The organism is Streptomyces sp. SGAir0957, assembly GCF_043523415.1.
This window is the reverse complement of record NZ_CP027293.1, coordinates 3266692-3489886: the sequence shown is the minus strand read 5'-3', so window position 1 is coordinate 3489886 and position 223195 is coordinate 3266692. Positions and strand designations below refer to the sequence as shown.

217 protein-coding genes (2 of these 217 running past the window's edge) are annotated in these 223195 nt (G+C 71.1%); 116 read left to right on the top strand and 101 right to left on the bottom strand.

Annotated elements, in window-relative coordinates; all coding sequences use genetic code 11:
• The 4 genes in view from C1N81_RS20620 to C1N81_RS20605 are tightly spaced (at most 50 nt apart) and all read left to right on the top strand, a layout consistent with a single transcriptional unit that may run on beyond the window.
• Window positions 1-361, top strand: the 3' portion of a protein-coding gene (locus C1N81_RS20620) for a phosphatase PAP2 family protein (protein WP_394431210.1). It extends 158 nt beyond the left edge of the window; only the last 361 of its 519 coding nucleotides appear in the window; its start codon lies off the left edge, out of view; the stop codon is at window positions 359-361.
• Window positions 362-411: 50 nt separating this feature from the next.
• Window positions 412-1299 carry a decaprenyl-phosphate phosphoribosyltransferase gene (locus tag C1N81_RS20615; protein WP_394438097.1) on the top strand — a complete coding sequence of 296 codons (888 nt, stop codon included), beginning with the start codon at window positions 412-414 and terminating at the stop codon, window positions 1297-1299.
• Complete coding sequence (locus tag C1N81_RS20610) at window positions 1296-1841, top strand: GtrA family protein (RefSeq protein WP_394431208.1); 546 nt, start codon at window positions 1296-1298, stop codon at window positions 1839-1841. Before C1N81_RS20615 ends, C1N81_RS20610 begins: the two co-directional genes overlap by 4 nt.
• Entirely contained in the window at window positions 1829-2842 is a 1014-nt protein-coding gene (locus C1N81_RS20605; RefSeq protein ID WP_394431206.1) for a YihY/virulence factor BrkB family protein, read from the top strand. Before C1N81_RS20610 ends, C1N81_RS20605 begins: the two co-directional genes overlap by 13 nt.
• 78 nt (window positions 2843-2920) lie before the next feature.
• Here C1N81_RS20605 and C1N81_RS20600 read toward each other — a convergent pair whose 3' ends face one another.
• Window positions 2921-4201: a D-alanyl-D-alanine carboxypeptidase family protein gene (locus C1N81_RS20600; RefSeq protein ID WP_394438095.1), complete on the bottom strand. Its 1281-nt coding sequence runs from the start codon at window positions 4199-4201 to the stop codon at window positions 2921-2923.
• Between the two features lie 163 nt (window positions 4202-4364).
• Here C1N81_RS20600 and C1N81_RS20595 point away from each other — a divergent pair, with 163 nt between their 5' ends.
• From C1N81_RS20595 to C1N81_RS20585, 3 genes are all read left to right on the top strand, one after another.
• Window positions 4365-4613, top strand: a complete 249-nt coding sequence (locus C1N81_RS20595) for an SCO4848 family membrane protein (protein ID WP_394431204.1) — start codon at window positions 4365-4367, stop codon at window positions 4611-4613.
• Window positions 4614-4646: 33 nt separating this feature from the next.
• Window positions 4647-5936 carry a metallophosphoesterase gene (locus C1N81_RS20590; protein ID WP_394431202.1) on the top strand — a complete coding sequence of 430 codons (1290 nt, stop codon included), beginning with the start codon at window positions 4647-4649 and terminating at the stop codon, window positions 5934-5936.
• A 138-nt stretch (window positions 5937-6074) separates the two neighbouring features.
• A complete protein-coding gene (locus C1N81_RS20585; RefSeq protein WP_394431200.1) occupies window positions 6075-6473 on the top strand; it encodes an ATP-binding protein in 399 nt (132 codons plus the stop codon).
• Window positions 6474-6616: 143 nt separating this feature from the next.
• Here the strand turns inward: C1N81_RS20585 and C1N81_RS20580 are convergent, their stop codons facing one another.
• The 5 genes from C1N81_RS20580 to C1N81_RS20560 all read right to left on the bottom strand — a co-directional run bounded on the left by C1N81_RS20580 (window position 6617) and on the right by C1N81_RS20560 (window position 10094).
• Window positions 6617-7816, bottom strand: a complete 1200-nt coding sequence (locus C1N81_RS20580) for a D-alanyl-D-alanine carboxypeptidase family protein (RefSeq protein WP_394431198.1) — start codon at window positions 7814-7816, stop codon at window positions 6617-6619.
• 78 nt (window positions 7817-7894) lie between these two features.
• Entirely contained in the window at window positions 7895-8530 is a 636-nt protein-coding gene (locus C1N81_RS20575; protein ID WP_394438093.1) for a TetR family transcriptional regulator, read from the bottom strand.
• Window positions 8531-8612: 82 nt separating this feature from the next.
• Window positions 8613-9167 carry a thiol-disulfide oxidoreductase DCC family protein gene (locus C1N81_RS20570; RefSeq protein ID WP_394438091.1) on the bottom strand — a complete coding sequence of 185 codons (555 nt, stop codon included), beginning with the start codon at window positions 9165-9167 and terminating at the stop codon, window positions 8613-8615.
• Window positions 9168-9172: 5 nt separating this feature from the next.
• Window positions 9173-9580 (bottom strand): hypothetical protein, encoded by a 408-nt coding sequence (locus tag C1N81_RS20565; RefSeq protein ID WP_394431196.1) that lies wholly within the window; start codon window positions 9578-9580, stop codon window positions 9173-9175.
• A gap of 97 nt (window positions 9581-9677) precedes the next feature.
• Window positions 9678-10094 carry a VOC family protein gene (locus C1N81_RS20560; protein WP_394431194.1) on the bottom strand — a complete coding sequence of 139 codons (417 nt, stop codon included), beginning with the start codon at window positions 10092-10094 and terminating at the stop codon, window positions 9678-9680.
• 119 nt (window positions 10095-10213) lie between these two features.
• Between C1N81_RS20560 and C1N81_RS20555 the strand changes: the two genes are divergently transcribed.
• Both C1N81_RS20555 and C1N81_RS20550 read left to right on the top strand, forming a co-directional pair.
• A complete protein-coding gene (locus C1N81_RS20555; RefSeq protein ID WP_394431192.1) occupies window positions 10214-10609 on the top strand; it encodes a hypothetical protein in 396 nt (131 codons plus the stop codon).
• Window positions 10609-13095 carry a DUF4132 domain-containing protein gene (locus tag C1N81_RS20550; RefSeq protein ID WP_394431191.1) on the top strand — a complete coding sequence of 829 codons (2487 nt, stop codon included), beginning with the start codon at window positions 10609-10611 and terminating at the stop codon, window positions 13093-13095. The genes C1N81_RS20555 and C1N81_RS20550 overlap by 1 nt, the downstream gene beginning before the upstream one ends.
• A gap of 62 nt (window positions 13096-13157) precedes the next feature.
• Here C1N81_RS20550 and C1N81_RS20545 read toward each other — a convergent pair whose 3' ends face one another.
• The 5 genes from C1N81_RS20545 to C1N81_RS20525 form a co-directional block, all read right to left on the bottom strand.
• Window positions 13158-13934: a succinate dehydrogenase iron-sulfur subunit gene (locus tag C1N81_RS20545; protein ID WP_394431189.1), complete on the bottom strand. Its 777-nt coding sequence runs from the start codon at window positions 13932-13934 to the stop codon at window positions 13158-13160.
• A complete protein-coding gene (gene sdhA, locus C1N81_RS20540) occupies window positions 13934-15688 on the bottom strand; it encodes a succinate dehydrogenase flavoprotein subunit (RefSeq protein ID WP_394431188.1) in 1755 nt (584 codons plus the stop codon). Before sdhA ends, C1N81_RS20545 begins: the two co-directional genes overlap by 1 nt.
• Window positions 15689-15707: 19 nt before the next feature.
• Window positions 15708-16193, bottom strand: a complete 486-nt coding sequence (locus C1N81_RS20535) for a succinate dehydrogenase hydrophobic membrane anchor subunit (RefSeq protein ID WP_394431186.1) — start codon at window positions 16191-16193, stop codon at window positions 15708-15710.
• Window positions 16194-16201: 8 nt separating this feature from the next.
• Complete coding sequence (gene sdhC / locus C1N81_RS20530) at window positions 16202-16582, bottom strand: succinate dehydrogenase, cytochrome b556 subunit (RefSeq protein WP_394431184.1); 381 nt, start codon at window positions 16580-16582, stop codon at window positions 16202-16204.
• Window positions 16583-16732: 150 nt separating this feature from the next.
• Window positions 16733-17332, bottom strand: a complete 600-nt coding sequence (locus C1N81_RS20525) for a 2-oxo-4-hydroxy-4-carboxy-5-ureidoimidazoline decarboxylase (protein ID WP_394438089.1) — start codon at window positions 17330-17332, stop codon at window positions 16733-16735.
• A gap of 299 nt (window positions 17333-17631) precedes the next feature.
• Here C1N81_RS20525 and C1N81_RS20520 point away from each other — a divergent pair, with 299 nt between their 5' ends.
• From C1N81_RS20520 to C1N81_RS20510, 3 genes are all read left to right on the top strand, one after another.
• Window positions 17632-19218 (top strand): beta-N-acetylhexosaminidase, encoded by a 1587-nt coding sequence (locus C1N81_RS20520; RefSeq protein WP_394438087.1) that lies wholly within the window; start codon window positions 17632-17634, stop codon window positions 19216-19218.
• Between the two features lie 105 nt (window positions 19219-19323).
• Complete coding sequence (locus C1N81_RS20515; protein WP_394431182.1) at window positions 19324-20178, top strand: DUF4328 domain-containing protein; 855 nt, start codon at window positions 19324-19326, stop codon at window positions 20176-20178.
• An 86-nt stretch (window positions 20179-20264) separates the two neighbouring features.
• Complete coding sequence (locus C1N81_RS20510; protein WP_394431181.1) at window positions 20265-20774, top strand: hypothetical protein; 510 nt, start codon at window positions 20265-20267, stop codon at window positions 20772-20774.
• A 34-nt stretch (window positions 20775-20808) separates the two neighbouring features.
• On the opposite strand, the gene C1N81_RS20505 is transcribed toward C1N81_RS20510, so the two are convergent.
• The gene (locus C1N81_RS20505; RefSeq protein ID WP_394431180.1) at window positions 20809-23556 is read right to left on the bottom strand and encodes an N-acetylmuramoyl-L-alanine amidase; all 2748 of its coding nucleotides are present in this window, start codon (window positions 23554-23556) and stop codon (window positions 20809-20811) included.
• Between the two features lie 326 nt (window positions 23557-23882).
• Between C1N81_RS20505 and C1N81_RS20500 the strand changes: the two genes are divergently transcribed.
• From C1N81_RS20500 to C1N81_RS20485, 4 genes are all read left to right on the top strand, one after another.
• Complete coding sequence (locus tag C1N81_RS20500) at window positions 23883-24491, top strand: RNA polymerase sigma factor (protein ID WP_394431179.1); 609 nt, start codon at window positions 23883-23885, stop codon at window positions 24489-24491.
• Window positions 24488-25222 carry a hypothetical protein gene (locus C1N81_RS20495; RefSeq protein WP_394431177.1) on the top strand — a complete coding sequence of 245 codons (735 nt, stop codon included), beginning with the start codon at window positions 24488-24490 and terminating at the stop codon, window positions 25220-25222. Before C1N81_RS20500 ends, C1N81_RS20495 begins: the two co-directional genes overlap by 4 nt.
• A gap of 261 nt (window positions 25223-25483) precedes the next feature.
• Window positions 25484-26146 carry an RNA polymerase sigma factor gene (locus C1N81_RS20490; RefSeq protein ID WP_394431175.1) on the top strand — a complete coding sequence of 221 codons (663 nt, stop codon included), beginning with the start codon at window positions 25484-25486 and terminating at the stop codon, window positions 26144-26146.
• On the top strand, window positions 26146-27366 hold the full coding sequence (locus tag C1N81_RS20485) for a hypothetical protein (protein WP_394431173.1): 1221 nt from the start codon (window positions 26146-26148) through the stop codon (window positions 27364-27366). Before C1N81_RS20490 ends, C1N81_RS20485 begins: the two co-directional genes overlap by 1 nt.
• Before the next feature lie 179 nt (window positions 27367-27545).
• Here C1N81_RS20485 and C1N81_RS20480 read toward each other — a convergent pair whose 3' ends face one another.
• Complete coding sequence (locus tag C1N81_RS20480) at window positions 27546-28460, bottom strand: L,D-transpeptidase family protein (protein WP_394431171.1); 915 nt, start codon at window positions 28458-28460, stop codon at window positions 27546-27548.
• Between the two features lie 244 nt (window positions 28461-28704).
• Here C1N81_RS20480 and C1N81_RS20475 point away from each other — a divergent pair, with 244 nt between their 5' ends.
• On the top strand, window positions 28705-30285 hold the full coding sequence (locus C1N81_RS20475; protein ID WP_394431169.1) for an acyl-CoA mutase large subunit family protein: 1581 nt from the start codon (window positions 28705-28707) through the stop codon (window positions 30283-30285).
• A 114-nt stretch (window positions 30286-30399) separates the two neighbouring features.
• Window positions 30400-31059 (top strand): leucine efflux protein LeuE, encoded by a 660-nt coding sequence (leuE, locus tag C1N81_RS20470; RefSeq protein WP_394431167.1) that lies wholly within the window; start codon window positions 30400-30402, stop codon window positions 31057-31059.
• A gap of 78 nt (window positions 31060-31137) precedes the next feature.
• Here leuE and C1N81_RS20465 read toward each other — a convergent pair whose 3' ends face one another.
• Window positions 31138-32622, bottom strand: a complete 1485-nt coding sequence (locus tag C1N81_RS20465; RefSeq protein ID WP_394431165.1) for an FAD-dependent monooxygenase — start codon at window positions 32620-32622, stop codon at window positions 31138-31140.
• A gap of 72 nt (window positions 32623-32694) precedes the next feature.
• Between C1N81_RS20465 and C1N81_RS20460 the strand changes: the two genes are divergently transcribed.
• A complete protein-coding gene (locus tag C1N81_RS20460) occupies window positions 32695-33384 on the top strand; it encodes a TetR/AcrR family transcriptional regulator C-terminal domain-containing protein (RefSeq protein ID WP_394431163.1) in 690 nt (229 codons plus the stop codon).
• Between the two features lie 99 nt (window positions 33385-33483).
• Here the strand turns inward: C1N81_RS20460 and C1N81_RS20455 are convergent, their stop codons facing one another.
• From C1N81_RS20455 to C1N81_RS20445, 3 genes are all read right to left on the bottom strand, one after another.
• Entirely contained in the window at window positions 33484-33972 is a 489-nt protein-coding gene (locus C1N81_RS20455) for an RICIN domain-containing protein (protein WP_394438085.1), read from the bottom strand.
• A gap of 152 nt (window positions 33973-34124) precedes the next feature.
• A complete protein-coding gene (locus C1N81_RS20450; protein WP_394431161.1) occupies window positions 34125-35042 on the bottom strand; it encodes a helix-turn-helix transcriptional regulator in 918 nt (305 codons plus the stop codon).
• Window positions 35043-35069: 27 nt separating this feature from the next.
• Window positions 35070-36041 (bottom strand): AraC-like ligand-binding domain-containing protein, encoded by a 972-nt coding sequence (locus C1N81_RS20445; RefSeq protein ID WP_394431159.1) that lies wholly within the window; start codon window positions 36039-36041, stop codon window positions 35070-35072.
• A 192-nt stretch (window positions 36042-36233) separates the two neighbouring features.
• Here C1N81_RS20445 and C1N81_RS20440 point away from each other — a divergent pair, with 192 nt between their 5' ends.
• Window positions 36234-37220 carry a glycosyltransferase family 2 protein gene (locus C1N81_RS20440; protein ID WP_394431158.1) on the top strand — a complete coding sequence of 329 codons (987 nt, stop codon included), beginning with the start codon at window positions 36234-36236 and terminating at the stop codon, window positions 37218-37220.
• Window positions 37217-38560 (top strand): polysialyltransferase family glycosyltransferase, encoded by a 1344-nt coding sequence (locus C1N81_RS20435; protein ID WP_394431156.1) that lies wholly within the window; start codon window positions 37217-37219, stop codon window positions 38558-38560. Before C1N81_RS20440 ends, C1N81_RS20435 begins: the two co-directional genes overlap by 4 nt.
• Window positions 38561-38602: 42 nt before the next feature.
• Here C1N81_RS20435 and C1N81_RS20430 read toward each other — a convergent pair whose 3' ends face one another.
• From C1N81_RS20430 to C1N81_RS20420, 3 genes are all read right to left on the bottom strand, one after another.
• Window positions 38603-39829: an acyltransferase family protein gene (locus tag C1N81_RS20430; protein ID WP_394431154.1), complete on the bottom strand. Its 1227-nt coding sequence runs from the start codon at window positions 39827-39829 to the stop codon at window positions 38603-38605.
• Between the two features lie 155 nt (window positions 39830-39984).
• Complete coding sequence (locus C1N81_RS20425) at window positions 39985-41337, bottom strand: polysialyltransferase family glycosyltransferase (RefSeq protein ID WP_394431152.1); 1353 nt, start codon at window positions 41335-41337, stop codon at window positions 39985-39987.
• Window positions 41337-42317, bottom strand: a complete 981-nt coding sequence (locus C1N81_RS20420; RefSeq protein ID WP_394431150.1) for a glycosyltransferase family 2 protein — start codon at window positions 42315-42317, stop codon at window positions 41337-41339. The genes C1N81_RS20425 and C1N81_RS20420 overlap by 1 nt, the downstream gene beginning before the upstream one ends.
• 198 nt (window positions 42318-42515) lie before the next feature.
• Between C1N81_RS20420 and C1N81_RS20415 the strand changes: the two genes are divergently transcribed.
• The 13 genes from C1N81_RS20415 (at window position 42516) to C1N81_RS20355 (ending at window position 58019) form a co-directional block, all read left to right on the top strand.
• Complete coding sequence (locus tag C1N81_RS20415; RefSeq protein ID WP_394431148.1) at window positions 42516-43928, top strand: DUF6716 putative glycosyltransferase; 1413 nt, start codon at window positions 42516-42518, stop codon at window positions 43926-43928.
• 68 nt (window positions 43929-43996) lie between these two features.
• Window positions 43997-45301 (top strand): cytidylyltransferase domain-containing protein, encoded by a 1305-nt coding sequence (locus C1N81_RS20410; RefSeq protein ID WP_394431146.1) that lies wholly within the window; start codon window positions 43997-43999, stop codon window positions 45299-45301.
• A 14-nt stretch (window positions 45302-45315) separates the two neighbouring features.
• The gene (locus tag C1N81_RS20405; protein WP_394431144.1) at window positions 45316-46260 is read left to right on the top strand and encodes an N-acetylneuraminate synthase family protein; all 945 of its coding nucleotides are present in this window, start codon (window positions 45316-45318) and stop codon (window positions 46258-46260) included.
• Between the two features lie 69 nt (window positions 46261-46329).
• Complete coding sequence (locus C1N81_RS20400) at window positions 46330-47352, top strand: hypothetical protein (RefSeq protein ID WP_394431142.1); 1023 nt, start codon at window positions 46330-46332, stop codon at window positions 47350-47352.
• Between the two features lie 161 nt (window positions 47353-47513).
• A complete protein-coding gene (locus C1N81_RS20395) occupies window positions 47514-48785 on the top strand; it encodes an amidohydrolase (RefSeq protein WP_394431140.1) in 1272 nt (423 codons plus the stop codon).
• Between the two features lie 215 nt (window positions 48786-49000).
• Window positions 49001-50062, top strand: coding sequence for a BMP family lipoprotein (locus tag C1N81_RS20390; RefSeq protein ID WP_394431138.1), 1062 nt, complete (start codon window positions 49001-49003; stop codon window positions 50060-50062).
• Between the two features lie 219 nt (window positions 50063-50281).
• Entirely contained in the window at window positions 50282-51334 is a 1053-nt protein-coding gene (locus tag C1N81_RS20385) for a BMP family lipoprotein (protein WP_394431136.1), read from the top strand.
• Between the two features lie 237 nt (window positions 51335-51571).
• Entirely contained in the window at window positions 51572-53152 is a 1581-nt protein-coding gene (locus C1N81_RS20380) for an ABC transporter ATP-binding protein (RefSeq protein WP_394438083.1), read from the top strand.
• Between the two features lie 5 nt (window positions 53153-53157).
• Window positions 53158-54282, top strand: a complete 1125-nt coding sequence (locus C1N81_RS20375; protein ID WP_394438081.1) for an ABC transporter permease — start codon at window positions 53158-53160, stop codon at window positions 54280-54282.
• A complete protein-coding gene (locus C1N81_RS20370; RefSeq protein ID WP_394431134.1) occupies window positions 54282-55550 on the top strand; it encodes an ABC transporter permease in 1269 nt (422 codons plus the stop codon). The genes C1N81_RS20375 and C1N81_RS20370 overlap by 1 nt, the downstream gene beginning before the upstream one ends.
• Entirely contained in the window at window positions 55547-55945 is a 399-nt protein-coding gene (locus C1N81_RS20365; protein ID WP_394431130.1) for a cytidine deaminase, read from the top strand. Before C1N81_RS20370 ends, C1N81_RS20365 begins: the two co-directional genes overlap by 4 nt.
• Window positions 55946-56055: 110 nt before the next feature.
• Complete coding sequence (locus C1N81_RS20360; RefSeq protein WP_394431129.1) at window positions 56056-57333, top strand: thymidine phosphorylase; 1278 nt, start codon at window positions 56056-56058, stop codon at window positions 57331-57333.
• 95 nt (window positions 57334-57428) lie between these two features.
• Entirely contained in the window at window positions 57429-58019 is a 591-nt protein-coding gene (locus tag C1N81_RS20355) for a Uma2 family endonuclease (protein WP_394431127.1), read from the top strand.
• A gap of 2 nt (window positions 58020-58021) precedes the next feature.
• Here the strand turns inward: C1N81_RS20355 and C1N81_RS20350 are convergent, their stop codons facing one another.
• On the bottom strand, window positions 58022-58954 hold the full coding sequence (locus C1N81_RS20350) for an AEC family transporter (RefSeq protein ID WP_394431125.1): 933 nt from the start codon (window positions 58952-58954) through the stop codon (window positions 58022-58024).
• A 127-nt stretch (window positions 58955-59081) separates the two neighbouring features.
• Here C1N81_RS20350 and C1N81_RS20345 point away from each other — a divergent pair, with 127 nt between their 5' ends.
• Window positions 59082-59528, top strand: a complete 447-nt coding sequence (locus C1N81_RS20345) for an STAS domain-containing protein (protein ID WP_394431123.1) — start codon at window positions 59082-59084, stop codon at window positions 59526-59528.
• On the opposite strand, the gene C1N81_RS20340 is transcribed toward C1N81_RS20345, so the two are convergent.
• Both C1N81_RS20340 and C1N81_RS20335 read right to left on the bottom strand, forming a co-directional pair.
• Entirely contained in the window at window positions 59436-60416 is a 981-nt protein-coding gene (locus C1N81_RS20340) for a sigma-70 family RNA polymerase sigma factor (protein WP_394431121.1), read from the bottom strand. The two genes, C1N81_RS20345 and C1N81_RS20340, sit on opposite strands and share 93 nt — an antisense overlap.
• A 149-nt stretch (window positions 60417-60565) precedes the next feature.
• Complete coding sequence (locus C1N81_RS20335; protein WP_394431119.1) at window positions 60566-61861, bottom strand: MFS transporter; 1296 nt, start codon at window positions 61859-61861, stop codon at window positions 60566-60568.
• Between the two features lie 62 nt (window positions 61862-61923).
• Here C1N81_RS20335 and C1N81_RS20330 point away from each other — a divergent pair, with 62 nt between their 5' ends.
• On the top strand, window positions 61924-62868 hold the full coding sequence (locus C1N81_RS20330; RefSeq protein WP_394431117.1) for a LysR family transcriptional regulator: 945 nt from the start codon (window positions 61924-61926) through the stop codon (window positions 62866-62868).
• Here C1N81_RS20330 and C1N81_RS20325 read toward each other — a convergent pair.
• On the bottom strand, window positions 62858-63616 hold the full coding sequence (locus tag C1N81_RS20325) for an alpha/beta hydrolase (RefSeq protein WP_394431115.1): 759 nt from the start codon (window positions 63614-63616) through the stop codon (window positions 62858-62860). The genes C1N81_RS20330 and C1N81_RS20325 overlap by 11 nt on opposite strands.
• Before the next feature lie 124 nt (window positions 63617-63740).
• Between C1N81_RS20325 and C1N81_RS20320 the strand changes: the two genes are divergently transcribed.
• Window positions 63741-64877, top strand: coding sequence for an adenosine deaminase (locus C1N81_RS20320; RefSeq protein ID WP_394431113.1), 1137 nt, complete (start codon window positions 63741-63743; stop codon window positions 64875-64877).
• A 207-nt stretch (window positions 64878-65084) separates the two neighbouring features.
• The gene (locus tag C1N81_RS20315) at window positions 65085-65447 is read left to right on the top strand and encodes an ATP-binding protein (protein WP_394431111.1); all 363 of its coding nucleotides are present in this window, start codon (window positions 65085-65087) and stop codon (window positions 65445-65447) included.
• Window positions 65448-65529: 82 nt separating this feature from the next.
• Here the strand turns inward: C1N81_RS20315 and C1N81_RS20310 are convergent, their stop codons facing one another.
• The 5 genes from C1N81_RS20310 to afsQ1 all read right to left on the bottom strand — a co-directional run bounded on the left by C1N81_RS20310 (window position 65530) and on the right by afsQ1 (window position 69311).
• Entirely contained in the window at window positions 65530-65730 is a 201-nt protein-coding gene (locus C1N81_RS20310) for a PspC domain-containing protein (RefSeq protein WP_394431110.1), read from the bottom strand.
• Between the two features lie 93 nt (window positions 65731-65823).
• Window positions 65824-66366, bottom strand: a complete 543-nt coding sequence (locus C1N81_RS20305; protein WP_394431108.1) for a VanZ family protein — start codon at window positions 66364-66366, stop codon at window positions 65824-65826.
• A 76-nt stretch (window positions 66367-66442) separates the two neighbouring features.
• Window positions 66443-67045: a hypothetical protein gene (locus C1N81_RS20300; protein WP_394431106.1), complete on the bottom strand. Its 603-nt coding sequence runs from the start codon at window positions 67043-67045 to the stop codon at window positions 66443-66445.
• Complete coding sequence (locus tag C1N81_RS20295) at window positions 67042-68637, bottom strand: ATP-binding protein (protein WP_394431104.1); 1596 nt, start codon at window positions 68635-68637, stop codon at window positions 67042-67044. The genes C1N81_RS20300 and C1N81_RS20295 overlap by 4 nt, the downstream gene beginning before the upstream one ends.
• Window positions 68634-69311, bottom strand: coding sequence for a two-component system response regulator AfsQ1 (afsQ1, locus tag C1N81_RS20290; RefSeq protein ID WP_161300939.1), 678 nt, complete (start codon window positions 69309-69311; stop codon window positions 68634-68636). Before afsQ1 ends, C1N81_RS20295 begins: the two co-directional genes overlap by 4 nt.
• 215 nt (window positions 69312-69526) lie before the next feature.
• Between afsQ1 and C1N81_RS20285 the strand changes: the two genes are divergently transcribed.
• A complete protein-coding gene (locus tag C1N81_RS20285; RefSeq protein ID WP_394431102.1) occupies window positions 69527-70282 on the top strand; it encodes a SigE family RNA polymerase sigma factor in 756 nt (251 codons plus the stop codon).
• Between the two features lie 171 nt (window positions 70283-70453).
• Here C1N81_RS20285 and C1N81_RS20280 read toward each other — a convergent pair whose 3' ends face one another.
• Window positions 70454-71089 (bottom strand): uridine kinase family protein, encoded by a 636-nt coding sequence (locus C1N81_RS20280; RefSeq protein WP_394431100.1) that lies wholly within the window; start codon window positions 71087-71089, stop codon window positions 70454-70456.
• Window positions 71090-71264: 175 nt separating this feature from the next.
• On the opposite strand from C1N81_RS20280, the gene C1N81_RS20275 reads away from it, so the two are divergent.
• On the top strand, window positions 71265-71672 hold the full coding sequence (locus tag C1N81_RS20275; protein ID WP_394431098.1) for a hypothetical protein: 408 nt from the start codon (window positions 71265-71267) through the stop codon (window positions 71670-71672).
• Here the strand turns inward: C1N81_RS20275 and C1N81_RS20270 are convergent.
• Window positions 71619-73109 (bottom strand): MDR family MFS transporter, encoded by a 1491-nt coding sequence (locus C1N81_RS20270; RefSeq protein WP_394431096.1) that lies wholly within the window; start codon window positions 73107-73109, stop codon window positions 71619-71621. The genes C1N81_RS20275 and C1N81_RS20270 overlap by 54 nt on opposite strands.
• 37 nt (window positions 73110-73146) lie before the next feature.
• On the bottom strand, window positions 73147-73812 hold the full coding sequence (locus C1N81_RS20265; RefSeq protein ID WP_394431094.1) for an NADPH-dependent FMN reductase: 666 nt from the start codon (window positions 73810-73812) through the stop codon (window positions 73147-73149).
• Window positions 73813-73944: 132 nt separating this feature from the next.
• On the opposite strand from C1N81_RS20265, the gene C1N81_RS20260 reads away from it, so the two are divergent.
• Window positions 73945-74697, top strand: coding sequence for a TetR/AcrR family transcriptional regulator (locus tag C1N81_RS20260; RefSeq protein ID WP_394431092.1), 753 nt, complete (start codon window positions 73945-73947; stop codon window positions 74695-74697).
• A 74-nt stretch (window positions 74698-74771) separates the two neighbouring features.
• Here C1N81_RS20260 and C1N81_RS20255 read toward each other — a convergent pair whose 3' ends face one another.
• From C1N81_RS20255 to deoC, 3 genes are read right to left on the bottom strand one after another with little or no spacing between them, the layout of a single operon-like run.
• Window positions 74772-75692 carry an aldehyde dehydrogenase family protein gene (locus C1N81_RS20255; RefSeq protein WP_394431090.1) on the bottom strand — a complete coding sequence of 307 codons (921 nt, stop codon included), beginning with the start codon at window positions 75690-75692 and terminating at the stop codon, window positions 74772-74774.
• Window positions 75685-77121, bottom strand: a complete 1437-nt coding sequence (locus tag C1N81_RS20250) for an aldehyde dehydrogenase family protein (protein ID WP_394438079.1) — start codon at window positions 77119-77121, stop codon at window positions 75685-75687. Before C1N81_RS20250 ends, C1N81_RS20255 begins: the two co-directional genes overlap by 8 nt.
• Before the next feature lie 20 nt (window positions 77122-77141).
• A complete protein-coding gene (gene deoC / locus C1N81_RS20245) occupies window positions 77142-78107 on the bottom strand; it encodes a deoxyribose-phosphate aldolase (protein WP_394431089.1) in 966 nt (321 codons plus the stop codon).
• A gap of 187 nt (window positions 78108-78294) precedes the next feature.
• On the opposite strand from deoC, the gene C1N81_RS20240 reads away from it, so the two are divergent.
• Window positions 78295-78915, top strand: a complete 621-nt coding sequence (locus C1N81_RS20240) for a PH domain-containing protein (RefSeq protein ID WP_394431087.1) — start codon at window positions 78295-78297, stop codon at window positions 78913-78915.
• A 44-nt stretch (window positions 78916-78959) separates the two neighbouring features.
• On the opposite strand, the gene C1N81_RS20235 is transcribed toward C1N81_RS20240, so the two are convergent.
• From C1N81_RS20235 to C1N81_RS20225, 3 genes are all read right to left on the bottom strand, one after another.
• Window positions 78960-80600, bottom strand: a complete 1641-nt coding sequence (locus C1N81_RS20235; protein ID WP_394431085.1) for a phospho-sugar mutase — start codon at window positions 80598-80600, stop codon at window positions 78960-78962.
• 49 nt (window positions 80601-80649) lie between these two features.
• A complete protein-coding gene (locus C1N81_RS20230; protein WP_394431083.1) occupies window positions 80650-81474 on the bottom strand; it encodes a purine-nucleoside phosphorylase in 825 nt (274 codons plus the stop codon).
• 169 nt (window positions 81475-81643) lie between these two features.
• The gene (locus tag C1N81_RS20225; protein ID WP_361072509.1) at window positions 81644-82081 is read right to left on the bottom strand and encodes a gamma-glutamylcyclotransferase; all 438 of its coding nucleotides are present in this window, start codon (window positions 82079-82081) and stop codon (window positions 81644-81646) included.
• 88 nt (window positions 82082-82169) lie between these two features.
• Between C1N81_RS20225 and C1N81_RS20220 the strand changes: the two genes are divergently transcribed.
• Together C1N81_RS20220 and C1N81_RS20215 are read left to right on the top strand one after the other, a co-directional pair.
• The gene (locus tag C1N81_RS20220; RefSeq protein ID WP_394431081.1) at window positions 82170-83618 is read left to right on the top strand and encodes an NAD(P)H-quinone dehydrogenase; all 1449 of its coding nucleotides are present in this window, start codon (window positions 82170-82172) and stop codon (window positions 83616-83618) included.
• A gap of 102 nt (window positions 83619-83720) precedes the next feature.
• Complete coding sequence (locus C1N81_RS20215; RefSeq protein WP_394431079.1) at window positions 83721-84677, top strand: DeoR/GlpR family DNA-binding transcription regulator; 957 nt, start codon at window positions 83721-83723, stop codon at window positions 84675-84677.
• 97 nt (window positions 84678-84774) lie between these two features.
• On the opposite strand, the gene C1N81_RS20210 is transcribed toward C1N81_RS20215, so the two are convergent.
• Window positions 84775-85407 (bottom strand): TetR/AcrR family transcriptional regulator, encoded by a 633-nt coding sequence (locus C1N81_RS20210; RefSeq protein WP_394431077.1) that lies wholly within the window; start codon window positions 85405-85407, stop codon window positions 84775-84777.
• Between the two features lie 263 nt (window positions 85408-85670).
• Window positions 85671-87446 (bottom strand): acetyl/propionyl/methylcrotonyl-CoA carboxylase subunit alpha, encoded by a 1776-nt coding sequence (locus tag C1N81_RS20205; RefSeq protein WP_394431076.1) that lies wholly within the window; start codon window positions 87444-87446, stop codon window positions 85671-85673.
• A 351-nt stretch (window positions 87447-87797) separates the two neighbouring features.
• Between C1N81_RS20205 and C1N81_RS20200 the strand changes: the two genes are divergently transcribed.
• Window positions 87798-88283 (top strand): hypothetical protein, encoded by a 486-nt coding sequence (locus C1N81_RS20200; RefSeq protein WP_394431074.1) that lies wholly within the window; start codon window positions 87798-87800, stop codon window positions 88281-88283.
• Here C1N81_RS20200 and C1N81_RS20195 read toward each other — a convergent pair.
• From C1N81_RS20195 to C1N81_RS20180, 4 genes are all read right to left on the bottom strand, one after another.
• Complete coding sequence (locus C1N81_RS20195) at window positions 88255-88866, bottom strand: nucleoside triphosphate pyrophosphatase (protein ID WP_394431072.1); 612 nt, start codon at window positions 88864-88866, stop codon at window positions 88255-88257. The two genes, C1N81_RS20200 and C1N81_RS20195, sit on opposite strands and share 29 nt — an antisense overlap.
• Before the next feature lie 40 nt (window positions 88867-88906).
• Window positions 88907-89035: a morphogenic membrane protein MmpB gene (gene mmpB / locus C1N81_RS20190; RefSeq protein ID WP_394431070.1), complete on the bottom strand. Its 129-nt coding sequence runs from the start codon at window positions 89033-89035 to the stop codon at window positions 88907-88909.
• Between the two features lie 74 nt (window positions 89036-89109).
• Entirely contained in the window at window positions 89110-89316 is a 207-nt protein-coding gene (locus tag C1N81_RS20185) for an acyl-CoA carboxylase subunit epsilon (RefSeq protein WP_394431068.1), read from the bottom strand.
• Between the two features lie 36 nt (window positions 89317-89352).
• Window positions 89353-90945, bottom strand: a complete 1593-nt coding sequence (locus tag C1N81_RS20180; protein WP_394431066.1) for an acyl-CoA carboxylase subunit beta — start codon at window positions 90943-90945, stop codon at window positions 89353-89355.
• Window positions 90946-91104: 159 nt separating this feature from the next.
• Between C1N81_RS20180 and C1N81_RS20175 the strand changes: the two genes are divergently transcribed.
• From C1N81_RS20175 to hutH, 5 genes are all read left to right on the top strand, one after another.
• Entirely contained in the window at window positions 91105-91986 is an 882-nt protein-coding gene (locus tag C1N81_RS20175; protein WP_394431064.1) for a biotin--[acetyl-CoA-carboxylase] ligase, read from the top strand.
• Window positions 91987-92296: 310 nt separating this feature from the next.
• Window positions 92297-93427 (top strand): adenylate/guanylate cyclase domain-containing protein, encoded by a 1131-nt coding sequence (locus tag C1N81_RS20170; RefSeq protein ID WP_394431063.1) that lies wholly within the window; start codon window positions 92297-92299, stop codon window positions 93425-93427.
• Window positions 93428-93467: 40 nt separating this feature from the next.
• Complete coding sequence (locus C1N81_RS20165) at window positions 93468-94271, top strand: enoyl-CoA hydratase/isomerase family protein (RefSeq protein ID WP_394431061.1); 804 nt, start codon at window positions 93468-93470, stop codon at window positions 94269-94271.
• A 147-nt stretch (window positions 94272-94418) separates the two neighbouring features.
• The gene (locus C1N81_RS20160) at window positions 94419-95573 is read left to right on the top strand and encodes a GGDEF domain-containing protein (protein ID WP_394431059.1); all 1155 of its coding nucleotides are present in this window, start codon (window positions 94419-94421) and stop codon (window positions 95571-95573) included.
• Between the two features lie 75 nt (window positions 95574-95648).
• Window positions 95649-97199, top strand: a complete 1551-nt coding sequence (gene hutH, locus C1N81_RS20155; RefSeq protein WP_394438077.1) for a histidine ammonia-lyase — start codon at window positions 95649-95651, stop codon at window positions 97197-97199.
• A 52-nt stretch (window positions 97200-97251) separates the two neighbouring features.
• On the opposite strand, the gene C1N81_RS20150 is transcribed toward hutH, so the two are convergent.
• Complete coding sequence (locus C1N81_RS20150; RefSeq protein ID WP_394431057.1) at window positions 97252-97569, bottom strand: hypothetical protein; 318 nt, start codon at window positions 97567-97569, stop codon at window positions 97252-97254.
• A gap of 109 nt (window positions 97570-97678) precedes the next feature.
• Here C1N81_RS20150 and C1N81_RS20145 point away from each other — a divergent pair, with 109 nt between their 5' ends.
• The 5 genes from C1N81_RS20145 (at window position 97679) to C1N81_RS20125 (ending at window position 105462) form a co-directional block, all read left to right on the top strand.
• Window positions 97679-98032 (top strand): hypothetical protein, encoded by a 354-nt coding sequence (locus C1N81_RS20145; RefSeq protein ID WP_394431055.1) that lies wholly within the window; start codon window positions 97679-97681, stop codon window positions 98030-98032.
• Window positions 98033-98246: 214 nt separating this feature from the next.
• Complete coding sequence (locus tag C1N81_RS20140) at window positions 98247-99500, top strand: L,D-transpeptidase (RefSeq protein WP_394431053.1); 1254 nt, start codon at window positions 98247-98249, stop codon at window positions 99498-99500.
• Between the two features lie 159 nt (window positions 99501-99659).
• The gene (locus tag C1N81_RS20135; protein WP_394438075.1) at window positions 99660-101156 is read left to right on the top strand and encodes an ABC transporter permease; all 1497 of its coding nucleotides are present in this window, start codon (window positions 99660-99662) and stop codon (window positions 101154-101156) included.
• An 80-nt stretch (window positions 101157-101236) separates the two neighbouring features.
• Complete coding sequence (locus tag C1N81_RS20130) at window positions 101237-101923, top strand: ABC transporter ATP-binding protein (protein ID WP_394431051.1); 687 nt, start codon at window positions 101237-101239, stop codon at window positions 101921-101923.
• 221 nt (window positions 101924-102144) lie between these two features.
• A complete protein-coding gene (locus tag C1N81_RS20125; protein ID WP_394431050.1) occupies window positions 102145-105462 on the top strand; it encodes a S8 family peptidase in 3318 nt (1105 codons plus the stop codon).
• Window positions 105463-105650: 188 nt separating this feature from the next.
• Here C1N81_RS20125 and C1N81_RS20120 read toward each other — a convergent pair whose 3' ends face one another.
• The gene (locus C1N81_RS20120; RefSeq protein ID WP_394431048.1) at window positions 105651-106577 is read right to left on the bottom strand and encodes a helix-turn-helix domain-containing protein; all 927 of its coding nucleotides are present in this window, start codon (window positions 106575-106577) and stop codon (window positions 105651-105653) included.
• Window positions 106578-106695: 118 nt separating this feature from the next.
• Here C1N81_RS20120 and C1N81_RS20115 point away from each other — a divergent pair, with 118 nt between their 5' ends.
• A complete protein-coding gene (locus C1N81_RS20115; RefSeq protein WP_394431046.1) occupies window positions 106696-107739 on the top strand; it encodes an NAD(P)-dependent alcohol dehydrogenase in 1044 nt (347 codons plus the stop codon).
• A gap of 119 nt (window positions 107740-107858) precedes the next feature.
• Here the strand turns inward: C1N81_RS20115 and C1N81_RS20110 are convergent, their stop codons facing one another.
• Window positions 107859-109256 (bottom strand): glycosyltransferase family 39 protein, encoded by a 1398-nt coding sequence (locus C1N81_RS20110; protein ID WP_394438073.1) that lies wholly within the window; start codon window positions 109254-109256, stop codon window positions 107859-107861.
• Window positions 109257-109806: 550 nt separating this feature from the next.
• Here C1N81_RS20110 and C1N81_RS20105 point away from each other — a divergent pair.
• From C1N81_RS20105 to C1N81_RS20090, 4 genes are all read left to right on the top strand, one after another.
• The gene (locus C1N81_RS20105; protein ID WP_394431044.1) at window positions 109807-110100 is read left to right on the top strand and encodes a lactococcin 972 family bacteriocin; all 294 of its coding nucleotides are present in this window, start codon (window positions 109807-109809) and stop codon (window positions 110098-110100) included.
• Between the two features lie 180 nt (window positions 110101-110280).
• Window positions 110281-112380 (top strand): hypothetical protein, encoded by a 2100-nt coding sequence (locus C1N81_RS20100; RefSeq protein WP_394431042.1) that lies wholly within the window; start codon window positions 110281-110283, stop codon window positions 112378-112380.
• Between the two features lie 43 nt (window positions 112381-112423).
• Window positions 112424-113110, top strand: coding sequence for an ABC transporter ATP-binding protein (locus C1N81_RS20095; protein ID WP_394431041.1), 687 nt, complete (start codon window positions 112424-112426; stop codon window positions 113108-113110).
• A 116-nt stretch (window positions 113111-113226) separates the two neighbouring features.
• The gene (locus tag C1N81_RS20090) at window positions 113227-113571 is read left to right on the top strand and encodes a DUF1330 domain-containing protein (RefSeq protein WP_394431039.1); all 345 of its coding nucleotides are present in this window, start codon (window positions 113227-113229) and stop codon (window positions 113569-113571) included.
• Here the strand turns inward: C1N81_RS20090 and C1N81_RS20085 are convergent.
• Both C1N81_RS20085 and C1N81_RS20080 read right to left on the bottom strand, forming a co-directional pair.
• Entirely contained in the window at window positions 113526-113756 is a 231-nt protein-coding gene (locus C1N81_RS20085) for a hypothetical protein (protein ID WP_394431037.1), read from the bottom strand. The genes C1N81_RS20090 and C1N81_RS20085 overlap by 46 nt on opposite strands.
• Window positions 113753-114118 carry an ATP-binding protein gene (locus tag C1N81_RS20080; RefSeq protein WP_394431035.1) on the bottom strand — a complete coding sequence of 122 codons (366 nt, stop codon included), beginning with the start codon at window positions 114116-114118 and terminating at the stop codon, window positions 113753-113755. The genes C1N81_RS20085 and C1N81_RS20080 overlap by 4 nt, the downstream gene beginning before the upstream one ends.
• A gap of 129 nt (window positions 114119-114247) precedes the next feature.
• Between C1N81_RS20080 and C1N81_RS20075 the strand changes: the two genes are divergently transcribed.
• Window positions 114248-115099 (top strand): helix-turn-helix domain-containing protein, encoded by an 852-nt coding sequence (locus tag C1N81_RS20075; protein WP_394431033.1) that lies wholly within the window; start codon window positions 114248-114250, stop codon window positions 115097-115099.
• The gene (locus C1N81_RS20070; protein ID WP_394431031.1) at window positions 115080-115343 is read left to right on the top strand and encodes a DUF397 domain-containing protein; all 264 of its coding nucleotides are present in this window, start codon (window positions 115080-115082) and stop codon (window positions 115341-115343) included. The genes C1N81_RS20075 and C1N81_RS20070 overlap by 20 nt, the downstream gene beginning before the upstream one ends.
• Here C1N81_RS20070 and C1N81_RS20065 read toward each other — a convergent pair.
• Both C1N81_RS20065 and C1N81_RS20060 read right to left on the bottom strand, forming a co-directional pair.
• Window positions 115321-115947 (bottom strand): DUF4291 domain-containing protein, encoded by a 627-nt coding sequence (locus C1N81_RS20065; protein WP_394431029.1) that lies wholly within the window; start codon window positions 115945-115947, stop codon window positions 115321-115323. The two genes, C1N81_RS20070 and C1N81_RS20065, sit on opposite strands and share 23 nt — an antisense overlap.
• Window positions 115948-115996: 49 nt before the next feature.
• Window positions 115997-117097: a hypothetical protein gene (locus C1N81_RS20060; RefSeq protein WP_394431027.1), complete on the bottom strand. Its 1101-nt coding sequence runs from the start codon at window positions 117095-117097 to the stop codon at window positions 115997-115999.
• Window positions 117098-117165: 68 nt separating this feature from the next.
• Between C1N81_RS20060 and C1N81_RS20055 the strand changes: the two genes are divergently transcribed.
• The gene (locus tag C1N81_RS20055; protein ID WP_394431025.1) at window positions 117166-118335 is read left to right on the top strand and encodes a cystathionine gamma-synthase; all 1170 of its coding nucleotides are present in this window, start codon (window positions 117166-117168) and stop codon (window positions 118333-118335) included.
• Between the two features lie 15 nt (window positions 118336-118350).
• Here the strand turns inward: C1N81_RS20055 and C1N81_RS20050 are convergent, their stop codons facing one another.
• The 3 genes from C1N81_RS20050 to C1N81_RS20040 form a co-directional block, all read right to left on the bottom strand.
• A complete protein-coding gene (locus tag C1N81_RS20050; RefSeq protein ID WP_394431023.1) occupies window positions 118351-118605 on the bottom strand; it encodes a hypothetical protein in 255 nt (84 codons plus the stop codon).
• Entirely contained in the window at window positions 118602-119084 is a 483-nt protein-coding gene (locus C1N81_RS20045; RefSeq protein ID WP_394431021.1) for a sigma factor-like helix-turn-helix DNA-binding protein, read from the bottom strand. The genes C1N81_RS20050 and C1N81_RS20045 overlap by 4 nt, the downstream gene beginning before the upstream one ends.
• Before the next feature lie 75 nt (window positions 119085-119159).
• Entirely contained in the window at window positions 119160-119654 is a 495-nt protein-coding gene (locus C1N81_RS20040; protein ID WP_394438071.1) for a MarR family winged helix-turn-helix transcriptional regulator, read from the bottom strand.
• A 175-nt stretch (window positions 119655-119829) separates the two neighbouring features.
• Here C1N81_RS20040 and ilvA point away from each other — a divergent pair, with 175 nt between their 5' ends.
• The 3 genes from ilvA to C1N81_RS20025 all read left to right on the top strand — a co-directional run bounded on the left by ilvA (window position 119830) and on the right by C1N81_RS20025 (window position 123141).
• Window positions 119830-121071, top strand: a complete 1242-nt coding sequence (gene ilvA / locus C1N81_RS20035) for a threonine ammonia-lyase (protein ID WP_394431019.1) — start codon at window positions 119830-119832, stop codon at window positions 121069-121071.
• Window positions 121072-121273: 202 nt separating this feature from the next.
• The gene (locus C1N81_RS20030; protein ID WP_394431017.1) at window positions 121274-122281 is read left to right on the top strand and encodes an ATP-binding cassette domain-containing protein; all 1008 of its coding nucleotides are present in this window, start codon (window positions 121274-121276) and stop codon (window positions 122279-122281) included.
• Complete coding sequence (locus C1N81_RS20025) at window positions 122278-123141, top strand: ABC transporter permease (RefSeq protein ID WP_394431015.1); 864 nt, start codon at window positions 122278-122280, stop codon at window positions 123139-123141. Before C1N81_RS20030 ends, C1N81_RS20025 begins: the two co-directional genes overlap by 4 nt.
• Window positions 123142-123200: 59 nt before the next feature.
• On the opposite strand, the gene greA is transcribed toward C1N81_RS20025, so the two are convergent.
• Both greA and C1N81_RS20015 read right to left on the bottom strand, forming a co-directional pair.
• Window positions 123201-123698, bottom strand: a complete 498-nt coding sequence (gene greA / locus C1N81_RS20020; RefSeq protein ID WP_394431013.1) for a transcription elongation factor GreA — start codon at window positions 123696-123698, stop codon at window positions 123201-123203.
• Window positions 123699-123866: 168 nt separating this feature from the next.
• Window positions 123867-124271, bottom strand: coding sequence for a DUF4307 domain-containing protein (locus C1N81_RS20015; protein ID WP_394431011.1), 405 nt, complete (start codon window positions 124269-124271; stop codon window positions 123867-123869).
• Between the two features lie 130 nt (window positions 124272-124401).
• On the opposite strand from C1N81_RS20015, the gene mca reads away from it, so the two are divergent.
• The 3 genes from mca to C1N81_RS20000 are packed head-to-tail and all read left to right on the top strand — an operon-like array spanning window position 124402 to window position 126179.
• Window positions 124402-125283, top strand: coding sequence for a mycothiol conjugate amidase Mca (gene mca, locus C1N81_RS20010; RefSeq protein WP_394431009.1), 882 nt, complete (start codon window positions 124402-124404; stop codon window positions 125281-125283).
• Complete coding sequence (locus C1N81_RS20005) at window positions 125276-125527, top strand: hypothetical protein (protein ID WP_394431007.1); 252 nt, start codon at window positions 125276-125278, stop codon at window positions 125525-125527. Before mca ends, C1N81_RS20005 begins: the two co-directional genes overlap by 8 nt.
• Before the next feature lie 55 nt (window positions 125528-125582).
• Window positions 125583-126179: a dihydrofolate reductase family protein gene (locus tag C1N81_RS20000; protein WP_394431006.1), complete on the top strand. Its 597-nt coding sequence runs from the start codon at window positions 125583-125585 to the stop codon at window positions 126177-126179.
• An 11-nt stretch (window positions 126180-126190) separates the two neighbouring features.
• Here the strand turns inward: C1N81_RS20000 and C1N81_RS19995 are convergent, their stop codons facing one another.
• Window positions 126191-129400 carry a tetratricopeptide repeat protein gene (locus tag C1N81_RS19995; RefSeq protein ID WP_394431004.1) on the bottom strand — a complete coding sequence of 1070 codons (3210 nt, stop codon included), beginning with the start codon at window positions 129398-129400 and terminating at the stop codon, window positions 126191-126193.
• 119 nt (window positions 129401-129519) lie between these two features.
• Between C1N81_RS19995 and C1N81_RS19990 the strand changes: the two genes are divergently transcribed.
• Window positions 129520-131553, top strand: a complete 2034-nt coding sequence (locus C1N81_RS19990) for a thioredoxin domain-containing protein (RefSeq protein WP_394431002.1) — start codon at window positions 129520-129522, stop codon at window positions 131551-131553.
• 38 nt (window positions 131554-131591) lie between these two features.
• On the opposite strand, the gene C1N81_RS19985 is transcribed toward C1N81_RS19990, so the two are convergent.
• Window positions 131592-132212, bottom strand: a complete 621-nt coding sequence (locus tag C1N81_RS19985) for a TetR/AcrR family transcriptional regulator (RefSeq protein WP_394431000.1) — start codon at window positions 132210-132212, stop codon at window positions 131592-131594.
• Between the two features lie 125 nt (window positions 132213-132337).
• The gene (locus C1N81_RS19980) at window positions 132338-133021 is read right to left on the bottom strand and encodes a PAQR family membrane homeostasis protein TrhA (protein ID WP_394430998.1); all 684 of its coding nucleotides are present in this window, start codon (window positions 133019-133021) and stop codon (window positions 132338-132340) included.
• 296 nt (window positions 133022-133317) lie between these two features.
• On the opposite strand from C1N81_RS19980, the gene C1N81_RS19975 reads away from it, so the two are divergent.
• A complete protein-coding gene (locus C1N81_RS19975; protein ID WP_394430996.1) occupies window positions 133318-135192 on the top strand; it encodes a phosphoenolpyruvate carboxykinase (GTP) in 1875 nt (624 codons plus the stop codon).
• 171 nt (window positions 135193-135363) lie between these two features.
• Here the strand turns inward: C1N81_RS19975 and C1N81_RS19970 are convergent, their stop codons facing one another.
• Window positions 135364-135771: an SCO4983 family protein gene (locus tag C1N81_RS19970; RefSeq protein WP_394430994.1), complete on the bottom strand. Its 408-nt coding sequence runs from the start codon at window positions 135769-135771 to the stop codon at window positions 135364-135366.
• Between the two features lie 92 nt (window positions 135772-135863).
• A complete protein-coding gene (locus C1N81_RS19965) occupies window positions 135864-137075 on the bottom strand; it encodes a pyridoxal phosphate-dependent aminotransferase (protein ID WP_394430992.1) in 1212 nt (403 codons plus the stop codon).
• Between the two features lie 124 nt (window positions 137076-137199).
• Here C1N81_RS19965 and C1N81_RS19960 point away from each other — a divergent pair, with 124 nt between their 5' ends.
• A complete protein-coding gene (locus tag C1N81_RS19960; protein WP_394430990.1) occupies window positions 137200-137820 on the top strand; it encodes an alpha-ketoglutarate-dependent dioxygenase AlkB in 621 nt (206 codons plus the stop codon).
• Window positions 137821-137827: 7 nt separating this feature from the next.
• Here the strand turns inward: C1N81_RS19960 and C1N81_RS19955 are convergent, their stop codons facing one another.
• Both C1N81_RS19955 and C1N81_RS19950 read right to left on the bottom strand, forming a co-directional pair.
• Window positions 137828-139432: an N-acyl-D-amino-acid deacylase family protein gene (locus C1N81_RS19955; protein WP_394430988.1), complete on the bottom strand. Its 1605-nt coding sequence runs from the start codon at window positions 139430-139432 to the stop codon at window positions 137828-137830.
• Window positions 139433-139712: 280 nt separating this feature from the next.
• Window positions 139713-140978: an amino acid deaminase gene (locus C1N81_RS19950; RefSeq protein ID WP_394438069.1), complete on the bottom strand. Its 1266-nt coding sequence runs from the start codon at window positions 140976-140978 to the stop codon at window positions 139713-139715.
• A 192-nt stretch (window positions 140979-141170) separates the two neighbouring features.
• Here C1N81_RS19950 and C1N81_RS19945 point away from each other — a divergent pair, with 192 nt between their 5' ends.
• From C1N81_RS19945 to C1N81_RS19920, 6 genes are all read left to right on the top strand, one after another.
• Window positions 141171-142238: a sugar kinase gene (locus C1N81_RS19945; protein WP_394430986.1), complete on the top strand. Its 1068-nt coding sequence runs from the start codon at window positions 141171-141173 to the stop codon at window positions 142236-142238.
• Window positions 142235-143044, top strand: a complete 810-nt coding sequence (locus C1N81_RS19940; protein ID WP_394430985.1) for an IclR family transcriptional regulator — start codon at window positions 142235-142237, stop codon at window positions 143042-143044. The genes C1N81_RS19945 and C1N81_RS19940 overlap by 4 nt, the downstream gene beginning before the upstream one ends.
• Window positions 143041-143451: a RidA family protein gene (locus C1N81_RS19935; protein ID WP_394430983.1), complete on the top strand. Its 411-nt coding sequence runs from the start codon at window positions 143041-143043 to the stop codon at window positions 143449-143451. Before C1N81_RS19940 ends, C1N81_RS19935 begins: the two co-directional genes overlap by 4 nt.
• A gap of 144 nt (window positions 143452-143595) precedes the next feature.
• Entirely contained in the window at window positions 143596-145089 is a 1494-nt protein-coding gene (locus C1N81_RS19930) for a GntP family permease (RefSeq protein ID WP_394430981.1), read from the top strand.
• Window positions 145090-145222: 133 nt separating this feature from the next.
• Complete coding sequence (locus C1N81_RS19925) at window positions 145223-145750, top strand: hypothetical protein (RefSeq protein WP_394430979.1); 528 nt, start codon at window positions 145223-145225, stop codon at window positions 145748-145750.
• Between the two features lie 84 nt (window positions 145751-145834).
• Entirely contained in the window at window positions 145835-147172 is a 1338-nt protein-coding gene (locus tag C1N81_RS19920; protein WP_394430977.1) for an Nramp family divalent metal transporter, read from the top strand.
• 7 nt (window positions 147173-147179) lie between these two features.
• On the opposite strand, the gene C1N81_RS19915 is transcribed toward C1N81_RS19920, so the two are convergent.
• From C1N81_RS19915 to C1N81_RS19895, 5 genes are all read right to left on the bottom strand, one after another.
• Window positions 147180-147518 (bottom strand): hypothetical protein, encoded by a 339-nt coding sequence (locus C1N81_RS19915; protein ID WP_394430975.1) that lies wholly within the window; start codon window positions 147516-147518, stop codon window positions 147180-147182.
• A complete protein-coding gene (locus tag C1N81_RS19910) occupies window positions 147505-148089 on the bottom strand; it encodes an Imm50 family immunity protein (RefSeq protein ID WP_394430973.1) in 585 nt (194 codons plus the stop codon). The genes C1N81_RS19915 and C1N81_RS19910 overlap by 14 nt, the downstream gene beginning before the upstream one ends.
• A gap of 191 nt (window positions 148090-148280) precedes the next feature.
• A complete protein-coding gene (locus C1N81_RS19905) occupies window positions 148281-148472 on the bottom strand; it encodes a hypothetical protein (protein WP_394430971.1) in 192 nt (63 codons plus the stop codon).
• A gap of 277 nt (window positions 148473-148749) precedes the next feature.
• Window positions 148750-148941: a hypothetical protein gene (locus C1N81_RS19900; RefSeq protein ID WP_394430969.1), complete on the bottom strand. Its 192-nt coding sequence runs from the start codon at window positions 148939-148941 to the stop codon at window positions 148750-148752.
• A gap of 10 nt (window positions 148942-148951) precedes the next feature.
• Window positions 148952-149803 (bottom strand): helix-turn-helix domain-containing protein, encoded by an 852-nt coding sequence (locus tag C1N81_RS19895; RefSeq protein WP_394430967.1) that lies wholly within the window; start codon window positions 149801-149803, stop codon window positions 148952-148954.
• A 263-nt stretch (window positions 149804-150066) separates the two neighbouring features.
• Between C1N81_RS19895 and C1N81_RS19890 the strand changes: the two genes are divergently transcribed.
• Window positions 150067-150549, top strand: a complete 483-nt coding sequence (locus C1N81_RS19890; RefSeq protein WP_394430965.1) for an ATP-binding protein — start codon at window positions 150067-150069, stop codon at window positions 150547-150549.
• Between the two features lie 19 nt (window positions 150550-150568).
• On the opposite strand, the gene C1N81_RS19885 is transcribed toward C1N81_RS19890, so the two are convergent.
• Both C1N81_RS19885 and C1N81_RS19880 read right to left on the bottom strand, forming a co-directional pair.
• The gene (locus C1N81_RS19885; protein WP_394430963.1) at window positions 150569-151825 is read right to left on the bottom strand and encodes a DUF1266 domain-containing protein; all 1257 of its coding nucleotides are present in this window, start codon (window positions 151823-151825) and stop codon (window positions 150569-150571) included.
• Between the two features lie 133 nt (window positions 151826-151958).
• Complete coding sequence (locus tag C1N81_RS19880; protein WP_394430961.1) at window positions 151959-152963, bottom strand: chitinase; 1005 nt, start codon at window positions 152961-152963, stop codon at window positions 151959-151961.
• Between the two features lie 255 nt (window positions 152964-153218).
• Here C1N81_RS19880 and C1N81_RS19875 point away from each other — a divergent pair, with 255 nt between their 5' ends.
• The 11 genes from C1N81_RS19875 (at window position 153219) to C1N81_RS19825 (ending at window position 162933) form a co-directional block, all read left to right on the top strand.
• Entirely contained in the window at window positions 153219-154160 is a 942-nt protein-coding gene (locus C1N81_RS19875; protein WP_394430959.1) for a hypothetical protein, read from the top strand.
• A gap of 67 nt (window positions 154161-154227) precedes the next feature.
• Window positions 154228-154947, top strand: coding sequence for a Flp pilus assembly protein CpaB (cpaB, locus tag C1N81_RS19870; RefSeq protein ID WP_394430957.1), 720 nt, complete (start codon window positions 154228-154230; stop codon window positions 154945-154947).
• Between the two features lie 184 nt (window positions 154948-155131).
• The gene (locus C1N81_RS19865; protein ID WP_394430955.1) at window positions 155132-156721 is read left to right on the top strand and encodes an AAA family ATPase; all 1590 of its coding nucleotides are present in this window, start codon (window positions 155132-155134) and stop codon (window positions 156719-156721) included.
• A 65-nt stretch (window positions 156722-156786) separates the two neighbouring features.
• Window positions 156787-157125, top strand: a complete 339-nt coding sequence (locus tag C1N81_RS19860) for a TadE/TadG family type IV pilus assembly protein (RefSeq protein ID WP_394438067.1) — start codon at window positions 156787-156789, stop codon at window positions 157123-157125.
• 6 nt (window positions 157126-157131) lie between these two features.
• Complete coding sequence (locus tag C1N81_RS19855; protein WP_394430953.1) at window positions 157132-158499, top strand: CpaF family protein; 1368 nt, start codon at window positions 157132-157134, stop codon at window positions 158497-158499.
• A 46-nt stretch (window positions 158500-158545) separates the two neighbouring features.
• Window positions 158546-159502 carry a type II secretion system F family protein gene (locus C1N81_RS19850; protein WP_394430951.1) on the top strand — a complete coding sequence of 319 codons (957 nt, stop codon included), beginning with the start codon at window positions 158546-158548 and terminating at the stop codon, window positions 159500-159502.
• 57 nt (window positions 159503-159559) lie between these two features.
• A complete protein-coding gene (locus C1N81_RS19845) occupies window positions 159560-160462 on the top strand; it encodes a DUF5936 domain-containing protein (RefSeq protein WP_394430949.1) in 903 nt (300 codons plus the stop codon).
• Window positions 160463-160783: 321 nt separating this feature from the next.
• The gene (locus tag C1N81_RS19840) at window positions 160784-160972 is read left to right on the top strand and encodes a hypothetical protein (RefSeq protein ID WP_394438065.1); all 189 of its coding nucleotides are present in this window, start codon (window positions 160784-160786) and stop codon (window positions 160970-160972) included.
• A gap of 29 nt (window positions 160973-161001) precedes the next feature.
• Window positions 161002-161643, top strand: a complete 642-nt coding sequence (locus C1N81_RS19835; RefSeq protein ID WP_394430947.1) for a pilus assembly protein TadG-related protein — start codon at window positions 161002-161004, stop codon at window positions 161641-161643.
• Between the two features lie 35 nt (window positions 161644-161678).
• A complete protein-coding gene (locus C1N81_RS19830; protein WP_394430945.1) occupies window positions 161679-162284 on the top strand; it encodes a hypothetical protein in 606 nt (201 codons plus the stop codon).
• A 1-nt stretch (window position 162285) separates the two neighbouring features.
• Window positions 162286-162933 carry an OmpA family protein gene (locus tag C1N81_RS19825; RefSeq protein ID WP_394430943.1) on the top strand — a complete coding sequence of 216 codons (648 nt, stop codon included), beginning with the start codon at window positions 162286-162288 and terminating at the stop codon, window positions 162931-162933.
• Window positions 162934-162965: 32 nt separating this feature from the next.
• Here the strand turns inward: C1N81_RS19825 and C1N81_RS19820 are convergent, their stop codons facing one another.
• Window positions 162966-163868 carry a hypothetical protein gene (locus C1N81_RS19820; protein WP_394430941.1) on the bottom strand — a complete coding sequence of 301 codons (903 nt, stop codon included), beginning with the start codon at window positions 163866-163868 and terminating at the stop codon, window positions 162966-162968.
• Window positions 163868-164275, bottom strand: a complete 408-nt coding sequence (locus tag C1N81_RS19815) for an ATP-binding protein (protein WP_394430939.1) — start codon at window positions 164273-164275, stop codon at window positions 163868-163870. The genes C1N81_RS19820 and C1N81_RS19815 overlap by 1 nt, the downstream gene beginning before the upstream one ends.
• A 183-nt stretch (window positions 164276-164458) precedes the next feature.
• Here C1N81_RS19815 and C1N81_RS19810 point away from each other — a divergent pair, with 183 nt between their 5' ends.
• The 3 genes from C1N81_RS19810 to C1N81_RS19800 are packed head-to-tail and all read left to right on the top strand — an operon-like array spanning window position 164459 to window position 165730.
• Window positions 164459-165310, top strand: a complete 852-nt coding sequence (locus tag C1N81_RS19810; RefSeq protein ID WP_394430937.1) for a helix-turn-helix domain-containing protein — start codon at window positions 164459-164461, stop codon at window positions 165308-165310.
• Between the two features lie 10 nt (window positions 165311-165320).
• Window positions 165321-165509, top strand: a complete 189-nt coding sequence (locus tag C1N81_RS19805) for a DUF397 domain-containing protein (RefSeq protein ID WP_394430936.1) — start codon at window positions 165321-165323, stop codon at window positions 165507-165509.
• Window positions 165506-165730, top strand: coding sequence for a DUF397 domain-containing protein (locus C1N81_RS19800; RefSeq protein ID WP_394430934.1), 225 nt, complete (start codon window positions 165506-165508; stop codon window positions 165728-165730). The genes C1N81_RS19805 and C1N81_RS19800 overlap by 4 nt, the downstream gene beginning before the upstream one ends.
• Before the next feature lie 4 nt (window positions 165731-165734).
• Here the strand turns inward: C1N81_RS19800 and C1N81_RS19795 are convergent, their stop codons facing one another.
• Window positions 165735-167039: a cytochrome P450 gene (locus C1N81_RS19795; RefSeq protein WP_394430932.1), complete on the bottom strand. Its 1305-nt coding sequence runs from the start codon at window positions 167037-167039 to the stop codon at window positions 165735-165737.
• 220 nt (window positions 167040-167259) lie between these two features.
• Between C1N81_RS19795 and C1N81_RS19790 the strand changes: the two genes are divergently transcribed.
• Window positions 167260-168129 (top strand): class I SAM-dependent methyltransferase, encoded by an 870-nt coding sequence (locus tag C1N81_RS19790; protein ID WP_394430930.1) that lies wholly within the window; start codon window positions 167260-167262, stop codon window positions 168127-168129.
• Between the two features lie 546 nt (window positions 168130-168675).
• Here the strand turns inward: C1N81_RS19790 and mgrA are convergent.
• Entirely contained in the window at window positions 168676-169713 is a 1038-nt protein-coding gene (gene mgrA / locus C1N81_RS19785; protein ID WP_394430928.1) for an L-glyceraldehyde 3-phosphate reductase, read from the bottom strand.
• Window positions 169714-169827: 114 nt separating this feature from the next.
• Here mgrA and C1N81_RS19780 point away from each other — a divergent pair, with 114 nt between their 5' ends.
• From C1N81_RS19780 to C1N81_RS19765, 4 genes are all read left to right on the top strand, one after another.
• Window positions 169828-170601 carry an isoprenyl transferase gene (locus tag C1N81_RS19780; protein WP_394430926.1) on the top strand — a complete coding sequence of 258 codons (774 nt, stop codon included), beginning with the start codon at window positions 169828-169830 and terminating at the stop codon, window positions 170599-170601.
• Between the two features lie 357 nt (window positions 170602-170958).
• Window positions 170959-172281, top strand: a complete 1323-nt coding sequence (locus C1N81_RS19775) for a PhoH family protein (RefSeq protein ID WP_394430924.1) — start codon at window positions 170959-170961, stop codon at window positions 172279-172281.
• Between the two features lie 389 nt (window positions 172282-172670).
• On the top strand, window positions 172671-173411 hold the full coding sequence (locus C1N81_RS19770; protein WP_394430922.1) for an aggregation-promoting factor C-terminal-like domain-containing protein: 741 nt from the start codon (window positions 172671-172673) through the stop codon (window positions 173409-173411).
• 132 nt (window positions 173412-173543) lie between these two features.
• Window positions 173544-174854 carry an AI-2E family transporter gene (locus C1N81_RS19765; protein WP_394430920.1) on the top strand — a complete coding sequence of 437 codons (1311 nt, stop codon included), beginning with the start codon at window positions 173544-173546 and terminating at the stop codon, window positions 174852-174854.
• A gap of 84 nt (window positions 174855-174938) precedes the next feature.
• Here the strand turns inward: C1N81_RS19765 and C1N81_RS19760 are convergent, their stop codons facing one another.
• The 3 genes from C1N81_RS19760 to ngcE all read right to left on the bottom strand — a co-directional run bounded on the left by C1N81_RS19760 (window position 174939) and on the right by ngcE (window position 177620).
• Window positions 174939-175469, bottom strand: coding sequence for an alkyl hydroperoxide reductase (locus tag C1N81_RS19760; protein WP_394430918.1), 531 nt, complete (start codon window positions 175467-175469; stop codon window positions 174939-174941).
• Window positions 175470-175496: 27 nt separating this feature from the next.
• Complete coding sequence (locus tag C1N81_RS19755; RefSeq protein ID WP_394430916.1) at window positions 175497-176051, bottom strand: peroxiredoxin; 555 nt, start codon at window positions 176049-176051, stop codon at window positions 175497-175499.
• A gap of 141 nt (window positions 176052-176192) precedes the next feature.
• Window positions 176193-177620 carry an N-acetylglucosamine/diacetylchitobiose ABC transporter substrate-binding protein gene (gene ngcE / locus C1N81_RS19750; RefSeq protein ID WP_394430915.1) on the bottom strand — a complete coding sequence of 476 codons (1428 nt, stop codon included), beginning with the start codon at window positions 177618-177620 and terminating at the stop codon, window positions 176193-176195.
• Between the two features lie 436 nt (window positions 177621-178056).
• Here ngcE and C1N81_RS19745 point away from each other — a divergent pair, with 436 nt between their 5' ends.
• On the top strand, window positions 178057-178647 hold the full coding sequence (locus C1N81_RS19745; RefSeq protein ID WP_394430914.1) for a carboxylesterase family protein: 591 nt from the start codon (window positions 178057-178059) through the stop codon (window positions 178645-178647).
• 76 nt (window positions 178648-178723) lie between these two features.
• On the opposite strand, the gene C1N81_RS19740 is transcribed toward C1N81_RS19745, so the two are convergent.
• From C1N81_RS19740 to C1N81_RS19715, 6 genes are all read right to left on the bottom strand, one after another.
• A complete protein-coding gene (locus C1N81_RS19740) occupies window positions 178724-179362 on the bottom strand; it encodes a pyridoxamine 5'-phosphate oxidase family protein (protein WP_394430913.1) in 639 nt (212 codons plus the stop codon).
• The gene (locus C1N81_RS19735; protein WP_394430912.1) at window positions 179359-180495 is read right to left on the bottom strand and encodes a LuxR family transcriptional regulator; all 1137 of its coding nucleotides are present in this window, start codon (window positions 180493-180495) and stop codon (window positions 179359-179361) included. Before C1N81_RS19735 ends, C1N81_RS19740 begins: the two co-directional genes overlap by 4 nt.
• Before the next feature lie 2 nt (window positions 180496-180497).
• Window positions 180498-181865 (bottom strand): MFS transporter, encoded by a 1368-nt coding sequence (locus C1N81_RS19730; RefSeq protein ID WP_394430910.1) that lies wholly within the window; start codon window positions 181863-181865, stop codon window positions 180498-180500.
• Complete coding sequence (locus C1N81_RS19725; protein WP_394430908.1) at window positions 181862-183619, bottom strand: condensation domain-containing protein; 1758 nt, start codon at window positions 183617-183619, stop codon at window positions 181862-181864. Before C1N81_RS19725 ends, C1N81_RS19730 begins: the two co-directional genes overlap by 4 nt.
• 51 nt (window positions 183620-183670) lie before the next feature.
• Complete coding sequence (locus C1N81_RS19720; protein WP_394430906.1) at window positions 183671-184261, bottom strand: hypothetical protein; 591 nt, start codon at window positions 184259-184261, stop codon at window positions 183671-183673.
• Between the two features lie 335 nt (window positions 184262-184596).
• The gene (locus C1N81_RS19715; RefSeq protein WP_394430904.1) at window positions 184597-188175 is read right to left on the bottom strand and encodes a tetratricopeptide repeat protein; all 3579 of its coding nucleotides are present in this window, start codon (window positions 188173-188175) and stop codon (window positions 184597-184599) included.
• 284 nt (window positions 188176-188459) lie between these two features.
• On the opposite strand from C1N81_RS19715, the gene C1N81_RS19710 reads away from it, so the two are divergent.
• The 10 genes from C1N81_RS19710 to C1N81_RS19665 all read left to right on the top strand — a co-directional run bounded on the left by C1N81_RS19710 (window position 188460) and on the right by C1N81_RS19665 (window position 195266).
• Window positions 188460-189335, top strand: a complete 876-nt coding sequence (locus C1N81_RS19710; protein WP_394430902.1) for a diiron oxygenase — start codon at window positions 188460-188462, stop codon at window positions 189333-189335.
• Window positions 189332-190171 (top strand): class-II aminoacyl-tRNA synthetase family protein, encoded by an 840-nt coding sequence (locus C1N81_RS19705; protein ID WP_394430900.1) that lies wholly within the window; start codon window positions 189332-189334, stop codon window positions 190169-190171. The genes C1N81_RS19710 and C1N81_RS19705 overlap by 4 nt, the downstream gene beginning before the upstream one ends.
• Window positions 190161-190607 carry a holo-ACP synthase gene (locus C1N81_RS19700; RefSeq protein WP_394430898.1) on the top strand — a complete coding sequence of 149 codons (447 nt, stop codon included), beginning with the start codon at window positions 190161-190163 and terminating at the stop codon, window positions 190605-190607. Before C1N81_RS19705 ends, C1N81_RS19700 begins: the two co-directional genes overlap by 11 nt.
• Window positions 190608-190638: 31 nt before the next feature.
• Window positions 190639-190884 (top strand): acyl carrier protein, encoded by a 246-nt coding sequence (locus tag C1N81_RS19695; RefSeq protein ID WP_394430896.1) that lies wholly within the window; start codon window positions 190639-190641, stop codon window positions 190882-190884.
• A 119-nt stretch (window positions 190885-191003) separates the two neighbouring features.
• Window positions 191004-191828, top strand: a complete 825-nt coding sequence (locus C1N81_RS19690; protein WP_394430894.1) for a class I SAM-dependent methyltransferase — start codon at window positions 191004-191006, stop codon at window positions 191826-191828.
• Complete coding sequence (locus C1N81_RS19685) at window positions 191828-192793, top strand: 3-oxoacyl-[acyl-carrier-protein] synthase III C-terminal domain-containing protein (RefSeq protein ID WP_394430892.1); 966 nt, start codon at window positions 191828-191830, stop codon at window positions 192791-192793. The genes C1N81_RS19690 and C1N81_RS19685 overlap by 1 nt, the downstream gene beginning before the upstream one ends.
• Complete coding sequence (locus C1N81_RS19680) at window positions 192790-193071, top strand: phosphopantetheine-binding protein (RefSeq protein WP_394430890.1); 282 nt, start codon at window positions 192790-192792, stop codon at window positions 193069-193071. The genes C1N81_RS19685 and C1N81_RS19680 overlap by 4 nt, the downstream gene beginning before the upstream one ends.
• Window positions 193068-193895, top strand: a complete 828-nt coding sequence (locus C1N81_RS19675) for a beta-ketoacyl-[acyl-carrier-protein] synthase family protein (protein ID WP_394430888.1) — start codon at window positions 193068-193070, stop codon at window positions 193893-193895. Before C1N81_RS19680 ends, C1N81_RS19675 begins: the two co-directional genes overlap by 4 nt.
• Window positions 193895-194296: a holo-ACP synthase gene (locus tag C1N81_RS19670; protein ID WP_394430886.1), complete on the top strand. Its 402-nt coding sequence runs from the start codon at window positions 193895-193897 to the stop codon at window positions 194294-194296. The genes C1N81_RS19675 and C1N81_RS19670 overlap by 1 nt, the downstream gene beginning before the upstream one ends.
• Before the next feature lie 37 nt (window positions 194297-194333).
• Window positions 194334-195266 (top strand): LysR substrate-binding domain-containing protein, encoded by a 933-nt coding sequence (locus C1N81_RS19665; RefSeq protein ID WP_394430884.1) that lies wholly within the window; start codon window positions 194334-194336, stop codon window positions 195264-195266.
• A 264-nt stretch (window positions 195267-195530) separates the two neighbouring features.
• Here C1N81_RS19665 and C1N81_RS19660 read toward each other — a convergent pair whose 3' ends face one another.
• The 5 genes from C1N81_RS19660 to C1N81_RS19640 all read right to left on the bottom strand — a co-directional run bounded on the left by C1N81_RS19660 (window position 195531) and on the right by C1N81_RS19640 (window position 200559).
• Window positions 195531-197912, bottom strand: coding sequence for an FtsX-like permease family protein (locus C1N81_RS19660; RefSeq protein WP_394430882.1), 2382 nt, complete (start codon window positions 197910-197912; stop codon window positions 195531-195533).
• Entirely contained in the window at window positions 197909-198595 is a 687-nt protein-coding gene (locus C1N81_RS19655; RefSeq protein WP_394430880.1) for an ABC transporter ATP-binding protein, read from the bottom strand. Before C1N81_RS19655 ends, C1N81_RS19660 begins: the two co-directional genes overlap by 4 nt.
• On the bottom strand, window positions 198592-199119 hold the full coding sequence (locus tag C1N81_RS19650; RefSeq protein ID WP_361080805.1) for a PadR family transcriptional regulator: 528 nt from the start codon (window positions 199117-199119) through the stop codon (window positions 198592-198594). Before C1N81_RS19650 ends, C1N81_RS19655 begins: the two co-directional genes overlap by 4 nt.
• 265 nt (window positions 199120-199384) lie before the next feature.
• The gene (locus C1N81_RS19645; protein ID WP_394430878.1) at window positions 199385-199627 is read right to left on the bottom strand and encodes a hypothetical protein; all 243 of its coding nucleotides are present in this window, start codon (window positions 199625-199627) and stop codon (window positions 199385-199387) included.
• Window positions 199624-200559 carry an SPFH domain-containing protein gene (locus C1N81_RS19640; protein ID WP_394430877.1) on the bottom strand — a complete coding sequence of 312 codons (936 nt, stop codon included), beginning with the start codon at window positions 200557-200559 and terminating at the stop codon, window positions 199624-199626. The genes C1N81_RS19645 and C1N81_RS19640 overlap by 4 nt, the downstream gene beginning before the upstream one ends.
• A gap of 277 nt (window positions 200560-200836) precedes the next feature.
• On the opposite strand from C1N81_RS19640, the gene C1N81_RS19635 reads away from it, so the two are divergent.
• The gene (locus C1N81_RS19635) at window positions 200837-203086 is read left to right on the top strand and encodes a transglycosylase domain-containing protein (RefSeq protein WP_394430875.1); all 2250 of its coding nucleotides are present in this window, start codon (window positions 200837-200839) and stop codon (window positions 203084-203086) included.
• A 62-nt stretch (window positions 203087-203148) separates the two neighbouring features.
• Here the strand turns inward: C1N81_RS19635 and C1N81_RS19630 are convergent, their stop codons facing one another.
• From C1N81_RS19630 to C1N81_RS19615, 4 genes are all read right to left on the bottom strand, one after another.
• Window positions 203149-205164, bottom strand: a complete 2016-nt coding sequence (locus tag C1N81_RS19630) for an ATP-binding SpoIIE family protein phosphatase (protein WP_394430873.1) — start codon at window positions 205162-205164, stop codon at window positions 203149-203151.
• 439 nt (window positions 205165-205603) lie between these two features.
• Window positions 205604-206284, bottom strand: coding sequence for a cytidylyl-2-hydroxypropylphosphonate hydrolase (locus tag C1N81_RS19625; protein ID WP_394430871.1), 681 nt, complete (start codon window positions 206282-206284; stop codon window positions 205604-205606).
• Between the two features lie 93 nt (window positions 206285-206377).
• Window positions 206378-207763, bottom strand: a complete 1386-nt coding sequence (locus C1N81_RS19620; protein ID WP_394430869.1) for a class II fumarate hydratase — start codon at window positions 207761-207763, stop codon at window positions 206378-206380.
• Between the two features lie 195 nt (window positions 207764-207958).
• Window positions 207959-209629, bottom strand: a complete 1671-nt coding sequence (locus C1N81_RS19615) for a fumarate hydratase (protein WP_394430867.1) — start codon at window positions 209627-209629, stop codon at window positions 207959-207961.
• Between the two features lie 165 nt (window positions 209630-209794).
• Here C1N81_RS19615 and C1N81_RS19610 point away from each other — a divergent pair, with 165 nt between their 5' ends.
• Complete coding sequence (locus C1N81_RS19610) at window positions 209795-210487, top strand: DUF1707 domain-containing protein (protein WP_394430865.1); 693 nt, start codon at window positions 209795-209797, stop codon at window positions 210485-210487.
• 162 nt (window positions 210488-210649) lie between these two features.
• Window positions 210650-211018, top strand: coding sequence for a WhiB family transcriptional regulator (locus C1N81_RS19605; protein ID WP_394430863.1), 369 nt, complete (start codon window positions 210650-210652; stop codon window positions 211016-211018).
• A 75-nt stretch (window positions 211019-211093) separates the two neighbouring features.
• Here C1N81_RS19605 and glpX read toward each other — a convergent pair whose 3' ends face one another.
• The gene (gene glpX / locus C1N81_RS19600; RefSeq protein WP_394430861.1) at window positions 211094-212134 is read right to left on the bottom strand and encodes a class II fructose-bisphosphatase; all 1041 of its coding nucleotides are present in this window, start codon (window positions 212132-212134) and stop codon (window positions 211094-211096) included.
• Between the two features lie 195 nt (window positions 212135-212329).
• Here glpX and C1N81_RS19595 point away from each other — a divergent pair, with 195 nt between their 5' ends.
• Window positions 212330-212875 (top strand): DUF4245 domain-containing protein, encoded by a 546-nt coding sequence (locus C1N81_RS19595; RefSeq protein WP_394430859.1) that lies wholly within the window; start codon window positions 212330-212332, stop codon window positions 212873-212875.
• 94 nt (window positions 212876-212969) lie between these two features.
• On the opposite strand, the gene C1N81_RS19590 is transcribed toward C1N81_RS19595, so the two are convergent.
• From C1N81_RS19590 to C1N81_RS19575, 4 genes are all read right to left on the bottom strand, one after another.
• Entirely contained in the window at window positions 212970-213560 is a 591-nt protein-coding gene (locus C1N81_RS19590) for a malonic semialdehyde reductase (RefSeq protein ID WP_394430857.1), read from the bottom strand.
• Between the two features lie 142 nt (window positions 213561-213702).
• Entirely contained in the window at window positions 213703-213951 is a 249-nt protein-coding gene (locus tag C1N81_RS19585) for an exodeoxyribonuclease VII small subunit (RefSeq protein ID WP_394430855.1), read from the bottom strand.
• Between the two features lie 17 nt (window positions 213952-213968).
• Window positions 213969-215186, bottom strand: coding sequence for an exodeoxyribonuclease VII large subunit (xseA, locus tag C1N81_RS19580; protein ID WP_394430853.1), 1218 nt, complete (start codon window positions 215184-215186; stop codon window positions 213969-213971).
• 157 nt (window positions 215187-215343) lie between these two features.
• Complete coding sequence (locus C1N81_RS19575) at window positions 215344-216708, bottom strand: APC family permease (protein WP_394430851.1); 1365 nt, start codon at window positions 216706-216708, stop codon at window positions 215344-215346.
• Between the two features lie 81 nt (window positions 216709-216789).
• Between C1N81_RS19575 and C1N81_RS19570 the strand changes: the two genes are divergently transcribed.
• Entirely contained in the window at window positions 216790-217788 is a 999-nt protein-coding gene (locus C1N81_RS19570; RefSeq protein ID WP_394430849.1) for a 4-hydroxy-3-methylbut-2-enyl diphosphate reductase, read from the top strand.
• Between the two features lie 30 nt (window positions 217789-217818).
• The gene (ppgK, locus tag C1N81_RS19565) at window positions 217819-218565 is read left to right on the top strand and encodes a polyphosphate--glucose phosphotransferase (RefSeq protein WP_394430847.1); all 747 of its coding nucleotides are present in this window, start codon (window positions 217819-217821) and stop codon (window positions 218563-218565) included.
• A gap of 18 nt (window positions 218566-218583) precedes the next feature.
• Here the strand turns inward: ppgK and C1N81_RS19560 are convergent, their stop codons facing one another.
• Window positions 218584-219225 carry a DUF6542 domain-containing protein gene (locus C1N81_RS19560; protein WP_394430845.1) on the bottom strand — a complete coding sequence of 214 codons (642 nt, stop codon included), beginning with the start codon at window positions 219223-219225 and terminating at the stop codon, window positions 218584-218586.
• 209 nt (window positions 219226-219434) lie between these two features.
• On the opposite strand from C1N81_RS19560, the gene ychF reads away from it, so the two are divergent.
• A complete protein-coding gene (gene ychF / locus C1N81_RS19555; RefSeq protein ID WP_394430843.1) occupies window positions 219435-220523 on the top strand; it encodes a redox-regulated ATPase YchF in 1089 nt (362 codons plus the stop codon).
• Between the two features lie 100 nt (window positions 220524-220623).
• Here ychF and C1N81_RS19550 read toward each other — a convergent pair whose 3' ends face one another.
• From C1N81_RS19550 to C1N81_RS19540, 3 genes are all read right to left on the bottom strand, one after another.
• Window positions 220624-221757: a hypothetical protein gene (locus tag C1N81_RS19550; protein WP_394430841.1), complete on the bottom strand. Its 1134-nt coding sequence runs from the start codon at window positions 221755-221757 to the stop codon at window positions 220624-220626.
• 227 nt (window positions 221758-221984) lie between these two features.
• Window positions 221985-222815 carry an MBL fold metallo-hydrolase gene (locus tag C1N81_RS19545; protein ID WP_394430839.1) on the bottom strand — a complete coding sequence of 277 codons (831 nt, stop codon included), beginning with the start codon at window positions 222813-222815 and terminating at the stop codon, window positions 221985-221987.
• Window positions 222816-222981: 166 nt separating this feature from the next.
• Window positions 222982-223195, bottom strand: the 3' end of a protein-coding gene (locus tag C1N81_RS19540) for an MFS transporter (protein WP_394430837.1). 1274 nt of this gene lie beyond the right edge of the window; only the last 214 of its 1488 coding nucleotides appear in the window; its start codon lies beyond the right edge, outside the window; it ends in the stop codon at window positions 222982-222984.

Sequence of the window (223195 nt, the reverse complement as noted above, 5' to 3'; positions counted from 1 at the left end):
AACGGCGTGGCTGCGCGGGACCGCTCTCACGGCGGGAGCGCACCTGGCCAGCATGGGTGTGAAACGGGTGGTGCGCAGGCCCCGGCCGGCCGGGGAGGCGGGGGCGGAGCCGCTGGTGCGGACGGCGGGCCGGCACTCGTTCCCCAGCTCGCACGCGACATCGGCTGCCGCGGCGGCCGTGGCGTACGGGGCGCTGGGGCCGGCGGGGGCGCGACTGGTGCCGCCCCTCGCGGCCGCGGTATGCGTCTCGCGGATGGTCGTCGGTGTGCACTACCCCTCCGACGTCGCGGCGGGCGCGGCGCTCGGCGCGCTCACGGCGCGGCTGGGGGCCCGCTGGATGGCGGGGGGCCCGGCGCGATGACCGAGCGGGTCGAGCAGGTGGAGCGGGTGCGCCCGACCGGCGTCGTGGCGATGTCGGCCGCCCTTCCGGCCGGTCTGCTCAGGACGGCCAGGCCGAAGCAGTGGGTGAAGAACGTCCTGGTGGTGGCGGCGCCCGCGGCGGCCGGAGAGCTGTTCGCGCCGGAGGCGCTCCGGCAACTCGTGGTCGTCTTCGCGCTGTTCACCGCGGCGGCCTCGGCGGTGTACCTGATCAATGACGCCCGGGACGCGGAGGCGGACCGGGCGCACCCGGTGAAGCGGCACCGGCCCGTGGCGGCGGGGACTGTCCCGGTGCCCGTCGCCTACGCCGTCGGCGGGCTGCTCGCGGTGTGCGCGCCGGCCGGGGCGGTGGTGCTGTGCAATCCGGTGACGGCGGCGCTGCTGGCCGCCTATGTCGCGATGCAGCTGGCGTACTGCGTCAGCCTGAAGCATGTGCTGGTCGTCGACCTGATCGTGGTGAGCACCGGGTTCCTGATGCGGGCGATGGCGGGGGGACTCGCGCTGGGCATCCCGCTGTCGCGCTGGTTCCTGATCACCACGGGGTTCGGCGCGCTGTTCATGGTCGCGGCCAAGCGGTACTCGGAGTCGGTCCAGATGGCCGGCACGGCGGGCGCGACGCGGGCGCTGCTCACCGAGTACACGACGGGTTACCTGCGCTTCGTGTGGCAGCTGGCGGCCGGCGTGGCCGTGCTCGCGTACTGCCTGTGGGCGATGGAGGAGGGCGGGTTCGCGCACGGCGGCCTGCTGCCGTGGCGGCAGTTGTCGATGGTGGCGTTCATCGTCGCGGTGCTGAGATACGCGGTCTTCGCCGACCGGGGCACGGCGGGCGAGCCGGAGGACGTGGTCCTCGAGGACCGGGCGCTGGCGGTGATCGGGCTCCTCTGGCTGGCCATGTACGGGCTCGCGGTCGCGGGCTGGTGAGCGCCGGGGCGGTGGAGCGGCTGCGGGCCCTGGGCCCTGAGTTGCTGGGGTTCGCGGCGGCGGGGGTCTGCGCGTACGCCGTCGACCTGGGGCTCTTCGTGTGGCTGCGCGGGCCGGTGGGGGTGGACCCGATCTCCGCCAAGGCCCTGTCGTTCGTGGCCGGTTGCTCGGTGGCGTACGTGGGGAACGCGCTGGGGACGTACCGGGAGAGGGCGGCCCGGGGGCCGCGGCTGCGGCAGTACGGGGTGTTCTTCGCGGTGAACGCGGCGGGTGCGGTGGTGCAGTTGCTGTGCCTCGCGGTCGCGCACTACGGGCTCGGGTTCACGTCGCGGCGGGCCGACACGGTCTCGGGCGCGGGGGTGGGCATGGCGCTTGCCACGGTCGTGCGGTTCTGGGGTACTCGGACCCTGGCCTTCGGTGCGAGACCGAGTGGGAGTCCGGCCGAGAAAGTGCCGGCGGCGGTGGGACGGGTGCGGCCAGGTGTCCCGGCCGAACCGTTCGGACCGGTCGATCAGGGCAGGCGGGGATCATGGACTGGCTGAAGAGACTTCCCGTGATCGGGCCGTTGTTCGTACGGCTGATGCGGACCCATGCCTGGAAGGCCTACGAGCGGCTCGACGAGGTGCTCTGGTCGAGGCTGGCGGCGGCGATGACGTTCATCAGCTTCCTGGCGCTGTTTCCGCTGCTCACCGTGGGGGCGGCGATCGCGGCCGGAACGCTCGGGGCAGGGCAGCAGCGGAAGTTCGAGGAGAAGATCTCCGAGCAGGTCCCGGGGATCGCCGACCAGCTCGACCTCGGGGCGCTGATCGACAACGCCGGGACGGTCGGGGTGGTGGCCGGAGCGCTGCTCCTGTTCACCGGCGTCGGCTGGGTCGGCTCGATACGGGACTGTCTGCGGACGGTGTGGGAGCTGCCCGTCGGCGACGAGAACCCGGTCCTGCGCAAGCTGAAGGACGCCGGGGTGCTCGTCGGGCTCGGGGGCGCCGGGCTCGCCTCGCTCCTCGCGTCGACCGTGGCGTCCTCTGCGGTGGGCTGGTCGGCGGACCACCTGGGCATCGACAAGGAGGGCTGGGGGGCGGTGCTGCTCCAGCTCTTCACGTTCGCGATCGCGGTGCTCGCCGACTTCCTGCTGCTGTTGTACGTGCTGACGCTGCTGCCGGGGGTGCAGCCGAGGCGGCGGGATCTGCTGAAGGCGGGGCTGCTCGGGGCGGCCGGGTTCGAGCTGCTGAAGCTGCTGCTCGGCGGCTACATCAAGGGAGTCGCGGGCAAGAGCATGTACGGGGCGTTCGGCACGCCCGTCGCGCTGATGCTGTGGATCAACTTCACGGCGAAGCTGGTGCTGTTCTGCGCGGCATGGACCGCGACGGGGCGCGCCGCCGCGCGGGAGCGGGACGGGGAGGACGCCGAACCGGACGAAGCGGCGGACCCCCCGGCCCCGGAGGGCGCGGAGGACGCGGAGGGCGCGGAGGGCGTGGCGAAGACCGGCGGGAGTTCCCTCGCCGCCGGGGGCGGCACGGACCGGGCGTCCCGGGCCGGCACGTGAGGCACCGGCCGGACCGGCCCGCTCGCCGACCCGGGTCTACGGCTGACGGCTGACGGGTTCCGGGTTCCGGGTTCCGGGTTACGGCTTGGGAACGCGGTTCGGCCACTTCTTGCGGACGGTGAAGGCCGCGCCGGCCAGGAGGGCCAGCGCGCCCGCGGTGATGGCGACGGCGATGCCGACGCCGCTGGAGTGCGAGGCGGAGACCGTGGCGCGGGCGGCCGGCTTTCCGGGCCCGGCGTCGCCCTGCGGGCTGGCGGACGCGCTGGGGGAGGCGGCGCCCTTCGGCGGGACGAGGGTGCCGACCGGGGTGACCTTGCCGTCGGCCTGGAAGCCCCAGTCGAGGAGGCGGGCGGTCTCCTTGTAGACGGCGTGGCTCTCCTTCGCGTCGGGATGCATGACGGTGACGAGGAGGACCCTGTTGTCGCGTTCGGCGACACCGGTGAAGGTGGCGCCCGCGTTGGTCGTGTTGCCGTTCTTGACGCCGGCGATGCCCTGGTAGGCGTCGAGGCCCACGTCGCCGGTGAGGAGGCGGTTGGTGTTCTGGATCTCGAAGCGGCTGGTCGTCCGCCCCTTCTTCTGCGCCTCGGGGAACTTGGCGGTGACCGTGGCGGCGTACTCGCGGAAGTCCTTCTTCTGCAGGCCCGAGCGGGCGAACAGGGTGAGGTCGTAGGCGGAGGAGTGCTGGCGGGGGGCGTCGTAGCCGTCGGGGCTGACGACGTGCGTGTCGTCGGCCTGCAGCTCCTCGGCGTGGGCCTGCATGTCCTCGACGGTCTGCGGGATGCCGCCGTTCATCGCGGAGAGGACGTGCACGGCGTCGTTGCCGGAGCGCAGGAAGACACCCAGCCACAGGTCGTGGACGGTGTAGGTGAAGTTCTCCTTCACGCCGACGAGGCTGGAACCCGCGCCCATGCCCGCCAGGTCGGTAGGGACGACCTTGTGCGTCGAGGTCTTGGGGAACTTGGGCAGGAGCGTGTCCGCGAAGAGCATCTTCAGGGTGCTGGCGGGCGGCAGCCGCCAGTGCGCGTTGTGCGAGGCGAGCACCGCTCCGGACTCGGCGTCCGTGACGATCCAGGACTTGGCGGTCAGGTCCTTGGGGAGGACGGGGGCGCCGGGCCCGAGGTTCACCTGTGTGCCCGGCTCGCCGAGCCGGGCGCCTCCGACGGTCGACATGCCGGCCGGGGGCCCGGCCTTGTCCGCGGACTTCTTCGTCGGCTCGTTGTCCGGGCCGTCCGCGGCGGACGCGGGCAGCGCGGCCGTCAGGGACAGCGCGGAGAGCGTGAGCAGCGCCGCGGAGGCGGCGAGCAGCCTGGCGCGCAGCGGGCGGGCCGGGGCGCTGGGCGCGGTCGGTCGGGGGTTCATCACGTACGACGTGTCCGACGAGTAGGACGAGTACGACGCATGGGAGGCAGGCACGGTCGGAAACGTACATGTACCCGGCCCGTAAGTCTTCGCCGAGGTGTTCTGTGTCTCTCCGGCCCCACCCCGGCGGCGGTGCGCGACGGCGGCTGACGATACTGAAGGCATGAAGCTCAGCCGTCCCGTCTCCTGGTTCCTGCTCGCCTTCGGGGTGTGGAGCTGGATCATCTGGATCACTTTCGTCAAAAACCTGTGGAAGGACGGCAGCGGCCTCGCCTTCGACGACGCCGGTGACCCGACGGCGTACTTCTTCGTGCATCTGACGCTCGCCGTCGTCTCCTTTGTCTTGGGGACGGTGGTCGGAGGCATCGGGTTCCGTGGAGTGCGTGCTCTGCGGAACACCTCGGCGACATAGAACATAAAACGGGCGTAATGGGTGGGCGGGTTCATGGTCGTTGTGGTGGTGCTGGTCGTCCTGGTGGTGCTGGCGGTCTTCGCCGCGCTGCACTATTACGCCTGGCGGCGGCTCGTGCGGGACACGACCGCGGGGCCCGGGTGGCCGAGGCGGCTGGGCACGGCGGTGTTCGTCGCCGGTCCTGTGCTGATGTTCGCGGCGTTGATCGCGGAGCGGGCCGGGGCGCCGTTCCTGGTGCAGCGGATCCTGGCGTGGCCCGGGTTCCTCTGGATGGCCTTCGCGCTCTACCTGCTGCTCGCGCTGCTGGTGGGGGAGGTCGTGCGGCCCCTGCTGCGGCGCGTTGTCAAGCCCGCGGCCCCGTCGGCTCCGGAACCCGCCACTGCCGGCCCGGCCGGCTCGGGCCCAGCCGACTCCGGCCAAGCCGACTCCGGGCAGGCCGACTCCGGGCAGGCCGACTCAGGCCCCGCAGATGCCGGCCCCGTCACCCCCGCTCCCGATCCGACGCGGCGGCTGGTCATCGCCCGGTCCGTCGGGGTCGTGGCCGCCGTCGCCGCCGCCGGTGTCGTGGGCAACGGGGCGTACGGCGTGCTGCGGGGCCCGAAGGTGAAGCGGGTCACCGTGCCGCTGGCCAAGCTGCCGCGCGCGGCGCACGGGTTCAGGATCGCGGTGGTCAGCGACATCCACCTCGGGCCCGTGCTCGGCCGCGGGTTCGCCGAGCAGGTCGTGGACACCGTCAACTCCACCCAGCCGGACCTGATCGCGGTCGTCGGCGACCTGGTCGACGGGAGCGTCGAGGACCTGGCCCCCGCGGTCGCCCCGCTCGCCCGGCTGCGCGCACGGCACGGCACCTTCTTCGTCACGGGCAACCACGAGTACTTCTCCGGGGCCGAGCCGTGGGTCGCGCACGTACGGGAGTTGGGGCTGCGCCCGCTGGAGAACGCCCGGGTCGAGATGGGCGCCTTCGACCTCGCCGGGGTCAACGACATCAGCGGCGAGAGCCACGACGACGGGCCCGACTACGCGAAGGCGCTCGGCGACCGGGACAGGTCCCGCGCCGCGGTGCTGCTCGCGCACCAGCCCGTGATGATTCACGAGGCGGTGCGGCACGGCGTCGACCTGCAGTTGTCCGGGCACACGCACGGCGGTCAGCTGTGGCCCGGCCCCTTCGTCGCCGACGCGGCCAACCCGACCCTCGCCGGTCTCGAACGGTACGGCGACACCCAGCTCTACGTCAGCCGTGGCGCGGGCGCGTGGGGTCCGCCCGTACGGGTGGGGGCGCCGTCCGACATCACGGTCGTGGAGCTCGCCTCGAAGCAGGCCTGAAAACGCGTATATCTACGACCCGTCGGCAATCTGTCCGAATAGTGGTGTGGGGAAAGTGAGCGCAGTGACACACAGAGTTGCCTTAACGCTGCATAGTGTGTCGAACCTGTGTTCAGCAAATGGAGGAGGTGGCTACGTGTGTTGCGGCGCAGTGCGTTCAGACTGCCCCGACACCCGGCCTCGGTGGGGGTGGCGCGGCTGCGCGTGCGCGATCACCTCGCTGTCTGGGGCCACACCGAACCGGCCGACGCGCTCGACGCCGCGATCCTGCTCGTCTCCGAGCTGGCGACCAACGCGATCCGGCACGGGCCCGCGCGAGAGAGGGAGTTCGAGATCGCGGTGACGGTACTCGCGGACGGCTCGTGCTTCATCGAGGTGTCCGACGAGTCCACGGCCGACCCCGAGCTGCGGCCCCCGCGCTCACCCGACGACGAGAGCGGTCGCGGCCTGCACCTGGTCGACGCGCTCGCCGAGGCGTGGGGCGTGTGGCACCGCGGCCGTTACGGCAAGACGGTCTGGGCGCTCGTGCGCTCCTGACCCCGCTCCACGGAGCCGGGCCCTGTCCCTGCCCTCTCCACCCCGCTTCGCGCGACCCCCTCCCCGCCCGCCCCGGGCCCCGGCAGCGTCACCGTCGCGCTCAGCCCCGCGGTGACGGGAGACGGCCCCCGGTGGCCCCGGGTTCACGCCTTCCGACGGCGTCCGGTGGGGCGTGCGTCACCCCGGCGCCGCAAGGCGAACAGCCCGCCGCCCGCCAGCGCGGCGACCGTCGCCGAGCCGCCCAGCGCCCAGCCCTCCGATCCCGCCGCGCGCGGCGCCGCGGAGGCCGCGCCGGGGACGCCGGGCGCGGGGGACGCCGAGGACCCCGGCGACTTCGCCCGCGCGCTCACCGGCGTGACCAGCTCGCCGACCGCGCTCACCTTGTCGGCCGCCGCGAAACCCCAGTCCAGGAGCGCGGCCGTCTCCGCGTAGACCGCCTCGTACCCGGCCTTCGGGTGCATGACGGTGACCAGGAGCGTGCGTCCGTCGCGGGTCGCCGCGCCGGTGAAGGTGTTGCCCGCGTGCGACGTGTAACCGTTCTTGACGCCGATGAGGCCCTCGTACGCGGCGATGCCCTGCCCGGTGAGGAGACGGTCGGTGTTCTGGATCTGGAACGTCTTGCCGCCGCCCGCAGGGAAGTCCGCGACCTTCGTGGCGCAGTAGCCGCGGAAGTCGGGGTTCCGCAGCCCGGCGCGGGCGAACAGCGTCAGGTCGTACGCGGACGAGACCTGGCCCGCGTGGTCGAACCCGTCCGGGCTGACCACGCGCGTGTCAAGCGCCTGGAGTTCCTGCGCGCGGGCCTGCATCGCCGCGACCGCCCGGGCGACGCCGCCGTACATCGAGGCGAGCACGTGCACCGCGTCGTTCCCGGAGCGCAGGAAGACGCCCTGCCACAACTGGTGGACGGTGTACGTGGTTCCGGCCTGGACGCCGACGAGGCTGGAGCCCGCCGGGATGTCGGCCAGGTCCGCCGCCTTCACCTTGTACGTCAGGTCGTGCGGGAACTTCGGCAGCACCGTGTCCGCGAACAGCATCTTCAGCGTCGACGCGGGCGGCAGGACGCGGTGGGCGCCGTAGGAGGCGAGGACGTGACCGCTGTCGTGGTCGGCGACGAGCCACGCCTTCGCGGCGAGCCCCGGCAGCTTCGGGGTGCCCGCGCCGGGCCGCACCTGCACACCGGGCGCGGCCAGCCGTTCACCCCCGATCACCGGGGTCGCGGCGGAGGCGTTCCGGGCGGTGGGCAGAGCGAGTGCGGCCGCCGCGCCGAGGCCCATGCCGAGGGCGCCGCGGCGGCTGACGCGGGTGGACCGGGGGGACTGTGGGGGAGGGGTGGTGCCGGGCATTCCGCGACCGTACCGGCCCAAGCGCAGGCAAAGGACAGAGGGTCCCGGGGGCGGGTCCGCCACCGGTCCGCCACCCCGTCAGGCCTCGGGCGCCGTCCGCGTCATCCCCGGCAGGAAGTCGATGAACAGTTCGTGCACCTCGGAGACGAGCGGGCGCAGCACCCGGAACCGGGCGAGCGCCACGCCCCGTGCGGTGAGCTGGGCGCCCCGCTCGGCGAGGCGCCTGCTGCGCTCGCGGCCCGGCGAACTGTCGAAGACCCAGTAGAGGACGAGCCCCATCTGGGACAGCCACATCAGCTCGGGCAGGATGACCGCCAGCTCCTTCGGCACCTTCGACCTGGACCCGGCGAGCACCTCCCGGTGCACCGCGATCGACGCCTCCCTGGCCCCCTCCGACTCCGCCGAGAACGGGCTGAGCGGCGAGTCCGGGTCGGCCGCGTTCTTGAAGAACTGGGCCGCGAACTCGTGGTACGGCTCCGCGATCTCCAGCCACACCCGCAGCACCCCGGCGAGCCGGGCCTGGAGGTCGGTCTCGGTGTCCAGGACGGACCGGACCGCCGCCTGGTGTTCGGCGGCGATCCGGTCGTAGAACCCCTGGATGAGGTGTTCCTTGCCGGCGAAGTAGTAGTACGCGTTGCCGACGGAGACGCCGGCCTCCTGGGCGATGGCCCGCATCGTCGTCTTGTCGTAGCCCCGCTCCCGGAACAACCGCATCGCGGTCTCCAGGATCAGCGCGCGTGTCTGCTCGCTCTTGGCGCCCTTGGCCTCCGACTTGTCTGTAGCCACGCCCCAGAGCCTAATCGGCGCCGCGGCAACCGCTGTCACAGGCGGCGCGTCCCGCCGCGCGGCTCGCGCCGGCCGTGCCGGGCCGCACGTAGTACCAGCCGTCCTTCGCGTCGTACACCCAGCCGTCCGCCCGCCGGTACGCCCCGCCCCCGGCCTGCCGCCACTGGTGCAGCTCGCGGTACTTGGCGGCGCCGAGCACCGCCTGCTTGGCGAACTTCATCCCTGCGGGCGTCGCCATGCGGTGGGCGGTGGCCCGGTGCTCGCGCAGCGCCCACATGCAGACGACCCAGGCGGCGGGCCCTCGGTAGACCTGGCCGCCGTCCCCGATGACGGTGATGTCGCTGAGGGTGGCGGAGTGGTCGATGCCGGGGAAGCGCCGGCGCGCCTCGTCGGACCCGGCGGGCACGAAGTCCAGCGGCACCAGTTGCCTTTGCCGGGCCAGCCAGCCGCGCGCGAAGGTGCACAGCGGGCACTCGGCGTCGTAGAGCACGGTGAGCCGGCGGACCGGAGCGTCCCCCCGGGCGCCCCGGTCCGTCTCCCCCGCGGCTCCCCCCGGGGTTCCCACCGCTGTCACGCCCCGGCCACCGGGGCGGCCCATCCCTGCGGCGGGACCGGCGGCCGCTGCTCGCGCTCCATGACGCCGCGCCGCCGGATCTTGTTGAGGACGTAGACGTTGCCCAGGTGCATCACGCCGAGGACGAGGAGCACCACGCCGAGCTTGGTCGAGAGGGCTTCGAAGACGCCGCGCGCGTTCTCGACGGTCCCGTCGTCGCTCAGGTAGAGGGCGACGAAGCCGAGGTTCACCAGATAGAAGCCGACCACCAGGAGGTGGTTGACGGCGTCGGCCAGCTTCTCGTTGCCGTGCAGCACGTCGGCGAGGAAGACCCGGCCGTTGCGGCTCAGAGTGCGCGCCACCCACACCGTCAGACCGATGCTGATGACGAGGTACACGACGTAAGCGACCACTGTGAGGTCCATGCCCCACCCTCCTTGAACTGCCTTGAACGCGTTCAAAAAACGCTGACAGGAGTGACAGTAGCCCTGTTTTTGAACACGTTCAAGCTGGTGGGTGGAATCAGCAATTCCGGGCGAGCTCGGGGCGCTTGAGGTAATCGGTGAACCCGATGACGTTGCCCCAGGGGTCCGCGATCTCGACGACGTACCCCGTGGACGTGGAGAAGGGCGGATCGAGCGGCTCGATCCCCGCCCTGGCGAGGGACCGCGCGGTCGCGCGGGCGTCCGCCACCTCCAGCCAGAGCCGCGTCGCGGGCCACGGCGGCGGCCGGTGCGTGAACCCCTCCTCGACCCGCAGCAGCAGCCCCGGCGTCTCCTTGCCGACACCGAGCAGCGCGATACCGGCCTCGTCGAGCCGGAACTTCACGGGCAGCCCGGCGCGCTCGTAGAAGGCGACGGCCTCGGCCAGATCGCCGACGGGAAGCAGCACGTTGTCGAAGCCGAGAGTGGCCGACGGGGAGGAGGTGGCGAGTGACATACCGTCAGATTAGCGCTGAATCGGTCAAACATGCATGTATGCGGTCGCCGTCGTCTCCGTGGCGTCACGGCCTCTGCGGCCAGGGGCCGTTGTCAGTGGTGACCCGTAGCGTCCTCGGCATGGGGACAGTGACGTGCGTCGACGAGACGACATCAGGGGACAGGGGCGCGGCCTTCGGGCTCGAGATCGCCGAGGAGCGGCTCACCGTGCGCGAGGTGATCAGGCGGCGCGTCTTCCAGGAGGTCGCGGAGTTCAACGCCCGCACGGAGCCGCAGGTCTTCCAGGGCCTCGTGCAGCCGCGGGACACCGAGCGCGTGCTCAACGGGTACGCGCTGCGCAGCCCGCGTCGCATCGATCCGGAGGCCCAGGCGGAGCGCGCGCTGGCCGCGTTCGCGGGGAACGGGTTCCTGGTCCTCGTCGGCGACCGGCAGATCACGGACCCGGACGAGGAGATCGAGCTGCCGCTCGGGGCCGAGGTCACGTTCCTGAAGCTCGTGCCGCTGGTGGGTGGCTGATGGGAAGCCTGCGGAGCCACCTCGACAAGATCGCTCATCATGCGGCGGCACGTGACGCGCGGCGTCTTGCCCGTGAGGCGGTCAAAGCGGCGGCGAGCGACGAAGGGGGCTGGGAGACGCCGCGCTGGGAGTACGCCGTCAGACGCTTGCAGGATCTCGACGCGGAGCTGCGCGCGCGGGTCGCGGAAGCCCTGGTGGAGGAGGTGCGCTCGCTCGGCGACGACCCGGTCGCCAGGCGAGGGGGCCTGGCCATGCTGGGCATCGTGGGCGCGGACCTGCCCGACGTGCCGCTGGCGGAGTGGCGGACCGCCGAACTGGCCCGGCTCGGGCGCTCCGCCTGGCACGAGAGCCACGCCGACCGTCTCGCCGAGGCGGAGCTCGCGACGGGCCGTGCCTTGCCCGCCGCCACCGTCGCGTACTTCCGCAGGCTCGCCGCGGAGTCGTATCGCACGGACGGAACGGCTGCCTTGGCGACGAAGCTGCACAGCCCCGTGCTCAACGTCGGGGAACCGTGGGCCGAGCACGCCATGGAGAACGTCACCGACGCGCCCGACGACCCCTGGCGCGCCCTCCTCGCGCACGCCGCGACCGCCACCTCCGCGAAGCCGACGGCCAAGTGGGAGAAGACGGCTCGACCGCTGATCGAGGCGCTCGGCGCGGACCGGGTGCGCGAGGCGGTGGTGTCGTGGCTTCCGCGGGTCGGCAAGGAGCGTACGTTCCGCCTGACTGCCCCGCGCTACGGGCCGGACGTCAACCTCACCTACGACCCGTACAACGCCAACGCCCTGCGCGGCCTGGCCTGGATCCTCGCCCTGCTGCCCGCTCACCCGGAGACGGCCCGGGCGCTCGGCCTCCTAGTCGAGAAGTCCCTGCGCAGGGTGCCGGGGGTCGGCCCCGTGAACCCGAAGGTCGCCAACGCCGGGGTCACCGCCCTCGCCCGCACCGACAGCGAGGCGGCCCTCGCCGAGCTGGCCCGGCTCGCCGCCCGCGTCACCTACAAGGGCACCCTGAAGCTGCTCAACGGCGCCCTCGACACCCGCGCGGAAGCGCTCGGGCTCAGCCGTGAGGAGGTCGAGGAGCTGGCCGTGCCCGCGTACGGGCTGACCGGGGTCGGCCGGTGCGAGACGCGGCTCGGGGACGTCACGGCCCTCCTGGAGATACAGGGCGCCAAGGCCGTCCTGCGCTGGCGCTCCGCCACCGGCAAGGAGGTCAAGTCCGTGCCCGCCGCGGTCCGCCGTGACCACTCCGACGAGGTCAAAGAGCTGAAGGCCGCCGCCAAGGACATCGACAAGATGCTCGGCGCCCAGGCCGAGCGCCTGGACCGGCAGTTCCTCGCCCGCCGCACGTGGACCTACGCCGCCTGGCGCGAGCGCTACCTCGACCACCCGCTCGTCGGCACCCTCGCCCGCCGCCTGCTGTGGACGGTCGACGGCACCACGGCCGGCTTCGCCGACGGCGCCCTGCGCACGCTCACCGACGACCCGGTCGAATCGATCGGGGACGGCGCCGAGGTCACCCTCTGGCACCCCGTCGGCCGTGAGCCCGCCGAGGTGGTCGCCTGGCGGGACTGGCTGGAGCGGCACGCGGTCACCCAGCCGTTCAAGCAGGCCCACCGCGAGGTGTACCTGCTGACCGACGCCGAGCGGGCGACGGGCACGTACTCGAACCGGTTCGCGGCGCACATCGTCCGCCAGCACCAGTTCCACTCCCTCGCCGCGGTCCGCGGCTGGCGCAACAGGCTGCGGCTCTGCGTCGACGACGAGGCGCCGCCCGCCACCCGCGAACTCCCGCAGTGGGGCCTGCGTGCCGAGTACTGGATCGAGGGGGAGGGCGAGGAGTACGGCGTCGACACCACCGATTCGGGCAGCTACCTGCGGCTCCGCACCGACCAGGTCCGCTTCTATCCGATCGGCGCCCCGGAGAACTCGGCGCACTGCTCCGGCGGCGGATACCGCATGTGGCTGCCCGACGGCGCCGAGCCGGTCGAGCCGCTCCCGCTCACCGAGATCCCGCCGCTGGTCCTCTCCGAAGTCCTGCGCGACGTCGATCTGTTCGTGGGCGTCGCCAGCGTCGGCAACGATCCGACGTGGCAGGACGGCGGGCCCGGCGGCCGGTTCCGCGAGTACTGGACGTCGTACGGCTTCGGCGAGCTGAACCAGAGCGCCGAGACCCGCCGCGTCCTGCTCGAACGCCTGGTGCCGCGGCTGGCCATCGCCGGGCAGTGCACGATCGAGGGCCGGTTCCTGCACGTCAAAGGCGCACTGCGGACGTACAAGATCCACCTCGGCTCGGGCAACATCCTGATGACGCCGAACGACCAGTACCTCTGCATCGTCCCCAAGTCGTCCACGGGAGCCGCCCCGCAGACCGGCTATCTGCCCTACGAGGGCGACCGCACCCTCGCCGTCGTGCTCAGCAAGGCGCTGATGCTCGCCAAGGACACCGAGATCACCGATCCGACGATCATCAGCCAGATACGCCGCTGAAAACGCCGTGGGCCCCGCTCCTCGGAAGGAGCGGGGCCCACGGACCGGGCATGACCGGAAGGTCAGTAGCGGCGCGTGATCAGCGCGCGCTTCACTTCCTGGATCGCCTTGGTGACCTCGATGCCGCGCGGGCAGGCGTCCGTGCAGTTGAAGGTGGTGCGGCAGCGCCACACACCGTCACGGTCGTTGAGGATCTCCAGGCGCTGCTCCCCGGCCTCGTCGCGCGAGTCGAAGATGAAGCGGTGCGCGTTGACGATCGCGGCCGGGCCGAAGTACTGGCCGTCGTTCCAGAACACCGGGCAGGACGACGTGCACGCGGCGCACAGGATGCACTTGGTGGTGTCGTCGAACCGCTCGCGGTCCTCGGCGGACTGCAGGCGCTCACGCGTCGGCTCGTTGCCCTTGGTGACGAGGAACGGCATGACGTCGCGGTACGCCTGGAAGAACGGGTCCATGTCCACGACCAGGTCCTTCAGGACCGTCAGGCCCTTGATGGCCTCGACCGTGATCGGCTTCTCCGGGTTGATGTCCTTGATGAGCGTCTTGCAGGCAAGGCGGTTCTTGCCGTTGATGCGCATCGCGTCGGACCCGCAGATGCCGTGCGCGCAGGAGCGGCGGAAGGTCAGCGACCCGTCCTGCTCCCACTTGATCTTGTGCAGCGCGTCGAGGACACGCTCCTTCGGGTCGATCTCCAGCTGGAAGTCGACCCAGTTCGCCTCCGCCGAGACCTCCGGGTTGAACCGGCGGATCCGGAAGGTGACGGTGATGTACGGGGAGTCGGCGAACCCGGGCTCGGCCTTGCCGGCCGCCTCCGCCTTGTCCATGATCGGGGTTGCCATCAGTACTTACGCTCCATCGGCTGGTAGCGGGTCTGGACGACCGGCTTGTAGTCCAGACGGATGGACTCGGAGCCGTCGTCGCCGACCTCGCGGTACGCCATGGTGTGGCGCATGAAGTTGACGTCGTCGCGGTTCGGGAAGTCCTCGCGGTAGTGGCCGCCGCGGGACTCCTTGCGGGCCAGCGCGGAGGTCGCCATGACCTCGGCCAGGTCGAGCAGGTTGCCCAGCTCGATGGCTTCCAGGAGGTCGGTGTTGAACCGCTTGCCCTTGTCCTGGATCGAGACGTTGAGGTAACGCTTGCGCAGCTCGGCGATCTTCTCGACGGCCGTCTTGATCGTCTGCTCGGTGCGGAACACCATCACGTTGGCGTCCATGCACTCCTGCAGCTCGTTGCGGAGGACCGCGACGCGCTCGGTGCCCGTCGCGTTGCGCAGCCGCTCGACCTGGGCCTCGACCAGCGACGCCGGGTTCTCCGGCAGCTCCAGGAACTGGGCCGTGTGCGCGTACTCGGCGGCGGCGATGCCGGCCCGGCGCCCGAACACGTTGATGTCGAGCAGCGAGTTCGTGCCGAGGCGGTTGGCGCCGTGCACGGAGACACAGGCGACCTCACCGGCGGCGTACAGGCCCGGGACGACGGTGGTGTTGTCCGCGAGGACCTCACCCTCGACGTTGGTCGGGATGCCGCCCATGGCGTAGTGCGCGGTCGGCTGGATCGGGATCGGGTCCGTGTAGGGCTCGATGCCGAGGTACGTGCGGGCGAACTCGGTGATGTCCGGGAGCTTCGCGTCGAGCTGCTCCGGCGGGAGGTGCGTGAGGTCGAGGTAGACGTGGTCGCCCTCGGGGCCGCAGCCGCGGCCCTCACGGATCTCCGTGTAGATGGAGCGCGAGACGACGTCACGGGACGCGAGGTCCTTCATGACCGGCGCGTACTTCTCCATGAAGCGCTCGCCGTCCTTGTTGCGGAGGATGCCGCCCTCACCGCGGGCGCCCTCCGTGAGAAGGATGCCCATGCGCCAGATGCCGGTCGGGTGGAACTGGAAGAACTCCATGTCCTCCAGCGGGATCCCGCGCCGGTAGCAGGCGGCCTGGCCGTCGCCGGTCAGGGTGTGCGCGTTGGACGTCACCTTGAAGAACTTGCCGGTGCCGCCGGACGCGTAGATGACCGACTTGGCCTGGAAGACGTGGATCTCGCCGGTGGCCAGCTCGTAGGCGACCACACCGGCGGACTTCTTGACGCCGTCTTCCTCGACGATCAGCTGGTCCAGGACGTAGAACTCGTTGAAGAACTCCACGCCCTCCTTCACGCAGTTCTGGTACAGCGTCTGGAGGATCATGTGGCCCGTGCGGTCCGCGGCGTAGCAGGACCGGCGGACCGGCGCCTCGCCGTGGTTACGGGAGTGACCGCCGAAGCGGCGCTGGTCGATGGTGCCGTCCGGGGTGCGGTTGAACGGCAGGCCCATCTTCTCCAGGTCGAGGACGGAGTCGATGGCCTCCTTCGCCAGGATCTCGGCGGCGTCCTGGTCGACCAGGTAGTCGCCGCCCTTGATCGTGTCGAAGGTGTGCCACTCCCAGTTGTCCTCCTCCACGTTGGCCAGCGCGGCGGCCATGCCGCCCTGCGCGGCGCCCGTGTGGGAGCGGGTGGGGTAGAGCTTGGTCAGCACGGCGGTGCGGCTGCGCTTGGTCGACTCGATGGCCGCGCGCATGCCCGCGCCACCGGCGCCGACGATGACGGTGTCGTACTTGTGAATCTTCACGGGTTCGCTCGCCTCGGCTTTAACGGATGTTCGGGTCGAAGGTGAAGATCACCAGCGTGCCCAGCAGGACGGTGAAGACCGTCGCGGCGTACAGCAGGCCCTTCAGCCACAGGCGGCTCTGGGGGCGCTCGGCGTAGTCGTTGATGACGGTACGCAGGCCGTTGGCGCCGTGCAGCATCGCGAGCCACAGCATCAGCAGGTCCCAGCCCTGCCAGAACGGGGACGCCCAGCGGCCCGCGACGAACGCGAAGCCGATCTTGGAGACGCCGCCGTCGAGCACGAGCTGGATCAGCAGGTGGCCGATGACGAGGACGACCAGGACGATGCCCGACAGGCGCATGAACAGCCATGCGGCCATCTCGAAGTTGCCGCGGCTGCCCTTGCCGGTCTTCGAGGTGCGCTTGCGCGGCGCCTCGATGACGGGGGCCGGGTTGTCGGCGTCGTAGAGCGAGACGCCCTCGACGGGGCCGACACCGGACGGAGCGGACGTGGTCTCAGCAGACATGTCTGGCCTCAGCTCCCGAAGAGTTCACGGACGGCGTGGCCGAGGACCGGGTAAAGGGCCCCGATCATCAGGACGACCCAGATGCCCACGACGGTCCAGAGCATCTGCTTCTGGTAGCGCGGGCCCTTCGACCAGAAGTCGACGGCGATGACACGCAGGCCGTTGAGCGCGTGGAAGAGGATGGCGGCGACGAGGCCGTACTCAAGGAGCGCGACGATCGGCGTCTTGTAGGTGGAAACGACGTCGTCGTACGACTCGGGGGAGACGCGGACGAGAGCGGTGTCCAGGACGTGTACGAACAGGAAGAAGAAAATGAGGACACCGGTGACTCGATGAGCCACCCACGACCACATGCCTTCCCGGCCGCGGTACAGCGTTCCAGCCGGCACGGAAGAACCCTCCGGGAGCGGGGACTGAGGGCCGCGCCGGCTTCACTGTCGGTCGGGCCCGGCCGGGTACGGTCCACCGGCCGCTCGTCATCGTATCGACGAGTTGTCGGCTCGATCGCGCCGGGGCCTCCGGTGTGATCAAACAGGCAATCAAACAGGCACGTACGGGCTATCGCCCAGGCTCGGCCGCCGTGCGGTGTCCGGGTCGCCGGTCCGGGCGGCGGGCAGTGCGCGCAGCAGACGGGTGATGCGTCCCCGGGCGAGTCGCCGCAGCTCCTCCGCGGCGGTCACGCGCTCCTCCTCCCGGTCGTTGCCGAGCCGGGCGTGGATGCCGGCAAGGAGGTGGTCGAGCGCCTCGCTGGGGGCGATGTCGTCCAGGCAGATCACGAAGGCGTGCCCGAACCGGGACTCGTACGCGCCGTGCGCCGCGGCCAGCGCGGTGTACGCGGCCGAGTAGGCGGCGGCGCCCGGCAGGTGGGGCAGCTCTTCGCAGGCCAGGGCCTCGGCGACGGCGCTGATGGGGAGGTCGTAGGCGGCCTCGTCGGCGGCGGCGAGCAGCGCGTCGAGGTCCGGGTAGGGGCGGTGCGCGACGAGGCGGCGGGCCCAGGCGCGGCTGCCGAAGCAGGTGTGCAGGGCGTCCTCGGCGGCGGCCCGCGGCAGCACGTTGAAGCGGGCGACTCCCTGGGCCGATCCGGTCTGCGCCGGCAGGGGCGGACGGCCGGGTACGAACGGGGCGCGGTGCGCGGACAGCGGGTGCCTCCGGCGGGAACGGGTGGGGGGCTGTGCGATGGGCTGGTGATACGGGCGGCGTGCGTGTGTTTGTGCCGTAACGCTAGCGAGGTGTGATTGCGAGTGTCCGACGGATGCGCGAATTTCACCCGGACGGAAGAGTTTAGGGCGTTTCCGTGACAGCGCCGTCCCGGACCGCTTTGGTCTCGGGTGCCGACGCGTCGTGCCTTGCCGCGGAGTTCCCCGCGCCCCTGGGGGGCGACCGTTACCGTCGGCGGCAACATGATCGCTAGCGGAGGTGGTCGCACGTGGAGCGGAAGGTGCTGTTGGGCGGCGGCGGGGTCGTCGTGGCCGGGGCGGTGATCGCGGCGGCCGTGCTGTGGCCGGACGGCGGTGACGGCTCCTCCTCGCAGGCTCCCTCGGACGGCAAGACCGGCTCGTCGGCGCCCGCGTCCCCGTCCCCCTCGCCGAGCCGGTCGTACCCGCTGTCGAAGCCGCCGCGCACGATCCCGGCGGTCCGCGACTTCACCCCGGCGCGCGGCCCCGGCTGGAAGCCGGACGGCGGCCGGGTCGTCGTGCGGGACGAGGGGCTCGCCGACGAGGGCCGGCTGATCGCCGGTGAGCTGGGCCTGAAGTACGCGGGCGAGGACGCCGAGGCGGGCGCGGGCGATGTCGAACTGGCGCTCGGCGGGGCGCGCCGGTCGCACCAGGAGTCGTACCGGATGACGGTGCGGGGCGGGACCGTCCGCATCGTCGGGCCGACCGAGACCGGTGTCTTCTACGGCACGCGCACCCTCAAGCAGGAGGCGCACGGCGGCGCGACCGTCCCGGAGGGCGTCGTCGACGACGAGCCGGCGAAGCCGCAGCGCGGGTTCATGATGGACATCGCCCGCAAGCACTTCTCCGCCGACTGGATCAAGGACAGGATCCGGGAGATCGGGGACCTGAAGTACAACCAGTTCGGGCTGCACTTCTCCGACGACCAGGCGTTCCGCATCGAGTCCGACTCGCATCCGGAGATCGTCTCCGAGGACCACCTGACCAAGGCGCAGGTGCGGGAGATCCTGGACCTCGCCGCCGAGCGGCATGTCACGGTCGTCCCCGAGATCGACTCGCCCGGCCACCTCGGCGCGGTCCTAAAGGCCCACCCCGACCTGCAACTGCGCGATGCGAACGGCGTGGCGCAGCGCGGCGCCGTCGACATCTCCAAGCCGGGGTCCGCCAAGATCGTGGACGATCTGCTGAAGGAGTACGCGGGCCTGTTCAAGGGCGCCTACTGGCACCTGGGCGCCGACGAATACCGGGCGCTGACCGTCAAGAACCCCGAGACCTCGTACCCGCAGCTCGCCACCGCGGCGAAGCGGGCGCACGGTTCCGGCGCGCGCGTGCAGGACCTCGCGCAGTCCTGGCTGAACGACCGGGCGAAGACCATGGCCCCCTTCGACCGGCACCTGAAGGCGTGGAACGACGGGTTCTTCGAGGGCGGGAGCGTCGAGGCCGACAAGAACCTGGAGGTCGCCTACTGGACCGGCAAGGAGATCGGGGCGCGCGAACCGGTCTCGTACCTGAGCGCCGGGCGGAAGGTGACCAACTACAACGACGAGTTCCTCTACTACGTCCTCGGCCAGCCCAACACCTTCACCTACCCGACCGGCAAGCGGATCTACGAGAGCTGGACACCGCGCGTCCTGCGCGGGACGACGGCCGTGCCCGCCAGTTACGACGACCAGATCCTCGGCGGCACCTTCGCCGTCTGGTGCGACCTGGCCCAGTCGCAGACCCAGGCGCAGGTCGCGCAGGGCGTTCGGATGCCGCTGCGGGCGACCGCGCAGAAGCTGTGGGACGCCGGGAAGCCGGAGCTGACGTGGTCGCAATTCTCCGATCTGGCGGCGCGGGTAACCGGCTGACCTGCGGAAACGACTGGACAGCGGAGGCCGGCGGGCCGTATGGTCCGCTGGCCGCGCGGCCGGGGGGTCGAACACAGCGGCGATGCCTGGGGAGGGCGCGCGGCTGTGCTGTGCAAGAGATGCGGGAAGAACAACGCGCTGGTCGAGGACGGGCTGTGCGCCCGCTGCTCGGACGAGGCGTTCGGGTCGCTGACGGCGCCGCCGGGCGCCGGACCGGACCGGGCGGAGCCCCTGGCGCCGCTGCCGCCGCCGGTACCGTCCGCGCCCTACGACCCGAGGGCCAGCTGGGCGCGGCTGCGGTCGCCGAACCGGCTCGCCATGCTCGCCATGGCGCTGCTCGGCCTCGTCATCGCGGTCGACCTGGGCGCGGTGGGCGTCGGGATCGCCGAGTACCAAGCCCTCGGCGACGTCGCCGGCGGCGACTGGTCCGGGTTCGACGACGGGAAGTTCGGCCGCCTCGACGACGCGTACCGGATCATGGGCGGGGCCCAGACGGTCGCGCTCGTGATCACCGCGATCGGTTTCATCGCCTGGTTCCTGCGCGTGCGCGACAACGCGCACATCCTCGCGCCGCACGGGCAGAGCAAGGCCCGCCCGTGGGCGATCTTCGGCTTCTTCGTGCCCGTCGTGGCGTTCTGGTTCCCGCGCCGGATCGCGCTCGACACCTGGCACGCCAGCGCCGACGGCCTGGAACTCTCCCGCGCGCGGGCGCGGTCCGGCGTGATCGAGCTGTGGTGGTTCCTCTGGCTCCTGAACCAGTTCGTCGGGCGGCTCGTGGGCCGGGACCTCGACAACGCCGAGAGCGTCACCGCGATCAGGTCGGCGACCGGCTGGGTGATCGCCGGTGACGTGCTCGACATCGTCAGCGCCGCCGCCGCGATCTGGTTCGTCCGGTCCCTGACCCGGCTGCAGAACCACAAGGTGACGACGGGCGACGTCCCGGGCCCGGCGACCGCCTAGGCGACACTCCGGGTGGCGAAGTCCCGCACCCCTGTGGTCTATTCGCCCGGAACTCACAGGGGAGCACCGGAACGGGGGACAGGGCCATGGGCTACTGGGGCTATTACGTGGTGGCCAGGAGCGAGCGTCCGCTGAAGGAGCTGCGCGCCCTTGCCGGGGTGGCCGATGAACTCACGCTCCTGGAGGAGCGGCCCGGCGACTGGCAGATCTGGGAGTGCCCCGGCGGCACCGGGGACCAGACGCGCGACGTCGGCAGCATGAACGTTCTGGCGGCGGAGACACGGGCGCCCGCCCTCTTCGCGTACGTGATGGACAGCCGCTGCGCCGTGATCGAGGCGGCGGCGCCGGACACCGGCGCGTGGACGACGTGCCTGGGGCGCGCCGCGACGGCCCTGTTCATCGGCGGCGACGAGCGCGCCCTGGAGGACTACTTCCTGCCGCCGGACGACGCGGCGGCGCGCGCCGTCTCCTGGGCGCGCGAGTGCGGGCGCGCCGTGGAGGCGCAGCCGCTGGCCGACGTGTTGAACGCGGTGGCGGAGCCGTCGGCGGAGGAGCTGTTCTTCCGGTTCCTGGACCGGCTCGGGGTGGCGCAGTGAGCGCCGCCGCCGGAGCCGGTCCACGAACCCGCCGCTACGGCGCCAGGTTGGCGCCGAGCCGGGCGCCCGCCGGGGTGCCCAGGGAGGCGTTGTTGTAGGTCCTGGTCGTGGTCAGACCGAGGCCCGTGCTGTTGCTCGGCACGTAGAGCAGGGTGCCGTTGTTCGTGTCCTCGCCCGCCGCGCCGATGACCAGGTCGGCCCGGCCGTAGCCGGAGAAGTCGACCAGGGCGGTGGCCGTGCCGAAGTTGTCGTTGGTCTCGGTCGCGCCCGGGACGCCCGTCGTGTCCTGCGAGAGGGCGACGGATCCGGTGCCGGTCGGGCCGGCCGACGCGCCCTTGATGAGGAGCGTCGTGCCCGCGTTGGAGCGGTTCGTCGTGCGGGTGATGTCCTCGTTCGGGGCGCCGGTCAGGATGTCGGCGTAGCCGTCGTTGTCGTAGTCGCCGACCGCGACGGACCAGCCCATGGCGTCGCCCGACTCGTTGGCGCCGGGGACGTTCGCCGTCGACTGGCTGATCGTCTTCGCGCCGGTGGCGGTCAGGCCGGTACCCGGGACGCCCTTCACGAAGGTGACCTGGCCGCCGGAGGCGCCGCCGGACTCGGCGGTGTAGGGCTGGCCGATGACGATGTCGTCGGTGCCGTCGCCGTTGACGTCACCGGCGGCGAGGGAGCGGCCGCCCTTGACGCTCAGCGTGCCCACCTGGGTCAGGCCGCTCGCGCCGCCCTTGAACCAGACGACGCGGCCGATGCCGCCCGCGTCGCGGTAGTTGAGGGCGACGTCGGCGTACCCGTCCAGGTTGAAGTCGCCGCTCGCGGCGTCCGCCCAGGCGAGGTTGCCGGTGGCCGTCGTCAGCTTGGCGTGGGCGATCCGGCCGTCCGCGTAGCGGGCCGCCCAGGTGCCGCCCGCGCCGGTGGACGCGGTGAACACGTCGGCCTTGCCGTCGGCGTCGAAGTCGGCGGCGGCCACGGCCGAGCCGATCCGGGCGCCGGTCGGCGTGTAGTTCGCGGGCAGGTCCAGGGCGAAGCCCTTGGTCAGCTCGGGACCGTACAGGGCCGTGACGGCGCCGCGGTCCTTGTGGCCCGCCGAGTCGTCCTCGCCGGGCTGGCCGACGATCAGGTCGGTGACGCCGTCGCCGTTGAGGTCGGCGGTCGCGGTGGCCGCCCCGAACTCGTCCCCGGCCTCGGCGGCGCCGAGCACGTCCCCGGCCTGCGAGATGGCCTTGCGGCCCGTGGCGGTCGGCCCGTCGATGGTGCCCGGGACGACGACGACCTGGCCGCCGCTCGACCCCTTCGGCACGCCGGCAACGATGTCCGCAGTGGCGTCGCCGATCAGGTTCTGCGAGGGCAGGGCGTGCGAGATGCCCGGCGTCGCGGCGAGGGTGCGGACGCGCGCCAGCTTCGGGTACAGGTTCGCGCCGGGGCACAGCGTGTTGTTGGTGTCCTTGTGCCCGAAGACGCGGGGCAGGGTGATGGTCGAGCCCAGGGCGACCTTGTTGCCGTCGGTTCCCAGGGCGCCGTTGGACGTCAGCGTGACGTTGCTGGTCGCCTTGATGCCGTACTGGCCGAACTTCCAGGCGACGACGCGGGCGATCGCGTCGAGCGCCGCCTTCGTCGGCTTGGCCGTCTGGAAGTTGCCGATGTAGGAGATGCCGACGGTGTCGGTGTTGAACCCGTAGTCGTGGGCGCCGTGCACCGGCAGGTCCATGCCGCCGGTACGGCCCTCGAAGATCTGGCCGCAGCGGTCGACGACGAAGTTGTAGCCGATGTCGTAGTAGTGCTTGGAGACGTGGTCCTGCTGGATCTGGCGCAGCCGCTCGGCGGACTTGGCGCAGGGGACCTGGTTGTCGGCGTCGACACCGGTGTGGTGGACGACGGCGGCCTTGATCTCCGTGTCGTAGGACGGCGTCCCGTCGTGGCTGAGGCCGGGGCCCCACACCGACTGCGGGATGATGTACGGCTTCACGACCGTCGAGGGCCGGGGGGCCGGCGGCGGGGTGTCGCTCGGCGACGGGGACGCCGTGGCCGTCGTGGTCGCCGTCGTGGTGGCGGTCGTCGTGGCGGTCGTCGTGGCCGGCGGGGTGTCGGCCGGGCTGCCGGCCTCCGTCCCGGCGAAGCTCGGGTCGACCGTCTGCGGCACGGAGGGCGTCGCCGACGGGCCGGCCGCCGTGCCCGCCGTCGGTGTCGCCGTGTCCTCGGTGAACGCGGCCGGCTCGGCGAGGTCCGTGGCCGAGGGCCCGGTGCCCGCGTCGATCAGCTTGACGTCCATGCCCGCGGGCAGGTCGGAGGCGGTGCCGTCGGCGGCGACCACCCGGACCTCGACCCCGTCCGAGACGTTCTCCGTCGGCACGGACGCGGTGCCGCCGCGGACCGCGGAGCGCTCGCGCTCGGCGCCGTCGGCGTCGTTCGTCTCCTCGGGCAGCGTGGTCCACGCGCCCCAGTCGCCGCTCTCCTTGTCCCGCGCGCGGAACTGCGCCTTGCCGTCGATCTCGTCGTCCGGGTTCTTCCACGTCACGGACACGGCGCCGAACGTCGCGGTCGACTTCCGCGGGACGACCTTGCGGTCGTCCTTCGTCTCCATCTTCAGCGTGTGCACCGCCGCGGCCCGCCGCTCGGCGCCCTTGGCGCCGTCCGCCGGATCCGCGGCCATGGCGTACGTCGCCGCCCCGGCCCCGCCGAGCACGACCGCGCCGAGCGTGATCCATGCTCTGCGCTTCATGCTGAGCGGCTTGTACGCGTGTGCGGCACGCTCGCTCTGCTCCTTGCCGCGCGAATGTCGCGGGCTCAAATGCCCCACCCCTTGGAGAAGTTCTCAAGAACCCCGCGTGTTTCACGGGGAGTTGATCTGTTCAGCGGACAGCCGTCGAGGAACGTCACACGCACCCCACGGCTGTGCCCCCAGACGACCGACGGCCTCCGAAGGTTGTACGCGGGCGGGCGAGGGCGCGCTGTTCGAGGTCTGAGCGCCTGTCTGCAAACCCCCGCCTGCGCCCCGACGCCCGGCGCGCGTACGACCGGTCCTGTGACGTTTCCGTGCGCAGGGGCGCTGATCGGCATGGGCGCGTCCACGGGCGTGGAGCCCGGCACATCGTTGTCGTACGAAGAGGGAAGCGGTTGGGCCAGGGAGCGGAGCCCCGTCGTCCGGATGTCCGCGACGACGCGCTGGGCGCGGCCGTGGCACGGGCCCAGGGAGGCGACGAGGCCGCCTTCGCCGTCGCCTACCGCATGGTGCAGCCCGGACTGCTCGGCTATCTGCGCGGGCTCGTCGGGACCGAGGCGGAGGACGTCGCCGCCGACGCCTGGCTGGAGATAGCCCGCGACCTGGGCCGCTTCCGCGGCGACGGCGCGGGCTTCCGCGGCTGGACCGCGACCATCGCCCGCCACCGCGCCCTCGACCTGCTGCGCCGGCAGAAGGCGCGCCCGCGCACCTCCGTCCTGGAGCAGGACGTGTTCGACCTGCCCGCCGCCCACAACACCGCCGACCAGGCCCTGGAGACCCTGTCCACGGAACGCGCCCTCGCCCTCATCGGCGAACTCCCCCGCGACCAGCGGGAGGCCGTGCTGCTGCGCGTCGTCGTCGGGCTCGACGGGCCCGCCGCCGCGCGCGTCCTCAGCAAGCGCCCCGGCTCGGTCCGCACGGCGGCGTACCGGGGGCTGAAGCGGCTCGCGCGGCAGCTGGGCGGGGCCGAGGACGGGCCCGGCACGCAGAGGGGAGCGGGATGAGCGGGACCTCCGTACCGCCGGACGGTGTCGGCGCCCGGCTCGCCGCGGCCGTCGTCGGCGCCGGGCCGCCCGACGCGGACGCGGAACAGGCGGCGCTCACCGCGTTCCGCGCCGCGCGGGACGCCGGCGCGCTCGACGCGCGGCCCCGGCCCGGCGACGACTGGCGGCCGCGCCGCCGCCCGGCCAGGTGGTCCCTGCGGGCGGTCGTCGGGACGCTGGTGGCGAGCGTCGCCGTGGGCGGGGTGGCGGTGGCGGGCATCGGGACGGTGTCCTCGCCGGACGATCCGGGGGAGCGGGGGCGGCCGGGGCGGACGGGTGCGCCGTCGGCGAGTGCGAGTGCGGGTCCGAGTACGGGTCCGGCGGGTCCTGGTGCGGCGGCTCCGGGAGAGGCGGGTACGGATCCGGCGGGTACGGCAGCGGCGTCTTCGGTTCCGGCCGGCTCGGTACCGGCCGGCTCGGCTTCCGGGGCCGCGACTCCCGCTGCCACAGGCCCCGTTGAGGCCCCCTCGGGGCAACCGAGGGACCGCCTGTCCGAGAAGGCCGCCGGAACCGCGGGGACCGCGGACCCGTCCCGTCCCGGACAGGCCGAGGACCAGCAGGCCCGCTGCAAGTCCTACGAGGCCGGCCACGGGCTGAACCGCTCGGAGCGGGCCGCCGAGGGCTGCGAGACCCCCACGGCCACCGCGGAGTCCGACACGGCCGGGTCCGGCAAGGCGCACGGGAAGCCGTGACCCCGTAAACGGGACGACCGGGGTCGCCACCCCCCACAGGAGAGACCCCGGCCGCCGCGCGGTACGGGTCGCTAACGGCCCGTACTTGTCTCAGCGCCGCACCTGCGTTTTGTGTCACACCCCGGTGGGTGACGCGTTGGTTGCACGTTGTACAAACATGGACGCGAGGGCGTTTCAGGCCGTAGCGTGCTGATTCGCGCCGGGAGCGCACACCTTCACACGGGGCACGGGCTTCATCACCGGGGCAGGCAGGGACTGGAAGTGCTGGGGGACGACGCGGAGCTGACCGCCGCGGTGCTTGCGGCACAGGACGGGGACGAGACCGCGTTCCGGACTGTGTACCGCGCCGTGCACCCACGGCTGCTCGGATACATACGCACGCTCGTCGGTGAACCGGACGCCGAGGACGTCGCGTCCGAGGCCTGGCTGCAGATCGCCCGGGACCTCACCCGTTTCGAGGGCGACGCCGACCGGTTCCGCGGCTGGGCCGCCCGCATCGCCCGCAACCGCGCCCTCGACCACATCCGGATGCGCGGACGCAGGCCCGCCATCGGCGGCGACGAGAGCGAACTCGCCGCACGGCCCGCGCTCTCCGACACCGCAGGCGAGGCGCTCGAGTCCCTCGCCACCGGCTCCGCGATGCACCTCATATCCCAGCTGCCCCAGGACCAGGCCGAGGCCGTCGTGCTGCGCGTCGTCGTCGGCCTCGACGCGAAGAGCGCCGCGCAGACCCTCGGCAAGCGGCCGGGCGCCGTCCGCACCGCCGCCCACCGCGGCCTCAAGCGGCTCGCCGAACTGCTCGGCGCGGACCAGAAATCCTCCGGTCCTCTCGAATCCGTCCCGCATCAGAGGCAGCCGAGCACCCCTACGGTGACGTCTGCCGGTGTGACGCAATCGCGTACACGGACGCAGAAGGACATGTGATGGCCGACGAGCACGACAAGTGGCTGGACCGCGACGCGGCGGAGCGCCTGCTGCGCGGGGAGCCCTTGGAGGCCGCCACCGAGGACGACGCCCGGCGGGCCGAGCGGCTGAGCGCCGCGTTCGACGCGCTGACCGTCCTGCCCGCGGGACCCGACGGGGAACTCCCCGGCGAGGACGCGGCGCTGAAGGCGTTCCGGGAGGCCCGCGCCGTCTCCGCGGTGGACGCCGCCGTGCACGAGACGGCCGCCAGCGTGGTGATCGCCGGGCGGCACGGGGCCGGGGAGCGCCCGCGCCGGTCGCGGTCGATGCGGTTCGGGCTCGCCGCCGCGCTGGCCGCCTGCATGGTCGGCGGCGTCGGTGTGGCCGCCGGAACCGGGATGATGCGCTCCCCCTTCGGCGGCAGCGGCGATCCGACGCCCGCCTCCTCCGTGTCGGGCGGCGTGACCGACCCCGACGAACGGCCGCTGGTCTCGCCCCCGCCGCGCGGCAAGGACAAGGGCGAGGTCCTGCCCGACGGCTCGACGACCCCGGACCCCAGCGGTTCGCCGGGGATCGGCGCCGGGGACACCGCGCGGAAGGAGCCGCCCGGCACCTCCGCGCCGGCCACCCCCGGCGACGGCAAGGACACGGCGGGCGGCAACCGTGACGACGACCGGATGTCCGACCGGCTGCGCCGCGTGACCGACGCCTGCCGCCGCTACCGGGACGGCGACCTCAGCGCCGACGAACGACGGCGGCTGCGCGGCTCCGCGAAGCAGTACGGCCGGAGCAGCGCGGACATCGGCCGGTTCTGCGACCGCGTGCTCGACCCGTCCGGCGACTCCGAGTACTCCGGAGGCAAGGACGGCGCGCCCAACGGAACCAACGGAAGCAACGGAAGCAACGGTCCGAAGGGTTACTACGGGCCGAACCAGTCGGGCGACTCACAGGGCGCGGGCGGGTCCGACAGCTCCTACGGCCTGTCCGGCCCTCACCAGCACGGCGGCGGCCAGGACGCCGACGAGGACGACGACCCCGACCCCGACCCGGCCTCGGGCCACCACCGCCGGGGCGGCGGCAGCGGCCCCCGCGACGGCCGCCCGCACGGCCAGGGGGACCACCGCGGCGACCGCGCAGGCGACCGCGCGGGCGACCGGGACCGCGACCGGAAAACCTACCGGGAAACCGGCTCTGACCAGCGCCGATCTGATCAGCGAAAAAAAGTTGCGCACCAGGTGTGACATTTTCCGCCGCGTGGACGCAGTACTGATTGCCGACTGGTCATCGGCAGCGCACGAGCCGGGGGTTCCCCCCGTACCTTCGGCTCAGTGCCACCGGCGTGGGTGGGACACGTTCCCCCGGTCCCACCCACGCCCCCATTCTTCGCACCTCTCCGCACTGCACCTCACCGCACTGCACCTCACCAGTAGATGACGACCTTGTCGCCGTCGCGCACCTGCGCGAACAGGCTCGCGATCTTCGCCTCGTCCCGAACGTTCACGCAGCCGTGCGAGGCGCCGCTGTAGCCGCGGGCCGCGAAGTCCGACGAGTAGTGCACCGCCTGGCCGCCGCTGAAGAACATCGCGTAGGGCATCGGTGTGTCGTACAGCGTCGAGACGTGGTGCCGGGACTTCCAGAACACGTGGAAGAGGCCCTCGCGGGTGGGCGTGTACTGCGACCCGAACCGTACGTCCGTCGTCAGCAGCCGCTTGCCGTCCACCATCCACGACACCGTCCGGCTCTTCTTGCTGATGCACAGCGCCCGGCCCGTCATACAGCGCGGGTCGGGTTTCGCGGCGGGCTGCCCGCCCGCCGCGTACAGCTCGTCACGGGTCGGTTCGCGCGTCATCGCCACGAGACGCTGCCAGGTGACGGTGTCGGTGATGCCGGTGCTCGGCAGACCGCGCTTCAGCTGGAACCCGCCGACCGCCTTCGCCGTCGGGTCGTCGTACGTGCCGGTCGGCCCGTCGAAGAGCCACGCGATCTGCCGCAGCCGCGCCTGGAGTTCGCGCACCTGCGCGCCACGGCTGCCCGGGGCGTACAGGGTCGGGCCCGGGACCGGCGCCACCGAGGCGGGGGTCGACGGCTTGTCGTCACCGGCGTTCGCGGGCTGCCCGCGGGGTTTGTCGTGGCCGGTACCCGACGGTTTGGCGGCCCCCGGCGCGGACGTCGCCGCCGTGCCGGGGGCCGACGCGGCAGCGGACGCCGGCGGCCCGGAGGGCGCCGCCCCCGACTGGCCCACTCCGCCCGCCCCGACCGTCTCGACCTTGCAGCCGCAGGTCAGGGCGAGCACCCCGAGCCCGACGAGCGTTCTCCGTATGACAGCTGTTCGCATGACGTCCCCCGCCTGCCGCGCCGTTCCCTGTTGTCACTCCAGATGCTGCCCGCGCCACGCCGGTCGCGAACAGGGCGCGCGCACTCTGGCCGACTCCGGGCGGTGGGCCTGTGAGCAAGCTCCCAGCGTGGGCCCCTCCACCGAGCGCACGCCCGCCGCTACAGTCCGTAGCGGGGTGCGGCGACTCCTGGCAGTGGCGCGCACCCGACGCACGATCCGTCGGCAGATCGCTGGAGGCACCACCATGACGCGCGCATCCGAGTCGGGACTGCCCATCGAGCCGGTGTACGGCCCGTCTGCCCTCGCGGGCTGGGACCCGGAGCGTCAGCTGGGCGAGCCGGGCGTGTTCCCGTTCACGCGCGGGGTGTATCCGACGATGTACACGGGCCGGCCGTGGACGATGCGCCAGTACGCCGGGTTCGGCACGGCCACCGAGTCCAACGCCCGCTACCAGCAGCTGATCGCCAACGGCACGACGGGCCTGTCGGTCGCCTTCGACCTGCCGACCCAGATGGGCCACGACTCCGACGCGCCGATCGCCTCCGGCGAGGTCGGCAAGGTCGGCGTGGCGATCGACTCCCTCGACGACATGCGGGTGCTGTTCGACGGGATCCCGCTGGACAAGGTCTCCACGTCGATGACGATCAACGCCCCGGCGGCGCTGCTGCTGTTGCTGTACCAGCTCGTCGCCGAGGAGCAGGGGGTGGCCGCCGACAAGCTGACCGGCACCGTCCAGAACGACGTGCTCAAGGAGTACATCGCCCGCGGCACCTACATCTTCCCGCCCAAGCCGTCGCTGCGGCTGATCGCGGACATCTTCAAGTACTGCAAGGCGGAGATCCCGCGCTGGAACACCATCTCCATCTCGGGTTACCACATGGCGGAGGCGGGGGCCTCGCCCGCGCAGGAGATCGCCTTCACGCTGGCCGACGGCATCGAGTACGTCCGCACGGCGGTCGCCGCCGGGATGGACGTGGACGACTTCGCCCCACGCCTGTCGTTCTTCTTCGTCGCCCGCACGACGCTCCTGGAGGAGGTCGCCAAGTTCCGCGCGGCCCGCCGGATCTGGGCGCGGGTGATGCGCGAGGAGTTCGGCGCGGAGAACCCCAAGTCGCTGATGCTGCGCTTCCACACGCAGACGGCCGGGGTGCAGCTGACCGCGCAGCAGCCGGAGGTGAACCTGGTCCGCGTCGCCGTCCAGGGCCTCGCCGCCGTCCTCGGCGGCACCCAGTCGCTGCACACCAACTCCTTCGACGAGGCCATCGCCCTGCCCACCGACAAGTCCGCCCGCCTGGCCCTGCGCACCCAGCAGGTCCTCGCCTACGAGACCGACGTGACGGCCACCGTCGACCCCTTCGCCGGCTCCTACGTCGTCGAGCGGATGACCGACGACGTCGAGGCCGCGATCCTCGAACTGATGGGCAGGGTCGAGGAGCTGGGCGGCGCCGTCGCCGCGATCGAACACGGCTTCCAGAAGGCGGAGATCGAGCGCTCCGCCTACCGGATCGCCCAGGAGACCGACTCCGGCGAGCGCGTCGTCGTCGGCGTCAACCGCTATCAGCTCGACACCGAGGAGCCCTACGAACCGCTCCGCGTCGACCCGGCCATCGAGGCCCAGCAGGCCCAGCGCCTGGCCGCCCTGCGCGCCGGACGCGACCAGGGCGCGGTCGACACGGCGCTCGCCGCGCTCAAGAAGGCCGCCGCGGGCGACGACAACGTCCTCTACCCGATGAAGGACGCCCTGCGCGCCCGCGCCACCGTCGGCGAGGTCAGCAACGCCCTGCGCGAGGTGTGGGGCACGTACACCCCCGCGGAACGGTTCTGATCCCCTTCGCGTCCGTACAGCGGTCCTGACCAGCGATCTTGTGGCGAAGGCCACGTGGTTCCGCTGGTCGAAACGGGTGGACGGAGTGCCGGACCGCTGTGCGACACTCCGCTCATGCTGGGTGTCATCGATCTTCCGACCTATCTCGCGGGTACCGTCCTCATCGTCCTCCTTCCAGGGCCGAACTCGCTGTACGTGCTCTCCGTCGCCGCCCGTCGCGGCGTCCGCACCGGCTACAAAGCGGCCGCCGGTGTCTGGTGCGGGGACACGGTCCTGATGACCCTCTCCGCCGCCGGTGTCGCCTCCCTCCTCCAGGCCAACGCGGTGCTGTTCGGCATCGTGAAGTACGCGGGCGCCGGATATCTCACCTGGCTCGCGATCGGCATGATGCGCGCCGCGTGGTCGATGTGGCGGACCCGGCGCGAGCGGATCGCCGCCGCCGAGGCCGGTCTCGACGAGGTCCCCTCGCCGCAGGAGCGGCCCTTCCGCCGCGCCTTCGTGATCAGCCTGCTCAACCCGAAGGCGATCCTCTTCTTCATCGCGTTCTTCGTGCAGTTCGTCGACCGCTCCTACGCCTATCCGGCCGTCTCCTTCGTCGTGCTCGGCGCCTTCGCGCAGCTCGCCAGCGTGCTGTACCTGTCGGCCCTGATCTTCAGCGGCACGAGGCTGTCCGCCGCCTTCCGCCGCCGCAAGCGGCTCTCGGCGGGCGCGACCTCCGCGGCCGGTGTGCTGTTCCTGGGCTTCGCGGTGAAGCTGTCGCTGGCCAGCGTGTAGCGCCCGGCTTCGGCGGGGCTCGCGGACGACCCGGCCTCTCAGCGTGCGGAGCGGCCTCTCAGCGTGCGGAGCGGGCTCTCAGCGTGCGGAGCAGGCCCCCACCTCCTCCAGATACGTCTCCACGCCCCGCGCCGTCTCCCCGGCCCACCCCACGTAGCCATCGGGCCGCACCAGGAACACACCCGCGCCGTACGCCTCGTAGGCCGGGATGCGCGCCGTACGTATGAACGCGCTCTCCACGGGCGGCGGTGCGGGCACGTCCCCCACCGCGAGCAGCGTCCAGTGCGGGCCCCGGAAGAGGTCGAACAGGCGGGTTCCGCCGCGGCGGCCGTCCGGGGCGCGGTCGCCGGCCCGCAGCGCGTCGTCCGCGAGGCCCGCCCGGGTCTCGCGGGTCAGCTTCGACTCGCGGTAGCCGATGCCCAGTTGCCGCACCTCTTCGCCGCGCTGCACCGGCCTGCCCTGGGCGCTCGCGCGGTGGATACGGGTGCTGAGGCCCAGGATGTCCGCCGCGACGGGCAGCCGCTCCTCCTCGTAGGTGTCGAGGAGCCACTCGGGGCCGCCGGACAGGACGGCCGCCAGCTTCCACCCCAGGTTGTAGGCGTCCTGCACGCTCGTGTTCAGGCCCTGGCCGCCCGCGGGGGAGTGGACGTGCGCCGCGTCTCCCGCGAGGAAGACCCGGCCCTCCCGGAAGCGGTCCGTCATGGCCGCCCGCGCCCGGAAGTCCGAGGCCCAGACGACCTCGACGATGTGCTCCGCACGCAGTGGCGTACGGGTCGCGAGGAGCCTGGCCACCCCGGCCGGTGACGTGTCCGGGACCGCCGACTCGTCCGTGAACTGCGCGGCCAGCTGGAAGAGGCGGCCCTCGCCGCCGTCCGGCGGGAGCGGGCAGAAGGCGACGCCGCCGCCCGGGGCCTTCGGCCAGAGGTGCCAGTGCGTGTCCGGGACGGGCGAATCCGGCCTGATCCGTACGTCCGCCACCAGCATCGGCTTCGGGTCGACCGTCTCGCCCCGCATCTCGATACCGAGGGCCTTGCGCACCGTCGAACGGCCGCCGTCCGCCGCCACCAGGAACCGGGCACGCACCGTCGAACCGTCGCCGAGCGTCGCCGTCACCCCCTCGGCGTCCTGCTCGACGCCGGTGAGGCCCGTGCCGAAGCGGACCTCGCCGCCCAGCTCCCGCAGTCGCGCGTGGAGCACCTCCTGCGTGCGGGCCTGCGGAATGAGCCAGGCGTCGGTGAACGGCACCCGCTCCGTCGCCTCGGACCGCGTGACCATGTCCCACTCCTGGCCGGGCTCGTCCCCCTCCCAGCCCCGCATCAGCGGGTACGGCCTGCCCGCCGCGCAGATCCCGTCCAGCACTCCGAGGTCGTACAGCACCTCCTGTGTGCGCGGCTGCAGGCCCTTGCCGCGCGAGCCGGGGAACAGGCTCCCGGCCCGCTCGACCAGCATCGCCCGCACCCCGCGCCGCGCCAGGTCCGCCGCCAGGACGAGCCCCGTCGGGCCCGCCCCCACGATCAGTACATCCGTGCTCGCCACCCCGGCCCCCGCCATGGTCACCGCCATGCCACCCACTCCTTAACGCCGTTAAAGTACGCTCGTCCCGAGCATGGCCTTAACGGCGTTAAACTGTCAAGCGTGGCTGAGCAGACCAACCCGAAAGAGCCGAAGAAGGCCAAGCTCGACAAGAGCTACGTCGCCGACACCGCCCTCGACCTGCTGAACGACCTGGGTCTCGAGGGCCTGACCCTGCGCGCCATCGCCAAGGAGCTGAACGTGCAGGCGCCCGCCCTGTACTGGCACTTCAAGAACAAGCAGGCGCTGCTCGACGAGATGGCGACCGTGATGTTCCGGCGCATGACGGCGGCCGGCGAAGCGGCCGGGAAGGAGATCGCCTACGAGCCCTCCGGGACCTGGCAGGAGCGGTTGATCGGGGGCAACAGGCAGCTGCGTGCCACGCTGCTGCGCTACCGCGACGGCGCGAAGGTCTTCAGCGGGTCACGGTTCACGGGCGTCGATCACGGCCGCGAGATGGAGGCGAACCTGCGGTTCCTCGTGGACGCCGGGTTTGGGGCGGACCAGGCGGCGTGGGCGAGCACCACGGCGTACATGTACACGCTCGGCTTCGTCACGGAGGAGCAGGGCATGAGGCCGTACTCCCCGCAGGACGAGCCGGCGGTGGACGTCGCCGAGCGGGCGGAGATGCTGGCCGACTACCCGCTCGCCGCCGCCGCGGGGCACCAGCTCTTCGCGGCGTACGACGAGCGGTTCGAGGAGGGTCTGCGCCTGATCGTGGCGGGGATCGAGGCGCGGTACGGGATCCGCTGAGGGGCTCGTCCGAGCCCGCGCCGCGGACACGCCCCGGCCCGCACAGCGGACATGCCCCGGCCCGGGCCGTGAACACGGTCCGGGCCGGGGCGGGGTGGGTCAGTTGGTGGTGCCGGTCCACTGGAACCAGGTGGTGGGTATGTCGTTGCCGGCGTACGAGCTGGTGTAGATGGCGTCCTTGACGTCGCTCGCTCTCAGGTATCCGAGCGAGGCGCTGCTCGACCCCTCGTTGAAGAGGAACTTGCTGTCGCCGTCGTAGAACCACCACTGGGACTTGTTCGCGTCGCAGGCGCTGGTCCACACGGCGTTGACCTTGTTGACGAAGTCGGTCGTGAGGCACTGACCGGTGACCCGGTTCTTGAGCTGGTGGTAGCCGCCGTGGCCGGAGCCGGTCCAGTCCCACTGCTGCCGTTCCCAGCCCTGGCAGAGGGTGCCGTAGGCGGTGCCGCTGTCGGAACCGGTCAGACACGTGCCGAACCGGGCGTTCTGGAACGTCCAGTAGGTGGGCGCGGCCTGTGCGGAAGCCGGGAACATGAGCCCGGCCGCGGCGGTGAGCCCACTGATGACACCGACGGCGGCCATACGCATCTTCTTCACTGCGACCTCTTTCGCGAAAGTCAGGAGCAGGACGACGGTGGCCGGCCCGGACGCATGCGCGCCGCCGGCCGCCTGTCGATCAGCCTTCCGGACCATGACGGCTGAGGCCTCAGCGCTCCGTGCTCACTTGTGTGGCAATCGGTTCACCGGGCCCCGTCGGCGGACCGGCGATAGGCGGAGGGGGCGACTCCGTACGCGGCGCGGAAGGAGCGTGCGAAGTCGGTGGCGCGTACGAACCCCCACCGTGCCGCCACCTCCTGGACGGGCGCGGAGCTCTGCGCCGGATCGGCCAGGTCGAAGCGGGCCCGCTCGAGCCGGTGGCGGCGGATGAGAGCGGCGACGGTCTCCCGCTCGTTCCGGAAGAGCCGGTGGAGGTAGCTCAAGGAGATCCCGTGCGCCGCGGCGACGGATCGGGGGGTCAGCCCGGGGTCGGCCACGTGCTGCTGGATGAAGGCGGTGATGCGCGCCGTGAGCCCGTGCCGGACGGTGTCGGGTCCGGGGACGGGGTCGTGCAGGGCGGCCACCATTCCGCAGAGCACGGCGCCCAGGCGGGGCCCGTCCACCGGCCGGTACGCACGGCTCTCGTCGACGACCTGCGCGAGGAACCGCGTCAGCACCGTGGCGGCGGCATGGCTGTGGGCGGCATGACGCCCCAGCAGAAAGGGAGCCGCGTCGCGCGGCCGGGGCAGCATCGCTTCGGGGATGTCGGCCCCGATGAGGGTCACGGGTCCGGACCGCGGGTCGGCCGGGTGCGAGCAGTCGTCGAGGTACAAGTCGTGCGCGGTCAGCAGCGCTTGGCCGCCGGCCGGTCCGACGGTGATCTCGCCCTCCAGTGGCAGCAGCAGGTGCAGGCGGCCGACGCACGGGGACGTCGTGGGTGAGACCAGGGGCGAGGGCGAGGGCGAGGGCGAGGGCGAGGGCGCGGGCGAGGGCGAGGGCGCGGAACGCAGGGTCGCGGACCAGACCGTCGCGGCTCCGAGCGGGACGACGTGGAAGGGGTGGCGTGGATCAGCCCTTTCCGCGGTGCGGCGGCAGTTCAGGGGAGTGAGCACATGCGCCATTGCTTCTCCTTGCCGGTCCGGGCGCCTTCAGTGGTGACCGCGGGCGCGACGGCGGAACTCACCGGGGGTGATCCCGTACACGTCGCCGAAGGCACGGGTCAGTGCCGTGTGGTCGCGGAAACCGGAACGGGCGGCGATCCGGTGGATCGGAACCTCGGCCATCCCGGGGTCGCTGAGGTCGCGGCGCGCCGCCTCCAGCCGGCGGTGGCGGATGAGCGAGGTGATCGTGGTGTCACCGGCCCGGAAGACGCGGTGCAGATGGCCGAGGGAGATGTGGTGCGCGGCGGCGATACCACGGGGTGTCAGCTCCGGGTCCGCCGCGTGCTGCCGCACGTATGCCGTCATGCGGCGCAGCAGACGCTCCCGGTCGGACGGGTGAGAGTCCGGCGGGCTCGCCCCGGGCTGAGGGGTGAGTGCGGTGGCCAACAGGTCCAGGGCCGTCGCTTCCAGGCGCCCGAGCTCGAAGGAGTGCGTCGCTGTCGAGAGCGTGACGAGCCCGGTCGCGAATCCGGCGAGCAGTGCGCCGACGCCCCTTCGTCCCGGGAGCCGTCTGGCCGACAGATGACTGATCGACCGGGCCGGCTGCGGGAGGAGGGCCAGGGGTGCCCGGACTCGGACGAAGGTCGTCGGTCCCGGGTCGACCGTGCGCAGGACGACCGGGCGAGAGCTGTCGTACAACGTGAAGTCGTGACGGTCCACCACGGCTTTGCGCCCCGCTTGCACCACCTGCAGACGGCCTCGCTGGACGAAGAGCACCGAGTAGAGCTGAGGATCCGAGCGCCGGATGAGCCGCGTGGTGCGCAGCATGACGGACGGTGAACAGTCCACCCCGGTGACGGTCACGGCCCCCAGGGCGACGGGGCGCACGGTGGCGTGGAACCGCCGCGGGTCCGAGCTCCACACCCGCGCGGGGTGGTCGCTGGTCAGCAGGGAGCGGTTGAGTTCGGCCAGGCGCCGTAGCGGTAACTGATTCTCGTGCTCGATGGCTGTCGTGGTCATGGATCCCCCCAGACGAGTCGAACATCCGAGCGGTGATCTTAAAGGGCGAGCAACCGCGTGCATCAGGAAAACGTCTCGGTGAACCGTCTCGACACGTCTCGTTCACCCCGTTGTCGATGGAGTTTCAGTATCCGGTGCGGAGACGCTCATAAGGTCCGGGTGATCTGCCGTCGAGAAGGCCCAGGTGTTCGCGTGACCAAGAGCCCGCCCACACTTTCCGTGATAATTCCCTGCTACAACATCGAGCATTACGTCGCGGAAACCGTGGCCGGTCTCGTGAACAATGCCCGGGACGATTTCGAGTTCCTCTTCGTCGAGGACCGTTCGACGAAGGACAAGACGTACGAGGCGCTTCTCGAACTCACCAAGAGGCTTCCCCGCAGCCGCGTGATCCGGCACGAGCGGAACGGCGGCCTGGCCACCGCGCGCAACACCGGTATCGACGCGGCGGAAGGGCGTTACCTCACCTTCCTCGACGGCGACGACTGGCTCGCGCCGGGTTATCTGCCCGCCCTCGTCGAGGCGATCAGCCGCCTCGACGTCGACTTCGTGCGGACCGACCACGTGCAGGTGACCGGGCTCGTCCGGACGGTGCACCGGGCGCCGGAGGGGCGGCGCCACGTCGCGCTCGACCCGCGCGGCTCCATCCTCCCGGTGGGGGAGAGCACCATGGTCGACTACCCGTACGCGTGGGCCGGTGTCTACCACCGCCGCCTGCTCGACCGCGGGCTGCTGCGCTTCCACGACGGGCTGCGCACGGCCGAGGACCGCCCCTGGATCTGGGAGCTGCACCGCCGTGCGGACTCCTGCGCCGTGGCGAGCCTGCGCGGGGTGTTCTACCGGCGCGGCGTCGCCACGTCGCTGACCCAGATCGGCGACGTACGGCAGCTGGACTTCTTCCGGTCGTTCGATCTGGTCCTCTCGGAACTCGCGGCGGACCCCGAGGCCGGGCGGCTGCGCAAGAAGGCTCTGCGCAACTACTGCGTGGTGATCGCCCATCAGCTGCTCGCCAAGGACCGGTTCGAGCGGAGCGTTGCGACGCGGCTCCGGCAGCTGAGCGCGGAGGCGCTGGGACGGATGTCGGAACCCGAACTGGAGGAGGCCCTCGTCGGCATGGGGGAGGAACGGGTACGGACGCTGCGGCGCATACGCGGCGGAATGAAGGGGGTTGCCGCATGATCCAGATATTCTTCTCGGCCACGCAGTACGCCGCCGCGACCATCACGGCCGCGCTCCGGGCGGGTCAGTTCGGCCCGCGCGAGGGCCGCCGCCGCATTCTCGTCGTCAGCAACACCGCGGCGGTCCCGGAGGTCGGCACCCCGCTCGACCGGATGACCGGATTCGGCGAACTGCGCCCCGAATTCGACGAAGTGCGCTCGTGGAACGAGTTCATCTCCCCGCACCATCCGGTCGGGTGGTCGCCGCGCAAGCAGGACGCCGCACTCTGGGAGAAGGCCGTACGCCTCGCCTGGGACCTCGGGGACGAACCCGTCGAGATCGCCTGCGAATCGATCCAGGCCAATCCGTCCAGGGCGGTCGCCGAGATCTTCGCGGACGCCCCGATCCACGTCTACGCGGACGGCCTGATGAGCTACGGCCCCACGCGCAACCGGGTCCCCCACGACATGACCAGCCGCATCGTGCGGGTCCTGCACCTCGACCTGATCCCCGGGCTGCGGCCGATGCTGCTGTCCGAGTACGGCGTCGAGCCCGAACCCGTGCCGAACGAGGCGATCGTCGCCGTACTGGAGCGGATCGGCGCACAGGGCGCCGGGATCCTCGCGGAGCGCCTCCCCGGCACGGAACCCGCGCCCACCGCCGTGCTGCTCGGTCAGTACCTGTCCGCCATCGACCTGATCAGCCAGGACGAGGAGGAGGAACTGCACGTGCGGATGTTGCGCGCGGCCGCGACGGCCGGGCACACGTCCGTCCTCTTCAAACCCCACCCGAGCGCACCGGCCGCCTACTCCGACTCCCTGGAGACCGCGGCCGCGGGCCTCGGGGTGCGGCTGACCGTCCTCGACGCACCGGTCCTGGCCGAGACCGTCTTCGCGTACCTGCGCCCGGAGCTGGTCATCGGCTGCTTCTCCACGGCGCTCATGACCGCCGCCGCCTTCTACGGCATCCCGGTCGCCCGCGTCGGCACCGGACTGCTCCTGGAACGCATCACCCCGTACGAGAACAGCAACCGCATCCCGCTGACCATCATCGACGCGGCCCTGCCCGACGCCGAGCACGACGCGGTCGGCAAGCCCCTGCGCCTCACGGACCGGGCCGCCGAACTGACCCGGCTCGTACGGGCGGTCGGCTTCTGCATGCAGGCCCGCAAACATCCCGAGCTGCGCGACGAGACGGCCGAGTGGCTCACGGCGCACCTGGAGGAGTTCCCGCAGTACTTCAAGAAGCGGCGGCTGACCAGCCTCCGGCTGCCCGGGGGGAGCCCGGTGCGGGCCGAGGCGCTGCGCCGCAACCCCACCGTGCGCCGCGTCGTCCGCAAGGTGCGGGCCGCGCAGGCGTGAACCCCCGCCCGAGCCCGGCCCGGGCGGGGACCCGCGCGCGGATCAGTGGGTCGCGCGCGGCTTCATGGCCCGTTTGAGCCGGGGTCCGAAGGGCCGCTCCACACACCGGTGGATGACCCAGGCGAGGGCGAGCAGCAGCGCGGGGGCGAGCACCAGCGTCAGCTTCGGCGGCAGCCCCGCGCCGCGGTGCAGTACCCGGATGACGAACCAGCCCAGATGCTCGTGGATCAGGTAGAAGGGGTACGTCAGCGTGCCCGCCACGGTCAGCCAGCGCCAGCTCGCCCAGCGCAGCCAGCCCAGGGCCACGGCCGCCACGGACAGGAACGACAGCGCGACGATCGCCTGGATGACGTACGGATCGCGCGGGAAGTCGCCCTGCGCGCCGGGGTGCCAGAGGGCGGTGACCGAGTAGCGCTGGCCCAGCAGGAAGCTGACGCCCACGATGCCCCACAGCAGGGGGTCGCCGCCGAAGCGGTGTATCAGGTACAGCGCGAGGCCGCCGATGAAGAAGGGCGCGTGGTCGCGCATCACCAGCGCGTCGGTGAGCGGGTGGTCCGCGATCCGGGCGAAGGCGCCGGCCAGCGTCCACAGCGCGCAGAAGGCCACCACGCGCCGGTAGGTCACGCCGCGCCACACGACGAACAGGGCGAACAGCGCGTAGAAGCGCACCTCCACCCACAAGGTCCAGCAGACGCCCAGGACGCGGGGTACGCCCATCGGCTGCTGGAGCATCGTCAGGTTGACCAGGAACTCGTCGGAGCGGACCGGGTGGACCACCACGGGCAGCAGGAAGGCGGCGGCGGTGACGATGACGAGCGCCGCCCAGTACGCGGGGTAGAGCCGGGACACGCGGGAGCGGAAGAAGTCACCGAGGGTGCGGCCCCAGCTGCTCATGCAGATCACGAAGCCGCTGATGACGAAGAAGAACTGGACGCCGAGGCAGCCGTAGGTCGCGACCGCGGAGACGTCGGGGAACAGCGTGCCGGGCGACTGGTGCCAGGACTCCGCGACGGTCCCGTTCTTCCCGGCGAAGTGGTAGAGGCAGACCATCAGCGCGGCGAGGATGCGCAGCCCGTCCAGGGCCCGCAGCCTGCCGTCGGGCCGACTGCGGGCGGCGGGTGCGGCGGGCTTGGTGAGCGTGGTGGGTTCGGCGGGCGTGGTCGGTTCGGCGGTGGCGGAAGGCTCGGCCGGGAAGGGGCCGGGGGGCTGGAGGACGGCCCCTTCGGTGGTGAGCGTCCGGTCGGGCAGGCTGACGTCGGGCGGATTCACTGCGGAGCGCTCCGTTTCGGGGCGGGTGACGGGAACTCGGGGCGGGTGACGGGAAGTCGGGGCATAGACGGGAAGTCGGGGCGGACGACGGGAACGCCCCCGTCCCTGCGGCGGGACGGGGGCGACTGGGGATGCGGAACCCGGGTGCCGGGATCTCAGCGCCGTGCCGCAGGCCGCAGGGCGCGAGCGCGGCGCGCGATGCGCCGCACGGTGGCGTTGCGCGGGATGAAGGCGAGCTGGGACGGGACGGCGCCCGGCAGGGCCAGCGCGGTGAGGCGGCGGCGCTTGAAATAGCGCCAGGTGCGGTCGTCCAGGCGCGTCGAGAGGTACTGCTCGGCGGCCGGGCGCAGATCCGGGTAGATCTTCGCCTGCATCGCGAAGCCCACCGCGCGCAGGAGAGCGGTCAGCTCGTCGACGGGCATGCCCGGTTCCTGGGACGTGACGCGGTCGCGGTCGGCCAGGTCGGGAAGGAGCGCGTCGACGATCGTCACCGGGACGCGGTTGCTGTTCTGGTAGGGGGCGAGGCGGTCGAGGAGCGTGCCCGTGCCGACCCGGGCCACCGGAATCCCGTACAGGGCGGAGGCGGTGAGCAGGGCCGTGGAGAAGCAGCCGACGACGAGGGCCGGGCGCAGCCGCTGGTAGAGGACCTCGGCCGGCCCCGGCGACCCGGCGACGACCAGCTCGGCCCCGAGGCGTGCCGCCTCCTCCTCGAGCAGGCGCGACCAGCGGGCGGGCGCGACGGGATGCGGCTTGAACACGAGCCGGGTGTGCCCGAGCGCGACGGCCCCGCGCACCATCTCGCGGTGCAGCCCCTCTTCCTGCTCCGCGGTGAGGATGTCGAGGGCGGACAGGTACTGACCGAGCAGCAGCACGGGTTCGTCGTCCGGGGCGAACAGCCCGTCGCCGGTGTCGCCCGCCTCGCCGACCTCGCGCATGACCTTGACGAGGGCCTCGCCCGGGACGAGTTCGGCCGGCACCCCGAACTCCGTGAGCAGCAGCGGCCGCAGCCCCGGGACGAGATCGAGGTGGAGCAGGCGGCGCACCCGCGTCCCGATCAGCGGGTCCAGCTTGCTGCGCGTGGGGCCATAGCTTATGAGGCCGTCCGCGTACACATCGGCGGGCGCGTCCGTGAACACCTGGGCCAGGGCGAGCGCCGGGGCGACCTGGATCGACTCCAGGACGAGTTCGACGCGATCGTCGCCGAGCCGCCACAGCGTCCGCAGATGACGCTCCCACAGGGGCGCGTCGTTCATCCGGGGGCGCCAGCTCGACGGGTGGAACGGGGAGACGGTCTCGTTCCACGACAGCACCTCGTCGAACCGGGTGCGCACGGCGGCGAACCCCGGCGCGCGGTCGAGCGAAGGGGTCGTCTCCGGATTGGCCGCGTTGTTGCTGACGAGCAGCAGGCGGCGGCCGGCGGGAGCGAAGCGGCCCGCGTCGATCGCCGCGGCGAGCGTCGCGGCACCGTACAGCGTGGACGCGCAGAAGATCTGGGTGGTGCGCGGCATCAGGAGCTCACCGCCCCGCTCGGCACGGGCCGTCGGCGCAGGCGGCGCAGGCGCGCCGCGCGCTGCTGGTCCATGGAGTCGAGCGTGTCCATGAGTTCGGCCTGGGGAAGTCGTCGGAGGCTGCTCGCGCACAAGGCGCGCAATTGTCGTGCCACGGGCGGCTCGAACCTTTCGATGGAGCCCAGATGGTGCGCCATGACGGCGCAATAGGTCCGTACTGCCTTCGGCAGCAGACGGGCGGCGTCGGGGTCGCGGGATGTTTCCTCGATGACCTGGTCGAATGCCTTGATGAAATCGAGTTGGCGTACGTCACCGATCTGGGTCAGGGACGAAGCGACTCCGCGGCGGTAGAAGACGCCGAGAAGTCCCGCCACCGCGAAGGAACGCGCCTCGCGGTGCAGCCGCCAGATCCAGGGCCGGTCCTCGGCGGTGCGCAGACCGGGTGTGAAATGCAGGAGCCCTTCGTCGACCAGACGACGGTGGTAGACACCGGCCCAGGCGTACGCGTAGTCGACCGAGGTCGTCCGGTCCGAGGGCAGGATCGCGTCCCGGGGGTTCAGCACGACACCGCGCATGCCGTGCGGGACACGGTGCACGGCGCGGGCCCGGCCCGTGCACTGCACATGGTCGGTGCGGACGAAGTCGCAGCCCAGCTCCTCGATGGGGGCGAGGAGTTGCGGGTAGTAGCCGGCGGCGAGCCAGTCGTCACCGTCCAGGAAGGTCAGGAACTCGCCGCGTGCGGCGTCGATCCCCGTGTTGCGCGCGGTGGCGAGGCCCTCGTTCCGCTCGTGCCGGAGCAGCCGGGCACCCGGCAGTTCCCGCTCGGCGCGCGCGAGTATGTCCGGCGTGCCGTCCGTCGAGCAGTCGTCGACGAGAATGAATTCGAAATCCTCCCGTGCGTTCGCACGGAGACTTCGCAGAGTGTCGGGCGCGTATTGCTGCACGTTGTAGAACGGCACGATGACGGAGAGCTTGACCACGACGGTGACGTTAGGCGGCGGCCCGGCATTCGTCTTGACCGGGAACTTGCTGTCGGGTGAACGACGTATGGCGAGACCATGAACCAGCCCCCGCCCAGCGCAATTCCCGGGCCGATTCGCCATTCGTCGGCACGCTGTTAACCGTTTGTTGCACTCGGGTTGGGCCGCGCATCGAAATGGCTTCCTAACTTCTTCGACGTGCCAGCAAGTACCTCCGAGCAACCCGGGCCGCGGCGGATCGCCGTGCTCGCGGACTCCGACACCCGATGGAAATGGGGCGCGCTCACCGCGTCCCGGCTCACCGCGCACCATGACACCGGCGCCACCCTCGACGGCTTCCTGCTGCGAGGGCGGGCCACCCCCACCCCGCGCCAGCTCACCGAGGTCGGCGTGCGCGCCGACCGGCTGCGCGAGGTCACCGCGGTCGAGTTCCTGCGGGAGATGGAACGCTCCGTACAAGGCGACGGGGCCGTACAAGGCGACGGGGCCGTACAAGGCGACGGGTCCGCGCAAGGCGACGGGTCCGCGCAAGGCGACGAGGCCGGCGGCTACGACATGGTCGTCCTCGCCCTCGTCGGCGGCGGCGTCCAGGCCGTACTGCACGGACTCGCCCACGCCTGGCGCGGCGCCCCCGAGCGCCCCGTCGTCGTCACCGGCTATGTCGGCGTCGTCTACGAGAAGCTCGCCGACGGGCTCCTGCTGCGGCACGGCGCCGACGTGGTCCTCGCCAACTCCCGCTACGACGCGGAGCGTTTCCGCGCCGTCTACGAGGGGGTCGGCGCGGACGCCGGGTCGGTCACCGAGTGCGCCCTGCCCTTCCTCGGCGGCGAGACGTACAAGGAGGCGCACGACCCGTACACCGTCGTCTTCGCGGCGCAGCCGTCCGTCCCGGAGACCCAGGCCGACCGGATGTACCTCCTCGACCGCCTCGTCCGGCACGCCGAGCGGTACCCCGAGCGCGAGGTGCTGCTCAAGCTGCGCTCCAAGCCCGGCGAGCACACCACCCACATCGAGGAGATCCCGTACCAGAAGCTCGTCCAGCGCCTCGATCCACCGCCCAACTTCCGTCTCGTGTACGGGAACATGGGCGAGGTCCTCGACCGTACGGACCTGCTCGTCACCGTCAGCTCGACGGCCGCCCTCGAATCGCTGCACCGGCGCGTCCCGACCGCGCTCCTCACCGACCTCGGGGTGCGCGAGGCGCTCGGCAACCACCACTTCACCGGCTCCGGCTGCCTGGTCTCCTGGGACCAGCTCGACGCCGGCGAGCTGCCCGGGGCCGACCCCGCGTGGGTGGCCCGGCAGGGCGTCGCCGCCGAGGGTTCGTACGAGAACGCCTTCGACGGGGCCCGCGCCAAGGTCGCCGCGCTCCTGGCGGCCGACCGCCCGCCCCTCGCCCCGTACTACAGCCGCACCACCGCGCCCGGCTATCTGCCGCGCATCCTCGCCCGCCACCACCTGGCGCCCGACGGCAGCCCGCTGCCGGGTGCGCCCGCCGCCGACCGGGACCCGTCCGCCGTACGGCAGATCGTCCGCCGGGCCGCGCGCGGCGCCTACCGGCACGGCGTGCAGCGCGTCGCCCCCGTCATCCGGCGCATGGGCGAGCTGTGACGCGCCGCCCGCCCGACGGGCGCACCCGGCCCCCGCGCCCCCACCCGTTCCCCGAAGGAGACCCCCACATGACCGACCCGGAAGCGGGACAGGCGGCCCCGGTCCGCCGCGTCCTCGCCGTGATCCCCGCGCGCGGCGGCTCCAAGGGCGTACCGGCCAAGAACCTCGCCCCGGTCGGCGGTGTGCCCCTGGTGGCCCGCGCCGTGCGGGAGTGCCTGGCCACCCGGCAGGTCACCGACGTGGTGGTCTCCACGGACGACGCGGCCATCGCCGCCGCCGCGCGGGAGGCGGGCGCCGAGGTCGTGACCCGGCCCACCGCCATCGCGGGCGACAAGGCCACCTCGGAGGCGGCCGTCCTGCACGCCATGGACGCCCACGAGGCGCTGCACGGCGCGGCCGTGGACGTGGTCCTGCTCGTGCAGTGCACCAGCCCGTTCATCGCCCGCGAGGACGTCGACGGCGTGGTCCGCGCGATCGTCGAGGACGGCGCGGACAGCGCCCTGACCGTCGCCCCGTTCCACGGCTTCGTGTGGCGGGACATCGACGACACGCTCGACGAGCCGCAGCCGGTGGCGGCGGACCGCGCGGTCTCCGTCAACGGCACCGACACCCTCGTCACCGAGGCGCCCGCGACCGGCGGCGGCTACGGCGTCAACCACGACAAGTCCTTCCGGCCCCGCCGCCAGGACCGCCCCCAGGACCTCCTGGAGACCGGCGCCGTCTACGCGATGGAGGCCACCGGCTTCCGCCGCCACCAGCACCGCTTCTTCGGCCGCACCGACCTGGTGCGCACCGACCCCGCGCGGGTCCTGGAGATCGACGACCCGCACGACCTGGCCCGCGCCCGCGCGCTGGCCCCCCTCTTCGACCAGCGCACTCTTCCCACCCGGGAGGACATCGACGCGGTCGTCCTCGACTTCGACGGCACCCAGACCGACGACAGGGTGCTGATCGACTCCGACGGACGGGAGTTCGTCACCGTGCACCGCGGTGACGGCCTCGGCATCGCGGCCCTCCGCAAGAGCGGCCTGCGCCTGCTGATCCTGTCCACGGAGGTGAACCCGGTCGTCGCCGCCCGGGCCAGGAAGCTCAAGATCCCGGTCCTGCACGGCATCGACCGCAAGGACCTCGCACTGAAGCAGTGGTGCGAGGAGCAGGGCATCGCGCCGGAGCGCGTGCTCTACGCCGGAAACGACGTCAACGACCTCCCGTGCTTCGGCCTCGTCGGCTGGCCCGTGGCGGTCGGCAGCGCCCATGACGTCGTACGCGGCGCCGCACGCGCGGTCACCACCGTCCCCGGTGGCGACGGCGCGATCCGAGAGATCGCCAGCTGGATCCTCGGCCCCTCTCTCGACACCCTCGAAACCAAGTAAGGAACGCACCTCACATGTCTGCTGCCTCCAACTCCCGCCTCCGCACCTTCGGTTCGCGCACGGCCGGCCCCGGCCAGCCCGTGTACATCACCGGCGAGATCGGCATCAACCACAACGGCGACCTCGACAACGCCTTCAAGCTGATCGACGTCGCCGCCGAGGCCGGCTGCGACGCGGTGAAGTTCCAGAAGCGCACCCCCGAGATCTGCACCCCGCGCGACCAGTGGGACATCGAGCGGGACACCCCCTGGGGCCGGATGACGTACATCGACTACCGCCACCGCGTCGAGTTCGGCGAGGACGAGTACCGCCAGATCGACGAGCACTGCAAGAAGCGCGGCATCGACTGGTTCGCCTCCCCGTGGGACACCGAGGCCGTCGCCTTCCTGGAGAAGTTCGACGTCCCCGCCCACAAGGTCGCCTCCGCCTCCCTCACCGACGACGAGCTGCTCCGCGCCCTGCGCGCGACGGGCCGCACGGTCATCCTCTCCACCGGCATGTCGACCCCGAAGCAGATCCGCCACGCGGTCGAGGTCCTCGGCTCGGACAACATCCTCATGTGCCACGCCACGTCGACGTACCCGTCCGTCGCCGAGGAGCTGAACCTCCGCGTGATCAACACCCTCCAGGCCGAGTACCCGAACGTCCCGATCGGCTACTCAGGCCACGAGACCGGTCTGCAGACCACCCTCGCGGCCGTCGCCCTCGGCGCCACCTTCGTCGAGCGCCACATCACCCTCGACCGCGCCATGTGGGGCTCCGACCAGGCCGCCTCCGTCGAGCCGCAGGGCCTGCAGCGCCTCGTCCGCGACATCCGCACCATCGAGGCGTCCCTCGGCGACGGCGTCAAGAAGGTCTACGAGTCCGAGCTCGGCCCGATGAAGAAGCTGCGCCGCGTCGCGGGCGTCGTCGCCGAGTCGGAGATCGCCGTCGCCGCCGGTGAGCCGGTCGGCGTCTGATCCACCACTCCTGTCGCGGTCCGGTGTGCGCGAGCGCGCCGGACCGCCTCGGCGTCCCCGGGAGGGGCCATGTCCAGCAGTACCCTCTGCTTCGTCGAGAGCCCGGTACAGCTCCTCAACGTCCTGGAGTGGGCCCACCGGGCCGGGGCGCGGACGACCGTCGTGGTGCTCTCGCCCACCGACCCCATGACCCGCGGCCAGCTGCGCCGCATGGCCGAACTGGCCCGTACGGAAGGCCATACGGTCCGCTGGGAGGAGGCGCGCGACGGGGCGGGCGCCCCGTTCCAGACGGTCGGCGGACTCGCGGGGCCGCTGCGCAAGGCGGAGCGCGTCGTCATCGGCGACCCGTTCTCCCGCTACGTACAGCTCCTGCTGACGATCACCCGCGCCCGCGATCTGGTCGTCGTCGACGACGGCACGGCCACCATGGAGTTCATCTCCCAGCTGGCGCGCGGCGAACGCCTCGTGCGCTGGCACCGCCGCGGCGGCCGCCCCGGCCCCCGCGACCTGGTCTTCGCGCCGGTCTCCTCCTCGGCCCGCAGAAGACTCACCCCGCGGGCGGGGCGCCGCACCGTGTCCGTCTTCACCTCCATGCCGGTCGACGAGGCGCCGGACGGGGTGAAGATCCTGGAGAACGACTACGCGTGGACGCGGGCCCGCTTCGGCCCGCCGCGCCTGACCCGGGGCGCCGACCTGGTCGGCACGTCCCTGGTCGAGACGGGGGTCGTGGACGTGGACCGCTACCTGGAGGCGGTCCGCACCCTCGCCACCGCGCACGGCGCGACCCGCTACTTCGCCCACCGCCGTGAGGCCGCCGACAAGCTCCACCGCCTCGCCACCGAGACCGGCCTGGAGGTCGTCCGCCCCGACCTGCCCCTGGAGCTCATCGCCCGCCGCGGCCCGGTCGGCCGGACGATCCTGAGCTTCCCGTCGACGGTCGTGCACACCCTGCCGATCGCCCTGGAGGGTACGGGGGTGAAGGTCGCCGTCTGCGAGATCGACCCGGCCTGGCTGAAGGAAGGTGTCTCCGATCACGCACAGGGGTTCCTGGCGGGAATCGCGGGATCGGCGAGGGGCGTGCGCATGGTGTGAGGGGCGACGCACCCGCCGTGACTTGTCGCAGGTGGAAAGAGTGGTCATACCCCGACCGCGCGATCGACATGCGCAGGGCGGCCATTTTTCTTACCCCAATCTGGCTGAAGTTTTGTTGATCTCAGCTCAGTTGGCACCCGCGTCGTCCTACCCTTCACAGGGTGAACTACGTGACGCCCCTAGAGACCGAGGTCGATCTGCCGGGTGAAGAAACCCCCGGCAGCGTGCTTCCCGGCGCTCTGCCCGAAGCCCTCCGCGCCGAGCTCGTCGAATTCCGGCGCGACCTGCACATGCACCCGGAGCTGGGGAACCAGGAGTTCCGCACCACCGCGGCGATCAAGGCGAGGCTCGAGAAGGCCGGGCTCACCCCGCGCGTCCTCGCCACGGGCACCGGCCTCATCTGCGACATCGGCACCGGCACCGAGACGGGCGAGTACGAGGGCGAGGACGGGCTCTTCGCCCTCCGCGCCGACATCGACGCGCTGCCGATCCCGGACACCAAGTCCGCCTGCGCCTACCGGTCCACCGTCCCGGACCGCGCCCACGCCTGCGGCCACGACGTGCACACCACCGTCGTCCTCGGCGCGGGCCTCGTCCTCGCCGACCTCGACCGGCTCGGGCGCCTCCCGCACCCCGTGCGGCTGATCTTCCAGCCCGCCGAGGAAGTGCTGCCCGGCGGCGCCGCCGACGCGATCGACGCCGGGGCGCTCAACGGCGTCCGCAAGATCGTCGCCGTGCACTGCGACCCGAAGGTCGACGCCGGCCGGATCGGCCTGCGCTACGGCCCCATCACCTCCGCCTGCGACCGCCTCGACGTCACCCTCGACGGCCCCGGCGGCCACACGGCGCGCCCGCACCTCACGACGGACCTCGTCACGGCGGTGGCCCGGGTCGCCACGGACGTCCCCGCGGTGGTGGCCCGCCGCGTCGACGCCCGCTCCGGGCTCGTCCTGACCTGGGGCCGCATCGAGTCCGGCCACACGTGCAACGTGATCCCGCAGCACGCCGAACTCTCCGGCACCGTCCGCTGCCTCGACCTCGACGCGTGGCGGGAGGCGCCCGACGTGATCCACGCCGCCGTCCAGGAGATCGCCGACCTCTACCGCGCCAAGCCGGTCGTGAACTACGTCCGCGGCGTTCCCCCGGTCGTCAACGACCCCGCGGTCACCGACCTCCTCCGCGACGCCATGGCGGCCCGCCGCGGGCTCTCCTCCGTCGAGGACACCCCGCAGAGCCTCGGCGGCGAGGACTTCTCCTGGTACCTGGAGCACGTCCCCGGCGCGATGGCCCGCCTCGGCGTGAAGCCGCCCCAGGACCGCACGTCCCGGGACCTCCACCAGGGTGACTTCGACGTGGACGAGTCGGCGATCACGGTAGGCGTAGAACTCTTCACGGCCACGGTCCTCCTGGACAAACCGAACCCCCGCGACTGAGGCCACCCGCCACCATTTCAAGCCCCTGCGGCGATTGAGCAGCGGGGCCCGGGGCGGAGCCCCGCGACCTCGGCGTCGGCGGGGCCGCGGCTCAAGACGGACCCGCCACGATCCGATAACGGCGGAGCCGAATTCGTTCCACGCCCCTTCTACGCGCGTTACGCTCCGCCGAACTCAGCGCCCCACGCGGCGTGTTGACGAAGGAGCGGTCCATCATGCGTCGATCTCGTACGTCCCGGTTCACGTACATGGCGGTGGCCGTCAGCGGCCTCGCCCTCGCCGCCACCGCCTGCGGCGGCACGAGTGCCGACAAGGCGGGGGACGAGGCCAAGGAGAAGAACCTGGGCATGGCGATCTCCTACGACGTGGGCGGTCGCGGCGACCAGTCCTTCAACGACGCCGCGTACTCGGGCATGGTCAAGGCGGACCAGGAGTTCGGCTACAAGAGCGACGACCAGGAGCCGAGCGACGGCGAGAGCGACGCGGACAAGATCGCCCGCCTCAGCTCCCTCGCCAAGTCCGGCTACAACCCCGTCATAGGCGTCGGCTTCGCGTACGCGCCCGCCGTGAAGGCCGCCGCGGCGAAGTACCCGAAGACGACCTTCGGCATCATCGACGACTCGACGATCAACGCGAAGAACGTCGCCGACCTGGTCTTCGCCGAGGAGCAGGGCTCCTACCTGGCGGGCGTGGCCGCCGCCAAGGCGACCAAGACGAACACCGTGGGCTTCGTCGGCGGCGTGGACGTCCCCCTCATCCACAAGTTCGAGGCCGGTTACGTCCAGGGCGTGAAGGACACGAACAGCAAGGTCAAGGTCGTCACGCAGTACCTGACGGAGACCGCGGAGGAGGGTGGCTTCTCCAGCCCGGACAAGGGCAAGACGGCCGCCGAGGCGCAGATCGAGAAGGGCGCGGACGTGGTCTACCACGCGGCCGGTCTCTCCGGTCAGGGTGTCATCCAGGCCGCCGCCGCGAAGAAGGTCTGGGCGATCGGCGTCGACTCCGACCAGTACAGCCAGAAGCCGCTGGCGGCCTACAAGGACTACATCCTGACGTCCGCCACCAAGGACGTCGGCCGGGCCGTCTACGAGCTGGCCAAATCCGTCCAGGACAAGAAGCCGCTGTCGGGCGTGACCCGGTTCGACCTGAAGGCGGGCGGCGTCGGCATCACCGACACCAACCCGAAGTACAAGGAGATCGCGGGCCTCGCGGACGCCGTGGAGAAGGCCAAGCAGAGCATCGTCGACGGCAAGGTGACGGTGGCCACGAAGCCGTAAGCCCCTCCACAACGGCCCCCGCACCCGTACGCGCCCCCGCTTCCCCCAGAAGCCGGGGCGCGTCCGTATGTCCGTACAAGATCGATTCAGGTCGCTTTCAGTACGGACGCATAACGGTCTGCCGGGAGGTCTTCAATGCGCGTTCTACGCGCGTTAATCTGCGGCGAAGCCAGCGCCGTCCGGACCGTCGTCGGTGCTTGTACCCAAGGAGCTCATCCCATGCGCCGCGTTTCCCGAATAGCGCTCGCAGGCACTGCGACCGTCGCTCTCGCCGCTTCCCTGTCCGCCTGCGGCGGCACCTCCAGCGACGCCGCAAGCAAGGAGAACGGCGGCAAGTCCAAGGGCATCGCCATCGCGTACGACGTGGGCGGCCGTGGCGACCAGTCCTTCAACGACGCCGCGTACGAGGGCATGAAGAAGGCCGAGCAGGAGTTCGGCTACAAGGGCGAGGACCAGGAGCCGACGGACGGCGAGACGGACGCGGACAAGACCGCGCGCCTGGTGTCGCTCGCCAAGGAGGGCTACAACCCGGTCGTCGGCATCGGCTTCGCGTACGCCCCGGCCGTGAAGGCCGCCGCCGCGAAGTACCCGAAGACCACCTTCGGTGTCGTGGACGACGCCCAGGTCCAGGCGGACAACGTCGCGGACCTCGTCTTCAGCGAGCAGGAGGCCTCCTACCTGGCCGGTGTCGCGGCGGCGAAGTCCACCAAGTCGAACACGGTCGGTTTCGTGGGCGGCGTGGACGTCCCCCTCATCCACAAGTTTGAGGCCGGCTTCAAGCAGGGCGTCACGGACACCGACAAGAAGGTCAAGGTCGTCTCGCAGTACCTGACCGAGACCGCCGACGAGGGCGGCTTCTCCAGCCCGGACAAGGGCAAGACGGCCGCCGAGGCGCAGATCGAGAAGGGCGCGGACGTGGTCTACCACGCGGCCGGTCTCTCCGGTCAGGGCGTCATCCAGGCCGCCGCCGCGAAGAAGGTCTGGGCGATCGGCGTCGACTCCGACCAGTACAGCCAGAAGGCCCTGGCCCCGTACAAGGACTACATCCTCACGTCGGCCACGAAGAATGTGGCGTCGGCCGTGTACAACCTGGCCAAGTCGGTCCAGGATGGCAAGCCCGAGACCGGCGTCATCACCGGTGACCTGAAGTCGGGCGAGGTCGGCCTGGCCGCCTCGAACCCGAAGTTCTCGGGTAACGATGCGATGCAGAAGGCGCTGAAGGCTGCCGAGGCGGGCATCACCAGCGGCAAGATCAAGGTCAACAGCAAGTAGTCACCACGCGGACATGAGTGGGAAACGGGGTGCGGCGAGTCTCGGACACGGGACGCGACCGCACCCCGTTCGCGGCGGGGCGGGGCCCCGCACCGGGCGCATCGCACAGAGCACATGGGCGGTACAGACCATGCGACTCCCCGGCGATGCGACCGAAATGACCGACTCGCGTCCACTTCGTACTGCCGTAGGGGCTCTACGCGTGTAGAAGGCCCCCATCTCTCAGGAGAGTGCGCCATCAACGCGTCCAGCAGCCCGCCGGCCGTCGAACTGACCGGCATCACCAAACGCTTCCCCGGCGTCGTCGCCAACCACGACATCCACCTCACCGTCCACAAGGGCACCGTGCACGCCCTCGTCGGTGAGAACGGTGCGGGGAAGTCGACGCTGATGAAGATCCTCTACGGCATGCAGAAGCCGGACGAGGGCACCATCGCGATCGACGGCGAAGCCGTCAGCTACGCCTCGCCCGCCGACGCCATCGCGCGCGGCATCGGCATGGTCCACCAGCACTTCATGCTCGCCGACAACCTCACGGTCCTGGAGAACGTGGTGCTCGGCAGCGAGAAGCTGTACGGGATCGCGGGCCGCGCCCGCCGCAAGATCGTCGAAATATCCGAGCGCTACCACTTGAACGTGCGCCCGGACGTCCTCGTCGAGGACCTCGGCGTCGCCGACCGCCAGCGCGTGGAGATCCTCAAGGTCCTCTACCGCGGCGCCACGACCCTCATCCTCGACGAGCCGACCGCCGTGCTCGTCCCGCAGGAGGTCGACGCGCTCTTCGACAACCTGCGCGAGCTCAAGGCCGAGGGTCTGTCCGTCATCTTCATCTCGCACAAGCTCGGCGAAGTCCTCTCCGTGGCCGACGAGATCACCGTCATCCGGCGCGGCACGACGGTCGGCACGGCCGTCCCCGCCGAGACGACGCCCCGCCAGCTCGCCGAGCTGATGGTGGGCAGCGAGCTGCCGACCCCCGAGACCGCCGAGTCCACGGTCACCGACCGCCCGGTCCTCACGGTCGAGGGCCTGCGGCTCGACGCCGAGGGCGGGCGTCCGCTGCTCGACGACATCTCCTTCACCATCCACGCCGGTGAGGTCCTCGGCCTCGCGGGCGTCGAGGGCAACGGCCAGACCGAGCTCATCGACGCGCTCATCGGCCTCGCCCACGCCGACTCCGGCACCATCCAGCTGGAGGCCGAGGAGATCACCTCCTGGGCCACCCGCAAGCGCCGCGAGCAGGGCGTCGGCTACATCCCCGAGGACCGCCACCGCCACGGCCTGCTCCTGGACTCCCCGCTGTGGGAGAACCGCATCCTCGGTCACGTCACCGAGAAGCCGAACGCGCGCGGCGTCCTGCTCGACCTCAAGGCGGCGCAGGCGGACACCCGCCGCATCGTCGAGGAGTACGACGTCCGCACCCCCGGCATCGACGTCACCGCCGCCTCCCTGTCCGGCGGCAACCAGCAGAAGCTGATCGTCGGCCGCGAGATGAGCCACAAGCCCCGCTTCCTCATCGCCGCGCACCCGACGCGCGGTGTGGACGTCGGCGCGCAGGCGCAGATCTGGGACCAGATCCGCGAGGCGCGCCGCGAGGGCCTGGCCGTGCTCCTCATCTCGGCCGACCTGGACGAGCTGATCGGCCTGTCCGACACCCTCCGCGTGATCTACCGCGGGCGGCTCGTCGCCGACGCCGACCCGGCCACGATCACCCCGGAGGAGCTGGGTTCGGCGATGACGGGCGCGGCCTCCGGCCACCTGGAACACGTAGAAGAAGCAGCGGCAGCGGACGCGGCGCGGCAGTCGAAGGACGAGTCCTGATGGCCATGAAGAACAAGTTCGACAAGGAGCGGCTGCTCCTCGGCGTCTCGGGGCCGGTCATCGCGCTCCTCACCGCCGTGGTGCTGACCTCCATCGTGCTGCTCGCCTCGGGCAAGTCCCCGATCGAGCCGTACAGCATCATGTTCGAGCAGGCGACGTTCTCGGACGTGCAGGTCCTGATCATCAACCAGGCCGGCATGTACTACCTCGCCGCGCTCGCGGTCGCCATCGGCTTCCGCATGAACCTCTTCAACATCGGTGTGGACGGCCAGTACCGGCTCGCCGCCGTCGTCGCCGCGATCGTCGGCGCGAAGGTGGCCCTGCCGGGCTTCGCGCAGATCCCGCTGCTGATCCTGGTCGCCATGCTGACCGGCGCCATGTGGGCCGGTATCGCGGGCATCCTGAAGGTCACGCGCGGCGTCAGCGAGGTCGTCGCGACGATCATGCTGAACTCGATCGCGTCCAGCGTGATCGGCTACCTGTACCTGCCCGAGGTCTTCGGCGTGCAGGTCGGCAACAACAAGACGACCGGCATCATGCACGAGTCCGGCTGGTTCCCCGGCATCAACATGGGCGAGGGCGTCGGCGAGATCTACGGCTTCGTCGTCATCGCCGCCCTGCTCGGTGTCGCCTACTGGTTCGTCCTCAACCGCACCCGCTTCGGCTTCGACCTGCGCGCAACCGGCGCCTCGGAGTCGGCCGCCGCGGCGTCGGGCGTCGACGCCAAGCGCATGGTGCTGACCGCGATGCTCGTCTCGGGCGCGCTGGCGGGTCTGGCCGGGCTGCCCCTGCTGCTGGGCGACACGCACACCTACTCCCTCACGTTCCCGACCACGATCGGCTTCCAGGGCATCACCATCGCCCTGCTCGGCCGTAACTCGCCGGTCGGCATCGCCTTCGCCGCGCTCCTCATCTCCTGGCTGGAGAAGGCCTCGCAGGAACTCGACCTGCGCGGCTACGACAAGGAGATCGCGGTGATCATGCAGGGCATCATCACCATCGCGGTCGTCGTCTCCTACGAGGCCGTACGGGTCTGGGGCCAGCGCCGCCAGCAGCGCCGGGTCGGCATCGAACTCGCCGCCGCAGCCGGTGAGAACACCAGCGAACTCAAGAAGGAGGTCGCTGCCTGATGAGCACGGCTACGGTCCTCGACAAGAAGCCCGCGTCGCCGCCCGCCAAGGGCGGCCGCACCAAGCTCTCCCTGCCGGTCCTGATGCTCGTCATCGCGGGCGTCCTGGCACTCACCTCCCTCGTCCGCCTCGTCACCGACGCGAACGGGATCACCAACGTCAGCCAGATGGCGACGGCCCTCCAGCTCGCCGTGCCGATCGGCCTCGCCGGTCTCGGCGGCCTGTGGGCCGAGCGCGCGGGCGTGGTCAACATCGGCCTCGAAGGCATGCTGATCCTGGGCACCTGGTTCGGCGCCTGGGCCGGTTACCAGTGGGGCCCGTGGGTCGGTGTGCTCGTCGGCATCATCGGCGGCGCGCTCGGCGGCCTGCTCCACGCGGTCGTCACGGTCACCTTCAACGTGAACCACATCGTCTCCGGTGTGGCGATCAACATCCTCGCGCTCGGCGTCACCCGCTACCTCTCCAACTTCACGTTCGAGGGCGTCGAGGGCGGCACGACCAAGCAGTCCCCGCCGGTCGACTCGCTCGGCACGATCACGGTTCCCGGTCTCTCCGACTGGCTGACGACCCTGAACGAGAAGCACTGGTTCTTCATCTCGGACATCGCGGGGCTCCTCGGCGGCCTGGTCACGAACCTCTCGCCGCTGACGCTCATCGCGGTCGCGCTGATCCCGTTCACCTGGTGGGTGCTCTGGCGCACCGCGTTCGGCCTGCGCCTGCGCTCCTGCGGCGAGAACCCGGTCGCGGCCGAGTCGCTCGGCGTCAACGTGATCAAGTACAAGTACCTGGCCGTGATCATCTCCGGCGGCCTCGCCGGACTCGGCGGCGCGTTCCTCTCGATCGTCGCCAACCCCTTCTACCTGGAGGGGCAGACCGCCGGTAAGGGCTACATCGGTCTCGCCGCGATGATCTTCGGCAACTGGATGCCGGGCGGCCTCGCCCTCGGCGCAGGGCTGTTCGGCTACACCGACAGCCTCAAGTTGCGCGGCGGCACGGAGAACGTCCACGCGCTCCTCCTGCTCGTCGCCCTGCTCCTGGTGATCGGCGCCGTGTGGATGGTCGTCAAGAAGAAGTACATCGCCGGTGTCGTCTGCGCCGTCGCCGCCGCGGGCATGGCAGCCTGGTACGCCACCACCGACGACGTCCCGACGCAGCTCGTCACCGCCACGCCGTACGTCGTCACGCTGCTCGTCCTCTCCTTCTCGGCCCAGCGCCTGCGGATGCCGAAGGCGGACGGCCAGCCGTACCGGAAGGGGCAGGGCGCGTGACCTCCGCGATCGACTGGGCCGGGCTTCGGGAGGCCGCCCGCGCGGCCATGGCGACCGCGTACGCGCCGTACTCGGGCTTCCCGGTCGGCGCGGCGGCCCTCGTCGACGACGGCCGCACGGTCACCGGCTGCAATGTCGAGAACGCCTCGTACGGGCTCGGCCTGTGCGCCGAGTGCGGCCTCGTCTCCCAGCTCCAGGCGACCGGCGGCGGCCGGCTGACGCACTTCACCTGCGTCGACGGCAAGGGCGAGATCCTCATGCCGTGCGGCCGCTGCCGCCAGCTCCTGTACGAGTTCGGCGGCCGGGAGCTGCTCCTGGAGACCGCGTCGGGGGTGCGCCCGCTGGGCGAGATGCTGCCGGACGCGTTCGGCCCGGAGCACCTTGATCAGCAGTAACTCGTGGAGGGCCCCGCCGAGTTGGCGGGGCCCTCTTCATCAGCCGGTTCTATGCGCGTAGAGTCGGCGCTCGTACCTATGTTGTAGGTCCGCTACCGGGAGGAAGTGCCATGGACGTCATCTCCGTCATCCGTACGAAGCGGGACCGCGGGCGGCTCAGTGACGCGCAGATCGACTGGGTCGTCGACGCCTACACGCGCGGCGAGGTCGCCGACGAGCAGATGTCGGCCCTGGCCATGGCGATCTTCCTGAACGGCATGGACCGCGCCGAGATCGCCCGCTGGACGGCTGCGATGATCAACTCGGGCGAGCGGATGGACTTCTCGGTCCTTCCCCGCCCCGCCGCCGACAAGCACTCCACGGGCGGCGTCGGCGACAAGATCACCCTGCCGCTCGCCCCGCTGGTCGCGGCGTGCGGCGCGGCCGTGCCGCAGCTCTCCGGCCGGGGCCTCGGCCACACCGGCGGCACCCTCGACAAGCTGGAGTCCATCCCCGGCTGGCGCGCGAACATCTCCAATGAGGAGATGATGCGCACCCTGGAGGACGTCGGCGCCGTCATCTGCGCCCCCGGCAGCGGGCTCGCCCCCGCCGACAAGAAGCTCTACGCGCTGCGTGACGTCACCGCGACCGTGGAGTGCATCCCGCTGATCGCCTCGTCGATCATGTCGAAGAAGATCGCGGAGGGGACGGGCTCCCTCGTCCTGGACGTGAAGGTCGGCACCGGCGCGTTCATGCGGGAGCTGGAGCAGGCCCGCGAACTGGCCCGCACGATGGTCGGGCTCGGCGCCGACCACGGCCTGCCGACCGTCGCCCTGCTGACGGACATGAACACCCCGCTCGGCCGCACCGCGGGCAACGCGCTCGAAGTCCGCGAGTCCGTCGAGGTGTTGGCGGGCGGCGGCCCGGTGGACGTCGTCGAGCTGACCCTCGCCCTCGCCCGCGAAATGCTTGACGCGGCGGGCCTCAAGGACGCCGACCCGGCGAAGGCCCTCGCCGACGGCTCCGCGATGGACGCCTGGCGCCGGATGATCGCGGCCCAGGGCGGCGACCCGGACGCGGCGCTCCCCACGGCCCGCGAGACCCACGTCGTCACGGCCCCGTCCTCCGGCGTCCTCACCCGCCTCGACGCGATGGGCGTCGGCCTCGCCGCCTGGCGCCTCGGCGCGGGCCGCTCCCGCAAGGAGGACCCGGTCCAGGCGGCGGCCGGCATCGAACTCCACGCCAAGCCCGGCGACGAGGTGACCGCGGGCCAGCCCCTGCTCACCCTGCACACGGACACGCCCGAGCGGTTCGCGTACGCGCTTGAGTCGGTGGAGGGGGCGTACGACATCGCGGCGCCGGGGACGGAGTTCGCGGCGGGCCCGATCGTGCTGGAACGTATCGGCTGACCTGCAGCTTTCCCATTCGGGTGAACGGGATCGGTGGACCCGCACCGGTCCCGTTCGGCATGCTGGTATCGGTGACGACCGATTGGAGCACCGCCATGAGCGCACTCGCCGTCGAGCCAGAGCCCGCCGAGGGTTCCGGCTGGGACGAGATCGTCCGTATCTGGGAGGAGACGGACGCTCCCGAGGGCTGCAAGGTGGAGATCATCGAGGGGATCGTCACCTTGGCACCGCCACCGTCCGAAGAGCACAATGACGCCGCTGAGCTGCTTCAGCGCCTTCTCTATCAGGTCGTCCCGGAGGAATACGGGATCTATCAGACCCTGGGCTTGCTAGCCGCCGACGCGGCAGGCCTCTATATCCCCGACCTGTGCATCGTCCCGCGGACGGCGCTGCGTGAACGCCGACGCGTCCAGGCCGCCGAAGCCGAGCTGGTCGTCGAGATCACCTCGCGGAGCAACGCCAACCACGACAGGATCAAGAAGGCCCACGGTTACGCGAAGGCGGGCGTGCGGCTGTACCTGCTCCTGGACCCGTGGCTCAAGGGCAGGCCCACAGCGACCCTCTACGGTGATCCGTCCCACGGCACCTACCGCGTCCTCGCGTCGGTGGAGTACGGCGAGGAGCTGCCCCTCCCGGCCCCCTTCGAGATCACCCTCGACACGAAGGTGCTGCCTCTCAACGACTGAGGTCACCCCAGCAGCGCCGCCACCACGACCAGCACCGGCACCGAGGCCATCGTCGACAGCAGGATCGACTCACGGGCCAGGCGCTCGGCCACCCTGTAGCGGCTCGCGTACGTGTAGAGGTTCTGGGCCGCCGGGAGTGCCGAGGTCACCACCACGTCCAGGAGACGTTCTCCGCGCAGGCCGAAGACGAGCGAGGCCAACGCCCAGGCCGCGAACGGCTGGCCCACCGCCTTCAGGGCCGTCGAGAGAAGCACCGGTACGCGGTCCGCGCCGCGTCCGCCCGGCCAGGCGCTTCCGCACAGCGATATGCCGAACGCGATGAGGATCGCCGGGACCGACATGTTGCCGATCAGCTCCAGCGGGTCGAGCACGGGGGAGGGGACGGTGAAGCCCGTCGCCGACACCAGGACGCCGGACAGCGCCCCGATCGCGATCGGGTTGCGGAACGGGGTCAGGAGCCGCTGCCCCCAGGACTGCCGCGTCCCCGACGACTCCGACTCCGCGAGGTCCAGGATCGTCAGCGCCACCGGCCCCACGATGATCTGCTGGAAGAGCAGCACCGGCGCCACCAGCGACGCGTCACCGAGCACGTACACGGCGATCGGGATGCCGAGGTTCCCCGCGTTCACGTACGACGAGCACAGCGCGCCGACCGTCGTCCGGCCGGCACCCCAGCCGCGTACGACCCCCACCACCACGAAGACCCCGGCCATCGCGGCCGTGGACAGCGCCGTGACGAGCAGGCTCGGCGACAGGATCAGGGACAGGTCCGCCGTGGACAGCATTGTGAAGAGGAGCGCCGGGGTGGCCACGTGGAAGGCCAGTCTCGTCAGGACCTCACGGCCGCCCTCGCCCAGATAACCGCGCCGCCCGATGAGATAGCCGACCGCGATGACGATGGCGATGACCGCGAAACCGTTCAGAACCCCTTGCACGGGCTCCACCCTCGGACGCGGAGTAACCGCAGGTCAACGTCGATCCGACGCAACGTGACCCAGCCCACGCCACCGCGCCCCGCGTCGGCGGCGATGAATTCCGGCCGGACGCGCGGTCCTTCTCTGCATGGCCGCTTCCTCGACCCCTCCCGTCGTGACGATCGCCGGGCCGATCCGCCCCGGCGACGCCGCCGCCCTGTGCGACCGCGTCCGCGCCGCCCGCGACCGGGCCCCGGGCCGCGAGCCGACCGTCGTCTGTGACGTCTCGGGCGTCACCAGCACCGACTTCGTCACCGTCGACGCGCTGGCCCGGATGCAGCTCGCCGCACGGCGGGCCGGCGGCCGGATCCGGTTGCGCGATCCGTCCCCCGCCCTCGCCCTGCTGCTCCGGCTCTCCGGGCTGGCCGACGCGCTGGGCCTGGAGGCCACCAAGGCCACCGAGGGATCGGACGGCTCAGGCGTTTCAGGCGGTTCGGACGGCTCAGGCGGGCAGCCGCTCCGGAACGCCGAACAGCGGGAACCATCGCTTGCTGAGGTCCAGGAAGCAGTGGAAACCGGCGATCCGGCCCTCTGAGATCTCCAGGACCTGGATCGCCCACGGCACGAACCCGCCGCTGTCCGGGTCCGGCTTGTAGTGGGCGAACGCCGGTGTCCCGTTCGCCGACACCGGGAGCAGCCGCGAGCCCGCGCACTCGTGCCCGATCGTCGTCATGAAGCCCGTGATGTCGTCCGCGCCGCGCAGCCACAGGTCGAACGGCGGCATCGTCATGACGGCGTCCTCGGCGAGGAGCGCGGTGAGGGCCTTCATGTCGTAGCCCTCGAAGGCCGCGACATAGCGGGCGAGGAGCTTCTGCTGCTCCTCGTCCAGCGTGTCCGCCGTCGCCGAGTCGGCGGGCGGCGCGTCCGCGAGCGTGGCCCGCGCCCGCTGGAGCGCGCTGTTGACCGACGCCACCGACGTGTCGAGCAGCTCGGCGACCTCGCTCGCCTTCCACGCGAGGACCTCGCGCAGGATCAGCACCGCCCGCTGCTTGGCGGGCAGTTGCTGCAGGGCGGCGACGAACGCCAGCCGCACCGATTCCTTGGCCACCGCGGCCTCCGCCGGGTCGTGAACCGTGGGCAGGACGCGCGCGTCCGGCATCGGCTCCAGCCACACATTGTCCGGGCGCGGCGTCAGCGCGGCCTGCGCGAGCGGCGCCGCCGCCGTCAGGTCCATCGGCCTCGCCCGCTTGTTGCCCGCCTGGAGGGAGTCCAGGCACACGTTCGTCGCGATGCGGTACAGCCAGGAACGCAGCGAGGAGCGGCCCTCGAACGTGGCGAAGCTGCGCCAGGCCCGCACCATCGTGTCCTGCACGGCGTCCTCGGCCTCGAACGCCGAGCCCAGCATCCGGTAGCAGTACCCCGTCAGCTCGACCCGGTACTTCTCCAGGTCGTCCAGTTCGGCCTTCGTCGCAGTGTCGCTCATCGTCCAACGCCCCCATCGCCGCTGTGAATCGCTGTGAGCCCCAGCACTCCGCAAGCTACCGCAGCCCACTGACAACGGCCCCCGGACCGGCGATAAGCGCAGGTCAGGGGGGAGTTGACGAAACCCCTGGGGCGGACGTCAGGTGGCGGTCAGTGTGCGGCGGCCGTTCCCGCCGCCGCACGGCGGCCCTGGACCCGTGCCGCGTACGAGCCCCACAGCGTGACCGTCACGACGCCGAGCACGGCGACGACGCCCAGGCCGACCGTGCCCGCCCAGCCGCCCGCGTGGAAGGCGACGGCGCCGACGGCCGAGCCGACGCTGGAGCCGATGTAGTACGCGGACTGGTACAGGGCGGACGCCTGCGCCCGGCCGTGCGTCGCGGTGTGGCTGACGGACGACGACGCCGTGGCGTGCCCGGCGAAGAAGCCCGCCGTGATCAGGACCAGACCGAGCAGCACGACGAGGAGGTGCGGGACGAGCGCGAGGGCCAGCCCCGCCGTCGTCGTGCCCGCCGCAAGGTAGAGCGTTCCGCGCCGCCCGAGCCGCGCGACAAGGCGCCCTGCCGCCGCCGACGAGACCGTACCGACGAGGTAGACGAGGAAGATCGAGCCGACGATGCCCTGCGGCAGGGAGAACGGGGCGGCGGTGAGCCGGTAGCCGATCACCGTGTAGACCGCGCCGAAGACCAGCATGAACAGTGCGCCGATCACGTACAGGCGGCGGAGCAGCGGGTTGCCGAGGTGGTCGCCGACCGTCCTGGCCAGGGCGCGGGGCCGCAGCGAGCCCGGGGTGAAGTGGCGCGGCTCCGGGAGCAGCAGCCGGAACGCGACGGCGCAGGCCACGGCGAGCACGCCGATCGTGCCGACGGCCGCGCGCCAGCCCCACTCCTGCGCGATCCAGCCGCCGATGACCCGGCCGCTCATGCCGCCGATGGAGTTGCCCGCGACGAACAGGCCGATCGCGCCGACCAGGGCCTTCGGCCGTACTTCCTCGGCGAGGTAGGCCATCGCGGAGGCGGGCAGACCGGCGAGGGCCGCGCCTTGCAGCACGCGCAGGGCGATCAGTACGCCCAGGTTCGGCGCGAAGGGGACCAGCAGACCGACCGTGACGGCCACCGTCAGGGACGCCGTCATCAGGGTGCGCCGGCCGAACCGCTCGGACAGGGCGCTCAGCGGCAGCACGCACAGCGCGAGCGCGCCCGTCGCCCCGGAGACCGTCCAGCTCGCCGCGCTCGCGCTCGCCCCGAAGCCGCCGGAGACGAGGGGGAGCAGCGCCTGCGTGGAGTAGAGCAGGGCGAAGGTGGCGACACCGGCGAGGAAGAGGGCGAGGCTCATGCGGCGGTAGCCGGGCCCGCCCGGGGTCATCCGCGTATCACCGCAGGAGATGTCGGTCCCGTCGGCGACCGCGTCCACGGAGGCGGCCGCCCGGCTACTGGCAGCAGGCATGCAAGCACCGTAGGACGCCGTGATTCATGCGTCCAATGCATGAACGCCCCATAATCGTTCCCATGGAGCATCAGCGCAGCCAGGACGAGGACATCGTGCGGCTCCTCGCGCCCCGCCTCGCCTACTTCGCCGGGGTCGCCCGCACCGAGCACGTCACGCGCGCGGCGCACGAGATGCAGGTCCCGCAGTCGACGCTGTCGCGCGCCATGGTGCGGCTCGAGAAGGACCTCGGCGTCGACCTGTTCGCCCGTCACGGCCGCACCGTCTCCCTGACCCCGGCGGGCCGCACCTTCCTCACGTCGGTCGAGCGCGCGCTCGGTAAGGTGGAGAAGGCCGCCGAGTCCGTACGCGCCGACGCCGATCCCGAGTCGGGGAAGGTCGCCTTCGGCTTCCTGCACACCATGGGCACGGAAACGGTGCCCGGCCTGCTCCGCGCCTTCCGCGCGGACCACCCGCGCATTCGCTTCAGCCTCGTCCAGAACTACGGCGAGGCCATGCTGGAGCGGCTGCGCGCGGGCGAGCTCGATCTCTGCCTCACCTCGCCCGTGCCGGACGCCCCGGGGCTCGTCGCCCGTCGCCTGGACGAGCAGCGGCTGCGGCTGGTCGTCCCCGAGGACCACCGGCTCGCCGGGCGCAAGCGGATCCGGCTCGCGGAGACCGCCGACGAGTCCTTCGTGACGCTCGAACCCGGCTACGGCCTGCGCCGCATCACCGACGACCTGTGCGCGGAGGCGGGCTTCACGCCCCGCGTCGCCTTCGAGGGGGAGGAGGCGGAGACGCTGCGCGGCCTCGTCGCGGCGGGCCTCGGTGTGGCGCTCCTGCCGCCACCGGCCGTACCGCGTCCGGGGGTTGTCGAGCTGACGGTCACCGGGCAGCGCGCGGTCCGCGAGATCGGCGTGGCCTGGCTGGAAGGGCATCCGGACACGCCTCCGGTGGCGGCGTTCAAACAGTTCCTGCTCTCCAGGCGCGGCAAGCTGCTCCCGGAGTCCGACGCGCCTATTGGTTGAGCGATTCGCCGAACCCGGAGGCCAGTGGCATCCGCAGCCCCAGCGGCGGCGGCGCCGCGAGGGCGTCCTGCAACGGCCGCGAGAACGGGTGGCCGAACAAGGTGCCGAGCACGAAGTCCACGGCCAGGGCGGTCACTTCGGAGCGGTGCTGGGCGAGCCGGTGCCCGTCCGAGTGCACCTCGAAGCGGCACACATCCCGGTTGGCCTTCTTCGCCCGCTCGGCGAACCGGAACGACAACTCGGGGTCCGTGCGCCGGTCGTCGGTGCCGTGCACGATCAGCACCCGCCGCCCCGCGAGCTGTTTCACCGGATCGGGGGTCAGGGCGACGTCGTCCTCGGGCAGCCAGGGGGCGAGCGCGAGCACGGACTCGACGGCCGGGTGCCCGCCCGCGTGCAGGGCCGCCCGGCCGCCCATGTCGACGCCCATGAGGCAGACCGGCACGTCGCCGTAGCGGCGCACCACCTCGTCGGCGGCCCACTCGGCGTCCCGCGCGGTCTCGGCCTGCGCCCCGTTCCAGCCGCGGCTGCGGTAGTGCACGACGTGCGTGACCAGGCCCTCGTCCCGGCCGCGGCGCGTGAGTCTGCGCGCGAGCGGCCGCAGGGCCGCCGTCGCCAGCGGAAAGGGTCTGCGCGTGGACGTCTCCTCGCCCGCGGGCAGCAGCAGCACCACGCCGCCGACCGCCCCGGGCACGGGCCCGTTCGCCTTGCCGAGCCTCGCCGCGCGGACCGGCGTCGCTTGCTGCTGCATGACAGAACAGTGTCAGAACCACCGATGTACGCCACCCGTCCGTGGGGTCACTGTTACGTATCGACGGATCACTTTCTTCCACCGAACCGGAGCGATCTACGCGCGTAGGAGTTAGAGTGCGGAAATGACGAGCCAGCCCATCGTGCCCCGCCCCGACCGCCCTCAGGCTCCGACCCCTGAGCAGATCCGCCGCGCCCCCAAGGTCCTTCTGCACGACCACCTCGACGGCGGCCTGCGCCCCGGCACGGTCGTCGACCTCGCGCGCGAGCAGGGGTACGAGAACCTGCCCGAGACCGACCCGGACAAGCTCGGCCTCTGGTTCCGCGAGGCCGCCGACTCGGGGTCCCTGGAGCGGTACCTGGAGACGTTCGCGCACACCTGCGCGGTCATGCAGACGCGCGACGCCCTCGTGCGCGTCGCCGCCGAGTGCGCCGAGGACCTGGCCGAGGACGGCGTCGTCTACGCCGAGATCCGTTACGCGCCGGAGCAGCACCTGGAGGCCGGCCTCACCCTCGAAGAGGTCGTCGAGGCGGTCAACGAGGGCTTCCGCGAGGGCGAGCGCCGCGCGAAGGAGAACGGGCACCGCATCCGTGTCGGCGCCCTGCTCACCGCCATGCGCCACGCGGCCCGCGCGCTGGAGATCGCCGAACTCGCCAACCGCTACCGCGACCTGGGCGTCGTCGGCTTCGACATCGCGGGCGCGGAGGCGGGCTACCCTCCCACCCGCCACCTCGACGCGTTCGAGTACCTCAAGCGCGAGAACAACCACTTCACGATCCACGCCGGTGAGGCGTTCGGCCTGCCCTCCATCTGGCAGGCCCTGCAGTGGTGCGGCGCCGACCGCCTCGGCCACGGCGTGCGCATCATCGACGACATCCAGGTCGCCGACGACGGCACGGTCGAACTGGGCCGCCTCGCGAGCTACGTACGGGACAAGCGCGTGCCGCTGGAGATGTGCCCGACGTCCAACCTGCAGACCGGCGCCGCCAGTTCCTACGCCGAACACCCGATCGGGCTGCTGCGCGAGCTGCGGTTCCGGGTCACCGTCAACACGGACAACCGCCTCATGTCCGGTACGTCGATGAGCCGCGAGTTCGAGCACCTGGCCGACGCGTTCGGGTACACCCTCAGCGACTTCGAGTGGTTCACCGTGAACGCCCTCAAATCGGCCTTCATCCCGTTCGACGAGCGCCTGGCGATGATCAACGACGTCGTCAAGCCGCGCTACGCCGAACTGCGCGCGGAGTGGCTTTTCCGTTAAGCGTCAGGTCAACACGGGGTTGACGGCGAACGGGTCGTCGCCGTCCCGTGTTGACCCCGCTCCCTCTCCTGCCTGACCTGCGGTTTCCCCGTACGGTCGGCAGGGTGGCGGCGGGTGCCGAGTGGAGGTCGGTAGTAACTCCGGGGTGATCTCGCGTGTTTGCCGGGAACGGAACCGCGTCCCCCAGAACAAGGAACAAAGGACCCCATGAAGCAGTCTGCTGCCAAGACCCTCGGTGTCGCCGCTCTCGGTGCCGCCTTCGCCGTCGCCGGTGCCGGTGCCGCGAACGCCGCCGCTGTCACGGCCGTGCCCGATGTCGCAGGGACCGTCACCGACCTGACCTCTGGTCTCCCCCTCGACCAGCTGACCAGCTCGCTGCCCGCCGGCGGCCCCCAGGCCCTCGCCGGCGCGCAGAGCGCCGTGAACAACGGCCTGACCGCCGCCCAGCCCGTCGTGGAGAAGCTCACCGACGGCGGCGACCCGGTCAACAACCTGCTCGGCGGCCTGCCCACCAACTCGCTGCCCACCGAGGGCCTCCCGGTCGGCGGCGGCCTCCCCGCCCTCGGCTGACCCCGGCGCGGCGCACGACGAAGGGGCGCACCCCGCGAACTCGCGGGGTGCGCCCCTTCTCCGCTGCGTGGACCGCGCCGGGTCACCAGGCCTGGCGCGCCTTGTTCTCGCTCGGCAGCAGCACCCACAGCGCGATGTAGAGCAGGAACTGCGGGCCGGGCAGCAGGCACGAGAGCAGGAAGATCACGCGCATCGTGGTCGCGGAGGTGCCGAAGCGCCGTGCCAGCGCTGCGCACACTCCGCCGATCATCCGTCCGTTGGTGGGGCGGGCCAGGGCGGTCATGGTGGGCTCCTTCGCGAACCTTCGTCGTGTGGTGCGTACGTTGTGGTGCTTACGTATTCGAAGGTACGGCGGCGAGCAGGGCGAGGCATCGGCTCACGGGGCTACGCCGACCCTGGGAATCGTCGGGGTCGGACCCTGAGCCGGCTCCTGCTGGGGGAGGGGGGAGCGCTCGGCCCTGCGGCGGAGCCGGGCGCGCAGGGCGGGCACCACGGCGGCGTGCGCGAGGGCCACGCCCACCGTGTTGAGCAGCAGCGAGTCGATGTTCACGACCTGTCCTGGCACCCCGGTCTGCAGCAGCTCGATGCCGAGCGAGATCAGCGCCCCGGCCGCGACCGTGCGCACCAGCGAACCCCAGGTGGACACGTGCAGACGGCCGCCCGCCAGGGGCAGCAGCACACCGAGCGGCGCGAGCAGCGCGAGACCGGTGGCGATGCACCGGGCGCCCTGCCGCCAGCCGAGCGCCAGATCGGCCCGGATGGAGGCCAGCGGGTGCAGGTTCGCGGCGCTGACCCAGGGCACGTCCAGGGGGCGCAGCGTCACCCAGGCGACGAGAAGAAGATGCGCGGCCAGGAGGACGAGCCCTGCCGTACGGAAGCGGATGACGGCCCTGTGACCGTCCGAGCTGTGACGCTGCACGACCCCGTAGACGCCCCCGGTGGCACGATCGGTTCCGGGGACCCCACGATGAGCTGGGTCACGTCATGGGCCGCGATCAGCCCACCGTCTCGGCCGGGGCGGGCGCCATCCCCGGCCGGGCCTTCACCGCGTCCGAGCACTCGTAGCCGCGCAGCGGGTCGTCACCGGGACCGCCGAGGGCCACGTGGTCCTCGCCGTCGACGGCCACCTTGCTGTTCGCGAACGTACACACGATCTGGGCCAGGGCGTACGGCGACAGATCGTCCGGCGGCACGTTCAGGCGCAGCGCGTCCGCCGGGTCGCCCTTCCGCGGGCCCGAGACCTTCGTGTGGGAGCCGACGTCCGTCGTGTACCCGGCCTGCTTCTCCTTGGCCGACAGCGGCTTCGCCAGCTGCGCCAGAAGCTCCCGGGCGACACCGACGCGGTCGGAGGTCCGGTCGTACGGCACGGTCACCGTCCGGTCGACCGTGACGAGCTGCGACGTACAGACGAGGTACACCTGCACCCCGAACTCGCCCGCCGCCTGCGCCCGCACCCCCTCCGTACGGGACATCGCGCAGCCCACGCGCGTGGGCGCCGCGCCGAACTCGGTGGGCACCTCGGTCGGGCGGATGCCGCAGCCGGCGAGCAGCACCGCCGTGAGCCCGAGCAGCCCCGCCAGCCGTCCCCGCAGCCTCATGTGACGACACCGCCTTCCTGGGAGTTCTCGGCGCTCTCGGTGTCTTCGGTGTCCTCGGTGCCGCTCGCGTCCGCCGGGAGCCGCAGCGTGAACACGGCGCCGCCGTCAGGATCGTTGGCGGCGGTGATCTCGCCGCCGTGCACGTGGGCGTTCTCCAGGGCGATGGAGAGCCCGAGGCCGCTCCCCTCCGACCGGGGCCGGGAGGCGCTCGCCTTGTAGAACCGGTCGAAGACGTGCGGCAGGACGTCCTCGGGGATGCCGGGCCCGTGGTCGCGGACGGCGATGACGAGGTCGCCGCCGTCCCCGGGCTCCGTGCGCACCGAGACGTTCACCGGGGAGCCGCCGTGCTTGAGGGCGTTGCCGATCAGGTTGGCGAGGATCACGTCGAGGCGGCGCGGGTCGAGCCGTACGAGGTTGCCGCGCTCGGCGTCCAGCTCGACGGCGTCCAGCCAGGCGCGGGCGTCGATGCAGGCGGTGATCTGGTCGGCGATGTCGACGGTGTCGACGACGAGCTTGGCGGTGCCCGCGTCGAAGCGGGTGACCTCCATCAGATTCTCGACCAGGTCGTTCAGGCGCCGGGTCTCGCTGACGACAAGGCGGACCGCCGGCTCGATCATGGGGTCGACGGAGCCCGTCTCGGCGTCCAGCTCCTCCTCCAGGACCTCGGTGACGGCCGTGATCGCGGTCAGCGGCGTCCGCAGCTCGTGCGACATGTCGGCGACGAACCGGCGCGACGCCTCGTCCCGCGCGCTCATGTCCGCGACCTTCTTCTCCAGGTTCTCGGCCGCATTGTTGAACGTCCGCGACAGCTCGGCCAGCTCGTCCGTGCCGGACACGCGCAGCCTGGTGTCGAGCTTGCCCTCACCGAGCCGGCGCGCCGCCACGCCCAGCCGGTGCACCGGCTTCAGCACGGTCGTCGCCGCGGCCTGCGCGAGCAGCGCGGAGCCGATGAGCGCGAGGGCGGTGGCGATCCCGAGCGACCAGGCCAGCGAGTTCAGGTCCTTGGCCTCCGGTTCGAGCGACTTCAGCATGTAGCCGGTCGGCCCGCCGTTCACCTGCGCGCCACCCACCAGGTACGGGGTGTCGCCGCGCGTGATCCGCTGCCAGTACAGGTGGTACGGGTGCTTGTTGCTGTCGTCGACCGGCTGCTTCTTGTCCACCGCGGCCCGCAGGGAGCGCGGCACGTCGGCGACCGTGAACGCGTCGAGATCCGAATTGCCCACCACACGGCGGCCGTTCTCGTCCGTGTCGATGAGCAGCACGCTGAAGTGCTGGCTGCTGTCGGCCATCAGGTTCGCGGCGTGCTGCAGCTCGCCCTGCGTGGGGTGCTCGGGGAGCACGGCCGCCCGGTTCTGCATCTCCTGCTCGAAGTCGCTGAGCGCCGCGTCCTGGGTGCGGGTCAGCACGGCCTCGCGGTTGAGCCAGTACGCGATCCCGGACGCGGAGACGGCGGCCGTCAGGGCGACGAGCGCGAACACCACCACGAGGCGGAGCCGCAGGCTCGTGAAGCGGAGCCCCGCCGGTATCGCCTTCTTCGCCCCGGTCAGGCCGTGGGGCGTGTCGTGCGGAGAGGTGTCGTGCGGATCGGTCACTGAGGGGAGTCCAGCCGGTAGCCCACGCCGCGCACGGTACGGATCAGCGTCGGGGAGGACGGCACGTCCTCGACCTTGGCGCGCAGCCGCTGCACACAGGCGTCCACGAGCCGCGAGTCGCCCAGGTAGTCGTGCTCCCACACCAGGCGGAGCAGCTGCTGCCGGGAGAGCGCCTGACCGGGCCGCCGGGACAGTTCGAGCAGAAGACGCAGCTCGGTCGGGGTGAGCTGGAGGTCCTCCCCGTTCTTGGTGACGGTCATCGCGGCACGGTCGATCACCAGCGAACCGAACGACGCCGCATCGTTGGCCTCCCGCTCCCCACGGCGCAGCACCGCGCGGATACGGGCGTCGAGGACCCGGCCCTGAACGGGTTTGACCACGTAGTCGTCGGCCCCCGACTCCAGGCCCACCACCACGTCGATGTCGTCGCTGCGCGCCGTGAGCAGGATGATCGGCAACTGGTCCGTGCGCCGGATGCGGCGGCACACCTCGAACCCGTCGATGCCGGGCAGCATCACGTCGAGGACGATCAGATCCGGCCGCTGCTCGCGCAACAGCTTCAGACCGTCCTCACCGGTGGCAGCGGTGGCCACCCGGTGGCCCTGGCGGGTCAGTGACAGCTCCAGGGCCGTGCGGATGGCGTCGTCGTCCTCGATCAGCAACAGGGAAGGCACAGCCGCCATTCTGGCCCATGACAGGCCTTTAGTTCGACCGGGTGCGGCCGTCCCACACCCGACCCGCACAGCCGGAGCCCCTGTGACAGGTCTGTGACAGTCGAAGGACACCGCCATGAAGTCGCCCCGGCAAGCTTTTGGACATCGCACAGCAAGACGCGACGGAGCACAGAACGAATGACGGACGTACCGGACTCCACGACGGGGGGCGCGAGATGAACACGCTGCACAGCACCACATCAACCGCAGTTGTCACGCGCCTGCACGACCTGGGCCGGAGCGAGCGTCACGAGAAGTCCGGTGCCGTGAGCGGGCGGGGGTGCGCTCGCGGCGCCGGACGTCAGCACACCGCGTACATGACGGTGGTTGACGCGCCGGAGGCGGTGACCGAGGCGGTTGCTCACGGGGGAGCCGCGTACAGGGAGGCGGGGGAGCGGCGTACGTCGCTGTCGGAGGCCGAGTTCACGGCCTACGTCCAGGAACGCCGTGCCTCCCTGTACGCCACCGCCTACCACCTGACCGGCGACCGGTTCGAGGCCGAGGACCTGCTGCAGAGCGCCCTGTTCTCGACCTACCGCGCCTGGGACCGGATCAGCGACAAGGCCGCGGTCGGGGGCTACCTGCGCCGCACCATGACCAACCTGCACATCAGCGCCTGGCGGCGCCGCAAGCTCAACGAGTACCCGACCGAGGAGCTGCCGGAGACGGCCGGCGACACGGACGCGATGCGCGGCACCGAACTGCGGGCCGTGCTCTGGCAGGCGCTCGCCCGCCTGCCCGAACTGCAGCGCACCATGCTCGTGCTGCGCTACTACGAGGGCCGTACCGACCCCGAGATCGCCGAGATCCTGGACATCAGCGTCGGCACGGTGAAGTCGAGCATCTGGCGGTCGCTCCGGCGGCTGCGGGATGACGAGGTCCTGAGCTTCGGCCGGGACCAGGAGGAGAGCTTCGGGGAGCTTGTCGCCTGAGGGTCCCTCCGGGGGGGAAACGGGGGAAACGGGGGAAACGGGGGATAACGGGGGCCCCGCTCGGGGGAGCGGGGTGTTCGGGGGGAACAGGCGGGACCAGAGGGCCGGGGGGCCTTGCTGGTCCCGTCGCCTTTTGTGGGGCGGTCCTAGGACGTCTTTTGTGGGGCGGTCCTAGGACGTCGCCCGTGCCTTTGCTCTGCGGCCTGCCGCCGCCGCTGTCAGGCGGCCCAGGGCTTCCTTCTTGTCGCAGGCGTGGGCGCCGAGGGAGACGTGGCGGGCGACGATGCCCTTCTCCTCGCGCATCAGGCGCCAGCCGCGGCGCAGGAGGAACGGGACCGACTTGCGGCCCTCGCGCAGATCGCGCAGGAGGCGGCGGCGGAACGTCGTCGAGGGGCGGCCGCGCAGGCACAGGGCGTCGGCGAGGACGCCGAGTTCGCGGCACCGTTCCACGATGTCCGCCGCGAAGATGCCCTCCGCGATGAACAGGGGCGTGCGCTCGATGTCGAGCGCCGTCTCGCCCACTCGCGCGCTGGTGACCAGGGAGTAGACGGGGACGTTGGTACGTCCCTTCTCGCACAGCTCGACGATCGCGGCGAGCGCCGCGTCCATGTGCCAGGAGTCGGTCGAGTCCCAGTCGATGTCCGAACTGCCCGGCACGAGGGGCAGGGACGGGTCGTCCGCGTCCTTGTAGAAATCGTCGAGGCAGAGCACGGGAAGCCCGGAGCGGGCGGCGAACGACGACTTGCCGGAGCCGGAGGGCCCTGCGAGCAGGACGACCCGGGTCGGTATCGGAGGATGCGGACTCACGAGAGACCAGTGTGCGGCATGGACGCGGCAGGGCCGACCCCGCGTGGTGGTGATGTGGCAGGCGCCACGTTCAACTACTCTTCGTGGTTCTGTGATTACACAGAAGTGATTTCATGGAAGCGCATCGCACGAACGTCAGTTGGTACCCGGACCGAAAGGCTCAGGCGGAGAGATCATGGCTCGACACGCTGCCCGCAAGAACCCGTTGACGACCCACGGCGCCCGGCGCGCCCTGCTGTGCGCGGGGCTGACCGTGACCGCCGCCGGCGCGGTGGTCGGGGCGGGCGCCGTGACCGCGAGCGCCGCGCCCGCGCCCGACGCCGGCAGCGGCGTGGGGTCGCCCGTGCAGGCCGCCACCCAGGCGCTGACCGCCTCGACGACGCACGCGCTCGGGCCCATCAAGAACCTGAAGCTCGACCCGCTGGCGGGCACGGGCGCCGACCCGCTGGACAACGCGATCGGCACGCAGCTCGCCGACTTCAAGCCGGTCAGCACGGCGGCGCTGACCGGCCCGATCACCTCGGGCAGTTCACTGTCCGAGCTGCCGCTCGTCGGCACCGTGGTGGGCGTGCTCCCGGGCTGAGCCCCGCCCGGGGGCCGGAGCGGGGCGCGTGCGCAGAGGGGTCTCGCGCACCGCCCACGCGACGGCGAACGCCACCGCGCACAGCGCCGCCGTGCCGAGCGCGACCCCGTGCACCCCGTCGACGACGCTCGACCGGAACACGGCGGGCTCCGCGCCCTCCCGCACCCGCCCCGCGAACACCGAGCCGAGCACGGCCACCCCGAGCGAACCGCCGACCGTCCGCAGCAGCGTCTGCGTGCCGCTCGCCGCCCCGATGTCGCGGGGCTCCGCGCTGTTCATGGTGATCAGCAGCGCGGGCTGCATCAGGCAGCCGAGTCCGGCGCCGAGGAGCAGGGTCAGGGCCGAGGCCGCCCACACGGCCGTCCCGGTGTCGAGCAGCAGCAGGGCGAGCGCGCCCGACGTGGACAGCGCGCCGCCCAGGACCGGGTAGCGCCCGTACCGCCCGCCCGCGCCGGCCCTGCGGCCGATGTGCAGCTGCGCGGCCATCATGCCGAGCATCAGCGGGAGCAGCAGCAGTCCGCTCTGCGTCGCCGAGCGGCCCCGGACGAGCTGCGTGTACTGCGGCAGGAAACTGGCGGCGGCGAGCATCGCGGCCCCCGAGGTGAAGCTCAGGATCTGCGCGAGGGTGAAGTTGCGGTCCCGGAACAGGCGCGGCGGGATCACCGGTTCGTCCGCGCGCCGCTCGGCCCGGACGAACGCCGCGAACGCCGCCGCCGAGACCAGGGCGCACCCGATGACCTGCGGTGACGTCCACGCGTACGTCGTGCCCGCCCAGCTGGCCAGGAGGGTCAGGGCGAGGATCGCGGCGGTGAGGAGGGCGGCGCCCGCGATGTCGACACGGGCCCTGATCCGTTCCGTACGGACCCGGACGCCGGTCCCGATGATCGCGAGCGCCACGGCGCCGACCGGGAGGTTGACGTAGAAGACCCAGCGCCAGTCCAGCTGGTCGGTGAGGAAGCCGCCGAGCAGCGGGCCGCCGATCATGGCGGCGGGCAGCAGGACGCCCATGAGCGACTGCGCGCGGGCCGCCTCCGCCGGGGTCAGGAGCGTCCCGATGAGCGCGAGCGCGCCCACGAACAGACCGCCCGCGCCGACCCCCTGCACGGCACGGAAGGCGATCAACTGGCCCATGTCCTGCGCCAGTCCGCACAGCGCGGAGCCGACGAGGAAGAGGGTGATGGAGGCCAGATAGCTGCCCTTGCGGCCGTGGAGGTCGCCGAGCTTGCCCCACAGAGGGGTCGAGACGGCGGTGGTCAGCAGGTATGCCGTCACCACCCAGGACAGGTGTGCCACGCCTCCCAGGTCGTCGACGATGACCGGCAGCGCGGTGCCGACGATGGTGCCGTCGAGCGTGGCGAGCACGATGCCGAGCAGCAGCCCGGCGATCACGAGCCGGGACGGCGTCGCCGGCTCTTCTCCTTCCGTACGTGGACGCATTGCCTCCCCCTTCGGGCGTGCCACGGATGACGTGGCGTCAGGCCGGATACGGCCGGGTCCTCTTGGCGTCCCGCAGGGCGTGCGCCCACCAGGTGAGCTGGTCGAGCATCGCCTTCGCCGCCGTGTCCACCGCCGGGTCGTCGACGCGGCCGTCCGCCGCGAAGGCCCCGAAGGCGTTGTGGAAGCTGACCGTGTTGCGGATGGTCATGGCGTTCAGCTCGGCCATGACGACGCGCAGGTGCTCGACCGCGCGCAGGCCGCCCGACAGGCCGCCGTACGAGACGAAGGCGACCGGCTTGCCGTGCCACTGCTCGTTGTGCCAGTCGACGGCGTTCTTCAGGGCGGCCGGATAGCTGTGGTTGTACTCGGGCGTGACGAACACGAACGCGTCGGCGGCGGCGAGGCGCGGAGTCACGAGCGCGAGCGCCTCCGCCGTCCCGGGCGGCGGCTCCTGGCCGAACGCCGGCAGGACGGTGGGCAGCGGCGTCTCGGCCAGGTCGACGACGTCGGCGCGCAGGTCGTCGCGGTGGCCGAGGTGGCCCGTCAGCCACTTGGTGACGACGGGCGCGAAGCGGCCCTCACGGGTGGAGCCGACGAGGACGGCGACGCGGAGCGGTGCGCGGTCGGACGTGCCGGACGGGCCGGAGGTGCCGGACGGATCGGACGTGCCGGACGGGTCGGACGTGCCGGACGGGCCGGACATGGGAACCCCCTGTGTGCTCGGTCGATGTGTACGGCGTATCTCTTGGCGTACAATGTACACACGCAATGTGTACGCCGTCCACTGGGGATACGCTGTACACGTTCGACGAGGCGCGGAGAAAGGGGACGAACCGTGGCGGCACGGAAGGAAGAGGAGGGCGGCAAGGGGGAGAGCCGGCTGGTCGAGCCCTCGCTCTGGGAGCGCCTTGAGCGGCCCGCGCCCACCCAGCGCGCCTCACTGACCCTCGACCGGATCGCCGAGGCGGCCGTACAGCTCGCGGACGAGGAAGGCGCCACCGCCGTCACCATGCGGCGCCTCGCCACGAAGCTCGGGGTCGCGCCCATGGCCGCGTACCGGCACGTGTCCGGCAAGGACGATCTGTGGGCGCTCATGTTCGACCGGGTCTCGGCCCAGCTCACCGTGGCGGACGAGGTGGAGGACTGGCGCGAGGTGCTGCGCTCCATCGCCCTGCGGACGCGGGAGCTGATGCTGCGCCACCCCTGGCTCGGGCAGGTGCCGACGCCGCTGATCCAGCTCACCCCGGCCCGGATGGCCGTGGCCGAACGGCAGTTGCGGGCGCTGGCGGGACACGATCTGGACGCCGACTCGATGATGGCGGCGTTCCGCGCGGTCGGCGCGTTCGTGCACGGTGCGACACAGTCGGAGATCGCGCTGCGCGCGTACAAGCGGGACCACGGCTGGGAGAGCGGCGACGAGACGCGGCAGGCGCTCGCGCCGCAGATGAACTACCTGATGGGCACCGGCCGTTACCCCACGTACCGGAAGTACGCCCTGTCCGCGACGCGCAAGGACGACCCGGGGTGGGAGTTCGAGTTCGGCCTGGACTGCGTGCTCGACGGGATCGCGCAGCGGCTCGGCATCTGAGGGCGGATACGGAACGAGGCCCCGGCCTCTCCTGGACGGAGGAGGGGCCGGGGCCTCAGGTGTGCCGGGCGGGGCTAGTACGAGGAGCCGGACGCGCCCAGCGAACCCGTGGGGTGCCAGACCGTCTTGGTCTCCAGGAACTGCGTCAGGCGGTCCGTGCCCGGGTCCGCCGTGAAGTCCTCCACAGGCTGGGGACGGCGTACGCGCTTCAGATTGTCGGCCGCCGCGATCTCCAGCTCCTTGGCGAGAGCCGCGTCGGCGCCGGTCAGGTCGATGCCGTTGACGTCCTGGTGCGCGGCGAGCGACGGGGCGATCTCCGACGCCTTGCCGGACAGCAGGTTCACGACGCCGCCCGGCAGGTCGGAGGTGGCGAGCACCTCGCCGAGAGAGAGCGCCGGGAGCGGCGCCCTCTCGGAGGTGATCACGACCGCCGTGTTGCCCGACGCGATGACCGGGGCGATCACCGAGACGAGGCCCAGGAACGACGACTCCTGCGGCGCGAGGACCGTGACGACACCGGACGGCTCGGGCGTGGAGAGGTTGAGATACGGGCCCGCGACCGGGTTGGCGCCGCCCACGACCTGGCCGATCTTGTCGGTCCAGCCCGCGTACCAGACCCAGCGGTCGATCGCCGCGTCCACGACGGCCGCCGCCTTCGACTTGCCGAGGCCCTCCGCCGCGGCGACCTCGCGCACGAACTGCTCGCGGCGGCCCTCCAGCATCTCGGCGACGCGGTAAAGGATCTGCCCGCGGTTGTACGCGGTCGCGCCCGACCAGCCGCCGAACGCCTTGCGGGCGGCGACGACGGCGTCACGGCCGTCCTTGCGGGACGACAGCGGCGCGTTCGCCAGCCAGGTGCCCTTCGTGTCGGTCACTTCGTACACCCGGCCGCTCTCGGAACGCGGGAACTTCCCGCCCACGTACAGCTTGTAGGTCTTGAGGACGGACAGTCGCGTCGACTCGGAGTTGATGGTCTTCTCGGACTTGTCAGACATCGAGGTACGCCTCCAGGCCGTGGCGGCCGCCCTCGCGGCCGAAGCCCGACTCCTTGTAACCGCCGAACGGCGAGGTCGGGTCGAACTTGTTGAACGTGTTGGCCCAGACGACACCGGCCCGCAGCTTGTTCGCGACCGCCAGGATGCGCGAACCCTTCTCGGTCCAGATGCCCGCCGAGAGCCCGTACTGCGTGTTGTTGGCCTTGGCGACGGCCTCCTCCGGCGTGCGGAAGGAGAGCACGGACAGGACCGGGCCGAAGATCTCGTCGCGGGCGACGGTGTGCGCCTGCGTGACGTTCGTGAACAGCGTCGGCGCGAACCAGTAGCCGGACGACGGCAGCTCGCACGGCGCCGACCAGCGCTCGGCGCCCTCGGCCTCGCCGGTCTCGGCGAGCGCCGTGATCCGGGCGAGCTGCTCGGCGGAGTTGATCGCGCCGATGTCGGTGTTCTTGTCGAGCGGGTCGCCGAGGCGGAGGGTCGACAGGCGCCGCTTGAGCGAGTCCAGCAGCTCGTCCTGGATCGACTCCTGGACGAGGAGGCGCGAGCCCGCGCAGCAGACCTGGCCCTGGTTGAAGAAGATGCCGGTGACGATGCCCTCGACGGCCTGGTCGATCGGGGCGTCGTCGAAGACGATGTTCGCGCCCTTGCCGCCCAGTTCGAGCGTGACCTTCTTGTCCGTACCGGCGACGGTCCGGGCGATCTGCTTGCCGACGGCCGTGGAGCCGGTGAAGGCCACCTTGTTCACGTCGGGGTGCGCGACCAGCGCCGCGCCCGCGTCCCCGTAGCCGGGAAGGATGTTGACGACGCCCTTGGGCAGGCCCGCCTGGCGGCAGATGTCCGCGAAGAACAGGGCGGACAGCGGGGTCGTCTCGGCGGGCTTCAGGACCACCGTGTTGCCAGTGGCGAGCGCCGGGGCGATCTTCCACGCGAGCATCAGCAGCGGGAAGTTCCACGGGATGACCTGGCCCGCGACGCCGAGCGCCTTGGGGTCCGGCCCGTAGCCCGCGTGGCCGAGCTTGTCGGCCCAGCCCGCGTAGTAGAAGAAGTGCGCGGCGACGAGGGGGAGGTCGGCGTCCCTCGTCTCCTTGATGGGCTTTCCGTTGTCCAGCGTCTCCAGGACGGCCAGCTCGCGCGAGCGCTCCTGGATGATGCGGGCGATCCGGAACAGGTACTTCCCGCGCTCGGCGCCGGGCAGCGCCGACCATGTGGCGAACGCCTTGCGCGCGGCCTTCACGGCCCGCTCGACATCGGCCTCGCCGGCCTGCGCGACCTCGGAGAGGACCTCCTCGGTGGACGGGGAGACGGTCTTGAAGACCTTGCCGTCGGCGGCCTCGGTGAACTCGCCGTCGATGAACAGCCCGTAGGACGGGGCGATGTCGACGACCGAGCGCGACTCGGGCGCGGGCGCGTACGCGAATGCGGTGCTCAGGGGTGAGTTGGTCATGGTGTTCAGTCCACCGTCACGTAGTCGGGACCGGAGTAGCGGCCGGTTGCCAGCTTCTGGCGCTGCATCAGCAGGTCGCTCAGGAGGCTGGAGGCGCCGAACCGGAACCAGTGGTTGTCGAGCCAGTCCTCGCCCACGGTCTCGTTCACGATCACGAGGAACTTGACGGCGTCCTTCGAGGTACGGATGCCGCCGGCGGGCTTCACGCCGATCTGGACGCCGGTCGCCGCGCGGAAGTCGCGGACCGCCTCCAGCATCAGGAGCGTGTTGGCGGGGGTGGCGTTGACCCCCACCTTGCCCGTCGAGGTCTTGATGAAGTCGGCGCCCGCCAGCATGCCGATCCAGCTCGCGCGGCGGATGTTGTCGTACGTCGACAGTTCGCCGGTCTCGAAGATGACCTTCAGCCGGGCGGACCCGGAGGCCTCCTTCACGGCGCGGATCTCCTCGTAGACCTTCATGTACTTGCCGGCGAGGAAGGCGCCGCGGTCGATGACCATGTCGATCTCGTCGGCGCCCGCGGCGACGGCCTCGCGGACGTCACCCAGCTTCACGTCGAGCGCGGCGCGGCCCGCCGGGAAGGCGGTGGCGACCGAGGCGACCTTCACGTCCGTGCCGGCCACGGCCTCCTTCGCCGTCGCCACCATGTCCGGGTAGACGCAGACGGCGGCGGTGCGGGGAGCGGTGCGGTCGGTCGGGTCCGGGTGGGCGGCCTTCGCGCCGAGCGCCCGGACCTTGCCCGGGGTGTCGGCGCCCTCCAGGGTCGTCAGGTCGATCATCGAGATGGCCAGGTCGATGGCGTACGCCTTCGCCGTGGTCTTGATGGAACGGGTCCCGAGCGCGGCGGCACGGCTCTCCAGACCCACCGCGTCGACGCCAGGCAGTCCCTGGAGGAATCGGCGCAGCGTGGCCTCGGAGGCGGTGGCGTCTGCCAGCGCGTGTTCTTTGGCGGGGGATGCAGTGGGCATGGTCACGAGCTGAGCATATCTACGCGCGTAGCGGATGTATAGGGCCCGGGGTTCATCGGGTCCGGTATCAGCACCCGGCGCGGACGCCCGGCCCCGGGGCTCCGCCCCCATCCCCGCTCCTCGATAGCCGGAGGGGCTCGATCTCACGGAGGTCCTGGTCGGGCAAAGCGCGGCGTCAGGCAGAATCGGGGGTATGAGCAACCGCCCCCCTTCCTCCCCCGACCGGATCTACCGGTCACCCGCCGGTGTCGCCGGAGGCGTCGTGCTGTTGGTCCTCGGGGCCTGGCTCGGCGGGGACGCCGTGGTCAACGGGGAGGGGCGGACGCCGTGGCTGGCGCTCGCGGGGCTGCTGTTCGCGGCGCCGCTGGTGGTGGCGTTCACCATCCGCCCGGCCGTGTTCGGCAACGACGACCGGCTGCGCGTGCGCAACCCGTTCCGCGTCATCACCCTGCCCTGGGCGACCGTGGCGAGCTTCCGCTCGGGGTACTCCAACGAGGTGTTCGACGAGGCCGGCACCAAGTACCAGCTCTGGTCCATCCCGGTCTCCATGCGGGCCCGCCGCAAGGCGCAGCGTCGTCCCGTACGGCCCAAGGCGGGCGCCCGCGGGCGCGGGGCGACCGACGTCGAGGAGCTGACCCCGGAGGAGCGCCGCGCGCCCGCCGACAAGTCCATGGACGAGCTGCGCGAGCTGTGCGAGGCGCGGGCGGCGGCCAAGACGTCGCAGGGCGAGCCGCACGTCCGCTGGGCCTACGAGATCATCGCCCCGGCCGTCGCCGGGGCGGTTCTCCTCGTCGTCCTCGTCGCGCTGGGCTGAAGGACGGCTCAGCGCCGAAAGACGGCTCAGCTCCGAAAGACGGCTCAGATCCCGGCGGCGGCCGAGAGGTCGCGCTTGATCGCGGCCAGCCGGTCGGCCGCCGTCCCGTGCGCCTTGGGGAGCGCGGCGCGGTCGGCGACCGGCACCACGACCTCCAGGTAGCACTTGAGCTTGGGCTCGGTGCCGGACGGGCGGACGATGACCCGTGCGCCGTCCAGCGTGTAGCGCAGGCCGTCGGTGGGCGGCAGCCCGTTCGCACCCGCCGAGAGGTCCTCGGCGCGGGTCACGGCGAGCCCGGCCAGCTCGGTCGGCGGCTGCTCGCGCAGGCGCCGCATCGCGTCGGCGATGACCGACAGGTCCTCGACGCGGACGCTCAGCTGATCGGTGGCGTGCAGCCCGTGGGCGAGCGCGAGGTCGTCGAGCGCGTCCAGGAGGGTGCGGCCCTGTTCCTTGAGCTCACTGGCCAGCTCGGTGACGAGGAGCGCGGCCGTGATGCCGTCCTTGTCGCGTACGCCCTCGGGGTCGACGCAGTAGCCGAGCGCCTCCTCGTAGCCGTAGCGCAGGCCCTCGACGCGGGCGATCCACTTGAAGCCCGTCAGCGTCTCCTCGTACGGGAGGGACGCCGCCTCGGCGATCCGGCCGAGGAGGGAGGAGGAGACGATCGATTCCGCGAGGACACCCTCCACACCCCGCTCGACCAGGTGCGCCGCGAGGAGCGCGCCGACCTCGTCGCCGCGCAGCATCCGCCAGTCGGCGCCGTCCCTGACGGCCACCGCACAGCGGTCCGCGTCCGGGTCGTTGGCGATGATCAGGTCGCAGTCCACCGTCCTGGCCGTCGCGAAGGACAGGTCCATCGCGCCCGGCTCCTCCGGGTTCGGGAAGGCGACCGTCGGGAAGTCCGGGTCCGGCTCGGCCTGCTCGGGCACGAGGACCGGCTCGGGGAAGCCCGCGCGCGCGAAGGCGGCGAGGAGGGTGTCCTTGCCGACGCCGTGCATGGCCGTGTAGACGGTGCGGGCGGTGCGCGGGGAACCGGCGGCGAGGACCGCGTCCGTACGGGCGAGGTACGCCTCCAGGACCTCCTCGCCGAGCGTCTCCCAGCCGGACTCCGGGCGGGGCACGTCGTGCAGCGGGCCGACCGCGTCGATCTCGGCGGCGATCTCCGCGTCGGCGGGCGGCACGATCTGGGAGCCGTCGCCGAGGTAGACCTTGTAGCCGTTGTCGCGGGGCGGGTTGTGCGAGGCCGTGACCTCCACACCCGCGACGGCGCCCAGGTGCCGTATGGCGAACGCGAGGACGGGCGTCGGCAGCGGGCGCGGAAGCACCGCGGCGCGCAGCCCGGCGCCCACCATCACCGCGGCCGTGTCGCGCGCGAAGTCCGCGGACTTGTGGCGCGCGTCGTAGCCGATGACGACCACGCCGTCGGTCTGCCCCTTGGCCTTCAGGTACGCGGCGAGTCCCGCGGCGGCGCGGATGACCACCGCGCGGTTCATCCGCATCGGGCCCGCGCCCAGCTCGCCGCGCAGCCCGGCCGTGCCGAACTGCAGCGTCCCCGCGAAGCGCTCGCCGAGCGCGTCGAGGTCCCCGCCGTCGATGAGGGCGGCCAGCTCCTCGCGGGTCTCCTCGTCGGGATCCTCCGCCAGCCAGGTCTTCGCCCGGTCGAGCAGTTCGCTGCCTTGTACGGTCACGGTTGGCTTCCTTCAGACGTCGGCGTACGTACTACGGGTGCGACCAGGATCAGATCTTCGCGAGGACCTTGGTCAGCAGCTCGCCCATGCTCGCGGCGGAGTCACGGCCGGCCTGGAGGACCTCTTCGTGGTTCAGCGGCTCGCCGGACAGGCCCGCGGCCAGGTTGGTGACCAGGGAGATGCCGAGCACCTCCAGGCCCGCCTCACGGGCGGCGATGGCCTCCAGGACGGTGGACATGCCGACCAGGTCGGCGCCGAGGATGCCGGCCATGCGGACCTCGGCGGGGGTCTCGTAGTGCGGGCCGGGGAACTGGGCGTAGACGCCCTCCTCCAGGCTCGCGTCGATCTCCTGGCACATGGCGCGCAGGCGCGGCGAGTACACGTCGGTGAGGTCCACGAAGTTCGCGCCGACGATGGGCGAGGTGGCCGTCAGGTTCAGGTGGTCGGAGATGAGGACCGGCTGGCCGGGGCGCATGCCCTCGCGCAGACCGCCGCAGCCGTTGGTCAGCACGATGGTCTTGCAGCCCGCGGCGGCGGCGGTGCGCACGCCGTGCACGACGGAGGCGACCCCGCGCCCCTCGTAGTAGTGCGTGCGGCCGAGGAAGACCAGGGCGCGCTTCGGACCCACCTGGTACGAGCGGACCGTGCCCTTGTGCCCGGCCACGGCGGCGCCGCCCTGGCCCGGCAGCTCGGTGAAGGGGAACTCGGCGGCGGGCGTGCCCAGCGCCTCGGCGGCCGGTGCCCAGCCGGAGCCCATCACGAGGGCGACGTCGTGGGTCTCGGCACCGGTGAGCTCGCGCAGGCGCGCGGCGGCGATGTCGGCGGCGGCGTAGGCGTCGCCCGGCAGGTCTTCCGGAGTAACAGATGCGTTCACGCGTTTGAGAGTAGCCGGTGGAGTCCTACGCGCGTAGATGACGAGCCCGACGGTATTGCGATCGTTGTCTTGTCGTTTCCGACGAAAACCGGCCAGGGGCTTTTCGCCCATGGCCCGCGCAGGGCCCGTGTGCGGCCGACAAGGCTGCCCAGGGCCCGCGTGCTGGCGGCTAACAAGGCCGCTTGCGCAGCTCCATCACATAGTCGTGCGGGGCGCCCGCGGACTCGGCCGCGTCGGCGATCTCACCCAGGTAGCGCGCCGAGGGCAGCCCGCCCTCGTACCCGTTCAGGACGTACACCCAGGCGGGCTCCTCGCCCTCCAGGGTGTCGACGCGCACCCGCATCCGCCGGTAGATGTCGAGGCCGACGCCCTCCCAGCGGTCCATGGAGTCCTCGTCCATGGGCGCGATGTCGTAGAGCGCGACGAAGACCTGCGAGCGGGGCGCCTCCACGATCGTGGCCAGCGCTCCTTCCCAGCCCATGTGCTCGCCCCCGAACGTCAGCCGCCAGCCTTGCAGCCACCCGGTCGCGCGCAGCGGCGAGTGGGGGGCGCGGCGCGTCATGAGCCGCGGGTCGAGATTGCCGGCGTACGCGGCGTAGAGCGACATGGGTCCGAGGGTACGGCAGTTGCCGCGGGTGCTCCGTGCGAAGTGCTTGCCACCCCCGCCAGGGCACCACCTTGAGCGGTGCGGGACAATGGGGTACGTGACTCGGATCGTGATCATCGGTGGCGGACCTGGCGGATACGAAGCGGCCCTGGTGGCCGCGTCGCTCGGCGCGGAGGTGACCGTCGTCGACTGCGACGGTCTCGGCGGCGCGTCGGTGCTGACCGACTGCGTGCCGTCGAAGACCCTGATCGCCACGGCCGAGGTGATGACGACCTTCGACTCCTCCTACGAGGAGCTGGGGATCATCGTCGAGGACGACACCCCGGACCCGGACAGCCCGGCCCGCGTCGTCGGCGTCGACCTCGGCAAGGTCAACCGCCGGGTGAAGCGCCTCGCGCTCGCCCAGTCCCACGACATCACCGCTTCCGTCACGCGTGCGGGCGCGCGCGTGATGCGCGGCCGGGGCCGCCTCGACGGGCAGCAGGACCTGGACGGCTCCCGCAAGGTGATCGTCACCGCCGCCGACGGCTCCGAGGAGACCCTCACCGCCGACGCCGTCCTGATCGCGACCGGCGGCCACCCGCGCGAGGTGCCCGACGCGCAACCGGATGGGGAGCGCATCCTCAACTGGACGCAGGTCTACGACCTGGAGGAGCTGCCGGAGGAGCTGATCGTGGTCGGCTCCGGTGTCACCGGCGCCGAGTTCGCCGGTGCCTACCAGGCGCTCGGCTCCCGCGTCACCCTCGTCTCCTCCCGCGACCGCGTGCTCCCGGGTGAGGACCCGGACGCCGCCGCGGTCCTGGAGGACGTGTTCCGGCGCCGCGGGATGAACGTCATGGCGCGCTCGCGGGCCGCCTCCGCCAAGCGCGTCGGCGACCGCGTCGAGGTCACCCTCGCCGACGGCCGCACCATCTCCGGCACCCACTGCCTGATGGCGGTCGGCGCCATCCCGAACAGCAGCGGGATGGGCCTGGAGGAGGCCGGGGTCAAGCTCAAGGAGTCGGGCCACATCTGGACCGACAAGGTCTCGCGCACCTCCGCCCCGGGCGTCTACGCGGCCGGTGACGTCACCGGCATCTTCGCCCTCGCGTCGGTCGCCGCCATGCAGGGCCGCATCGCCATGTACCACTTCCTCGGCGACGCGGTGACGCCGCTGAACCTCAAGACGGTCTCCTCGAACGTCTTCACGGACCCGGAGATCGCCACTGTCGGTTACTCCCAGGCCGACGTCGACGCCGGGAAGATCGACGCTCGTGTCGTGAAACTGCCGCTCCTGCGCAACCCGCGCGCCAAGATGCAGGGCATCCGCGACGGCTTCGTCAAGATCTTCTGCCGTCCGGGCACCGGCATCGTGGTCGGCGGCGTCGTGGTCGCGCCGCGCGCCTCGGAACTGATCCACCCCATCTCGATCGCGGTCGACAACAATCTGACCGTCGAACAGATCGCGAACACGTTCACCGTGTACCCCTCTCTTTCCGGGTCGATCGCCGAAGTGGCGCGCCAGCTGCACAGCCGGAAGACCGCCGAAGAGGGCTGAGCGCGGGGGTTTATACCACTCCCGATGGCAGTGTGCGAACAGAATCTGCAATTCGGCGCAAACTGCTGAAAGCAGACGGTCGTTGGGGTTACTGTCAGTTTCGTGTTCGCTGCAGAACGTCGTCAATTGATCCTCGAAATGGTGCGGGCCAATGGAGCGGTATCGCTCCGGGAGCTCGCCCGCGTCGTCCAGACCTCTGAAGTGACCGTACGGCGGGACGTGCGCGCACTGGAGGCAGAAGGACTCCTCGACCGCCGGCACGGCGGTGCGGTATTGCCGGGCGGATTCACGCGGGAGTCCGGCTTTCCGCAGAAATCACATCTCGCGACCGCAGAGAAGACGGCCATCGCCGATCTCGCCGCGGGTCTCGTCGAAGAGGGCGAGGCCATCGTGGTGGGCGCGGGGACGACCACGCAGGAGCTGGCCCGCCGGCTCGCGCGTGTGCCGGGCCTGACCGTCGTCACCAACTCCCTCCTGGTGGCCCAGGCGCTGGCTCATGCCAATCGCGTCGAGGTCGTCATGACCGGTGGCACGCTGCGGGGTTCCAACTACGCCCTGGTGGGCAGCGGGGCCGAGCAGTCCCTCCAGGGGCTCAGAGTCTCCCGGGCCTTCCTGAGCGGCAGCGGTCTGACGGCCGAGCGCGGACTCTCCACGTCCAACATGCTCTCGGCGTCGGTGGACCGGGCCCTCGTACAGGCCGCCGCGGAGGTCGTCGTCCTCGCCGACCACTCCAAGCTCGGCACCGACACGATGTTCCAGACCGTCCCGACGGATGTGATCACGCGGCTCGTCACCGACGAACCGCCCGCCCACGACGACCGCGCCGCCACCGAACTCCAGGCGCTGGCCGATCAGGGCGTGCAGATCGCTGTCGCGGGGGCGGGGCAGGCGTCGGCCGGGGGCGGTGATCCCGCCCCGGCGCGCCAACAGCGCCGGGACGTTCCCCTCCCGGGCCAGCGCCGCCAGCACCCTGGCGGGGGGCACCCGTTGCGGAGTGCGGCCCCGCTGGACCAAAGCCCCGAGCGCAGTGCCAGGGTGGCTGATCTACGTCGCCGCTAGGGGGCGCGGGGAACTGCGCGACCAGCCACGACGAGACCGTCACCCGGCGACAGGCCCCGGGGCTCCGCCCCGGACCCCGCTCCTCAATCTCCCCCAGCTAACGCTGGGCGGTACCCCCAGAGGGGCTTGATTCGGAGCGGCTCGATCCGGAGGCCGTGATGCCCCGCAGGGTCAGTCGCAGCAGCCGGTCGGCCAGGTCCGGGTCGGACGGCGTCTCCTCAGCGGCCAGCGCGATCGCATTGGTGAGCTGCAGCAGGTCCGAGATGGACACGTCCTGCCGCACCGCCCCGGCGCGCTGCGCGCGCAGAAGCAGCGCCTGCCCCGCCTCGCGCATCGGCGTACTGCACCGGGACAGGGCCGAACTCTCGTCCTGGGACGCCGACATGAGCGCCCGGGACAGTCCCCGGTACTCGCTCGCGTGCGTGATGATCTCGCGCAGCCAGGTCACGAGCGCCGCACAGGGCTGCGGAGCGTCCAGCAGCGCCCGCGAGCGCGCCAGCAGATCGCGCACCGCCTCCTCGAAGACGGCGCTGACCAGCGCGTACCGGTTCGGGAAGTGCCGGTACAGGGTGCCGATGCCGACCCCGGCGCCGCGCGCCACGTCCTCCAGGGACGCCCCGGTGCCGTGCTCGGCGAAGGCCGCGCGGGCCTGGACGAGCAGCCGCTCGTAGTTGCGGCGGGCGTCCGCACGCATGGGGCGGGGGCGCTCGTACTCGGTGCCGGACGTCATCGTGCCTCCCTGGGCGTGCGCGGGGCCTTCAAGGATGCCTGATCGTCCTCGCGGGCCGGTGCGGAGGGCAGGCGTCCGCGCTGCCCCGACGGTGCCCGCGGGGCCGTTCCACGCCGGTCGGGCCGCGATCCGCCCAGGCCCCGTCGCCCGACCAGCGGCCGGGCCCACCGGGTGCAGCGCCACCGTCCAGGAGGAAGCGGCGACACGAGAAAGCGCCCGGCGAGTGGAGCCTGCCGGGCGCTTCGTCGTCGTACGCGTGCGGGTCAGTCCTTGATCTCGCAGATCACGGCGCCCGAGGTGAGGGACGCGCCGATCTCGGCAGACAGGCCCTTGATCGTGCCGGACTTGTGCGCGTTGAGCGGCTGCTCCATTTTCATGGCCTCCAGGACGACGACGAGGTCGCCTTCCTGGACCTCCTGGCCCTCCTCGACGGCGACCTTGACGATGGTGCCCTGCATCGGGGAGGCGAGGGAGTCGCCGGAGGCGGCCGGGCCGGACTTCTTGGCCGCGCGCCGCTTGGGCTTGGCGCCCGCCGCGAGCCCGGTGCGGGCGAGCGACATGCCGAGCGAGGACGGGAGGGAGACCTCCAGGCGCTTGCCGCCGACCTCGACGACGATCGTCTCGCGGTCGCCGTCCTCGTCCTCGGCGGCGTCCGCGCCACCCGGCGAGAACGGCGGGATGTCGTTGACGAACTCGGTCTCGATCCACCGGGTGAAGATGGTGAACGGCTCGTCGCTGCCGGTCAGTTCGGGGGCGAACGCCGGGTCGCGCACGACCTTGCGGTGGAACGGGATGGCGGTGGCCATGCCGTCGACCTCGAACTCGGCGAGCGCGCGGGCCGAGCGCTCAAGGGCTTCCTTGCGGGTGCGGCCGGTGACGATCAGCTTGGCGAGCAGCGAGTCCCAGGCCGGGCCGATGACCGAACCGGCCTCGACGCCCGCGTCCAGGCGCACGCCGGGACCGGCCGGCGGGTCGAAGACGGTGACGGTGCCGGGCGCGGGCAGGAAGCCCCGGCCCGGGTCCTCGCCGTTGATGCGGAACTCGAAGGAGTGGCCGCGCAGTTCGGGGTCGCCGTAGCCGAGCTCCTCGCCGTCGGCGATGCGGAACATCTCCCGTACGAGGTCGATGCCGGCGACCTCCTCGGTGACCGGGTGCTCGACCTGGAGGCGGGTGTTGACCTCCAGGAAGGAGATCGTGCCGTCCGCGCCGACCAGGAACTCGACCGTGCCGGCGCCGACGTAGCCGGCCTCCTTCAGGATCGCCTTGGAGGCCGAGTACAGCTGCTCGACCTGGGCATCGGACAGGAACGGGGCCGGGGCCTCCTCCACCAGCTTCTGGTGGCGGCGCTGGAGCGAGCAGTCACGGGTGGAGACGACGACCACATTGCCGTGGCTGTCGGCCAGGCACTGGGTCTCGACGTGGCGCGGCTTGTCCAGGTAGCGCTCGACGAAGCACTCGCCGCGGCCGAACGCGGCCACGGCCTCGCGGACCGCGGAGTCGTACAGCTCCGGCACCTCTTCGAGGGTGCGGGCGACCTTCAGGCCGCGGCCGCCGCCACCGAAGGCCGCCTTGATCGCGATGGGCAGGCCGTGCTCCTCGGCGAAGGCGACGACCTCGTCGGCGCCCGAGACCGGGTCCGGCGTACCGGCGACCAGCGGGGCACCGGCGCGCTGCGCGATGTGCCGGGCGGCGACCTTGTCGCCCAGGTCCCGGATGGCGTGCGGCGGCGGACCGATCCAGATCAGGTTCGCGTCGAGCACGGCCTGGGCGAACTCCGCGTTCTCCGACAGGAATCCGTAGCCGGGGTGGATGGCGTCCGCGCCGGAGTCCTCGGCGGCCTGCAACACCTTGGCGATGTCTAGATAGCTGGTGGCCGGGGTGTCACCGCCCAGGGCGAAGGCCTCGTCGGCCGCGCGGACATGCGATGCGTCCCGGTCCGGGTCGGCGTATACGGCAACGCTCGCGATCCCTGCGTCCCGGCACGCCCGGGCCACGCGGACAGCGATTTCGCCACGGTTGGCGATGAGCACCTTGCGCACGATGGCTCCCTCCTTGAAACAAGCCGAGTTTAGGGACTGCCGACACGGGGTTACGACCCGTCCCCGATGGTGAGCTTGCCCACACGGAGTGTGACCCGAGGCCCGCTCGCTCCGCGAAATCCCTTGTCGCGCCTGGCTGTGCGGGATCCCTCGGTCCAACCCTAGCCGGACGATGTGGTCAAGGTCTCTGTGCGACCGTGCACCGCCCCATGGGCATTCTTTGTGGAGTCCCTACGAATGGCCCAATGATTCTTTGCCTTCGGCAGACCCCTTGTCCGCAGGTTTACCCGTTAGTAGCGTTCGCGATGTCCCGAGATACTCGGGGTAACCGACTGTCGTACGCGAAGGTGGGTGGGACCGGTGGCACGCAGACCGGTGGCGTGGGTGGCCGCGATCGTGTTGCTCGCGGAGGCGGTCGGGATCGTGCTGCTCAACTGGTTCCTGGGCGTCGTGGTGAAACACCAGGAGATGTCGCTCGCCGGGCTCGATCCGCGCGCGATGTCGGTGGGTGCCTGGATCGCGGGCGCGGTCTTCGGGCTCTACCTGGCGGTGTGCGCGTTCCTGCTCGCCCGCGCGGCCGCCACCGACCGCTCGCCGGGGGTCGTCGGCCGGATCGTGCTCATCAGCGCGGCCGTCGTGCACGGCCTGCTCGGCGCGTTCACCGTCGGCCTCGTCGGCTGGCCCGCGTTCGTGTTCATGATGGTCGTGCTCGCGCTGATCGTGTTCTCGCTCGTGTCGTTCGACCGCAAGGACCAGGCCCGCACACCGGGCGACGCCGACGCCGGCACCGCCCCGCCGCCCCCGCCCGCTAGTGCGCCGGAGCCCACAACTCCGTGACGGAGACGCCCAGTTCGGCGAGAAGCCGGCGGAGCAGCGGCAGCGACAGGCCGATCACATTGCCGTGGTCGCCCTCGATGCCGTCGATGAACGGCGCCGAGCGGCCGTCCAGCGTGAACGCGCCCGCCACGTAGAGGGGTTCGCCGGTCGCCACGTACGCGGCGATCTCCGCGTCGCTCGGCTCGCCGAACCGGACGACGGTGGAGGCGGTCGCCGAGACGTACCGCTTGGCGGCGGTGTCGTAGACGCAGTGGCCGGTCTGGAGGGTGCCCGCGCGGCCCCGCATCGCCTTCCAGCGGGCCGTGGCCTCCTCGGCGTCGGCGGGCTTGCCGAGCGGTTCGCCGTCCAGGTCCAGGACCGAGTCGCAGCCGACGACCAGGGCGCCGCCGGCCTCGGGGAGCGCGGCCACCACGGACGCCTTGGCCTCGGCGAGGGCGAGCGCGAGTTCGGCGGGGGTCGGGGCGGACACGGCGTCCTCGTCGACGCCGCTGACGATCACCTCGGGGGCGAAACCGGCCTGGCGCAGCAGGCCGAGGCGGGCGGGGGACTGGGAGGCGAGGATGAGGCGGCGCGCGGCTGTCATGCGGCCAGCGTAGAGGAGCACCTGAGGTGCCGTGCTCCGCTCACAGCACGCCGAGCCCCAGCATCACCAGGAAGACGGCGAGCGCGAGGACGAGACCCGCGCGGCGCAGCATCGCCTGCGTCTCGCGGAGCTCCTCCGGCGGCTCGTTCTCGGGATCTGACCACAGCACACATCCGATGGTGCGCCGGGCCCGTGCGGAGCGCCTGAGTACGCGTACTCAGGCGCTCCCGGGTGTCGGCGGTGTCACACCGGCCAGTACGTGCGCGCCCAGCTCGCCGGGCCGGGCGCCGGAAGGCGGCGCCGGGCGACGCGCGACGGATGGGCCCAGCCGTCCTCGCGCGCCGTGGCGGACGGCGCGTCGGAGACGGCCGCGGCGCGCGCCTGGACCACCGCCAGTGCGGCGGCCAGCTCCTCGGGGGTCGGATTTCCTCGTACGACCTTGATCATCATGGCGATGGCTCCCTGCGGCCCGGTGCGTTCAGCGGTCTAGAGGGGGATGTTGCCGTGCTTCTTCGGGGGCAGCGACTCTCGCTTCGTCCGCAGCTGGCGCAGCCCCTTCACCACGTGCGCGCGGGTGTCGGACGGCAGGATCACGGCGTCGACGTATCCGCGCTCGGCCGCCGTGTACGGGTTGAGCAGCGTGTCCTCGTACTCCTGGATGAGCCGCGCCCGCGTGCCCTCGACGTCCTCGGCGGCGGCCAGGGTCTTGCGGTGCAGGATGTTCACCGCGCCCTGCGCGCCCATGACGGCGATCTGCGCGGTCGGCCACGCCAGGTTGAGGTCGGCGCCCAGGTGCTTGGAGCCCATGACGTCGTACGCGCCGCCGAACGCCTTGCGCGTGATGATGGTGATGAGCGGCACGGTCGCCTCGGCGTAGGCGTAGATCAGCTTGGCGCCGCGCCGGATGATGCCCGTGTGCTCCTGCTCGACGCCCGGCAGGAAGCCGGGGACGTCGACGAAGGTCAGGACCGGCACGTTGAAGGCGTCGCAGGTCCGCACGAAGCGGGCGGCCTTCTCGGAGGCGTCGATGTCCAGGCAGCCGGCGAACTGCATCGGCTGGTTGGCGACGATGCCGACCGGGTGGCCCTCGACGCGGCCGAAGCCGGTCAGGATGTTCGGCGCGAACAGCGCCTGCGTCTCGAAGAACTCGCCGTCGTCCAGGACGTGCTCGATGACCGTGTGCATGTCGTACGGCTGGTTCGCGCTGTCCGGGACGATCGTGTCGAGCGCGCGGTCCTCGTCGGTCGGCGTCAGGTCCGCCTCCTCCGGGAAGGCGGGCGGCTCACTGAGGTTGTTCGACGGCAGGTAGGACAGGAGCGACTTCACGTACTCGATGGCGTCCTTCTCGTCGCCCGCCATGTGGTGCGCGACGCCGGACTGCGCGTTGTGCGTGCGCGCGCCGCCGAGGTCCTCGAAGCCGACGTCCTCGCCGGTGACCGTCTTGATGACGTCGGGCCCGGTGATGAACATGTGGCTCGTCTGGTCGACCATCACCGTGAAGTCGGTGATCGCGGGGGAGTAGACGGCGCCGCCCGCGCAGGGTCCGACCACGAGGCTGATCTGCGGGATGACACCGGACGCGTGCGTGTTGCGGCGGAAGATCTCGCCGTACATGCCGAGGGCCATGACGCCCTCCTGGATACGGGCGCCGCCCGAGTCGTTGATGCCGATGACCGGACAGCCCGTCTTCAGGGCGAAGTCCATCACCTTCATGATCTTCTGGCCGAAGACCTCGCCGAGCGCGCCGCCGAAGACGGTGAAGTCCTGCGAGAACACGGCGACCGGGCGGCCGTCGACCGTTCCGTACCCGGTCACCACCCCGTCCCCGTACGGCTTGTTGGCGTCCAGGCCGAAATCGGTGGAACGGTGCCGCGCGAACTCGTCCAGCTCGACGAACGAGTCCTCGTCGAGCAGCAGCCCGATCCGCTCACGCGCCGTCAGCTTGCCCTTGGCGTGCTGCTTCTCCACGGCGCGCGCGGAACCCGCGTGCGTGGCCTCGTCGATCCGGCGCCGCAGATCCTCGATCTTGCCTGCGGTCGTGTGGATGTCGGGACTCTGGGGCTCTTCCAACTCGGACATCGGGGCGCGGCTCCCTGACTGGCTACACGGGGACGGGTGGGGACTGAGCGGGACGGGTGAGGACGGTGTACGGGGAAATCAAACGGGCTACTGACTCGTAGGGTAGTGGCGCGAATACCGTTCGGCAGTGCGGTCTTTGCCACACCTAGGCTGGGTTGCATGACGCCGCGAGATGGTTCAGACGCGCACGACAACCGCTGGTCCGACCTGGACCGGCCGCCCCTCGGAGCGGCCGGGCTGCGCCGCTCCCTCCTGCGGGGCGAAGGGCTCTGGTCGTCCCTGGACGTGGTGCCCCGTACGGGGTCCACCAACACGGACCTGGTGGCGCGGGCCGCCGACGGCACCGCCCAGGAAGGCGCGGTCCTCGTCGCCGAGGAACAGAGCGCGGGGCGCGGGCGCCTCGACCGGCAGTGGACGGCTCCGCCGCGCTCCGGGCTCTTCTTCTCCGTCCTCGTCATGCCCGGGGAGCACGAGGTGCCCGTCGAACGGCGGGGGTGGCTGCCGCTGCTCACCGGGGTCGCCGTCGCCTCGGCCCTCTCCGCGACGGCCGGTGTCGACACCGCCCTCAAGTGGCCCAACGACATCCTCGTCACCGTCGGCGGGGAGGAACGCAAAGCGGGGGGCATCCTCGCGGAGGCCGCCGGCGGCGGGGTCGTCGTCGGGGTCGGCCTGAACGTGTCGCTCCGCGAGGAGGAGCTGCCGGTCCCCGGCGCGGGGTCGCTGGCGCTGGCCGGGGCGAAGGTCCTCGACCGGGAGCCGGTGCTGCGGGCCGTGCTCCGGTCGTTCGAGCGGTGGTACTCCGAGTGGTGTGCGGCCGAGGGGGATCCCGGGCTGTCCCGGGTGCAGGAGGCGTACGCGGCGGGGTGCGCGACGCTCGGGCGGTCCGTACGGGCGATTCTTCCCGGGGACCGGGATGTGGTGGGGGAGGCGGTCGCGGTCGACGGGGACGGGCGACTCGTGATCGTCACGGCGGACGGGGCCCGGGAGGCGGTCGGAGCGGGCGACATCGTCCACCTGCGCCCGGGCCCCCCGGCCGGCTAGTCGCTCCGTCTGCACCGCCGTCGTGGCTGGCCGCGCAGTTCCCCGCGCCCCCGAGATGCGCACTGCGTGCGCCATCTCAGCGCCCCTGGGGCTGCGGCGAAGCCGCATGCTCCAGGGGCGCGGGGAACTGCGCGCTCAGCCACGACGGCGCGGCAGGCGACGGACTACAGGGTGCGGCAGGACGCTCCGTGATCGATCGCCGGGCACCCGCGACACCCGCCCCCGAACGGAGTGACGTGGCGCACAGGACGCTGCCGTAGAGTTGAGCCCGGTCGATACCTGACCGCGGCAGATCGGAAGGGCAGCAGGCGTGACCGTCGACGACTCGGGCTCCGGCACGGGCACCCCATCCGACCCCGGACAGCAGGACGCGGAGGACAGCGAGGCAACCGACCCCGCCGATCCGCTCGCGCTCCGGCTCGAAGGGCTGATCCTCGGCGCGGAGCGCCGTTACACCCCGTTCCAGGCGGCCCGCAGCGCGGGCGTCTCGATGGAGCTGGCGTCCAGGTTCTGGCGGGCGATGGGCTTCGCCGACATCGGGCAGGCGAAGGCGCTGACCGAGGCGGACGTCCTGGCTCTGCGGCGCCTGGCCGGTCTGGTCGAGGCGGGGCTGCTCAGCGAGGCGATGGCCGTGCAGGTCGCCCGGTCGACCGGGCAGACCACCGCGCGGCTCGCCGAGTGGCAGATCGATTCGTTCCTGGAGGGTCTGACCGAGCCGCCCGAGCCCGGCATGACCCGTACCGAGGTCACGTATCCGCTGATAGAGCTGCTCCTGCCCGAGCTGGAGGAGTTCCTCGTCTATGTGTGGCGGCGGCAGCTCGCGGCGGCGACCGGGCGCGTGGTGCAGGCCGGTGACGACGAGGAGATGGTGGACCGGCGGCTCGCCGTCGGGTTCGCGGACCTCGTCGGGTTCACCCGGCTGACCCGGCGCATGGAGGAGGAGGAGCTCGGCGAACTCGTCGAGGCCTTCGAGACGACGGCGGCCGACCTGGTCGCGGCGCACGGCGGCCGGCTGATCAAGACGCTCGGCGACGAAGTCCTCTTCGCCGCCGACGACGCGGGCATCGCCGGGGAGATCGCGCTGCGCCTCATCGAGACGATGAGCAATGACGAGACGATGCCGGAGCTGCGGGTCGGGATGGCCTTCGGGACCGTGACGACGCGCATGGGCGACGTCTTCGGGACCACGGTGAACCTCGCGAGCCGCCTCACCTCGATAGCTCCCCGGGACAACGTGCTGGTGGACGGCGCCTTCGCCGAGGAGCTGATCCGTACCGGCGAGGCCCCGGCCTCGGAGGCGGAGGCGGCGGCCGCCGCGGAGAAGGCGGCGGAGCAGGGCGAGGAGCCGCCCTCCTACCGGTTCGCGTTGCAGCCGATGTGGCAGCGGCCCGTGCGCGGTCTCGGCATCGTCGAACCCTGGACGCTGACCCGGCGCACCTGACATCTTGACGGTTAACTGGCGTTAACCGAAGAGGTGGATCATGGGTGATGAGCAGCGGTTCGGGGAGTTCGTGGCCGTACGGCGCCACGAGAACGGGACCGTCGCCGAGGTGGTGCTCGACCGGCCCAAGGCCATGAACGCGGTCAGCAGTGACATGGCCCGGTCGATCGGCGGCGCCTGCGAGGCGCTCGGCGCGGACCGTGACGTCCGGGTCGCTGTCCTCACCTCCAGCCACGAGCGCGCGTTCTGCGTCGGCGCCGACCTGAAGGAGCGCAACTCCTTCTCCGACGCCGAGCTGATGCGCCAGCGGCCCGTGTCCCGGGGCGCGTACACCGGCGTCCTCGACCTGCCGATGCCGACGATCGCGGCCGTGCACGGGTTCGCGCTCGGCGGCGGCTTCGAGCTGGCGCTCGCCTGCGATCTGATCGTGGCCGACGCGAGCGCGGTCGTGGGCCTGCCGGAGGTGTCGGTCGGGGTCATTCCGGGCGGCGGCGGTACGCAGCTGCTGCCGCGCCGGGTCGGGGCCGCGCGCGCCGCCGAGCTGATCTTCTCCGCGCGCCGGGTGGAGGCCGGGGAGGCGGGCGCGCTCGGCCTCGTCGACCACGTGGTGGCGGCCGGGCAGGACCGTACGGAGGCGCTGGCGCTCGCCGCGCGGATCGCCGCGAACTCGCCGGTCGGGCTGCGGGCCGCGAAGCGCGCCCTGCGCCTCGGGCACGGGCTCGACCTGCGGGCGGGGCTTGAGGTGGAGGACGCGGCGTGGCGCTCGGTGGCGTTCTCGGGCGACCGGGCGGAGGGCGTCGCCGCGTTCAACGAGAAGCGCACGCCGCGGTGGCCCGGGGAGTGAGCGTTCCCGTACGCGCGTGACGGCGGCCCGGACCCCGGCTCCCATCGGACCCGGGGTCCGGCCCGAGCCTCGGCTCCGGCCACGGCGCGGCCCGGTACGGACGTACACAATTATCCGTATTGTCTAAAAATTACCTAACCTGGCCCCATGGGTGACGATGTCCGGCTGCGCGCCGTCGTGACGCTCGCGCAGGGGATGGCCGCTGCGCAGAGCCCGCGCGAGTCCTGGCGGGCCGCCGCTCTCGGCGCCTGCCACGCGCTGTCGGGAAGTTTCGCCGCTCTGTCCGTGTGGGAGCGCGAGCGCGGGAGGCTCCGGGTCCTGGCCAATGTCGGGGAGCGGGCCGAGGGGGAGGAGGAGTTCCCGGAGGACGAGACGTATCCGGTGCACCGCTTCCCGGAGATCACCGAGTTCCTGCACGAGCGGTGGGCGGGCGGCGGGGAGCCGGACGCCTGGGTCGAGACGGCGGAGGGGCCCGTCGAGCGCGCCGGGTACTGCCATCAGCGCGTCGCGGCCCTGCGGCGGCGCGGGCGCGGCTCCTGTGTCGTCGCGCCGATCGTGCTGCACGGCCGGGCCTGGGGCGAGCTGTATGTGGCGCGGGAGTCCGGGGCGCCGGTGTTCGGGCCCGAGGACGCCGACTTCGCCACCGTCCTGGCCTCCGTGGTCTCGGCCGGGATCGCGCAGACGGAGCGCCTGGAGGAGGCGCGGCGGCTCGCCTTCACGGACGCGCTGACCGGCCTCGCCAACCGGCGCCTGGTCGACATACGGCTCGACGAGGCGGTGGAGCGGCACCATGCGCAGGGCGTCGTCGTCAGCCTCGTCGTCTGCGATCTGAACGGGCTCAAGCGGGTCAACGACACCCTCGGGCACGCCACCGGCGACCGCCTCCTGGAGCGGTTCGGCTCGGTCCTCTCGCTGTGCGGCGCCATGCTGCCGGGGGCGCTCGCGGCACGGCTCGGCGGCGACGAGTTCTGCCTGCTCGCGGTGGGTCCGAGCGCCGACGAGGTGGTCCGCGTCGGGGACGAGATCTGCTCGCGGGCGGGGGAGATGGACCTCGGGAACGGGGTCGCCTGCGGCATCGCCTCCACCGGTGACCCGATCGGCGAGGTGACCAGCGCGCGGCGGCTCTTCCGGCTCGCGGACGCGGCCCAGTACCGCGCGAAGGCGCTGCGCTCCGCCAAGCCGGTGGTGGCCGGGCGCCATGGCGGGCTCGACGATCCGGTGGTCCGGCTCGCGGACGCGCCGCCGCCGGTGCCGGGGGAGCGGCGCCGCATTCGTGGCCGGGATCCGCGTCCGCCCAGCTGAGAAACGGGTAAGGAGCGTTCCGCCGCACCGGTCGTGACATCTTCGGATTCACTGTGTACGTTCCTGAATATGGATATGCACACTGTGGTGGTGGGGGCAGCCGGGGTCACCGCTGCCGATGTGATCGCCGTGGCGCGCCGGGGCGCCCGCATCGAACTGTCCGAGGAGGCCCTGGCCGCACTGGCCGCGGCCCGCGAGGTCGTCGACGCGCTGGCCGCATGGCCCGACCCCGTCTACGGCGTCTCGACCGGGTTCGGCGCGCTCGCCACCCGGCACATCGGGCCCGAGCTGCGCGCTCAGCTCCAGCGCAACATCGTGCGCTCGCACGCGGCCGGGATGGGCCCGCGCGTCGAGCGCGAGGTCGTGCGCGCGCTGATGTTCCTGCGCCTGAAGACCGTCTGCTCGGGCCACACGGGCGTACGGCCCGAGGTCGCGCGGACCATGGCGGACGTCCTGAACGCCGGGATCACCCCGGTCGTGCACGAGTACGGGTCCCTCGGCTGCTCCGGCGACCTCGCGCCGCTCAGCCACTGCGCGCTCACCCTGCTCGGCGAGGGCGACGCGGAAGGCCCCGACGGCGTCGTGCGCCCCGCCGGTGAGCTGCTCGCCGCGCACGGCATCAGCCCCGTGGAACTGCGCGAGAAGGAGGGGCTCGCGCTCCTCAACGGCACCGACGGCATGCTCGGCATGCTCTTCATGGCCCTCGACGACCTGGACAACCTCTACAAGGCCGCCGACGTGACCGCCGCCCTCACCCTGGAGGCGCTGCTCGGCACGGACAAGGTCCTCGCGCCCGAGCTGCACGCGATCCGGCCGCACCCCGGGCAGGCCGCGAGCGCCGCCAACATGGCCGCCGTCCTCGCCGGATCGGGCCTGACCGGACACCATCAGGACGACGCGCCGCGCGTGCAGGACGCGTACTCCGTGCGCTGCGCACCGCAGGTCGCCGGGGCGGGCCGGGACACCATGGCGCACGCCCGGCTCGTCGCCGAGCGGGAGCTGGCGGCGGCCGTCGACAACCCCGTGGTTCTCCCGGACGGGAACGGCGGCGGGCGCGTGGAGTCCAACGGCAACTTCCACGGCGCCCCGGTCGCCTACGTGCTCGACTTCCTGGCCATCGCGGCGGCCGACCTGGGCTCGATCGCCGAGCGGCGCACGGACCGGCTGCTCGACAAGAACCGTTCGCACGGCCTGCCGCCGTTCCTCGCCGAGGACGCCGGGGTCGACTCGGGCCTGATGATCGCCCAGTACACGCAGGCGGCCCTGGTCAGCGAGATGAAGCGGCTCGCGGTGCCGGCGTCCGCGGACTCGATCCCGTCGTCCGCGATGCAGGAGGACCACGTCTCGATGGGCTGGTCGGCGGCGCGCAAGCTGCGGACGGCCGTCGACAACCTGACGCGGATCATCGCCGTGGAGCTGTACGCGGCCACGCGCGCGATCGAGCTGCGGGAGGGTCTGGAGGCGGCCCCGGCGTCGCGGGCGGTCATCGAGGCCGTGCGCAAGGCCGGGGTGCGGGGCCCGGGGCCCGACCGGTTCCTGGCGCCCGACCTGGCCGCGGCGGACGCGTTCGTGCGCGGCGGCGCGCTGGTGGAGGCCGTCGAGTCCGTGACGGGCCCGCTCAAGTAGGGCTGTCCACGGGGGTGGGGTGCGGCAGATCACGTCGCACCCCGCTCGTGCGTCAGGCGGGCGCCTCCAGGGAGCGGTCCCGGCGGACCGAGTACGCGACGAAACCGACCCCGAGACCCAGGAACGCCGAGCCGCCGATCACGTACGGCGTCGTGTCGAACGTGCCGGTGTCGGCCAGTCTGAGCTGCTGGTCGGACTGGGTGGAGGGCTGGGCGGCGGACTGGCTGTCCACCGCCGCGGCGGCCCGGCTCCCCTGGTCGGGGGTGGTGGGGTGCTCGGCGGTGGCCGAGGCATTGGGGACGAACCACAGGGCGGCCAGGAGGGTCCCGGCGGCGGTGGCGGTGAACAACGATCGACGTGCGGCGGACACGGAAGCGATCCCCCTTGTGGCGCTGGCGAATTGGCCGTGTGGGCCGATGTTAGTGAAAGGGGCGGGTCACGGGAAAGCGGCGGGGGTGGCGGGCCGTACGCTCCGGCGTATGAGCACTGATGAGACGTCACGTTTTGTTCGCCTGAAGGTGGAATTGGTCCTGGAGGTCGCCGACGAGGAGGCGCTCACCGGGGCCGCGTTGCAGCGCGTCGCCGAGGACGAGGGGATGCCCGCCGAGGAGCGGGCGCACGCCGAGTACGCGGTGCAGGAGGACGAGGCGGAGGCGATCGCGTACCTCGTGGACCCGTTCGACCTGGTCGGGGACGTGCCGGGGGCGGAACTCGTCCAGGCGTCCTGGTCCAGCGAGCAGGTCGACTACGACCCCGATTCGCCGGAATGGGACCTCGACGAGGATGATGGCGACGCGGATGACGCGCGGGGGGCCGACGAGGGGCGCGGGTAGCGGGTGACGGACGGGTGCGGGAGCCCCGGGTGGCCGTCGCCGCCCGGGGCTCCCGGACGTGTCGTCCCCCACATCCCGGTTTTTTCGGGAACGAGGGGAACCAGTGGCACCGTTGACGGGTGTTAAGGGGAACTCCGGATTTTCCTCACGGTCCGGCCGGGGCGGCCGGGCCTGCCGGGGAGATCGGAAATCGGCGACTATGGAGAAGCGTGTGATGACGGACGGTAAGCGGCGCAAGGGTCTGATGGCCGCGTCCGCTGTGCTCGGCGGTGTGCTGGTACTGACGGCGTGCGGCGGGGGCGACGACGAGCCGAACGCCTCGTCGAGCGGCAAGGCGGAGTCGCAGGCGCAGGCGGACGAGGCGGCGGCGAAGAAGGCGTCCGAGGCTGACATCAAGATCGCCCCGAAGGACGGCTCCTCGAACGCGAGCATCAACAACGCGGCCAAGGTCACCGTCAGCAAGGGCACGCTCACCGACGTCAAGATGACCACGGCGGACGGCACGGCGGTCGCGGGCGAGATAGCCGCCGACAAGAAGAGCTGGAAGCCGACCGGCCAGCTCGATCGCGCCACGACCTACAAGATCGCCGCTACCGCGAGCGACAAGGACAACCGGGTCGCGCACGAGAACGCGTCGTTCACCACGGTCTCCCCGGCCAACAGCTTCATAGGCAACTTCACGCCGGAGGACGGTTCGACCGTCGGCGTCGGTATGCCGGTGTCGATCAACTTCGACAAGGCGATCACCAACAAGGCGGACGTGCAGTCGCACATCACCGTCTCCTCCAGCAGCGGCCAGGAGGTCGTCGGCCACTGGTTCAGCCCCAACCGGCTCGACTTCCGCCCGGAGGACTACTGGCAGGGCGGTTCCACCGTCACCCTGAAGCTCGCGCTCGACGGCGTCGAGGGCGCCGACGGCGTGACCGGCGTCCAGCAGAAGACCGTCACCTTCAAGGTCGGGCGGAACCAGGTCTCCACGGTCGACGCCAAGACCAAGACGATGACCGTCACCCAGAACGGGAAGACGATCAAGACCATCCCGATCTCCGCCGGCTCGCCCGAGAACAAGACGTACGAAGGCCAGATGGTGATCTCCGAGAAGTTCAAGGAGACCCGGATGAACGGCGCGTCGGTCGGCTTCACCGACGACGACGGCAAGGGCGAGTACGACATCAAGGACGTGCCGCACGCCATGCGCCTGTCGACCTCCGGCACGTTCATCCACGGCAACTACTGGGGCGCCAAGTCGATCTTCGGCTCGGCCAACACCAGCCACGGCTGTGTCGGTCTCGCCGACGCCAAGGGTGCCAACGACTCCAGCACGCCGGGCGCCTGGTTCTACGACCACTCGATGGTCGGTGACGTCGTCATCGTGAAGAACACCGGCGACAAGACCGTCCAGCCCGACAACGGCCTCAACGGCTGGAACCTCAGCTGGGCGGACTGGAAGGCCGGCTCCGCCGCCTGAGCCCACCCCCGAGAAGCCTGAGAAACCCCTGGTACGCGGTGTGTGCCAGGGGTTTCATGCTGCTCTCATCCGTACCTCACGCAACCCTTACAGGGCCTGCATACGTTGCGCTGGTTCCCACTCAGCGCCCCGGTCGGGGCCGTCACCGGCGAGGCTTCGATGTTCTTCACCTATCTCAGGCGCGAGCTGCGCCGGCGCAGAAAGGCGGCCCTCGTGGTCGCCTCCGGGCTCGCGCTCGGTATCGCGCTCGTCATCGTCGTGAACTCCGTGTCCGCGGGGATGAGCAAGGCCCAGGACAAGGTCCTGCAGTCGCTGTACGGCCTGGGCACCGACATGACCGTCACCAAGGCGGCCACCGCCCCCAAGAGCGGCGACACCGGCCGCCCGCGCTTCAGCTTCGACGCCAAGGACAGCGACTCCGACGCGGAGCAGTCCACCGACCGCGTGATGGTGCAGGGCTTCCAGACGCTCGCCTCGTCCACGGTCACCGAGGTCGCCCGGCAGAAGGGCGTCGAGGACACCGTCGGCGGCCTGAGCCTGCAAGTCATGAAGGTCAGCGGCCAGTTCACACGCGGCCAGTTCAAGCAGGACCAGTCGCAGCAGGGGCAGCAGCAGGGCGGCCCCGGCGGCGGCATGGGCGGCGGCTCGGGTGAGCCGCAGGGCCGCGTCGAGGGCGGCGGCGCCGACTTCGACGTCAACTCCTACTCCGTCTACGGCACCGATGTCACGAAGCAGGACCTCGGCCCGCTGACCTCCTCGAAGATCACCAAGGGGCGGACCTTCACGACCTCCGAGACGGACGCCAAGGTCGTCGTCGCCGACGCCTCGTACGCCAAGGAGAAGAAGCTCGCGCTCGACGACACCGTCACCGTCAAGGGCACGAAGTACAAGGTCATCGGCATCGCGACGCCCGACAGCGGGGACGCGGCCGCCAATCTGTACCTGCCGCTGAAGCAGGCGCAGACGCTCGCCGACTCCAAGGACAAGGTCACGACGGTCTACGTCAAGGCCACCGACTCGCAGCAGATCGACGCGGTCAAGTCGACCATCCAGAAGAACATCTCCGGTACGACGGTCACCACCTCCGCCGACCTCGCCGACACCGTCTCGGGTTCGCTCTCCACCGCCTCCGACCTCGCCTCCAACGTCGGCAAGTGGCTGTCGATCGCGGTGCTCGTCGCCGCGTTCCTCGTCGCGGGCCTGCTCACCTCGTCGGCCGTGTCGCGGCGCGTGCGCGAGTTCGGCACGCTCAAGGCGCTCGGCTGGAAGTCGGGCCGCGTCACCCGCCAGGTCATCGGCGAGGCCGTGATCAACGGCCTGATCGGCGGCGTCCTCGGCATCGCCGTCGGCCTCGCGGGCGCCTACGCGGTCACCGCCATCAGCCCGACGCTCTCCGCGCAGCTCGGCGGCAGCGGCGGGGGCGGGGGCGGGGGCGGCATGGGCGGCGGCCCCGGTGGCGGCGGCTTCGGCGGCATGCGCCAGGCCGCGAGCGGCGGGGGCAAGACCCTCGACATCGCGCTCAGCGCCCCCGTCTCCGCGACCACCATCGCCCTCGCGGTCGGCCTCGCCGTCGCGGGCGGCCTCATCGCCGGAGCGTTCGGCGGCTGGCGCGCCTCCCGGCTCCGCCCGGCGGACGCCCTGCGCCGCGTCGAGTAACGGCGGCAGCCCTGCCACGGGCATCCGACCCATCCACGTACAGCCTTACGTACAGCCATACGTACTGCAGGAGTTGCACCATGTATCAGCTCAGAGACGTCACCAAGCAGTACCGGCGCGGGAAGGACACCGTCGACGCGCTCGCGGGCATCGACCTGACCATCGGCGACGGTGACCGGCTCGTCATCCAGGGCCCCACCGGCGGCGGCAAGTCGACGCTGCTCCAGATGCTCGGCGGCCTCGACCGGCCGACCTCGGGCAGCGTCGAGCTCGACGGCACCGATCTGGCCAAGCTTCCCGAGGCCCGGCTCACCAAGGTCCGCGCCGAATCCATCGGGTTCGTCTTCCAGTCCTTCAACCTCATCCCGACGCTGACCGCGCAGGAGAACGTCGAGACCGCCCTCGTGCCGCTCGGCCTGAAGGGCGCGGACCGGCGCGAGCGGGCGGCGGAGGCGCTCAAGTCCGTCGGGCTCGGCGAGCGGCTCACCCACCTGCCCTCGGAGATGTCCGGCGGTCAGCAGCAGCGCGTCGCCATCGCCCGCGCGCTGGTGAAGAACCCGAAGGTGCTGCTCGCCGACGAACCGACCGGCAACCTCGACGAGTCCATGCGGGACGAGATCATGGATGTGCTCGAAGCGCAGTGGAAGGAGCACGGGCTGACGTTCATCATGGTCACCCACGACTCCGCGATAGCCCGCAAGGCGCCGCGCCTCGCGACGATCCGGAAGGGCCGCATCAAGGTGACCGAGAACAGCTCCGCCGCCTGACGGGCGCGCAACCCACGGCCCTCTTGCCGCCTCTCCCAGCAAGGGGGCCGAGCGCGGTCCCTCATGGTGCACCACCGTCACCAGGGGGAACATTGGACGCGGAGTCGTACGGACAGGGGCACACGAGCAGTCAGGGACAGACGAGCAATCAGAGACACACGAGCAGTCAGGGACAGACGAGCAGTCAGGGACACACGAGCAGTCAGGGACACGAGAGACGGGTGCGGGTGCGGGCGCGGCGCCCGGCGGCTGTCGTCTCCGTCGCCGCCGTCGTCGCACTGGCCGCCGGGCTGACCGTCCCGACGGCGTCCGCCGCACCGGAGCGGGCCGCCGGTGGCCGCCCCGCCCCCGGCCTAGGGCCTCGCACGCACGTCACGCTCATCACCGGGGACCAGGTCGCGCTCGACGCGAAGGGCAGGCCCGTCGGGTTCCAGCGCGGACCCGGGCGGGCGCACATACCCGTGCAGATCCGCGCGATCGGGGGCCACACCTACGTCGTTCCGGCCGATGCGCGGCGTCTGCTCTCCGACGGCCGCGTCGACCGGCGCCTCTTCGACGTCACCGAGCTGTCCGGGGCCGCGTACGTCAAGGCGCGGCGCGGCGGCCTCAAGGTCATCGTCGGGTACCGGGGTGCCGCCACGGCGGCACGGGCCGAGGTGCGCGACGCCGGGGAGACCACGGTGCGCCGCAGCCTCAGGACGCTCAACGCCGAGGCCGTCAGCACGCCGAGGGGCGACGCGGGCAAGCTGTGGAAAGCGGTGACGAACGGCAAGGGCGCCACCGCCGCCGGCGTCGGCCGCGTCTGGCTCGACGGCCTGCGCCGGGCGAGCCTGGACAAGTCGGTGCCCCAGATCGGGGCCCCCAAGGCGTGGGCCGCCGGATACGACGGCAAGGGCGTCAGGATCGCCGTCCTGGACTCCGGCGTCGACGCCACCCACCCCGACCTGAAGGACCAGGTCGTCGCGGCGCGGAACTTCTCGACCGCCGCCGACGCCACCGACCGCCTCGGGCACGGCACCCACGTCGCCTCCATCGCCGCCGGCACGGGCGCCAAGTCCGGCGGCAGGTACAAGGGCGTCGCACCCGGGGCCCGGATCCTCAGCGGCAAGGTCCTCGACGACGACGGCTTCGGCGACGACTCCGGCATCCTCGCCGGCATGGAATGGGCCGCCGCGCAGGGCGCCGACATCGTCAACCTGAGCCTCGGCGGCACTGACACCCCGGGGACCGACCCGCTCGAAGCCGAGGTCGACAAGCTGGCGGAGCAGAAGGGCATCCTCTTCGCGATCGCGGCGGGCAACTCGGGCCCGCGGTCGATCAGTTCGCCCGGCAGCGCGGACGCGGCGCTCACCGTCGGTGCCGTCGACGACAAGGACAAGCTGGCCGAGTTCTCCTCGACCGGGCCGCGCGACGGCGACAGCGCGATCAAGCCGGACGTGACCGCGCCCGGCGTCGACATCACGGCCGCCGCCGCGCGCGGCAGCGTCATCGCGCAGGAGGTCGGTGAGAACCCCGCCGGGTATCTCACCATCTCGGGCACGTCGATGGCGACGCCGCACGTCGCGGGCGCCGCCGCCCTCCTCAAGCAGCAGCACCCCGGCTGGACGTACCGGGAGTTGAAGGGCGTGCTCGCCGGGTCGGCGAAGGGCGGCGCGTACACGCCGTTCGAGCAGGGCAGCGGCCGCATCCAGGTCGACAGGGCCATCAGGCAGACCGTGTTCGCGCAGAACACCTCGGTGAGCTTCGGCCTCGCGCGGTGGCCGCACGCCGACGACAAGGTGATCACCAAGAAGATCACGTACCGCAACACCGGGACGAAGGACATCACCCTGCGCCTCAAGGCGTCCGCCACCGACCCGAAGGGGCGGACCGCCCCGGCGGGCTTCTTCACACTCGGCGCCACCAAGGTGACCGTCCCCGCGGGCGGCACCGCCGACGTCCCGATGACCGCCGACACCAGGCTCGGCGGCACCCTCGACGGCGCGTACTCCGCGTACGTCACGGCGAGCGGTGGCGGCCAGTCGGTGCGCACGGCGGCGGCGGTGCAGCGCGAGGTCGAGTCGTACGACGTCACGCTCCGGCACATCGGCCGTGACGGGCAGCCCCTGCCGACCTACCTGACCGACCTGTTCGGCTACGCGGGTCTCGGCCGGGACCAGGCGTTCTCCGCGCCGCCCGACGCCTCAGGCACGGTGACGCTGCGCGTGCCCAAGGGCAGTTACCTCCTCGACGGCCTCCTCGCCGAGGACCTGGTGGAGTTCAAGGGCGGCGTCGACTGGCTGGTGCAGCCTAGGCTCGACGTCACCAAAAACCTGACCCTGACCCTGGACGCCCGCAGGACGAGGTCGGCGACGCTCACCGTGCCGGACCGCGAGGCCAGACAGCTGAGCGCGATGGCCTCCTACAGCTACGACCGGGCCGGCTGGTTCGGCGTCCTGCACGACTCGTTCGCGAACATCCGCATGGCGCCGATGGGCTCCGCCGTGCCGGGCGGTCTGACGCAGACCTGGTTCGGGCAGTGGACCAAGGGCGCCGCCACCGAGTACGACGTGGTGACCAGCGCCGGGGTCAAGCGGATCCAGGGGACCAAGGTCCGGCACTTCACGGCGGGTGAACTGGCGACGGTCACCGGCAGGCTGGGCGCCTCCGCCCCGGGCAAGACCGGCGCGCTCGACAGCTCGGCCGAACTGCCGGACGGCGCCGGGTTCGGCCTGCTCGTCCAGCAGCCGCTGCCGGCCACCCGCACCTTCCGCCTGTCGACCGCCGACCAGGTCGAGTGGGGCCTGGACTTCCACCAGTTCGCGGGCAGGGGCCCGGACGGCCGCCTGGTCGTGGACGCCTCGTACACGCTCGGCAGTCCGCAGCCCTTCAAGGCGGGAAGGACGTACGAGAAGACGTTGAACACCGCCGTGTTCGGGCCGCGCGTCGGCGGCGACTACGGCCTGTTCCGCGTCGGCGACGAGCTGTACGGGTACCTGCCGCTCGTCGCCGACGGCAGGACGCACGCGGGCCAGTCGGACTTCACCTCGGTCACGACGACGCTGTACCGCGACGGCACCAGGATCGCCTCGGCCGCCGACCCGCTCTTCGGCAACCGGTCCTACCCGGTCCCGCCGGGCGACGCCGCGTACCGCCTGACGACCTCGGTGACCCGGGACGCGAAGGTGGCGGCGGCCTCGACGAGGATCGACGCGAGCTGGACGTTCCGCTCGAAGAGGACGACAGGGCCGACGCGGCTCCCGGCGTCCGGCGCGCGGTTCGCGGCGACGACCGGACTGGACAGCACGGTCGCGGCGGGCCGGACCCAGACCTTCCCGGTCCAGGTCCAGGGGGCGGCGGCGGGCCGCAACCTCAAGTCCCTCACCGTCCACGTCTCCTACGACGGCGGCCACAGCTGGCGCGGGACCGCCGTCGAGCACGGCAGGATCACCGTCAAGAACCCGGCGAAGGGCGGGACGGTGTCCTTCCGTGCCAAGGTCGTCGACAGGCAGGGCAATACGTCGACGATCACGATCCGGCACGCGTACGCCGGCAAGTAGCAAGTTGTCCCGCGAGGCCCGCCCCGGCCCCGCCCCAGCCCCTCCGGCGCTTGAGGATCGGGGTCCGGGGCGGGCCCCGATCCAGCCCCTCCGGCGCTTGAGGAGCGGGGTCCGGGGCGGAGCCCCTGGGCTGGGCGTCATCGCCGGGTGCGGATGCGTCGTGGCCGGTCGCGCAGCTCCCCGCGCCTCTAGCGGGGCGCCTCGCTACCGGCACGGGTGGCGTCGGCGCCCCAACTGGCCAGCAGCCGCAGCGCCTCCGCCGACGGCGACCCCGGCTCCGCGTGGTACACGGACAGGAACTGCCCGTCGTCGTCCGGCAGGTGCAGCGTCTCGTAGGCGAGGGTCAGCTCACCGACCAGCGGATGCCGCATCCGCTTGACCCCGTGCCCCTTCTCCTTGACGTCGTGCGTGGCCCACAGCGTCCGGAACTGCTCGCTCTTGACGGAGAGTTCGCCGACGAGCGCCGACAGCTCCGGGTCGTCCGGGTGCTGACCGGCGTACAGCCGCAGATAGCTGACCATGTCGGACGCCTTCTGCTCCCAGTCGCGGAACAGCTCGCGGTAGTCCGGGTTGAGAAAGGTCAGCCGGGCCCAGTTGCGCTCGTGGGCGGGCATCGCGCCCCAGTCCCCGAAGAGCGCGGCGGCCATCCGGTTCCAGGCGAGGATCTCCGACCGCGCCCCGCCGATGTAGGCGGGCACGCCCTCCATCGAGTCGACGAGATGCTGCAGCGCGGGTCGGGCGTGCTGCCGCCTGGCGGCCCGGTGCTTGCGGCGCTGCTGCCGGGGTTTGGCGAGATGCGTGAGATGCGCGTGCTCGGTCTCGCTGAGCCGCAGGGCGCGCGCGATGGCGTCGAGCACCTCCGCGGACACATTGCGCCCGTTGCCCTGCTCCAGACGTGTGTAGTACGCCACCGAGACCCCGGCCAGCTGCGCCAGCTCCTCGCGCCGCAGCCCCGGCACGCGCCGGTGCCGTCCGATGGTCGCGATCCCGACGTCCTCGGGCTTAAGCCGGGCCCGCCGGGTGCGCAGGAACTCGCTCAGCTCGGCGCGCTGGTCGAGGCCGTCGGGGCTCTCGGTGTTCCCGTGGCCGTCGGGGTTGTCCGGTTTGGCATCCATGCTGTCCAGTATTCCCGGTCGTACGCCTACGAGCCTGACCCCGTCAGTAGTAGGACCGCTGGACGTACGCAAAGCGGTGACCTGGGCGAATGTCTCCGCGCGAGGCACGCTGGGAGCCATGACCACGACTGTTGCCGCATACGCCGCGCCCAGCGCCAAGGCCCCGCTGGAGCGCACCACCATCGAGCGCCGCACGGTCGGCGAGCACGACGTACTGATCGACATCCAGTACGCCGGAATCTGTCACTCCGACATCCACCAGGCCCGTGAGGGCTGGGGCGAGGCCATCTTCCCGATGGTTCCCGGCCACGAGATCGCCGGTGTCGTCTCCGAGGTCGGTTCCGGTGTCACCAAGTTCAAGGTCGGCGACCGCGTGGGCGTCGGCTGCATGGTCGACTCCTGCCGCGAGTGCGAGCCCTGCCTGAGCGGCCAGGAGCAGCACTGCGTCCGCGGGAACGTGGGCACGTACAACTCCGTCGGCAAGGACGGGGAGCCCACCTACGGCGGCTACTCGCAGAAGGTCGTCGTCGACGAGGCGTTCACCCTCCGCATCCCCGAGGGCATCTCCCTCGACGTGGCCGCCCCGCTCCTCTGCGCCGGCATCACGACCTACTCCCCGCTGAAGCACTGGGGCGCGGGCCCCGGCAAGAAGGTCGCCGTGGTCGGCCTCGGCGGCCTGGGCCACATGGGCGTCAAGATCGCCCACGCCCTCGGCGCGGAGGTGACGGTCCTCTCCCAGTCGCTGCGCAAGAAGGACGACGGCCTGAAGCTCGGCGCGGACCAGTACTACGCGACGAGCGACCCGAAGACCTTCGAGGACCTGGCGGGCACCTTCGACGTCATCCTCTCCACGGTCTCCGCCCCGCTGGACTTCGGCGCGTACCTCGGCCTGCTCAAGACGGGCGGCGCCCTGGTGAACGTCGGCGCCCCCGAGGAGCCGGTCTCCCTCAACCTCTTCTCCCTCATCGGCGGCAACAAGACCCTCGCCGGTTCGATGATCGGCGGCATCGCCGAGACCCAGGAGATGCTGGACTTCTGCGCGGAGCACGGTCTCGGCGCGGAGATCGAGCTGATCGAGGCCAGCCAGGTGAACGAGGCGTACGAGCGCGTCCTGAACTCGGACGTCCGGTACCGCTTCGTGATCGACGCGGCGACGATCTGACCGCTTCGGTCCTACGTCCGAGGTAACCGACGCCCTCCCCGGGCCCCGGCAGGATCACGCATGTGCGTCCTCCGGGCCCCCGGGGAGGGCTTTGCCATGACCGTCCGGAGGCGTGCTCGTCAGCGCGCGGCGCGTTCGTAGAGCGTGACGCGTCGCCCGCGCACCTGCTTGTCGGAGACAGGGCTGTAGTAGCGCTCCAAGACGCGCATTTTGGTCCTGTCCCGCCGGGCGGTGGCGGGCTTGGCCACCTGCGGGGCGTCTGTCACCAGCAGGATCCGCCGGTGGGTGAGCATGGCCGCGCGGATGTGGCGAGGGCCGGCCTCCGTGCCTTTGAGCGTTCCGGAAGCCTGCGGGCTCTGCGCCAGAGCGATGTCCTGGAGGCCGGAGAAGGCCTTGGGCGAAACGGACTTGGTGTCCCGGCGCGCCGCGGGGACGAAGAGGACGGCGTCGCCGGGGCCGGCCAGTGTCCGTACGTCGCCGGCGATGGCGAGGACGTCGTCGACGCGGCTTGCGGGAGAGCGCTTGGCCAGCAGCTGGGGCGTGAGCGCGCCGGTCGCCACGACGAGGACCAGCGGGAGGACCCACGGGGCCAGGCGCGGACGGCGCGACCGCACGAAGCGGACGGCCGCGTCGACGAGCGAACCGATCAGCAGGGCAAGACCCAGCAGGCTGAACAGGACATAGCGGTCCAGGAACAGCGGCTGGATCAGTGAGACGCCGATGAGCGCCAGCTGCGGCAGGGCCAGCAGGGGCAGGGCGATGGCGGACAGCGACAGCCGGTGCCGCCGGCTCGCGTCGGCCAGCGTGCCGACGCAGCCGATACCCAGCAGAATGCCGGGACCGATCAACATGTGCCAGGTCAGCGGGGGAATCCAGGAGACCTGGGCGGACTGGCCGCGGCTGAAGATCACCAGCGGCAGTACGCAACATGTCGCGACGCTTGCGGCCGCCGCCCAGGACAGCCACACGCGCCGCTCGGCCCGGATCCGGACGAGGGTGACCAGATGCGCTGCGAGGATCAGCAGGGAGAGCCAGTTCAGCAGCCCGCCGAGCACGATGGTCGCGCCGTAGGCGGCCCAGCGGCCCGGCATCCGCCCTTCTCCCTGCAGCAGGGTCACCAGCAACAGGGTCGCACCGCCGGCGCAGGCGGCCACCAGCGCGTACGGACGGCCTTCCTGCAGATAGAACTGCACGGCGGGCAACAGGGCGAAGGCCGTCCCCGCGGCCAGGCCGGCCCACGGGCCCGCCAGGCGTCTGCCGATGGCGCCGACCGTCGCGGCCGCCACGGCGGTGGCCAGGACCGAGGGGAGCCGCAGAGTGGTCGTACCGGCCCCGAACCACTCGAACAGCACGTGCATCAGCAGGTAGTAGCAGCCGTGCACGACATCGACGTTGCCCAGCATGTGCCAGATCTCGGCGGTGGACCGCTGCGCCACCTGCCAGGTCGCCGCCTCGTCCCGCCACAGACTCCGGTGCCGGTCGAGCCCCCACAGGCCCAGAGCGACGGTCCACACCATCGGCACGAGCCACACCACGAAGGGCCGGACGACCACCGCGTTCGTGACGGCGGACTCGGGCCCGGCTGCCGGGAGAGGGGAGGACGGACGCAGGCTACGGGCTAGCGGCATGTAAGAAGAGCTTCCGAGGCGCAAGTGAGCAGGGCAGGGCCCGGTATGTGACACAGCCTCAGCGCATACGGCATGGCCGTCCATTTCCCCCGTCCCCGTTGTGGCCGGCTTGGTCAGAGCCGACGGGCATAAGAGTGCCATTGCCATGCACTTCTGTCACATCCTTTTCCAACCGGCTCGACCTGGCGCCTTTCGGCCACGGGGGTCACTGGTTGGCTGGAACGCAGGCAACGTAAGTCCACTGAATCTCATCCGCCTGCGCGCGGGCGAGCCCGCACTTTCGCGCGCGCTCAGATATCACTTTCCATCTCGGTGAGCGGAAATCTCCGGAATGGAGGTGGGTAACGTTGATCACATATGCGGAGAGTTGCATTCCGGTGACGCGGTAAACAAAACTCCTGGCTTGTCCAGACCAGCGTCATGATGAAATGGGGAACTCATGAACAAGCGAACTGGTATCAAGGCCGCGGTAGTCACCGCGGGCCTCCTCTTCGCCGCCGCAACGCCGGCACTCGCCACCACTGTGGATGTCGGCGGCGGTAAGTGGAGCTACGACGAGGGCGCCAACACGGCGTGGTCGAACTACAAGCACCCGAGCAAGAAGCACTCGTCGTCGGTGAAGATCGGAAGGACGACCTTCGCCAGTGGCTGTGCTTCCGCGGGGGACTGGTCGCTCGCGTCGGGTTCGAAGAACGGCGGCTCGATCAACTACTACTACAAGTCCTCCTGCTGAGTAGTCGGTAGAAGCTCCTGTCGCGGGCTCCCGAGGGTGGCGCCGCCCATGGGAGCCTGACGCGATCTGCCGTGCAGAAGGGATTCGCCCTTCTGTACGGCGGGCTTCGCCGGTGCTACTAATGCACGCTTCAACCTTCTCGGACGCATCGCTGACCGGCGTCCTCGACCTGGGTATCTGATGCTGCACCGAGGAATAATTTACGTCCACGTCACCGTCTTGGCCTTTTCGGCAGTTCTCGCCTTTCTCTTCCTGCGAGAATTGGACGAGAGTGCGCCGCTGGGAAATTTCGCACTCGTCGATGTCTTCGACTCCGACGAATCCGTGAACGCGACCCGCGTCGCGCAGAGCGTCGAACGCTTCGCGGCCGAGCACCACGTCACGGTGGCGCGCGACGTCACCGACCTGCGTGATCCCGACGGCGTGCGCAACCTGTACGTGGCGTCAGGAGGTGCCGGTTCCCGCGCCGAAGCGTGGCTGCGGCACGGCTACCCCTCGTTCGGCAGGGACTTCACGACCCGCGTGCGCCCGCTTGAGCGGATAGCGCACCAGGACCCGCGAGGCCCCTACTACGTCTATGGATCAGCGGCGGACGCCGACTCCCTCCAAGCCCGGTTCGCCTCCCTCGGACTGTCGGCGAGCGTCTCGCACCCTCTCGCGTACCGGGAGCTGGCTGACCGCTACCAGGACGACCCGCTCTTCAGGGCTCTGTGCGTGGTGGCGCTCGCGGTGCTGACCACCACGGGAGCCGGTGTGCTGCTCAGCGCGAAGAAGTACGGGGTGTTGCGCCTGCACGGCATGTCCGTCTCCCGCATCCTTCTGCGCGATCTGCGTCAACTCGGTCCCTTCTGGGCGCTCTCGGCGCTGGTGGTGGCCCTCGGGGCCGTCACGGCACTCGGCTTCTACAACCAGTTCGCCTGGCTGGGGCTCTACGCGGCCGTCACCGCGGGGATCGCCGGGCTGCTCACGCTGCTGGCGTTGGCCTCCCACGCGGCAGCCCTCGCCCTGACCTTCAGAGTCGATGTCCTGCGCGCGCTCAAAGGTGAACTGCCGTCACGCGCCGCATCGATCACGGTCTACCTCGTGCGCATTCCCGCCCTGCTGCTGGCTCTCAGCATCGCCACCAACGTGGCCCTGGCCGGCCGGGACGTCTCGACGCGCGAGGAGAACCGGGACGCCTACCGCACGGTGGGTGATGCCGTCACCCTCCGGATCAACGGCGCCTTCGCCGCCCACATGGACCAGGTCAACAAGCACGTGGGTCCCTGGCTGAGGGATGCGGACAAGAAGGGAGAGATCATCGTCGCCGGACGCAGGGATCTCCAACTCTCCGTACGCGCGGCCCATACACCTCCTGGCGAGATCCTCGTCGTCAACGACACCTACCTCAGCAAGCAGCAGGTCCTCGATCCGGCAGGACACCGTTTCGACTTCCGTGCTGAGAACCGGCGTACGACCGCGGACGAGGTGCGGGTCATCGTCCCGCGATCCCTGGGTGCGCACGCTCCGGCGATCGCCAGAGCCGCGTCCAACATCATCGATCCCGGGCACGACCGGCAGCTCACGGTCAAGACCCTCGAAAGCCGGACAGGCCAGAACCTGTTCGGGTACAGCACCGGCGCCTACGTGTACAACGCGGCACACAGCGCCGACGAGGACAGGTCGCAGATTCGCGACCCCGTTGTCATCGCCGTGCCCAACGGCTCACGCCTGCTCACCGACGACGCCTACACCGCGTTCGCCACCCAGGCCGGCGTGGTCTTCTCCCAGCCGGGCGACGCACTGCGAGGCATCGAGCAGGCGAAGGTACAGGACTACGTCAACGCCGTGAGCCCGGTGGGCCGGCAAACAGCGGCGGACCTCAGGAGCGCGGTCGGTGACCTTCGGCTGCAGATCTTCAACCTCGTCGTCGCCGTGATCGTGCTTCTCGTCGCGGGGGTGGGCGTCTGCCTCATCTACGCACGCAAAAACGCGCAGAGCATCTTCGTCAAACGCATCAGCGGCTGGAACTACCCGGCCATTCACCGCGCTGTTCTCCTCGTCGAGGTGGGCATCGCGGTCGTCTTCGCCACCCGTGTGCCGTTCGTGGCCTGGAAGCAACACCAGGAACTGGAGAAGTACACGGCCGTTGGCGCTCCCGCCCCGTTCGAGCCGCTGCACATCACCGCGCTCGACGCAGGTCTCCTCACGGGCCTTGTCGGCCTGGAACTCGGCGCCGTACTGGTCGCGCTCGCACTCTTCCATCGCCGCATCATCAAGAACGCCGCGGCCGCATCCTGACCACCACCCGACGGGCGTGACGACCCAGCTAGGCGGAACTGCCGTGATCACAGTCGAAAACCTGACGAAGACCTTCGGCGCCCGGACGTTGTGGCGCGACCTCGACTTCATCGTCTCCCGGGGCACGATGCTCGCCCTTGTGGGCCCCAGCGGCTCGGGCAAGTCGACCCTGCTGAACTGTCTTGGACTTCTCGACCGGCCCAGCGGCGGAACCATCCTCTACGAGGACCGCGACATCACACGATTCAGTCGCCGCGACACGGTCCGCTTCCGTCGCGACTCCCTTGGCTACCTGTTCCAGAACTACGCCCTGATCGAGGACGCGACCGTCGACGAGAATCTGCGGGTGGTCACGCGGCTGCGCGGGAACGAGCAGTCCAAAGCCGCCCCCACCACGGCGGAGGCGCTGGAGAGAGTCGGTCTGGCGGGACGCGGCAAGGATCGCGTTCACCATCTCAGCGGCGGGGAACAGCAGCGTGTGGCCCTCGCCCGGCTCCTCCTCCAACGGCCGTCCCTCATCCTCGCGGACGAGCCGACCGGCGCGCTCGACGACGCCAACTCCACCATGGTCGTCACTCACCTCCGCGACATGGCGGAGAGCGGGTGTGCCGTGGTCATCGCGACACACGACGCCGGCGTCCGCGACCAGTGCGACGTGGTACTCGACATGAACGTGCCCCGTCCTCTTCCCTCCGCCCCGGCGCCGGAGGCGTCGTCACCACCGGCCTGAGCCGGTCCGTGCCGGCGACGCTCCGACGCTTACCCGGCAGGTAATCGACGCCCTCCTTCGGGCCCGGCAGGCTGTTTTGTGCAGCCGCGACAGCCTGACCCTAGGAGGGCCTCTTCATGACCGCCTACGCGATAGCCGTACTGCGCCCGAACGACGGCCCGCCGCACCCCGAGGTCCTGGAGTACATCGAACGAGTCCAGTCCACGTTCGCCCCGTTCGGCGGCCGTTTCCTCTCCCACGGGAAGAGGAGCGAGTACGTCGAGGGGGAGTGGCACGGCGACATGGTCATCGTCGGCTTCCCGGACCTGGCACGGGCCCACGAGTGGTACGCGTCGGCCGCCTACCAGGACATCCTGCGGCTGCGGGCGGATCACATCCCGGGGGAGATGGTGTTCGTGGAGGGGGTGCCGGAGAACTACGACGCGGCGCGCACGGCGGCGGCCATGCGCTCCGCGCGGTAGTAGGGCCGGACGAGCGGTACGTGGCTGACGTCGACGCGGGCCGCCTCTGCGGCTTCGCGGGCGTAGGGGCTGCGCGGGCGTACGAGTGGTGCCGGTTCGACGGGTTCAGGGGGCGGTGCGTGGGCGCGGCGGCGGCCCGTGCCCGGCAGGAACACGGTGAGCAGGGCCCGTGCGAGCCGCCTCACGGTGACCCGGCCGACGCCAGCTCGCACCACACGGTCTTGCCCCGCGCCCCCTGCTCGACGCCCCAGCGCAGAGCCAGTGCGCTTACGAGGGTGAGGCCCCGGCCGCACTCGTCCGTCAGGGTGGCGTGGAGGAGGGTCGGGAGGGCACGGGGGTCCGGGTCGGTCACCTCTACGCGGGTGAGCCCGTCGGCGGTGCCGTGCACTCTTACGGTGACGGGTGTTCCCTCGCCCAGATGGTCGATGACGTTGGTCATCAACTCCGAGGCGCAGAGCCGGACTTCATAGTCATGGGCGCGGAGGTGGCGACGGATCTCCGGGACGGATTTCGGGGTGGCGAGTAGATCGAGGGCGAGGTCGGGCATGAGCGGGCGTCACCTTCCTGGGCGCACTGTGACGGTTCGCTCACACAGTGGCGTCACGCTGCGTACCGTGACGAGGGTTTCAAGTACGCAGCGTCAGCTGCGGAAGCCCCCCACACGTGGCGGTGAGCGATGGCACGACGCAAGGACATCGACGGGTCGATGAGCGTCCCGACCTTCTACGGCAAGGAATTGAGGTGGAAGCGGGAAGCGGCCGGGCTGTCGCTGGAGGAGCTGGTCGAGGGCAGCTTCTACGGCAAGTCACTGCTCAGCGACATCGAGCGCGGCGAACGCCGAATGCCGGTGGAACTGGCCCGGCATGTGGATCGAGCACTGGGTACGGATGGGTACTTCGCACGAGGGTGTGACGATGTGGGGAAGGCCCGGCGGGGAACCCACGCCGAGTACTTCGCCGACACGCTGGAGTTGGAGAAGCGGGCGCGGGAGATCGAGGAGTGGGACCCGTGCCTGATCCCGGGCCCGCTGCAACTGGAGCCGTATATCCGCGCGGTCGTGGTCGCGGCGTACCCGATGGCCTCCGAGGAGGAACTGGCCGGGAAAGTCGCCGACCGGCGAGCCCGTGCCTGGCTCTTCGAGGCGACCGAGGCGCCGGAGACCTGGTTGGTGCTGCACGAGTCGATCCTGCGTGAGCCGATCATCCCGGCCGGGGACATGGCGGAACAGCTCGCTCACATCGCAGAGGTGGCGCGTCGGCGCCGGTCGTTTCCGCAAATCCTGTTGCGGAACTCGGGCGCTCATCCCTTCATGATGGGCCAGGCCAGGTTCATGACCTTCGCTGAAGAGCCTCCGGTCATGTACACGGAGGGGATGTACAGCGGTCAGTTGATCGACGATCCGGGGCTCGTGAGGCAGTACGCGAGGGCGTACGGTCGTCTCAGGGCCGCAGCACTACCGCCCGAGACCTCCCTGAAGCTCATCGAGACAGCCGCAGAGGACTATCGCAATGGCAAAGTTCCAGGATGATGTGAGCGCTGTTTCGCGGCGCGGCCGAAACGACGAAGGGACGGGCGGCGCTCGCGCTCCTCATGACATCGCCCGCTGGCGCAAGTCCAGCCACAGCAACGGCGACGGCGGTCACTGCGTCGAGGTCGCTGAGGGCATCCCGGGCATCGTCCCGGTGCGCGACAGCAAGGACCCCGCCGGGCCCGTGATCGTCGTAGCCGACACGACCTGGTCCGCGTTCATCACAGGTGTGCGCCGGTCCTGACACCCGACGCCACCAGGTGCTCAACCAATTGCTCCTGCCCGGGGTACGGCCGCTCGGCCGGGAGCAACTTGGTCGCCGCCTCCACATCGCCCCCGGCGACCAACCCCCGTACCTCACGCACAAGCGGGGTCACATCGGAAACGGACACCAGCCACTCATCCGCGTACCGCCGAACCGCCTCCCCGGAGAGCCCGAGCTGCAACGACCGGTGCGGAAGCGGCCGTAGCCACAAATCCCGCTCGGGATCCCACTGCACCCGCGCGGGCGCCTCCCGCAACTCCCGTTTCCAGGCGGCGTGATCGCCATGCACCCCGGACTCGTAGCTCGACAGACACGCATGACGCAGCGCCCACTCGAAGCCACTCCGCCGGATCTCAACAGCCAGCACAACTTCCTGCCCCGGCTTCGTGGCCCAGCCGCACCGGTACATCATCCACAGGAACGACGGCTTGATCCACGTCATCCGCTCCCGCTTCCACCCGGGCGGGAAACCGCCCTCACGCGCGGCGGGCAGCCCGATCTCGGGTGCGTATGCCTGATACACCGTGACCGTGGAATCCGTGTACCGCGCCCGAATTTGCTGCCGGGGAATCGACTCGCTCATGCCCGACAGAATGGGCGCCCCGAGCGGACGCCCGCCAGCGAATTAAAGCTCAGTGCCGCAGGCTCGCCGGGCTGCCCCCATTGGCCTCGTACCCGGCAACCGCAAGCGCCCGGTACACCGCATACGCCGCCGCAGGATCCTCCTCCGCCGTCCACGGAATCGCCCCGACATGCCCGTCGACGTGCACGATCTGCTGCATCGCCTCCGACCAGCGCTCACTCCGGACCAGGAAGAAGATCAACAGGTGGCGGACGTGCGCGAGCATCGGGTCGTCGGGGCGCGCGGAGTGCACCGCGAAGAGCGCGCCGTGCAGCGCCTTGGACACGACCTCGCTCTCGTAGAAGCCGCGGACGAGGTTCAGGTCGGGCATGTGCTCGTACAGGGCGAACAAGGGGAGGGCCGCCAGGAGGGAGCCCCTCGGGGCGCGCGCCGCCGCCGCTTCCGCGAAGGCGAACGCCTCGTCGCGCGAGCCGTGCCACTTCTCCGTCCAGTAGCGGAGTCCGGCCAAGTGCGCGCCCATGTGGCCAGGGGCCGTGTCGAGGATCTTCAGCCACAGTTGCTCGAACTCGGACTGCGAATAGCCGAGGCCGCGCGCCACCGCGAGGTGCGTGATGTGGGGGACCGGGTCACCGGGGGCCAGGAGCGCCGCCTGGTCGCACGCGGCCCGCGCCTCCTCCAGGATGATGCGCTGCTCGTCCTGGGTCCCGCCGTTGCGCCAGGCCTGCTGCACCAGGAACTCGGCGAAGACCTGCGCCCCGCCCGCGTCCTTGGGCTTCTGCGAGCGCCACGCGTGCAGCCATCCGGCGCCCAGGCGCGGGGTCTGCGCCAGTTCGATGGCGGCGGCCCCGGCGATCGCCTGGACGCGCTCCCAGCGGGTCTCCGTCTCCTTGCCGGTACCGGCGAGCAATTGCGAAGCCGCCGTGAAATCCTGATTGCGCTGGACGACGGCCATCACGTTCAGAAGATCCTGGTCGGGGCCCGGCAGGCGCACGTCGAGCTCCTCCTGACGGACGAAGCCGTAGTCCGCCGGGTCGGCCGCGTCCGGCGAGCCCGGGGCGACCTGGCGGATCCCGCCCCCACCGCCGCGCCGGCGCAGCATCACCACCCAGGCGATCATCAGCACGGCCATCAGGACCCAGAGAATTCCCATACCTCCAAAGCTAACCGAGGAGGTGTAAGAGGCCGGTCCAGGGCCGTGGCGCACTAGGCTCGGGCTCCATGAGCGACACCCACAGCCACAACGGCGAACCCCGCGGGTTCGAGACGACCGCCATCCACGCCGGGAACACGGCAGACCCCGTCACCGGCGCCGTCGTCCCGCCGATCTACCAGGTCTCCACGTACAAGCAGGACGGCGTCGGCGGCCTGCGCGGCGGCTACGAGTACAGCCGCAGCGCCAACCCGACCCGTAGCGCCCTGGAGGAGAACCTGGCCGCGATCGAGGGCGGACGGCGCGGTCTCGCCTTCGCCTCCGGGCTCGCCGCCGAGGACTGCCTGCTGCGGACGCTGCTGAGCCCTGGTGACCATGTCGTGATTCCGAACGACGCCTATGGCGGCACCTTCCGCCTGTTCGACAAGGTCGTGTCGCGCTGGGGCGTCGAGTGGTCCGTCGCCGACACCAGCGATGTCGACGCCGTGCGCGCCGCGATCACCCCGAAGACGAAGGCCGTCTGGGTCGAGACGCCCTCGAACCCGCTGCTCGGCATCACCGACATCGCCGCCGTCGCCCAGGTGACCCGCGAGGCCGGGATCCGGCTCGTCGTCGACAACACCTTCGCCAGCCCCTACCTCCAGCAGCCGCTCGCGCTCGGCGCGGACGTCGTCGTGCACTCCATGACCAAGTACATGGGCGGGCACTCCGACGTGGTCGGTGGCGCGCTCGTCGTCAACGACCAGGCGCTCGGCGACGAGCTGGCCTACCACCAGAACGCCATGGGCGCCGTGTGCGGGCCCTTCGACGCCTGGCTCGTCCTGCGCGGCATCAAGACGCTGTCGGTCCGCATGGACCGGCACAGCGAGAACGCCGCCAAGGTGGTCGAGATGCTCGGCCGCCACCCGCGCGTCACCCACGTCCTCTACCCGGGGCTTCCCGAGCACCCGGGTCACGAGGTCGCCGCCAAGCAGATGAAGGCGTTCGGCGGCATGGTCTCGTTCCGCGTCGAGGGCGGTGAGGAAGCCGCCGTCGAGGTCTGCAACCGGGCGAAGGTCTTCACCCTCGGCGAGTCCCTGGGCGGCGTCGAGTCCCTCATCGAGCACCCGGGCCGCATGACGCACGCCTCGGTCGCAGGCTCGCTCCTGGAGGTCCCCGCCGACCTCGTCCGCCTCTCCGTCGGCATCGAGTCGATCGACGACCTGCTGGCCGACCTCCAGCAGGCCCTGGACAGCTGACCGCAGTAAGTACTGTCACCAACCCGTCAACGGTGGAGTCGTCGTGTCCGGCGGCTCCACCCACGGCCGCGCCATCGTCGCCCACACCACGAACGCCACCACCGCCGCGCACAGCAGCAGCCACAGCACCCGCCGGGCCACCTGGCGGCGCCGCAGCGTGCGGCCGCCCCTGCGCATCGCCTCCGCGCCGAGGTCGGCCGGCACGACGGGCGGCGGTGCCGCGTCGAGCACTGCGCGCACCGTGGCCTCCGTACGCTCCTGAAGACTCATGCCGGGGCCGCCCCGGGCAGCTCCGCCGCGGGCGCGGGTCCGCGCGGCGGGTGCAGGACGAGCGCCATCGCGCGCGCGTGCACCGCCCGGACCCGCTCCACGGGCAGCCCGAGCAGCGCGGCGACCTGCTCCTCGCCGATGCCCTCGAAGAGCCGCAGGACGAGGACGAGGCGCTCCTGCGGGGCCAGATGGTCGAGGACGCCGCCGTACCCGCGGTGCCGGCGCCACGCCCCGCGCGCGAAACGGACGCCTAGTTCCTTGCGGGCGCAGTCGTAGGGATCCTCACCCCGCAGACGGTCCCAGGAGGCGTACGTCCGGGCGAGTGCGGCCGTGAGCAGCTTCCGCGCGCGCGGGTTGGCGTCGTGCGGCTCCGCGGTGAGCAGCGTCGCGGCATGCAGCAGCCGCCCTGCCGCGCCCGCGACGAACGCCTCGAACTCGCGGGCCCGGCGGGCGTTCCTCGACGCCTGCCGTTCGCGCACGCTTCATATGAGGCCTGCCGCGGCCCCCTGGTCAAGAGGCGGGGACCGCGGTGGTACGTACGGGGTACGCGGGGCTCAGGAGGCGGCCGGGGGTGCCGACTGGCCCTGGCTCGACTGGCGGGCGGACAGGGCGGAATTGAAGCGCGTGAGGAGCGCACAGAACTGCTCGCGCTCCTGTGGCTCCCACTCCTCCGTCAACTGCGCCATCAGTTCCCGCCGGGACGAGCGGACCTCGTCGAGGCGGGAGAGACCGCGCGGGGAGAGCTGGAGCACGACGGCGCGGCCGTCCTCCGGATGGGAGGTGCGCTTGACGAGGCCGGTGTCGACGAGCGGGGCGACCTGACGCGTCACCGTCGAGGAGTCGATCCCCATGCTCGACGCGAGCGCCTTGACGCCCATCGGGCCTTCCTTGTCGAGGCGGTTGAGCAGCAGATACGCGGCACGGTCCATCGAGTTGCGCACCTGCCCGACCCCGCCGAGCCGGGTCTGTTCGGCGCGACGGGCGAAGACCGCCACCTCGTGCTGCAGCGTTTCGAGGAGGCCGGTGTCGCCGGCGGTCGTCATGTCCATCATTTCCTGTGGTGTGGGCATGGCCGGGGGCTCACTTCATGCGTGGGTGGTGGATTGCACTGGATTGGGGCACAGGGTACGCGGCGAAAGCGCTGGCCGTACCGGCGCTGCGCAATCCGGTCTCGCAGCGTGAACATCCGGGGAGACCCGCGCCGTGAGCTGCAAGACTTCGGTCATGAGCTACAACGCGTCTGACTCCTTGCCGCACCCTCTGCCCGCCGTGACCCTCGATGACGTACGCGGCGCCCAGAAGATGCTCTCCGGGGTGGCGCGGACGACCTCCATGTCCCACAGTCACCACCTTTCCCAGCTGGTCGGCACGCCCGTCCACCTCAAATGCGAGAACCTCCAGCGGACCGGTTCCTTCAAGCTGCGCGGCGCCTACGTGCGCATCGCCGGGCTGCTCCCCGAGGAGCGGGCCGCCGGTGTCGTCGCCGCCAGCGCGGGCAACCATGCCCAGGGCGTGGCCCTCGCCTCCTCACTCCTGGGCGTGCGCTCCACGGTGTTCATGCCCGTCGGCGCGCCCCTGCCGAAGGTCGCCGCGACCCATGACTACGGCGCCGAGGTCCGGCTGCACGGCCAGGTGGTCGACGAGACGCTCGCCGCCGCGCAGGAGTACGCGCGCGAGACCGGCGCCGTCTTCATCCACCCCTTCGACCACCCGGACATCATCGCGGGCCAGGGCACGCTCGGCCTGGAGATCCTGGAGCAGTGCCCCGAGGTGCGCACCCTCGTCGTCGGGATCGGTGGCGGCGGGCTCGCGGCGGGCGTCGCCGTCGCGGTCAAGGCGCTGCGCCCGGACGTGAAGGTCATCGGCGTCCAGGCGGCCGGTGCCGCCGCCTACCCGCCCAGCCTGGAGGCGGGCCGCCCCGTCTCCGTCCCGCATCCGGCGACCATGGCCGACGGCATCAAGGTGGGCCGCCCCGGTGACGTCCCCTTCGCGCTCGTGCGCGGCCTGGTCGACGAGGTCCGCACCGTGTCGGAGGACGCCCTCGCGAGCGCGCTGCTGCTCTGTCTGGAGCGGGCCAAGATGGTCGTCGAACCGGCGGGCGCCAGCCCCGTGGCGGCGCTCCTGAGCGAGCCGGACAGCTTCGAGGGCCCGGTCGTCGCGCTGCTCTCCGGCGGGAACGTCGACCCGCTCCTGATGCAGCGCATCCTCACGCACGGCATGGCCGCCGCGGGCCGCTACCTCTCGCTCAGGGTCCGCCTCACCGACCGGCCTGGCGCCCTGGCCTCCATCGCCGAGGTGTTGTCAGTGGCGGACGCTAACGTCCTGAACGTGGGCCACGTACGGACCGATCCCCGGCTCGGGCTCACGGAGGCGGAGGTGGAGCTGCACCTGGAGACCAAGGGTCCCGCGCACGCCGCCGAGGTCGGCGCGGCGCTGCGGGCCGCCGGTTATACGGTCCTCGGCTGACCGGAGCGCCATCCTCCGGGAGGGTCCGGGAAAAGCGGTTGAGGAGACGCGATACATCGCGTTACGGTGTGCGCCACGTCACCCGATTGCCGAGCGGGGCCATCCCGGCGAGACTGAAATTTCGGCACATAAAGCCATAGGCACCACATAGGCACCGCACAGGCACCACCGAGGCACCACCCACCAACCCATGGGGGAACCAATGCCAGGCGCCATCTACGCCGAAGGACTGGTGAAGACCTTCGGCGATGTAAGGGCTCTGGACGGCGTCGATCTGGACGTACCAGAAGGCACCGTCCTGGGCCTGCTCGGACCGAACGGAGCGGGCAAGACCACGGCGGTCCGCTGCCTGACCACGCTGCTGACACCCGACAGCGGCAAGGCGGTCGTCGCGGGCATCGACGTACGGAAGAACCCGAACGAGGTACGGCGCTCGATCGGCCTGTCCGGCCAGTTCGCCGCGGTCGACGAGTATCTGACCGGCCGGGAGAACCTCCAGATGGTCGGCCAGCTCTACCAGATGCGGGCCAAGCAGGCGAAGGCGCGGGCCGGGGAGCTGCTTGAGCGGTTCCACCTCGCGGACGCCGCCGACCGCCCTTCCAAGACGTACTCCGGCGGTATGCGCCGCCGCCTCGACCTCGCGGCCGCGCTCGTCGTCTCGCCGCCGGTCATGTTCATGGACGAGCCGACCACCGGGCTCGACCCCCGCAACCGGCAGCAGCTGTGGGAGGTCATCCAGGAGCTGGTGGCGGGCGGCACGACGCTGCTGCTCACCACCCAGTACCTGGAGGAGGCCGACCACCTGGCGCACGACATCTGCGTCGTCGACCACGGCCGCGTCATCGCCCGCGGCACCTCCGACCAGCTCAAGGCCCAGACCGGCGGCGAGCGCGTCGAGGTCGTCGTGCACGAGCGCGAGCACATCGGCACCGCCCACCAGATCCTGGCCGGCTTCGGCAAGGGCGAGGCCACCGTCGAGCAGCACACCCGCAAGCTGACCGTCCCGGTCACGGGCGGCGCCAAGCTGCTCGCCGAGGTGATCCGCGAGCTGGACGCGCGCGGCATCGAGATCGACGACATCGCCCTGCGCCGCCCGACCCTGGACGACGTGTTCATCTCCCTCACCGGACATGTGGCGGAGGAGAAGGCGGACGACGCGCGGGACGCCGGGGACCCCGGTCCGCGCCAGAGCGAGGAGGCCCGCGCATGAGCGCCGTCACCGACACCGTGCGCGTCCCGCGCGCGGCGGGCGGCATCGGGCAGTCCGTCCGGGACTCCCTGGTCGTCGCCAAGCGCAACCTCATCCGGATGACGCGGATCCCCGAGATGATCCTCTTCGGGGTCATCCAGCCGGTGATGTTCGTGGTCCTCTTCACGTACGTCTTCGGCGGCTCCATCAACATCCCGGGGGCGCCCGCGGGCAGCGCGAGCGCCTACAAGGAATTCCTGATGGCGGGCATCTTCGCGCAGACCGTCACCTTCGCCACGGCGGGCGCGGGCGCCGGTATCGCCGACGACATGCACAAGGGCCTCATCGACCGGTTCCGGTCGCTGCCCATGGCGCGCGGCGCCGTCCTGACCGGCCGTACCCTCGCCGACCTGGTGCAGACGGCCGTGACCCTGGCCGTGCTCGCCGTCGTCGCCGTGCTCGTCGGCTGGCGCACGCACGAGAGCATCGGCGAGGTCCTCGCCGGGTTCGGCCTGCTCCTGCTGCTCGGCTACGCGTTCACCTGGATCGGCGCGCTCATCGGCCTGTCCGTGCGCACCCCGGAGGCGGCGACCTCGGGCGGCCTGATCTGGCTGTTCCCGCTGACCTTCATCTCGAACGCGTTCGTGCCGGTGAACGGTATGCCGAAGTTCCTGCAGTACATCGCCGAGTGGAACCCGTTCAGCGCCACGGTGGCGGCGGCCCGCGAGCTGTTCGGCAACACGATCGACGGGGTGCCGAAGTCCGTCACCGGCGCGTGGCCGATGGAGCACCCCGTGTGGGCGTCCCTGATCTGGTCCGTCCTGATCATCCTGGTCTTCCGCACCCTCGCGGTCCGCAAGTACCGCAACGCGGCGGCGTGACCGAGGTATGACGAGGCCCCCGCGGCGCAGGGCGCCGCGGGGGCCTCATACGTGCGGCGTCAGCCGCTGTACGGCTCCGCCTTGAGGATCTTGACCATGGCGAACTTGCCGTTCGGCAGCTCGTACTGGGCGTCCTCGCCGACCTTCTTGCCGTTCACGCCCGTGCCGAGCGGCGACTGCGGCGAATACGTCTCGATGTCGGAGCTCGCGTACTCGCGGGAGGCGAGCAGGAAGCTCATCGTGTCGTCCTCGTCGCCGTCGAAAGCGATCGTGACGACCATGCCCGGGGCGACGACACCGCTGGCCGCGGGCGCCTCACCGACCTTGGCCTTCTCCAGGAGCTGGGTCAGCTGGCGGATGCGGAGCTCCTGCTTGCCCTGCTCCTCCTTGGCCGCGTGGTACCCGCCGTTCTCCCGCAGGTCGCCCTCCTCGCGCGCAGCAGCGATCTTCTGCGTGACTTCCTCGCGCGCGGGACCAGACAGGTACGCCAGCTCGTCCTTGAGCTTGGTGTACGCCTCCTGCGTCAGCCAGGTGACGTCTTCGCTGGTCTGGGTCACAGGTCGCTCCTCGTAGGTACTGGGAAATAAAAAGCATCGCCCTACCCAGAAGGATGTTCCCTTACGGGTGGGCGAAACCACGAGCCTAACAATTCCGCGGTCGAAGGGGGAGGACATATGGCCGCGATTTTCCGTCCCCGCAGGTCAGCCGGGGCGGGCTCGGCGTCCTCAGTCGGCGTGGCAGCCGACCAGCTCCGCGCTCGTGCCCCGGCCGCCCGTCGTGCGCAGCGTGACGACCTTGTCGATGCGGTCCTTGTGCTCGGAGAAGCGGAAGTCGGCGCGGCCGACCTCGGCGCCGTCGGCGGTCTGCGAGCGGACCGTGCAGTAGCCGCTCGTGGCGGTGTCCTTGCGGATCTCCAGGTGGACCTGGACGTGGTCCGCGTACGTCTTGAAGGCGATGACCTCGCCACTGAACTTGTTCCCCGCCACGTAGTACCAGCCGAACCAGCACATCATCGCGGCGAACAGGGTGCCCAGGACGATCGCGGCGATCTTGAGCTTCCGGTCGGCGCGGGCGTCGGCCGAGCGCGACGCTCCGTAGCGGCCCTCGGGCAGCTGCTGCACGGCGCTCATCAGCCAGTTCCTCTCGCAACGCCCGCCTGGGTCCGGGCACCGGAATTTTCCGCCCCCCGGTTCGGTCACTATAGAAGCGCCCAACGCGCCGAATCACACCAGGGCGCCTTAATTCACCAAGGATCTTGTCTTGACTGAGCAGCTGCGACTGATGGCCGTTCACGCCCACCCCGACGACGAGTCGTCGAAGGGCGCGGCCACCATGGCCAAGTACGTGTCCGAGGGGGTGGACGTGCATGTCGTGACCTGCACGGGGGGTGAGCGCGGCTCGATCCTCAACCCGAAGCTCCAGGGGGACAAGTACATCGAGGAGCACATTCACGAGGTACGCAGGAAGGAGATGGAGGAGGCCCGCGAGATCCTCGGCGTCAAGCAGGACTGGCTCGGCTTCGTCGACTCCGGCCTGCCCGAGGGCGACCCGCTGCCGCCGCTGCCCGAGGGCTGCTTCGCCCTGGAGGACGTGGACGAGGCGGCCGGCCGCCTCGTCCGCCAGATCCGCTCCTTCCGCCCCCAGGTCATCACGACGTACGACGAGAACGGCGGATATCCGCACCCCGACCACATCATGACCCACAAGATCACGATGGTGGCGTTCGACGGTGCGGCCGACGCGGAGAAGTACCCCGAGGGCGAGTTCGGCCCGGTCTTCCAGCCGAGCAAGCTCTACTACAACCAGGGCTTCAACCGTCCCCGCACCGAGGCCCTGCACAACGCCATGCTGGAGCGCGGCCTGGAGTCGCCGTACGCGGACTGGCTGAAGCGCTGGGACGAGTTCGAGCGCGAGGAGCGCACGCTCACCACGCACGTGCCCTGCGCCGAGTTCTTCGAGATCCGCGACAAGGCGCTGATCGCGCACGCCACGCAGATCGATCCGGACGGCGGCTGGTTCCGCGTCCCGATGGAGATCCAGAAGGAGGTCTGGCCGACCGAGGAGTACGAGCTGGCCAGGTCTCTTGTCGATACGTCCCTCCCCGAGGACGACCTCTTCGCCGGCGTCCGTCACAATGCCTGATGTGACATCGAATCTGGCATTGACCCATCTCGTCCCTCTAGCCGCGCAGGAGGTCGACGAGAACAAGGTGACCCCGGGCGTGCTCGGGTTCATCGTCTTCGCCGTGATGGCGCTCGCCGTCTGGGGCCTGATGAAGTCGATGAACCGGCACATGGGCAAGGTCGACTTCAAGGAGAAGGGCGCCGACGGCACCGAGCCGGCCGGCGTGACCGGCTCCGGCAAGGCGTCCGCCGACCGCTCGTAGCGGAACTCCAGGGCGGCCCGCGATGAGTTTCGCGGGCGCGCCCGGTCGTACAGGCATGAATGCTGTGACGAGCCCTGTACTGATGCACGCGGTCGTCTCCGTGGACGGGTACATCGCCGACGCCGAGGACCAGGTCGGACCGCTGTTCGACTGGTACGGCAACGGCGACACACCGCTCGGGGACGGCGGCGGCTTCCGCATCTCCCAAGCGTCCGCGGCGTATACGCAGCCGATGTGGGACAGCCTCGGCGTGACGATCATGGGCAGGCGCCTCTTCGACCTCACCAACGGGTGGGACGCGAAGCCGCCGGCCGGCGAACACGTCGTCGTGGTCTCCCACCGCCCGCGCCCCGCGGACTGGCACCCCGAGGCGTCGCACTACCACTTCGCCACCGACGTGGCCGACGCCGTCGCCCGCGCCAGAGAACTCGCGGGCGACCGCGCCGTCGCCGTCACCGCGGGCGACATCGGCGGCCAGGCCCTCGCGCTCGGCCTGGTCGACATCGTGGCCATGGACGTGGTCCCCGTCGTCTTCGGCACCGGCAGGCGCTACTTCGGCCCGGTCCGGGGACAGCACCTCCTGGAGGACCCGCACGTGGTCATCCAGGGGGACCGGGTGCTGCACCTCCAGTACCGGGCGCGCAAGCCTTAGCCCACTTCACTTCACTGCTGCGCCGCGCCCTCCGGCACCCCCATCACGTCCCGCGCGTGCCGGTTCGGGACCATGCCCAGGCGCCATGCCTGCCAGCCCGCGTCCAGCTCCACCCCGCGTTCGAGCAGCAGGGCGTACGCGCCCAGGTAGTCGTCGAGCTTGCCGTCGCGGACCGGGTTCGGGGTGCGGGCCAGCTGGGACAGCTCCTCCTGCGCGACCGCCGTGCCGATCTCCGAGCCGCCCGGCGACGCGTAGGGAAGCAGCGTGCAGCGCAGGAACGCCGCCCAGTCCTCACCGCGCCGGTCGCCGTACGAGGCGAAGAGCGCGGCGGCTTCCTCGCAGAGGGTCATCGCCTGCTGGAGCCGGGCATTGCCCGCGTCGACGACCGCCAGCTCCAGGCACGTCCACGCCTCGCCGTGCGCGACCCCGATGCGCTGGAAATCGGCGCGGGCGTCGACCAGGAGCTGCCGGGCGAAACCGGAGTTGCGCAGCGAACCCGTCTGCGCCGCCCGCTGGTCACGGGTGACCCGCGCCGAATGGTGCCGGGCGCACGCGAGACCGTAGACGTCCCGCATCCGGGAGAACATCGTGCGGGCCCGCTCCAGCTCGCGCACCGCCTGGTTCAGGTCGCCGGTCTCCTCAAGCGCCTGGCCGAGGTAGTAGTGGGTCCAGGCCACACCGCGCGCATCCTCGTTGTCCTGGTGGCGCGAGACCGCCTGGCGCAAGTCCTCCACCGCCGCCGACGCGTCCCCGTCGACCAGCCGGACCCGGGCCAGCTGGGTCAGCGCCCACGCCTCGCCGCGGCCGTCGCGCGTCCGCCCGTACAGGCCGAGGGCCGCGCGCAGCTCACGGTCGGCGCGCGGCAGATCGCCCATGCGCAGGCAGAGCTGCCCGAGCTGGAAGTGCGCCCACGCCTCACCGTGCAGCGACTCGTTCTCCCGGTGCAGGGCGAGGGCGTCCGTGAGCAGGGCGAGCGCCTCGTGCACGTGCGCCCGGTCCCGCTCGACGGCCGCGAGCGCGTGCAGCGTCCAGCCGCGGTCGCCGCGCGTCTCCGGCGTCGTCTGCAGGTCCAGCGCCTCCCGCAGCTTCGCCGCCGCGTCGGTGAGCTGACCCTGGTGGTGCAGGGTGATGCCGAGCGAGCACAGGGCGCGCGCCTCGCCCGCCTGGTGGTGTGCCTCCCGGTACAGGTCGACCACCGACGTCAGCGTCGTCCGCGCCTTGTCCAGCTCGCCGAGCTGACGGGCCGCGATACCCGTACGCCACTGGACCGAGCGCACGAGCAGCCCCTGGTCGATCGCCTGCGTCAGCTCGCTGATCTCGCCCAGGCGGTACAGGTCGCCGCGCAGCAGGCAGTAGTCGCAGAGCGCGCCGAGCAGGCCGAGGACCGCCTCCTGGCTGACGCCCTCCGCGTGGCGCAGCGCCGCCGTGATGAAGCTCGACTCGTCGTCCAGCCAGCGCAGCGCCGCGTCGAGGGAGGTGAAGCCGTGCGGGCCCGGCTGGCCCGCGCGGGTGGACATGTTGCCGTCGACCAGGCGGATCACCGAGTCCGCGAGATCCGCGTAGTTCTGGATCAGCCGCTCCTGCGCCGCCGTGCGCTCGGCCGGCTCCTCCTCGTCCGCGAGCCGCGCCTGCGCGAAGGAACGCACCAGATCGTGCAGGCGGTAACGGTCGCCCCTGACGTGATCGATCAGACCCGCGCGCGACAACGCCGCCAGATGGCGGGCGGCGTCCTGCTCGCCCGTCGCGAGGAGCGCGGCGGCGGCGCCCGCGCCGAGCGAGGCGCGCCCGGCGAGCGCGAGCCTGCGCAGGAGGCGGCGGGCCGCGTCGGACTGGTCGGTGTAGCGCAGCCACAGGACGCGTTCGACAGGCTCGACGGGCCCGTACGCGCTGAGGTCGGCGGCGAGCTGACGTGTCGTACGAGGCCCCACGGCGGACCCCGCGATGCGCAGAGCCAACGGAAGGCCGCCGCACAACTCCCGTACCGCGTCACTGGATTCGGCGTCGTACGGGCCACTCGCGTCCTCGGCGGCCTCCCGCAGCAACTCCTCCGCGCCCGCCGCGTCCAGCGCCTCGACCGGCAGATGGTGCACCCACGCCGGAAGGGACTCGGGGAGTTCGAGCGGCTTGCGGGCGGTGACGACGACGAGACTGTCGGACCGCTCCGGAATCAGCGTCCGCACCTGCTCGACATCGGCGGCGTCGTCCAGCACGATCGCCACCGGAAGCCCGGTCAGATGCTGGTGGTACAGCTCGCTCAACCGCTTGATCTGCTGGTCGGGCGACGAACGCTCCCGGAACAGCAACTGCTCGCGCGGCGCCCCGAGCCGGTTCAGGAGATGCAGCAGCGCGTCCCGCGTCATCAGCGGCGCCGCGTCCGCCCGGTCCCCGCGCAGATCCACCACGCACGCCCCGCGGAACTGGTCCCGCAGATCGTGCGCCGCCCGCACGGCCAGCGTCGTACGGCCCGAACCGGGCGCCCCGTGCAGCACCACGACCGTCGGCCGCGTCTCCGTACTGGCTCGCGCCGCGTGCACCCACTGCGCGATCCGCGCCATCGCGGCCCGCCGCCCCGCGAACGGCCCGTCCGGCACGGGCAATTGGTCGAAGGACTGCTCAAGCACGCTGCGCCGCCGCGCCGCGGCACTCTTGTCGGTCCGCCGCGCCCCGGGCCCGGCCGTCTTCTTCGTCGTCCCGGTACTGGCGGCGAGCACCCGCTGCTGATCCAGGAACGGCCGGATACCCCGCACCTCAAGGGCGGTCAGCCACTGCAACCGCAGCTGCTCGGGCCCGCCCGGCTGATTCAGCGCGCCCGCGCTGCGGCTGGCCGCCGGCAGATGCGCCGCGGTCACCTTGACGACGGTCGTCGCGGCCCCGAGCACGGCGACGGCCGCCCCCGCCCCCACGGCGACCCCGGTCCCGGCCCCGAGCGCCAGATCGGCGACGACGGCGGTGACGGCCCCGACGCCCGCCACCACCAGCGGCGTCGACCCGCCCTCCTTCGCGAACCGCTGTCCGAACGACATCTGCCCGGCCGCCGCCTCGTCCAGCGCCCTCGTGTACGCGGCGTACTCCTCGCCCGCGGTCCGCCCCATGGCATCGAGCGCACCCTTGGCCCGGCTGAGCAGCACACCCCCGTCCGTCCGCCCGCCCGAACGCCGCACCTCTTCCTCCACGGCCCGGGCCAACAGCCGCTCGGCCTCCGCCCGATGGCTGTCTCGCATATTCGGTCCCCCTCCGATGGCGACAGTTCCGGGTCAAGTGTCCTGCGTATGGGGTGAAGGCGACAGAGGCCAGGCGATCAAAGACACGTCCGTGGCGGACATGGGTGAGGATGGGAGGCATGCCGAACCGACTGGCCCATGAGACGTCCCCCTACCTCCTCCAGCACGCCGACAACCCGGTGGACTGGTGGCCCTGGTCGGCCGAGGCCTTCGCGGAGGCGCGGCGGCGGGGGGTGCCGGTGCTGCTCAGCGTCGGGTATTCGAGCTGTCACTGGTGCCATGTCATGGCACACGAAAGCTTCGAGGACGACGCCACCGCCGCTGTCCTCAACGACCACTTCGTCAGCGTCAAGGTCGACCGCGAGGAGCGTCCCGACGTCGACGCCGTCTACATGGAAGCCGTGCAGGCCGCCACCGGGCACGGGGGCTGGCCCATGACCGTGTTTCTGACGCCGGATGCCGAGCCGTTCTACTTCGGGACGTACTTCCCGCCGGAGCCGCGGCACGGGATGCCGTCCTTCACTCAGGTGCTCCAGGGGGTGCGGGACGCGTGGACGGACCGGCGCGGGGAGGTTACCGAGGTCGCCGGGAAGATCACGCAGGATCTCGCGGGGCGGCAACTCGGGCTCGGGGACACGGATGTGCCGGGCGAGGGCGAGCTGGCGCAGGCGTTGCTCGGGCTCACGCGGGAGTACGACGCCACGTACGGCGGGTTCGGCGGGGCGCCCAAGTTCCCGCCGTCGATGGTGATCGAGTTCCTGCTGCGGCACCATGCGAGGACGGGTGCCGAGGGCGCGTTGCAGATGGCCGTCGACACGTGTGAGCACATGGCGCGCGGCGGGATCTACGACCAGCTCGGGGGCGGGTTCGCCCGGTACTCCGTGGACCGCGAGTTCGTCGTGCCGCACTTCGAGAAGATGCTGTACGACAACGCGTTGCTGTGCCGGGCGTATGCGCACCTGTGGCGGTCCACCGGCTCCGAGCAGGCCAAGCGCGTCGCCCTGGAGACCGCCGACTTCATGGTGCGCGAGCTGCGGACCAACGAGGGCGGGTTCGCGTCCGCGCTCGATGCCGACAGCGAGGATCCGGCGAGCGGGAAGCACGTCGAGGGCGCCTACTACGTATGGACCCCGGCGCAGTTGGCCGAGGTTCTCGGCGATGAGGACGGGGCCGTCGCCGCCCGGTACTTCGGGGTCACCGAGGAGGGGACCTTCGAGGAAGGGGCCTCCGTGCTCCAACTGGCGCAGAGCGACGAGGTGTTCGACGCCGCGCGGATCGCCTCCATCCGGCAGCGGCTGCGTGACGCCCGCGCCGAGCGGCCCGCCCCCGGCCGCGACGACAAGATCGTGGCCGCCTGGAACGGGCTCGCGATCGCCGCTCTCGCCGAGACCGGCGCCTACTTCGGCCGGCAGGACCTCGTGGACGCCGCCGTCGGCGCGGGGGACCTGCTGGTGCGCCTGCACATGGACCCGCTCGCCCGTATCTCCCGTACGAGCAAGGACGGGCAGGCCGGCGGCAACAGCGGGGTGCTCGAGGACTACGCCGATGTCGCCGAGGGGTTCCTCGCGCTGGCGGGCGTGACCGGGGAAGGCGTGTGGCTGGAGTTCGCCGGGTTCCTGCTCGATCACGTCCTCGACCGGTTCGTGGATCCGGAGAGCGGTGCTCTCTACGACACCGCCGTCGACGCGGAGAAGCTGATCCGGCGGCCGCAGGACCCCACCGACAACGCCACCCCGTCAGGCTGGACCGCCGCCGCCGGAGCACTGCTCTCGTACGCGGCCCACACCGGCAGCGAACCGCACCGCACGGCCGCCGAGAAGGCGCTCGGCGTCGTCAAGGCGCTCGGCCCGCGCGCCCCCCGCTTCATCGGCAACGGTCTCGCGGTCGCCGAGGCGCTGCTCGACGGGCCCCGCGAGATCGCCGTGGTCGGGGAGGTCGGCGGGCGCATGCACCACGCCGCGCTCACCGGGACCGCGCCCGGCGCCGTCGTCGCCGCCGGTCCCGAGGGCGGCGAGGAACTCCCGCTCCTCGCCGACCGGCCCCTCGTCGAGGACCGGGAGACCGCGTACGTGTGCCGCCACTTCGTGTGCGACGCGCCGGTGAACGACGTCGAGCGGCTCAGCCGCGTATTGAGCGAGCCCGCACAGCGATAGGGAACCGGGGAGCCGCCCGTCCGCTCCGGGCCGGGCGGCTACAACCCGTGCTGCAATGTGTCCAGCGCCCGTACCGACAGTTCCCGCAGGTCCAGGCCCCGGTCGTCCTGTTCGGCCCAGTACATCGTGGCCTCCATGAGCGCGCCGACCACGGACATCGCGTAGACCCGGACCTCCAGGTCCCCCGCGTCGCGGCCGGTGCGGTCGGCGAGGACGCGGCACACCATCTGGCCGGTGACGGACATCGACTCCATCATCCGGGAGCGCACCGCGGGCACCTCCACCTGGAGACGGGTGCGCAACCGGGTGACCTCGGGGTCCTCGCTCTCCAGGGCGCGCTGGAGGCTGTGGTCGATGACGTGGCGCAGGGAGTCGATGAGCGACTCGTCGGCCGGCCGCGCCCGCAGCTCCCGTTCGAGGACGGGGTCGAACTCGTCGGTGAGGACGATGTCCTCCTTGGTCGGGAAGTAGCGGAAGACGGTCGACGGCGACACCTCGGCGGCTTCGGCGATCTGCTCGACCGTCGTCGCGTCGTACCCCTGCTCGGCGATCAGGCGGTACGTCGCCTCGCGGATCGCGAGACGGGTCTTGAGCTTCTTGCGTTCCCGGAGCCCGAGTTTGGCATCGGGGGTCTGTGTCGAGGCGGCCATGACCGTCATTGTCGAGTATCCGCGCTGATCGGGGCCACCTCGGTACCGGACGTGGCGTGCTCGGGCGCGGTCGCCGGGCACGAATAAGGGCCGCGGCTCGGGAGCCGCGGCCCTGCTGGGACAGGAGGGAGTGTCTAGGCGTGCTGGTAGGCCACCAGTGAGATGCCGACGTAGTGCACGACGAACGCCGCGAGGGTCAGTGAGTGGAACACCTCGTGGAAGCCGAACCAGCGCGGCGACGGGTTCGGCTTCTTGATGCCGTAGATGACACCGCCCACGCTGTAGAGCAGCCCGCCCGCGATCACCAGGACGAGCACCGCGACACCGCCCGCCTTCATGAAGTCGGGCAGGAAGAAGACGGCGGCCCAGCCCATCGCGATGTAGCAGGGCGTATACAGCCAGCGCGGGGCGCCGACCCAGAAGACGCGGAAGGCGATGCCCGCCGCGGCCGCCACCCAGATGCCCCACAGCAGGGCGTCGCCCTTGGAGTCGGGCAGGAGCAGCAGGGTCAGCGGTGTGTACGTGCCCGCGATGATCAGGAAGATGTTGGCGTGGTCGAGGCGGCGCAGGATGCCGTCCGCGCGCGGGCCCCAGTTGCCGCGGTGGTAGAGCGCGCTCACGCCGAACAGCAGGCAGGCCGTCAGGACGTAGATGCCGCAGGCGACCCGGCCCCGTGTGGAGTCGGCCAGGGCGGTGAGGAAGAGACCGGCGACGAGCACGGCGGGGAACATGCCCGCGTGCAGCCATCCGCGCAGTCTCGGCTTCAGCGGAGAAGGGTGCGCGACGGGGACTTCGGACTCTTCGGCGGCGACGCTCATGGCTCGCATCGTACCTACGCGACCGTAGGTGATGGATATGGAGAGCTTCAGTTCTCACGGGGGGTTAACCCGAAGTCCTGATCCATAAGCGCCGCGCGTCGACGGAGCCGAGTGGGGATGCTCACGTCGCTCAAGTGTGAGGCCCCCTGGACAGATGGGCGAAACGGGCCGATGATCATATGAGTGCGGTCGGCACCGGATGAGCGCTCACTGGGCTCCAGTGGAACGGGAGGCGCGGCGTCCGGGTCGCGGCCCCCACGGGGCAACCAACACAACACCCTCATTTAGGAGCGATCGTGGCGCGCGACATCGCGGCTCCCCCCTCCCGGATCGACACAGCCCCGGCACTCACCCTTCCGGCCGAAGAGCTTCCGACCGACCACCAGGAACTGATCTCGTGGGTCAACGAGATCGCCGAACTGACACAGCCGGACAGCGTGGTCTGGTGCGACGGCTCCGAGGCCGAGTACGAGCGGCTGGCGGAGGAACTGGTCACCAAGGGAACGTTCAAGAAGCTCGACCCGACGCTGCGCCCGAACAGCTACTACGCCGCCTCCGACCCGACCGATGTCGCGCGGGTCGAGGACCGGACGTTCATCTGCTCCGCGAAGGAGGAGGACGCGGGCCCCACGAACCACTGGAAGGCCCCCGCCGAGATGCGGGAGATCTTCCAGGGCAACGAGGGGAACGGGGGCATCTTCCGCGGCTCGATGCGCGGCCGGACGATGTACGTCGTCCCCTTCTGCATGGGCCCGCTCGGCTCGCCGCTGTCCGCGATCGGCGTCGAGATCACCGATTCGGCCTACGTGGCCGTCTCCATGCGCACGATGACCCGGATGGGCCGCCCGGTCCTCGACGAACTGGGGACCGACGGCTTCTTCGTCAAGGCCGTCCACACCCTCGGCGCCCCGCTGGAGCAGGGCCAGGAGGACGTCCCCTGGCCCTGCAACTCCACCAAGTACATCTCGCACTTCCCCGAGGACCGCGAGATCTGGTCCTACGGCTCCGGCTACGGCGGCAACGCCCTGCTCGGCAAGAAGTGCTACGCCCTGCGCATCGCCTCCGTCATGGCGCGTGACGAGGGCTGGCTCGCGGAGCACATGCTCATCCTCAAGCTGACGCCGCCGCAGGGGGAGTCCAAGTACGTCGCAGCCGCGTTCCCGTCCGCCTGCGGCAAGACCAACCTCGCCATGCTGGAGCCCACGATCTCCGGCTGGACCGTCGAGACGATCGGCGACGACATCGCCTGGATGCGGTTCGGCGCGGACGGCCGGCTCTACGCGATCAACCCCGAGGCCGGGTTCTTCGGCGTCGCGCCGGGCACGGGCGAGCACACCAACGCCAACGCGATGAAGACGCTGTGGGGCAACTCGGTCTTCACCAACGTCGCGCTGACCGACGACAACGACGTCTGGTGGGAGGGCATGACGGAGGAGACCCCGGCCCACCTCACCGACTGGAAGGGCAACGACTGGACGCCGGAATCAGGCGTCCCCGCCGCCCACCCCAACGCCCGCTTCACCACTCCGGCCGCGCAGTGCCCGATCATCGCGCCCGAGTGGGAGGACCCGAAGGGCGTACCGATCTCGGCGATCCTGTTCGGCGGGCGGCGCGCGTCCGCGGTGCCGCTGGTCACCGAGTCCTTCGACTGGAACCACGGCGTCTTCCTCGGCGCCAACGTGGCCTCCGAGAAGACCGCCGCCGCCGAGGGCAAGGTCGGTGAGCTGCGCCGCGACCCGTTCGCGATGCTGCCGTTCTGCGGCTACAACATGGGCGACTACATGGCCCACTGGGTGAAGGTGGCCAAGGACAAGGACGCCGCCAAGCTCCCCAAGATCTACTACGTCAACTGGTTCCGCAAGGACGCGGACGGGCGCTTCGTGTGGCCCGGCTTCGGCGAGAACAGCCGCGTCCTCAAGTGGATCGTCGACCGCCTCGACGGCCGGGCGGAAGGTGTCGAGACCCCGATCGGCATTCTTCCGGCCAAGGGCTCCCTGGACACGGACGGCCTGAACCTGGCCGACAAGGACCTGGAGTTCCTGCTCACCGTCGACAAGGAGGTCTGGCGCGAGGAAGCTGCGCTGGTTCCGGAGCACTTGAACACGTTCGGCGATCACACTCCGCCGGAGCTGTGGGACGAGTACCGGAAACTGGTCCAGCGCCTCGGCTAGGCCGCACTTGAATCGGGCCCCGCACAATGACGTGCGGGGTCCGATTCGCTCCGCCTAGGGGCGCGGGGAACTGCGCGAGCAACCACAGAAAAGCCGCAGGCGCGTCTGCTCATGTACCGAGCAGACGCGCCTGCGGCTTTGTCGTGGCTGAGCGCGCAGTTCCCCGCGCCCCTAGGCGGCTACCAAGCGGCCAGCGTTGGCGTGGTACTCCATGCGCTGCGCCGCCAGAATCGCCGCGCTCGTGTCCGCCCGCGATGCCGCAACGACAAGCGCCCGCCCGGCAAGCGCGTGCGCCCGCTGGTGCAGAGCGGCGACATGCGGCTCGTGCACCGCGGCGGCGACGGAGGAACGCACCGGCGCGTGCCCGCCCCGCAGCCGGGCGACCTGAGCGGCCAGCTCCTCCGCGGCGGCGTCGAGCTCCGGGTCCCCGGCGGCCAGCCGGATCTCGTCGGTCAGGGCGAGCAGCGCCGACAGGTGCCCGGCGAGCTGGATGTCCAGCTCCTCCTCGCGGGAGCGGTGCGGGAAATCGCTGTCGGCCGCCATCGTGTGGACCGACTTGGAGCGGATCGGCTCGTACATGGAAGGCCTCCAGGCAACGGACAGGTAGCTGATTGGCCTCCATCGTACCTTGGATTCGGTCTAACTTAGAACCTGTCCAAAGAAGCGGAGTGTCACGGCTGCGCGTACCCGTCCAGGAAGTTCCCGATCCGGGTCATCGCCTCGGTCAGCTGCCGCGTCGAGGGCAGTGTCACCACCCGGAAGTGGTCCGGCTCGGGCCAGTTGAACCCGGTGCCCTGGACGACCATGATCTTCTCGGCGCGCAGCAGGTCGAGCACCATCTGGCGGTCGTCCTTGATCTTGAAGACCTTGGGGTCGAGGCGCGGGAAGAGGTAGAGCGCGCCCTTGGGCCTGACGCAGGTGACGCCCGGGATCTGGGTGAGCAGGTCGTACGCGGCGTCGCTCTGCTCCTTCAGGCGCCCTCCGGGCAGCACCAGGTCCTTGATCGTCTGGCGTCCGGTGAGCGCCGCGACGACCCCGTGCTGGCCCGGCATGTTCGCGCACAGGCGCATGTTCGCGAGGATCGTCAGGCCCTCGATGTACGAGGCGGCGTGCGCGCGCGGCCCGGAGATCGCCATCCAGCCGACCCGGTACCCGGCCACCCGGTACGCCTTCGACATGCCGTTGAAGGTGAGGGTGAGCAGGTCGGGGGCGATGGCGGCGGTCGGTGTGTGTGTCGCGTCGTCGTAGAGGATCTTGTCGTAGATCTCGTCGGAGCAGACGAGGAGGTTGTGGCGGCGGGCGATGTCGGTGAGGCCGCGCAGCATCTCGTCGCTGTAGACGGCGCCCGTCGGGTTGTTCGGGTTGATGATGACGATCGCCTTGGTGCGGTCGGTCACCTTGCGCTCGACGTCGGCGAGGTCCGGCATCCAGTCGGCCTGCTCGTCGCAGCGGTAGTGCACGGCGGTGCCGCCGGAGAGGGAGACGGCGGCGGTCCACAGGGGGTAGTCGGGGGCGGGGACGAGGACCTCGTCGCCGTCGTCGAGGAGGCCCTGCATCGCCATGACGATCAGCTCGGAGACGCCGTTGCCGATGTAGACGTGCTCGACGTCCGTCTCCACGCCGAGCGTCTGGTAGTGCATCATCACCGCGCGGCGGGCGGCGAGCAGCCCCTTGGCGTCGCCGTAGCCGTGGGCGTCGCCGAGGTTGCGGAGCATGTCCTCCAGGATCTCCGGCGGGCACTCGAACCCGAACGCCGCCGGGTTGCCCGTGTTCAGCTTCAGGATCCGGTGGCCCGCCGCTTCCAGCCGCATCGCCTCCTCGAGCACCGGGCCCCGGATCTCGTAGCAGACGTTGGAGAGCTTGGTCGACTGGATGAGCTGCATGCTCCGACTTTACGGCCGGGTAACGGGGCGGCGCCCTCTGTCCTGACGGGTGAGATCGGCCACGGTGACCGGCACCCTGAGGCTGTTCGAGCGTTTGTTCTATTCATTCGGTACGGTGGAGAGCATGCTTCAGGGATCCCTCTTCGACCAGGCCGAGGAGGTCGCGCTCGGCGACCTCACGGGCCTGCGGCGCACCGTGCTCGGGTCCGGGGCCTGGATCGACGTCCTGCCGGGCTGGCTGAGCGGTGCCGACGCCCTGTTCGAACACCTCGCGTCCGGCGTCCCCTGGAAGGCCGAACGCCGCCAGATGTACGAGCGGGTCGTCGACGTGCCCCGGCTCCTCAAGTTCTACGGGGCGGCCGAGCCGCTCCCGCACCCCGCGCTCGACACCGCCCGGGACGCGCTGTCCGCCCACTACGCCGACGAGCTGGGGGAGCCGTTCACCACGGCCGGGCTCTGCTTCTACCGCGACGGGCGCGACAGCGTCGCCTGGCACGGGGACCGGATCGGGCGCGGCGACCGCGAGGACACCATGGTCGCCATCGTCTCCGTCGGGGCACCCCGTGACCTGGTGCTCCGTCCGCTGGGCGGGGGCGCGCCGACCGTGCGCAGGCCGCTCGGGCACGGCGACCTCATCGTGATGGGCGGCTCCTGCCAGCGGACCTGGGAACACGCCATCCCCAAGTCGGCGCGGGCGACCGGACCCCGGATCAGCATCCAGTTCCGGCCGCAGGGCGTGCGCTGAGACTCCGCTACGCGGTCCGGCGTACGGACCTGCCCGCGAGGACATCGGTCCGGCGCCCGTCCTCGATGACGAAGCGGCCGTCGATCAGTACGTGCGGGATGCCGACCGGCAGCGTCCGCGGCGCCTCGAACGACGAGCCCGCCGCCACCGTCTCCGGGTCGAACAGGACCAGATCGGCGCGGTAGCCCTCGCGGACCAGGCCCCGGTCGGGCAGCCGGAGCCGCGCGGCCGGGCGGGACGTGAGGTGCGCGACCGTCTCCTCCAGGGACATGACGCCCAGGTCGCGCGCGTAGTGGCCGAGGTAGTGCGGGAACGTGCCGTATGCGCGCGGGTGCGGCTTCTCGCCCTGCAGGATGCCGTCGCTGCCGCCCGTGTGCACCGGGTGCTGCATGATCGCCCGGACGTTGTCCTCGTGCCCGACGTGCTGAAGGATCGTCGAACCCAGCTTGTCCTCGACGAGGAGTCGGCGGGCGGTGGTCCAGGGGGCCTCACCGCGCTCGGCGGCGGCCGCCGCGACCGTCCTGCCGACGTAGGCGCCGAGCGTCGGATCGGCGACCCCCGAGATCTCGATCGTCTCCCACTCCATCGGCACGCCGTGACAGCCGTCGGAGCCGATCTCCTCGACGTGGTGCCGGATGCGTTCGGCGGTGGCGTCGTCCAGGAGACGGGCGAGGGTCGCGTCCGGGCCGCCCTCGTTGGCCCAGCTGGGCAGCATGGCGACGAGCGTCGTCGCGCCCGGGGTGTACGGGTAGGTGTCCAGGCTGATGTCGGCGCCGCCCGCGATCGCCTCGTCCAGGAGGGCGAGCAGGTCGGCGCCCTTGCCCTTGTTCACGCCGAAGTTCATGGTGGCGTGCGCGAGATGCAGCGAGCAGTTCGCGGTGCGCGTCAGCTCGACCATCTCCCGGTACGCGTCCAGGGCGCCGGCCCCGTAGCTGCGGTGATGGGGGCAGTAGTAGCCGTCGTACCCGGCGACGACGCGGCACAGCTCGGTGAGTTCGGCGTCCTTGGCATACATGCCCGGGGTGTAGGTCAGCCCCGACGACATGCCGACGGCGCCCTGCTCCATGCCCTCGGCGACGAGCCGCTTCATCCGGTCCAGCTCGGCGGGGGTGGCGTCGCGGTCCTCCCAGCCGACCGCGTACATCCGGACCGTGCCCTGGGGGATGAGGTAGGCGGCGTTGACGGCGATGCCGCGGTCCAGACGGTCCAGGTACTCGCCGACCGTGCGCCAGTCGAAGTCGACGGACGTGTCCCCGGGGGCGCCGCCGTTCCAGCCGGTGATCGCGCGGCGGACCTCGGCGAGGGTGCGGTCGTCGACCGGGGCGTACGACAGGCCGTCCTGGCCGAGGACCTCCAGGGTGACGCCCTGAGCCGCCTTCGCGCTGTGGTCCGGGTCGCGGAGCAGAGCCAGGTCGCTGTGGGCGTGCATGTCGATGAACCCGGGGGAGAGGGCGAGGCCGTCGCCGTCGAGCGTGCGGGCGGCCGTGGGGCGCGGGCCCTCGCCCTCGCGAATGATCTCTGCGATCCGGCCGTTGTCGACAGTGACGTCGGCGCGGTACGCGGCACCTCCGGTGCCGTCGATCACACGCACGTCCTTGATGACCAGGTCCATTTCCGACTGCCTCTTTCGTCGTGGCTGAGCTGAACTGCGGACACACCCACCCGCCCACCCGTGCGACTCTCGTCGCCGAGTGCCAGTGGCCCCCGCGGTGCCGCCCCACCGCCGGCGGCCACCGCTGCGTCGCCGGTGAGAAGCACCCCGCCGGGGGCGCGGGGAACTGCGCGAGCGACCCGCCGCGACCAGTGGCCGAAAACCGGCCGGTAGGCGAACGGCGGGGACTCGGGGCCCGGCCCCGCCGCCGACAAGCGACCCGGTCGAGCCCATCACCCGCCTAGAAGAACGTCCGCACGTAATCCACGACCGTGCCGTCCCCCTCCACCACCGGAATCAGCTGCCACTTGTCGAACGACGTGCAGGGGTGCGAAAGCCCCATGCCGAGCCAGTCCCCGACCTCGACCCCGCCGGCCCCCGGCTCCGTACGCACCCACCCGTGCTGATCCGACAGCCCCGTCACGGCGACCCCGGCCGCTTCCCGTACCGCCCCCGTACGCGCGTCCCGTACGACCTGGACCTCGGGCAGGTCGAGGTCGTAGGCGGCGTCCCGCTTGCCCGCGTTGATGAACGCCTGCTCGGGCGTCGGCCGCGACACGACCTGCGCCCACAGCCGGAAGGCGGGATGCAACGCGCCTTCCTCGGGGACCCGGTTGAACGGGGTCAGATGACGGTAGTGCCCGTCGTCGTGGGAGATGTACGCCCCGGAGCGCAGCAACTTCACTACGGGCGCCCCCAGTTCGGGAATCTCCGCGAACACATCGGCCACGGCGTCGAACCAGGCTGAGCCCCCCGCGCTGATCACGATCTCGTCGAGCCCCGCGAACCGCCCGCCCCCGTCGAACCCGACCGCGAGGGCGACGAGCCGCCGCAGCCACGCGCGGACCCGTTCGCCGTCGGCCTGCGGCACCTCGCCCTCGTACCCGGCGACCCCGACGAGCCGCAGCGTCGAGACCCCGGCGACCGCGTCGGCGATGGCCCCGCACTCGGTCTCCGTGCGGGCGCCGGTCCGTGCCCCGTCACCCGCGCCCAGCTCCACGACGACGTCCACGGCCCGGCCCGCCCCTGCGGCGCGCAGAGCCGCGTCCATCAGCTCGACGCCGCGTACGGAGTCCACGTAGCAGACGAAGCGGAAGGACGGGTCGGAGTCGAGTTCACCGGCGAGCCAGCGCAGCGCGGCCGCGTCGACCAGTTCGTTCGCGAGGAAGATCCGCTCGACGCCGAACTCGCGCGCGACCCGCACCTGGTGCGGCACGGCGAGCGTGATGCCCCACGCCCCGTGTTCGATCTGGCGGTGGAAGAGCTGCGGCGCCATGGACGTCTTGCCGTGCGGCGCGAACGTGAGCCCGTGCCGGGTGGCGTACGTCTCCATGAGGGCGAGGTTGTGTTCCAGGCGCTCGGCGGAGAGGGCGAGGACGGGGGTGGTGAAGCCGTCGGTGAAGAGGTTGAGGCGGCGCTCGGCCAGTTCGGCGACGGTCAGGCCCTCGGCCTGGGGCGGCAGGCCCTTGAACCGGAAGTCGACGCGCTCGCGCGCCAGCTCCTGCAGTCGTGCTGCTCCGCGTTCGGCCGCGTCGTCGGCGCTGACGGCATTCTTGGCGGTCACGGTTGCCTCCTCCAGGCGAGGCAGTTGCAATATATGCAACGCCCATTGCGTATGTCGCTCACTGCTGTCTAACATCCGAGCCAACGCCGGGTCAACGGAGCTGTTGGCCCCCACGCCGTGAGGAGACCGACCCCCGTGACCGTCACCGGACCCGCAGCCCCGCACAGCGCAGCCGCCGTCGTCGTGCCCGACGTCGTCGCGCTCGGCGAGTCCATGGTCACGTTCGTCCCCTCGGTCCCGGGGCGCCTCGCCGACGTGCCGTCCTTCGAGCGCGGCATCGGCGGCGCCGAGTCCAACCTCGCCTGCGTCCTCGCGGCCGGCGGCCACCGCGCCCGCTGGGTCAGCCGCGTCGGCGCCGACGGCTTCGGCGACCACCTGATCGAGGCGATCGGCGCGTACGGCGTCGACGTGGCGCACGTGGGCCGCGACGCCGCCCGCCCCACCGGCATCTACTTCCGCACCGCGGGGGACCGCGCCACCGACGCCCACGAGGTCGCCTACTACCGCGCCGGTTCCGCCGCCTCCGCCATGTCCCCGGCCACGATGGACCCGGACACGCTCCGCGCGGGCCGCATCCTGCACCTGTCGGGCATCACCGCGGCCCTGTCGCCGGACTGCCTGGCCCTGCTCCGCACCCTGCTGCCCGGCGCCCCCGGCGGGCCGCTCGTCTCCTTCGACGTCAACCACCGCCCCGGGCTCTGGAGCACCCCGGAGGACGCCCGCGTCCTGCTCGACCTCGCCCGCCGGGCCCACCTCGTCTTCGTCGGCGAGGACGAGGCCGAGGACGCGTTCGGGATCACCGGCGGCCCCGACGCCGTACGGGCGGCCCTGCCCGAGCCGGACCTGCTCGTCGTGAAGCGCGGCGCCGACGGAGCCGTCGCCTACGACCGCGACGGCGGCGCCCGCCACTTCGAACCCGCCCCGCGCGTCGACGTCGTCGCCGCCGTCGGCGCGGGCGACGCCTTCGCCGCCGGGTTCCTCTCCGCGACCCTGCGCGGCCTGCCCGTCGCCGACCGGCTGCGCCACGGCCACCTGTGGGCCGCCGCCGCGCTCACCGTCCCCGGCGACCTCGCCGCGCCCCCGCACCGCGACCACGCCGACCGCCTGGTCGCCCTCGACGCCGCCGCGTGGGGGACACTGCACCTCGGCCCCGGGTGGACGACCGCCCACGACGAGGCCGCCGAGGAGGTACGTACGCCATGAGCCAGACCGTCGACCGCGCGCTCAGCATCCTGCCGCTGCTCGCCGAGGGACCCGCGGACCTCGGCCAGGTGGCCGACCGCCTCGGCGTGCACAAGAGCACCGCTCTCCGTCTCCTGCGCACCCTGCACGAGCACGGCCTCGTCCACCGCCAGGCCGACCAGCGCTACCGGCTCGGCGCCCGCCTCTTCGCCCTCGCCCAGGAAGCCGTCGAGAACCTCGACGTCCGCGAGATCGCCCACCCGCACCTCGTAGCCCTCAACGAGAAGTGCGGCCACACCGTCCACCTCGCGGTCTACGAGGAGGACGAGGTCCTCTACATCGACAAGGTCGAGAGCCGCTACCCCGTGCGCATGTACTCGCGCATCGGCAAGCCGGTCGCGATCACGGTCGCCGCCGTCGCCAAGCTGCTCCTCGCCGACCTGTCGGAACCCGAGCGCCGCGCCGTGGCGGAGAAGCTCGACTACCCCATGTACACGTCCCGTTCGACCCCCAACGCCGCCGCGTTCCTGCGCGAGCTGGAGAAGGTGGGCGAACAGGGCTGGGCCACCGACCTCGGTGGCCACGAGGAGTCCATCAACTGCGTCGGGGCGCCCGTCCGCGGCGCCGACGGCCGCGTCGTCGCCGCCATGTCGGTCTCCGCGCCGAACGTGGTCGTCACCGCCGAGGAACTCCTCACCCTGCTCCCGCTGGTGCGCCGCACGGCGGAAGCCATCAGCCGGGACTACTCAGGAACCGGTCCCGGCCCGGGTTCCGGTCCCGGCCCAGGTTCAGGTAACACCCCCACGAAGGAAGCAAGTTCACGATGACCGAGAAGACGGCCCTCACCCCCGCCACGCACACCACCCCGCCCGCGAAGTTCTCGCACGGCGTCAAGAAGGGCAACATCCTCCAGGTCGCCGGCCAGGTCGGCTTCCTCCCCGCCGAGGAGGGCAAGGCCCCGACCCCGGCGGGCCCGACCCTGCGCGAGCAGACCCTCCAGACGTTCGCCAACGTCAAGGCGATCCTCGAAGAGGGCGGCGCCACCTGGGACGACGTCATGATGATGCGCGTCTACCTCACGGACGTCGACCACTTCGCCGAGATGAACGAGATCTACAACGAGTACTTCGAGGAGCAGGGCCTCAAGGCCCCCGCCTCGGCCCGCACCACGGTCTACGTCGGTCTCCCGGCGGGCCTGCTCATCGAGATCGACGCGCTCGCAGTCCTGGGCTGATCCGCTGATCCGCTGATCCCGTTCTGAGCTGAGCAGCATCTTCCTCGCTTCTTCTGTACGTCGTCACGGTGCGGCGCGTCGTCCGGACGCGCCGCACCGCGATCCCCCCTGCCCAGAAACATCCATGCCCTTACGAGGACCCCCATGCTCCCCATATCCACCACCCTGGCCCCGCTCGCGGCCGCCGCCTCCGAACCGCCACCCCACACCGGCGGCATCCTGAAGCTGATCGACGGCACGGCGGGCCTCCTGACGATCGCCGCGCTCGGCATCGTGCTGCTCCTCTTCCTGATCATCAAGGCGCGCCTGCAGCCCTTCGTGGCCCTCCTCGCGGTCTCCATCGCGGTCGGCCTCGGCGCGGGCCTGTCCGTCACCGAACTCTTCGGCACCGTCCAGAAATCCGACGCGGTCTCCACGATCGAGTCCGGCATGGGCGGCACCCTCGGCCATGTAGCGATCATCATCGGGCTCGGGACCATGCTCGGCGCGGTCCTCGAAGTCTCCGGCGGCGCCGAGGTCCTCGCCTCCCGCCTCCTCAACCTCTTCGGCGAGAAGCGCGCCCCGCTCGCCATGGGCCTCACCGGCCTGATCTTCGGTATCCCCGTCTTCTTCGACGTCGGCATCTTCGTCCTGGCCCCGATCGTCTACGCGGCGGCCAAGCGCGGCGGCAAGTCGATCATCCTGTACTGCATGCCGCTCCTGGCCGGCCTGTCGATGACGCACGCGTTCCTGCCCCCGCACCCGGGCCCCGTCGCCGCCGCCGGACTCCTCCACGTCGACCTCGGCTGGGTCATCCTCATGGGCATCGTCTGCGGCATCCCCGCCGTGCTCGCCGCCTGGGGCTGGGCCGCCTGGATCGGCAAGCGGATCTTCGTGCCCGTCCCGCAGGACATGGTCGAGGCCGCCGACGAGGCCAAGGCGTCCCTTGAGGCCGAACAGCGCGCCTCGGGCGTCACCCCGACCGAGAAGCCGGTCGCGCTCGGCGTCGTCTTCGCCATCATCGGCACCCCGCTGATCCTGATCCTCCTCGCCACTTTCTCCTCGATCGCCTTCGACCCGTCCACGGGCCGCTCCGTCATCGAGTTCTTCGGCCACCCCTTCGTGGCCCTGACGATCGCGCTGCTCCTCGCCTACTACCTGCTCGGCATCCGGCGCGGCTGGTCCCGCAAGTCCCTGGAGACGGTGTCGACGGCGTCGCTCAAGCCGGTCGGCAACATCCTGCTGGTGGTCGGCGCGGGCGGAATCTTCGGAGCGGTCCTCAAGGCGAGCGGCATCGCGCAGGCACTCGCCGACACGTTCAACGACGTGGGCCTGCCGGTCATCGTCCTCGCCTACCTGATCTCGCTGGTGCTCCGCGTGGCGCAGGGCTCGGCGACGGTGGCCATCGTGACGACGGCGGGCATCGTGGCCCCGCTGCTCTCGGAGGGCAACTACTCCCAGGCCTTCACGGCCCTGGTCATCATGGCGATCTCCGCGGGCTCGATCTTCGCCTCGCACGTCAACGACGGCGGCTTCTGGATGGTCGCCAAGTACTTCGGCATCACGGAGCGCGACACCCTGCGGACGTGGACGGTCCTGGAGTCGGTGCTCTCGATCGCCGGGTTCGTGGTGGCGGCGGTGGTCAGCCTGTTCGTCTAGCGGTGCGCCGCGTACGGTAAAGGGCGCGTCAAGCCGTGAGTTGAGACACCGCCCGTGGCGGACGAGAACCAGTGGGGCCCGGGGGAGGCGCCGCACAGCCTCGTCCGCCATACTTCCGCCCGTGGAGCAGCGTATGGAGAGTCAGAGTCAGAAGGTCACGCCCGTCACCGGTGCCGGTTTCGACCCGGCGTACGTTCCCGGCCTGACGTCTCCCGGGCCGGGGACGGCAGCCGAGGACACGGTCACGGAGCCCGACGAGACGGCGGCGGAGGAGGTGACGCGGGAAGAGCCGGAGGACGCGAAGCCCGTCGAGAAGACTGACGAGAAGCCCGTCGAGAAGCCCGTCGAGAAGCTCCTTGAGGAGACCGACGAGAAGGCTGTCGAGGGTGACGGCCCGGCCATGGAGGCGAAGGACCGCCGGGGTTCGATCACCGTCGACGCGACCGGTGTCCGGTTCACGCTCGACGACCAGGAGGCGGAGTTCACCTGGGACGAGATCAGCGCGGTCGAGTACGGCACGTCCCGCAAGCGCCTCACGGTGACGGTCCACACGCCCAACAGCCGCTGGTACCCGAACGACGTCGAGGCGCCGGACAAGTCCCGCCTGGCCGAGTGGACCGAGCAGTTGGACAAGGCGCTGGACGCGTACTTCGAGGACTGACGGGCCGGGCGGCGGCGGGCGGACCGGCAACGGTTCCGGTAGGCCCCCTTGCCGCCGGGCCCGCTTTACGCTCCCTTGGTATCCATGGCGGACACCACGGGCAGCACAGGCAGCACAGGTACCCCCACCACCTCGGGCATCGACGACCACCCCCGCAAGTCCAGCTGGAAGTACATCGGCCCCGGCATCGTCGTGGCCGCGACGGGCGTCGGTGCCGGTGACCTGGTCGCCACGCTGGTCGCGGGCAGCAACTTCGGCTACACCCTCCTCTGGGCGGCGGTCCTCGGCTGCCTCGTCAAGATCAGCCTGGCCGAGGCGGCGGGCCGCTGGCACCTGGCCACCGGCCGTACGCTCTTCGACGGCTGGGCGAGTCTGGGCCGCTGGACGACGTGGTTCTTCGTCGTCTACGTGGTGATCTGGGGCTTCGTCTACGGGGCGGCGGCGATGTCGTCCAGCGCACTCCCGCTCCAAGCGCTCTTCCCGGACGTCTTCCCGTCCGACTGGTCGATCAAGCCGTGGGCGATCCTCTGCGGCCTGGTGGGTTTGCTCTTCGTCTGGTTCAACAAATACGACGTCTTCGAAAAGGTCATGACGGTCCTGGTGGGCGTCATGTTCGTGGTGACGGTGTATCTGGCGATCCGCGTAACCCCGAACCTCGGCGACGCGTTCGCGGGCTTGCTTCCCGTCCTGCCCGACGAAAAGGACTCGATCCTCAACACGCTGGGCCTGATCGGCGGGGTGGGCGGCACGATCACGCTTGCGGCATACGGCTATTGGGTCAACGCGAAGGGCTGGACGAACACGTCCTGGATGAAGGTGATGCGCCTCGACAACAGGGTCGCGTACATCACGACGGGCGTGTTCGTCGTGGCAATGCTCTTCGTGGGAGCGGAACTCCTGCACGCGTCCCACACGGCCATCGCAAGCGGCGACAAGGGCCTGCTCGACCTGACGAAGATCCTGGAGTCGGAGTACGGCACGGCCACGGCCAAACTCTTCCTGATCGGCTTCTTCGCCACGTCCTTCACGTCCCTGATCGGCGTCTGGCACGGCGTGAGTCTGATGTTCGCGGACTTCGTGGAGCGGTACCGCGCGGAGCGCGTCGGGGGCGAGAAGGTGGCAAGGGGCGACCTGGAACGCAACTGGCCCTTCCGCATCTACCTGCTCTGGCTCACATTCCCCCCGATCATCCTCCTCTTCCAGGGCCAGCCGTTTCGCCTGGTCATCCTCTACGGGGTCCTGGGCGCGGCCTTCATGCCCTTCCTGGCCTTGACCCTGATCTGGCTCCTGAACTCCGCCCGCACGCCCGCCGCTTGGCGCAACGGCTGGCTGAGCAACGGGATGCTGGCGGTGGCGGGCCTGCTGTTCGTGATCCTGTGCGTGAAACAGATCTGGGATCAGCCTTGGTCGGATTTTTTCTAGGCCAGGATCAAATGGCCTGTGGAGAGGCTTGAAAGGTACGCGTCCGGGCCAGGGTCATCTCAGTGGCGCGGAAGGAAAGCAGCGAATTTTCATCCTGCACGACCACGGCGATTCCTTCAGCGCTCCGCACCAGGTCAATGCTTTTAGAGCCAGGTGGACCCCAGCCCCTCACCGTCACCTGGCGCACGCCGGTGAAAACCAAGAAGAACTCAAAGCCTTCGCTCCCTTCCTGAGTGGTGAACCCGAGGGTGGCAGAGGCGAGCCGCTCGTCGAGGTGCACGTAGAAAAGGTCGCTGGCGCTCAGCATGGACGGATTTGCGAGCGCCTCGATGTCAAAGTCGTTCATAGAAGGTCTTCTCGCAGAAGTCGGGAATCGTGGTGTGGCGCATGCTGTCAAGCCTGCTGCGGAACACGTGCAGGCCGTCGTCGCTCCCTGCGGGACCCAGTCGGAAGCCGCTCACATGTCCTACAAGAACATCGGTGCTGCTGGTGAAGCGAAGAAATGAGTTGCCGTCGGCGGCGGCCGTCACGCGGATCCGGTGCTGTTCGCCTTCCAAAGATGTCGTGCCGAGGCGCATCGCCACGGGCGGCTCCCAAGCGTCCAGTTCCACATCGGCCACGGCCAGGAACTGGAGTTGTCCTTGGACCGTGTCGACCCCGGCCGCGACCCAATCGTCGGGAAGCGGCAGGGAAGGCGCGGGCAAGTCCAGCCGCAGCGTGACGCTGGGCCCGCGCCAGTTGAGATGGACGGATCGCAGCCGGACGAACTCCAACGGGGGGAGTCCGGCGTCGTAGAAGGAGGCCAACACCTCTCCGTTCCGCAACGGGATGCTATTCGGGGGCATAGGGATAGTGCTCCTCGCACCCGGAGAATTCCCCTCGCCGTAGAACGGGTCTTCCCACTTGATGTCGGTCACGCTGGCTCCCTGGCGCCATGCGGGGCGTCGAAGAACTCGACGTTCCGTCCGTATCGATCGATTCCTGTGAGGCGCCACGGGCGGTCCGACCCCAGTGAGAAGAGCTGGTCGATACGAGCCGTCCCGTCTATGCAGCGTGCCACGCAGATGGCCTTTTCATCTCCCAATCGGGTATGCCTCGCTTCGGCGTCTCAAAGCAAGTGGTCCGCCTTCCCGGCCTTTATGTCGCGGATCAGTGTGCGGAGCGCTTCGTGGGAGTCGGTGATGTAGGTGTCCTCGGCTCCGGTGACGGTGATGTAGGCGTTGCCGGTCGAATCGGTTCCGAGGCGGAAGCAAGAATTACCCTCGCCGCAGAACGGGTCTTCCCACTTGATGTCGGTCATGCCGGCTCCCTCGTAGTCGGTCGCCTCAGGGTTCGATCGATATCAGGATTGATCGCTCCTGGAGGTGGCTCACGTAGCCGCCCGACAAGGACACTTTGGCGCCATGCGGGGCGTCGAAGAACTCGACGTTCCGTGCGTATCGATCGATTCCTGTGAGGCGCCACGGGCGGTCCGACCCCAGTGAGAAGAGCTGGTCGATACGAGCCGTCCCGTCTATGCAGCGTGCCACGCAGATGGCCTTTTCATCTCCCAATCGGGTATGCCTCGCTTCGGCGTCTCAAAGCAAGTGGTCCGCCTTCCCGGCCTTTATGTCGCGGATCAGTGTGCGGAGCGCTTCGTGGGAGTCGGTGATGTAGGTGTCCTCGGCTCCGGCCACGGTGATGTATGCGTTACCGCTGGCATCGGTCCCGAGGCGGAAGCAGCTTGCTCCCTCGCCGCAGAAAGGGGCTTCCCAAATGATCTCGGGCAACGTGATCTCCTCAGAGGTGGGTGGCGATTTCATGGATGAAGTCGCGGGACGGCCCGGTCGGCAGGGCGATGCGCTCCATCCAGTCGAGGTGGGTCCGGTATTTGTTCAGCTGCGCTTGGTCGCCGAGGAACTCCGGGCCGTGCGAGCTGTCGACCTGGACGGTATCCAGTTGAGGCACCGGACCGTGCAGATAGTTCACGGTCTGGCCGGCGCCGGGGAAAGAGCCTGCCGCGAACGGAACGACTCGCACGATGACGTGCTCCTGCTCGGAAGCCGCGATGAGGTGCTCAAGTTGTCGGCGGGCCACGCGTGGCCCGCCGAACTGCATCCGGAGCGCCGCTTCATGAATCAGGCAGACGTACTCGGTGGGGTTGTCGCCCTCCAGGACCTGTTGGCGCTCCACGCGGTAGGCCAGGCGCAGCGCCACCTCGTGCTGCGGCAGCGCGGGCAGGACGGCCCGGAACAGTTCGAGGGCGTGGTCGCTGGTCTGTAGCAGGCCCGGAATGTGTGCCGTGTGGGCGGTGCGCATGCGGGTGGCGTGCCATTCCAGTTCGGCGATGTCCAGCAGGCCAGAGGAGAGCGAGCCGCGATAACGCTCCCACCAGCCACGCCCGTTGGGGCCGGCCATGTCGACGAGGGACTCCACGTACGTCTCGTCCGAGCACGCGCAATTGCAGGCCAGCGTACGCAGGCGTTCGGCACTGATGGTGCGGATACCGGTCTCTATGTTGGAGATCTTCGCCCGGTCCATGCCGAGCAACCCGGCGGCCTGTTCCGCTGTCATCCCGGCAGCTGTCCGGATCTTGCGCAGTTCACTGCCCAGGCGTCGCTGACGTTCGGTGGACGTGGTCCTCGGTGGCATGCCCTTCCCTTCCCGCGTACGTCAGCAGTCTGCCGTGCGGCGGCTCCCCTCACTCACGGATGGGTTGGTTTTGTTAATGGCGTGGCACCTGAACCACTCTCTGCCCTACGTTCAGTAACGCACACGCTACACACGGCAGTTGGCAGTGCATCGCGCGAGCCTGCCCGCAGACTCCCTCCCTAGGAGGGGCGGGGCCCGCGTTCAGGGAGACGAGCCACCCGCTGCCGCCGACCACATCCGCCCCGCACCGCGAGGAGCCCGGCATGTCTCTCAGCGTTGTTCCCGCCTGCCCCGTGAACCCCCACCGCTCGGCCCCGGCCCCCGGCAGACTCGCCTACAGCCTCACGCTGCCCGCCGCACTCACCACACCCGCGATCGCCCGCGCAGCAACCCGCACCTTCTTGCGCACACATGATCTCGATGGGCTTCTCGAACCCGCTCAGCAGGCCGTTTCCGAACTCGTCGCCACGGCTTGCCGGTTCACGGACGATGCCGACGTCTACGTAGCACTGCGCTACAGGGACGACGCCCTTCGCGTCACCACGTACGACCACCATGTCCCTCACAGGCACCCGCGCCTCCTCGCGGCCTGCGACGGTCGGCGGCGGGCCGCCCTGCGGTTGCTCGCCTGTGTCTCGCGGGCGTGCGGCGGCGACTGGGGCTACGGGCCCTCCCGGGAACCCGGCGGTGGAACGCGGATGCGGGTCGTGCTGCCCAGGCATGGGGCAGGCGCCTACGGGAGGTAGGGCCCGCCATGCACGAGGCCTACTGGAACGGGATGTTCAGCCAAGGGCTCCCCGGGTCCTCCGTCAGGATGCGGTGGGCTTGGACCATGTCCTCGTACCAGTCACCGAACTCCTCGTCGTCGAAGTGCAGGCAGCGGCCGAGGATGTAGCCCGCGGAGAAGTCCTGCCAGGAGCGGTACGAGAGGGAGGCCGCCCGGCCCGCGGCCACGACAGCGGACTCCGCCTCCTGGAGTGTGCCGAAGCGGGCGCCGAGGCCCCAGCGGGCCATTTTCGAGGCGCGGCCGAGGTCCCAGGCGTCCACCGAGCTCACGTACCGCCCCTCGGCGAGTACGCCGTCGGCCCGCATCCGGGATTCATAGCGGGTGATCCGGCCGATGAGCCGCTGCACGCCCTCGATCCGGGCGGTGGTCTCCGCCTCGGGTCGGGGCTCCGTGTAGGTGACCCCGTCCTCGCTGAGCGTGGTGCGTTCGGCGGCGTTGCGCCGCATCACCGTCTCCGCCGCCTGGCGCCAGTACGCGGGGTCGACGTGGCCCCCGAAGTCGCGGGCGATCGTGCGGCGCAGGCTCAGAGCGAACTCCCAAACGGGACTGTGGGACTCGCAGGCGAGCAGGCCGTCCAGCGCCGATCTCCACTCCTCGCGCGTGGTGATGCCCCACCACTCGCGCAGCCGCTCGCGCTCCTTGTCGTAACCCGTTCCGTGCCAGCCCATGGCGTTCCACAGGGACCCGTTGGTCACGCAGAGGAGCGCTCCGCAGGCAAGGCCGTGGGCGACCGTGCCGTGCAGCGGGCCGCCGACGCTCAGTGCTCGCAGATGTCCGCGAAGCCTCGGACTTCCCACGTGGTCGGCGACTCGGGCCCAGTGGGTGGCGTGCGGCGGGCCGGCGGGCAGCGAGACCTCGCAGGGGGAACCGGGGTTCACGGTGAGGAGCGGCGGATCGGTGGGAGTCCAGGAGCGGGCGAACCAGTGCAGAGGGTGCCGCGTGAACACGAGGTTCGGCTCGGGCGTGGGCAGCATCCCGTCGGTGAAGACCTCCCACCGGTACGTGGGGGCGTGCGGCGGGCAATAGAGCGGGAGGATGGAGTCGGCGTGGGTGTCTGCGTGGGCCCGGTCGATCACGAAGTACAGATACGCCCGCGCCAGCGTCTCGTAGTACGCCGCCCAGTCTCCGCGGCTCTTCGCCTCGTACAGCGCCTGCTCTGTGGGGGTGGGCGCGTTCCACGCCGGTGCCGCTGCCGCTGCCGGGCCGAAGTCCTGGGGCGGCGGACCGAACGTCATGGCGGCTGCTCCCTGGTCGCTGCTTCCGGTGGACGCCGCAAGGTTACTGACCAAGCCTTGGGCAGCGCCGCCGGGGGAGCGGCGGCGCTGCCCGGTCAAGGGGCCACGGGCCGTGGGGTCACGGGCCCTGGAGCTACAGGCCGTGGACGTGCGGGCCGACCGCCGAGGACCACGCGTTGCCGGATGTCGCGTCCCAGTTCGTGGACCAGGTCATCGCGCCGCGCAGGCCGGGGTAGGTCTTGGACGGCTTGAAGGAGCCGCAGTTCGTGCCCTTGGTGAGGCAGTCGAGGGCGTCGTTGACGACGGACGGGGCTACGTAGCCGCTGCCCGCCGCGCTCGTCGAGGCGGGGGTGCCGATGCCGACCTGGGACGGGTCGAGGCCGCCTTCCAGCTGGACGCAGGCGAGCGCGGTCAGGAAGTCGACGGTGCCCTGGCTGTAGACCTTGCCGTCGCAGCCGAGCATCGACCCGCTGTTGTAGTACTGCATGTTGACGACCGTGAGGATGTCCTTCACGGCGAGGGCCGTCTTGAAGTACTCGGCGGACGTCGACTGCATGTCGATGGTCTGGGGCGCCATCGTGAGGACGAAGTCGGAACCCGCCTTTGACGCGAGCGACTTCAGCGCCTGGGACATGTACGTGGAGTTGAGGCCGTTCTCGAGGTCGATGTCCACGCCGTCGAAGCCGTACTCCTGCATGAGGGAGTACACCGAGTCCGCGAAGTTCGTCGCGGAGGCGGAGTCGCTGACGGACACCGTGCCGTTCTGGCCGCCGATCGAGATGATCACGGACTTGCCGGCGGCCTGCTTCGCCTTGATGTCGGCCTTGAACGCGTCCTCCGTGTATCCGCCGAGGCCCGCCGAGTCGAGCGTGAAATCGACGGCGCCCGGCGTCGTGGTCGCGTCCGCGAAGGCGACCGCGATGATGTCGTAGTCGGAGGGGACATCGCTCAGCTTCTGGACGCTGGCGCCATTGTCGAAGTTCTGCCAGTAGCCGGTCACCGCGTGGGCGGGGACGGCGGAGGCGGCCGTGGGGGTGGCCGTGGGGGTGGCCGTGGCGGTGCCCGCCGTCGTGAGCAGGCCGGTCACGGCGAGCGTCGCCGCCGTGAACGCGCCTGCCAGCGCGCCGAGTCGCTTCATCTTCCTGCCTCCATGTGGGGGGAGGGACCCGGCACACGTGTGCCGGGTCGAGGTGCGTGGGGAAGCAGCTGCTGGGCGTAAAAACTGGTCCAGACCAATAGCTATGTCAAGGGTTTGAGCCGATGCTTCCTCGCCAACTCGCGGACAGAGGTTCGTGAACAGTGCGAAGAGGGGTGTTGCCGGGCGCCCGCGTGGATATGGTGCTCAGGCAGGGACCGTAGGAGGACTGAGCGCAGAGCGACCGGGGGTTCACGCGTGCCGACCGCCATAGCCGTGACCGACCCCGACCTGGTGCTCGCCTCGCCCGACCGGCACACCCCGAGCGCGGCCGTGCTGCCCGTCGGCGCGGCCCCCGACGCGTATCCGCTGGACCGCGCGCTCACCGACGTCCACACACTGATCGAACAGCACGGCTACGTGATCGTGCTCTGCCCGCGATCCGTACCGGACTCCGTCGTGCACCGGCTGCATTCCGTCCGCTCCGTGCTCGAAAGTGACCGCATAGCCATCCTGCGGCCGGAACTCCCGCCGCTCGGCCTCGCCGTACTCGCGCTGCAACTGCGCCAGTTGTCCATCTGCGACTTCAGCCCCGGCGTGCTCGCCTCCGCCGGGCGGCTGCTCGCCCACTACGTCCACGCGGGCGCCCTGCTCGGCTCCGTCGCCAAGCTCGACCGCGTCGCCGTCCCGCTCAAGGCGCACGCCACATCGTGGTCGCCGAACGCCCAGTTCGCCGTCGTGGCCTCGCCGCAGCCGCAGCTCCTGCGCGTCACCGGCGCCGAGACACCGAGCGGCCCCGCCTTCGGCACGCGGATGTACTACGCCGCCGGGCAGCTCCCCACCGACTGGGTCACCACCGCGCTCGCCCCGGCCTGGCGGGTGTCGGGCGCGACCGAGGCACCGCTGCCCGCCGAGTCGCCGCGCTGGTGGGCGACGGGGCGGAAAGGCCACCCCGGCAAGATCGTCGAGTTCGCCGCCGCCATCCCCGACATCTCCGTGCTCTACCAGCTCGTGTCGTCCGTGCGGCGCGAGGCGTGCCACTGGTGCGGGCTCGAACTCATCGGCGACCGGTGCGGGTTCTGCTCCGCGCCGCTGGCCACCGGCGCGGTTCCCGAGCGCGCGGGGCCGGCCCGGACCCCACTGGCGCCGGCCGCCGCGTCCGGGCGGCCGGCACTGCCCCGGGCCTCGCACCACCGATGACGTCCCCGTTCCACCGCCCCTGACCAGCTGAGATCCCTGTCCGCCTACCGACGAGGTTGTCCGGTCCATGAATTCACGTCAGCGCCGCGGCGTCATCCTTCTGGTCGTCTCGGCCCTGTGTGCCGTCGGCGCGTTCGCCGGTGTGCTGTCCGTGATCCGCGACGTGAACTCCAAGGTCGGGCCCGAGGTGGCCGCGTACCGGCTGAAGGAGGACGTGGCGCCGTACAAGGAGCTGACCGACGACCAGTTCGAGGAGGTGGAGATGCCCGAGCGCTGGCTGTCGAAGACCGCCGTCAAGAACCTCCGCGAGGTCCGCGGCAAGATCGCCGTCACCCAGCTCAAGAAGGGCTCCCTGCTCCAGAGCGACATGGTCGTCGCCCGGCCCGAGCTGGAGCCGGGCCAGCAGGAGATCGCCATCATGATCGACGCGGAGACGGGCGTCGCGGGAAAGATCGACCCCGGCGCGAAGGTCAACATCTACGCCACCTTCAAGGCCGAGAACGACAAGCAGCGCGACCGCTCCGAGGTCATCGTCGAGAACGCCGAGGTCATCGACGTGGGCAAACTGACCCCGATCGACCAGCAGGGCACCGGCGACTCCGGCAGCCGCACCCGGCGCCAGGGCGAGGCCGTGCCGATCACGTTCGCGCTGAGCGCGGGGGACGCGCAGCGGGTGGCGTACGCGGAGTCGTTCGCGACGCACGTCCGGCTGGCGCTGGTGGCGCCGGGGGCCGAGGGGAAGATCGCGCCGGAGGACCGGTCGTACACGTTGAGCGAGGCCAAGTGATGCGGGTCTGGGAAGCCTGTCCGGCACATCAAGCCTGTCCGGCACATCAAGCCTGTCCGGCACATCAAGCCGGCCCGGCACATCAAGCCGGTCCGGCACATCAAGCCCCTCCGGCGATTGAGGAGCGGGGTCCGGGGCGGAGCCCCGTGGCCCGGGAATCAGCGCCCTCGAAGGGAGAACGCCGATGACTACGAGGATCCTCCCGGCCGCAGGCGAGCCGGAGGCGGCCCGCGCCCTGGTCACCCTCCTCTCCCAACTCCCCGACACCGAACCCGCCCCACCCGTCGCCGACTCCACGGCCCTGCTCGACACCCTGGCGAGGCTCGCCGCCGAGTCCCTCGACGAACTGCCCGAGGTCGTCCTCGTACACGAACGGATCGGCCCCGTACCGGCGTTGGACCTCATCCGCGACCTGGTGCTGCGCTTCCCGGCCGTCGGCGTCGTCCTCGCGACGGCCGACACCAGCCCCGCGCTGCTCACCGCCGCGATGGACAGCGGAGCGCGCGGCATCGTGGCGTTCCCGCTCGGCTACGACGCCCTCGCCGAGCGCGTCCACGCCGCGGCCTCCTGGTCGGCGGGCATGAGGCGGCACCTCGCGGGCGGTACGGGCGCGGAGCTGATGCCCGCGGGCGGCGGCGGCCGGGTCGTCGCCGTGACCGGGGCGAAGGGCGGGGTCGGCACCACGCTGGCGTCGGTCCAGTTCGCGCTCGCCGCACGGGCGTCGGGCAAGGCGGTGGCCCTGCTCGACCTGGACCTCCAGTCGGGGGACGTCGCCTCGTACCTGGACGTCCAGTTCCGCCGCTCGGTGGCGGACCTGGCGGCGATCCGCGACATCACACCCCGCGTCCTCCAGGACGCCGTCTTCACCCACGAGACCGGCATCGACCTGCTGCTCGCCCCCGCCGACGGCGAACGCGGCGAGGAGGTCACCGACCGTGTCGCCCGCCAGGTCGTGCACGCCCTGCGCGCCCGGTACGAGGTCGTGGTCGTCGACTGCGGTACGCAGATGGGCGCGGCGAACGCGGCGGCGATCGAACTCGCCGACCAGGCGGTGCTCCTCGTCACCCCGGACGTGGTCGCCGTCCGGGCCGCCAAACGCATGGTCCGGCTCTGGGACCGCCTCCAGATCCGCAAGGCTGAGGAAACCCTGACGGTCGTCAACCGGTACGCGCGCTCCGCCGAGATCCAGGCCCCGCTCGTCGAACGCGTCACCGGCACGAAGACGGCCCGCGCCACCGTCCCCGCCGCCTACAAGGAGCTCCAGGCGGCCGTCGACGCGGGCCGCATGCAGGACCTCGACAACCGCTCCACCGTCAAACAGGCCCTGTGGACCCTGGCCGGCGAACTCGGCCTCGTCACCGCCCCCGCCCCGGAGGCGACGGGCCGCCGCTCCCGCCGCCGCGCCGGCGGCGACAAGGGCGCGGTGACACTCGAATTCGCGGCGATGTTCCCGCTGGTCCTCGTCGTCCTCGCGCTGATGTGGCAGTGCGTGCTGTACGGCTACACGTACTCCCTCGCCGGGAACGCGGCGGACGAGGCGGCACGCGCCGCGACCTCGGCGCAGGCGGGCGGCGGGGACTACGGCGCGGCCTGTGCCGCGGCGGGCAGGGAGCACCTTCCGTCGGCCTGGCAGGGGGCGCAGATCGGCTGCGGGACCGAGGGCGCGCTCATGAAGGCCAGGGTCGAGGTCGACGTGCCCGTGTTCTTCCCGGGGGTGAACCCGGGGTGGAAGGTCACGGGTGAGGCGGGCGCGGCGTCCGAGGCGGACCAGTGACAGCGCCCGGGCCGCCCGAACCTCCCGCGCCCCGGGCGCTGAAGTGGGACGACCGCGGTGTCTCCATGCTGGAGTTCGCCGGGTTCCTGCCCTTCCTCCTCGTCATCGGCCTGGCCGCGATCCAGCTCGGCCTCGTCGGCTACGGGGCGAACCAGGCGGGGAGCGCGGCGCGGGCCGGGGCCAGGGCGGAGTCGCTGAACGAGGGGACGGGCGCGGCGGCGGCCGTCGGCTCGGTCAGCGGCTGGCTGGACCCGTCCCCGTCGATCGCGACCGGCGACACCGTCACCGCGACCGTCACCGTCCACGTGGGCGCGATCATCCCCCTCTTCGACGGCTGGGACATCCACCGCTCCGCCACGATGCCGAACGACCGCTCCGGCGACGCAGCCGGCGAAGGGAGCTGACACGAGATGAGCCTGCGCTCCCGGGTCGTAGCCACCCGCGACACCCCCACCGGCACACCCCCGGACCGCGACGAGGGCCTGATCGCCGTCTACCGCGCCAAACTCCTGGAGGAGATCGACCTCGCCGAGATGTCCTCGCTCCAGGCCGCGGACCGCCGCGTCCGCCTGGAACGCGTGCTCGGCCACATCATCAGCCGCGAGGGCCCGGTCCTCTCCTCCACCGAGCGCACCCAGCTCATCCGCCGGGTCGTCGACGAGGCCCTCGGCCTGGGCATCCTCGAACCCCTCCTCGCGGACGCCTCCATCACCGAGATCATGGTGAACGGCCCCGACGCGATCTTCGTGGAACGGGCGGGACGGGTGGAACAGCTCCCGCTCCGCTTCGCGTCGCCGGAGCAACTGATGCAGACGATCGAACGCATCGTCTCCACCGTCAACCGCCGCGTCGACGAGTCGAACCCCATGGTCGACGCCCGCCTCCCCACCGGCGAACGCGTCAACGTGATCATCCCGCCGCTCGCCCTGACCGGCGCCACCCTCACGATCCGCCGCTTCCCGCGCGCGTACAGCCTGACCGAACTCCTCGAACTGGGTTCGCTCGACGAGCACATGCTGATGCTGCTCGCGGCGTTCGTCCGCTCCCGCTTCAACATCATCGTCAGCGGCGGCACGGGCTCCGGCAAGACGACCCTGCTCAACGCCCTCTCCGCCCTCATCCCGTCGCACGAGCGCATCATCACCATCGAGGACTCGGCGGAGCTCCAGCTCCAGCAGGAGCATGTGATCCGCCTGGAGTCGCGCCCCGCGAACGTCGAGGGCAAGGGCCAGGTCACCATCCGCGACCTCGTCCGCAACAGCCTGCGCATGCGCCCCGACCGCATCATCGTCGGCGAGGTCCGCGGCGGCGAGACGCTCGACATGCTGCAAGCCATGTCGACGGGCCACGACGGCTCCCTCGCCACGGTCCACGCCAACACGGCCGAGGACGCCCTCACCCGCCTCCAGACGCTCGGCTCCATGTCGGAGGTCGACGTCCCCTTCGAGGCGCTGCGCGACCAGATCAACTCGGCCGTCGACGTCCTCGTACAACTCACCCGGCACGCGGACGGCTCCCGCCGGGTCAGCGAGATCGTGCTGCTCGTCTCGCACGGCAGGGAACAGTTCACGATCGCCCCGGTGACGCGCTTCGTGGCGCAGCCGTACGTCTCGGGCACCACGGACCTGGAACGCCGCCGCGTCCACGGCTACTACGAACACCTTCCGCTGCCGCGCCGCCTCGCGGACCGGCTGTACGTGGCGGGGGAGTCGGTGCCGCCCGCGTACGGGGTCGTGGAGACGGTGGACGCACGGCATACGAGGGAGGCGACGGGGTGACACCGGTCCGGGCAGGGACGACAGCTGAACGCGTACGGGAGGCGACATGACGGACACGGCCCTGATCGCCCTCGGCGCCACCTTGCTGACCTGCGTCGTCGCCATCGCGGGCGTCCACGTCTACGCGTCCGGACGCGCCCAGCGCCAAGCCCTCGTCGACCGCCTGGACGACTACCGGGCGGGCGACGGCGGCGGCTCCGGCACGATGGGCGGCCGCGTCCGCCGGTTCGCCGCCGTCGACCGCCGCCTGCGCCGCACCCGCCTGGGCCGCGCCGTCCACCTCCGCCTGTCCGCGACGGGCCTCGACCTGACGGCGGGCGAGTTCTCCGTCTACGTGGCGGCGGTCGTCGCCGCTCTGTGGACCCTGGCGGCGGCGACGCTGGCCCCGTTCTTCGGCCCGATCGCGGGGGCCGTCGCCGTCTGGGCGGCGGTCATCTTCCTCAACTGGCAGCGCCAGAAACGCATCGAGGCGTTCATCAACCAGCTCCCGGACGTGGCCCGCCTGCTCGCGAACGCGACGGCGGCAGGGCTTGCCCTCCGCACGTCGCTCGCGATGGCGGCGGAGGAACTCGAAGCCCCGGCCGGCGAGGAGCTGAGCCGGGTGGCGGACCAACTGGCGCTGGGCCGCTCGGTCGACGACGCGCTGGACGAACTGGCGGGCCGCCTCCCGTCGCGCGAGCTGATCGTCCTCGTCACGACGCTGGTCCTGGCGAACAAGGCGGGCGGCACGGTCGTCTCCTCGCTGCGCAACCTCACCCAGACCCTGGAGGACCGGAAGGAGACCCGGCGCGAGATCCGCACGATGCTGTCGGAGGTGAACGCGACGGCGTTCACGGTCCCGCTCCTCGGCCTCGGCTCCCTCCTCCTGATCAACTCCTCGAACGAGGGCGCGCTCGCGAAGGTCACCGGCTCCCCCCTCGGCCAGACCCTGATCCTGATCTCCCTCGGCCTGTACGGGATCGGCTTCTTCGTGATCCGCCGCCTGGGAAAGATCGAGGTCTGAGCCATGTACGCAACGATCCGGGCCGGATCCGAGTCCCCGACGATCGAGGTCTGAGCCATGTCGACAACGGTTGCGGGCCTGCTCCTGGCCCTGCTCGCGGGCGCGGCGGTCCTCGGCGTCTTCACCGGCGTCCGGATGTACCGCGCCGAGGCCAAGGTCCCCAGCGACCTGGCCCTCGCCCTGGAGGTTGGCGCCACCCGCGTCTCCACGACGGGCTCGGCGGTGGACCGCCTCGGGATGCGCTTCGCGCCGCTCGTCCTGCGCCTCATGGGCCCGCGCCGGGTGGACGCCAAGCGCCGCAAGATCGACATGGCGGGCAACCCGGGCGGCCTGACCATCGACCGGTACGGGGCGCGCCGCGCGGTCTACGGCGTGTTCGGCGTCGTCATGGCGCTGGTGTTCCTCTCCAACGGCAGCCCGCTCCTCGCCCTCCTCACCCTGGCCTTCGGCGCGCTCGCCGCGGACGCGCTGATCTGGCAGGCGGTACGCGAACGCAAGGAGGTCATCGACCGCACACTCCCCGACTTCCTGGACGTGCTCGCCGTGGTCGTCTCGGCGGGCCTCGGCTTCCGCCAGGCACTCGACCGCGTGGCGGAGAAGTACGAGGGGCCCTGGGCCGACGAACTCCGCATCACCCTGCGCCAGATGGACATGGGCGTCCCGCGCCGCCAGGCCTTCGACGAACTGCGCCGGCGCAACGCGTCCGAACAGGTCGCCCAATTCGTCTCGGCGCTCCAGCAGGGCGAGGAACTGGGCTCGCCCATCGCGGAGACCCTGATCCAACTGGCGACGGACATGCGCCGCACCGACGCCCAGAACTCCCGCCGCCGCGCCGCGAAGACGATCCCGAAGGCAACGATGGTGACCCTGGTCTTCATGCTCCCCGCCACCATGATCCTGATCGCGACGGGCATGTTCCTCGGCTCGGGAACCAACTTCGGTTCCATACTGGGTCGTTGAACCCCTCCTCTCTCACCGAATGACTGGCTACAGTGAAAGTGAGCAAAGGTTGGCTATTGCGAACGGCGCCCCGGGCTGAACTCCGGACTTGAATGACCGGGGCATGACGAAAGCGGTATCAGGGCAGCAGGGAAGGGAGCTGGCACGCGATGACGCCCCGGGCAACACCTAGACAACTTCCGGTCAAGCCCGATCCCTATGTTGGCGAAACCGGGTGCGCAGGGTCGCAGTTCGCGTACGTTGCGTGTGTTGTTCTGGTTGCCCTGGAGGACGTGGCGGAAGGGGGTCCCCGTGATCAAGGACCGAGTGCGCGGGACGTGGATGACGTGGACGAGTGCGCTGGGGGAGCGGGTCCGGGGGGCACGGCGAGATGCCGGGGCCGGGTTCGTGGAGTATGCGGGGCTGATGATTCTGATCGCCGGGATCTTCGTGGCCATCGACAGCCTCGGACTGGACGGCCTGATCTCGGGCGCGGTCCTGGACGCCATCTCCAACGTCATCGGCGGCTGACGGAGCGCTGCCTCCGTTCGTGCAGGCGCGTGCGTCTCCGCACTCGTCTGCCTGTGCGCCTGCGGGACGACCGGGGATCGACGCTCCCGATCTACATCTGGGTGACGGCGATCCTGCTCTTCGCCGCGTTCGCCTTCTTCGCGTTCGCCCAGGCGGCGTCGGCGCGCAACGGGGCGCAGTCGGCCGCCGACGCCGCCGCGCTGGCCGCCACGCAGTCCGTGCGCGACGAGCTGCTCGACGACCTGATCCAGTCCGTGGGGAACGAGGACGAGGACTGGATGGACCGCCTCGACCCGGGCTCCTTCGACGGACTCAACGCGGGGCCGGCCGACGCGGCCGCGAGCGACCTGGCGGCGCAGAACGACGCCACCGTGGCCTACGGCCCGGCCTTCAGGCTGGTCAACGGCTACCCGGGGTACGAAGTCGGCGTCGAGACCCAGTCCACGGTCGGTGACACGATCATCCCCGGCACCGAGTCCATGCATGCGACGGCGCACGCCACGGCCGTGCTCAAACCCCGTTGCGACTTCGACACGGAAGCCGACCCGGAAAAGCCCCTCGAACTCCACTGCGACGGCGCCCTCGGTGACGTGATCATCGACCCCGAGGACCTCGACCCCGCCGACCTGCCCGACGCGTCCGACCTGTTCTCCGTCCACCTGGCCGACTGACGAAGCGAACGACGAGAAAGAGGGAAGCCCCAGCCATGAAACTTCGGCGTACGACGACGGGCCGCCGGTCCCTGACCATGGCGGCGATCACGGCGGGGCTGGTACTCACGGTCGCCGGTTGCGGAGGCGACGGCGACGGAGGCGGCGACAAGGCGAAGGACTCCACCGCGTCCACGACGGCGTCGGCCGACGCGGGCGGCGGCGCGGAAAGCTCGGCGCCTCCGGCCGAGGACGAGAACAAGACCCTGGCCGAGGTGAAGGGCGAGAACGGCATCACGCTGACCGTCTCCTCGGCGGCGCGCGACGCGGGCGGCTTCGTCACCGTGCAGGGCACGGTGGCCAACGGCACCGGAAAGGCGTGGGTCCCGGTCAACTGGCGTGGGGACGAACGCGAATTGATGGGCAACGGCGGCTCCATCGCGGGCGCCGCCCTCGTGGACGAGGCGGGCAAGAAGAAGTACCTCGTCCTGCGGGACACGGAGGGGCGCTGCCTCTGCACCCGCTTCACCGGCGGCGTGCGCAACGGTGAGACCGCCACCTGGTACGCCCAGTTCCCGGCCCCGCCGGAAGGCACGACGAAACTGTCGTTCCAGGTCGGCGCGATGCCCCCCGCCCTGATCGAGATCACCGAGGGCGACTGACATGCCCCGACGAAGCGTGACCGCAGCGCTCACGGTGGCCACGGCCACAGTCGTCCTCACCACCGCGACCGCCGCCGGCCCGGCGGTGGCCGACGACCCCACCCCCGCCGGCCAGGCGACCAGCGCCCCGCCCGGCACCACGACGACGTCCCCGCCACCCCAGGTGGACGCCAACAGCCCGGGCCTCAAACTCGCCGACGGCGCGACACTCGCCCCCGCCAAGGTCCTCGACATCAAATCGGTGGTCGAGGACCTCTCCGGCGACGAACGCCGCTCCGACACCAACGAGAACGTCACCTTCGCCCTCCAGGCCGAGGTCCTCTTCCCGAAGGACAGCGCCAAACTCAACCCGGACGCCCGCTCCCGCATCCAGACGATCGCGGACGAGATCAACACGCAGAAGGCGGGCGCGGTGCGGGTCTTCGGCTTCACGGACAACCTGGGTTCGTACGCCCACGGCCTGACCCTCTCCAAGAAGCGCGCGGAAGCGGTCCACGACGAACTGACCGCGGCGCTCGGCGCCGAGGGCGGCAACATCACGTTCCAGGTCCGCGGCTACAGCGAGGACTATCCGATCGCGGACAACACGACGGAACAGGGCAGGAAGAAGAACCGCCGAGTGGAGGTGTCCTTCCCAAAGGGAGGCTGAACGGGCCCCGCGGCCCGCTCAGCCCTCTCGAATCAGTCGGCGGTGCTGTGGAAGATGCCGACCGCTTCTGTCACATGCATGGCGCGCTCGGCCCAGGCGGTCAGCTGATCCGCGTCTGTACAGGCGAGTACGCGCTCCCGCACGCTTCTAGGCACGTCGAGCTCACGCCAGTCAAGGATGCGCAGAACCATCTCGGCCTGTGTCTCGACCCGCCCTTCCTCACGCCCCTCCTCGCGCCCTTCCTCCCGCACCTTCTCGGCGACGTCGTGCCGGAAGAAGTAGTGCATCTGCGACATTAGTTCCCTCCACAACTTCCTGGCCTCGTCGTCCACGAGACCTGCCTCCACGAGCATCGCCAGTACCGCCGCGCTCTCGGGTTCGACGCGTTCAAGCGCCGCCGCCAGCGTCTTCAGTATCGCAGCGGCATGCGCGTCGTTACCATGCGTCATCGCCGAGAGTGCGGCCAGTGATGGATTCCGCACGGCTTCGTCCTCGTCGGCGATCACCGGAACGGTGTCCGGTCCGAGGACCAGCGGCCGCACCGTGAGCGAGGCCCACCCGGGTAGCCCGAATCTGATGGGCCGCGCCGCCCATCGCGCCGTCGACCTGCTCTGCGTCAGCACGATCAGTACGGGCTGGCACTGGTACTTCTCGCGCAGGTAGCCCAGGTAGTAGGCCCAACTGCCCCATTTCCGCTCGTCCTTCTTGCCCTGAGACTCCAGGACGATCAGAAAGTCACCCTCGTCCGTGTCCACCCGTACGAGGCTGTCCACACGACGCTCGACCGGCTCGATCTCGGTGAGGTCGGTGTTGAGCACGGCGAAGTCGCGCGGCTCGGGAAAGGGCACCCGGAAGAGGCGCTCGAAATTGCGGATCAGGCCGACGGTGTCCTTCTGGAAGACCCGGTGCATCGCCTCGTGCGAAGAGCTCACCATCACGCGGCCCCGAGCGCGCACCACACGTACTTGCCGCTGTCCCCGCACGTCGAGGACGGCTGCCAGCCCCACTCGTCCGAGCACGCTCCGACGAGCGCGAGGCCCCGGCCCCGTTCGGCGTGGAGGAGGTGCGGGGTGGGAGGGCGTGGTGGCGTCGGGTCGGCGTCCCAGGCGCCGACCCGCAGCAGCCCGTCCTCCCAGCCGAGCCGCAGGGCCGCGGGCCCCTTGGTGTGCTGCACGGCGTTGCCCACCAGCTCCGTGGCGAGAAGCTCGGCCATCTCGGTCAGGGCGTGCAGCCCGTGCGCGTGGAGCACGAGCCGCAGCGTGTGCCGGGCGACGGTGACGGCTCTGGGGTCCTGCGGGATGTGGAGTACGTACTCCCAGGGGGAGGAGGCGTATCGAGGCATGGCTGAACTCCGTTTCAGATGAGGGGATGCCCACGGCGATGGACGCGCACCCGTACTCGGATGCGCAGCGTTGCGTTCCGTCACGGACCGTATGCCTGAAATTTAAGGGGCCGCAAGCGGGTCGCGTACTCTGCCACCCGAACGAGGCGCACAGCACTACGAGTTGGATCGAGGGACCGGTACATGGCGACGAGGCGTCATCCCACCGCGCGGCACCTCCGCCTCGGCGCGGAGCTGCGGAAACTTCGGAACGCCGCCGGGCTCAAGGCGACCGAGGCGGCGGCTCTGCTGGGCGCCAGCTCGGTTCAGATGAGTCAGATCGAATCCGGTGTATCCGGCGTGAGCGAGGAGCGCGTGCGCCGCCTGGCCGCGCATTACGCCTGCGCCGATGCCGCTCACGTCGACGCACTGGTCGCTATGGCGACCGAGCGCACGCGCGGCTGGTGGGAGGAGTTTCGCGGGGTCCTGCCCTGCGTGTTCCTCGATGTGGCGGAGACCGAGCACCACGCGACGTACCTGCGCGAGGTGGTGACGACGCACGTGCCGGGCCTGCTCCAGACGCCGGACTACGCCCGCGCCGTGTTCGGCTACATGGTGCCGGAGCTTCCCGAGAGCGAGCTGCGCCCTCGCGTCGAGCACCGTATGCGGCGCAGAGCCATCTTCGAGGGGGCCGACCCGACACCGTACGAGACGATCGTGCACGAGACGGCGCTACGGATCCTCGTGGCCGACCGCCGCACCGCCGTGGCCCAACTCAGGGGCATCCTGCGCGAGATCGAACGCGGGCACGCGAAGGTGCGGGTCATCCCGTTCGAGAGGGAGGGTTTCGCGGGCGCCGGCATCGAGATGATGTACGTGGGCGGCCCCCTGGCCCCGCTCGACACGGTGCTCCGCGACGCGCCGCACGGCACCGCGTTCCTCGATGCCGAGTCACAACTGGGCCGGTTCCGTGCGCTGCTGCATAAGGTGGCGAAGGCGGCCTTGGAACCCGTGCCGTCCCGCGACTTCATTCACCAGCTGGCCAAGGAACTGTGAGGCGTACGGCATGACGGAGCCCCTGCACTGGCAGAAGTCGACGTTCTCGGGGGGCGGTGACGGCAACACCTGCGTAGAGGTGGCGGCAGCCGCCGGTTCCATCCATCTCCGCGAAAGCGACGACCCCGCACAGGAGATAGCCACGACCCCCGCGGCCCTCTCCCACCTCCTGCGCACCCTCAAGGACCCCCACCGGTGACCGACATCCCCTCCGACCTGACCTGGACCCGCGCGGCCCCCGAGGACGCGGAGGGCCCCGGACCTTGGATCGAGATCGCGTTCGGCGCGGGGGACCTGGTGCATCTACGGGAGACGTCCGACCCCGCGACGATCGTCACCACCACCCGCACAAAATGGGACGCCTTCGTACTGGGCGTACAGGCCGGCGAGTTCGATCACTTCGTCGCCGGTCCGGCCTGAACCCTCACTCCCACACCCGCACCGGCAGCGCGTCCACCCCGTACACGATCGACAGTTTCCGGAACTCAAGTTCGGCCGTGGGGACCGAGAGCCGCATCTCCGGGAACCTGCGCACCAGTTGGGGGAACGCCGCCCGGAGTTCCATCTTGCCGAGTTCCGCCCCGATGCAGCGGTGGATCCCGTAGCCGAAGGCCAGGTGCGAGGAGGCGGGCGGGCGCGCGGGCAGGAATGCCTCCATGTCCGCGCCGAGGCGCGGGTCGCGGTCCGCCGCGCTGAGGGAGACGATCACGACGTCGCCCCCGGCGATCCGGACCCCGCCGACCTCGACCTCTTCGCGGGCGAACCGCGGGAACGCCGTCTGGACCACCGTGAGATGGCGCAGGAGTTCGTCGACGAAGGGGGCCGCCACCGCCGCCGGGTCCTCCGCGTCGCGCAACGCGTCGAAGTGCTCGCGGTCCTGGAGCATGATCAGCGTGCCGAGGGCGAGCATGCTCGCGGTGGTCTCCAGGCCGCCGGTCAGGACGCCGTCGGCGAGGCCGGTCAGCTCCTCGTCGGTGATGGTGTCGCCGTGTTCGCGCACCAGCATGCCGAGGAGGCCCTCGCCCGGGTCGCGCCGCTGTTCGGCGACGACCCCGCGCAGGTAGTCCAGGGACTGCGACACCGCTCCGAAGGACGCGCCCGCCCCGCCCAGCACGTCGAACCGGGCCACCGAGAACTCCTGGAACGCCTCGCGTTCCTCGTACGGGATGCCCAGCAACTCGCATATCACCAGGGCCGGTACGGGCATCGCGAAGTGCTCGACGAAGTCGGCCGTGCCGTCCCCCGACTCGTGCGCCGCCTTCTCCAGGTGCAGCAGCTGCTCCTCGACGATGGCGTGGATGCGCGGTGTCAGGCGCGACAGGCGGCGCATCGTGAACTCGGGGGTGAGCAGGCGGCGCAGCCGCGTGTGGTCCGGCGGGTCGCAGAAGCCGAGGCCGCCCGGGTTCTGGTCGGCCCCGGCGCCGCCCACGCCGACGAGGTGGCGGAAGTCGTTGCTGAACGCCTTCGCGTCGCCCAGGACTTCCCTGGCCTCCTCGTAGCCGGACACGAGCCAGACCGTCATGCCGGGGATCGGCAGTCTGCTGACCGGTTCGCGCTCGCGCAGCGCGGCTATCTCGGGGACCGGGTCGAGGCCCTCGCGGCGCAGCGGCAGGAGCGCCGCGTCGGGCAGCCTCGCCAGCACGGACAGATCGAGGCTGCCCCCCTTCTTCCGCAGCCGGGAGAAGTAGAGACGGGTCAGCCAGGTCGCTATCGCGGAACGTACGGACATGTGCTCGCATTTCTGCGGTGGGACAGGATGGGCCTACGGGTACCTGGACGGGTACGTGGGGGCCGTGGTTCTGACGGGGCGCGGGGGTTCGCCAAGGGTACGTGCGTTCCCCGGGCCCTTCGGAAGAGGGGCCGCCCCCGCATCGCCCCTGGGGCCAGCCCTACCGCCGCCGCGTGGAAATGGGGATGATCCGGGCCCCGCCCCCTGCGACCATCGAGCCATGAGCAGCAAAGACGCCGACGCCCACCCGAACGGCCTCGACCCGAACGGCCTCGACCCGAACGGCCTCGACCCGAACGGCCCCCGCAGCAACGGCACCCCTTCGCACCGCCGCGACTTCGAGGAACTCGTCGCCGAAGCCGTCGCCGAGCCCACCGAGGGCTGGGACTTCTCGTGGTTCGAGGGCCGGGCCACCGAGGCCCGGCCGTCCTGGGGCTACGCGCGCGCGATGGGGGAGCGGCTCGCGCGCGCAGAGGCCGCCCTCGATCTGCAGACGGGCGGCGGCGAGGTCCTCGACGAGGCGCCGGTGCTGCCGCCGCTGATGGCCGCGACCGAGGGCTGGCCGCCGAACGTCGCGAGGGCGACCCGGCGTCTCGGGCCGCGCGGCGTGGTCGTCGTCGCGTCCCCCGAGGACGCCCCGTTGCCGTTCGCGGACGCGGCGTTCGACCTCGTCACGAGCCGCCACCCGGTCGTGGCGCGGTTCGCCGAGATCGCGCGTGTGCTGCGGCCCGGCGGCACCTACTTCGCCCAGCACGTCGGCCCGAGCAGCGTGTTCGAGCTCGTCGAGTACTTCCTGGGGCCGCAGCCGGAGGAGACCCGGCGCGCCCGGGACCCGTACGCGGAGAAGGCGGCGGCCGAGGCGGCGGGTCTGCAGGTCGTGGACCTGCGGGCGGAGCGGCTGCGCATGGAGTTCCACGACGTCGGCGCGGTCGTGCACTTCCTGCGCAAGGTCGTCTGGATGGTCCCGGGGTTCACCGTCGACGCGTACCGGCCACGGCTTCTCGCGCTGCACGAGCGGATCGGGAAGGAGGGGCCTTTCGTGGCGCACAGCACCCGGCACCTCATCGAGGCCCGCAAGCCCTCGGCATGAGACCTTCGCAGGTCACGCCGGTGCCGACGGCCTGAAGCAACCGATTCCGCATCGTTATCGAGACGCACTCGATCCACACGTAAACCTCACGTAAGTTCAGACCAACGGCAATTCGCGTGAGCAAAGCTGCGCGCCGGCACCGCGCGGTGGAGGGGGCTGCGCGGTGCCGTCCGCGTCTCCCGTTCGGCGCCCGCCGCCCGATGGGCGTACCCCGAATGCGCCATCCCCGCCCGGCCGCCCCGCCGCGACCCCGCCGCCCCGGCCGCGCGTCAACCGCGCGCACCACCCGGGAGAGGGACAGTGAAATCCCGGCGCTGCCGCCGGGAAGCGGGGGTCGAATCTCCGGGCGACCCCGCTGAGCAGCGGCCGGAAACGCGCGGCCCGCCGTCGCCGGGTGACTGCGGAGAGTAGTTGTGACACGCGGATGCGCGCGCCCGCACTTACGAAGGGTTATGGTGGAAACCCCCCCTCGGGCCGGTCCGTCTCCCCCCCCCACGGACCGGCCCGTTTTTTCTTTCCGTCCTCCCAGGCGTTGCAAGGGGCGGTTCAGCCCCGGTTTGCCCAGATGTTCGTGCCCGGCGTCGAGACCGCGAACGAGTCGATTTCGGTCAGCTCCGCGTCCGTGAGCTTCGGACCCGCGAGCGCCGCCACGTTCTCCTCCAGCTGCTTCACGCTGGACGCGCCGATCAGCGCCGACGTCATGCGCTCGTCGCGCAGCACCCACTGCAGCGCGAGCTGCGCGAGCGACTGGCCGCGCCGCGACGCGATGTCGTTCAGACCGTTGAGGCGCCGCACGACCTCGTCGCTCAGCAGATCGGGGTCGAGCGACTTGCCCTGCGTGGCGCGCGAACCCTCCGGGATGCCCTTCAGGTACTTGTTCGTCAGCAGGCCCTGCGCGAGCGGCACGAAGGAGATGCAGCCCATGCCGGCCGCCTCCAGGGTGTCGAGCAGGTGGTCGTCCTCGGTCCAGCGGTTGATCATCGAGTACGACGGCTGGTGGATGAGGGCGGGCACGCCCATCTCCTTGAGCAGGCGCGCCGCTTCGGCCGTCTGCTCACTCGTGTACGAGGACACGCCGACGTAGAGCGCCTTGCCCTGCTGAACAGCCGATGCGAGCGCTCCCATCGTCTCCTCGAGCGGAGTCTCCGGGTCGAAACGGTGCGAGTAGAAGATGTCGACGTAGTCCAGGCCCATCCGGTCCAGGGACGCGTCGAGCGACGACAGCAGGTACTTCCGGCTGCCCCACTCGCCGTACGGGCCGGGGTGCATGAGGTAGCCCGCCTTGGTCGAGATGACCAGCTCGTCCCGGTACGGGGCGAAGTCCTGGGCGAAGATCTTGCCGAAGTTCAACTCGGCGGAGCCGGGCGGCGGACCGTAGTTGTTCGCCAGGTCGAAGTGGGTGACGCCCAGGTCGAACGCGCGGCGCAGGATGGCCCGCTGGGAGTCGAGGGTGCGGTCGTCACCGAAGTTGTGCCACAGGCCGAGCGAGACGGCGGGCAGCTTCAGGCCGCTGCGGCCGGTGCGCCGGTACTCCATCGCGTCGTACCGGTCGCCCGCGGCGACGTAGGGAGAGGTGTCGTTCATGAAGACGAAACTACGTCAGGGCAGGCCGCCGGGGTACGGGCGGAAGGGGTCCCGGCGCGGGGGTAGGCTTTCGCCCTCGGGGACCGCCGTCTGCACGGAGAGGCTGAGAACACCGTGAACCTGCGCGACAGGCTGCGCCGCCTGCTGGTCGGGCTTTACGCACGCCGGGTGGAAGGCCACCTGGACCACGACCAGGCACCCAAGCACATCGGCGTCATCATGGATGGCAACCGACGCTGGGCGAAGGCCGCCGGCTCCACCGCCGCGCAGGGCCACCAGGCGGGTGCCGCCAAGATCGAGGAGTTCCTCGGCTGGTGCAGCGAGACGGACGTCGAGGTCGTCACCCTGTGGCTGCTCTCGACGGACAACTTCGACCGGCCCCAGGAGGAGCTGGTCCCGCTGCTCGCCATCATCGAGGGCGTCGTGCGCACGCTCGCGACCGACGGCCGCTGGCGCGTGCACCACGTCGGCGCCGCCGACATCCTCCCCTCCGGGATGCAGACGGCCCTCAAGGAGGCCGAGGAGGCCACCGCGGACCGCCCCGGGATACTGGTCAACGTGGCCATCGGCTACGGCGGCCGCCAGGAGATCGCGGACGCCGTCCGCTCGATGCTCCTCGACGCCGCCGACAAGGGCGCGAGCCTGGAGCAGGTCGCCGACGACGTCACCATCGACCTGATCGGCCGCCACCTCTACACCAGCGCCCAGCCCGACCCCGACCTCGTCATCCGCACCAGCGGCGAGCAGCGGCTCTCCGGGTTCATGCTGTGGCAGACGGCCCATTCCGAGTACTACTTCTGTGACGTCTTCTGGCCGGCGTTCCGCAAGGTCGACTTCCTGCGCGCGATGCGCGACTACGCCGCCCGGCACCGCCGCTTCGGCGGCTGATCCGGCGTCACCCCCCTCGTACCCGCCGGACGGGCGGGACGGGGAGCCAAGCGGGTCACCAGGAGTTAACGCACGCGTCGTCCTATGCCGTGGCATGGCTGCGCGTGTTCGAGGGAATAACCCCTCCAGGTCGGTGTCCGAACCACGGACACCGGTTCTCAGCGGGCGGCACGGGGCCGCCCGCCCGGGAGGCCCTTTGCACCAGGACGACCGTACGCAGACGAGTACGGACGCGACTTGGAGGGCCGGCTCTCGGCCCCGCGCAGCGCGGCCGTCGACCGGCAGGTCGCTCCCGCCCTCCCGGCCCGGGATTCCCTCCGTCGCTCCCCGACCTCTTCCGAGGGGGTACGTCCTTCCGTGGTGACCAGCAACAAGCGCCACCAGCCCGACCGGCGCACCTATGTTCTCGACACCAGCGTCCTGCTGGCCGATCCGAACGCCATGACCCGTTTCGACGAGCACGAAGTGGTGCTTCCCGTCGTCGTGGTCACGGAGTTGGAGGCCAAACGGCACCACCCGGAGCTGGGGTACTTCGCCCGGCAGGCGCTGCGCCTGCTGGACGACTACCGCATCCGCTTCGGGCGGCTCGACGCCCCGATCCCCACCGGGGACCTGGGCGGCACGCTCCGCGTCGAGCTCAACCACTCCGACCCCAGCGTGCTGCCCTCGGGCTACCGCCTCGGGGACAACGACTCCCGCATCCTCGCGGTCGCCCGCAATCTGCAGGCCGAGGGGTTCGACGTCACGGTCGTTTCGAAGGATCTGCCGCTCAGGATCAAGGCATCCTCGGTCGGCCTCCTCGCCGAGGAGTACCGCGCCGAGCTCGCCATCACGGACTCCGGCTGGACCGGCATGTCCGACCTCTCGCTCCCCGCCGAGCAGGTGGACCTGCTCTTCGAGGAGGAGAGCGTGTACGTCCCCGAGGCGGCCGAGCTTCCCGTGCACACGGGCCTGACGATCCACTCCGAGCGGGGCAAGGCCCTCGGCCGCGTCACGCCCGAGGGCAACGTCCGGCTGGTGCGCGGCGACCGGGAGGCGTTCGGGCTCAAGGGGCGCAGCGCCGAGCAGCGGATCGCGCTCGACCTGCTCCTCGACCCGGACGTCGGCATCGTCTCGATGGGCGGCCGGGCCGGCACCGGCAAGTCCGCGCTCGCCCTGTGCGCGGGCCTGGAGGCCGTCCTGGAGCGGCGCCAGCACAAGAAGGTGATGGTCTTCCGGCCGCTGTACGCGGTCGGCGGGCAGGAGCTGGGCTATCTGCCGGGCTCCGAGGCCGAGAAGATGGGGCCGTGGGCGCAGGCCGTCTTCGACACCCTCTCGGCGGTCACCTCCCGCGAGGTCATCGAGGAGGTCACCTCGCGCGGCATGCTGGAGGTGCTGCCGCTCACCCACATCCGGGGGCGCTCGCTGCACGACGCCTTCGTGATCGTGGACGAGGCCCAATCCCTAGAACGCAACGTGCTGTTGACCGTGCTGTCCCGGATCGGGGCGAACTCGCGGGTGGTCCTCACCCATGACGTCGCCCAGCGCGACAACCTCAGGGTCGGCCGCTACGACGGTGTCGTCGCCGTCGTCGAGAAGCTCAAGGGCCATCCGCTGTTCGCGCACGTCACGCTGACCCGCTCGGAGCGGTCGCAGATCGCGGCCCTGGTGACCGAAATGCTGGAGGACGGTCAGATCTAGGCCGATTGGCCCTACTTGGCGCCGTCCGGAGAAGCCAGAGAGCTTATCCGGGCGGCGCCTTGCTGCGCCCGCATTTCCGAAAAAGCGCTGGGGCAAACGAGGTGTGACCTTTCACACCCGGCACAGAATTGCCTTGCGGCGTATGCATACGGCAGAGTCTCGGTTCCGTCAGGCCCCGCATACGACACTTGTGTACCCCCAGCGGTACGGCGTCACCGCAGCATCAGCTGCATCTGAACTTCATAGCGATCGTCGTATGCCGCCCGAGCACCATGCGGCGCTCCCCGAGCGGGAGTTGCCCACCGGGCCCGTGCCTCCCGTGACCCGTCAGTTGGGAGGCCAGTGCCAGGGGCACGATCGCGTCCGCGAGGGTCACACTTCAGCGGGCGATGCTGGAAGGAAACCGTGTGAGCCGGATCTCGGTCCGGGGATTCGCAGTGGCTTCGGCCACCGCGGTCACCACCGTCGGCGCCGTCGTGGGTGTTGCCTCGGGCAGCACCGCTCAGCCCGCCTCGAACGAGGCAGGGGCAGCGGTCGGCGACGCGACCCTCCTCGCGGACATCCCCGCTGGACAGCAGGCGCAGGTGCAGACCGCGTCGCTGACCCAGCAGGCACAGACGCAGGCCATCGCGGCCGACAACGCGGCGCAGAAGACGGCGGAGGAGACGGCCCGCAAGCAGGCCGCCGAGGACGCCATCGCCAAGCAGCAGGACGCGCAGGCCGCCAAGGAGAAGGCCGAGAAGGCCGCCAAGGAGGCGAAGGCGCGCGAGGAGGCCGAGAAGGTCGCCAGCCGCTCCGCCACCCGCGACGCGTCCAGCTTCTCGGTCCAGTCGTCGTACTCCGTCGGCCAGATCCAGGCGATGGCCCGCCAGATGGTGCCCGCCGGTCAGTTCCAGTGCTTCAGCAACATCGTGAACCACGAGTCGAGCTGGAACTACACGGCCACCAACGCCTCCTCCGGCGCGTACGGTCTCTTCCAGGCGCTGCCCGCCTCCAAGTACTCCTCCGCGGGCGCCGACTGGCAGACCAACCCGGCCACCCAGATCAAGTGGGGCCTCAACTACATGAACGAGCGGTACCAGAGCCCCTGCGGCGCCTGGGACTTCTGGCAGGCCAACCACTGGTACTGAGCCCGCGCTCGACCTCGCTCAACCTCGCGGAGCCCCTCACCGTCCTACGGTGCAGGGGCTCCGTCGTTGTACCGTCTTGATCCACGGGCTCTGGGGGGAGTGGTCGGAGCGCACGGGGGAAAGGGACGGATCATGTCGCGTGTGCCAGGCTGGCTCGGGAGAGTCGGCGCCGAAATAAGCAAAGTGGGCGAGCGCTTGGACGAGCGCCGGGCCGAGGGAGACGCCTTGTCCGCCGATGAGTCGCGTGACGAGTCGCCGCACGACCAGGTGCCCCCGCCGCCCGCGTACGCGCCCGCCGTGTCCGCCAGGCCCGAACCGGCCGCCGCCGTGCCCTGGGGGCTGAGGGTCGCCGCCGAGGCGTCCTGGCGCCTCCTCGTGCTGGCCGGCATGGTCTGGGTCCTCATGAAGATCATCGCCTCGGTGCAGCTGGTGGTCTTCGCCTTCGTCGCGGCGCTGCTCATCACCGCGCTGCTCCAGCCGACGGTGGCCCGGCTGCGCCGGCACGGCGTGCCCCGGGGGCTCGCCACCGCCCTCACCGCCATCCTCGGCTTCGTCATCATGGGGCTCGTCGGCTGGTTCGTCGTCTGGCAGGTCCAGGAGAACATCGACAACCTCTCCAGCCAGGTCCAGGACGGCATCGACGAGCTGCGCAAGTGGCTGCTCAACAGCCCGTTCCACGTCACCGAGGACCAGATCAACGACATCGCCAAGTCGCTGCGCGACGCGGTCGGCGCCAACACCGACGAGATCACCTCGGCCGGGCTCGAAGGCGTCACCGTCATCGTCGAGGCGATGACCGGCATCCTGCTCGCGATGTTCTCGACGCTGTTCCTGCTCTACGACGGCAAGCGCATCTGGGAGTGGACGCTCAGGCTGTTCCCGGCGCAGGCGCGCCCCGGGATCGCCGGAGCCGGGCCGCGGGCCTGGCGCACGCTGACCGCGTACGTCCGCGGCACGGTCATAGTGGCGTTGATCGACGCCATCTTCATCGGCCTCGGCATCTTCTTCCTCGGCGTGCCGATGGCGGTGCCGCTCGCCGTCTTCATCTTCCTGTTCGCGTTCGTCCCGCTGGTGGGCGCGGTCGTCTCCGGCGCGCTCGCGGTGGTCGTGGCGCTCGTGACGCAGGGCGTGTTCACCGCGGTGATGGTGCTGGTCGTGGTCCTCGCCGTGCAGCAGATCGAGGGGCACATCCTGCAGCCGTTCATCCTCGGCCGCGCGGTGCGGGTGCATCCGCTGGCCGTCGTCCTCGCGGTCGCCGCCGGCGGGATGGTGTCGGGGATCGGCGGGGCCGTGGTGGCGGTGCCGCTCGTCGCCGTGACCAACACGGTGGTCGGGTATCTGCGGTCGTGGTCGCAGGAGGCGGCGATCAAGCAGACGCCTGCTCCGCACGGGGCGACAGCGGTGGACGTGGCTCCGGTTGATCCCCCGAGCGATCCTTCGTAGGGGCTGGGCGCGCAGTTCCCCGCGCCCCTGAGAAACGACGACGGCCCCCCGCTCGCGCGGGGGGCCGTCGTCGTTTTCAGCGTGTTACGCCAGCGCCTCTTCGGCATCAAGGGTGACCGCGACGGCCTGGATGACCGAGGCGATCTTGAAGGCCTCCTGGACGACCTCGCGCGAGACGTCCGCCTTGCGGAGCACCTGCTCGTGCGAGTCCAGGCACATGCCGCAGCCGTTGATCGCGGAGACCGCGAACGACCACAGCTCGAAGTCGACCTTGTCGACGCCCGGGTTGCCGATGACGTTCATCCGCAGGCCCGCGCGCAGCGTCCCGTACTCGTTGTCCGAGAGCAGGTGGCGCGTGCGGTAGAAGACGTTGTTCATCGACATGATGGCGGCGGCCGACTTGGCGGCCTTGTACGCCTCCGGCGACAGGTTCGCCTTCGCCTCGGGCTCCAGCTCGCGCAGGACGCGCGGGGAGCGGGCGGCGATGGCGGTCGCGAGGACCGTGCCCCACAGCTGCTGGGCCGGGAGGTCGGAGTTGCCGATGACCGAGCCCAGGTTGAGCTTCAGGTCCTTGGCGTAGTCCGGTATGGCGGACTTGAGTTCGTCGAGAGCCATGTCAGTGCTCGTACCCTTCCGTTTCCGTCACTCGCCCGAGAGCAGCGCGACCGGGTCGAGGGTCTCGTCGCCCTTGCTCCAGTTGCAGGGGCACAGCTCGTCGGTCTGCAGGGCGTCGAGGACCCGGAGGACCTCCTTGGGGTTACGGCCCACGGAACCGGCGGTCACCATCGTGAACTGGATCTCGTTGTTCTGGTCGACGATGAAGACGGCGCGCTGCGCGAAGCCGTCCTCGCCCTCGATGCCGAGGTCACGCATGAGCTCGTGCTTCGAGTCGGCCAGCATCGGGAAGGGCAGGTCCGTCAGGTCCGGGTGGTCCTTGCGCCAGGCGTGGTGGACGAACTCGGAGTCGCCGGAGAAGCCGAGGATCTGGGCGTCACGGTCGGCGAACTCCTCGTTCAGCTTGCCGAACGCGGCGATCTCGGTGGGGCACACGAAGGTGAAGTCCTTGGGCCACGCGAAGACGATCTTCCACTTGCCCTCGTAGGTCTTGTGGTTGATCTGCTCGAACTCCTTGCCCTTCTCCAGGGAGACACAGGCGGTCAGGTCGAACTCGGGGAACTTATCTCCGACAGAAAGCACAAAAGCCTCCGATGGTGCTGGGTTGGACGAATGCCACCCTGCCACAGCGGGGATCATGCAGGGAAATCGATCACTCCGGTGAATCTGATAGGGGATGCCGATCAGTGGGGGCCTGAAAAAGGAGTGCGGACCCGAAAAAGGTCAATGGTGGTACTTCTTCACGGACTTGTCCTTCGCCGTGCTGTCCGCCGCCTTCTGGATCGCGGTGATCGCCTCGGCCGGCGCGAGGCGGTCGGCCATCATCTCGCCGATCAGTCCCGCGATCTTCTCCCTGTTGAGGGTCTGGTACCAGTCGGTGCGCGGCGAGACGATGTGGGTGCCCGCCGCCTTCAGCGCCGAGGCCGCGGAGGCGAGCCCCGACGGCAGACGCAGGCCCTCGTCCGCACCCCGCACCGTGGTCAGCGTGGACGAGGCGAGGGTGAACTGCTGGGCGACCTCCTTGCTGAGCATTCTGCGCAGCAGTTCCATTCCGCCTTGCGGATTCTTCGCGTCCCGCGGGATCACGAACGCCTCGCCGACCTGGGCCCAGAGCGTCTCGAACGGCATCGCGTCCGAACCGTCGAGGCCGGACGGGGGCGCCACGGTCATCTCGAAGCCCCGCGGCGTGGTGGCCTTGGCCTCGGTCTCCACCCAGGTGCCATTGGGGATGAACAGCGCGCGGCCCTTGGTCCAGGCGGTCTGCGACTCGATGTGCGTGAGGCCCGGGGTGCCGCGGAGCACATAGCCCTTGGCCGCCAGCTCGTGGTACGCCTCGAACGCCTGCTTGACGGCCGGGTGGCGCCAGGCGTTCGGCTCCAGATTGTCGATCGCCGTCAGGACGTCCGCTCCGCCGATCTTCGCGATGAACGGATACAGGGTCCACTGGAGGTAGTAGGGGTACGCGCCCGCGTACGTCCAGCCCGCGATGCCCGACTTCTTCGCCTCGGCGCACAGCCGCAGCATCGCGTCCCAGGTCCTCGGGTACTCCCAGCCGTGCTTGCGCAGGAGGGAGTTGGAGTACCAGACCCCGAACACGGTGTAGGCGTAGTTCAGCGACCAGATCTCGGCGCCGCCGAACCTTCCCTTCTCCGCCACGCCGGGGATCAGGGTCTCGCCGACCGTGGTGGCCGGATCGTCGTAGGAAGGCGCGGCGAGCAGCCTCCGGAGGTCGGTCAGCTGGCCGCGATCCGCGAGGGCCGCGGTGGGCAGCGAGCGGGCGCCGGTGTTGTCGACCAGGTCCGGGGGTGTGCGGTCGAGGAAGCGTGTCTGGAGCCGCGTCTGGATGTCCTGCGTGGTGACGTGCTTGAGCCTCGCGCCGGGGAACGCCCTCTGGTAGCCGGCCTCCGCCTTCTTGACGTACTCGACCCCCAGGCCGCCGTCAAAGACGACGACCTCCAGTGGCGCCGAACCGCTGACGCCGAAGGGGTTGTCGGGCGTCCTCGTGCCGGAGCCGGCCTTGGCCGGGTCACGCCGCTCGCTCCCGGAATTCGCGCAGGCGCTCAGCGCGGCCGCCGCGGGAGCGGCCAGCAGGCCGGCTGCCAAGGCGCGTCGGATCAGCTCGCGGCGATTCATTTCTGGCACGGTCCCCATGGTTCGCGTCTCGCCTTCTTCAGGGCATGAGTCGATTTCGACGGAGCTGCGGCGGAGAAGTTCAGGAGGCGAGTTCGTCGCCTTCTCGAAATGAGCCTAGCCGGGCGCGATGGGTAGTTCTCCAAAGTCTGGCCAGAGCGAATGGGGTGGCGGAGGAGGTACGGAGCAGGGCTCTGACCTGCACATTCATTCTCTTCCTTCATTGCCTTTCGGTAGGGCGGCAGTTCTCTTCACGGGGGTCGTGGGTGTTTCTTCCCCGCCCTGCCCGCGCTCGACTTAAAGCAACGTTGACGCCGTCCCCTGGACGGGAAAATATGTCCTGTGAAACGTTCGACTCGGCGATTTCAAGGGCGGGTATGCGGTGACCGCAGAAGTTCTTCAGGCTCATACGTTCAAGGTTGATCAAACGGGGAACGCACTTCCGTACCTTTTGCATGTGCCCGACGGGTATCAGGCCGGGGAAGCGGAGCAATGGCCTCTGGTGCTCTTTCTGCACGGGGCCTCCGAGCGGGGCGACGACCCGGCGGAACTCGCCGCGCAAGGACTGGTGAAGCGGGTGGCCGACGGCGTCCGGGTGCCCTTCGTGCTGCTTGCTCCGCAATGTCCGGCGTACAGCACGTGGACGCTGGAGCTGGCGGGCGTGCACGCGCTTCTCGAAGAGGTGGCCGCCCAGTACCGCGTCGACCAGGACCGTGTCTACGTGACCGGCCTGAGCATGGGGGGCACCGGGTCCTGGGCGATGGCCACGCGGTACCCCGGCCGTTTCGCGGCCGTCGCGCCCATCTGCGGATCGTGGCTGCCCGAGGCCGCCCCGCGCATCGATCACCTGCCGGTGTGGACCTTCCACGGCTCCGACGACCGGGACATCCCCGTCGAGCACACCGACAAGATCGTCAAGGCGCTGCAGGAGCGCGGCAGTTCGGTGCGGTTCACCCGCTACCCGGGGGTCGGGCACGACGCGTGGACGCGGACCTACGACGACCCGGACTTCTACGAGTGGCTGCTCGCGCAGCGCCGGGCCGGCTGAGGCCGGACGGCTGAACAGGGCCGGGGCCCGTCGGATCTCTCCGACGGGCCCCGGCGTTTCGTGCGGACGCGCTGTCTCAGAGGGGGTCGCGCCGCTGCGCCGCCAGTTGGCCGCGCAGGGCCTCGTTCTCCCGTTCCAGGCGTGCGAGGCGGTCCTGGAGAGGGGCCAGCGCCGCGGACAGTTCCCGTTCGCTGAAGCGCGGTGTGATGTGGCGGGGACAGTTCCAGTCGTATCCCTCGACGGCGATGGTGACCAGCCGCTCGACCCGCCCGTCGGTCCGTACCGAGGCGAGCCGCGCGGCCAGCTCGGGGTCGTCGGCGGCGGGGGCGATGCGCGCGTGCCCGTACATCTTCAGCCGGGTCTGCCGGGCGTGGTCGATGAAGAACAGTGCTACGCGGTCATCCGTCCGGACGTTGCCCGTGGTGATGTACTGGCGGTTGCCGCCGACGTCCGCGAAGCCGATCCGCGAACCGTCCAGTACGTGGACGAAGCCCGGCGGGCCACCCCTGAACTGCACGTACGGCCAGCCGGTTTCGCCGACCGTGGCGAGCAGGAAGCCGTCCAGACTCCGGATGAACGTGGCTTCCGCGGCGGTGAGCGGCTCCGGTGCGGCCCCCGGTTCGCGCAGCCGGCGGCCCGCCGCGATCCCGCTGCCCATCTCGTGCTGCACCTGCCGGACGGTCGGCGTGTAGGCGAGGTGGGCGTAGCGGCTCATGCGGCCCTGCCGGGTGTCGTCGCTGGCGGCAGCGGCACGGGGCTCTCGGCGGCGTGGCCGACCAGGCCGGCCCGGGCCGCCATCACCCCGGCCTGGAACCGGCTCCCCGCGGCGAGGTCCTGCATGATCGCCGCGACGTGGCGGCGGAACGAACGCTCCGACAGGCCGACCCTGCGGGCGATCACCTCGTCCTTGATACCGGAGGCGAGGAGCTCGACGATCGTCGCCCGCAGGTCGTTGAGGGTCCCGGCGTAACCGTGGGTTCCTTGTTGGAGGGGGAACGCGGACTGCCACGTCAGATCGTGGAGGGAGCCGAGGAACATCGCGAGGGAGGGCTCGTAGACGATCGTGATGGTGTTGGGTCCGCCGTTGTCGTCCTCCACCATGACGAAGGCCGTCTTGCGGTCGAAGACGAGGAAGCGGGCATGTACGTCCCGCGACGTGCGGACCTGGCCGTCCGCCTCCGCGAGGCGCAGGGCGTAGGAGCGGGTCCCCGCGTCGCTTCGCGCCGTGTGCGGGTACAGCACCCGTCCCTCGACGCCGCGTCGCAGTGCTTCGATGATCAGCGGCCGGGCGCTGACCAGCTCGGACGGTTCCCGGGTGACGCAGGGCTGCATCAGCAGGATCTCGGACGTGCAGTGCTGTGCGGCCTCTTGCAGCCGTAGCGTGATCTCGCTCTGGTCGTCGGTGGAGACGACGGTCTCGCGGTGGCGCCGGGTGTTGTCGAACACCTCCATGAAGGCGCGCAGCTGGCCCTTGACGCCGGCCAGCCGGTGCCGCTGGTCGCGGATGGCGTTCTCGAGCGGCAGGAGGAGCTCCAGCTGCGCGGCCTCCGGATGCACGGCGACGATCTCGCGGCCGCCTCCGGCCGGGTCCTTGAGCAGCCGGAGCCCCCGCAGCGTATGGAGGGCCTGCTTGACGGGGTGCGCGGGGGCGTCCAGTGCGGTGGCGATGGTCTCGGGGGTGGCCGCGTCGTGGCCGAGTACGTATTCGTAGACCCGCATGGTGAACTCGTCGACGGGCTCGGAGGGCGAGGGGGCCGAGGGCGTCGAGGGCGTCGAGGGGGCCCGGGGGGCCGACGAAGTCGAGGGGGCCGCGGTGTCGGGGCGGATGGCCTGGATCGCACTGTTCATGGTCAACCCCTCTGTTTCTCGGTCTCGTTCAGGGCGGTACCGGCCTGAACCGCGCGCAGCCCCCGGATGGCCGGGACCGCGAGCAGGAGTGCGGTGCAGGCCAGGCCGAGCGCTGTCGCGAGCACCATGAGCGTGCGCTGCCCGGTCACGGAGGCCAGCGGGCCGGCCAGCGAGCGGCCCAGCGCCATGGAGGTGAGCGATCCGGCGACGTCGTACGCGTAGACGCGGTTGAGCAGTTCGGCGGGGATCTGGGTCTGCACCGTCGTGGCCCAGATGACCGACCAGTAGGCAAGCCCCGCACCGGCCAGGGCCCAGCCGACCGAGAGCGGGACGATGCCCGGCCGCAGCGCGGGCATCACCGGGTACAGGGCGAACAGCGCCCAGCCGAGCGAGCCCGCGGCCAGCGGCCGTTCACTGCGCACCTTGATCGCCACGAAGCCGCCGAGCACTCCGCCCGCGCCGAAGGCCGCCATGCCGATGCCGAGCGCGCCGGAGCCCAGGTCGCTCACGACGAGGTCGGCGCCGACCGGCAGGGAGACGCCGGCCACGAAGCACCCGTACAGCAGGAAGATGGAGATGACGCCCCACAGCCAGGGGCGGGACGTGAACTCGTGCCAGCCGGTCGCCAGTTGGCGCAGGAACGACTCCGCCCCGGCCTCGGTGTCCGAGGCCGCTTCGAGGCGGAGGGCGAAGAGGCATCCGGCGCTCAGCGCGTACGTCGCCGCGTAGATGGCGAAGACGGTGCCCGGGCCCGAGAAACTGACCAGGAGTCCCGCGAGCGCCGGGCCGAGGACGCCGGCCACCGACTCCGCGACCCTGAGCACCCCGTTGGCCCGCTGGACGTCCGTCGCGACCTGCGGAACCATGCTCGCCACGCCGGGCTGGAACAGCGCCGTGGCGGCACCGCTGAGGAACTGCAGGGCGACGACCCCGGCCAGGGAGGTCGACCCGGTGGCGAACATGACCGCCATGCCCGCCTGGATGGCCAGCCGGGCCAGGTCCGCGAGCACCATCATCCGGCGGGGCGTGAAGCGGTCGGCCAGTACGCCGCCGAAGAGCATGCACAGCGCGAGTGCGGCCATCCACGCGCCGAGCGCGTAGCCGACGCCCGATGATCCGTACCCGGCGTCGATCAGGCCCACCGACAGCGCCACCGGGAGCATCGCGTCGCCCAGCAGCGAGCCGGTCCGCGCACCGAAGTAGAGCCGGAAGTTGGTCGTCCACACGGAGGTCCCGCGCTCCGGGGCCTTGGCGGGCCCCGGGGTCGTGGAGGGTCCCCGGGTCGTGGAGGGTCCGGCGGCCGGGTCCGCCTCGCTCGCCGGAACGCCGTCCGGCGCTCCTCCCGCGGGCGAACCAGTCGTGGTGCTCATGCGCTCTCACGTCCTTCGGTGCGTCCGGAGGCGTCCGCGATGACGGGGAGGGACTCCCACGCCGCCGGGTCGCCGACACGGTCGGCGGGCGGCGCGACCGGATGCACCAGATAGCGGTGCGGGGCCATGGCGGTGACCCGCCCGGGGAGCGCCACCAGGGTGCGTTCGTGGACGGACTCCGGTGCGGTCGGCGCGACGAGGTGGCACACCAGGCGGTGGCCGAGCCGCTCGTCGGGCTCGGTGGTGACCAGGTGCGGACTGTCCCCGACGACCTCGGAGAGCAGGTCGCGCACGGCGTCCAGCTCGATCCACGAGCGGTCGCTCAGGTACCAGTCCTCGTCCCGGCCGACGGGTTCCAGGGTGGTCAGGGACGTCAGCCCGGCGAGCGGCAGTTCGCTCGCGGCGGCGGCGCGCAGGAGTCGCAGCAGCGCGCGCCCGAACTCCTCCGCCTCGCCCTTGTCCAGGACGCAGGGGTCGATCCAGAGCGTCAGCTCGAACTCCTCCTCCAGCCGGTACAGGCAGCTGAAGAACCGGCAGGGGATGTCCTCGGCGGGCAGCCAGGTGAGGCTGCCGTCCAACTCCGGGTCCGGCTCGTACGGGGCCTGGTGGCCGGGTATCCAGACGCCGGGCAGCCGTCCGAGCGCGGACGGCTCGGGCGAACCGGCCGCGGCGGCCAGCGCGCTCATGTCGTTGAAGACCAAGTCGCGGGCGAAGCTGATGCCGCGCTGCGCGCTGGTCCCGTTGATGACCTGCCAGACGGCGGTGGGGTCGAACCAGCTGTGCCGGTAGGCGGGGAGGGCGGCGGAGCGCACCTGGCGGACCACGTCGTCGAAGGTGTCGAGCCCGGTGAGGTCGACCGGCAGCAGGGCGTCCTGCGCGAGCGAGCCGAAGAACCCGTGCAGCTTGCGGACGACCCGGTTGCCCGAGAGGGAGGTGGTGACCACGGACGCGTTGCGGGTGCGGTGGCCGATCAGCACGGTGAGCGCCGCGAGGGCCACGGCGGACGCGCTGGCGCCCGTACGCTCCGCGATGGCCTCCAGCTGTGCGGGGGCGGTCCGTGAGCGGATGTGGAGACCCGGGTGCAGCCAGTCGTTCTTCGCGGGGGTTCGGTGCGACAGCGTGAACATCGCCTGCGGCACCTCGCCGATCCGCGCCGCCCAGTACCGCACGGCGCCTTCGCCGAGCCGCTTGACGGAGGGCGTCCGCTCCAGCTCCACGACGTCGACGGGTTCCAGCGCCGGTGGCCGGGGCAGCGGTTCGCCCCGGGACAGGGCGTGCCACTCCGCGTGCAGGACCTCGCAGGCGGCCACGTCCATCGCGGCGTGCGAGACCACCCACACGAGATGGAGCGGTGCGCCGTCCGCGGTGACCACGGCGACCCTGAAGGGAAGGTCCGCGCTCAGGTCGAAGACGTCGGAGCGCATCCGGCGCGCGGTGCGCTCGGCGGCCGGCAACGGGTCGGGGCCGCCGTCGACCACCTCCACGGTCAGCGTGCCCTCGCCCGCCACGTGCTGGGTGACGGGGGTGCCCGGCCGGTAGGTGGTGCGCAGCGACTCGTGGCGTGCGACGAGCGTGTGCAACTGCTCGGCCACGCGGTCGAGTCCGCCGTCGGCGGGGGCGTCGAAGACCATGGCCAGGTTGAGTCTGGTCGGATCGTCGTCGATGGTGATGGCGCGCAGGATGTTGGAGTGTCCGAAGGAGAGGGGGCCGGAGCGGCTGGAGAGCCCGGAGAAGGCCACTGCGAACTGCGTCAAGGGAGACACCTCGGGTGGGAGTAGGTCCTGGAACGGGGTGAGCCGGCCGGCTCACGCGGAGCAGAGCGCCACAGCCGCTCCGGGGAGGGGAGCCGGGCCGGAGGACGTTCCCGGCGCGGCGGCCCGCATCTTCGCCAGGAAGGCGTCGGGGCCCTCCGCCGCCACGTGGTCGAGGATGCGGCGACGGTCCCAGCCGCACCGGCCGGCCGACGTCCGTGCGCCGTCGGACAGCAGACAGACGCGGCGGGCCTCCGACGCGGGCAGGCTGGCGATCAGCGGGCCACCGGGGCGGCCGCCGTGCGCCATCTCGTTGACCGTCAGGTCCGGGAACTGGATGAGCACCGCCGCATCGCCCTGGAGGAGCAGGTCCACATGTCCCGCACGGGAGCGGGCGACGGCGACCGAGAGGGCCGCGGGGGGCTCCGCCCGCGGGCCGAGGGCCTTGGACAGCAACTCGCGCAGCGGTGTGCCGGTGTCCTGGAGCAGGCTGCCCGTCAGCCGGGCGCAGATCTCCCGCGCCGGTGGGTGTCCGCCGGTCCGCGGATCGACCAGGCTCACCAGGACGGCGACGTGGCCGCCCGCGATGACGATGTCTTCGTTGCCGAGGCCGTCCCCGGGCCGTGTGGCAGAGGTGATGTCCATGGTGCTCCTTCAGTGGAGTGCGATGGATGCGCGTACGGCGAAACGCTCTGCGACTCAATGGTCTGTACCTGTCCGAGGAGCGTACGGAGGCCGGTTGCCCGTCCGGCCAGAGCCGCGCCATAGCGGGGGAGCGGTGCGCGTCTTGCCGGCTCGCGGCGGAAGAAGCGGCCCTGGCCTGCGGCGACGCGGATCCGGGGACGGGCGGCCCCACCGAGGGCGGCAGAAATCGCAATTCCTCTGCCGGTAGTCGCCGAGGCCTGCCCCGGCCGGACGAAGGTGCTCGGGAAGCCCCGGCCGGACGAAGGTGCTCAGGAGGCCCGGTCGGACGAAGGTGCTCAGGAACGGGATGCGGCGTCTTTGGTGGCCACCGCCCGCAGGTCCCTGAAGCCCGTCACCCCCATGTCGCGGAAGAGCAGGAACGCCTGGCGCCAGTGCCCGAAGGCCCGGCCCGGGTCGCCGAGCGCCCGGTACGCGCTGCCGAGCGCGAGATGACTGCGCGCCTCGCCGGGCCGGTGCCCCGTCTCACGGTGCAGGGCGAGCGCCCGTCCGGCGTCGTCGAGGGCCGGCGACGGATCGCCGAGGACGACCCGCACCTGGGCCAGGACATGGAGCGCGGACGCCTCCAGGAGCCGGAACTCGGCCTCCCGCGCGAGGGACAGGGCGCGAGCGGCGACGGAGAGCGCCTCGTCGGGACGGCCCAGGCGCAAGCGCATCATGGCGAGCCCGATCAGCGCGTAGACCTGCGGATAGCGGTCGTTGACCACCTCGGCCAGATGGAGCGCCCTCCGGTAGCTGTCGGCGGCCGCCTCCGGGTCCCCGGCCCGCTCCTGGGCCGCGCCCATCGAGAAGTGCGCGTTGGCCTCGAGGCGGCGGTTGCGCAGGGACCGGGCCGAGGCGAGCGCGGAGCGCGCCAGACGGGCCCCCGCCTCATGGTCGCCCACATCCGAGTGGGCCGACGAAAGACAGCTCAGCGCCACGGTCTCGCTCGTCTTGTTGCCGCTGCGCGTATGGACGTGCAGGGCCTCGCTCATCACCTGGATCGCGGTCCGGGGGCGGCCCATGGCGCGGTAGACGATGCCGAGGTTCGTGCGCGAGATGGCCTCGCCGCTGAGCGAACCCAGCCGGCCGAAGAGCCCGGCGGCCTGCGTGTAGTGGACCACGGCATCCTGGAGCCGCCCCAGTTTCCAGCAGATCAGCCCCAGGTTCATCAGGTCGTCGGCCGCGCCCGCCCCCGCGGTTCCGCCGGTGAGTTCGCGGGCCTGCGAGAACAGCTCGGACGCCGTGCTCATGGCCCCGTTCTCCTGGTGCACGGCGCCGATCCGGCGCAGCGCGGCCGCCTGCCCGTCGGCCCAGCCGGCCTCCGTGGCCAGCCGCAGCGCGTCGGTGTACTGCTCCTCCGCGGCCGCGTTGTGCCCTTGCGCCCAATGGCAGTCGGCGAGTTTCAGCCGGGCCGCCGACATGGCGCGAGGGGCGCCGTCGGCCGTGGCGGCCGCGAACCCCGCCTCCGCGACCGCCAGGCACTCGGTGGTGTACGTGCCCTGCGCGAGGAAGCCGTACAGGGCTCCCGCCAGCCGCCATGCGCTGCGGTGCGCCCCGGACCCGGCCGCGAACAGGACGGCGCCGATCAGGTTCTCGCGCTCGCTCTCCAGCCACTCCGTCGCGCGGGCGGCGTCGGCGAAGACCGTCCCGTCGGCGCTCCCGTCGTCCGCGTGCAGCCCCAGCGCCGGGTCCTCGGGGTACAGGACCAGGGCCGCGGCCTCCACGCCACGCGTGTACCAGTCGAACAGCCGCCGTTGCGCCTCCGCCTCGTCGTCCGCGACCAGTTCACGGGCGTAGGAGCGCAACAGGTCGTGCATGCCGAACCGGCCCGCTTCCGGCTCCTGGACCAGGTGGGCGTGGGCCAGCGCGCCGAGCAGCGAGGCGGCCTCGACGGGGTCCGCGCCGATCAGGGCCGCGGCCCCCCGCAGGGTGAGGTCGGGGCCCGGGACGAGACCGAACAGCCGGAACATGCGGCGGGCGGGCTCGGACAGGGCCTGGTAGGAGAGGCGGAAGGCCGCCCGTACCGCGGACCGCTCGTCGCCCTCCACCTGGAGCCTGTTGAGGAGGTTGCCGCTCGCCAGCTCCGCGCAGTACTCCGCCACGCCCGCGGTTCCGTTGGCGATGAGGTTGGCCCCGGCGATGCGGATGGCCAGCGGCAGCCAGCTGCACAGCCGGGCCAGCTCGACCACGGCATCGGGCTCGGCGGCCACGCGCTGCTCGCCGAGGATGCGGGTGAGCAGCGAGTGGGATTCGCTCAGGTTCAGTACGTCGAGGCTGAGGGGCCGGGCCCCGTCGCCCGCGATCAGGCCCGAGAGCTGGGTGCGGCTGGTGATCAGGGTCCTGCAGTCACCGCCGCCCGGCAGCAGCGGGCGGACCTGGGCGACATCCACGGCGTTGTCCAGCACGACGAGCATCCGCTTGCCCGCGAGCATGGTGCGCAGGAGCGCGGCCGCCTCGTCCTCGCTGGGCGGCACCTGCCCGGGCGGCACGCCCAGGGAGCGCAGGAAGCGGGCCAGGACGTCCACGGGGCGCAGGGCGGGCAGCAGCGAATGCCCCTGGAGGTTCACGAACAGCTGCCCGTCGGGGAAGTGGCCGCGATGGGCATGGGCCCAGTGCAGTGCGAGGGCCGTCTTGCCGACACCGGGCGGGCCGACCACGGTCATGATGGGGATGCGCTCGGCCGGGTCGTCGTTGAGCAGCGCGTCGAGCTCGTGCATCTGCCGGTCGCGGCCGGTGTACCAGGAGGTCCCGTACGGCAGTTGGGCGGGGCGGGACGCGGCCGGCCGGTCGGCGGCGGGCGCCGCGTCCGGGCCGCGCTCGGGGCGGGGCAGTTGCTGGCGCAGGATCCGCAGGTGGGCGTCGCGGATCTCGTCGCTCGGGGAGATGCCGAGCTGGTCGTCGAGGCGGTCGCGGAAGGCGGTGAACACCTTGAGCGCGGCGGCCTGTTCACCGCAGGCCGCCAGCGTGAGCATCAGCCGGGCGTGCACGCCCTCGTGCAGCGGGTCGTTGCCGGCGACGGCCCACAGCAGCCGTACCGACTGCTCGGGGCGGCCGAGTTCCAGGGCCAGGTCGGCGTGGAGGAGGGCGGCCTCGGTGCGGCTCTCCGTGACGGCGACGGCGCTCGGATGCTGGTGCAGCGCGGGGTCCATGTCCGCGAGCAGCGGACCGCGCCAGCACTGCAGCGCGGCGGTCAGGGACTCGTAGGCGAGTTCGCGGGAGCCCGCGCTCTGGGAGCGCTTCGCCCGGGCCACCAGCTCCTGGAAGCGGCCCAGGTCCGTCTGGCTCTGGTCGACCTTCAGCACGTATCCGCCGGGCACACGGTCCACTCCGGGGGCCGTGGAACGTGACGTGTCCGGCTTGAGGCTCTGGCGCACCTGACTGATGTAGGTGTGGATCAGGCTCTGGTAGGAGTGGGGCGGCCCGGACGGCCACAGGGTGTCCACCAGCTCCCGCTGGGTGACCGGGTGCGGGTGCTTGAGCACCAGCAGACCGACGATCCGCCGCAGCATCGGGCGCGCGATCACCACCTCGCTCTCGCCGCGCTGCACCGCGAGCGTGCCCAGGACCAGGAACCGCAGCCGCCTGCCGCCCTGGGACGCGTCCCCCCGCGCGGCGGAGTGCAGGGCGGCCGCCTCGTCGTCGGTGAGCCCCAGGGCGGCGACAAGGCGCTGCATCGTGCGCAACTGGGGCTGCTGGACCCGGCCCCGCTCGATGTCACGGAGCGCGCGCGTACTCATCCCGGCTCTCTCCGCCAGCTCCTGCTGCCCCATCAGGGCGCGCTTGCGCAGTTTCTGGATCCAGGCTCCGACGGACGCGGGAACGATTTCTGAGGGTTCCTGCGAAATTCTTTTCTCCGCTGAGAACTGCCTCTCCACAAGGTCCCCCGTCTATGCACGTCGGCGATTCCGAAGCAGTGGTCGGAGCGAAATGCCTAAACAGGTGCACCCGCGTCAAATCACCCCGACCGAAGGCCAATCGACTAATGGTAGGGGAGGGGTGTGACGAGTGAACGGCGCTTGCCGATCAAAAAACGTCGGCTGGCCTGAAACGATCGGTGTCCGAACCAGGCCAGGCCGCTTTCGGGCGTTGAAAGCCTTTCCGGCGCCGACCTAGCTTCTGTGGCGACGCGGCACCCGCGGCGAACGGAGGTCATCTGCTCATGGTCAGCGAGGTCATCGAGCGCAGCGAGCGGTTCCAGGGAATTCTGGGCCGTCTCAGCGCCAAGTCCGTCGACGACTACTACAACCCGTACCGGCTCTTCGAGTGGCCGGACCGGCTCCCCGATGACATGTGGTGGATGAGCCCGGAACTCGTCACCACGTACGGCACGGAAGTGGCGGAGCGGCTCGATCCTGAACAGGCTCACAAACTCTCCCGCTACGAGAGCATCAACTTCTACAGCCTCAATGTGCACGGCATCCGGGAACTCCTCGTCGAAGTCGTCAACCGCATCCACACGGCGGGGTTCGAGACGCCCTCGGAGTTCTTTCACCACTTCATCGGTGAAGAGAACGAGCACATGTGGTTCTTCGCGGAGTTCTGCCTGCGCTACGGCAACGGCAAGATCTACCGCCAGCCGGCCGGCGCCGCGGCCGCGCCCGCCTCGTCCGCCGCGGTGGAGAACCTTCTCGTCTTCGCCCGAATCATGATCTTCGAAGAGCTGGTGGACCACTTCAACGCGACGATGGCGGCCGACCAGCGGCTGCACGAGACGATCCGCGCCATCAACCGCATCCACCACCAGGACGAGTCCCGGCACATCGCCTTCGGCCGCGAACTGGTCCAGCTGCTCTTCCAGGAAGTGCGCAAGACGGCGACCGACGAGGACCTCGCGGCGATCTCGGCCTACCTGCGCCGCTACATGACCCACAGTTTCGAGTCCCTCTACCACCCGCAGGTCTACCGCGACGCCGGGCTCGACGACCCGCACGGAGTGCGCCGCGAACTGCTCGCCTCACCGGCCCGGGTCCGCGCCGAGGAGCAGACGTTCCGCAAGACGGCCAAGTTCCTCCAGAAGACGGGGATCATCCGATGAACCGGCTGACCGGAAGCAGGGGCGAGCAGGCCCTGGCCATCCTCGGTCCCAAGGAGACCCTGCTGCTCAGGGAGTTGGACCGGACCTTCGCACGCTGGGGCCTTGCCGCCGGCGCGGACGAGATCAGCCCGCCCCCGCTGTACCCGGTCACCGACCTGGAGAAGTTCGACGTCTACGACAACTTCCCGCACCTGGCATGGGTGGCAGGCTCCCTGGACCTGGAGACGGGGGAGGCCAAGCCGGTGGACGGCGCCTTCGACCGGGCCGGCCTGCGGGAGGCGCGCTACGGCCTGCCGCACGCGACCTGCTACGGCGCCTACCTCTTCCACGAGGGGGGCCAGGTCGCCGACGACACCCTGGTGACGCTCGTCAACCGGTGTTTCCGCAACGAGGACCACTACGGAGGGCTGCGGCGCCTGGCCAGCTTCCAGATGCGCGAGATCGTCGCCCTGGGCAGCTACGAGCACACCCAGCAGGTCATCGCCCGCTCCACCGAACGCATCCTGCGCTTCTCCGAGGCGCTCGGCCTCGGCCTGGTCAAGGAGGCCGCCACCGACCCCTTCTTCCGCAACGACGGCGCCCGCGCCCTGCTGGCCAAACTCAGCCCGGTCAAATACGAGTTCCAGTACGGGGACCTGGCGATCGCCTCGGTCAACAGCCACCGCAACTTCTTCGGTGAACGCTGCGGCATCACCCTCGCCTCCGGCGCACACGCCTTCACCTCCTGCGTCGCCTTCGGCCTGGAACGCTGGCTGGCCGTGCTGTCCACGCGGTTCGACGACGACCTGGACGCGGCCCTGGACGCCGTGCACGCGGCCGCCACCGATGCGGGCTGACACCGCGGAGGCCCCCGGCCTCCCGCGCATCGGCGTCGACCTCGTCCCGCTCTCCCGGATCCCCGCCCTGCTCACCGCCGAGTCGGCGCCCGCCCTGCGCCGGATGGTCACCGACGAGGAGCTGGCGCTGTCGAGCCCGGACCCCGGCAGCGGCCCCGACCCGTCGGCGCTCGCCGGGCGCATCGCCGCCAAGGAGGCCGTCTTCAAACTGCTCGGCTCCGCCGGACAGCCGCTGCCCTGGTCCGGCATCCAGATCCTGCGCGGCACCGGCGGCAAACCGTACGTGCGGCTCACCGGCCGCGCCGCCCGGCTCGCGCTCCGGGCCGGACTCGGCCCGATCGACGTCAGCATCAGCCACGACGGCGGGTTCGCCGTCGCGGTCGCCGCTGCGGTGACCGTTGCTCCCGCCGGGGCGCCGCACACCTTCCCCGGCTGACATCCCACTCCACAACCCCGAGAGGACTCCCATGGGTTCCGTCGCCACTTCCACCGGCATCGACAAGGTCAGGGCCTGGATCCTCGGGCGGCACGAAGGCCGTACCGAGCTGGCCATGGACGTCAACATCATCGAGAACCGGCTGGTCGACTCGCTCTCCTTCGTCGAACTGGTCTACACGATCGAGGACGCGAGCGGCACCGAGATCGACTTCGACGCCATCGACATCGAGGACTTCCAGTCCCTCGCCACCATCCAGCGGGCGTTCTTCGCCTGACCTGCCACCTGCCACCTGCCGCCTGCCCGGCCGCATCGCCGATCCCTTTCGACCCCTCCCGACCCCTCTCGACCCCTCTCGACCCCTCCCGACCCCTTTCGACCCCGAAGAGGCGCATCATGCACGCAGTCTCCTACACGGCCCAATGGATGGCCGCCGCCCGAGCGCTGGAATCCGAGCGGGACGACGCCCTCTACCGCGATCCGTTCGCCCGGCAACTGGCGGAGCCCAAGGGCTTCGAGCTCATCGAGCGCTACCAGGGCGGCGGACTCCTGCCGTTCATCTCCATCCGCACCAGGTTCCTCGACGACAGCATCCGGACCACGCTCGCCGAGAGCGACATCCAGCAGGTGGTCCTGATCGCCGCGGGCATGGACACCCGGGCCTTCCGCCTGGAGTGGCCCGACGGCGTCGAGGTCTACGAGGTGGATCACGCCCCCCTCATCGCGGAGAAGCGCCGGCGCCTGGACGCGCTCGGTGCCGAGCCCCGCACCGACCGCCGCGAGGTCTCCGCCGATCTCACCCAGGAGTGGCTGCCGGAGCTGGAGGCCGCGGGGTTCGACCGGTCCCGGCCCACGCTGTGGATCGCCGAGGCACTCACCTTCTTCCTCACCGAGGACCAGGCGGCGGGCCTGCTCCAGCTGCTGGCCTCCGCATCCGCGCCCGGCAGCAGGCTCTCCTTCGACATCCTCGGCAAGACCCTGCTGCGCAGCCCCTTCTCCAAGCCCTTCATGGACACCCTGGCCGCCGACGGCACGCCGTGGATCTTCGGCACCGACCAGCCGGAGGAGTTCATCGAGGCCAACGGCTGGAAGGCGACCGACGTACGGGAGCCGGGCGCCCCCGGCGCGGGCGAGGGCCGCTGGCCGTACGAGACCCAGCCGAGGAGCAGGCGCGGCGCCAACCGCCTGTGGCTGATCCGCGCAGAGATCGCCGCCCGCTGATGGGCGGTCACACCACGCTGGAGCGCATCGAATCCCATCTGCCCGAACGCAGCCTGCGCATTGAGGAACTGGGTGAGCACCTCGGGCTGCGCAGGGCCGAACTCGGGGTGTTCCGCAAGTTCTACGGCCTGGACACACTCCGCTTCGACCCCGACGTCAGCCTCTTCGACCTGGTGCGGCCTGCCGCACGGCGTGCCCTTGAGGCACTGCCCGAGGGCGGCAGGCTCGCCTACCTCGTCTACGCGCACACCACACAGGCGGTCGCACCGCCCGACGTGGACGTCGCCCAGGTCGTCCGGGACGAACTGGGGCTCGCCGCAGACGGCACCGAGGCGTTCGGACTCAGCCACCAGGCGTGCGTCTCCAGCCTCGGCGCCATCGACGTGGTGGGGGAACTGCTGCGTGCGGAGGGCGACGACAGCGCGTACGCCCTGATGGTCACGGGCGAGCGGGCCTACTCGCCCGTCGTCCAGCACATCCCGAACACGGCGATCATGGCCGACGCGGCGGCGGCCTGCCTGGTCACCGTCGACGGGCAGGGGGACCAGGTCCGCGCGTTCACCACCCGCACGCTCGGCGAGTACGCCCGGTGGCTGGAGCTGACGGCGGAACAGAACAACGAGTTCGGCCAGCAGTACGGGCCCCGGATCGCCGAGGTGATCAACCGCGCGGTGGCGGACGCGGGCCTGGTCCTCGACGACATCGAGCTGATCATTCCGCACAACGTCAACATGCTCGCCTGGCGCCAGACCATCAAGGCGCTCGGCGTGACGGCCGACCGGGTCTTCCTGGAGAACGTTCCCCGCTACAGCCACACCTTCGCCTCCGACGTGTTCGTCAACTACACGAGCCTGCGCGAGGCGGGCCGGCTCACCGAGGGCGCCCACTACGTCCTGGTCTCGGTCGGCCTCGGCGCGACCTTCGGGGCCATGGTGATCACTCATCGGAAGGAGGGCGGCGCGTGAGCGGGACAGTGCCGGACCGCGCCCGGGTCCTTACGGCCATCGAGGAGGCACTGGAAGAAGTCCTTGAGCGGCAGATCGGGGAGGTGCCCGAGGACACCGGGCTCTTCGACGACCTGCGGCTCGACTCCTCGTCCGTCCTCGAACTGCTGCTGCTCGTCGAGGACAGCACCGGCGCCGCGGTCGACCCGGAGACGCTCGACATCGACCATCTGCGCACCATCCGGTCCTTCGCCGACTACGTCGAGGGGCTGCTGACCGCGGGGCAGGTAGGGGTATGACGCAGCTGACCATCGGAGCGGCGGCGACGGTGCGCGCGCCGCAGGGCGAAACCCCGGCCGACGACACGACGGCCCTCGGGTACTTCCGGGACCTGCTGGTCCCCTTCGGCACCAAGCCGGACGAGGACCTGCTGCGGGCCGGTACGCACGTCACCCACCAGCGGCTCGCCGACCTGCTCGCGGACGCCGACGGAGTCCGGGAGAGCAGGCCACAGCTCCTCGTCGTCGCGCACGCCCTGCCGGACGTCGTGCCGTTCACCGCCGTGTCCCCGCACCTGACCGCGCGACTGGGCGGCGAAGCGGTCAACTTCGCGATCGGCCAGCAAGGGCTCGCCGCTCCCTTCACCGCATTGCGGATCGCCGCCGCGTACCACCGCGCGGGGCGGGCCGCGGACGTGGTCGTCGCCGTCCTGGAGCAGACCACACTGCCGACCCGGTTCCCGCTGGTCCACGACACCCCGTTGCGGGACTCGGCGGCCGCGCTCGTGCTCGGAGCAGGCACCGGCTCCGGCGCCGGGCAGGGACTGCGGCTCGAACGGGTCGCCACCGTGCCGACGCCGGACGACGCCTGCGCCGGCGAGGGCGGCACGCGGCGGACGCTGTTCGTCCTCGGCCCCTGGGTCGCGGACGTCGCGGTACCCGGCGGGGCCGCCACGCACCGCGCCGCGCCCGGGACGTACTGCACCAGCGTCTGGCTGGAGCTGGCGGACCACTGGCGGCAGTGGCAGGACACGTACCGCAAGGTCGTGCTCTGCGACACCGATCCGCGGGACGGCCGCACCCACGTCGCGGTGTTCACGGCCGCGGGCGACAAGGGCGAGTGATGTGGATCGGGGCCGACCTGCTGCACCTCGGCGAGCTGGACCGACTGCTCGGCCGCGACTGGTTCAGGTCCTTCGTCTACGCGCCGGAGGAACTGGTCACGGCCGAGGGGTTCGGCCCCGATCGCGCCCGGGAGTACCTCGCCGGGCGGTTCGCCGCGAAGGAGGCGGTACTGAAGGTGCTCGGCACCGGCATGGCGGGCGGAGTACGCCCCTGCCAGGTGGCCGTCCTGCGCGAGGACGACGGTTCCCCCACCGTACGGCTCAGCGGGACGGCCGCCGAGCGCGCGGCCGACCTGGGCGTTCGCCGGATCAGCGTGACCATCACGCACAAGCGGAACCTCGTCATGGCCCTGGCGCTCGGGCTGCCCGACGCGTTCATGATTGATCGCGGAGCTGGCTAGACTCGGTCGTGTTGATCGGAGGTGGCTATCAGTGGCCGTGAGAAAGAGGACGCCCAGTCTGGCGCAGCTACGGGCGTTCGGGGCGGTCGCGGAGCATCTGCACTTCCGGGACGCGGCCGCCGCGATAGGGATGAGCCAGCCCGCGCTGTCCGGGGCGGTCTCCGCCCTGGAGGAGACGCTCGGGGTGACCCTTCTCGAGCGCACGACGAGGAAAGTGCTGCTCTCGCCCGCCGGTGAGCGGATCGCCGTACGAGCGCGGGCCGTGCTCGACGAGGTCTCCGCGCTCATGGAGGAGGCCGAGGCGGTACGGGCGCCGTTCACCGGGGCGCTGCGGCTCGGGGTGATCCCGACGGTCGCGCCCTACCTGCTGCCGAGCGTGCTGCGGCTCGTGCACGAGAAGTACCCGGAGCTCGACCTCCAGGTGCACGAGGAACAGACGGCGTCGCTGGTCGAGGGGCTCACCGCCGGGCGGCTCGACCTGCTGCTCCTCGCGGTGCCGCTCGGAGTACCGGGTGTGAGCGAACTCCCCCTCTTCGACGAGGACTTCGTGCTCGTCACTCCGCTGGACCACTGGCTGGGCGGGCGTGAGGGGATTCCGCGCGAAGCGCTGCGCGAGCTGAACCTGCTGCTGCTCGACGAAGGGCACTGCCTGCGGGACCAGGCGCTGGACATCTGCCGGGAGGCCGGGCGCTCGGACGCGCCCGTCACCACCACCGCGGCGGGGCTCGCCACGCTCGTGCAGCTGGTCGCGGGCGGGCTCGGGGTCACCTTGCTGCCCCGAACCGCCGTGGCCGTCGAGACCAGCCGGAGCAGCCAGTTGCTGACCGGGTACTTCGCCGAGCCCGCGCCCACGCGGCGGGTCGCGCTCGCGATGCGGGTGGGGGCCGCGCGGGCCGGGGAGTACGAGGAACTGGCCGGGGCGTTGCGGGGCGCTCTGCGAGATCTGCCGGTTCGGGTCGTGCGGGGCTGAGAGCTTCAACCTGCCGGTGAACTGGCGCGGCTACCGTCGTGGCTGGTCGCGCAGTTCCCCGCGCCCCTGAGATGCGCACTGCGTGCGCCATCTCAGGGGCGCACGCAGTGCCGTCCCCCTGGGAGCAGCGGCGAAGCCGCAAGCTCCCAGGGGCGCGGGGAACTGCGCGACCAGCCACGACGAGACCCGCACGCGGCACCCGTCAGCAACCACCCACGGCGCCCCGCCAAGGACCCGCCCGCACACCCCCCAGGCCAGCGCGAGCTACTCCGTGCGCAAACCGTCCGCCCGCATCAAGCGCCAAAGCGCCGGCATGCTCAGCAAGGTCACCGCGGCGATCGCCGCGAGGCCCACCCCTGCCAGGGGCAGGAACAGGAACCAGTCCGTGACGGGCTTCTTCACCATGCGGAGCATCAGCCACCCGAGGAGCAGCCCGCCGCTCACCGCCACCGCCATGCCGAGGGCGACGGGGATCGCCGTCTGCCACAGGACCGACCAGGCCAGCGTCGCGCGCCGGGTGCCGTAGGCGACCAGGACCGAGAGGAGCCGCTTGCGGTCGCGGAGCTGCTCGATCTGGGAGACGAGCATCGACGCCGCGATGAGCGACATCGTCAGGGCGGCCGCGGTGAACAGGGCCCGGCGGATGCTCGCGTAGTCCGAGTCGCGCTCCTCGGACCGGTAGTTCCACACGCGCATCCCCGGGTCGAGCCGGAACGCGGTGTTGCGGACGAAGTCGACCGCGTCCGGCACCGAGTCGTCGATCTGGATCTGCGCGGACGTCGAGGCGACGTCCACCTTGGCCACGTCCAGGGCGGCCGGGGTGGCGAGGATGCCGCCGAAGCGCTTGCCGCCGGGGTCGACACGGGAGTGGACCAGCCGGGCCCTCGCGGGCAGCGTCCACCGGTCGGAGGGCTCGTCGCCGAGCATCAGCTCGGCGCCGGGCTTGGCGGTCCTCGTCAGCTCGGTGTCGTCGTCGGGGTAGTCGGACCCCGTGACCCGGAAGGTGTCGCCGTCCTGGCAGGACGGCAGTTTCGCCAGCTCACGCAGGGTGGAGCAGGTGCCGACGGAGACCGTCACGACGTGTGCGACATCGTCGGACTCCGGATCGGTACCCGCCGCCGAGGCCCACGTGTCCACGGTGCCGATCACCGACGTGACGCCCTTGGTCGTCCCGAAGTCCCGCACCATCCGTTCGGCGAGTTCCCCGTCGCCGACACTGGTGTTGACGCCGATCTGGGCCCGGCTCGGGTCCTCCTTCGTCGTTTTGGTGAAGTCGTCGTTGATGCCGACGGTGAACATCTGCAGGGCGATGCCGCCCGCCACCGCGATGGTGATCCCGGCGACCGCGCGGCTCGCCGCGTTGCTGCTCAACTGGAGCCTGCGCGAGGCGAGTTGCCACGGTACGGGGCCGCCGCGCATCCGGTGCACGGCCGCCTCGACGATCCACGGCATGAGCAGGACGAGACCGAGCAGCGTCAGCGTGATGCCCGCCGAGATCTGGACGACGCCCATCGTGCCCGCCGCGTCCGCCGAACCCGACGTCAGCAGGAGCAGCACACCGAAGACCGGCACGGGCAGCCGCCACCAGAGCCGCCGGCCCCGGGTGCGGCCGCTGCGGACGACGCCCAGCGGTTCGATCGTCACCGAGCGCAGCGCGAACAGGGTCACGGCGACCGCAGCGACGGGGACCGCGAGCAGGATCAGCACGGCGAGCGCGGGCACCGGCGTCACGTCCGAGGGGAACGCCGAGAGCCGCCAGATCTTCACCACGCCGAGCAGTTCCCGCCCGCCGAAGAGGAAGGCGGCCCCGCACACGAGCCCGAGCAGAGTGCCGAACAGGGCCTCGCCCGCCGCCATCCTGCGCGTCATCCGCGCGTCCGCGCCGACCAGGCGCAGCGCGGCGAGGCGCCGGTCGCGCCGCTCGCCGCCGAACCGTACGGCCGTCGCGATGAAGATGGCGACCGGTACGAGCAGGACGACGCAGGCGAGGACGATGAGGACGATGAGGACCGGGTCGAGCGGCCCGCTCACGTAGGACATGCCGAAGTGGTCGACGCGGGAGGCGTCGCGTTCGGCGCTCAGGCTGTCGCTGCCGATGTACAGGTACTTCTCGAAGGGGTCGCCGAGGCCCGCCTCACCGATCGTGCCCACGATGCGGTACGGGTAGCGCTCCTTGAGGAGCTTGTTGCCGGGGGCGTCGAGCGCCTTCCTCAGCTCGGGCGAGACCACCATCTCGCCGGGGCCGGGCAGCTTGTCGATGCCGGGCGGCAGCGGCGGGTGCTGGCCCTCGGGGCGCAGCAGATAACCGCCGACCGAGTCGTCCCGGAAGCTGGAGGAGGCGTCCACCATGAGCATCGTGCGGTCGCTCCGCTCGAGCTGCCCCTCCGTGCCGACGCCCATCTGGCGTGCGTCGGCGCGCACGTCCCGCTGGTTCAGCAGGGTCGGCACGGACGCCGCGCCGAGCAGCAGGGCCACGCCGAGACCGACGCCGAGCGCGGTCAGCAGCGTACGGATCCAGCCCTCGCGGCCGCCCGAGACGGCGAAGCGGATGCCGAGGCCGAGGTCGCGCAGCCAGCCCTTGGGGCCCGACGGGCCGCCGGGCGCGGGTGGCGCGGTGCGGTTCTTGGGGTCGTCCAGGAGCGTCATCCGATGAACTCCATGTCCCGCGACTTGCCGTCCCGTACGACGATCTCGCGGTCCGAGTAGGCCGCGACGCGCGTCTCGTGCGTGACGAGGACGACGGCGGTGTTCGAACCGCGGGCCGCGTCGGTGAGCAGCTCCATGACGCGCTCGCCGTTGAGCGAGTCGAGGGCGCCGGTCGGCTCGTCGGCGAAGAGCACGCGCGGGTTCGTGACCAGGGAGCGGGCCACGGCGACGCGCTGGCCCTGGCCGCCGGAGATCTCGCCGGGCCGCTTGCCCGCGAGCCCCTCGACCTCCAGGCGCTCCAGCCACCGGGCCGCCCGGCGCTCGGCCTCCTTGCGCTTGACGCCGGTCAGGCGCAGCGGGAGCGCCACGTTCTCGACGCAGGTCAGCTCGGGGACCAGCTGGCCGAACTGGAAGACGAAGCCGAACTCGGTGCGGCGCAGGGCGCTGCGCTGGGCGTCGGACATCGCGGTCAGGTCGCGGCCGTCGTACGTGATCGTCCCGGAGTCCGGGGTGACGATGCCCGCGAGGCAGTGCAGGAGCGTCGACTTGCCCGAGCCCGAGGGGCCCATGACGGCGACGATCTCGCCCGGATGGATGGTGAACGCGGCGCCGTCGAGCGCCGGGGTCGGCCCGTACGCCTTGCGCAGGTCGTGAGCGGTGAGCAGGGATCCGGCGGGGGTCATGACGGGCGCACCTCCGCGGCGAGCTTGTCGAGGCGCGCGGCGGTCAGTTCCAGCCAGCGCAGGTCGGCTTCCAGGTGGAACAGGGCGTGATCGCAGATCAGCTGGTCGGCGAGGTCGCCCTTGCGCTTGCGGTCCGTGAGGATGCGCATCAGACGCAGGTGCTCGGCGCGCTGGCTGTCGAGGATCTCGGCGGCGTCGCGCTCGGTGAGCAGCGCGAGGACCACCTTGGTGTAGAGGGTCGACTGAAGGTACGGCTCCGGCTTCTCCGGCGTCGCGAGCCACTGCCGTACGTCCGTGACGCCGGCCTCGGTGATCGCGTACCGCTTCCGCTCGGGGCCGCCGCCCGGCTCTATCCCGTCGACCTCGACGAGGCCGTTCTTCAGGAGGCGGGACATGGTCGAGTAGACCTGCCCGTAGTGCAGCGGCTTGTCGTGCCCGAACGTCTCGTCGAAGGTGCGCTTGAGGTCGTAGCCGTGCCGTGGCCCGGCTTCCAGAAGCCCAAGAAGGGTGTGACCGATGGACATGGGGAGGACTGTACACGGTGTGTATACCTGGTGTGTATACCGCCCCGGTGTGGCTTCGCGGGGGCATGTCCCTCGGCTGCGGGCCGGTGGGGGCTGGTCGCGCAGTTCCCCGCGCCCCTGGGGGTGCGCACTGCGTGCGGCACCCGTCCGGCCGGTTCTCGGCTGCGGGCCGGTGGGGGCTGGTCGCGCAGTTCCCCGCGCCCCTGAAGCGTGCGGCTTCGCCGCAGCTCCGTGGGGGTGCGGGGAACTGTGCGGGTGGCCGGGCTCAGTGGTCGGGTGGGGGCGTGCCGTCCTCGGCCGGGCTCCTGGGCGGGCGGCCCCGCCGGGGGATCGGGCCCGCCGAGCCGGGGAGCCGGCCCGCCTCGGCCAGCGCCCGGCGCAGCAGGAACTCGATCTGCGCGTTCGCCGAGCGCAACTCGTCCCCGGCCCACCGGGCGAGCGCCTCGTACACGGCCGGGTCCAACCGCAGCAGGACCTGCTTACGCGCCGGAGGCGGTGGCGGTGTCACTGGTAGAGCGTCCCCGTGTTGAGGACCGGCTGCGCCGCACGGTCACCGCAGAGCACGACCAGCAGGTTGCTGACCATGACGGCCTTGCGCTCCTCGTCGAGGGCGACGAAGTCCTGCTCGGTGATCCGGGCGACCGCGTCCTCGACCATCCCGACGGCCCCGTCCACGATCAACCGCCGCGCGGCGACCACCGCCCCGGCCTGCTGCCGCTGCAGCATGGCCGACGCGATCTCGGGCGCGTACGCGAGATGCGTGAAGCGGGATTCGATGATCTGGACACCGGCCGCCTCCACGCGCGCGTGGAGCTCGACGGCGAGCTTCTCGGTGATCTCCTCGGCGTTGCCGCGCAGGGAGAGCCCGCCCTCGTCGTGCGCGTCGTAGGGGTACTCGATGGCGATGTGCCGGACGGCGGCCTCGGTCTGGGTGGAGACGAACTCCAGGAAGTCGTCGACCTCGAAGGTGGCCTGCGCGGTGTCCTCGACCTTCCAGACGACGACGGCGGCCAGCTCGATGGGGTTGCCGTAGGCGTCGTTGACCTTGAGGACGGCGGTCTCGTGGTTGCGCACGCGGGTGGAGATCTTGGTGCGCGACGTGAGCGGGTTGACCCAGCGCAGGCCGTCCTCGCGGATGGTGCCCCGGTAGCGGCCGAAGAGCTGGACGACGCGGGCCTCGCCCGGCGCCACCATGTTCAGGCCGCCCATGGCGATGCACGCCGCTACGGCGACGACGATGCCGACGGTGATGAGGACCGCCCGCACCGCCCCGCCGGACGAGGTGAGCGCGCCGCCGAGGGCGACCAGGGCCGCGCCGGCGAGCAGGCCGAGGAGTCCGAGCAGCAGCGCGAGCCCGCCCCCGATGCTGTGCGCCGTGAACTCGCGCACACGCGCCTTCGGCATCGCTGGCACGTCCGGTGTGGCGTCGGTCTCGGTCATGGCGAGTCCCACCTCTCTGAGCTGGCGCTTCGTGGCGGAGATGCCTCGAACGTCGTCTAGCAAAGTGCTATCACTTTACCGCGTACGGCAACCATAGGCGACCCTGGATCGTCGGTTCCCATGGGGTGGGTGCTGATTGTCACGTCCGGAAATGACCGGATGGGCAGGGTTTTGCCTTTAGTGGCGGTGTTAGCTTCATGAGCTGATTCAGCACGGAAGCGCCGGAAGACGCGACTGATCACAAGCGGTACGGACGAGAAGCGGAGCGACTGAGGTCATGGGCCGAGCGGATGCGAGAAAGGCGCGCAAGCGCGCGACGCGGCCGTCGGGCATACGCCGCTTCTTCACCTGGAAGAAGCTTCTGGGTGCCTTCTTCGGATTCGTGCTGCTCGTCATGGGCGCGTTCGTGGTGCTGTACATGGTGATCGAGGTGCCCGAGGGCAACCCGGACGCCAAGGCGCAGAGCAATGTCTACAAGTACAGCGACGGCACCACCATGGCCCGTACCGGCGAGGTCAACCGGGAGATAGTCGACCTGTCCGAGGTGCCCAAGGAGGTCCAGCAGACCTTCGTGGCCGCCGAGAACAAGTCGTTCTACAAGGACAAGGGCATCGACCTGAAGGGCACCGCCCGCGGTGTCCTCAACACGGTCACCGGCAAGGGCAAGCAGGGTGGTTCGACGATCACCCAGCAGTACGTGAAGAACTACTACCTCACGCAGGACCAGACCGTCACGCGCAAGCTGAAGGAACTGGTCATCTCGCTCAAGGTCGACCGCAAGAAGTCCAAGGACGAGATCCTCGCCGGGTACATCAACACCAGCTACTACGGCCGCAGCGCGTGGGGCATCCAGGCCGCGGCGCAGGCCTACTACGGCGTCGACGCCAAGAAGCTGAGCGTCGCGCAGGGCGCGTACCTCGCGGCGCTCCTCCAGGCCCCCAACCAGTACGACTGGGCGGTCGCCTCCGACACCGGCAAGAAGCTGGTCAAGCAGCGCTGGAACTACGTCCTGAACAACATGGTCGAGATGGGCCGCATCAGCTCCGCCGACCGCCAGGACCTGACGTTCCCGGTGCCGCAGGAGCCGAAGGCCGTGTCCGGGCTGCAGGGGCAGGAGGGGTACCTCTACCAGGCCGCCAAGGAAGAGGTCGTCAAGGACCTCGGCATCACCTCGGAACAGTTCGACCTGGGCGGTTACACCGTCACCCTCAACATCGACCGCAAGAAGCAGAAGCAGCTGGAGAAGGCGGTCCAGCAGCAGCTGACGGACAAGCTGAAGTCCGGGACCAAGGCGGACAAGCGGGTGCAGGCGGGCGCGGTCTCCGTGAACCCGAAGAACGGGAAGGTCGTCGCGATGTACGGCGGCGCCGGCATCAGCAAGCACTGGCGCAACAACGCGACGCGCACCGACTACCAGCCCGCCTCCACGTTCAAGCCGATCATCCTGGCCGCCGCCCTGGAGAACAACGCCACGACGCAGGACGGTGCGTCGATCAGGGCGAGCACGATCTACGACGGCACGAGCAGGCGGCCGGTGGTCGAGGACGGCAAGAAGGTCGGTTTCGCGCCGCCCAACGAGGACCGGCGCAGCTACGGTCCCGTCACCGTCCAGACGGCGACCAACAAGTCCGTCAACTCCGTCTTCGCGCAGATGGGCGCCGACGTCGGCATGGACAAGGTCATGGCCACGGCCAAGAAGCTCGGCATGGACGACAGCGACCTCAAGCCGTACTACGCGCAGACCCTCGGCACCATGGGCGCGAGCCCGCTGGAGATGGCCGGGGTGTACGCCACCCTCGACAACCACGGCAAGCAGGTCACCCCGCAGATCGTGAAGTCGGTGACCAAGCAGGGCCAGCCGGTCGAGCTCAAGAGCGCCATCGGCGAGCAGGTCATCAGCCGCGCCGCCGCCGACTCGGTCACCTCGGTGCTGACGGGCGTGGTCGACGACGGTACGGCGAAGACCTCGGTCCGCGACAACCCGTCGCGCGACGGCCGCAAGGTCGCGGGCAAGACCGGCACCTCGGACAACAACCGGTCGGCATGGTTCACCGGCTACACCCCGGACCTCGTCACCTCGGTGGGTCTGTTCGGTGAGGGCGCCCAGGGCACGGCCGAGGCCAACCAGCAGGTCACCATGGCCGGGGCCGGTGGCCGTCCCCGCGTCGACGGCGGCAGCTTCCCCGCCCAGATCTGGGCCCAGTACACGTTCAACTCCTCCAGCACCTCCGCCGCGTTCGACCTCGACACCGACATGGGCGCGGCCGTGGAGACCCCCACGCCGACGATGACGACGCCCACGGCGCCGCCCACGAGCTCCGCGCCGCCGAGCACCCCGCCGGCCTCGTCGACGCCCCCCTCGACGCCGCCGACGACGTCCCAGCCGCCGTCCAGCACCCCGCCGTCCGAGCCGCCGACGAGCAGCAGCCCGCCGGAGCCCTCCGACTCGGCCTCGTCGTCCTGGGGCATCCCGGAGAACCCGGGCGGCGACGCCCTGGACAACGGCAGAGACCCCGGCGGCAACTGAGCACATGCGTGAGGGGCCCCGAGAACGACAGGTTCTCGGGGCCCCTCACGCATGTGGACCGGTCAGCCCCCGGCGGGCCGCACCAGCTCGAACCAGACCACCTTGCCGGTGCTGAGCCGCGTCGCCCCCCAGCGCCGGGCGAGACGATTCACCAGGAACAGGCCGCGGCCGCCCTCGTCGGTGGCGCGGGCCTGGCGCTGGCGCGGCAGCTGCGGCACGTCGTCGCCGACCTCGCAGCGCAGCACGTCGGTGCGGAGCAGCCGCAGCGTGATCGGCCGTGAGGCGTACCGCACCGCGTTCGTGACGACCTCGCTGACCAGCAGCTCCACGGAGTCCGTCATCTCCTCCAGGCCCCAGCGGGCCAGAGCGCTGCGGGCGAGGCGCCGGGCGCGCCCCGGCGCGGAGTCCTCCGGGTCGAGGAACCAGTACGCCACATCGCTCGGCGCGATCCCGTCGAAGCGGGCGGCGAGCAGCGCGATGTCGTCGTCCCGGTCGCCGGGGCCGAGCATGTCGAGCACGTCGTCGCAGAGCGCTTCGAGCGGCGGCGGGTGGTCGGGCCCGGTCAGCTGCGCGGTGGCGGCGAGCCGTTCCCGCAGCTGCTCTATGCCGGTCCAGACGTCGCGCAGGCGCGATTCGACCAGGCCGTCGGTGTAGAGCAGCAGCGTGGCGCCGGCCGGGGCGTCCAGTTCGACGGCCTCGAAGTCGACGCCGCCCACGCCGATCGGCGCTCCGGGCGGGACGCGCAGGACTTCGGCGCGCCCGCCCAGGTGCAGCATGATGGGCGGCGGATGCCCGGCGTTGGCGATGGTGATGCGGTGCGAGACCGGGTCGTAGACCGCGTACATGCAGGTCGCCATGCGGTCCGTGCCGAGCCGCTGGGCCTGTTCGTCGAGGTGGTGCAGGACCTCCTGCGGCGGCAGGTCGAGCCCGGCGAGCGTCTGGGCGGTCGTCCGCAACTGGCCCATGATCGCGGCGGAGGTCATGGAGTGGCCCATGACGTCGCCGACGACGAGGGCGACACGGCTGCCGGGCAACGGGATCGCGTCGTACCAGTCGCCGCCCACGCGCGCGGTCTCCGCGGCGGGCAGATAGCGCGAGGCGAGCCGCACCCCGGTCGGCCGGGGCAGCGTCTCCGGCAGCATCGTGCGCTGCAGCTCGTCGGCGATGTACGCCTCGCGCCCGTACAGGACCGCCTTGTCGATGCCGAGCGCGCTGTGCGTGGCCAGCTGTCCGGCGACGAGGAGGTCGTCGCCGTCGAACGCGGTCCGGTTCGGGTGGCGCAGGAACACCGCCGCGCCGATCACCCGGCGGCGCCCGCGCAGCGGGGCCAGGATGGCGCGCCGCCCGACCGGCACCGACCGGTCGCTGCCGAGGAGTTCGGGCAGCGCGGAGAGCGCCGCGGGGGAGTCCGCGAAGACGGGCCGTACGCCGCGCAGCACCTCGGCGAGCGCGCCCCCGTTCCGCACCTCGCACAACTCGATGCTGTCCGGCGCGAGTTCGATCGGGGGGACGACGACGGTGGCGGGCGGGGCGACGCCGTCCGTGTCCGTGTCGTCGACGGCGTCGGGGATGCGGTCGGTGCGGCGCAGACGCAGCACCATCGGCCCGGCCGGGCGCTCGTCGCCGACCGGCAGCGGCTCGCGCAGATAGACCAGTATCGCGTCGGAGAACGTCGGCACCGTCGCCCGGCACAGGCCCATCACGATCTCGTCGAGGTCGATGCCGCGGGCGATACGGCGGGTCGCCGCACCGACGAAGCGCAGCCGGTCGCCGTCGCGCCGCATCGGCGTGGGCTGTCCGATGGGGCGCGGCTGGCCGCCGGTGCGGCGCTCGCCGCCGTCCGGCGGGCCCGTGGGGCGCACCGGCTCGGGGGAGGGCGCCTGCGGCTGCGTGTGCTCGGCGTCCGCGGACGCCGAGGGCATGGCGGCGGCGGGGGCGCGGCGCGGCTGCTGGGGCAGGCCGTCACCGGCCGGGGCCGCGGAGGCCTGTGGGGCACGCCGGAAGGCCCCGCGGGGATCGGCGGGGCGGGCCGCCGTGCCGTGATGGCGGCCTTCGTGCGAGGTCGGGTACTCCGTCACGCGTGTCGAATCCGTCCGTCCGGGGCTGCGCGCCGTGTCACTGGCCGGCGCGCCGGCAGTTGGGGAACAGCTGGTGCCCGCAGGAAATCCGATACCCGGATCGGGTGTGCCGGGAACGGAACTTCCGCGTCATACAGGTTCGCATCGGGGTACGGACACCGGTCCGCCGAGGTCCGGCCGGGCATGTCGGCCCCGCCCGCTCCACCCACGTCCACGCTCCCGCCGCCTAGATGACCTCACCGACACCGTGTCGGGCCAATGCATCGTCAGACCTGTGCATACGTCAGACCTATGCATACGTCAGACCTATGCATACGTCAGACCCGTTGACCACGCGAAGAGTTGCGGTGCGAGACAGTTTTTGTGCTCTTCTTCGCGTCGCTGTGCGCTCTTGCGGAGGACGATCCTACGTTTACCCCATGGGGGCGCATCAAGGGTCTCATGACGACACGTGCGCGGGCGTACGGTCCCAGTCGGCCGGCAGCGCCGGGACCGGCCACGACGGATCGGGCCGCCAGTGCTGCCAGCCGTCCGAGAACGGCTGCCCCCAGCGCTCGATCACCTCGACGGCGCGGCGCCCCGCGTCCCGTACCTCCGCGGCCTGTTCCGCGCTCATCAGGCCCGCCGCCTGCGCCTGCGCGAACTCGTCCTCGTCGTGCCAGCGCCAGGTGCGGTCCTGATACACCGACAGGTCCAGGAAGTGGTCCTCGGAGTCGACGCCGCCCGACCAGCGGGCCCGCGGCGCCTCCAGGTTCACGTACCAGTTGCGGAAGGTCCAGTCCGGCTCCCGGAAGAGCCACACCGACCAGGGGTCGCCGGGCCGGGCCAGCTTGAGCACGCCCGCGCCCGCCCAGTGGTCGCGGCGCAGGGCCCGCGGCTTGGTGTAGCGGGTGGCGAGCGGTTCGCGGTGGACCGGGGTGCCGTCCGCCATGACGGGCTTCACACACTCGGTGCCGGGGGCCATCCACACGGCGAGGAGGTCCGCCGTGTCCCGGACGACCGTGACCGGACGGCAGATGTGGAAGCCGTCGCCCCCGTTGGCGCGATAGCGCCACAGGATCTGCTCCCCGGGCGCCCATCGCCCGCCTTCCCCGCCGCCGGTCCGGCCGTCGTCTGTCATGCGCAGATATTAGGTGCCGTCGGCATACGACGCTGCGGCACAGGTCACGAATACGTCATCCGGCCGCCTCGTACGCCTCTGGAACCCCACCCGTCACGGGTGTGTCATCCGCAGGACGTCCAGAGCCTCGTCGAGCTGTTCCTCCGTCAGGTCCCCGCGCTCCACATAGCCGCCCTCCAGGACGACTTCACGGATCGTCTTGCGCTCCGCGAGCGACTTCTTTGCGACCTTGGCCGCCTCCTCGTAGCCGATGTACTTGTTGAGCGGCGTGACGACGGAGGGGGAGGACTCGGCGTACTCGCGGGCGCGTTCGCGGTTGGCGGTGATGCCGTCGACGGTGCGGTCGGCGAGCAGCCGGGAGACGTTGGCGAGCAGCCGGATCGACTCCAGGACGTTCTTGGCGATGACCGGGAGCATCACGTTCAGCTCGAAGTTGCCGGCCGCGCCCGCCGTCGCCACCGTCGCGTCATTGCCGATGACCTGCGCCGCGACCATCAGCGTCGCCTCGGGGATCACCGGGTTGACCTTGCCCGGCATGATCGACGAACCGGGCTGCAGGTCCGGCAGGTTGATCTCGGCCAGCCCGGTGCGCGGGCCCGACGCCGCCCAGCGCAGATCGTTGGCGATCTTCGTCAGTCCGACGGCGATGGTCCGCAGCTGCCCGCTGGTCTCCACGATGCCGTCGCGCGCGCCCTGCGCCTCGAAGTGGTCGCGGGCCTCGGTCAGCGGCAGGCCCGTGGCGCGCGCGACCTCGGCGATCACCGCGGCGGGGAAGCCGGGCGGCGTGTTGATACCGGTGCCCACCGCCGTGCCGCCCAGCGGCAGTTCGGCCAGCCGGGGCAGGGCGGACTCCAGCCGCTCGACGCCGTAGCGGATCTGCGCCGCGTAGCCGCCGAACTCCTGGCCCAGCGTGACCGGGGTGGCGTCCATCAGGTGCGTACGCCCGGACTTCACCACGTCGGCGAACTCCTCCGCCTTGCGCTCCAGGGAGGCGGCGAGGTGGTCGAGGGCAGGGATCAGATCGTGGGTGACGGCGGCCGTGGCGGCGATGTGGATGGACGACGGGAAGACGTCGTTGGACGACTGCGAGGCGTTGACGTGGTCGTTCGGGTGGACGTCACGGCCGAGGCGCTCGGTGGCGAGCGTGGCGAGCACCTCGTTGGTGTTCATGTTGGAGGAGGTGCCGGATCCTGTCTGAAAAACGTCCACCGGGAACTGGTCGTCCCAGCGGCCCTCCGCGACCTCCGCCGCAGCGTCCGCGACCGCCTGGGCGATGTCCTTGTCGAGGACGCCGAGCTCCGCGTTGACCTTCGCCGCCGCCGCCTTGATCCGGGCGAGGGCCTCGATGTGGGCGCGCTCGATGCGCTGCCCGGAGACGGGGAAGTTCTCCACGGCGCGCTGGGTCTGCGCCCGCCACTTCGCGTCGGCGGGGACCCGCACCTCGCCCATGGAGTCGTGTTCGATCCGGTAGTCGCTCATACCCCGTACAGCACAGGGGAGAGCGGCGGTGTTCCCGTAGAAACGCCGTGCAACGCCGGGAAACGCCGGACGGGCCGTTCGATTCAGCCCGTCCGGCGGGTACGCGCGCGTGGGTATGCGCGCGTGGTTACGGGAGACGCGTGGTTACGGGAGATGCGTGGTTACGCGAGACGCGTGGTTACGCGAGACGCGTGGTTACGCGAGACCGGGGCCGCGCACCGGGATGTGCGTGAACGTCGGCTCGGGCGCCGGGTTCTGGAAGAAGTCGTTGCCCTTGTCGTCGACGACGATGAACGCGGGGAAGTCCTCGACCTCGATCTTCCAGACCGCCTCCATGCCGAGCTCCTCGTACTCGACGACCTCGACCTTCTTGATGCAGTCCTGGGCCAGGCGCGCGGCCGGGCCGCCGATGGAGCCGAGGTAGAAGCCGCCGTGCGCGTCACAGGCGTCGGTGACCTGCTGCGAGCGGTTGCCCTTGGCGAGCATCACCTTGGAGCCGCCCGCCGCCTGGAACTGCTCGACGTAGGAGTCCATGCGCCCGGCGGTGGTCGGCCCGAACGAGCCCGACGCGTACCCTTCCGGCGTCTTGGCCGGGCCGGCGTAGTACACCGGGTGGTCCTTCAGGTACTGCGGCATCTCCTCGCCCGCGTCCAGGCGCTCCTTGATCTTGGCGTGCGCGATGTCGCGGGCCACGACCAGGGGGCCGGTCAGGGAGAGGCGGGTCTTCACCGGGTACTTGGTCAGCTCGGCGAGGATCGCGTCCATCGGCTGGTTGAGGTCGATGTTCACCACGTCCGACGACTCGTCGAGGTGCTCGTCCGTGGTCTCCGGGAGGAACCGCGCCGGGTCCGTCTCCAGCTGCTCCAGGAAGACGCCCTCGGCGGTGATCTTCGCGACGGCCTGGCGGTCGGCCGAGCAGGACACGGCGATGGCGACCGGGCAGGAGGCGCCGTGCCGGGGCAGGCGCACCACGCGGACATCGTGGCAGAAGTACTTGCCGCCGAACTGCGCGCCGATACCGATCTTCTGCGTCAGCTCGAAGACCTTCTCCTCCAGCTCCTTGTCGCGGAAGCCGTGGCCGAGCTCGGAGCCCTCGGAGGGGACGTTGTCCAGGTAATGCGCGGAGGCGTACTTGGCGGTCTTCAGCGCGTACTCGGCCGAGGTGCCGCCGACGACGATCGCCAGGTGGTACGGCGGGCAGGCGGCCGTGCCGAGCGAGCGGATCTTCTGCTCCAGGAACTTCATCATGGAGGCCTCGTTCAGGACGGCCTTCGTCTCCTGGTACAGGAACGACTTGTTGGCCGAGCCGCCGCCCTTGGCCATGAAGAGGAACTTGTAGGCGCCGCCGTCGGTCGCGTACAGCTCGATCTGCGCGGGCAGGTTCGAGCCGGTGTTCTTCTCGTCCCACATGGTCAGCGGGGCCATCTGCGAGTAGCGCAGGTTCAGGTTCTGGTACGCGTCGTAGATGCCCTTGGACAGCGCCTTCTCGTCCTCACCTTCGGTGAGGACGTTCTGGCCGCGCTTGCCCATGACGATCGCGGTGCCCGTGTCCTGGCACATCGGAAGCACGCCGGCCGCCGCGATGTTCGCGTTTTTCAGCAGGTCGAGCGCGACGAACTTGTCGTTGCCCGACGCCTCCGGGTCGTCCACGATGCGGCGCAGTTGCGCGAGGTGGGCCGGGCGCAGGTAGTGCTGGATGTCGTGGATCGCCTCTTCGGCGAGCTTGCGCAGCGCCTCCGGCTCGACCTTCAGGAACGTACGGCCGTCCGGCCCCTCGGCGGTGGAGACACCCTCCGAGGTCACCAGCCGGTACGGCGTGGTGTCCTCGCCCTGGGGGAGCAGATCGGTGTACGCGAACTCAGGCATCTCGCCCATTCCTCACTCGGCAGACAGCGGCTGGCATTCGTTGGCAGCGCCAACCAGCGTAGAACCTGGCCGAGCGGGTGCCGCTGTGAGGTAAGGCTCAGTTCCGCGAGATCGGCGGGCCGCTGCCCCTAGTCGCGATCTATCGCGTTTGGGTACGCTGCTGCCGTGGACCTTCACAAGCGCCCCCAGCCGAGCGCCCCCGCGGCGGACCCGACCGCACTGCGCGCATCCGACGCCGACCGCGACCGCATCGCGGACATCCTGCGCGAGGCCCTGGCCGAGGGCCGGCTCGACGCGGACGAGCACGCCGAGCGGATCGACGGCGTCTACCGCGCCAAGACGGTGGGTGAGCTGGAGCCGCTGGTCCGCGACCTGCCCGGCGGGCACGCCCCGCGCCCCGCCGCGGACCCGGCGCCGGGCCGCCCGGCGCCCGGCACGATCCCGGCGGGCCCCAGCGACAACCTGGTGGCGGTGTTCAGCGCCACCACCCGGCGCGGCCGCTGGCGCGTGGCCCGCCGCACGCACGCGTACGCCGTGTTCGGCAATGTCGAGATCGACCTCAGCGAGGCGATCTTCGAGCACCCCCAGGTCTACATCCGGGCGGTCTCGGTCTTCGGCAACGTCGAGATCCGCGTCCCGGAGAACGTGTCGCTGCGCGGCAGCGGCGGCGGCGTCCTCGGCAACTTCGAGGTGGACACGCTCGACGCGGCCGACCCGGAGGCGCCCGTCGTCCACGTCGAGGGCGTCTCGGTCCTCGGCAACATCGAGGCACGCCCCAAGCGCGGCAAGATCATCGCGGACCTGCACAAGTACGTCGGCAGATACGTCGACAAACGTTTGCGCAAGCACCTGGACTGACGGGACGCGCGCACCCTGACGGCACCGGCGGTGAACTCCCCTACGGGTACCGCTACTTCCGCTCTTCGGAACTCAGTGCATAGGCGTCGACACAGCGGGTAGAGCTTGCTGCATCGTCTCTCGCTCGCGAAAGCCGTCGTAAGCCGTCGTCAGGAGTAGACCGTGCTGCATCCGCCGCATCAGTCCCTGCAGGTCTCCGCCGTCCCGCCGCAGCGGGGGCCCGTGGGGGACCGGGACCAGGACGCACCATGGCACACGGAGGCCGTGTGCAGGCGCGACGAGGCGGGACTCTTCTTCGCCCCATCGAAGGAACCCACCGCCGCGCGTCTGTCGCGCGAGGAAGCGGCCAAGCGGGTCTGCGCCCGCTGCCCGGTGATGGTCGAGTGCCGCGAGCACGCCCTGCTCCAGCCGGAGCCGTACGGGGTGTGGGGCGGCCTGACCGCGGCCGAGCGCCGCGTGGTCCTCGCCCGCAGGCGCCGCCGCGAGGTCGAGCTCAAGAAGGCGGCGCGGGCGGTGGCCGCGGCGGGTTAGTCCGCAGGCGTACGTGAGCGGGGGCGCCCCCAGGATCTGGGGGCGCCCCCGCACGTGCGGCCGGTGCGGCCGAGCCTACTTGGCCCGGTCGAAGTCGACCGCGCTGTACGCGCGCAGCTTGCTCAGCCGGTGCTGGGAGTCGATCTGCCGGATCGTGCCGGACTTCGAGCGCATCACGAGGGACGAGGTCGTCGCCGTCTCGGAGCCGTAGCGCACGCCGCGCAGCAGTTCGCCGTCGGTGATGCCGGTGGCGACGAAGAACACGTTCTCCCCCGAGACCAGGTCGTCCGTGGACAGGACGCGGTCCAGGTCGTGGCCCGCGTCGATAGCCCGCTGCCGCTCCGCGTCGTCCTTCGGCCACAGCTTGCCCTGGATGACACCGCCCAGGCACTTGATGGCGCAGGCCGAGATGATGCCCTCGGGGGTGCCGCCGATGCCCAGGAGCAGGTCGACGCCCGACCCGTCGCGCACCGCGAGCACCGAGCCCGCGACGTCGCCGTCGGAGATCAGCTTGATCCGGGCGCCGGTCTCCCGGACCTCCTTGATGATGCCCTCGTGGCGCGGCCGGTCGAGGATGACGACGGTGACGTCCTCGGGCGACGCCTTCTTCGCCTTCGCGACACGGCGGATGTTGACCGACACCGGCGCGTTGATGTCGACGAAGTCGGCGGCCTCGGGGCCGGTCACCAGCTTGTCCATGTAGAAGACGGCGGACGGGTCGAACATCGTGCCCCGGTCGGCGGCGGCCAGGACCGCGATGGCGTTCGGCATGCCCTTGGCGCAGAGCGTGGTGCCGTCGATCGGGTCGACGGCGATGTCGCACTCGGCGCCCGTCCCGTCCCCGACCCGCTCACCGTTGAACAGCATCGGCGCCTCGTCCTTCTCGCCCTCGCCGATGACGACGACGCCGTCCATCGACACGGTGGAGACGAGGGTCCGCATGGCGCGCACGGCGGCGCCGTCCGCCCCGTTCTTCTCACCGCGGCCGACCCAGCGGCCCGCGGCCATCGCCGCGGCCTCGGTGACCCGGACGAGTTCCAGAGCGAGGTTGCGGTCCGGGGCCTCGGAGGGAACCTCGAGTTCGGACGGAAGCTGATGATGCTGATGCTCGGTCATCGAGACGCACCTTTCTGTTCCGGCGTTTTCACCGGGATACGACGACGGCCGGATGAGGGTTATTACGGCTGACTCTATCGCCAGTACGACAATCTGAGCAGGGCGCCCCACGTTTGAGCGGACCTACCGGCTCCGGGTGGCGCATTTCGGGACCTCCCGCCGGAGATCATTCGGGGACCTGCGACGATGGAGCACGTGGCAGCAAGAAATGGCAAGAAGACGGTCGGCAGCCTGGTCCTCTCGCTCGGCGTCTGCGTCGCCGCGGCCGGTGTCGCCTACGCGTTCATCCCGCACGACGACTCCAAGCAGCCGCCGGTCAAGCGCGTCGACTACCGCATCGAGCTGCTTACGGCCCGGCGCGCGGCCTCGTACCCGGTGGCCGCCCCCACGGGCCTGCCCAAGGCGTGGAAGCCGACGTCCGTGCGCTACACGGGCGAGTCGAACGAGGCGTGGCACCTCGGCTTCCTCGACCCCGACGGCCAGTACGTCGCCGTCGAGCAGTCCACCGACAAGCCGGCCCGGTTCATCGACGACGCCAGCCAGGGCGCCGAGGAGACCGGCCGCAAGCAGACCATCGACGGCAAGGAGTGGCGGCGCTACGAGGGCGAGAAGTACGACGCCCTCGTGCTGACGGAGAAGGGGTCGACGACCCTGGTCACCGGCACGGCCGACTTCGGGCAGCTGACGAAGATGGCCGAGGCGCTGGAGATGAAGAAGGGCGAGGACGCCCCCGCTCAGTAGAACTGGTCTGTACTGGTTTGTGGTTTGTACTCGACCAGTCGCGCGAAAGGGCCCCGGCTGGTGCCGGGGCCCTTTCGCGCGTTCGGTCGGGAACTCAGACGGTCGTGATGACCTGGTCGAGCTCCAGGCGCGGGGAGCGCGGGAACCAGGCGTCGTCGCCCGGCTTGCCGATGTTGATGATCATCAGCGGGGTGTGGTCGTCGTCCAGGAACTCCTTCTGGACGCCGGCGAAGTCGAAGCCCGTCATCGGGCCCGCGGCCAGACCGGCGGCGCGGACGCCGACGATGAAGTAGCCGGCCTGCAGCGTGGCGTTGACCAGCGCGGCCTGCTCGCGGACCGGACGCTCGGAGAAGAAGGCGTCCTTGGCGGCGGGGAAGTGCGGGAGGAGGGCCGGGAGCTCCTCGTGGAACTCGTTGTCCGCGGAGAGGATCGCGACCAGCGGGGCGGTGGCCGTCTTCGGCTGGTTGCCCTCGGCCATGAGCCCGACGAGGCGCTCGCGGGCCTCGGCGGAGCGGACCAGGGTGATGCGCAGCGGCGACTGGTTGAAGGCGGTCGGGCCGAACTTGACCAGGTCGTAGATCGCCTGGACCTGCTCGTCGGTCACCGGCTCGTCGGTGAACGTGTTCGCGGTGCGGGCCTCGCGGAAGAGCAGGTCCTGGGCGGCGGGGTCAAGAACGAGAGACATCGATCAACCTTCTCGGTACAGACGTGCGGCGTGCCGGCTGCGGTGATCCGATCCGTTCCGGATCAGCCGGTGTCCACGACAGTACGCGAATGAGGTTCAACTTTCAACCAAACCTCGGGTGGGCCCGCTCACCGCCGCGGCGTCACGCGTCCTCGGCGTCGTCCTCCGGGCCCTCCCCGTCGTTCTCCTCGGCGAGCGCCGCGTCGAGCCGCGCCCGCGCGCCGTCCAGCCAGCGGCGGCACACCTTGGCCAGCTCCTCCCCGCGCTCCCAGAGGGCGAGGGACTCCTCGAGGGAGGTACCGCCGGTCTCCAGGCGTCGTACGACGTCGATCAGCTCGTCCCGGGCCTGCTCGTAACCGAGCGTCGCGGCGGCCGTGTCGGTGGTGGTCATGCGTGGTCCGTCCTCAATCAGGTGTCGGTGGTGGTGACGCGTACGGTGAACTCGCCCTCGGCGACCCTGGCCCGCAGCTCCTCGTCCGGCGCGGCCTCGTCCGGGGCGCGGACCACATGGCCGTCCGCCTTCTGCAGGACCGCGTAGCCGCGCTTGAGCGTGGCCGCGGGGGAGAGGGCGACCACGCGCGCGTGGGTGTGCGTCAGGTCGGACTCCGCGCGGTCCAGAAGGTGGCCGAGCGTGCGGCGGGCCCGCCCGGCGAGCGCGGCGACCTGCTCCTCGCGCTCGTCGATCATGCGGTGCGGATCCTGTATCGAGGGCCGGGAGAGCGCCGCGGCCAGGCCCCGCTCCTCGCGGTCGAGGAACGCCTCCATGCAGCGCCTGGCCCGGTCGCGCAGCCAGCGCACCCGCTCGTACTCCTCGCCGACGTCCGGCACGACCTTCTTCGCCGCGTCGGTCGGTGTCGAGGCGCGCAGGTCGGCGACGAGGTCGAGCAGCGGGCTGTCCGGTTCGTGGCCGATCGCGGAGACGACGGGCGTACGGCAGGAGGCCACGGCCCGGACCAGCTGCTCGTCGGAGAAGGGCAGCAGGTCCTCCACGCTGCCGCCGCCCCGCGCGACGATGATCACGTCGACGTCGTCGATCGCGTCCAGCTCCTTGACCGCCTGGACGACCTGCGGCACGGCGTGCACGCCCTGCACGGGCACATTGCGCACCTCGAAGCGGACGGCGGGCCAGCGGTGGCGCGCGTTCTCCAGGACGTCGCGCTCGGCGGCCGAGGCGCGGCCGCACACGAGCCCGATGAGCTGGGGAAGGAACGGCAGCGGCTTCTTGCGGTCCGCCGCGAACAGACCCTCCTGCCCCAGGGACTTCTTCAGCTGCTCCAGGCGGGCGAGCAGCTCGCCGACGCCGACCGGGCGGATCTCCGCGGCGCGCAGCGAGAGCTGCCCGCGCGGCGCGTACCACTCGGGTTTCGCGTGCACGACGACCCGGGACCCCTCGCGGACCACGTCCGCCACCGCGTCGAACACCTGCCGGTAGCAGGTGACCGAGACCGAGATGTCGTACGACGGGTCGCGCAGCGTCAGGAAGACGACTCCGGCGCCGGGTCTGCGGGAGAGCTGGGTGATCTGCCCCTCGACCCACACGGCGCCGAGCCGGTCGATCCATCCGCCGATGAGCCGGGAGATCTCGCCCACGGGGAGCGGGGCGTCCGGGGACGTATTGGCAGCCATGCCGCGAGGGTAACGGCCAGGACCGACAGCACACCGCCCTTGGGGTGCGGGGCCGCCCATGGCGTACGGGGCCGCCCCGGTGCAAGCGGCTGCCCTTGGCGTACGGGGCCGCCCACGGCGTACCGGTGCCCCCCGGCCCACCAAACCACCCCCGCGCTCAGCCCAGTGGGTCCGTCACCCGACCCCGCTGCGCCACCAGCACCACGAGTCCCACGACCAGCCAGATCGCGCCGACCACCTGTGCCGTGCCCGACGCCTCCACGATCACCGCGACCGTGATCGCCGCGCCGAGGAGCGGGATCAGGAGGTGGCGCCACCAGCTCACCGGGCCGCCCCGGCGGCGTACGGCGAAATAGCCGACCACGCTCGCGTGCAGCAGCGTGAACGCCGTCAGGGCGCCGATGTCGACCACCGAGACCAGGTGGTCCATGCCGTCGTCGCGGCGGGCCGCCCAGACCGCCGCCACCAGCGTGATCACCGCGGCGACGAGCAGCGCAGCGCGCGGGACACCCGCGTTCGTCCGGGACAGGCCCTTCGGCAGGCGGCGGTCGCGGGCCATCGCGAAGACGAGACGGCCCGCCGCGGCCTGCCCGGCGAGCGCCGCGAACGCCGCCCCGATCGCCTTGCTGACCGCCACAAGGTCATGCAGCCAGCCGCCGACGGACGCGTCCACGGCGTCGTAGAACGCCGAACCCTGCTTGCCCGGGTCGGCCGCGAGCTGCGCCGAGGTCGTCGGTTCCAGGAGCGCCACCAGGTACGTCTGCGCCACGAACAGCACACCCGTGAGCGCCAGACAGAACAGCACCGCCCGCGCCACCTTCGCCGAGCCGCCCGTCACCTCCTCCGCGAACGAGGCGATCGCGTCGAAGCCCAGGTAGGAGAGGACCGCCACCGACACGGCGCCGATCACCGCCGTCAGGGCGAAGGCGCCTTGCGTCCCGTCCCCGGACAGCGGCGACAGCCAGTCCCGCTGCGCCCCGTCCCGCGCGAGCACCACGATCGCGGAGACCACGAAGACGAGCAGGACGACGATCTCCAGCGCCAGGACCGCGAAACCGACCCGGGCCGCCGCCCGTACGCCCCACAGGTTGAGCAGTGTCGTGATCACCACGGCCAGCGCGGTCCACACCCAGCGGGAGACCGACGGCACCAGCGCGTTCATCGCGATGCCGGAGAACAGGTACGCCACGGCGGGGATCAGCAGGTAGTCCAGCATCGCCATCCAGCCCGCGATGAACCCCGGGCCCTTGCCGAGCCCCACGCGCGCGTAGGTGTACACGGACCCGGCCCGCGGAGCCACCCGCACCATCTGCGCGTAGCTGAAAGCGGTGAACGCCATCGCGACGGTCGCCACGATGTAGACGAGGGCGACCGCGCCGTGCGATTTGGCGTCCAGAGTGCCGAAGACACCGACCGGCGCCATGGGGGCGATGAAGAGGAGCCCGTAGACGACGAGGTCACGGAAGCCGAGGTCACGGCGGAGCGTGCCGTCGGGGACCTCGGGGTCGGCTGGTGCGGACATCGTGCCTCCGTAGATCGCGGGCTTCCAGTCTCGGCACGCGGGGGATCTTCGGCCTCCTGTACGCGGCCTTACGATGGAGCCATGACTGCTACCACCGGCTCCCGCCGCGTCCTGCTCGCCGCCCCCCGTGGCTACTGCGCCGGTGTGGACCGTGCCGTGATCGCCGTCGAGAAAGCCCTGGAGCAGTACGGCGCCCCGATCTATGTCCGCCACGAGATCGTGCACAACAAGTACGTCGTGCAAACCCTCGAGCGGAAGGGCGCGATCTTCGTCGAGCAGACCGACGAGGTGCCCGAGGGCGCCATCGTGATGTTCTCCGCGCACGGCGTCGCCCCGACCGTGCACGAGGAGGCCGAGCGCGGCCGGCTCGCCACCATCGACGCGACCTGCCCCCTGGTGACCAAGGTCCACAAGGAAGCGATCCGCTACGCCAACGACGACTTCGACATCCTCCTGATCGGCCACGAGGGCCACGAGGAGGTCATCGGCACCTCCGGCGAGGCCCCCGACCACATCACCCTGGTCGACGGCCCCGAGGACGTCGCCAAGGTCGAGGTCCGTGACCCGTCCAAGGTCGTCTGGCTCTCCCAGACCACGCTCTCCGTCGACGAGACGATGGAGACGGTCGACGCCCTGAAGACCAAGTTTCCCGGCCTCATCTCGCCGCCCAGCGACGACATCTGCTACGCGACGCAGAACCGTCAGCTCGCCGTGAAGCAGATGGGCGCCGACTCCGAGCTGGTCATCGTCGTCGGCTCGCGCAACTCCTCCAACTCCAAGCGGCTCGTCGAGGTCGCCAAGCTGGCGGGCGCCCGCGAGGCGTACCTGGTCGACTTCGCCTCCGAGATCGAGGAGGGCTGGCTCGACGGCGTCACGACCGTCGGCGTCACCTCGGGCGCCTCCGTCCCCGACGTCCTCGTCGAGGAGGTCCTGGAGTGGCTCTCGCAGCGCGGCTACGCCGACGTGGAGATCGTCAAGGCCGCCGAGGAGTCCATCACGTTCTCGCTCCCCAAGGAGCTGCGGCGCGACCTGCGTGCCGAGGCCGCCGCTCTGATGCAGGGTTCCCGCTCCGAGAAGTGACCGGCGTCCCGGCGTCGTACGGTGGTGCCCATGGAGATCTTCGGTGTGGACATCGGCGGTTCCGGGATCAAAGGTGCCCCGGTCGATCTTGAGCGCGGCGACCTCGCCCAGGAGCGGTTCAAGGTACTGACGCCGCAACCGGCCACCCCCGACGCGGTGGCCGACGGCGTCAAGCAGGTCGTCGACAACTTCGGGGGCCGGTGCGAGCGCGTCGGCATCACCTTCCCCGGCGTCGTCACCGGCGGCTCGACGATCCGAACCGCCGCCAACGTCGACAAGAGCTGGGTCGACGTCGACGCGCGCGCCCTGCTCAGCGCCAAGCTCGACGGCCTGCCCGTCACCGTGCTCAACGACGCGGACGCGGCGGGCGTCGCCGAGATGCAGTTCGGCGCGGGCAAGGGCCACAAGGGCACCGTCATGCTGCTCACCTTCGGCACCGGCATCGGCAGCGCCCTGTTCAGCGAGGGCGTCCTCGTCCCCAACACCGAACTCGGCCACCTCGAACTCGACGGCCACGACGCCGAGCACCGCGCCTCCACCAAGGTCAAGGAGGACCACGACATGAGCTGGGAGCACTGGGCGCACCGCGTCCAGAAGTACCTGGCCCACGTCGAGATGCTGTTCTCGCCCGACCTGTTCGTCATCGGCGGCGGCGTCAGCCGCAAGGCGCACAAGTTCCTGCCGCTCATCGAGGGTATCAAGGCGGAGATGGTGCCGGCGCAGCTGCAGAACAACGCGGGGATCGTGGGGGCGGCGATGGCCGCTTCGCGCGCGTAGCGCGCTCGTACATCGGCCTCAGGCCGTACGACGACGGGGCGCCGGAGCGGCCGAGCGTGCCGCCTGCTGCTGTCCGGCGGCCCGGCGCCGCGCCGCCCTGCGCGCGACGAGCCGCACCCTGCGGACGCCGACGATCGCCCCGGCGAGCAGGGTGCCGGCGTAGAGCCAGCCCGCGTTCAGGGCGAGCGTGGTGAAGACGCCCATCAGAAGCGCCCCCGTCCCGCCCGCCCCGTCGGCGATGAGGAGCGTGCCGACGGCGAACGAGATCGGCACCGCGACCGGCGCCGTCACCAGGTCCGCCTTGCGCACCCACCCCGCCGTCAACGCGCTCACCAGCAGGAACAGCACGCCGTAGACGGTCGCGGAGCCGTCGAACAGGAGCCGGGCCAGGAAGCCGGACAGGAGCATCGCGGCGAGGCAGAACAGCCCGCTGCCCAGGCCCGTCAGGCGCGGATTGGGGAAGCGGCGCAGCGCCCGCAGGACGGGGGGCACCTTGCGCCCCGGTCGGGCGCCGCTCCGGTACACGGCCACGGCGCCGTCGGCCGTGTCCGGGGCCGTGGCGCGCGCATCGCGGCCGCCCTGCGCCTGCGGCGGAAGCGGGGCCGTGCGGCGCGGGCGGGTTTGCCGGGTTTGCGCGGGACGCGTCCTGGGTTGCTCCACAGGCCCAACATAGGTGCGCTTATGTGTGGAATACGCCAAAGGACACGCGTTTTGGCCGACCTTGACCGTCACCCGTCGCTCAGGTCGCCCGTTCGGTACAGATGCGTGCGGAGCCGGATCGGTTGCGGTCAGGCCGTAGACTGGTGGACTGCCTACGCCCATCCATCAGTCCTGGCCTTCAGCGCCCACCACGTACGGGAAGTCGCAACGTGTCGCTCACGATCGGAATCGTCGGTCTGCCGAATGTCGGCAAGTCGACCCTGTTCAACGCCCTGACCAAGAACGACGTGCTCGCGGCCAACTACCCGTTCGCCACGATCGAGCCGAACGTCGGCGTGGTCGGCGTGCCCGACCCGCGCCTCGACAAGTTGGCCGAGATCTTCAGCTCCCAGAAGGTCCTGCCCGCCACGGTCGACTTCGTCGACATCGCGGGCATCGTGCGCGGCGCCTCCGAGGGCGAGGGCCTGGGCAACAAGTTCCTGGCGAACATCCGTGAGTCCGACGCCATCTGCCAGGTCATCCGCGCCTTCCAGGACGAGAACGTCGTCCACGTCGACGGCAAGGTCTCGCCCAAGGACGACATCGAGACGATCAACACCGAGCTGATCCTCGCCGACCTCCAGACCATCGAGAAGGTCCTGCCGCGCCTCCAGAAGGAGTCGCGCATCAAGAAGGACGTCGCGCCGAAGGTCGCCGCGGTCGAGGCCGCCAAGGCGATCCTCGAGAAGGGCGACACCCTCTTCTCCCAGGGCATCGTCCAGGGCTCGGGCAACGAGGAGCTGCTGCACGACCTGCACCTCCTCACCACCAAGCCCTTCCTCTACGTCTTCAACGTCGACGAGGACGAGCTGACCGACGACGCGTTCAAGGCCGCCCAGAGCGCCCTCGTCGCCCCCGCCGAGGCGATCTTCCTCAACGCCAAGCTGGAGCAGGACCTCGCCGAGCTCGACGAGGCCGACGCGATGGAGCTCCTCGAGTCCGTCGGCGCCGAGGAGCCCGGCCTCGCCACCCTCGCCCGGGTCGGCTTCAACACGCTCGGCCTCCAGACCTACCTCACGGCCGGCCCCAAGGAATCCCGCGCCTGGACCATCAAGAAGGGCGCCACGGCCCCCGAGGCGGCCGGCGTCATCCACACCGACTTCCAGAAGGGCTTCATCAAGGCGGAGGTCATCTCCTTCGACGACCTGGTGGAGACGGGCTCGGTGGCGGAGGCCCGCGCGGCCGGCAAGGCGCGCATGGAGGGCAAGGAGTATGTGATGCAGGATGGGGACGTGGTGGAGTTCCGCTTCAACGTGTAGTGCGCGCCTCGGCGTTGCTGCCGTGACCTGGCACATGTGCAGGTCGGTCGGGGTCGCTCGGTTTCCGGGCGACCCCGGGAGTTCGAGCCGGCCGGTCGGCCTATCGGAGGTTGCGGCGGTCGAGGCGCTGGATGAGGCCGGGGCGGTGCCGGTTGGCCTCGCGTAGGCGGGTCAGGCGCTGGTGGAAGTCGGCACGTCGTGCGGTGTCGGTGCAGGCGTCACGCAGGTCCGAGAGGAGGGTGACGGCCTGGTCGTGGGCGCTGGGCTTCCTGGTGGCGAGGTGCGCCTCGATCTGCTGCCAGACGGATCCGGCCCGGTCGGCGAGGGCGGTCAGGTGCCGGGCGCGTGCTGCGGCCCGTTCGGCTTCGGCACGCTGCCGGCGTTCGGTGCGCACGGTGTGGGCGGCGTCCAGGAGGTGGGCGGCGGACCGGCGCCCGGGGACCGTACGGGCCGGGGTGGGGGCGCCGCGCAGGCGGTGCAGGAGTTCGGTGTGCAGGCCGGGTTCCGCGCCGAGGGCGAGCCGCAGCAGCAGGGCGTCCTTCTCCTTCTGAGGCAGGGCGGCGATCAGCGGGGCGAGCTCCCTCTTCGTGGGCCTGGCCGGTTGCCTGGGTGGGGCGGGGGCGGCCTGGGCGGCGACGGTCAGCAGGTCGGCGTTCACGCGCAGGAAGTCCGCGAGCGCGCGCTGCGGCGCGGTCAGGTCGCCGAGCCCGGCCGGGACGGGCGGCTCCGGGCAGGCCCGGTACTCGTCTTCGTCGTCGTCATCGAGTTCCCGGGCGGTGAGCGCGGAGAGCCAGGCGAGGTAGAGGGGGCGCAGGTCGCCGGTGGCGAGTTCGTCGCGTACGCCGATGAGGGTGGTGAGTGAGTCGTCGGCGCCCTCGGTCCAGTCGCCGCCCTCGTCCTCGCTGGTGAGGTCGAGGAGGGTGTGGGTGCGGGTGGTCCAGGCGTCGAGGTGGGGGCCGAGGCAGTAGGGCTGCGCCGTGGGCAGGCTCAGCGCCTGCTTGGGCAGGCGGAGCATGAGCCGGTGGGTGCCCCAGTTGGCCACGTAGAGGTGGGCGTCGAAGTAGCGCTCGGTCATGCGGCGCGGGTCGCCCTTGAGATCGCCCCACTCGTAGGTGTTGGTGAAGCTGGTGGCGGTGATCCGGGCCCGGGTGGAGATGGCCCTCAACTGCCGCTGTTCCTCGGAGCCGAGCGGGCGGTCGAGTGCCTGGAACTCGTAGTACTGGTACTCGCTCACAGGATGGACGTTATCGCCGCGGCGGCCGGTCTCGTGCCGTACGCCGAGCATTGCGCCGTCACGGTGCCCGGTGCCGGTAGGCATCGATCCTTCCCCAAGCTCTCAGCTCCGTTCGAGCAGGGGAGACCTCATGGGCATCCAGTCGGGCAGGGCGAAGCCCCGCCGTCGGTACCCCGGTTCGCCGTGTGAGACGCGCCTGACCGGGCGCCGGGCGGTGCGCCGGACCGTCACAGGGGGTGCCAGACGGCGTTCTCGCCCGCCCCGTCCGGGACGACCTGGCCGAAGACGACGTCGGCGAAGTGGATGCCGAAGCCGAGGGTGTCCGGGCGCCGGAGTTCGCTGATCAGGTGTCGGCGGTGGCGCACCGACTGGGCCGGGGCGCCGTCGGGGACCGCGAACCATTCGGGGTGGCGGACCTGGAGCGGTGAGTGCAGCGCGTCCCCGAAGGCGAGCAGCCGGCGGCCACGGGACGTGAGGGTGAAGCCGGTGTGGCCCGCGGTGTGGCCGGGCAGGGCGAGGGCCTGTACGCCGGGGAAGACCTCCTCGCCGGGGGAGACGAGTCGCAGTCGGCGTTCCAGGGCGGCCAGCGCCTTGGGGGTCGGTCCCGGCACGTCGTGGCGGTTCTCCCACTCGCTCTTGGGCACGGCGAACGTGGCCCGCGTGAAGACGGGCGGATCGGTGCAGGCCCAGCCGATGTGGTCGGTGTGCAGATGCGTGAAGGCGACGACTTCGATCTCGTCGGGCCGGGTGCCGAGCCGCCCCAGGTTGTCGAGCAGCGAGCCGCCGTGCACCGCCCCGACGTACGGGTGAGCGGGGTCCTCCGGTACGGAGTGGGGGCCGAACCCCGCGTCTATCAGGAGGGCCCGGTCGCCCAGCTGGACGAGCAGGCCGCCGGTGTTGGCGACGAGGTGGGCGGTGTCGTTGAGGTGGGCGGTGCCGTGCGGCAGCGGGGGCGACGGTTTGAGCAGCATGGCGCCGTCGGGCACGTAACTGACCTTCAGGTCGCCCACCTGCACGGAGCACACGGCGGAGGGTCTGCGCAGTCGCCTGTCGTTCACAGCGAGGTCTCCTTGCGGGAGGGAGAGCAAGGGGCGCGCCCGCCCGCCCCGGAAGGGTGGAGGACGCGCCGTGCCCGTGTACAGGGCGCCGTCGGGGGCGCGGAGAGCGGCGCGGCCGGGGGTGCGCCGCCCGCGCGTTCCGTGGGTCCGCGCCCCGGGCCGGCGGTCAGGTGCGGGGCCGCTCGCGCAGCACGGTCGCGGCGAGCGCCGCGCCCACGAGCGCGACGACGCCCGCGGTGACCATTCCCGCGTGCAGACCGCCGAGGGTCGCAGCGGCGTCGGGCGCGGAACCGCCCGCGAGGGCGTTCGTGCGGGCCGCCGCGATGGCGCTGAGACCGGCGACGCCGATCGCGGCGACGTACTGCGGCAGCTGCGACAGA

Excerpts from the sequence above, each read along its gene's own strand:
- C1N81_RS20225 (WP_361072509.1), bottom strand. The coding sequence starts at position 82,081 with ATGTCGCTCTACGCCGCGTACGCCGGCAATCTCGACCCGCGGCTCATG.
- C1N81_RS20220 (WP_394431081.1), top strand. The coding sequence starts at position 82,170 with ATGGGGTACGTGACTCGGATCGTGATCATCGGTGGCGGACCTGGCGGA.
- C1N81_RS20315 (WP_394431111.1), top strand. The coding sequence starts at position 65,085 with ATGAAGCAGTCTGCTGCCAAGACCCTCGGTGTCGCCGCTCTCGGTGCC.
- C1N81_RS20560 (WP_394431194.1), bottom strand. The coding sequence starts at position 10,094 with ATGTCACTCGCCACCTCCTCCCCGTCGGCCACTCTCGGCTTCGACAAC.
- C1N81_RS19940 (WP_394430985.1), top strand. The coding sequence starts at position 142,235 with ATGAGCCAGACCGTCGACCGCGCGCTCAGCATCCTGCCGCTGCTCGCC.
- C1N81_RS20270 (WP_394431096.1), bottom strand. The coding sequence starts at position 73,109 with ATGCGTCCACGTACGGAAGGAGAAGAGCCGGCGACGCCGTCCCGGCTC.
- C1N81_RS19700 (WP_394430898.1), top strand. The coding sequence starts at position 190,161 with ATGCGGGCTGACACCGCGGAGGCCCCCGGCCTCCCGCGCATCGGCGTC.
- glpX (WP_394430861.1), bottom strand. The coding sequence starts at position 212,134 with ATGACCGAGCATCAGCATCATCAGCTTCCGTCCGAACTCGAGGTTCCC.
- C1N81_RS20120 (WP_394431048.1), bottom strand. The coding sequence starts at position 106,577 with ATGGATGCCAAACCGGACAACCCCGACGGCCACGGGAACACCGAGAGC.
- C1N81_RS20580 (WP_394431198.1), bottom strand. The coding sequence starts at position 7,816 with ATGCCCGGCACCACCCCTCCCCCACAGTCCCCCCGGTCCACCCGCGTC.
- C1N81_RS19590 (WP_394430857.1), bottom strand. The coding sequence starts at position 213,560 with ATGTCTCTCGTTCTTGACCCCGCCGCCCAGGACCTGCTCTTCCGCGAG.
- C1N81_RS19860 (WP_394438067.1), top strand. The coding sequence starts at position 156,787 with ATGCTGGAGTTCGCCGGGTTCCTGCCCTTCCTCCTCGTCATCGGCCTG.
- C1N81_RS20390 (WP_394431138.1), top strand. The coding sequence starts at position 49,001 with ATGCGTCGATCTCGTACGTCCCGGTTCACGTACATGGCGGTGGCCGTC.
- C1N81_RS19990 (WP_394431002.1), top strand. The coding sequence starts at position 129,520 with ATGCCGAACCGACTGGCCCATGAGACGTCCCCCTACCTCCTCCAGCAC.
- C1N81_RS20145 (WP_394431055.1), top strand. The coding sequence starts at position 97,679 with ATGAGCACTGATGAGACGTCACGTTTTGTTCGCCTGAAGGTGGAATTG.
- C1N81_RS20240 (WP_394431087.1), top strand. The coding sequence starts at position 78,295 with ATGAGCAACCGCCCCCCTTCCTCCCCCGACCGGATCTACCGGTCACCC.
- C1N81_RS19765 (WP_394430920.1), top strand. The coding sequence starts at position 173,544 with ATGTCGCGTGTGCCAGGCTGGCTCGGGAGAGTCGGCGCCGAAATAAGC.
- C1N81_RS20300 (WP_394431106.1), bottom strand. The coding sequence starts at position 67,045 with ATGAGGCTGCGGGGACGGCTGGCGGGGCTGCTCGGGCTCACGGCGGTG.
- C1N81_RS20140 (WP_394431053.1), top strand. The coding sequence starts at position 98,247 with ATGACGGACGGTAAGCGGCGCAAGGGTCTGATGGCCGCGTCCGCTGTG.
- C1N81_RS20040 (WP_394438071.1), bottom strand. The coding sequence starts at position 119,654 with ATGGACATGACGACCGCCGGCGACACCGGCCTCCTCGAAACGCTGCAG.
- C1N81_RS20135 (WP_394438075.1), top strand. The coding sequence starts at position 99,660 with ATGTTCTTCACCTATCTCAGGCGCGAGCTGCGCCGGCGCAGAAAGGCG.
- C1N81_RS19850 (WP_394430951.1), top strand. The coding sequence starts at position 158,546 with ATGACGGACACGGCCCTGATCGCCCTCGGCGCCACCTTGCTGACCTGC.
- C1N81_RS20105 (WP_394431044.1), top strand. The coding sequence starts at position 109,807 with ATGAACAAGCGAACTGGTATCAAGGCCGCGGTAGTCACCGCGGGCCTC.
- C1N81_RS20030 (WP_394431017.1), top strand. The coding sequence starts at position 121,274 with ATGCCAGGCGCCATCTACGCCGAAGGACTGGTGAAGACCTTCGGCGAT.
- C1N81_RS19740 (WP_394430913.1), bottom strand. The coding sequence starts at position 179,362 with ATGAGCCGCTACGCCCACCTCGCCTACACGCCGACCGTCCGGCAGGTG.
- C1N81_RS20480 (WP_394431171.1), bottom strand. The coding sequence starts at position 28,460 with ATGCGAACAGCTGTCATACGGAGAACGCTCGTCGGGCTCGGGGTGCTC.
- C1N81_RS20265 (WP_394431094.1), bottom strand. The coding sequence starts at position 73,812 with ATGTCCGGCCCGTCCGGCACGTCCGACCCGTCCGGCACGTCCGATCCG.
- C1N81_RS20595 (WP_394431204.1), top strand. The coding sequence starts at position 4,365 with ATGAAGCTCAGCCGTCCCGTCTCCTGGTTCCTGCTCGCCTTCGGGGTG.
- C1N81_RS19995 (WP_394431004.1), bottom strand. The coding sequence starts at position 129,400 with ATGCGAGACAGCCATCGGGCGGAGGCCGAGCGGCTGTTGGCCCGGGCC.
- C1N81_RS20450 (WP_394431161.1), bottom strand. The coding sequence starts at position 35,042 with ATGGCGCATGTGCTCACTCCCCTGAACTGCCGCCGCACCGCGGAAAGG.
- C1N81_RS20545 (WP_394431189.1), bottom strand. The coding sequence starts at position 13,934 with ATGGCAACCCCGATCATGGACAAGGCGGAGGCGGCCGGCAAGGCCGAG.
- C1N81_RS19650 (WP_361080805.1), bottom strand. The coding sequence starts at position 199,119 with ATGTCCATCGGTCACACCCTTCTTGGGCTTCTGGAAGCCGGGCCACGG.
- C1N81_RS20475 (WP_394431169.1), top strand. The coding sequence starts at position 28,705 with ATGACGCGCGCATCCGAGTCGGGACTGCCCATCGAGCCGGTGTACGGC.
- C1N81_RS19855 (WP_394430953.1), top strand. The coding sequence starts at position 157,132 with ATGAGCCTGCGCTCCCGGGTCGTAGCCACCCGCGACACCCCCACCGGC.
- C1N81_RS20275 (WP_394431098.1), top strand. The coding sequence starts at position 71,265 with ATGGCTCGACACGCTGCCCGCAAGAACCCGTTGACGACCCACGGCGCC.
- C1N81_RS20310 (WP_394431110.1), bottom strand. The coding sequence starts at position 65,730 with ATGACCGCCCTGGCCCGCCCCACCAACGGACGGATGATCGGCGGAGTG.
- C1N81_RS20615 (WP_394438097.1), top strand. The coding sequence starts at position 412 with ATGTCGGCCGCCCTTCCGGCCGGTCTGCTCAGGACGGCCAGGCCGAAG.
- C1N81_RS19985 (WP_394431000.1), bottom strand. The coding sequence starts at position 132,212 with ATGACGGTCATGGCCGCCTCGACACAGACCCCCGATGCCAAACTCGGG.
- C1N81_RS19805 (WP_394430936.1), top strand. The coding sequence starts at position 165,321 with ATGACGGAGCCCCTGCACTGGCAGAAGTCGACGTTCTCGGGGGGCGGT.
- C1N81_RS20115 (WP_394431046.1), top strand. The coding sequence starts at position 106,696 with ATGACCACGACTGTTGCCGCATACGCCGCGCCCAGCGCCAAGGCCCCG.
- C1N81_RS20465 (WP_394431165.1), bottom strand. The coding sequence starts at position 32,622 with ATGGCGGTGACCATGGCGGGGGCCGGGGTGGCGAGCACGGATGTACTG.
- C1N81_RS19905 (WP_394430971.1), bottom strand. The coding sequence starts at position 148,472 with ATGACCGACATCAAGTGGGAAGACCCGTTCTGCGGCGAGGGTAATTCT.
- C1N81_RS19790 (WP_394430930.1), top strand. The coding sequence starts at position 167,260 with ATGAGCAGCAAAGACGCCGACGCCCACCCGAACGGCCTCGACCCGAAC.
- C1N81_RS19615 (WP_394430867.1), bottom strand. The coding sequence starts at position 209,629 with ATGCCTGAGTTCGCGTACACCGATCTGCTCCCCCAGGGCGAGGACACC.
- C1N81_RS20075 (WP_394431033.1), top strand. The coding sequence starts at position 114,248 with ATGGCACGACGCAAGGACATCGACGGGTCGATGAGCGTCCCGACCTTC.
- C1N81_RS20445 (WP_394431159.1), bottom strand. The coding sequence starts at position 36,041 with ATGACCACGACAGCCATCGAGCACGAGAATCAGTTACCGCTACGGCGC.
- C1N81_RS20165 (WP_394431061.1), top strand. The coding sequence starts at position 93,468 with ATGGGTGATGAGCAGCGGTTCGGGGAGTTCGTGGCCGTACGGCGCCAC.
- C1N81_RS19955 (WP_394430988.1), bottom strand. The coding sequence starts at position 139,432 with ATGGACCTGGTCATCAAGGACGTGCGTGTGATCGACGGCACCGGAGGT.
- C1N81_RS19920 (WP_394430977.1), top strand. The coding sequence starts at position 145,835 with ATGGCGGACACCACGGGCAGCACAGGCAGCACAGGTACCCCCACCACC.
- C1N81_RS20360 (WP_394431129.1), top strand. The coding sequence starts at position 56,056 with ATGGACGTCATCTCCGTCATCCGTACGAAGCGGGACCGCGGGCGGCTC.
- C1N81_RS20575 (WP_394438093.1), bottom strand. The coding sequence starts at position 8,530 with ATGCGGTTGTTCCGGGAGCGGGGCTACGACAAGACGACGATGCGGGCC.
- C1N81_RS20325 (WP_394431115.1), bottom strand. The coding sequence starts at position 63,616 with ATGCAGCAGCAAGCGACGCCGGTCCGCGCGGCGAGGCTCGGCAAGGCG.
- ngcE (WP_394430915.1), bottom strand. The coding sequence starts at position 177,620 with ATGGGGACCGTGCCAGAAATGAATCGCCGCGAGCTGATCCGACGCGCC.
- C1N81_RS19930 (WP_394430981.1), top strand. The coding sequence starts at position 143,596 with ATGCTCCCCATATCCACCACCCTGGCCCCGCTCGCGGCCGCCGCCTCC.
- C1N81_RS19880 (WP_394430961.1), bottom strand. The coding sequence starts at position 152,963 with ATGAAGCGACTCGGCGCGCTGGCAGGCGCGTTCACGGCGGCGACGCTC.
- C1N81_RS20060 (WP_394431027.1), bottom strand. The coding sequence starts at position 117,097 with ATGGGAATTCTCTGGGTCCTGATGGCCGTGCTGATGATCGCCTGGGTG.
- C1N81_RS20455 (WP_394438085.1), bottom strand. The coding sequence starts at position 33,972 with ATGCGTATGGCCGCCGTCGGTGTCATCAGTGGGCTCACCGCCGCGGCC.
- C1N81_RS19970 (WP_394430994.1), bottom strand. The coding sequence starts at position 135,771 with ATGTACGAGCCGATCCGCTCCAAGTCGGTCCACACGATGGCGGCCGAC.
- C1N81_RS20355 (WP_394431127.1), top strand. The coding sequence starts at position 57,429 with ATGAGCGCACTCGCCGTCGAGCCAGAGCCCGCCGAGGGTTCCGGCTGG.
- C1N81_RS20435 (WP_394431156.1), top strand. The coding sequence starts at position 37,217 with ATGATCCAGATATTCTTCTCGGCCACGCAGTACGCCGCCGCGACCATC.
- C1N81_RS20050 (WP_394431023.1), bottom strand. The coding sequence starts at position 118,605 with ATGAGTCTTCAGGAGCGTACGGAGGCCACGGTGCGCGCAGTGCTCGAC.
- leuE (WP_394431167.1), top strand. The coding sequence starts at position 30,400 with ATGCTGGGTGTCATCGATCTTCCGACCTATCTCGCGGGTACCGTCCTC.
- C1N81_RS19655 (WP_394430880.1), bottom strand. The coding sequence starts at position 198,595 with ATGACCCCCGCCGGATCCCTGCTCACCGCTCACGACCTGCGCAAGGCG.
- C1N81_RS20555 (WP_394431192.1), top strand. The coding sequence starts at position 10,214 with ATGGGGACAGTGACGTGCGTCGACGAGACGACATCAGGGGACAGGGGC.
- C1N81_RS20065 (WP_394431029.1), bottom strand. The coding sequence starts at position 115,947 with ATGAGCGAGTCGATTCCCCGGCAGCAAATTCGGGCGCGGTACACGGAT.
- C1N81_RS19690 (WP_394430894.1), top strand. The coding sequence starts at position 191,004 with ATGCACGCAGTCTCCTACACGGCCCAATGGATGGCCGCCGCCCGAGCG.
- C1N81_RS19815 (WP_394430939.1), bottom strand. The coding sequence starts at position 164,275 with ATGCCTCGATACGCCTCCTCCCCCTGGGAGTACGTACTCCACATCCCG.
- C1N81_RS20000 (WP_394431006.1), top strand. The coding sequence starts at position 125,583 with ATGAATGCTGTGACGAGCCCTGTACTGATGCACGCGGTCGTCTCCGTG.
- C1N81_RS19760 (WP_394430918.1), bottom strand. The coding sequence starts at position 175,469 with ATGGCTCTCGACGAACTCAAGTCCGCCATACCGGACTACGCCAAGGAC.
- C1N81_RS20385 (WP_394431136.1), top strand. The coding sequence starts at position 50,282 with ATGCGCCGCGTTTCCCGAATAGCGCTCGCAGGCACTGCGACCGTCGCT.
- C1N81_RS20285 (WP_394431102.1), top strand. The coding sequence starts at position 69,527 with ATGAACACGCTGCACAGCACCACATCAACCGCAGTTGTCACGCGCCTG.
- C1N81_RS20330 (WP_394431117.1), top strand. The coding sequence starts at position 61,924 with ATGGAGCATCAGCGCAGCCAGGACGAGGACATCGTGCGGCTCCTCGCG.
- C1N81_RS19570 (WP_394430849.1), top strand. The coding sequence starts at position 216,790 with ATGACTGCTACCACCGGCTCCCGCCGCGTCCTGCTCGCCGCCCCCCGT.
- C1N81_RS20195 (WP_394431072.1), bottom strand. The coding sequence starts at position 88,866 with ATGACAGCCGCGCGCCGCCTCATCCTCGCCTCCCAGTCCCCCGCCCGC.
- C1N81_RS20320 (WP_394431113.1), top strand. The coding sequence starts at position 63,741 with ATGACGAGCCAGCCCATCGTGCCCCGCCCCGACCGCCCTCAGGCTCCG.
- C1N81_RS19575 (WP_394430851.1), bottom strand. The coding sequence starts at position 216,708 with ATGTCCGCACCAGCCGACCCCGAGGTCCCCGACGGCACGCTCCGCCGT.
- C1N81_RS19965 (WP_394430992.1), bottom strand. The coding sequence starts at position 137,075 with ATGCAGCTCATCCAGTCGACCAAGCTCTCCAACGTCTGCTACGAGATC.
- C1N81_RS20180 (WP_394431066.1), bottom strand. The coding sequence starts at position 90,945 with ATGTCCGAGTTGGAAGAGCCCCAGAGTCCCGACATCCACACGACCGCA.
- C1N81_RS20080 (WP_394431035.1), bottom strand. The coding sequence starts at position 114,118 with ATGCCCGACCTCGCCCTCGATCTACTCGCCACCCCGAAATCCGTCCCG.
- C1N81_RS19620 (WP_394430869.1), bottom strand. The coding sequence starts at position 207,763 with ATGAGCGACTACCGGATCGAACACGACTCCATGGGCGAGGTGCGGGTC.
- C1N81_RS19660 (WP_394430882.1), bottom strand. The coding sequence starts at position 197,912 with ATGACGCTCCTGGACGACCCCAAGAACCGCACCGCGCCACCCGCGCCC.
- C1N81_RS19795 (WP_394430932.1), bottom strand. The coding sequence starts at position 167,039 with ATGTCCGTACGTTCCGCGATAGCGACCTGGCTGACCCGTCTCTACTTC.
- C1N81_RS19925 (WP_394430979.1), top strand. The coding sequence starts at position 145,223 with ATGGAGAGTCAGAGTCAGAAGGTCACGCCCGTCACCGGTGCCGGTTTC.
- C1N81_RS19810 (WP_394430937.1), top strand. The coding sequence starts at position 164,459 with ATGGCGACGAGGCGTCATCCCACCGCGCGGCACCTCCGCCTCGGCGCG.
- C1N81_RS19830 (WP_394430945.1), top strand. The coding sequence starts at position 161,679 with ATGAAACTTCGGCGTACGACGACGGGCCGCCGGTCCCTGACCATGGCG.
- hutH (WP_394438077.1), top strand. The coding sequence starts at position 95,649 with ATGCACACTGTGGTGGTGGGGGCAGCCGGGGTCACCGCTGCCGATGTG.
- C1N81_RS20550 (WP_394431191.1), top strand. The coding sequence starts at position 10,609 with ATGGGAAGCCTGCGGAGCCACCTCGACAAGATCGCTCATCATGCGGCG.
- C1N81_RS20425 (WP_394431152.1), bottom strand. The coding sequence starts at position 41,337 with ATGCCGCGCACCACCCAGATCTTCTGCGCGTCCACGCTGTACGGTGCC.
- C1N81_RS20510 (WP_394431181.1), top strand. The coding sequence starts at position 20,265 with ATGGGCTACTGGGGCTATTACGTGGTGGCCAGGAGCGAGCGTCCGCTG.
- cpaB (WP_394430957.1), top strand. The coding sequence starts at position 154,228 with ATGAATTCACGTCAGCGCCGCGGCGTCATCCTTCTGGTCGTCTCGGCC.
- C1N81_RS20375 (WP_394438081.1), top strand. The coding sequence starts at position 53,158 with ATGAAGAACAAGTTCGACAAGGAGCGGCTGCTCCTCGGCGTCTCGGGG.
- C1N81_RS19840 (WP_394438065.1), top strand. The coding sequence starts at position 160,784 with ATGACGTGGACGAGTGCGCTGGGGGAGCGGGTCCGGGGGGCACGGCGA.
- C1N81_RS19980 (WP_394430998.1), bottom strand. The coding sequence starts at position 133,021 with ATGAGCGTCGCCGCCGAAGAGTCCGAAGTCCCCGTCGCGCACCCTTCT.
- C1N81_RS20070 (WP_394431031.1), top strand. The coding sequence starts at position 115,080 with ATGGCAAAGTTCCAGGATGATGTGAGCGCTGTTTCGCGGCGCGGCCGA.
- C1N81_RS20600 (WP_394438095.1), bottom strand. The coding sequence starts at position 4,201 with ATGAACCCCCGACCGACCGCGCCCAGCGCCCCGGCCCGCCCGCTGCGC.
- C1N81_RS20400 (WP_394431142.1), top strand. The coding sequence starts at position 46,330 with ATGTCCAGCAGTACCCTCTGCTTCGTCGAGAGCCCGGTACAGCTCCTC.
- C1N81_RS19635 (WP_394430875.1), top strand. The coding sequence starts at position 200,837 with ATGGGCCGAGCGGATGCGAGAAAGGCGCGCAAGCGCGCGACGCGGCCG.
- C1N81_RS20410 (WP_394431146.1), top strand. The coding sequence starts at position 43,997 with ATGACCGACCCGGAAGCGGGACAGGCGGCCCCGGTCCGCCGCGTCCTC.
- C1N81_RS20025 (WP_394431015.1), top strand. The coding sequence starts at position 122,278 with ATGAGCGCCGTCACCGACACCGTGCGCGTCCCGCGCGCGGCGGGCGGC.
- C1N81_RS19670 (WP_394430886.1), top strand. The coding sequence starts at position 193,895 with ATGTGGATCGGGGCCGACCTGCTGCACCTCGGCGAGCTGGACCGACTG.
- C1N81_RS19625 (WP_394430871.1), bottom strand. The coding sequence starts at position 206,284 with ATGACAGACGACGGCCGGACCGGCGGCGGGGAAGGCGGGCGATGGGCG.
- C1N81_RS19865 (WP_394430955.1), top strand. The coding sequence starts at position 155,132 with ATGACTACGAGGATCCTCCCGGCCGCAGGCGAGCCGGAGGCGGCCCGC.
- C1N81_RS19675 (WP_394430888.1), top strand. The coding sequence starts at position 193,068 with ATGACGCAGCTGACCATCGGAGCGGCGGCGACGGTGCGCGCGCCGCAG.
- C1N81_RS20100 (WP_394431042.1), top strand. The coding sequence starts at position 110,281 with ATGCTGCACCGAGGAATAATTTACGTCCACGTCACCGTCTTGGCCTTT.
- mgrA (WP_394430928.1), bottom strand. The coding sequence starts at position 169,713 with ATGAACGACACCTCTCCCTACGTCGCCGCGGGCGACCGGTACGACGCG.
- C1N81_RS19685 (WP_394430892.1), top strand. The coding sequence starts at position 191,828 with ATGGGCGGTCACACCACGCTGGAGCGCATCGAATCCCATCTGCCCGAA.
- xseA (WP_394430853.1), bottom strand. The coding sequence starts at position 215,186 with ATGGCTGCCAATACGTCCCCGGACGCCCCGCTCCCCGTGGGCGAGATC.
- C1N81_RS19915 (WP_394430975.1), bottom strand. The coding sequence starts at position 147,518 with ATGAACGACTTTGACATCGAGGCGCTCGCAAATCCGTCCATGCTGAGC.
- C1N81_RS20345 (WP_394431123.1), top strand. The coding sequence starts at position 59,082 with ATGGCCGCTTCCTCGACCCCTCCCGTCGTGACGATCGCCGGGCCGATC.
- C1N81_RS19935 (WP_394430983.1), top strand. The coding sequence starts at position 143,041 with ATGACCGAGAAGACGGCCCTCACCCCCGCCACGCACACCACCCCGCCC.
- C1N81_RS20340 (WP_394431121.1), bottom strand. The coding sequence starts at position 60,416 with ATGAGCGACACTGCGACGAAGGCCGAACTGGACGACCTGGAGAAGTAC.
- ppgK (WP_394430847.1), top strand. The coding sequence starts at position 217,819 with ATGGAGATCTTCGGTGTGGACATCGGCGGTTCCGGGATCAAAGGTGCC.
- C1N81_RS20590 (WP_394431202.1), top strand. The coding sequence starts at position 4,647 with ATGGTCGTTGTGGTGGTGCTGGTCGTCCTGGTGGTGCTGGCGGTCTTC.
- C1N81_RS19770 (WP_394430922.1), top strand. The coding sequence starts at position 172,671 with ATGCTGGAAGGAAACCGTGTGAGCCGGATCTCGGTCCGGGGATTCGCA.
- C1N81_RS19845 (WP_394430949.1), top strand. The coding sequence starts at position 159,560 with ATGTCGACAACGGTTGCGGGCCTGCTCCTGGCCCTGCTCGCGGGCGCG.
- C1N81_RS19890 (WP_394430965.1), top strand. The coding sequence starts at position 150,067 with ATGTCTCTCAGCGTTGTTCCCGCCTGCCCCGTGAACCCCCACCGCTCG.
- C1N81_RS19695 (WP_394430896.1), top strand. The coding sequence starts at position 190,639 with ATGGGTTCCGTCGCCACTTCCACCGGCATCGACAAGGTCAGGGCCTGG.
- C1N81_RS20495 (WP_394431177.1), top strand. The coding sequence starts at position 24,488 with ATGAGCGGGACCTCCGTACCGCCGGACGGTGTCGGCGCCCGGCTCGCC.
- C1N81_RS20335 (WP_394431119.1), bottom strand. The coding sequence starts at position 61,861 with ATGCCTGCTGCCAGTAGCCGGGCGGCCGCCTCCGTGGACGCGGTCGCC.
- C1N81_RS19710 (WP_394430902.1), top strand. The coding sequence starts at position 188,460 with ATGGTCAGCGAGGTCATCGAGCGCAGCGAGCGGTTCCAGGGAATTCTG.
- C1N81_RS19720 (WP_394430906.1), bottom strand. The coding sequence starts at position 184,261 with ATGGACATCACCTCTGCCACACGGCCCGGGGACGGCCTCGGCAACGAA.
- C1N81_RS20485 (WP_394431173.1), top strand. The coding sequence starts at position 26,146 with ATGGCCGACGAGCACGACAAGTGGCTGGACCGCGACGCGGCGGAGCGC.
- C1N81_RS20110 (WP_394438073.1), bottom strand. The coding sequence starts at position 109,256 with ATGGTGTGGACCGTCGCTCTGGGCCTGTGGGGGCTCGACCGGCACCGG.
- C1N81_RS19825 (WP_394430943.1), top strand. The coding sequence starts at position 162,286 with ATGCCCCGACGAAGCGTGACCGCAGCGCTCACGGTGGCCACGGCCACA.
- C1N81_RS20370 (WP_394431134.1), top strand. The coding sequence starts at position 54,282 with ATGAGCACGGCTACGGTCCTCGACAAGAAGCCCGCGTCGCCGCCCGCC.
- C1N81_RS20090 (WP_394431039.1), top strand. The coding sequence starts at position 113,227 with ATGACCGCCTACGCGATAGCCGTACTGCGCCCGAACGACGGCCCGCCG.
- C1N81_RS20055 (WP_394431025.1), top strand. The coding sequence starts at position 117,166 with ATGAGCGACACCCACAGCCACAACGGCGAACCCCGCGGGTTCGAGACG.
- C1N81_RS19705 (WP_394430900.1), top strand. The coding sequence starts at position 189,332 with ATGAACCGGCTGACCGGAAGCAGGGGCGAGCAGGCCCTGGCCATCCTC.
- C1N81_RS20185 (WP_394431068.1), bottom strand. The coding sequence starts at position 89,316 with ATGATGATCAAGGTCGTACGAGGAAATCCGACCCCCGAGGAGCTGGCC.
- C1N81_RS19960 (WP_394430990.1), top strand. The coding sequence starts at position 137,200 with ATGCTTCAGGGATCCCTCTTCGACCAGGCCGAGGAGGTCGCGCTCGGC.
- C1N81_RS20405 (WP_394431144.1), top strand. The coding sequence starts at position 45,316 with ATGTCTGCTGCCTCCAACTCCCGCCTCCGCACCTTCGGTTCGCGCACG.
- C1N81_RS20005 (WP_394431007.1), top strand. The coding sequence starts at position 125,276 with ATGCCTGATGTGACATCGAATCTGGCATTGACCCATCTCGTCCCTCTA.
- C1N81_RS19885 (WP_394430963.1), bottom strand. The coding sequence starts at position 151,825 with ATGACGTTCGGTCCGCCGCCCCAGGACTTCGGCCCGGCAGCGGCAGCG.
- C1N81_RS20565 (WP_394431196.1), bottom strand. The coding sequence starts at position 9,580 with ATGGACCTCACAGTGGTCGCTTACGTCGTGTACCTCGTCATCAGCATC.
- C1N81_RS19730 (WP_394430910.1), bottom strand. The coding sequence starts at position 181,865 with ATGAGCACCACGACTGGTTCGCCCGCGGGAGGAGCGCCGGACGGCGTT.
- C1N81_RS19735 (WP_394430912.1), bottom strand. The coding sequence starts at position 180,495 with ATGAACAGTGCGATCCAGGCCATCCGCCCCGACACCGCGGCCCCCTCG.
- C1N81_RS20015 (WP_394431011.1), bottom strand. The coding sequence starts at position 124,271 with ATGAGCGCCGTGCAGCAGCTGCCCGAGGGCCGCTACGGAGCGTCGCGC.
- C1N81_RS20255 (WP_394431090.1), bottom strand. The coding sequence starts at position 75,692 with ATGTCTGACAAGTCCGAGAAGACCATCAACTCCGAGTCGACGCGACTG.
- C1N81_RS19640 (WP_394430877.1), bottom strand. The coding sequence starts at position 200,559 with ATGACCGAGACCGACGCCACACCGGACGTGCCAGCGATGCCGAAGGCG.
- C1N81_RS20605 (WP_394431206.1), top strand. The coding sequence starts at position 1,829 with ATGGACTGGCTGAAGAGACTTCCCGTGATCGGGCCGTTGTTCGTACGG.
- C1N81_RS19585 (WP_394430855.1), bottom strand. The coding sequence starts at position 213,951 with ATGACCACCACCGACACGGCCGCCGCGACGCTCGGTTACGAGCAGGCC.
- C1N81_RS20130 (WP_394431051.1), top strand. The coding sequence starts at position 101,237 with ATGTATCAGCTCAGAGACGTCACCAAGCAGTACCGGCGCGGGAAGGAC.
- C1N81_RS19820 (WP_394430941.1), bottom strand. The coding sequence starts at position 163,868 with ATGGTGAGCTCTTCGCACGAGGCGATGCACCGGGTCTTCCAGAAGGAC.
- C1N81_RS20535 (WP_394431186.1), bottom strand. The coding sequence starts at position 16,193 with ATGTCTGCTGAGACCACGTCCGCTCCGTCCGGTGTCGGCCCCGTCGAG.
- C1N81_RS20160 (WP_394431059.1), top strand. The coding sequence starts at position 94,419 with ATGGGTGACGATGTCCGGCTGCGCGCCGTCGTGACGCTCGCGCAGGGG.
- ilvA (WP_394431019.1), top strand. The coding sequence starts at position 119,830 with ATGAGCTACAACGCGTCTGACTCCTTGCCGCACCCTCTGCCCGCCGTG.
- C1N81_RS19895 (WP_394430967.1), bottom strand. The coding sequence starts at position 149,803 with ATGCCACCGAGGACCACGTCCACCGAACGTCAGCGACGCCTGGGCAGT.
- C1N81_RS20175 (WP_394431064.1), top strand. The coding sequence starts at position 91,105 with ATGACGCCGCGAGATGGTTCAGACGCGCACGACAACCGCTGGTCCGAC.
- C1N81_RS20210 (WP_394431077.1), bottom strand. The coding sequence starts at position 85,407 with ATGACGTCCGGCACCGAGTACGAGCGCCCCCGCCCCATGCGTGCGGAC.